This is a genomic window from Alteromonas sp. KC3 (assembly GCF_016756315.1).
Lineage (GTDB): Bacteria > Pseudomonadota > Gammaproteobacteria > Enterobacterales > Alteromonadaceae > Alteromonas.
The window spans coordinates 4267691-4498376 of the sequence record NZ_AP024235.1 but is presented as its reverse complement, the minus strand read 5'-3'; the positions used below and the strand labels follow the sequence as shown (position 1 = coordinate 4498376).

Sequence of the window (230686 nt, the reverse complement as noted above, 5' to 3'; positions counted from 1 at the left end):
TGTGAAGGCATAATGTTCTCCTTGCTACATGTCTTTTACTTAAAGAATTTTAGTGACAAGCCACGTTTGGCACTGGCAGTGTATTAGGCGGTAAGCCCTTGCTGTCTACACAATGCTGAACCGCGCTTATCAGACGGCAAACAGAAGGATTGGCTGCATGTAGTGGCATCACCGCAATAAGGAGTTGCTGACACTCTTGTAACACCTCGTGAGCTTCATGTTTTTTGTATGCGCGTTGAAGTAAAGATGACAAATACATACCCAAAGCGCCAAATGAAATGATGTCGTTATAGGCGGTGCTAATATTGCTTTTCGACACCGGTTGCAGCGCAGTCAGCACGACCTTTGCTGTTTCAAATGCTTGATAACACTTGTCACGGGCAAACGCGCTTTTGCCTTGTTGATGGGCTTCTTGTGCCTGAATTTGTAAGCTTAGTCGATGCGCGCGAGCGTTAGCTGGGTGTAGTTGTAACCACTTTCGGTAAACAGGGCATAATCGCTGGGAATTCATATTTGCACCTCCTTTTTTTCTTACATTAGTGCAAATGAGAATTATTATCAAATGTAAAGTTGAAAAAATCTATCCCGTTAATCGACAGTGAAATTATAGCAGACTGTGTACGCCCGAAAGTGCTAACGAATTAAATTGGATAGCCACCACAACAGCAATACCACCAACGTAATTGCGATAACGGCTTTCATTCTGTAGCGCTTAATGAGTTGCTCTGCTTTATCACCGGTGTAGTACACCACAGCTGCTAGGCCGAAATAACGCAACGAACGTGCTATCACAGTTGCGAGCAAAAAGAGCCCGAGAGAATATTGGGTGGCACCTGCGGCAAGCATGGCAACTTGAAAAGGAATGGGCGCGATGCCCAACGTCATCACAAACCAAAAGCCTTGGTTTTCCATTTTGGTTTTAACGCTATCAAACTGGGATTGGCTAAAAAAGGTGTCTATTGCCCATTGCCCGACAAGGTCAAATAGGTAATAACCCAAGGCATAACCAAATATTGCCCCTAAAACACAGCCGATAGTAGCCATTAATGCGATTTGCCAGAGTGATTCTCGTCTAGCCTGCATTAATGGCACCATAACCGCTTCTAGTGGAATGGGTACGATAGTGGACTCGAGAAATGACGCAAAGGTAATGCCTTTTAACATGTGCTTTGAGTCAACCAGTTGCTTGGTTTTCTTTTTTACTTTCTTACCGAGTGCCATGTAACCCTTTCATTTTCTATTGTTTGTAAACAACCCCATCTTTCATTACAAAAGACACCGATTCCATCACAGAGATGTCTTCTAGAGGGTTGCCCGATACTGCCACGATGTCGGCCAATTTACCTTCAGATAACGAGCCCAGTATGTCGCTAATACCAAGGAGTTCTGCACTATTTACAGTCGCGCTAAGTAATGCATTGGCAGGTGTCATACCCGCTTCCACCATAAGCGCAAACTCTTTGGCATTATCACCGTGGGCTGAAACTCCACTGTCTGTACCAAAAGCAATTTTCACGCCCGCCTTATGAGCACGTTCAAAGGTTTTTTGAATTAATGGGCCTATGGCAGCCGCTTTAGGTCTAACCAATTCTGGGAAAAAGCCATCTATTTTCGCTTTTTCAGCGACGAACTTACCTGCCAATATAGTTGGCACGTAGTATGTGCCTCTCTTTTTCATTAGTGCGCGAATTTCATCGTCCATGTAGGTGCCGTGTTCAATGGAATCAACGCCTGCTTCAATAGCGCGTTTCATCCCTTCTTTACCGTGGGCGTGGACCGCTACCGTCATGCCATAATCTTTTGCGGTTTGCACAATGGCGTCGAGTTCATCGGTCATAAACTGCGGGTTTTGGCCGCTTTTTGCCACGCTCAATACACCACCTGTAGCGGTAATTTTGATAACATCTGCACCGTCTTGATAGCGCGTTCGCACCGCTTCTCGAGCTTCCACCTCTCCATTAACTACTCCTTGTGTTGGCCCGACATCAGGGCGCAGTAAATGCGCAAAACCATTACTTGGATCGGCGTGCCCACCCGTTGTAGCAATCGATTTTCCACCGGTATAAATGCGTGGGCCGGTTGCAATGCCTTTTGAAATGGCATTGCGAAGTGCAATTGTTTCGTTATAGCTATCACCTAAATTACGTACTGTGGTAAAGCCAGCCTCAAGTGTAACTTGTGCATAGTTTGCACCGCGCAGTGCATAATCAGCTTCGTTAAGAGAAAAGCGTTCTAAATAGGTTTGCGGGCCGCCGTGTTGTGATGATAAGTGAACATGCATGTCCATTAACCCCGGCATAACAGTATGACCTTTTAGGTCAATAACCTCATCACCTTCACCGGCCTCAACAAAACCTTTTTGAATGGCCTTAATCTTGTTGCCATCTACAACGATAGTCACCTTTTCTAGCAGGGTTGAGGATGTGCCGGTAAAAGCTTTACCTGCGTGAATTAAGGTGTCAGCTACAGAACTTGTGCAAAGCGATGAAAGACTCAGGGCGAGTCCTAGCGATAATAGGGTCTTTTTCATTGATGTGTTCTTTTGGTTGTTTTGTAAACTATAACGAAAGTGTTGCTAATTAATACACTTAATTGCGGTTATGCGTTTACTTCACCAATAACGAACGTGCTATTGCCACTTGTGATAGAAAATTGCGTGCCAGTTGCCGTGGTAGTTTCCTCTGCCTGTTCTAGCAATTGATAATAGACATTTTGATGAAGCCTGGCCCAGAGGTTGCGTCGCACACAAAGGTAAGGAATAGGTGTGGCATCGGCATCTTGAATTGCTTTAGGTGGAACGCGAAGCGTTAATTGAGCAGGGTCGTCTAGGCGTATTTCATCGCCGGTTTGTGTGGTGAATAAATAGTAGGCCTGATTAGTGTCTTTGGCTGTAGTTTTCTGCCATTGCGTGACCAAAAAAGGCGTATCTTCAACCGTAATCCCCACTTTTTCTACTGGGGTAACCAAAAAGTAATTGTCGCCTTCTCTTTTGAGTACCGACGCAAATAATTGAACAAGGCTTGCCCTACCTATAGGGCTTCCTTCATAAAACCATCGGCCATCTAATGCAATGGTTAGATTAATGTCACCACAAAAATCAGGATCCCATTTTTCGACAGGCGGCAAAGAGCGCGTCTTAGAAGACGTGCCCTTTAACTGCTGTTGAAATCTAGTTAGATCCACGCTCTTCAACCAAAACTTTAAGCTCGCGCAATTTTGCTTTAATACGACGCATATTATCTGGGCCTGTTCGCAGTAATTGCTTTTGTGGCTCATTAAGATTTTCTAAACGTTCATCAGCATATTTATAAGCAACTGAGTCGGTGTACACTTCAACCGGCACAGGCACTTCTGGCGTATCGAGTAATTGGTCAATGGCGTCTAACAGTACTTCATTAAAGTCCTGGTCAGGATTACCAATTTCCGCGTATTTGGCTTGGATATCGCCTTTATAAATAGCATAAACGTTTAATAAGGCTTCGTTGTCAAACGATTCCAGCATATCCACATAGGGGGTATAGCGTTTGTAACTAGCGGCATCAATCCACTGTTTACCCGCTTGCGAATAAACGCGGAAACTTTGTTCAGGAGGCGTGAGTAATTGATGGTTTGGTGCCATTTCATTGTTGGCCAAATTAGTCGCTGAAACGACAAAGCGTTGCAACAAACCTTCATTCACTAACATTCGATTGACGGTGTCTTCATCGGCCGAAGAACTGTTAATAAGTGACGACTTGATCGCAGGGTCACTCGAATCTAGTGGTTCAGGCTTTTCGTCAACAACCTCTGGAAGGGGTTCAACTTCGTCTTTCTCTTCAAGTTCAACAGTAGGCGCAACAGGTTGTGTTTCGAATACTTCTGGCTCTATGGTAGGCGTTTCTTCAGGCTGAACGACTTCCGGCTCAGGGGCTTCTACCACCTCAGGCTCTTTGTCGCTTGGCCAAAACACTACAGCCAAAATAACGATGAGAAGAACACCAACAATAATAAAATGTGGGCCTAACGATTTCTTTTCTGACGACTCGCTCATATTGACTCCGCTACGAAAACTATCCTTTTCTAATACTATCAGAGATAACACCTAATATTAGAAGTTCAAGCAAGAGAAATGTTCCCTTGTTGTGTAAATTCCTCTTTTCATGAAGATTTAAACGTCAAAAAGCCACTTTTCGATTGCTTTTATGTCGTAATTTGCGAATTAACCATGTTCACTGTAAAAGAAAGTAGCCGTTTAAAATGTAAATAGAGCAGCTATTTATAAAACAATTGTTTAACATTTGTGCTTGTATAGTTTAATGTATTGGTATGACCGTAATATTATTCGCTATCCCACTGTTTTTTCTGTTAATTGGCATTGAGCTTTATGTCGATTACAAAAGAAAAACGGGGCACTATCGCACGAACGACGCCATAACCAGTTTAAGCGCTGGGGTTTTGTCTCGCGTCGTTGCCATCGGCCACCAACTCATTCCGTTTACCATCTATGTTTTAGTATACGACGCCATTGCGTTGTTCTCCTTGCCAGATGCATGGTGGGTATGGGTAATTGCTTTTGTCGCTTACGACTTTTTTTACTATTGGAACCATCGAATGGGCCACGAGATGAGTATCTTGTGGGCAGCACATGTTGTGCATCACTCAAGCGAAGACTACAACCTTACTACAGCATTAAGACAAACCAGCGGTGCCTTGTTTAGTTGGGTGTTCTATCTGCCATTGGCTTTAGTAGGATTTGAGCCCGAGATGATTATTACGGTTGGGGCACTTAATTTGGTGTATCAATTCTGGGTACACACGCAGCATATCAAAACCTTAGGCTGGATGGAGTACGTCTTTGTTACGCCGTCTAACCATCGCGTACATCACGCGCAAAACCGCGTCTATATTGATAAGAATTACGGCGGGGTATTTATTCTTTGGGATCGCCTTTTTGGTACTTTTATTCCCGAGCTTGACGAGGAGCCACCGGTGTATGGAATACGCGGTGCACTTAAAAGCTTTAACCCTATATGGGCCAACTTACAAATTTACAGTCAATTAGCGAGGGACAGCTATTACACTCGGTCATGGAAAGATAAATTCCGCGTATGGTTTGGTCGCACAGGGTGGCGACCTGAAGATGTATCTATGCGCTTCGTGCAGGAAAAAAAGCCGTTGAGTGAATTTAAAAAATACCATCCAAAACTACACAAAGCAGTAACGCGCTACAGTCTTGTTCAGCACCTGATTATGCTAGGTGTAACGCTATATTTATTGCTAAATATTAATGCATTGCCTACTAGTCACCAACTCATAGCCGTTGCAACTGTTATTGTTATGAGTATTCAAAATGGGTTCATCCTGTCTCAGTCAAAAATGTCACTGGCAATGGAAGGACCCCGTCTACTCGTATTTCCACTGATGTGGGTCGCTGGCGGCATGGGTGTTGCGGCAATTGTTTATACTCTGTGTTCGTTCGCAAGTTTATTCATGTTAGCTAATGCCGTGCGTCATACTCAGCATCGCCCACCGCTTGAAGAAGCGGTCCTGCCCACTGAACCTGATAACCTCGCCTAACGTAATTACCTACTACGCTAGGTAAGCGCAAAGCATTATTTCGTAGCGGTATGTCCCCAAAGTTTAACATACCGCACGTCATGTATTATCAACCACAGTGCATGCCCTAGCGTTAAGCTTAATGAGGTATGTATGCATAAGTTCTATTTTAAAGATATTGAAGATACGCCGACGGCAATCGATTATTTGGAAGTGCAATCTTACGAGATGAACGTTTATCTTGTTTATCTTTCTATTGGCGATAAAAGCGGTATGGTGTACGACACAAAAGATAAACCAATGCGTTTTTTTAGCGCCGGCCATATTCGAGAAGCATTTGCACATTGCAGCGTTGCAAAAGCGGTCATGAAACACGACACCCCTTACGATGAAATGATAGGTAATCCACCCAAAAGTGCTGAACAAATGGCGCTGCCATTTAGTATGGAACTTCCCTATTAGTGAACCCTGCCTTATAGCACCTTTTTCGCCCTATGATAGCGAAGGTGTTAGCTAGGCGTTATTTGCCTCAAGCCAAGGCGCGGCCGCTTTTCGCATATCAACTCTTGCGCTCAAGCGTTTGGCGAGTAGGAATAGCCCGCCTAGTTTGCGGTGGATAAATAGTGCATCTGCAGGTGGCGTATGCCAAAAGTTATGCTCCATAGTAAGCGCCATCCCTTTGTCATGTAACCGAGTAATCAGGTCGCTGTTACCAAAATCATAAGGCTCGTCGCTTCTAATTGCTTCACAGGCTTCCATGCCTATGTTGATAACTGCGGTAACTTGCGCTTCGCTATGACTGTCATCAATTAAGCCGATGGCCATTGCTGCTCGTCGCATTTCTTCAACGTTATTGTCTGCAGCGCTGTTTAACAATGCTTGATAGTGCACTGCAATGGCGTCGGGTACTTCTCGAGTCGCACCAAAATCAAGTAATACAATTTGCTGCGTTTCACTTTTGTATTTGTAATTGGCTAAATTAGGGTCACTTTGCAACAGCTTGAAATTAAAAACCTCGTTGAAGAAAAGTGCCATGAGCGCTGTCATTAATTTGTCTCTGACTGCTTGGGGTTCGCTTTGAAGAATATCCAGATCTACTGCCTCGATATAGTCCATGGCAAGCACAGTATCAGACGTTAGTGGAGGATAAGTAGCAGGAATAACAAAATGCGTGTTGTCTTCTAAATAACTGCGATAGCGCATGAGCATGGTTGCTTCACGCTGGTAATCGGCTTCTTGGTGTAACTGTAGCTTAGCCTCGCTAAGCAGTGGCGAGATGTTCAGTGATTTTGGCACCAAACCCGTTAACTTAATCAGTGACGCTACATTATCAACATCACTGTCGATACTCTTTTTTACGCCGGGATATTGCACTTTCACGGCTAGCATTTTGCCATCCATCGTAATGGCTTTGTGAACCTGACCTATAGACGCTGCAGCAACAGGCGCGAAGGAAAAATACAATAACGATGCTTGCCAGTTCTCGCCCCACGAGGCTGCTAATGTTTCGATGAGTTGAGTTTTGGGCATAGGATCGGCATCTTCGCGAAGGCGCCCCAAAATCACCGCAAGTTCTGGAGGGAGAAAGTCGCCTGCATCCATTGAAATAAGCTGGCCTAGCTTCATCGCTGCACCACGCATAGTCGCGAGCTGATCGGCAATATTACCAATGTTTTTAGGGGTTAATAGCAGTGACGACAGTACCGGCTTCTCTCCTTTGAGCAGTTGACCGGCACCTTGTGTTACTACGCTTGTTGCTATTTTTCCGGCCAGTGTGCCCAATCGGGTGACGCGAGAGAGCCGAGAGGATGGAATAGCCTTGGTAGGCCGAGAAGTAGGTTTATCTGTCATACGCTAACTCATAAAACAATGTACCCTGTTACTACGCGAGCAAGGGCGTTCGTGATTACTCTAACTTACGACAGTAGTATAAAGACTTTGATTCAATGTATTGGCGGCGACTTTCACTTACTTGAGCAAGTGGCCACTTATCGTTGCCAATATAGGCATAAGTGTCACGTATTGAGTGTTACATCAACTGGGAAATGAACTGGATAACAAAACCTACAACGCTACCATAGGCAAAGCCGGCCCACCCGCTTGCATTGCGATATCGCCACAGCGAAGCACCAAAGAAGCCGCACCACAACATGGCAGAATAGGTAGCAATGAGGCCACTGCCCATACCGGTATTAGGCAAAAACAGCATGATGATAAACGTAAGTGCCATGGCGCCGCTCAATAGCACCCACATGATGTTTTTCTTGTTTGCAAAGGCGTTGTTGCTGGCGTTAGCGGGCTCAGCTTGAACAATTGGCGTCTTTGGCGTATCGCTACTTTTAGCGTTAGTTGACCTACGCTTTCTTTCACTGCGAGATTGAACGCGTTTTGTCGTCGTGTTTATTGAAGAAGCTACGCTGTTGCTCATACTAAGCCCTTACGTGTTTATTTACCCACACTAACGTTAGTGAAGTTAACCCAAAAACACTATACGACTTCAGTCTCACATACTTAATGTAATAAAAAAGCCCGCGACTTAGTGCGGGCTTTCAATCTATTAAGAACGTGCTAATAAGTTTAGTGTTGATGGCCTTTAAAGCTGACCTCAAGCAAATTTACGCTGTCTGCAAACGTTAAGGTTTTTATATCGCCTTTACCTTCAACGTTTATCGTGTTGACTTGTTTTGGCCATAAGTCGCGCAGCGCGTCATGGCGAATCTTTAAGCCTTCAAGCGCTGGTGGCTCAGCTGTTTCTTGGTATACCCAGAAATGCTTGCCTTCTACTTCAAATCCAACTTTAGCCAGTGCCAGAGGTTCACCTTCACTATTTAAAATAGCAAAATGCTTGGCCACGTAGTCGGCAAATGCTTGCTGAGTATCTATGTCATCCATAATATCAGCATGCTTGTCGAACAAGGCTTTTACCGCGTGTTCTGCATCATGAAGATTAAAGCGGTGCATGACTTCAATATTTTCAGTGCGTTGATTAAACAATACTGTGGTAATAGCGGCTTTAATTTGATGCGCTTGTAGCTGTGCACTAAAAAAGCTAGCACAAATCACTGTTAAGACAACAAGACTGGCAAGCAGGGCTGAAGTGCCCTGCTTTAATGCCAAAGACAACTTATTCGTCATCTTTGTCCTCTTCTTTGTCTTCGTCTTTATCTAGCTCGGTCTTTGAATCATGCATCAAGTCGCGGTACTCGTAAGTATTGCGCGGCTTATTCTTGTACGCCTCAATACGCGATGGGATGATGCGACGTGGGTAGTGGTTATTTTCCACATCAACGTCTGCTGTTTCCCAGTGTGGGTCAACCGTTACGCTAACTAATTCTTTGTCTTTGTCCGTCACGATAAGCTTGCTTACCGCTTTAGGAGTACGACGCCAAATCTCAGCTGGAATGCGCATTTCTTCTTTACTGCCATCTTCAAATGTCAGTTCAAGAATAATTGGCATAACCAAACCACCTTTGTTGCTAAAATCTAGCACGTAGTAGTTTTTGTCTTCCTTCACCGCGCGCTCAAAGGCTTTACGTTCCCATGGCTCAAGACCTTTTAGGAATTTCTTGTACTTATTGCGTTCTTTGTTGGTTACTGTGTAACGGTCGTTTTCGTCGTAGTAATCGCGGATATCTTCAAAGCGGTCAACCCACAGTTCTTTACCTTCTTCTTTATTGCGAATGTCGGTAAGTGACTTTGGTTTTTCCATTTCAGCATCACGCTCACGGGCGAAGTCGATATCTGGATCTTCAGTGTCTAAACGCAGCTTATAAACGCTGTCTAGGCTAATGTCTACGTGGTCAGTGGTATAGAACCAGCCGCGCCAGAACCAGTCTAGATCAACACCTGATGCTTCTTCCATTGTGCGGAAGAAATCTGAAGGTGTAGGACGCTTAAACATCCAACGTTGTGCGTACTCTTTAAACGCGAAGTCAAACAACTCACGACCAAGAATAGTTTCACGTAGAATATTCAGTGCAACGGCTGGTTTAGTGTAAGCGTTAGGGCCTAAACGCAATACTGAGTCAGACTGCGTCATAATAGGTACTTGCGTTTGAGACTTCATGTAACCAGTGATGTCACGTGGCTCAACGCCCCAAGGAATGGTTGGATCCCATTCGCGACCTGCTACACCGTCTAGGAAGCTGTTAAGGCCTTCATCCATCCATGTCCACTGGCGCTCATCAGAGTTAACCGTCATTGGGAAATAAATGTGACCTACTTCGTGAATAACAACGCCAATGAGGAAGCGCTTCTCAGCCAAAGAGTATGTGCGAGAACCGTCATCGCGAAGCTCAGTACGTGGGCCGTTGAAGGTAATCATTGGATATTCCATACCACCTACTGGGCCATTTACTGACTGTGCTACCGGGTACGGGTAGTCAAAGCTAAAGCGGCTGTATACATCCATGGTGTGGATGATGGATTCGGTAGAGTATTTCTGCCAAAGCTCACCGCCCTCTTTCGGGTAGAATGACATTGCCATAACAAGTGGCTGTGTGTCACCGCCCTGCTGATAGCCGCGCGCATCCCAAGCGAATTTGCGAGACGATGCCCAAGCAAAATCACGTACGTTGTCAGCTTTGAACGTCCACGTCTTAAGCTTAGAGGTACCTTCCTTCTCGTTTTCAATCGCTTCTTCAGGGGTTACGATGAATACGATACGGTCTGCTTTTTCTGCCTTCTTAAGACGGTCGCGTTGTGTTTTGGTTAGCACGTCTTTCGGGTTTTGTAGTACACCCGTTGACGATACGATGTGGTCTGCCGGTACAGTAATATCAACTTCGTAGTTACCGAATTCTAGCGTGAACTCACCACGGCCAATAAACTCTTTGTTAGTCCATGCTTCGTAGTCGGTGTATGCCGCAAGACGAGGGAACCACTGTGCAAGCAAGAAGATATCGTTACCACCTTCGCGCTCATCATCTGGGAAGTGCTCGTAACCTGCACGTGCAGATACCGCGTCTTCTTCAACAATGTTAAAAGCAAAATCGATATCAAACGTTACTTTCTTACCAGGCGCTAGCGGCTTAGCAAGGTCAACACGCATCAAGGTGCCAACAATAGTGTGACGTAAGTCGTTACCTGACTTATCTTCAACGCGAGAAATAGTGTAACCAAGCTCATTATCATCAACGAACTGCTGACGGCGCAGTGCACCCATGCTCAATTTAGCTGGTTTGTCGCCACTTGCTGCTTGGGTACCTGGACCGCGGTTGCCAATGCCGCCAAATGTAGTGGTTAGCGCCGACATAGAATCGTCGCGGAATTTGTTTTGGTCTAACTGAATCCACAAATACTTAAGGGTATCTGGTGAATTGTTGTGATACGTAATGGTTTCTTTCGCTTCAATACGGCGCTTGTCTTCAAGTAGCTTTACGTCAATGTCGTAATCTACTTGTTGCTGCCAGTACTGATGTCCCGGCTCACCCGCTGCGTTACGGTATACGTTTGGTGTTGGGAGAACTTCGTCCAGCTGACGGAATTTATCTTCAAAGTCGCCTTTAGTTTGTTTAATGGCGGCGTTTGCACTTGGAAGAGAAATCAGCATAGACAACACTGGCGCAAGCCAGATTAAGTGTCGTTTTGCGGTGCTCATGCAGGTTCCTTGCAACTTGTAAGTTAGAATTGTTATAAAATAACACGGCTAGTATATCGGGCTAGGCAAATGAATCCAGTTTTTGACCGTAAACTAACCATCTTTTAACGCAAAAAATCTGTAACAGAACGTTTTGCATCACACGCCAACTGTCGTATTCTTGAGCTCTTGTTTTCTTTTTACTTCCCGTTATGAATCGTTTCTCTTGGCAGCGTGCTGTCATCAAAGTTGGTAGTGCCCTTATTGCACCAGAGGGCAATGAGTGTAGTGGTCGTTATTTACTTGCGCTGGCACGTTTTATTACTGCAAGTCGCGAAGCAGGCAAAGAAGTTATCCTAGTTTCATCAGGTAGCGTGGCCGCAGGGCGCAGCAAAGTGAAAATTCGCCACAATGCGTCAATTGCAGAAAAACAAGCCATGGCAGCAATAGGTCAGACCTTGATGATGGCCAACTGGCAGCGTTTTTTTGATTTTCCGTGCGCACAGGTATTGCTAACGGCTGACGACCTGCGCGACCGCACGCGCTACGTGAATATCAAAAATACCTTACGTGAAATACTTAACCACAATGCTCTTCCCATTGTGAACGAAAACGATACCGTTGCCGTGAATGAGCTGAAAGTGGGTGACAATGACAACTTAGGGGCATACACCGCATTAGTGGCCCAAGCTGATACTTTGATTATTTGCTCTGACATTGATGGGCTGTACACCGCCGATCCGCGCAAAGACCCCAATGCGACGCTCATTCCACAAGTCGATACGATAGACGCAAGTATTTATGGTTTAGCCGGGGGCGCAGGCACGTCTGTAGGAACAGGAGGCATGCGTACCAAGATAGAAGCGGCCGAAAAATGCACCAACAGTGGTATTCAAACGCTCATTGTTAACGGTAGAAAAGGTGACACTTTCGATGCGTTAATTGAAGGCAAGGTACCAGGGACGTTGTTTAGCGCGAGTAGTACGCCAGCAAATGCAAGGCGCTTGTGGTTAACACACACCCTAAAAACGGCGGGAAAGATAGAAATTGATGCTGGTGCAAAAGCCGCGTTAGTGCAAAAAGGCGCGTCGCTTTTGCCGTCAGGGATCATCAACGTAACGGGGCATTTTGAACAAGGCGATGCCGTAGAAGTGGTGTGCGACGGTTATATTGTGGCGAAAGGTCTGTGCTTGTATAACGCAAAAGACTTAATGGCTATAAAAGGGAAAAAGTCGAAAGACATCGCCAATGTGTTAGGTTATGAGACAGCTGACGAGGCAATTCATCGCGATGACATGGTGCTTTACTAAACGCACCCCAAAGCACGATGCCCAATTTCAATGCCTAACTAAAATGCCCATATTTTATGGTTAGGTTAAATGCACCAAGGAGCCGTATGACTGATATCACGCCAACACTTGCTGACTATCCTTATCAGGTGACTATTGCCACCCGTTGGCAAGACAACGACGCTTACGGGCACATCAACAATGTGGTGTATTACGGTTTTTTTGATACCGCGGTAAATCGCTTTTTAATTGAAGAAGGTGGTTTAGACATTCATAACGGTAAATCAGTGGCCTATGTTGTTAGTAGCCAATGTCAGTATATTGCGCCAGCCGCTTACCCTGAAACCATTTATGTTGGTTTGCGCGTGGCTAAAATTGGTCGAAGTTCAGTAACCTATGGGCTGTCGGTCTATGCCGGTGAAAGTAAGCGACGTGTTGCTCACGGCCAGTTTGTGCATGTTTTTGTTGATAAAAAGTCAGACAAAGCAATTCCAATTCCCGTAAAAATTAAGGCGGCACTCGAGTCGATATGTGAAGTGCTATGAGCAAGCCAAATGTGGTTTTTCTTGATGCTGAAACGCTGGACTTAGATACGCTTGATACGCATGCCCTTGAATCACTGGATGCAAACGTTACCTTACATGACCGCACGCAATCAGAAGAGGTTATCTCTCGAATAGCGGATGCCCATGCCCTTTTAGTGAATAAAGTGGTATTGAATGAAGCGGCACTGAGTCACGCAAAGGCGCTTCGCTATATTGGTGTTACTGCTACCGGTATGAACAACATCGACCTTGAATACTGCCGCGAGAAAGGGATAGAGGTGAAGAATGTTGAAGGGTATGGCACTGACAGTGTGGCTCAGCACGCTGTAACACTACTGCTCAATTTGGCAACTCAGTTTGTTAATTATCAGCGCGATGTGACAGATGGTGAATGGGCACGCTCTGCGCATTTTTGTCTTAATCATCGCCCTGTTGTTGAACTGGCTGGCAAGCATGCGGTTATTGTTGGTCACGGAGCGCTTGGTCAGCGCATGGAAAGCCTGCTCTGTGCATTGGGAATGCACGTGAGTATTGCTGGGCGCCCTGGTAAAAACGATGATCCTAGACCTTCGCTTGAAAGCTTACTGCCAAATGCCGATGTAGTATCACTTCACTGTCCACTTACTAAGGACAATGAAAAGCTCATTAATAAACGCACGTTATCGTTAATGAAATCGAGTTGCTTTTTAATTAATACCGCCCGCGGCGGGTTAATAGACGAAGCCGCCTTGCTTGACGCGCTGATACATAATCGCATTGGCGGCGCGGGTCTTGATGTACTGTCGGTTGAGCCGCCTCCATCTGATCACATTTTGCTTAATGCACAGTTACCCAATTTATTGATCACGCCACATAACGCATGGATTGGCCAAAGTGCAAGACAAACGCTTTTTGATGGTGCCATACAACAGCTTGCGCATTTTTTACAACGCAATTAGCACGGACAAAATTGGTTAATGAATAACGCTACTCTTTTTTCGTTGTGTTGCTTGATATGGGGTTCTACGTGGATTGCGATAACCTATCAAATTGGGCATACCTCTGAAACCTTCGCGATTGCACTTCGCTACTTATTGGCTTCCGCCTGCTTAGGAGCGTATTGCCTAATAAAGCGTCTGCCGTTGGCGCTTCCCGTTCATGTGCACATTAAAATGGCCGCGGTGGGCGTATTCTTATATAGCCTTAATTACACCTTACTGTATCTTGCCCAAGCCCATATTATTAGCGCACTACTGGCACTGATGAGTTCGTGTATCATCTATATAAACGTGGTGTTACGCCGCTGGTGGTTAAAAGAGCCTATTCGAAAAGAAGTCGTTGTGGGGGCTACGTTCGGGCTTGGCGGCATCATTTGTTTATTTGTGCCCGAGTTTTCAAAAGTGTCGATGGATGCCGCGCTTGCAACGGGTCTTGGCATCGCTTTTGTAAGTTTCTTGTGTGCGTCAATTGGAAACGTTATTTCCGAGCGTATTCTTACTGCCGGCACACCGGTTATTCAGATGAACTTTTATGCGATGTCCTACGCCATGATATTGCTTTTTATTACGTCATTGTTGCTGCCAGGTACGTTAGTTATTCCAAGTAGTACAAGCTTTTATCTATCATTGGTTTATCTGGCACTGTTTGGTTCGGTATTCGCGTTCGGCGCGTATATGAAACTGCTCAAGCAAATGGGGGCTGATAAAGCGGCCTATGTGGTGTTGGTGTATCCCATGGTGGCGCTATTGATATCAACCTTCTTTGAAGGGTATCAGTGGACCATGCTATCTGTGGTTGGCGTGGTGATTGTATTGATGGGCAACGCGATAGCCATGGGGAAAATTCCACGCTTTATGCGCCGCCCATCAATACCAAACTAGGCGCGGTGTAAAATATCACTATTTAAGCGCATTAATTTTCTTGTTTAGCTCATAGGCAGGTTCGGTCACGATGGCTTCCAGCGTTTCAATGCGCTCCATGAGCTTTTCAATTTGCGCGTCTTTCTCTTTTAATCGCTGCGCTTGCTGCGAGGCGTTGGTTGCAATGAATGGATTGCTGCACTGACCATTCATCCAGTCGTTTAACCGCCATTGAAATTTAGCATCAAGATAACACGCTAAGAGCGCAATAGATGTGATACCGCTTAGTAATAATACAAGGCTTAACGTAGACATTAGGCTCTCCCTCGTTGTGTTGACTATGTCTTTATGTGTTTTGGCAACGCCTAAACGTAGAGTTTGGGGCTGTTGCACCGCTTTCGTTATCACTAGTCATCGCCATTTAAAAAAAATTACAACGATTTTAAAAAAAAGTGTGTAATAAAATTCGCTACACGCTGACTGTAGAGAATAACCGCGTTCTTAGAAGGCTTAAGAATAAGGGAAGCGCTGCGATGAAGATTACGCTTGCTGAAAAGCATGCGACATACCATGAAGAACATTAGGCTGAATGTGGCCTTAAAACTAGGTTCATGAATTCTGAGTTTTACACTGCGCAAAACAAATAAAAATAAAGGATAGGATCCACCAGATTGGGGCAAGGTTTCGAAGCGGTTTTTTCACAGTATGGCGCATTGCTGAGTAGGGTAGCGAACAGTTACGAGGCAAATCCCGCCATGCAACAAGAGTTATTACAGGAAATTGCTATTGCAGTATGGCAGGGGTTGGCGCGCTTCAATGGTGATAGCAGTGTAAAAACCTATATTCTCAAAATAGCCCATAACCGCGCAGTGACTCACGTGGCAAGCCAAGTTAAACGTATAGATACTCACCACTACGACAGCGATGAGCTGGGGTCAGATGGTTATTGTAGTGCACAGCACTCACCAGAGGTGGTGTCTAGTCAGCAGCAATCACTAGAGCAGTTACTTACTGCGGTTCGAGCACTGCCCTTGCAGTCTCGGCAGGTGTTGACCTTGTCGCTTGAAGGGTTGAGCTACGATGAAATTGCCGAGGTTTGTGGTTTAACTAAAAATCATGTGGGCGTTATTTTAAAGCGTGCAAAACAAAGTGTGATAAAGGAGGCGCCCCATGCATAATGACGGTGATGAAATGAACGATGATCTATCCGCTTTGTGGCAAACTCAGCCGGTCAGTTCAATAGATTTAACGGCGGTTAAAGCTAATTTGCGCAGCGAGCGAAAAAAACAGCGCGTGTTTATGGTGGTCGACTCGCTCGCCCTCGTACCTGCATTGTACATGTTGTATACCTATTGGGATAAGCTCACGTTCACTGTGCAGATGATAAATCTCTTTATTCTTGTTTTTGCCATTCCGTTGCTGGGTTACCAACTGTGGTTAAGGCGTGTTGCGGCATTTTCAAAAGATACTCAAACGCTTGATCATTTGACGCAGTTAACCAAACAGATAAAGAACAACGTGAAAATAGCGTTTATTACCAAGCATTCTGCCTGGTCTGCAATTGTGTTTGGGGCGGTTTTCTTTGCTGAGCGGTATTTTTCACAAGAGGTGCCTCCTGAAAAACTCGTCAGAATGTCTCTAATAATTGCAGGTATTAGCGTAATTATGATTGTGTGGGGTGTGTGGGCACATAAGCGCCAACAGCGCTTTGAACGACAACTAAACACCTTACAGGAAATGGCTAACCATCGCCCTCAATAAGGCGATGGTGCTTATTCGTTTTTCTCGTTACCTTTGTTGGCGTCACTTTCTTTATCCGCGCTTTCATCATCCTCGTCGCTAGACGGTGTTCTATTATCGCCAAGGAAAAATTCATAGTATAAGTCCAATGCGAATTCGGATTGGTCTTCCAACGTGGTTTGAATGGCCTCTAAATACAAGCTGGGCAACAGTTGATATTTGAGCGCCAAATCTGGTGGAAGTTGACGACGACGCAGCGTACTGTTGGCGTCGTTATTACTTAGGCCCACATCAACGTTGTATTCAACGGACAGCCTGTCATTAATTTGCCCTGTCACCGACAATCTATCTTCGTTGGTGCTTAAGCTGAAGTCATCAATGCCCAGCGCATTACCGACTTGCCCGGTAAGGGTTTTAGTATTCGACAAACCAAACCCGAGTAATAAGGCCGCGTAATTCGGGTCAGCATTGGGTGAGTTGGGACCTGATCCGGTCAGCAAGTAAGACAAAACACTCTGCTGGTCCATGGCGGGTTCTGAATACAGGTTAATACTGGGTGAGTCTGCAGCGCCATCAATGCGAATACCTGCAATAACATCGTCGTCGGTTTTAGCTGGGTCGCGAATCGCTTCTACCAGCAGCATGGGTTGGTCAATGGGGCCGTTGAACTGCACTTCACCGGTTTGGATAATGAGCTTTTGTCCATACGCATTATAACGACCATTGAGTATTTGTAGGTCGCCGTAGCCCACCAATGCCGGCTGCGTGTTCACACGAATGCCTCCGTGCAGGCTGGCAGTAAGGCCAAATGCCTCTAACTTCACTTCTTCAGTTTTGGCTTTGTCGATATTGACCAAAACGGATGCATGTACAATGTCTAAGGGCTCTTCACGCTGTGGCTCGCCTCTCAAGTGCACGTCCTTTGATGGCGAAACAGCGCTTTCAGGTAACGACTCTATTTCAATGCGAGCCCATGGAATATTGATATCACCGGTTACATCCACTTTCTCTTTGGTGGCGATTACTGTGATATTGGGAGAAAGTCGCAAGCGGACATTAGGTTGGCGTACCTCAAAGGCATTACCTTTTAGCGTAAAATCAGCACTTGGCGTGGCAGACCAATCCAAGGTGCCTTTCAGTGAGCCCTTACCACCGCCTAATACAAATTTTCCATCAAGCTCAGCCGTTTGACCGTTAAGCACTACTTGCTGCTCCCAATCAGAAAGGGAAACAGGTGTATCTTGAATATCAATAGCGCCATTACTTATGCTTAGCTCACCGGAAAGTGACGGATCATCCACGTAACCACCCAAGGTTATGTTGCCATTTAATATCCCAGTTAGGGTGCGTATTGCGGGCGATAATGGCTTGAAGGGAGATACGTCCAATCCTTCCATTAACAGTTCACCTTCTAACGGTTTTCTGTCATCCAGTGGCCGTGTATTTAACGAAAGTGTGGCATCACCAATATCTTCGCTGGAAATTAACGAGGTAGAAGTAAGCTGCCCTTGCTTAATACTTCCGGTAGTTTCTACCGAGTTAATGGTTAACGTCAGTGGTCTTTCTTGGCCCAACTGCCATGGCGCAGCGCTAAGTGAAGCAGTAAAAGTGGCATCAATTGGATCGTTAGGCGAATAGCTACCTTTGGTGTTTACGTTAAGCGTTGCACTAGATGGCGCTGACACGACATGAGGTGCAATTTCGCTTGCCCACAAACCCACGGGAAGTGCTGACGCGTTAATATCCCAACTTGCGCGGTCCTCTTGATAGTTTACGTTTGATATACAAAGCTCTCCCTCTTTGCGAGAAGACCAGCAATGCGCGCTAATATTAGCGGTGACAGGTGCAGTACCAATATCGACATTAAAAGGTTGGGATAAGGTCCATTGCATGTTGGCCACTTTTAATTGCGTCTCGCTTATGCTGCCTTTCCAATGGTTATTCTGCCATGCTCCAGCTAACATCAGTTTTACTCGATGCTCTGGAACATTAAGGGCGATGTCTGCTTTATGATCCGTGTACGCACCCTCTATTGCAATGCGCCCATTTATAGGGCCTTGCTCTGCCATTGCGGCTGAAACGGTTGATGACACGCGAATATCGTTAATGTTTATTGCACCATCTGCTCTAGGGTTTTGCCAAGGTCCTGCGGCTTTTATATTACCTTTGATAGCGCCAGAGACTTCCGGATAAAGGGTCTCAATTTGTGCAACATCCACATCAACATCGGCGTTTAGGTGGCGCTTGTTAAGCACTTGAGCGACGGCTTTAATCGTATTTTTATCTTGCTGAACACTAACGTTAGTGACAAATAAGTCACTGGGGCCTGAGTAAACCGCATTCCCTTTCACGTGGAGCTGCTTTCCTTGCAGTTCACCTGCAATGTTCATATCTCGAAGACTTACATGCAGGCCGCCTTGTGCTGAGTACTGCAATATACTGTCAACTTCACCCTTTAAGCGCGTTGGCGCATATTGACTGAAGCGGGCGGCCGACACTTCATCGAGTACCGTCTTGCCTTCCCACGCAATGACCTTGTCTAAATACAATGTGCCCGAGTTCACCAAACTGCCTTCTAGGGCTTGAATATTGGCTTGGTTAACATAAATGTTGTGTTTTTTAAGCACTACATCAAGTGCAACGGGCACGTCGCCAATATCAGGAAGCACAGCAGCGCCGTTGCCTTTTAAAATATAATCTCCCATGGTGCCAGTAAGTGATAACTCGCCGGCTTTAAGGGTTGCGTCTTCCATGGTGGGAATAGGTTGCTGTGCCCAGGTCGCAGTGAACTCCACTGGCAATGCGTCGTCAAGCACGTTGGCGGTTACATTAACGTTAGCCTGAACTGCGCCAGTGGCGGCAACAGAGAGCGACAAATCATCGAGTGCGCCTTTGGCATCCAATGTCACCATTTGGTCGCTATCGCCTAATTTGGTTTTTACCTTAAGGGCCGATTCCAGCGTAAAGTTGTTAGCGAGAGTCGCTTGAATACTTCCTTTTAGCTCAGCGTCAGGGTGCACAACAATAAACGAATCAACCGCAACATCATTGCCTTTGAAACTCGCATCGCTAAGCGATGCCATCTTTATTTTTTGTTGGCTATTGCCTTTCACATAAGACACATCTTCAAGAAGTACGGTACCCAAAGTGATTGGCATAGGTGCGCTTATCGCAGGTAATGAAGGTGCGCTGTAACTTAACGAGTAAGAGACCGGTATTGCAGAGTCTGAAGAGGCGGCTGGTTCTGGCTTACTTGGCGCTGATGTAGTTTCGCTCTCCTCGGGGAGCGATATTGCTATGCGCTGAGCAGCTAGACTCTCAAGTACAATAGCATCATTACCTTCAAACCCTTCAAGGGTGAGTTCCCCTAACGCGATATCTGCACTTAATAGCGATAGGTTAATATTGCTTAAGGTTAGCGTAGCAACCTCGATAGGCAATGGCAGTACTATTTCGCCAGGCTGTGCTGAAGTATCAGCGTCGGTCGGGGCTGCAGACACTTGTGTAATGCGAGCATCGCTTACAGCTATATCGTTAGCACATACACGAGGTTCAAATAAGCAGCGCCATGTTACATCCACATAGGCATAACCAATGTCTACCTTCCACTGCGGATTGTGCCACGTGAGATTAGTAATAGTTAGGTCGTCGGCGAAGCCGCCTTCAATGCGTTCAATCGCTAGATTAGGTACAAAGGTGTTAGCTATTACCTTTACTGTTGGGCCGCCCAACGGGCTGATCAAAAGCGCATAAATAGCCACCACCAGCAATATTGGCGATGAAATAATAAAAGAGACCGTACGTTTTTTCATAGTTCAGGTCCCAGCATTAGGTGGAATTGCCACGTTTTTTCGTCAGGCGCAATACCGCGAGCAATATAAAAACGCACAGGCCCGATGGGTGAAAGCCAATGAATACCTGGCCCCACGCTGTAGGTAAGTTTGGTATCAATATCGTTTGTTGCCGTACCTACATCAACAAAAGCAGCAACTCGCCAGTTTGGTGAAAACAAATAGGCATATTCGATACTTGAAGTAGCTAGAAATTTACCCCCAATAGAGTCGCGAATAAGATCGCCTGTGCCTGGGTCAATCACTTCCGCTTTGGGTGAAATTTCACGGAAATCAAAACCTCTTACGCTTTGGTCCCCGCCCGCATAAAAGCGTAACGATGTAGGAACTTCATCAAAGCTGTTGGTTTTAATCGCGCCCAACTCGCCACGTACGGTAACACGGTGAACATCATTAACGGTGTAGATAAGCATGGCTTCAACCACGGCTTTGGCAAAGTCGATGTCTGATCCCCATCCTTCCTTGCCAGCTTGCGCGAGCATTTGTAAGTACATGCCATTGTTGATATTCAGTTCGGCATCTTTTTCGCGGTAGGTTAACGAGTATCCGGGCAAAATAAGTGACGTGGTATTAGAACTTAGTTCGCCTTGGTCATAGGTTTCCCGCAAATATGTGACTGAGCCATCATGCTGCCAAGGTGACTTATTCTTTTGCCAATAGCGGTGACCTGCAAGTGAGAGTGTTTCACTTTCAAACGAGGTATTACTGTATTCGATGAACTGATAACCCGCCTCGATACTGGCGTAATCTTGCGTAATGTTCTTCATCGGTATCCGATAGTCAGCAGTAACCGATTGTTCGGGCGCCGAAATAAAAATATCTGATGAAATAGAGTGACCGCGACTATTCACCCAAGGACGCTCCCAACCCAAACGTACCCGCGGCCCGGTATCGGTTGCCGCACCAATAGATGCATTAAATGAGTCGGTTGGCCGATGTAGCAGTGATACTTCAATAGGGACAAGTAGCCCGTCAGCTTCGCTTACCACAGGGCGTGCAATAACGCGGGTGAAATACCCCGCTTGGTTTAAACTACGGTTAAAATCTGTCAGCACGGCTGATGAGTAAGCGTCGCCAGTACTAAAGGGTTTTAGACGTTCAATGATGGCGCGCGCTTTATCTTCACCGATAAACTTTAGCTCGCCAAACTTATACTGCGGCCCACTTTGCGCGATTAACAAAACGTTAGCCTGTTTTTCTTCTCGTACTAAATCTAGTCGAGTGGCTTGCCAGAAATAGTCGAAGTAACCGTTAGACAAGGCATAGTTGAACATGGATGACTTAAATGACTCGTAGACGGTTTGATCAAGTACATCACCCTCTTTGAGTTTAAGTGAGTTAAAGCGTGCTCTAAAGGCCTTGTCTTCACGCCCAGCACCAATAATTTCTCGCGTAACTTTGTTAATTGTGAGTGGTGCATTAAGGGCAACGGTTACCGTAACATTGTCGCCTTCTCCGACCGATACACTGGTGTCGCTGTTGTAATACCCGAACGGTTGTACTGCTTTGGCCACTGTGGCTGCCACTTCATCTTGCCAATAAGGGTCGGTCAATAGGTTTTTTTCAACGTCTAAATTACCCAAATGCACGCGAACATTGTTGCGCAATTTATCTTGCTCAACGCCTTTTATATCGTAGGTAATAGAGGCTTGGGCCCAGCTGCAAGTTGCTATGAAAAACAGTGCCAAAAGCGCGCAACATTGCCTAAACATCTTTGCTTTGTGCCCAAATGACGTGGGCTGGTAGGTAAGAAAATGAGGTCGATATGTCACGACGCCACGGCGGTTAACTGGCATGAAAAAGCAAAATCCTTATGGTAACGCAAGATGGCGGTACACATTGTGAAACAGATAAAAATCCATGTTCTGAACGAACACAATAATAACACAGCAACGATTTGTATCTGCAAACTTCGACGAGAGATCAAATTTACGCGGTCACGATCACTAATACCTCATTAATGGCAACTATTTTGGACTTTGTCCTTTGCGTTAGTATACTCGCTTAATTATGAGGTTAGAGCGTGCTCTTAGTTCCTTAAGAAAAATAATAAACAGTGTTTATAACACTATAAACAAGGATTGTTATGCCTACGTTGAAACTGCCAACCCACCACTGGGTTATTATCTCTCTCTTGGTTTTGCTAACACGTTCTGCTTGGGCAGGTGATACCGCAAAAGCCGATAGTAATGGCTTGCGAACGTTTGAAGCTTTTAGTGCTTTACCGGCCTATGGGGCACCCGCCCTATCACCAAGTGGTACAAAGCTCGCCTTTGTACAAAATGTATCTACTCCTGAAGACCTTGCTATTTTATCGACCTATGACTTGGTTGAAGGAAAAAAGCACTACCTACTGCGCTCTGACAATGAAAAAGTAAAAATTCGTTGGTACAAATGGGTGAATGACGAGCGGCTACTTGTGAGTGCTCGTTATGAAACGCGCAGAGGTACAACCAAGGTACATGATACTCGACTGTTGAGCATGCGCTTTGACGGTGGTGGAAGAGGGCCGTTTAACCTTATTCGTTGGGACAGACTAAGACAAAAATCAGGTAACCCGACACATATTCCTCAGTTCCATGATGATGTAATCGACTGGCTTGATGATGACCCTGATCACATCTTACTTCAGCTAGATGCCGAAGCATTGGGCCTTCCTACCGTGTACAAAGTTAACGTGAATACGGGTACAACAAGCCGCATCGAAAAAGGAAAGAAAAAAATAAGAGATTGGCTCACTGACAGGCAACATAACGTTCGCGTCGGTGTTTCGCTCGACTTCGATTCAGGCGAACGCAATGTCTATCTAAAAGAGGGTGATGATTGGCGCACACTGTTTTCATACAACGCGATGCGTGAAAAGGGGGAATACCCACTTGGATTTGCAAAGGACCCCAATATTCTTTATTACCGAGGGTATAAAGGTGATTATCAAGCCATATTCAAGCTTAACCTGACAACAAATGAACATACTGAGGTCTTTTCAGATGAGGGTTATGATGTAAGTGGCAGCCTAATTTACTCATCGGTTACTAACGATGTAGTTGGGGTGTGGCACAATGGCCGTCGTTATTGGGATGACCGTTTCAAAGGACTGCAAAAAGGCATCAATAAGGGGCTACCTAATTTCGAAAATACCCTAGTGAGTTTTAGTCGAGATGAGCAGGTATACCTTGTTTATTCTGAGTCTGATGTTCAACCGGGCTTATTTTTTTTGGGAAATCGCGAAAAAGGGTCGCTTGATTTTGTTTTCCAACAGTACCCACAAATTGATGCGGCTGCACTATCTGATCATGAACTTATTAAGTACAAAGCAAGAGATGGCGTTGAAATTGAAGCGTATTTAACTTTGCCCAAAGGCGAAGGCCCTTTCCCTACAATAATTCATCCTCATGGCGGACCGGGTGCGCGAGATTTCAGCGGATTTGACTATTGGACTGCCTATTTTACCCACAAAGGCTATGCGGTTTTACGCCCGAATTTCAGAGGCTCAAAAGGATACGGGTATAGCTTTTCTCAAAGCCAGATGAAAGGTTGGGGTCTTGCTATGCAAGACGATATTACTGATGCGGCAAATTGGATGGTTGAACAAGGGTATGCTGAGCACGGCAATATGTGTATCGTCGGCGCCAGCTATGGTGGTTATGCCGCTTTGATGGCAACGGTTAAAACGCCTGAATTATTTAACTGTGCAGTCAGCTTTGCTGGTGTGAGCTCATTGAAGCATATCGTTATTCACTCGCGAAAGTTTCTTAATAACGAATTTGTTAAAAACCAAATTGGTGATGACTTCGACGACCTAGAAGCGCGTTCTCCGTACTACAATGCTAAGGGTATCAAGACGCCAATTTTGCTGGTTCATGGCGATGAAGATCGGGTAGTACGTCCACTTCAAAGCCAATATATGGCTGAAGAGCTTGAGGATTACGACAAGACGTTTAAGTATGTTGAACTAGAAAGTGGTGATCACTCACTTTCGATTCAGCGCAATCGCCATCGCTTTTTTGAGGAAATGGATGCGTTTTTAGACATGTATTTACATCAAAATCCAGCAGCGAATATGGAAACTCAATCGGTTTCGCAGAGCGAGTAAACCGTTAAAGCTGCTAGATTTCGCGACAGATATAGCGATTGTTGGCGGCTTTTTGACCATGGATAGGTTATACTATCTACATTGAAAGCGCGTCTTAACGCGCTTTTTTATTCCCTCACATTTTTCTACTTCGAGATTTTATGCCGCAGACATCACAAAGCGTATCTGAGGATACGGCAGTTGTTACAAAGCCCGCGTTGGGTTTGTTCGAATTTGTTGCCTTGATGGCAACAATGACATCTCTTGTGGCGTTGAGTATTGACGCCATGCTGCCTGCGCTTATACAAATTGGTGATGCGCTTAATGTGTCAAATCCAAGTGAAACTCACCTTATCGTTACGGTGTTTTTTGTAGGTATGGCGTTTGGCCAAATGTTCTTTGGACCGTTTAGCGACAGCCGCGGGCGCAGACTGACTATTTTGGTGGGACTATGCATTTTTGCACTAGGTACGTTTGTATGCATGATGGCGACTAATCTTGAAACAATGCTGGTGGGGCGCATTGTTCAAGCATTTGGCGTGTCTGGGCCGCGCATTGCCTCGATGGCCATAATCCGCGACCTTTATGTGGGCGACGCCATGGCCCGCGTCATGTCATTTATTATGATGGTTTTTATTTTGGTGCCAATGCTTGCGCCTATTATTGGGCAAACGGTAATGGACTTGTTCTCATGGTTCCATATTTTTACGCTCTTTTTAGTGGTCGCTACTATGTCGGGTTTATGGTTTTTCTCGCGTCAAGGCGAAACACTGCCCCGTGCAAAGCGCAAAGCCTTTTCATGGGAGGCGTTTTTCGCATCGTCTAAGTTTATTCTTACTCACCCATCAGTCATGGGTTATACCTTCGCAATGGGCTGTATTTTCGGGGCGTTTCTTGCGTACTTAAGTGCCTCGCAAACCATCTTTACCGTGTATTACGATATGGGTGAGTGGTTCCCCTATATCTTTGCAACTTTAGCGTTTTCAATTGGTTTGGCATCGTACTTTAATGGCACAATGGTGATGCGTTTTGGTATGCGTAAACTATGTCGTTTTGCCCTTAAAGGCGTCAACATATTCGCTGTGGTGTATGTTGCATTGCTTTATGCTTACGACGGACTTCCTCCTATCGCACTGACCGTTGCCGTAATGTTTGTTGGCTTTTTCTTTGTAGGTATTCTGTTTGGCAATTTAAACGCCATGGCCATGCAGCCACTTGGTGAAATGGCAGGTTTAGGCGCAGCCATTATCGGCTCTTTCTCTAGCCTTTTTTCAGTGCCAATTGCACTGTTTGTCGATAGTTTTCTAACAGGTAGCTTAATGCCAATTGGGCTGGGCTTTTTAGTGTTCTTTGCGCTTGCTTATGTGTCTGTGCGTTACGCTGAGCGCGTACGTGAGTGCGGGGAGTAAGCGGTGGTGACTTAATTTGTAGCAGTCGGCACTGAGACTCGAACACTAGATTTAACGCCAGAAAAAATTAATACACTGCTGTCAGAAAATTTACTATGAGAGTGTACGCTGTTTGATAATTGCGCCATCATCACAGTCTAAGGATTTCTGGAATACTTTCTTTTCAACTCGGTAATATCTTTTTCTTCATTCTCCTTTTTAAGTGAGAGACCTTCGTAGCTCAGGCTAATCTTAAAGTTGTCCATGTTTGGCGTAAACTTTGTCCGTTTCCTATCTTGCATTTTTGAGAGTTCCCTGCCCATAAAAGCCCCCTGTGTGTCGGCAGTGTCTAGTATAGTCCTGTTCATCAAACAGTATATACAAGCGCGGGAGGTAGTAACGATTTATATAATGAAATTGAAGCAGTTGAGATACTTGAAGTGCATTAGGAACATCGAGACAGTCACTCTCTATGCCCGAAAGGTTACCTTTTTGCGTTGAGCGGGGAATACATGGGCACCCAACCTAATTTTTGAAAATAACAAAAACAAATTACGCTTAAGGTTAGTTATTTAACTCATGCCAAGGATGGTGTGTGATGCCTCAATCACGTATGAGTCAAGTGAGTTTGCTTGATACTCCCTATTATCATTGTGATTTTCGTTGTGTCTGTCGTTCTTTTAGGTGTGGCGTAGATCATTGTAAATTCTCATCCGAATGGCACACCAAATACCACCGTTTGGAACAACAAAAATTACTAAGCCGAAACACGATCAGCATGACCATAGCAGCAGTCTTTCGCTAACGCTAATTTCTGGGTGATAAAGTCGATATTAGATCCATGCTTTGGTTATCTTTTTAAAAGCTACTTATCTATGATCATCTTAAAATCTTTACGGAACTTTGATCATGAATACAATTGTTAAAGACTGGCGCATCGTTTCTATTTTTGATGGTGAAGAAATGATCGGGAAAATTTTATGGGGTATATGTGTCGATGACATGACGTACCGATTCGCAACAAACTCTTACATTAGCACATCATCAATAGTGAAAATTTCACCTAACAATCAATTAATCAAAACCGCTAGCGGTAGCCTTTATCAAGTTATTGGCGAAGGCAAAAAAGCAGAAGTGCAGATGAAAGATTTTGAACTTCTTCGGCACGGATTTTCGCCTGAGCAAATCACCCAATTGAATTTGGCACCAAACGACTATTTTCATTGAACCCCAAAAAACAAAACCAGCTTCCGCTGGCTTTGAATTGAGAGCAAGCTAGTCTTTTTCGTATTGCATATCTATTTGAACACCAAGCAACTTTGATTCTGGGGAATCATCTTTTAGTTCAAGTCTTACCGTGCCAAAGATTTCTTCATATTCTTCTTCGCTAAGTACATCTTTCAACGAAGTTAACTGATCTTCATTTATTGTAGCGATATATTGTTTGCCTTTTGCCTTAGTTATTGTGTGGGCGCGTTGCAACAATATGGCTCTTTGTCTTGGATCTATGTCACTAAACATACGGCTATCATGAAAAAGGCTTTGAAAATGATGAACCGAAGAATTAATTAAGTTGTTTAAGTCAAAGCAAAAAATTTTAACTTCATTAATTCCATCTGAAGCATCATTCTGAATCTTTACGCTTATTTTGAATCGCTCTTGATTGTTACCTTCATTATTTTGAATTGATATGCCAGCAGGAACCTCAGGATAAAACTCGTTAGCTAAATCGCTAAAGCCTAAATAAACAGGGTGTTTCTGCTCTTTATATGCTTCTAGATATTCAATAGCCATAACTTCTTGACTAGATAGGTCTTTAAGGGCCTCTGCCATTTCTTTTTTGGAATGAGTAGAGATATTTTTGTAATCTTGAAGTTTTGACAGTTTGCTCTTTAACTCTGTTAATTGAGCATTTATTGCGGCAAAAAAGTCTAATGCACGACTGTTTGCTAACAACTTCATTTTTTCATCAAAAGCTTTTTGCAAATTGTTTTTGCTCTTTTCTTCTTCCAAGTGCGTAGCAGTCAATTTCTTAAGTTCTTTAGCTAAGCGCTCACTTCTTTTTGAATGGATGCTTCGATGAAAATCTGTGACATTTTCGAGAGTTCTAAGCGTGCCTTCTTTAAAAAGATCAGTTATTTCTCCGTATAGGTCAATGACCTTATTTAAGTCCATATCCTCATATAAACTCATACTTTGTTTAATATTTTTAATACAGGTACTTAAGTAATAAAGCCTGTTTTTCATCTGTGACAGCTTTTCAGCCATTTCATCGGCTTCAGATTGAATAGCAGCGTAGTTTTCTGCCACGTTGTAGTTTTTAATATCAGATTCTAACTTCCTTACGTCCTGAGTTAGACGCGAAATCTCAAATTCAACGTCTAAATCACCTGTATAGTATTCTTTAATAACAGGGTCTTTTTTGAATGACTTCTCGAAGTTCTCTAATTCTTGATAACGCTTACGTGTAGTGCGTTTTTGGTACACATAATCAAGGTCTAGTTCAAGCAAGAAGGCATTATTAACCAAAGATGAAAAAGCCTGCTCCTTTGCTGTTGATAAGCTAGAAACATAACTAGCTCGACCAATTCTATAAAAACGAGAAAGGACAGTTCTAAAAGTCAGATATGGAGAATTTTCAGGGATATCTACAAGCATTTTTTCCATTTCAGCGTTGAATGCCGCTTGCCCGAACTCTTTATCGTTCAAATAAATCTTATTTTGCTTTTTTGTAGAACGATTCGCAGTGTATGGTCTACCGTCAATTTTAAAACTCAGTGTAAATTCCCAATCTGGCAAGTGCTTTTCAAATGCAGGGACCTTATTGGCACCAAGACAAAAATTAACAATTTGCAGCAACAATGATTTACCCACACCGTTGTATGTATTGCTTTTATCAGTTGATGTGCTTTTCCCAATAATTAAAGTTAAACCATCTGGATTAAAAAATACGGTATTGAAGGATGATTTGTTAGCCTCTAGTGAAATTAACTGCATTTAACTATTTTTCCTTGTTCGTTTAACTCTATTGCTCCACATGCATATAAAAAATCCAATGCTAAGATAATATGTTCAAAATCGTGGCTAATTAACAGGTTGAGGCTCTTCAACCTGTCATAAATCTGTTCAGGGCTTAATGGGCGAGATAGTAAGCTAAGGACATTTGCTCCCAAGCCTAAAATGGATTCTGACAATCGTATATGTTTCTTTGGGCTAAACATATTCGCTTACCTGCGGATCGTAGTCTTCAGGCGGCTCTTCAAAAATATCACACGCCTCAAAAAAGTATGACAGCACTGCAATAACATTTCTCTCATAGTCACGCCTTTGCATGTTATTTAAATTGGCTGGCAGAATTTCATCAACCATACTTTTAAAAACAATATCAGACTGAGATAACCCTGTTAAAACTGAAACTTCTGAATTATTTATATCTAAGTACTTTAAATACATTGTATTCAAAGAGTCTCTAGATTGTTGGCGAGAAAATTGACTATTCGATTTAAAATAATCCTCAACAAACCCTACTTGATATGCGCCAATATTCAGGTGCCTAGCAGTATTTTTACCTAAATTATTGAAATGTATTTTGTTGTAAAAGTCAGGAGGCTCGGTGGTGGTTGAGTCTGAAAAGCCACTGTAGTTTTGAGATACATAACCAACAATCTCGGCAATTATTGAGTTATCAATAAAGCCAATATCTTCTGGTTTTGGATAGTAACCGCATATTGAAGCAATATTATCTTCTGATAGTCCTATGAATATATCTTCAAGCTCAGAAGAAAGAAACACATCACATACTTCAAGATTATACTTTTTCTTAACGCTGTTTAGGGTAGTGTATATTTCTGGGTATGCCCCGTGGTACTTATCATTAAATACAAAATAGAACTGCTTAATTTCATAATTATGCTCGTTGCCCCAATATGAAATTAGTCCGTCTAAATCTTCTTCTATCTTTGAAGTCGCAGCAGTAGGATTACCTGATGGAGATTGAGGAGAATAAACTTGATAATATTTTCCCTCAGTTGGAATAAAGCCATCATTCTTTCTGTCGCCAATGCGTCCTTGAGGTTTTACTTTTTTAAAGTCCTGATTTGATGCCCGCATCACATCGCAAAACAAATCTTCGAATGCATTTCCATGCGATTCATGAATACGTAATTTAAAGGCTTTACGCGCCTCTAATTTTTGTTGAACATCCATCAACAATTCCTTATGAATTTTCCCTCAATGCCATACTATATAATAAAGCCCCGACTAGCGAGGCTTTGGATTCAAGAACATTAATGAATAAGTTCTATGTCATACCTAACTGCTTTCTCAAATATCGAACTTCTTCTAAAAGACGAGGGACGTCTTGCCTAGCATTGGCTATAAAGTCTTGATCGTGAATTGTTGCACCTGTTAGCTCAATATCCTCACCTCTCGATGAGTCGATACCTGTCATTATGAAATCGGAACCACTAGTGTGATCTCTCCCTTCAACATATGAAATCCATGGGCCATTGCTAGCTTTAGAAACTCTACTCTCGATTTCATCTAATTCATCATTAGTTAACATTTTGTAGTTATCTGCCATAAATCACTTCTTATTTGGATTTTTCACTGTCGGTGTCATCAGCTTTTCAGCCTGCTCTGCTGTAACACCTGACAAGGTAGCATGATTTGGGTTGTTTTTAGTAGGTGACGCAATTACATCACCTCCTGCTGCCCTTACATCTCCAACTGTTGTAACGCCAACACTGTTATGAGGAACACCTTGAGTAAGCTCTCCTAATGAAGCACCGTTTGCACTATTAACGGATACTCCATCAAGATTTCCTGCTGCATCGGTTGTTACCCCTGAGCCGTTTGCAAATCTATCAGCGGTACAACTCCCCCCTCGGCATACTATAGCACTATCAGAAAGAGCGTTTGCTCCTGCTCTTGAGCCGCTGATCGCCATACTAGCACCGCCCGGAACAAATGGAATCGCTAAAGCAGCTCCATCTGCAATTACTCCAATCGCATCCATGCCAGCAGCAGACCAGTTTCCTGCTGCTAAATTTTTTCCTAAAGAAACTAACCCTACGCTGAGGCTAGCCGCATCCCAGATCGACTCAGCAACTTTGCCTGTTGGATCTACTAAATTTACAGGATCATTCCCCACATAGGCATATAGATTCATTTGGTCTTCATAACCCACTGGGTCAGTTTGCAAGAACCTTCCCAGCTTTGGATGATAAATCCGTGCTTTGTAGTAATACAAGTCAGTATTTGGCAGGCGAATTTGACCTGTGTACCTAAATCTATCGGAATAGTTGTCTTGTAACTCACCAAAAGGGCCGTACTTATAAGTTCTAATTATTGAACCTGACTGGCGCGTGGTGGCCATAATAGAACCACGTTCATCAGCATGTAGGTAGCGTTTGTCTGAAGTACCACTGCCTTCGTACCACAATAAGGGTTGGTCTACACCTAAACCGTGAATATATCTACGCAGTAAAGTACCACTGTTATTATATTCCGCTACAAGCGCATCGCCATCGTATAAAAAGGTCGTTTTACTGCCACCGCTTGTAACACTGTTTAGCATACCTTCAGCATCGTAGTCTAACTCGACCACTTGGCTGCTTTTAGAAGCGCGCTTGAGGCGGTTGAACGCATCGAAAGTATAGCTCCAACCGTCAAAACTTTTAAGGTTACCGTTGTTATCGTAATTCAGTGCTTTACCATCAACGTAATCGTATTGGTTGAGGTTGTTAGTTACATAGTCTTGCCTACCCAAACGCGGAAGTGTGGTATGAAACGCAGAAGACGTTACCATTCGAGTAATCAGCTGCCCTGCAGGGTTATAGCTAAAGCTACTATTGTTGATACCGGTATGATCGTAATGCTTCAACCTACCAATAGCATCAATTTCAATAGCCGTATTTTTGCCATTGGAACGCGTAATGGCGTCAGGGTTATCTAGGTCATCGTATCCAAAAAAGAAAAGTGTAGTTGTACCACGTTCTTTAATGGAGTTAAGCGCACCAGAGCTATTATAGTTGTAGGTAATATAAAATCCGTCTGGGTAGGTAAGCCGTTTACGCTGCCCGCCAGGATAGTAATCATAGCTTAACGTACGACCATTTTTCTTCCTTGTTTTTACCCTTCCAAGGCTGTTGTAGGTAGTTTCAATGTAGGCACTACCGCGTTCTACTTTCTTTTGTCTGCCTAAACCATCATAGTGATATGTGATATTCGTTTCGTTAGGTACCGATGTAGACGATGGATTATTTAACGCATCGTAGTAATAGGTAAATGTGTTGCCATCGCGTTTGCGCCACTTGTGCTTCATACCATCTGCGTAGTAGGTATGCTGTTCGTAGGTGTTGTCTGGAAAGGTCGTTCGATATAGACGGTCGAATCCGTCGTATTGGTACACAGTAGTGTTGTCGTTACCGTCTTTGCGAGAAGCCAGTTGGCCATTATCGGTATAAGTAAACGCCACTTCCAGCCCTTCGGAAGAAGTGCCAACGCCTTCTGTTATAGTACTTACATTAGAATTTGTATTGTAGGTGGTAACTACAATACGGTCTGGTCCTTCGTCACCCTCTTGGCCAAGTTGGCATGCAGACGGCATACTGTAGTTAAAGCGGCTCTTATTCATGCGTGTAACAGCGCACTCTTGCCTGTTTAAACCGTCGTAACTAAATTGCAGGTAGCCTTCAATACTGCTCCCTAAATAGTTCTTTCTCGACGTTAGTAAACCATAGCTGTTAAAGCCATTTACCACTTTAGATTTCACACTCAGCGAAGTCGAAGTGGTACTGGTTAACGTACCAGTTTCAACAACATTTGCCTGATTATCTTGACTGCGATATGTAGTACGCTTCGTTACGTAGCGGTTGTTACTGTTTTTAGGGCCAATTTCCCACGTTAAACGGCCCGATGCGTCATAGCGATAGTGCGTTTTATCGCTGCTTCCACTTAACGGGCCATCAGCCGTTTTAACTCGGCCATCCTCATAGTAGGTGTAAGTTGTTACTTCAGATGCTGAAAATTTGCCATTGGTTCGCGTGATTGTTTTCGGTAATGCAGTATCGTTCCAATACTCGTATTGGGTAATTTGCTCTTTCTCAGTGCCGCACTCTTGACTACCGCATACAGATACAGAGCGAAGAAGAGTTATACCAGCGTTGTTGGTGTCCCACTCTTGTGTGGTAATGCGTGACTGCCCGCTTTGGCCAACAGGCTCTGTTTTTGTTAGCATTCCGCCGTGACTGGCGAAGGTATAAGTTGTTGTTTTACCCTCAGCATCTTTTGTCCAATCAGGTCTAAAACAAACAAGGTCAGCACAATTTACTGGGTAGTGTGCCTGCTCTATTATATTTGACCCTGATTGGCCTGGTTTAACGGAGGTTGTAACTTTAGTGATATTACCTAGCCCGTCGTACTGATAAGCAATGCGGTTACCTTCCGGAAAGGTGATGGTTTTAACTAACCCTTTGTCCCACGTATATTGTGTAGTGTTTCCTAGTGCATCGGTGTCAGATGTGATTCGTCTGCCATAGGAGCCATAATCGCCTATCTCTACGTCGCGAAAATACCCTTCTGGACCCGTAATTGTAACTTGCTTTACCTGAGTGCTAGCCGATAGGCCACTTCCAGCAGCTAAGTAATCGTAATTGAAGGTTTGCCCAGCTCTTTTTACACTGGTTACAAAAAATTGATGGGTGGTTGGCCCGTGGTTTTGATTGGCAGACGTAATGTGTAGCTGGTTAATAGAGGAAGAGGGCTGTTTTAGTGTGTAATTCGCCGCGTAATCTGAATAGCCAAGACCATTACCAAAACCTGATGTTTGCCAAGTTCTGCCATTTAAGTCGGTTACGCTGCCACTGCTGTAGGTATGTTTAGCGAGTGCTACACTACTTCCAACTTTTGTTATGGTAGCAGTAGATACATCGCCCCAGCCGTTGGTAATGTTGTTTGTTCTATACGTAATATCAAGTTTGTAACCCGTCGATGATGTTACAGTTGTTGGACGATAGTATTTAATTTTTTGACCAACAGCTGACGGATATGAATATGTATAGGTGTCATAATCAAAATCTAAACGTTCGCCGTTCGGGAATGTAATTGTACTGATGTAGTAGTTGCCAACAGTGTGCTCAGGCTTGGTTAAGTCGTTGTTAGTGAACAATGACGACTCCAGATTGTAAACAACGTGGATGCCTGTACTTCCTTGCTTGTAAACGAATACTTTACCATTGAGGTTGCTCAACAATCTTGAGCCAGTAGGCGTTGAAGGCGAACACTCATGAGTAACACAAGTGAACGATTCTGAAACACTTCTTCCATAAGTTAATGAAATTTTTTCGGTACGCTCTATAAACTGCGTAGTATTAGAAGTATTTCTATATAAAGTAACGTTTAGCATCCCTGTAAACTGCTGTACTGATTTAAAAGACAGATTGGGAGCTGCTGGAATACTTAATGTTGGGTAGTCGGCGTAGTACTTCCCTGTTATCAGGTCAACGCCATTTACATCAGGCGCAAGGTGTTCCGGCTTTAGTTGTGTAAATTCAGTATGTACTACGTTGCCAGATAGGCTAGCCAGTGCATTAAATGAAGTGAGTAATAAAATCAATGCGGCAACAGTCAGTGTGACGAAGCCATTCGAAATGGATTTAAAATTTAGCATAATGAATAACAGTCTGTGAGTTGCACGTAATTAGAATAATGGGCCGCTTGAGCTAATAACACGGATTAGTTTGCTGGCAGTATCTTTTTCGCTCCCGTAACTACAAGTTAGAAGCAAGCCAATATTGCTATTCACCACAAACGACACGTTACCAATAGATGGTAGGTTGGTATAGCTAACATCACCGTCTATTTTGCAATGAGTTGTGCTAGTAGATATCCAGCTTAAGGTTACTCTAGTGCCTGTATTTACACTTGAAGGTCCGGTAAAAGATGTGATATTCGGGCGAGGTACTAATGATTCAGTTTCATCGGCAGTTGCAACTCTGTTGCCTGCATTATCATAGGCGTATTTGTTTGATTTTTGTGATTGGTCGGTGGCGTCTATCAACCTACCTCGACTATCGTATTTATAATTGGTCTCATAATCTTGGGCAGCTGCAAAAAGAGGTGTAAAGCTAAATGTAGCAACAGTTAATACGGCGATAATAAGAGGGGAGATTGGGCGAAAATGCGAAACATCACACATTAAACAATCCTTGTTAGTTCAATAAAGCGGCAAAGATTACGTGAGCATCGGCGCAGTTGTCAAGCGCCTCGGCCCACAAGTTCACGCCGCGTCGAAAAGGCCAAAGTAAGACGTCAATGGACAACTAATATACTTTACGTCGCGCATAAAAAAGCCCGACCAAAATGGTCGGGCAAGAGGGCTTAGTTAAGCACCTAACGACAGAAACTGTCTTAACCTATAATGGCTTTCATGTCAGTCATGTAGCCACGTAAGGTTTTACCTACCGATTCCACACCGTGTGAACGAATGGCTTCGTTAATTTCAACAAGGCGTTTGTTCTCTACTTGATTAGAAGTAACATTCAAACCCTTACCAATCACACTTGTGTCAATCGCAGGCATAAATTTCTCACGCAAAATTGGAATTGCCGCATTGGCAAATAAGTAGTTTCCATATTCCGCAGTGTCAGAAATTACCACGTTCATTTCATACAAACGCTTACGCGCAATGGTGTTTGAAATTAGTGGTGTTTCATGTAGTGATTCATAGTACGCAGACTCTGGAAGAATACCGGCTTCTACCATTACGTCGAACGCAACTTCAACACCACATTTGATCATGGCAACTAACAAGATGCCGTGGTCAAAGAATTCTTGTTCGCTGATTTCACCTTCAAAAGCGGGTGCATTTTCAAACGCGGTTTCACCAGTTTCTGCACGCCATTTAAGTAGGTTAGCATCGCCGTTTGCCCAGTCTTCCATCATTGTGCGAGAGAACTCACCGCTGATGATGTCGTCTTGGTGCTTTTCAAATAGCGGACGAAGTAAATCAGTCAATTGTTCAGAAAGCTCAAATGCTTTCACTTTTGCAGGGTTAGACAGACGGTCCATCATGTTGGTCACGCCGCCAATCTTAAGTGCTTCAGTAATAGCTTCTAAACCATACTGAATAAGTGCACCTGCGTAACCGGGGTCAATGCCGTCATCAACCATTTTCTCAAACGCAAGCACTGCCGCTACTTGTTGCATACCGCACAAAATGGTTTGCTCACCCATAAGGTCAGATTTCACTTCAGCCACAAACGATGACTCAAGTACACCTGCACGGTCGCCACCTGTTGCACTTGCTAGTGCTTTGGCAGTGTCCCAGCCTTTACCTTCAGGGTCGTTCTCTGGGTGCACAGCAATTAGTGTAGGAACACCAAAGCCACGCTTATATTCTTCACGTACTTCTGAGCCTGGACTTTTGGGTGCACACATAACAACAGTAATGTCGCTACGAATCTGTTGGCCCTCTTCAACAATGTTGAAGCCATGTGAGTAACTCAGCGTTGCCCCTTCTTTCATAAGTGGCATTACTGCCTCAACCACACTTGCGTGCTGCTTATCTGGGGTTAGGTTGTATACTAAATCTGCATCAGGAATAAGCTCCTGATAAGTACCAACAGTGAAACCATTGCTGGTAGCGCGTTTGTAAGAGTCGCGTTGCTCATCAATGGCTGCTTGGCGCAGCGCATAAGAAACATCCAACCCTGAGTCACGCATATTCAAGCCTTGGTTAAGGCCCTGCGCGCCGCAGCCTACAATGACAATTTTCTTGCCTTTTAGAAACTGACAACCGTCAGCAAATTCTTCGCGTGCCATGAAACGGCAGCGGCCTAGCTGATCTAACTGCTGGCGAAGTGACAGGGTGTTGAAATAATTAGCCATAAAAATTTCCGAACAACATTCATTTTTGTCGATATCACACGCCAACCTTGGCGTTGATAGACCTCGTCTATGACGACTTGGTATTGAGACTAAAAGATTTCTTTTATTTTGGAAAATGATATATTTGCAAGATAACATTGCAAAAAGTGAAACATTATGGATTTCAGAAGCCTTCAGCTCTTTAATCACCTTGCTACTAGCTTACATTTTGGTATTACTGCAGAGGCCATGTATGTGTCTCCCTCAACCCTAAGCCGCGTTATTCAACGCTTAGAAGACGAGCTAGGTTGTACGTTGTTTAAACGGGATAACCGTAAGGTGGCGCTAACCCATAGTGGACATAAGCTGTTGGCATTTTCAAAACAGGCGTTAAAAGACTGGCAACAACTCAAAGTAGATTTGAAAGAAGACAATGACGCGCTGCAAGGCGAGCTCAGCGTATTTTGCTCGGTTACCGCCAGTCAAAGCCATTTGCCGGCTATGCTCAGACAATTCAGACAGCAACATCCGGGCGTTGATATTCGTCTTATCACGGGTGACCCTGCCCTTGCTATTGAAAAGGTGAAAGGCAAACAGTGCGACCTTTCAATTGCCATTTACACGCCTGATATGCCCACCGACTTGCATTTCACTGCTCTTGATAATGTGCCTTTGGTACTGATTGCGCCGCGGGAATGGCGGCTAACACAACTAAGTCAACTGGACTGGACCAAGCATCAGGTGATCATGCCAGAAACGGGCCCTACGCGGCGAACCGCCTATCATTGGTTTGCTGAACACGGTATTCGACCGAATGTGTATGCCTACGTGGGCGGTAACGAAGCCATTGTGAGCATGGTGGCGCTTGAATGTGGCGTGGGATTTGTACCTAAAGTAGTGCTTGATCATTCGAGTATGGCCAATGCCGTCACGCAAATTCAGGTTGATGACATCGAGCCGTATGCATTGGGTTTATGCTGCTTGCAGGATAAACAAAACGAGCCTCTTATCAACGCATTTATGGAGCTCAACGCACAGCGCTAATTGGAACTTAGTTGCTTTATTAAGTTGTCTAGCGCTCTATAGCCTAGGGCTTCAGCAATGTGTGCACGACTTACTGCACTTTCGTCTTGTAAATCGGCGATGGTGCGGGCCACCTTCAATGTGCGATGAAACACGCGCATCGATAAATTTAACTGTTTAGCCGCGGCCTGCAAAAACTGTAAGTCGGCAGACGTTAGCTTGCAAATGTCAGCAAGTTCACCTGCGTTTAGCGCCCCATTGGGCTTGCCTTGGCGCATAAGCTGTTTTTGACGAGCGGCGGCAACGAATTGTTTTGTTTGAAACAAAGTGTCATCAGGTTTATTGCTGGGTGCAGGTAAGTCGTAATCAGGCAACCGAGGCACTTCTACTTGAATATCGATTCTATCAAGCAATGGCCCTGATAAGCGGTTTAAGTAATTTAATTGCTGCTGCGGAGTAAGTCTGTTGTCGTCAATATCGCCTGTTGGGCTTGGATTCATGGCTGCCACAAGCTGAAAATTTGCAGGGTAAGTGGCACTGCCTGATGCGCGAGATAAGTGTACATCGCCTGTTTCTAATGGTTCGCGCAGCACATCTAACGCCTTACGACCAAATTCAGGAAACTCATCCAAAAACAAAATACCATTGTGTGCCAGTGATATCTCACCCGGTACAGGATGTGAACCTCCTCCGGTAAGGGCCACCGCCGAGCTTGTATGATGGGGAGATCGCAAATGCCGTTGTAAGAATTGCTCGGCGTTGAGCCGTTCGCCTTTCACCGAATGAATAGCCGCAACTTCAAGGGCCTCTTCTTCTGTCATGTCGGGCAGAAGGGATAGCATTCTGCTGGCTAAAAGGCTTTTTCCTGTACCGGGCGGCCCCACCATTAGTAAATTATGCGACCCTGTGGCGGCGATCATAAGAGCTCGTTTGGCTTGGGCTTGCCCAATAATGTCGTCCCACCCCGTTGACGGTTGGGGCTTATGGTTCAGACTAAAGGGTTGCCCTTTTGCTAACGTTTTATTTCCCGCTAAGTGCTCGTAAACTGACAGTAGGTCAAAGGCAGGATAACGCGTGGCGTGCGATACTAATGCCGCTTCAATGTCGTTATCGCCCGGGTAAATAAGGGGTATATCTTCGTTCGCCGCGGCCATTACAACAGGAATTAGCCCATTTACAGGCTTTATCTCGCCGTTAAGCCCAAGCTCGCCAACAAACGCTAGGTTGAGTAATGCTGTGTCAGAGATATAACCTGATGCGGCTAAAATGCCCATAGCAATGGGTAGGTCGAAGCGTCCACCGAATTTGGGGATATCTGCAGGCGCAAGGTTTACAGTAATACGCTTAGCAGGGAAGTCGAAGCCGCTATTAATGAGGGCGCTGCGTACCCGCTCTCTCGCTTCTTTCACGCTGGTTTCAGCCATACCTACCAACTGAAAGGCCGGCAAGCCATTAGCAAGGTGAATTTCTACACGTACTTCTGGCGCAGATACTCCCTGCCCTGCAAACGTTTTTACCACCGCCATGCCCATAACTAAGTTCGTCCTCTCTAGGTAGCGCTGCTCGCTTGATACAATGCAAAACAAGCACTATAGAGAAAATGACTCACTAATTTTACTGTACAACAGGCGAGTTCTTCAGTCTTAATGGTGATCGTTGTAAAAGACAGGCAGTTGCCAATGCCAGCGCATAGCACCTAAACGAAACAACACGGTGGTGATCAGTGCTGCAATACCACACCATTGGGTTGCAAAGTCTAGCTGCATACCTACGCCATACACTACACCGCCCGCTATACATGTCATGGCGTAAAGTTCTCCGTTGAGCACTAATGGCACTTCACGACAAATTACATCGCGCAGTAAACCACCGAATACGCCTGTGATAGTACCCATCGCGACCGCCACAGCCATACCTGTATCGTTGGCCAAGGCTTTTTCGATGCCCACTACATTAAATAAGGCAAGCCCAAACGCATCGGCAATAAGTAAGTAGTGATAGGGAAAACGCGGGCTGACACGCAGCCATATAATAGGAATAAACGCGGCTATTAAGGTGGTGTACAAATAGTCGGTATCGGCTATCCAAAATACGGGTACATCTAACATAACATCGCGCAATGTGCCGCCACCAATGGCAGTTGCGCTAGCAAGTACCACAACACCAAAACCATCCATCCGCTTTTGGTATGCCATTAGGGTGCCCGATATTGCACATACCGCAACACCGGCTAGGTTTAACCAGTGAAACCAATCAAACATGTTTACAACCTTTGTTTGCTGTGTAGAAAAAGTGCCGAAATAGGCCCGTTACTGACCATATTATTGTTAACTTAACCGTGGCTGTTGTGGGCAAAATACTTGATCACGCGCAGTGTTTCATGCTATTTGTTTGCCCAATGTCATTACGTAGCAGCCACTATGTGATGAAGTTAGAGGTTAAGCCATAGCCTCATACGAACAACATTTCATTTTTACAATGCCAATGGATTTGCGCATTGTTAGTCAAATATATCACTAAAAACAAGGTGCTACCTATTGGTGGCTGATGCTTGTTGTCCTACATTCTAGACGATTGAAGAGGGTTTGTTACATGATTACCGCCTTCGGAAATGGTTAACACGATTTTTTCGTTTTTCTTTATGTTACTGCTGTAGCAACACAGGTACGTAATGTAAACAATATCGAAGTGGATGCAGGTCGTCGTGGCCGTATAATAAAACAAGCATAAACATACTATGCTTTGGTGTATGCAACCAAAACGGGTTATGCCCGGTTTGTAAGCGATTTTTAAGTTTCACAAAGCGGCCAATAGGCCCTAATTTAACGGGAAGGATTTATGCCCAAGTTACGTTCTGCAACTACCACGCAAGGTAGAAATATGGCGGGGGCTCGCGCGTTGTGGCGAGCCACTGGAATGAAAGACTCTGATTTCGGAAAGCCTATTATTGCTATTGCGAACTCATTTACGCAGTTTGTACCTGGGCACGTACACCTTAAAGATCTTGGTCAGCTTGTTGCGCGAAGCGTTGAAGCTGCTGGTGGTGTAGCGAAAGAATTCAATACCATTGCGGTGGACGATGGCATTGCAATGGGTCATAGCGGCATGTTGTATAGCCTGCCTTCTCGGGAAATTATCGCTGATGCGGTAGAGTACATGGTCAATGCCCATTGCGCAGACGCTATTGTATGTATCTCTAATTGTGACAAAATTACCCCAGGTATGTTGATGGCGTCTATGCGTTTGAATGTACCTGTTATTTTTGTCTCCGGTGGCCCTATGGAAGCTGGAAAAACTAAGCTTTCCGATCAACTTATCAAGCTCGATCTTGTGGATGCCATGGTTGCTGCGGCAGATGACAAGGTAAGCGATGCAGACAGCGATGAAATTGAGCGCTCTGCCTGTCCTACCTGTGGTAGTTGCTCGGGTATGTTTACCGCCAATTCAATGAACTGTTTAACTGAAGCACTTGGTTTGTCGCTACCAGGTAATGGCTCGATGCTGGCAACACATGCTGACCGTGAAGGGCTATTTAAGAAAGCGGGTGAGCAAATTGTTGAGTTGTGTAAACGCTACTATGGCGACGACGATGAAAGTGTATTGCCGCGCAATATTGCGAACTTTAAAGCGTTTGAAAATGCAATGAGCCTAGATATTGCCATGGGCGGCTCGACCAACACCATCTTGCACTTACTGGCCGCGGCAATGGAAGGCGAAGTACCTTTCACGATGGATGATATCGATCGACTTTCACGCAAAGTGCCACACCTGTGTAAAGTGGCGCCATCTACGCCGAAATACCACATGGAAGATGTACACCGTGCTGGTGGTGTTTTAGGTATCTTGAACGAACTTAACAAAGCTAACCTATTGAACACCGACGTCAATCACGTGCTAGGTAAACCACTCACTGATGTTATCAGTGAATGGGACATTACCAATCCAGAGAATAAAGATGCGATTACCTTTTATCGAGCAGGTCCTGCTGGCATTCGTACTACAAAGGCGTTCAGCCAAGATTGCCGTTGGGATGACGCTGACGACGATCGCGAAAACGGTTGTATCCGCACCGTAGAGCATGCGTATAGCCAAGAAGGTGGTCTTGCCGTGTTGTACGGTAACCTTGCTGAAGACGGTTGTATTGTTAAAACGGCGGGTGTTGATGAGTCAATTCTAAAATTCACCGGTACGGCGCGTATTTATGAAAGCCAAGATGATGCAGTGGCGGGAATCTTGGGTAACGAAGTAAAAGCAGGTGATGTGGTGTTTATTCGCTATGAGGGACCGCGTGGCGGGCCGGGTATGCAGGAAATGCTATATCCTACGTCTTACCTTAAATCAAAAGGCTTGGGTAAGTCGTGTGCACTTGTTACAGATGGTCGCTTCAGTGGTGGTACATCGGGTCTATCTATCGGTCACTGCTCACCAGAAGCCGCCAGTGGTGGTGGTATTGGTTTAGTAGAAGATGGCGACAAAATTGAAATCGATATTCCTAATCGCAGTATCAATATTGTCATTAGCGATGAAGCGCTAGCCGAACGCCGCGCTAAAATGGAGGCCAGCGATAAACCTTGGCGACCTAAAAATCGTGTGCGTGAAGTGTCTACATCACTTAAAACGTTTGCGGCACTCGCAACAAGTGCTGATAAAGGTGCTGTGCGCGATGTAAGCAAACTGGAAAACTTATGATGGCAAGTGAGCACGTTAGCGATCACGATTATCTAAAAAAAATCTTACTGGCCCCCGTGTACGATGTGGCGGTAGCCAGTGAGTTATCATACATGTCGCTGCTATCGGCAGAGCTTGATAACGAGATATTCTTAAAGCGAGAAGATCAGCAGCCAGTAAAGAGCTTTAAACTACGCGGTGCCTATAATCGCATTTGCGCCTTAAGCGATGAACAGCTTAAGGCGGGCGTAATTGGTGCGTCGGCGGGAAACCATGCACAAGGGCTCGCTTATAGCGCGAAAATGAAGGGTATTCAGGCCACTATCGTCATGCCTGAAACCACACCTGATATCAAAGTGGATGCAGTACGTCGCTTCGGTGGAGATAACGTCAATGTTGTCCTTCACGGTACCAGCTTTGACCAAGCAAGCAGTCATGCTAAAACGCTGTGCGACACTCATGGCTATACCTTTGTACCGCCATTTGACGATCCAGACGTTATTGCCGGACAAGGAACAGTCGCCCGCGAGCTACTCGAGCAAAACCCTAACCTTGATATTCTGTTTATCGCGGTTGGTGGCGGTGGTCTTGCCGCAGGTATTGCCGTATATCTAAAGCAGCTTAAGCCCAGCATTAAAATTATTGCAGTTGAGTCTGAAGAGTCTGCATGCTTTATCAAAGCGCGTGAAAACGGTGAGCCCACCGCGCTTGAAAGCGTGGGTATTTTTGCCGACGGTGTAGCGGTAAAAATTATGGGACAAGAGACCTTTAGATTGTGTAACCGCTTTATCGACGACACCATTACGGTGACGAACGATGAAATTTGTGGTGCGATCAAAGATATCTTTGATGATACCCGCGTTATTGCCGAGCCTGCTGGCGCATTGTCGGTCGCAGCTATTCGCAAATATGCCAAACAACATGATCTGCACGGTAAGAAACTCGGTGGCATTTTGTGTGGTGCGAACATTAACTTTCACACCCTTCGCTATGTCTCTGAACGCTGTGAGCTAGGTGAGCAAAAAGAAGCTGTGTTTGCAGTAAAAATCCCTGAAACGAAAGGCGCGTTTAAGCAGTTTTGTGAATGTGTGGGTGCAAAGGCAATTACCGAGTTTAATTATCGCTACGCCAGTGAAAGCGAAGCGCATATTTTTGTAGGTGTGAAGCTAAAAGGTGGTCAGCAAGAATACCTTGCACTACAAAGCGATCTTGAAAGTAAAGGGTATGACGTTGTCAACCTTACAGACAATGAACTGGCTAAGTTGCATGTGCGTCATATGGTCGGCGGCCGACCACCTTCGATCTTGAACGAACAGGTATTTAGTTTTGAATTTCCTGAGCGTCCAGGTGCACTGCTTAATTTCTTAAATACTTTAGGTGAACAGTGGAATATCACGCTATTTCATTACCGTAATCACGGCGCCGCGGAAGGTTTAGTCTTGGCTGGCTTTGATATTGCGCCAGATAGCCGTGATGACTTTAATCAACATGTCGCAGAGCTTGGCTACAAAGTAGAAGAAGTGACCGACAATCCGGCTTACCGCTTCTTCTTGTCCCAGCCACACTAGTTAGTCTGACTGGCCTTGTTATGTTGGCAAGGCTTTTCGAGGTGCAGCGTTTTGCTTTGCATCGCTTCATGTTAAGCACTGGCTTACTGTGGAGCGATGTAAAGCAGCAATAAAAAAGCCCAAACGCGCAAGGTTTTTCCAAGGCGGTTTGGGCTTTATTGTTAGAGCAAGGTTTATTGCGTGCTTAGTTGTCTGTGCTTAAGGCTACATTTTCGAGGTGCTGCATCATCTCTGGCCAGATTAGTGCCATGACATCTTCTCGCAACGCTTCACATTCCTCTGAATACTTCAAGCTGCCGTCCTTTTCAGAGTCTAACCAGTGGTTGTCTTTAAGCGCACTGATAAAACTTGATAGGACGTTTTTGTCGTAGAACTCAGGCGAACTCAGTCCGTACAGTGTCGATAAGCGCTCTGCCACTTTCTTACTTTCACGCTCAAGGGCGCTGCGGCTGATCACTTTCTCTTTGTCTAAGATGGTGAGTACTACCGCATAGCGCTGCAACGTTTCTTGCATACAACGGCTTAACAGCCATGCTGAATGGAATTGCTTACAATGCGCATCAGGTGGCAGCAAATCTTCACCTTTTTGACGAAGTAATCCGTTGTCTAACAGCGCAGTAATCAGTGCATCGGTATGCGCTAACGCTTCGTCTTGCGATAAATGTAAGAACAACTCTTTTTGTAACAATGGATACAGCGCCGCGATCAGCTGTAAAATAGCATTGCGGCTGGTTCCTTTTTTCGCGAACACCGATGCCATAATCAGTCCGGGTAACGCAAAGAGATGTAAAATGTTATTGCGATAGTAAGTCAAGTAAACCGCAGACTTAGGCTGCGGGCTTATCAGGCGACCATAGTCGTCTTCTTTTACGTCGAATTTGCCTAATTTTAATGTATCGCGCAGCAACTCGTCTGCTGTAGAGTCAGGAATAGTGGCGTCGTCGCTAAATGGCACTGCTTTGAATAATTCAATAAAGTCGCCTAGCGCTTGTTTTAGCTCAGTTTCACTCATGGTTTGTGTCTTTGATGACAACAAACAAAGCGATGTTAACGCCATTCCGTTTAACGCGGCGGCGCGGTTGATACGTGTCATAACATTGTTCGCCAGCTCATTTACGGCGGGTGTTAACCATGCCGGTTTCTTCTCTGGCTCAGCGTCACGACAATCACGCCAGTTAGGCACATGATTTTCTAAAAACTGGTTAAGCTGAATAGGCTCGCCAAAATTCACATAGCCATGACCATAGTTTTTCAGCTTCTTAATGGCAGAGAATACCTGCAAGTTAGACTCTTTTTTCTTCTTAGAGCCCTTCAACTCGTTGAGGTAGCTTTTTACTTCCATTACGTTTTCATAACCAATGTACACAGGCACGATACTTACAGGGCGATTAACGCCTTTTAGCATTGCCTGAATTGTCATGGCCAACATACCCGTTTTCGGAGGAATAAGTCTTCCGGTGCGGCTTCTACCACCCTCTGGGTAATATTTCACTGAGTAGCCTTTGTTAAATAACAACTCAAGGTATTCTCTAAATACGGCCGTATAAAGCTTGTTACCAGCAAAACTGCGACGCAAGAAAAACGCGCCACCACGCCTAAACATTTTGCCAACAGGCCAAAAGTTGAGGTTTATGCCAGCGGCAATATGAGGAGTAACCATGCCTTCGTGATAAATCACGTAGGTCAGCAATAAGTAGTCCATATGACTGCGGTGGCACGGAACATAAATAATTTCGTGGCCATTGGCGGCGAGTTCACGAATCCTATCGGCATGACCTACGCTTATTCCGTTGTAGATCTTATTCCAAATACGTGTAAGTAGGCGATCGCCAAACCTTATTAAACCTTCCCGATAGTCTGCGGCAATTTCGGTTATGTAAGATTGCGCAGTCTCTTTGGCTTTCTCGTGGGTAACTTTCTTGCTGCGAGACTCTTCGGCAATGGCGCGTCGCACCGCATCAGAGCCCAATACACTATTATTGAGTTCTTGGCGTTCAAGTAATGTTGGGCCTGTCATACTTTGACGCTTTCGCTGGAAGTGAGTACTTGCTACGCGAACCAGTTTATGGGCAATGCTCTGATCGCTACCATGCTGGTTTGACATCGCGCGAGCCGATACGGCTTTTGAATAGTTAATAAAATTGTCGCGACCCAAAAACAGTACGATAAATAATTTACGTAACCAACTAGGTGCTGCTCTATCGGCAATTAAGTCGCTAAGCCCTGGGTTGCCTTTGCCTGGCGCTCTTCCCCAAGTTACAAATACTGGCACCACCTGCAAATCTAGGTTTTCATGATCGCGGTGCAGGTGGAATAATTCAGTGAAGACTTCTTCAATGTCAGTTTCTTTTGCTGAAGAGCGAAAGATAGGCTGAGTTTTACGTAAAAATAATGTGGACGAATACTCTCGCCCTGCAAGTGCCAACGTCTCTGTTGGGCTTGGCAAACCCAGTGCTTCAGTCGACATTCTAAGTGCCAACTGGTCGGTCACTGAGTTAGTGGGAAGTAGATAGACAATTGGCTTGTTCTTATCTATTCCTAATTCGGTTTCAACGTTTACTGGAATACTATGCGCTTTAACCAGTAACTTAACAGGATAATGAAACACCGACAAAAGGGCTTTTCGCATCCACGACATGAAGTATGTAATCCTATGAAATAAAAACGGGGAAAGTGTAACACATTTGGCGATTTATCTCGCGGTATGCCAATACTATCGTTTTTCTTGCTTTACTGACTCCTTACCGCGAAGTAAGTTCAAAAGTGTTGAGGGCTTGCTCGCCGGCTGACTAAAGCATTGCCAGATAAACAAAGATAAGTTATAAGAACGTAATATTTTATTGTAGTTAACACAAAGTAGGCGTGTTGTGAGCTGTTGGCTAATGAATAGCCTCCATGTCTACTAAATCAGGGACGATGTATGAACACTTCGCGCTTGGGTTTTGCTGGCCTTTTTTCAATTGTAGCTCTAACTGCATGTGGTGGAGGTGGCTCTAGCTCATCGCCTAACCCAACACCTGCACCACCTCCAGAGCCTACTTCATTAGAGATTTTATCAAATCCATTAGACTATTCTATTGCGCAACTAGACACTGCTGCAAAGAGCTACGCTAATAGTAGTTACACGGGAAAATCAAACGTTGCCACGGCAGATATTGACGCTGTTCAAAATGTGTATATCGCGCTTTTTGGTGAAGATCTCGCTAGCTCACCTTATCTTGACGTATTTGAGGTTTACGACTTTGCCGATGATAATGGAAATATTGATGGCGTCACTCAATGTTCAGATAGCGGCTCTATTACTTATTCTGGAAAACTCGATCTGGACGACGGGACCGGGACAATAGTCATCGATTATGATCAATGTATTCATTATTATCTAAATAAGTATCATGATGGTCAGATTTCTGTAGCTATTACTCAACTAGACGACAATAATTTTGAGGCAACATCTTACTTCACCAGTCTTTCGGTAGGGCAAGGTAGCCAGCGCGCAACACTAAAGGGGCTAATTAAATTCGCGTTAAATTATCATGAATTTAACGGGAACTATAGTGAGACATACACGCAGTATCTGACCGCTACATTTAGCGGCGAAACTTATAAAATAATTGGAACAGCATACGACGGCATAAAGGATGACCGTTATACCACTGAATATGACGGTACAATGCATATCGGCTCAAAAGGTAAGCTTGATTTTTCTTACATCTCAGAGGAAGGCGGGCTGCCTTATGCTTATCAAGGTTCCCTTGTTGTTAAAGGCGATAAAACGGCTGGCATTGATATTATGCAAGGCGCGGTTCGCTACGGTGAAGATACTGATGGAGATGACACATATGATGTTGGCGTGTTCTTCAGCAATATCGAAACCTTCGCAAGCAGCAATACCGCTAATATTGTTCTATCAGACATCGAAACTATTTCTGCGCCGCCCGTTGTAAGTGAACCCTATTATTATGCCTATGAACCCGTTTATACTTCTGACGATATAATCGTCGAGCAAGGATATTATTACGATCCCGATACGCCAGACTCTGATCTATCGATATCCTATCGTTGGTATATCAATAATAATGTAGTAGATGGCGTCAACGGTACTACCCTACCCGCATACAATGCTGTGTTCGGCGATGAATTGAAAGTAACCATGGTGGTGTCTGACGGTAGTAATATTGTCGAATCACAGCCGGTATTCATTACCATCAGCGATTCTCCAATGACACTTACCGTCTCTAATATGCCAGACTCTGTAGTGGCAGGTGGTTACGTTGAGTTCACTGTGAGTATGACTGACCCAGACCGAATTAGCGGTGATGCTGCAGGTCAGCTTGTCTCTGCGCCCACTGGAGTAACCCTTAGTGACGAAGGTTTACTTACTTGGCAGGTGCCAGAAGAGCAATTGTTTAATGAACAAACTTATGTTTTTAGTTTTGCTAGTTTAGATGGTGTGGAGAGCCTTCAAACCGTAGAGATAACTTCATATGCAGATAAGGCCCCAGCGTTTGCACGCACTACCTCAATAACGCCGGTTTTCAATCAAGGTTTCGCACTTGCCTCAGTCGATGGTGTGAATGAGCTCATAACGGTTAGTCACCGCAACGTGGGAGCTTTCTCATTAAAAGGTAATACGCTAGAAAATACCTATGTATACCCTTACAAGCTTCCAACAAGGGGGGAAATTAAAGGCGTTTATACACAAGACGTAGACGGCGACGGCAATGACGAAATATATATTCTCACTGAACAAGGCCTGTCGGTTATAAAAGATCGCAACAATAATGCAGAAGCTGTGTTTGTAATAGAGGGTAACATTGGCTCTGGATGGCTCTTCGATATTGATAGCGACGGTGTTGGTGAAATCGCATACCTACACGGTAATCGCTCATACGATATGACCTCTATCTCTATTCACGATGTAACAACAGGAGAGAAGTTACAGCAGTATGATATAGACGGTGTATCCACCCTATCTTTTGGTAATGTAGACGACGATGCGTCTATCGAGATGGTGACTAACAACGGATACGTATTTGACATTGAAAGCGGCGCTAATCAATGGCTACTTGGCAGTGGATTCGGCGACGCATACGTAGTTGTTGGTGACATGAATAATGATGGCATCGATGAAATCATCGGTGCCGACTATTACGAAAATATCTCGATCTATTCTGCCGTTTCGAAAAGTAGTTTGGCAACAGCGACGCATAACGATATCTGCGATATGTCTTATACCAAAGATGACGCGACTAATGAGGGAATGGTCGTTATTTCTGAGTGCCAATGGGGAGAGATCAAAGCACTCACACTAGAAGGGAGTCAAATATCAGAACAATGGAGCATTAATCACAATACATATAGCGGCATATCACTTCTAATTGGCGATCTGAGTAACGATAACAGTGATGAAATTATCTGGGTCGGAGACTATCAAATCTTAGTTGCACAGCAAGAGGCTAGTGGCGATTACGTGTTGTCAGATATTAAAACTGAGGCACATTCATCCCATTATTTTGCTGCTGGTTGGGCACCATTTGGTGATAACGATGAAAGAGCTGTTTTTGTAAGTAATACAAATAATTACGACACGTCCATCCAAATTCTGTCAGTAGATAAAGAAGATAACATCACAGTAAGTGAAGAGCTCGGCGACGACGCTTACGATTATAGCCGACCAGTTGTGACTGATTATAACAACGATGGTGTGGGTGAATTATTAACCGGCGCTTTAGATTACAACTCATCATTCAACGTAATTCAGCTGTCAGATAATTCAACTCAGTGGACACTAAGCCAAAATCATAACAGTCAAATCTCGCTGATTGAAGCCGTTGATGTCAATGAAGATGGCTTTATTGATGCTGTTGTAATTGAAAATGACCGGCTAAAAGCTTACGACATCGAGAACCAGATACTCGTTGATTCGATCATCAGTGACTTCTCTATTGTTGCTGTTGCGGAATTAACGAATAACGGCGAGCAGTTCTTCGCTGTGAGTGGCTATGAGTCACTGAAGCTATACAAGATGCAAGAGGGTGAGTTCATTGGTTTGAATGAACTTCAAACTGTTTGTAGTCAATTGCTTCGTATCAATTCTGATAGCGATGATGCCTTTGAGTTTGCATGTCTAGACACAACTCATAATGTGATAAATATCTACGATGTGACAAACGACGCATTGGTGCTTAAAGATACCATTTCGCTGACTTTTTACCCGCAAAATATTGCGGTAATCCCTACGACTTCATCTAATCAATCGATACTCGGCATTTATCCGACTAACGAATATGATTCTTCATACGGGTACTATGACAATATTAATTATCAAGTTGCTGAGCTTGATAGCAAAGGGAACGTTATTTGGCGTAGTCCCTCAATAAGTATTGATAATGTAGATGGTTTGCGTATTCGAAAAAATAATGCCAACAAAGTAGAGCTGCAAATAGGTAACCCAAACATGGCTCTTCTGGTGAAATAAAGGCAATACACTTGTCGCAGAATAATGCTTTTGGCAAAAGACGCGGCAAGTGCTTGTTATTTAAATTTAGGTGTATATACTTACAGGAACTGTATGAACAGACAGGTCTTTTATGCGCCCACTCACAGCTCGACAAACCGAAGTTTTAGAACTTATTAAAACGACCATGCAAGAAACGGGAATGCCACCTACGCGTGCAGAGATTGCACGACAGCTTGGTTTCCGTTCTGCTAATGCGGCAGAAGAACATTTGAAGGCCTTAGCGCGTAAAGGTGTTATTGAAATTTTGCCAGGTACTTCTCGTGGCATTAAATTGAATATTCCACTGGAAGACGAAACACCAGAGGAAGAAGGGCTACCGCTTATTGGGCGCGTAGCAGCGGGCGAACCTATTTTAGCGCAAGAGCATGTTGAGTCGCATTACAAGGTCGATCCTGCGCTATTTCAACCTCAGGCAGACTTTCTGCTACGTGTAAACGGTATGAGTATGAAAGACATTGGTATTCTTGATGGCGACTTATTGGCTGTACATCGCACTACTGATGTACATAACGGTCAAGTTGTTGTTGCCCGGGTGGATGAAGACGTCACGGTTAAGCGTTTAGAAAAACGCGGGCGAGAAGTATTACTGCACGCCGAGAACGATGAATTTGCACCTATAAAAGTTGATTTGGCTTCACAACCTTTTGCTATTGAAGGTATAGCGGTGGGTGTTATCCGAAACGCTGACTGGATGTAAGGTTTCGGCAGGTTAACGTAAAAGCGGCCTTGTAGCCGCTTTTTTTGTACCTTAACTTTCACTTTTGTAGGCTGTTCTATGTGTGAAGGTTGTTTTTTGAACAGTCTGTCAAAAAAGTTTAATTTTTTTGTAATCACACCAGAACGCCAATTTTTTCGCGCCGCAAGCGCTTTTTAATCCTGTTACTTTTGACAAAACTACGTTTGAAAATATCTAAATTTGCATTCTTATGTATTGATTTTTAAAGACTTATGTTGATTTCCTTATCGCCTCATGTGTTCCAAATGAGCGTTTAAAAGCTTCACGACGTACTCTTACGCCACACTGCTTCACTGCACTAACAAGGTGCAGCTAGTTAGCATGAAATGATTAAAATTTAACCGTCTCGTTAAATTTTTAGCAGAAAAGACTAGACGGCACGTCATTATTGCGCAATTCTTATACAGAGATTAACAAAATAATAACAATGGCTCTAAATTTGTTTTACAAATTGTAGTTGTGGGTCAATCGTTCGCAAACCACTTGGTAGGGACAGCGCGCACTAACATTTAGCGTTAATGGTTCTACCATTACGGAGGTGCTGAGTGAAACAACTAATGACCGTCATGGCAAAAGGGTTTGCTAGTATACCCCTTTTGCTTTTTTCTCATTTCCTTTTTGCGCAGGAGGCTGCAGAAGAAGTTTCTTCTCTTAACCTCAGGCGCGGAGCAACTGACATTAGCGGGCAGGTGTATGACCTGCACATGTTAATGTTTTTCATTTGCGTCGGTATTGCAGTAGTCGTGTTTGGCGTAATGTTCGCCTCTATGTATCTGCACAGAAAGTCACGAGGCGCTAAGCCCGCGAATTTCCACGAAAACGTAAAAGTAGAAATCGCGTGGACTGTAATTCCGTTCCTTATCCTCATTTTTATGGCGGTTCCCGCTGCCAACACGCTAATTGCAATGGAAGACGTCTCAGAACCGGATATGACGGTATTGGTGACGGGTTCTCAATGGAAGTGGCACTACAAATACATGGATAGTGATGTAGAGTTTTACTCGTTGCTGGCTACGCAGCGCGAGCAAATTGAAAACAAGTTTGAAAAAACGGAAAACTATCTTCTTGAAGTTGACCGTCCGCTTGTCATTCCCACAGGTCAAAAAGTTCGTTTTCTGATCACATCTGACGACGTTATTCATTCTTGGTGGGTTCCCGATTTCGCAGTTAAGAAGGATGCAAATCCCGGCTTTATAAACGAAGCATGGGCCAAGGTTAACGAACCCGGGGTATATCGCGGTCAGTGCGCTGAACTTTGCGGCAAAGATCATGGTTACATGCCTGTTGTGGTTATTGCGAAAGAGCCTGCTGAATATGCTGCTTGGATGAGTGAGCAGGAAGACATTATTCGTAAAGCTAAAGAAGAAGAGCAACGCCTTCTGTCGATGAATATGTCGATGGACGAACTGATGAAAGAAGGTGAGCGAGTCTATAAAGCCACGTGTGCAGCTTGCCATATGCCAAATGGAGAAGGTCTGCCGGGCGTATTCCCTGCTCTTAAAGGCAGCAAAATGGCGCTAGAAGATCAGGAAGGGCATATCGATATTGTGCTTCATGGTAAATCAGGTACCGCCATGCAAGCGTTCGGCAAAATGTTAAGCCTCAAAGAAATTGCTGCAGTGGTGACTTATGAACGTAACGCGTGGGGTAACAACACGGGTGACATGGTACAGGCGAAAGACGTTAACGCCGTGGCAACGGGTAACTAGGAGCGAGTTATGAGCAAAGCAACTGAAGTCATTTCGCCAGATTCAACTGTGCATCACGACGATCACCACGACCATATACCGAAAGGTATTACTCGATGGTTGTTTACCACCAACCATAAAGATATCGGTACATTGTATTTGTGGTTCGCCTTTATCATGTTTTTGGTTGGTGGGGCCATGGCAATGGTCATTCGTGCTGAACTTTTTCAGCCGGGTTTGCAAATTGTCGACCCTAACTTCTTTAACCAGATGACCACTGTACACGGTCTTATTATGGTATTTGGCGCGGTAATGCCAGCCTTTACTGGGCTCGCCAACTGGTTAGTACCTATGATGATAGGGGCGCCAGATATGGCCCTCCCGCGTATGAATAACTGGAGCTTTTGGATTTTACCAGGGGCCTTTCTTATTCTTTTGAGTTCACTGTTTATGGAAGGCGGCGGCCCAGCATTCGGCTGGACATTCTACGCACCACTCTCAACTACATATAGCGGTGATTCAACGGCACTGTTTGTATTCTCAGTTCACATTATGGGTATCTCATCCATTATGGGGGCAATTAACGTTATTGTGACTATCTTCAATATGCGTGCCCCTGGCATGACATGGATGAAAATGCCGTTATTTGTTTGGACATGGCTTATTACTGCGTTCCTACTTATTGCGGTAATGCCCGTACTAGCGGGTGCAGTCACCATGGTACTTACTGATAAGTTCTTTGGTACTAGCTTCTTTGATGCCGCAGGTGGCGGTGACCCTGTTATGTTCCAGCACATTTTCTGGTTCTTTGGGCACCCTGAGGTGTACATAATGATATTGCCTGCGTTTGGTATTATCTCGCAAATTGTGCCGACCTTTTCGCGCAAAAAGCTCTTCGGCTATGCATCTATGGTGTACGCCACAGCATCTATTGCACTGTTGTCGTTCGTGGTATGGGCACACCATATGTTTACCACGGGCATGCCGGTGTACATGGAGATGTTTTTCATGTTTGCCACCATGTTGATTTCAGTACCAACTGGGGTGAAGGTGTTCAACTGGGTAGCAACCATGTGGCGCGGCTCTTTGACATTTGAAATGCCCATGATGTTTGCCATCGCGTTCATTGTGCTATTTACCATTGGCGGGCTCTCTGGACTGATGCTGGCCATTACACCCGTGGACTTCCAATACCACGACACTTATTTTGTGGTAGCGCACTTCCACTATGTCCTCGTGACTGGGGCTGTATTCTCTATTATGGCTGCCGTTTACTATTGGTTGCCGAAATGGACTGGGAAAATGTACGACACGACTTTAGCCAAGTGGCACTTCTGGTGCTCGCTGGTTTCGGTCAACGTCTTATTCTTCCCTATGCATTTTGTTGGATTGGCAGGTATGCCACGTCGTATTCCAGACTATGCATTGCAATTTGCTGATTTCAATAAATGGATCAGCCTTGGTGGCTTCGCGTTTGGCCTATCTCAGCTCATCTTCTTGGCGCTACTTATTAAGGCGTGTAAGAAGCAAGGCGAGCCAGTGTCATCGCAAGTATGGGACGGTGCGGAAGGTCTGGAATGGGAAATTCCCTCACCAGCGCCATACCACACTTTCGAAACGCCACCTGTAGTGAAGTAATCACTGTCATAACAGTCAGTGTAATAGTGGACCCACTCCCCCTCATTAGAGGGGGCCACTATCTCACTAGCGCATAGGCAAATTGGGAGGGGTGTGATGTCACAACAAAACGCAAATAATAAAATGGTGTTAAAGCTTATTGTCATCGTCATAGGTATGTTTGGCTTTGGATTTGCGTTAGTACCACTTTACGATGTGTTTTGTGATGTCACCGGTATTAACGGCAAAACGGAAAACTCGGCATCAGTGTATCAAGCGGTTGAAATTGATACATCTCGTGAAGTGACGGTGGAGTTTATTACTCGCACCAATACGGGAATGCCTTGGGAATTTCGCGCAGAAACTAAGCGCGTAAAAGTACATCCTGGAGAGTTAAATACCGTTTCGTTTTATGTCAGAAACCCAGCGTCAAGCAACATTGTGGCGCAAGCAATACCGTCAGTTTCCCCTGGCACCGCAGCACTTTACCTCAATAAAACGGAATGCTTTTGCTTTAACCAGCAACCGTTAGACGCAGGAAGTGAAGCGTACATGCCCATGCAATTTTATGTCGACCCACAGCTTCCTAAAGAAATTACCTATTTTACATTGCAGTACACACTCTATGACGTCACCGCGAGAGCAAGTGACCTAACGACAAAACCGAATCCCTTCATGGTAGATACATCGCAAAGCGGTGAATAACCACAGGGACAAGGAGAAAAAAATGCAGCAAGAATATCAAAAATACTATGTACCCGCCCAAAGCCCATGGCCGATAGTTGGTGCGGTAGCGCTGTTTCTAATCGCCGTTGGCGCAGGCAATTTTGTGGTAGAAACAACTCGAGGAGAGTCAGGTTTCGGTGGCCACATTCTTTCAGCAGGCATCATTGTTTTACTTGTGATGTTAGTGGGATGGTTCAAAAACCAAATAGATGAGTCGATGTCGGGTCTTTATAGCGACCAACTTGGTCGCTCGTATCGACAAGGCATGAGTTGGTTTATCTTCTCTGAAGTTATGTTTTTCGCCGCCTTTTTTGGTGCGCTTTACTACGCACGCTTTATCGCGGTGCCGTGGTTAGGTGGTGCGTCGAATAATGCGATGACAAACGAGGTCTTATGGCCGACCTTTGAGGCAATGTGGCCTTTGGTCACTACGCCAGGTGGCATTACCACACAAGAAATGAGTGCGGCTGGGTTACCTACTATCAATACGGTAATTCTGCTTATTTCTTCAATCACTTTGCATTTTGCCCATGTGGGGTTAGAGCAGAACAAGCGTAAACAACTTACGTTAATGCTTGGTATCACGATTTTACTGGGTTGCGGCTTCCTGTTCTTACAGGTGGAAGAATACATTCATGCATACCAAGAGCTAGGTCTCACATTGCAATCAGGTATCTATGGCAACACGTTCTTCATGCTCACAGGGTTCCACGGTATGCACGTGACCTTGGGTACTATTATCTTGATCGTGCTGTTTTTTAGAGTATTGAAAGGCCACTTTACGCCTGAAAATCACTTCGCATTCCAAGCGGGAAGTTGGTATTGGCACTTTGTCGATGTGGTGTGGGTAATGCTTTATATCTTTGTTTACGTACTCTAACTAGACGCAAGCCGAACCCTAGTAAGGCCGTGGGTTCGGCGTGATTAACCCTGTACCTATAGCAATAAGAATAAGCACAACAATAACCGCAGAGGTAAGAACACGACGCCCAATATATTTGCTCATTGGGCCATTTTTGGGGTCGTTTTTCATCATTACGCGCATTGCCAGAAATAAGTTAACAATCATGTATATCACTAGGGCAACAAGGACAATTTTTATCATTTTTAACACCTCTGTTTTTGTTTTTTCTGTGCGCAGGGCTTGTTAGCTATGTCTCAGCGTTCTCGCACATTACTGCCTTGGCTCCTTACTGCCCTAAGTGTGGCAATAATGTGTGCGTTAGGCTATTGGCAGTTAGAGCGCATGGTACAAAAGCAACAACGTCTCGCTAGCATAGCGCAAAAGCAAGGCAATGGAAGTATGAGTTTGATGACTGCACTTTCGCAAAACGACCCCCGAGATATCAAGGTAACGTTCGATGGCGTGCCAGATGCGAGTCATCTCATTTATCTTGATAATCAGATACAAAACCAACGGGTGGGCTTCGATGTTGTTGTGCCGGTTAACACCAATGCGGGTTGGGTTTTGGTCAACTACGGCTGGGTCCCAGCTCCAGATTTACTGCGTACTCTGCCTACAATAGAGCTAGATAAGTCACTTACACAATTTGAAGGTGTTGTTTCACTACCCTCTGATAATCCACTTGTGAAAGAAACCAACAACAATCTCTCTCAATTTCCTGCGCTAATTCAACAGTATGACTTCGGCGCACTCAGTGACGGGCTGGGCGTGACGCTATTGCCCATCGTTATTCAACTTACTACGGAAAATCCTGCGTTCGTGCGCGAGTATCAACCCGTGGTGATGTCTCCTGAAAAGCACCTTGGTTATGCAGTGCAGTGGTTCGGCTTGGCCATTGCTGCGGCTGCCATTGGTGGTTTTGCAATAAGTAAGAAAGGACGTAGTTATGAGTAATACGGCATCAGCGAAAAGTACGGCTTCCAAGAAAACCTTGTTATTAATGATTGCAGTGTTTGTTGTACCGGTCATTTTGGCGAAGTTAGCGTTAGAAAACGATTGGTTTACCAAGGCTGCAACGAATAAAGGGCAACTGTTGACGCCTACCATTGATATGAGTGCCGTTTTACAGAATGAAGCGCCAAAGTGGCGACTGGTTTATGTCATGCCGTCGCAGTGCGATGCGGTGTGTGAAAATGCATTATTTAGTATCAACCAAGTGTGGCTTGCTCTTGGTAAGGAATCAGACCGTGCAGAAGCCCTTGTCTTGCTGAAAGAAGACAGTGATAACACCGCTGTGGCTGCCCTTTCTGATTATCCCAATGTGAGCACATTGGCATCGTCAAATACCTTGTCGTTAGAAACAAACAGTGTGTATATCGTTGATACACAGAATAACGCCATGCTTTTCTATCAAATAAAGAACGATAGGAAAGAAGCGGTCATGGAAAGCCGCGATATGTTGGCAGATATTAGAAAATTACTAAAACTGTCTCGTATAGGATGATCGCAATGAAAAAATTGACCTTATTTAGTCTCTTTCTTGCTGCTGTGGTGATTATTCTTGGTGCTTATACTCGCTTAACGGATGCTGGGCTAGGTTGTCCTGATTGGCCAGGGTGTTATGGCAATTTAACAGTACCACTCAGTGAAGACAAAGTTGCTGCTGCCAACGCGGCATATCCTGAACGACCCGTGGAAGCATTTAAAGCATGGAATGAAATGATACATCGCTATTTTGCGGGCACACTAGGGTTGTGTGTGCTTGCCATTGCCATTATGGCGGTGCGTCAGCGTAAAACGGGTACGCCATTAAAACTACCGCTGATATTACTTGCGCTTATCATCTTCCAGGCTGCATTGGGTATGTGGACAGTAACGCTTAATCTACTGCCAGTGGTTGTAATGGGACACCTTCTTGGTGGGTTTAGTGTGCTGTCTTGCCTCTTTATTCTGTATTTAAGGCTTCGGCGTCGCGACACTTCGAATAATGAAGTAACTAAGGATCACAGTGCTAGTGCGCATTCATCATCGCAGAAACTGCGCCTTTTGGCTTTTGTGGGTATTGCAGTAGTCGTAACACAAATAGCGCTTGGTGGTTGGACATCCGCCAATTACGCCGCCTTAGCATGTACTGAGATGCCCGTATGTGAAAGCGGCTGGCAGCAACGCCTCGATTTTGCTGGCGCTTACAGTGTACCTGACGCCGACAACTATGAGTTTGGCGCTCATGACTATGATGAGCGGGTCACTATGCATATTATGCATCGCGCAGGTGCGCTGGTAACGTTTTTCTACGTTCTAGCACTTGGTATTGCTGTATTGGTCTCACGGGCAACCAGTGTGGCGCAAAAACGCATTAGCCTATTTATGCTAGGAAGTTTAGTCGTACAGGTGGCCTTGGGCATTAGTAACATTGTCTTTATGCTGCCCCTTGCCGTTGCCGTAATGCACAACGCTGTCGGAGCAGTGTTATTACTTTCACTCCTTAATCTGGTGTTCTCGTTTGTTGTAAGTGCACCGAGTAAAGTTAAACGCGCTCACGACGCAACAAGTCCATCTCGCTATACCGCATCAGGCGCGGCAATGCCTGCGGCATCTTTTTCATCACACTCGCTTACTAAAGCACCCGGAGGCTTCCATGGCTAAATCAGTATCTATTGCTTCTCGCACTACACGCCATCATCACACGGTATCGTGGCGCGATTATTATGAAATGACCAAGCCTAACGTGGTGATGTTGCTTTTATTAACGGCATTAGTGGGTATGTGCTTAGCAACGCCAACGTGGGTAAACGCGGTGACCCTGATCTGCGGCTTAGCAGGCATTGGTATGCTTTCGGCGTCAGCCGCAGTGATTAATCATGTGGTTGACCACAAAATTGACAGCATGATGGCGCGCACATTTAACCGCCCTGTGGCGAAAGGAAAAGTCACAGTGTCTAACGCCTTGTGGTTTGCTTTTGGTCTAGGTGTGGTGGGTTTTGCGGTATTAGCACTTTTTGTCAACATGCTTACGGCATGGCTGACATTGGCGAGTCTGGTTGGCTATGCGTTTATCTATACTATGTACCTTAAACGTGCTACGCCACAAAATATTGTGATAGGTGGCTTGGCTGGTGCAGCACCTCCTTTGTTGGGATGGACAGCGGTCACTGGCGAAGTGCATGCCCATGCGCTGCTTTTAGTACTGATTATCTTCACATGGACGCCACCTCATTTCTGGGCCCTCGCTATCCACAGAGAAAAAGATTACGCTAAAGCACAAGTGCCCATGCTGCCAGTGACTCATGGCGTGTCGTTTACAAAGACCTCGGTATTACTTTATACGGTACTATTGGGCCTTGTATGTTTAATGCCCTATCTTATTGGCATGAGCGATCTCATTTACCTCATCGGATCAAGTGCGTTAAACCTTGGCTTTCTTGCTTATGCACTGAAGCTTAAATTTGCCGCTGATAGCCAAACGGCAATGAAAACTTTTAGGTTCTCAATTATTCATCTCATGGTATTGTTTGTAGTATTGCTGTTAGATCACTACGTACCTATAAGTTTATGAATCAACGGATTTTAGTTGGAATAGTCGCATTTGTTGCACTGTGTGTGGGCATTGTTGGGGCGCTTTATATCGCCCCACCAAATGCTGACAATAAGCACCAGCCTAAACATTTTCAGGCTTACCCCGAGCCTAGAGCGCTATCACCATTTTCGCTAACCGATCATCAAGGTAATAGCTTTACGAATAGTTCACTACAAGGCCAATGGAGTCTGGTTTTTGTCGGCTATACTTTTTGCCCTGATATTTGCCCAACTACCATGGCTGAACTCAACAGCGTATACCCGCAGCTTCAAGCGATAGAAAGTGACGAGCCTATCCGTGTTATATTTGTGTCTGTTGACCCAAAACGTGACTCAATAAATAGACTTTCTGAATATGTGAGCTATTTTAATAAAGAGTTCGTTGCAGTTACTGGTGAGCACAAAGCCCTTTTTCCTTTCGTTCGCAACTTGGGCATGATGTACGCAATTGCTGAAAGTACTGACAATCCGAACTACTTAGTTGACCATAGTGCGTCTGTCGTACTTATCGACCCACAAGCCAGGGTGATAGGAAGATTTAAACCCAGAAGAGAGCCAGGAAAGCTGTCGATAAGTGATTCTCAGCAAATACTGGAAGATATGCCAGTTATAATCTCGAAGTAGTAATATGGATATCAAAATCAGGCTAGGAGTGGCGTCTGATGCCGCTCAAACGACTCCACTTATTCTCAGCGCTGCGGAGTCATTATTAACTTCTATTTTCGGACACAATCAAAATAAAACCGCTGAAGGGTACCTTTTTCATGCATGGCAACTGGGTGGTGGTCAATATGGCTACAACAATCACTGGGTTGCTGAGAAAGAAGGTGAAGTACTTGGGGTTATCACTTCCTGGCATAGCAAGTTAGGGGCAGCATTTGACCGCGCTACACTTGATAGCATCACCTCGTATTTCACACTTGATGAAGCGATGAACGTACTGATGCGCAATCAGACGGTCGCAGTCAATTTAACGCCGCCTGACAATACTGAACTTATGCTTGGGCACCTTGCAATCGCCCCGACAGGTCAGCGCAAAGGTATTGGCACTGCTTTAGTCGACGCAATGCACAAAAGAGCAGAAAAGCTGAAAAAGCGAAAGCTTGTACTTGATGTCGAGTTGGCCAATGTGGACGCTATTCGCTTTTACCAACATGTCGGTTTTAGCGAAGAGTCTATTAACAAAGGTTTTATTCGTTTTGCCCGTGATGTTTAGGTAAACGTTTTCTTATATACGTGAGCGCTAATGTAACAGCATCAACGTGGCTTACCTCTTGATGTGAATTAATGCGAAAGGCAAGCCGTGTTTTTGCGTTACTGTTTAGTCAGGGTATCGCCCCGCTTTATCAGCAATAAAGAATGGCTGTGAATACCAGTAGTATCGTCCCTGCGCTTTTATTGATGGGGCGGTACAGTTTATGCGAGAGCGACCTATTGGCAGTGTGTCGTTAATGCGAAAAGACACGGTATTGCCTTTACTTCGGGTCTCAATGGCATCACCTTTAAAAAAGCACGTGACCTGTGAGGTGCGCATATCATCACTTTCTATTGTAAGAGTGATAGGGTCGCTAAGCTTACGATCTGTTAAGCGAGGTTCTTGAAGTGATGAGTGCGTAACAGGCATAGCCAGACTGTTTAACTTTGTCTTTAAACTATTAAGGTTGGCGTAGGGGCCAGCTGCTGGAAACCGAGGTAGTGCTTGTAAGTCGCTATGCGGCCCTACTGCGCCTGAATGTTGTCCAAAACCAACGTAGCCCTCTTCTTTTAACTTTGCTGCTAAGCTGAGGTTGTACTCGCCAAAAGGGTAGGCTAAGTACTTTAAGCTGACACCAATTTGGTCATTTATTTTGCGTTCAGCGCTCGCCACGTTTTGCCACACTTTATCCAGCCATACCGATTCGCCCAACGACTGCTCATCATTGAGCATATGCAGGTGATCTAGCGTGTGGTTGGCAAAGGTTACCCCGTCATTCAACATACGCTTAACTTGTTCCCACGTTAGCTGTTTAGGGCCCACGTCGATTTCATCTGGGTTGATAAATATGGTGTAAGGAAAGTCCATATTAGTCAGTACTGGGTGGGCATTTTCCAAAATATTGGCAAAGCCGTCATCAAACGTGATGGCGACCGCTTTATCTGGTAAGGGCGTATTGGCCTTAAGTGCGGCCACAACATCTTGTAGGGGCACGACGGTGTGATTGGCCTTTAAGTATTCCATATGTGCTTTGAAATCACTTGGAGAAATACTGGTGCTTGGTGGCGTTTCATTTGATACATGGTGATACAGCAAAATAGTCGCATTGGGTATAGGTGGCGCTTGGTCGGACGATGACGCGGTTGCGATTAGTGAGATAACACCGAATAAAGTGGCGCACACTATAGTCATCATAGACGCGGGGGATGGGACCGAATTCAAGGATGCTGAGGACCTTATCCAAGACCGAATTAAATTGATTAGCATGATACACTCCTTCCTTAATGCCATTTTATAACCGTTAATGCAAAACAGAGATCACAGAATGCCTCGCTCTTCCAATGCTCAGCCTGCTTTTTTCAGCGATCATACGCGGCTACTTGCCTTGGCATTGCCAATGATTCTGGCAAATATTACAACCCCGTTACTTGGCCTAGTCGACACCGCTGTACTGGGGCATATGTCAATGCCCGCTATGTTAGCAGGTGCATCGATAGGTGCACTAATATTGACGCAAATATATTGGGTATGCGGCTTTTTGAGAATGTCATCAACAGGCTTAAGTGCTCAGGCCAAAGGCAGTAACGAAGCACACTATGAATCGGCGAAAGTGTTGTGGCAGACCATTGCGGTTGCACTTGTTCTTGGTATTAGCATACTGGCCTTCCAAAAACCGATTGTCCAAGTTGGTTTGAATCTTACTAACCCGAATGTAAATGTCGCTACCCACCTCAGTGACTATTTTTACGCACGAGTATGGGGTGCGCCTGCTGCTATGCTGAATTTAGCGCTAGTAGGGTGGCTGGTGGGTCAGCAAAAAACGCGCAGCGTAATGACTATACAAATTGTCGGTAACCTATTGAATGCCGGCCTAGACGTCTTATTTGTATTTGGTCTTGGTTTGTCGGTTGCTGGTGTGGCTTATGCCAGCGTTATCGCTGAATACAGTATGGCGGTAATGTCATTGGCAGTTGCCCTTAAATGCGTGGGTGATGTGTCTATTTCAGCTGCGTGGTTTAACCGCGCTGCACGTAAAGTGCTGCTGAAGCTTAATGGTGACATGCTCATTCGCAATCTAGCGCTTCAGGCCTGTTTAGCATTTTTAACTATTCAAGGCGCGCGGTATGGCGAAGTACCTGCAGCGGTGAATGCCATACTTATGCAGTTTTTCGTGCTTATCGCGCTTGGACTTGACGGTATAGCATACGGGGTAGAAGCCTTGGTCGGAGAAGCGAAAGGTGCAAGGAACGTCCACGAAATCAATCGGCGGACATATCAAGGGCTACTGTGGTCGTCACTGTTTGCAGTACTCTACAGTGTTGTATTTTTGTTTGCGGGTGAGCGTATCGTTGCGTTACTGACGCAGCATGTGGCTATTATCGACGCTGCACTTCCCTACTTACCCTTAATGGTTTTATTGCCTTTGCTGGGACATTGGTGCTTTTTATACGACGGTGTATTTGTGGGTCTTACGTGCGCAGAGTCGATGCGTAATACCATGGTGATAAGTGCACTGTTTGTCTTTTTCCCTATTTGGTATATCACGCAACATCAAGGCAATGTTAGTTTGTGGTATGCCTTGCTTGCGTTCTTATTTGCGCGGGGTGTTACATTGGGGTGGACGTTCTATAGAATGGACAAGTTGGCGTAGCCTACTTATAGACATGCCCTATTGTTTTTGCGCTACAACTACAGTGTGTTGTTCAGGATATTGGTCGTATTCAAGGTGTCTAATGTGGCAACCTAACTCTAGAAGCCACGAGATATACCCATTTATGCCTAAAGACGCATAGTAGACTTCTGGCCCCATGGTTGTATTCGTATGGCTACCCGATTCGTCCACACCACCACAGCTGAAAAGAAGTACACCTTTTGAGGGTAAGTTTTCAACCAGCTTTTTGAGTACGGGGGCATGCTGCGCTAAAGGAAGGTGCCAAAAACTGTCCCATGCGCTGATAAATGCATAGTGCTTGGGCAGTTCAAACGTACAGATATCACCTTGGTGAAATGTATGGGCAGGCATTGATGTACGCGCGATTTTTAACATTTTCTCTGATATATCAATACCTTCATAACTAAGCCCGGCAGTTTCAATAATTGGGATAAAGCGGTTAGTACAGCCACAACCCACGTCTAACGCAGTACCATTTTCTTCTACTAGGTGCGCAGGCAAAAAGGACAGGGCTTTTTCATAGGCAGCAAGCCCATTTTCACGGTTAAAGCCGTCTCTGGTCCACAAATGTGTGATGCTGTCGTAGGCCTGCCCTGTTTGCTCTGGTGTCACACGCTAGTTCCTTATTGCTATTATTCTCGGGCTACTAACGAATAACGTGAGTAGCACACAGTTTGTTGCCCGCAGGATCACGCAGGTACGCAAGATACAGTTGTCGCTTGTCATTGCCACGTATGCCCGGTGGATCTTCACATGCTATACCACCGTTTTCGCAACCGACTTTATGCCATTCATCAACGATATCTGGTGTGCGTGCCGCCAGCCCAAGTGTTGTACCATTGCCATGCGTTGCCGCTTCGCCATTAATCGGCTTGGTTAACGCTAAAATTCCTTTGGGTGTGTAGTAAAAAACCCGTCCGTACTCGTCAAAAACGCCTTCGTCGTAACCCAAAATACCTAATATGGCGTCATAAAATCGCTTCGATGCGTCTAAGTCGTTGGCTCCAATCATTACATGGCTAAACATGATAGTGTCCTTTTAGTTGTTAAGGAGGACCTCGATTTGTCTTTAGTCTTGCGCGAGCGCAAATGCCACTGCGGCTTGTGCATGAATAGCAGTGGTGTCAAAAAGACGAACTGAGGTGTGCTCTTGTTGTACTAATAACGCAATTTCTGTGCACCCCAAAATAACGCCTTGGGCACCTTGTTCACACAGTGCATTAATGATCTCAATATACGCCTTACGCGACTCAACACAAATCACGCCCTTGCATAATTGTTCATAAATAACGCTGTGTATAATACGTCGTTGCGCCTGATCGGGAATGACGACATCAATATCAAACTTTTCTTTCAATCGACCAGAGTAAAAGGTTTGCTCCATGGTAAATTGCGTGCCGAGTAACCCTACTTTCGAAATGCCTTGTTGCTGCAAAGCCGTCCCTGTGGCGTCGGCTATATGCAAAAGTGGAACAGTGACAGCACCTTCAACAGCATCAGCTACTTTGTGCATGGTGTTAGTACAAATGAGGATAGCCTCGGCACCAGCACTAGCGAGACAAACAGCTTCTTCACTGAGCATATTGGCCATTTCATCCCATTGGCCTTCATGTTGAAGCCGTTCAATCAGCGCGAAATCTACGCTGCTAAGGAGGAGCTTGGCACTATGCAAACCGCCGAGGCTAGCATTGACGCCACGATTTATTGCTTGGTAGTAACTTACCGTAGATTCCCAGCTCATACCGCCTATTAGACCAAGCTTCTTCATAACCAGCATCTCCCTTTAAAGTAGTATCCAAGGTTCTACTGTGCAGCGGAATAAGTGGGTTTACAAGTATGTTGTGGTTTACAAGTATGCAGTATCTAAAGCGAGCGCTTTGAACATTAAAATTTAGGTGGCGGCTTTTTATTTTTTATAAACGAAAAACGTTGAATGAAAATACCGATATAGCCAAGCATGGCATATCCGAAGCCTACAAAAAGGATAGTAAGCGACGCGTAATGGAAAAACGCGGAAAAGTGGCCAATAGCGAAAAGCGACACCGCGCCGACAACGAAAATGGATAATCCAACTTTAAAGCGTTGCCAGCATTGGTGTATATCGTTAAAGAGAAATAGCATAAACGCTACCGCTACTGGGCGAGCGAACTCGCCTAGTAGTAAGAGTGCTCGCCAGCTTGGTGTTCTGTTGCGTCACGTACACCGTTTAATTCGCCTGCGAACTGTTCAAGCATTTGCTTTTCAATGCCTTCTTTAAGCGTTACGTCTACCATCGAGCAACCATTACAGCCGCCGCCGAATTGAAGAATGGCGTAGCCATCGTCAGTCAGCTCAGTAAGTACTACGTTGCCACCGTGACTCGCCAACTGAGGATTAATTTCAGACTCGATCATGTAGTTGATGCGCTCAGCAAGTGGGGCATCGTCGGCCACCTTGCGTGCTTTGGCATTAGGTGCTTTTAGCGTAAGCTGAGAGCCCATTTGGTCAGTGACATAATCGATTTCTGCTTCGTCGAGGTAAGGTGCACTCTCTTCGTCGACCACTGCATCAAACCCATTGAACGGTAATCGCGTATCAGTAGGTTCAACTGCGTCAGGTGGACAATAGGACACGCCACACTCTGCCGACGATGTGCCTGGGTTTACGACGAATACACGAATATTCGTGCCAGACTCTTGTTTACTCAGCAGTTTTACGAAGTGAGCCTGGGCTTCTTCTGATATAGTAATCATCAGCAAGTCCTACATATTTGAAAATTTGGATTAGTGTATCAAATTTACCTGAGTAAAACAGTCAGGTATTAATTAAATAAATTATTTCAGTAAATCGAATTTGTTGAAAGCATTACTTCTGTAACGGCATTTCAGCTATAACAACAAGACGGGAAACGCGATGCTAGTAAATCTGTACAAATGCGCCCAAAAGAGCCGCCTTGCGTTGGCAACAACGCTCGCTTTTAGCGCCCTGACCTTAGGTGCCTTCAATAGTAACAATGCGTATGCTACGCCAATTACTGTTACCCCCGATGTGGGAGGGAAACCCGTACAGGCCTACTTACCCGACTCTGTTACCTACAATCCAGCTATTCCTACCCCTGAGTCAGTACTAGGCGCCAACATTGGTGAATGGCATGTGCGTCACGATCAACTTGTAGATTACATGCAGCGTTTAGCTGAAACGTCAGACCGCATTACCATCGAAGAGACTGGCCGAACCCACGAAAATCGTCCTTTGGTGCTACTTACCATTACAGCGCCCAAAAACCGCAATAACCTAGACGCAATGCGCCAAGCGCATATCGAAGCGATGGAAAGCGGCAAATCAGTCAGTGACAATGCGCCGCTAGTCTTTTACATGGGTTACAGCATTCACGGTAATGAGCCGTCAGGTTCTAATGCGTCTCTTGCACTTGCCTACTATCTTGCTGCTGCACAGGGCGACGAAATAGACGCCTTGTTGAACAACAATATTGTGCTCTTTGATCCTTCTTTCAACCCCGACGGACTTTCTCGATTTGCACAATGGGCAAATATGCATAAGGGCAAGCAGCTAGTCGCGGATTCTCGTCACAGAGAACACGATGAGGGGTGGCCATCAGGCCGTACTAATCATTATTGGTTTGATTTAAACCGAGATTGGTTGCTATTAGCACACCCTGAATCACAAGCGCGTATAAAGCAGTTTCACAAATGGCGTCCACATGTGCTTACCGACTTTCACGAAATGGGCACAGACAGCACATACTTTTTCCAGCCTGGTGTGCGCTCGCGTAAAAACCCGATGACACCTGATGAAAATGTAACGCTCACTGAAGCCCTTGCGCAGTATCATGCTGCTGCTTTTGATGCACAGGGTAAGTTGTACTTTACCGAAGAAGCCTTCGATGATTTTTACGCCGGTAAAGGTTCAACCTATCCAGACCTACACGGTAGTATTGGTATTTTGTTTGAACAAGCCAGTTCACGCGGACATTTACAGTCGTCGATAAACGGCGAGCTATCTTTTAAAGATACAATTGCAAACCAAATCACCACGTCACTAAGTACGTTTAAAGGTGCATTAGCGAATAAAGCAGCAATTTTAGATTATCAGTCAAACTTTGTTGAAAGTACCAAAGCACAAGCGGCTAAAGACGAAACGGTTGGTTACGTAGTTGGCACCAACACTGACTTAGGGCGGCTCAACGCTTTCGTTGCACTACTTGAGCAGCACAATATTCGCTACGACGTAGTGAATAAGGCAAGCAAAGTAGGAGACACTACCTACGGTGCAGGCCACGCCGTGTATATCCCAACAAATCAACCACAATATCGCCTTGTGAAATCGATTTTTTCAACGCAAACCTCATTTGAAAACAATACATTTTATGACGTATCGACGTGGAATTTAGCGCTGGCCTTTAACCTTGACTATTCACCGTTAGATAAAGGCGATGCCAGAGACGTTAAACGTGCAGATGGGGCATTACTGAGTACTAACGCCCTCAACCCCATTCAGAAAAATGCCTATGCGTACGGTTTTTCTTGGCAGCACTACTATGCCCCCGCCATGCTACAAACTTTATTAGAAGCGGGCGTAAAGGTAAGAAGTACAGAGAAGTCTTTTTCAGCAATACAGTATGACAATAGCACCACAACATTGCCTGCTGGCAGTATTGTGATCCCTAAAGGGCTCAATCAGCCTGTCGATTTAGCACAAATTATCGAACGGGCGCAGTCCCAGCTACATGTGCCTGTTCACAGCTTTAAGAGTGGCCTTACGCCAATGGGGAATGACTTGGGTAGTAGAAGTATGGCACCCGTTACCCCTCCTCAAGTGCTTATCGTAGGCGGTGAAGGCACCAGCGAATATGAAGTGGGTGAAATGTGGCACTACTTTGATACCAAGGTAGGGCTAGCAGGTAGCATTGTTGAGCAGCGACATGTGGGGCGTGCTCTCGCTGACGATTCGATCAGTTACACACACATTATTTTTCCCAGTGGTCGATATACGTTCTCAGATAGCGAGAAAACGCAGCTAGAACAGTGGATAAAAGCGGGCGGTGTTGTTATTGGGCAAAAGTCAGCGATTCGCTTATTCGCTGAAAACAATTGGTTAGATGTAGAACTCATCAGTCGCGATACCATTGATAACGCCTTTGACGAAAGTAACTTAACCTATGGCGATGGCGCTTCTCTCTATGCAAGAAAGCTGGTGGCCGGTGCGGTCTTTGAAGCCAATATCGACGTATCTCACCCTTTATTCTATGGGTATGACGATGACACCCTGCCGCTTTTTAAAACCAGCAATATGATTGTGAAAGGTGATAAGTCTCCGTTTACAACCCCTGCGCGTTATACTGATGAGCCGTTGATGGCTGGGTTTAGTGACAACGCGATGGTGGCGTTAATCGCACAGACTACAGCGGTAACAACCAATAAAATGGGTCGTGGCGTGGTCATTGGCTTTACCGACAATACCCAGTTCAGGGGCTATTGGTACGGTACCAATAAGATGTTGGCAAATGCCATCTATCAATCACACTTTATCCGCTAACCACTTGTAGTTTTGCATCTTATGCTTGCCGTTTACCAAAGGTTGCGGCAAGCACAAGGGCATAAACGCACATCTTACTCTAGTTTCAATAACACACTTTTGGGCGGCGGTGTAAAGGTTAAGGCCCATACTTGCACATGTATTGCGGGGTAACGGTCTTTTAGTAGCTTAGCCAATGTATTAACAGTTACACCGGTGGTGATCACATCATCTACAATGGCGACAGTGAACGGCACTTTGTCATTGCATTGCTGTATGGGATACCACTTATCAATAGCACGCTGCGTGAGCCGATATGTTTGCCGCGCGTTGTCAGCGCGCTTTGCCTTGGACAAGTGATGCTGCACACTTCTTCCATGGCGCTTAGCCCAGTGATTATCAAAGGGAATGCTCAGAGCATTGCTTAAATAGTGACATATCACCGCTGCTTGATTGTAGTGCCTATGCGCTAAACGCCATGCACTAATGGGGACAGGCAGTAGCAAATTGGGCACAGCCAAAGTGCAGTGTCGCTTCTTATGGACAAACCAGTTGCTTAGTACTTTGCCTGCAGTCAGAGAATGGGTAAACTTAAACTGGTGAACCAGTGATGACATGGGCCACGTGTGTAATCCTAATACACTCAATACCTTATAATGACTGTGCTTAACGTGGCGACCAACAGGGCCGTACCTAAGTAAGTCATCTCCGTGTATCTGTGTATCGAAAAAAAACATGTCATCGTCACACCAGTGACATACTGGCGTGGGACTTGCCTGATAACATAGCAAGCATGAAAGGTTCATTGTGTTGATTCCATCAACTTCCTTAACTTGTCGACCGTCGGTCTAATTTCATCATGACGCGTTTTTGCGTAAAACGCGTGTTTGCCAAAGGAGGTGTAAATGGAAAGTTTGCATACAAACGGCGCGCTTGTCACCCGTACAGAGGGTACAGGTATCGATGTAGTATTTCTTCACGGTTGGGGGATGAACAGCGGTGCGTTCACCTCTTTTATTCCTTATCTAAGCGACAATTTTCGCGTTACCACAATCGACCTTCCCGGCTTTGGGGAGAATGCCAGTGTGGTACCCTCACCTTATAATGTTGACTCGTTAGCGCGCGCGATTGTCGAGGTATTACCTGAACAGTGCGTATTAGTCGGGTGGTCACTCGGGGGGTTAGTGGCCCAAAAAGTAGCATTGATGGTACCCGAGAAGCTCACTGGGTTGGTGACTATTGCGTCTACTCCACGCTTTATAGCTGGTCCTGGTTGGCCGGGCATTGCAGCTGACTTGTTGAAAATGTTCGAAACGCAATTGGAGAAGAACTTTCAAAAGACCCTCGAGCGTTTCTTAGCTATACAGGCGATGGGCAGCGATACAGCAAAGCACGATATAAAGACAATTCGACAGCAAGTGACGCAATATCCAGACCCTGCAGAAGAAGCTCTGAAAAAAGGGCTCAGGATATTGTCTACAGAAGATATGCGACAGGATGTCGGACGTATTGCTATACCAACGTTACGGCTCTACGGTAGGCTTGATAGCTTAGTCCCTACCAGTGGCATTGACCAAATCTGTGAATTGCACCCACAGTCTGACGCTGTCGTACTGCCTCACGCGTCTCATGCGCCCTTTATCTCCCATCCGCAGCAAACCGCTGACATTCTGTTTCGTTTTGCAGCCAATATTTATCAGCAGAAGGCGTCTTAGTTCATGCGCTAAACCGTTACTGTACCTGCATAGAGAGTAAAAAAGCCTTGTATGACATGTGTTTAATATTGTCGCTAGCTTCAAGGCTTCCTATTTCCTCAAAATTGGTTAATAATTAGGCATGAGAGGACAGAGGTAGTGTATGACTAGCGTTAGTGGCGCCAATCTAAATTCTGCTTTTTTAGCAGGGCAATACGGTTTGCAAAATGCCAGTGATGGTATTACGCAGGCTGCGTCGAATATTGCCCAACGCACTGTGGAAAGTAATGCCTCTTCTACCGATGCACAAGCAAATGCATCGTCGAATGTTTCAAATGGCAACCTAACAAATGATCTTATTGCGCTTAACGTCAATAGCACCAACGCGCAAGCGTCTGCACGCGTGCTCGACGTAGCAAATGAGACGGTGGGTACCATTATCGACATCTTGGCTTAGGGGATATAACGGTGAATATCGTAACCCCAATTCTCAACGCCATTGCCTACCCTACCGCGAATATCAATACTGAGTCTGCCCGTCGTGATAACGTGCAGCGCGAAACTATTCCACAAACCAGTGATGCCGAACAAGGGGCGTCGCAAAAAGGTTTAGGTTCGGAAGCTGATAAGGCAAAAAGCCCTGGTCAGCCGCCTGCCCCGGTTACATACGAACGTCCGCAAGTTCAAACTGAGCTACAAGCGGCGTTCCAAAATGTCTTTGGCCAAGATAAAGACAATGCGCAAGATGAAAGTGCAGGCAAGCAAGATGCACAAAGCGAGCAGCAGGCTCGTCAGCGGGAACAACAGCAAGAGCAGCAAGACACCCAAGAGATCGAGCAGCTCAAAGCGCGTGACCAAGAAGTACGTACCCACGAGCAAGCCCATGCTGCGACGGGAGGCCAATATGCAGGCTCTCCTCAATATGAGTACACTACAGGCCCTGATAACAAGCGCTATGTCACCGACGGCGAAGTTTCAATTGATATTTCTGAAGCACAAAGCCCAGAACAAACACTGCGAAAAATGCAACAGGTGCGCGCAGCGGCATTAGCGCCAGCTCAGCCATCATCTCAAGATTTAAAAGTGGCAGCTGAGGCCGCACAAAAAGCATTTGAAGCAAGAAGCGACATAGCTGAAGAAAATCGCGAAGCGCGAGAAAGTGAAAGTAGTGATGGTGTAAGTGCAAGTGAGCCAACGATACCTTCTATCGATGATATCACTGATACCGCAGGCGTCGAGCGGCCCACACGTAGTCTAGATGATGCTGTCTTAAAAACAGAGCAAGGCAACAGTAGTGAGGATGCATCACAAGGCGCATCAAGCGAAGTAGGTACTCGCTCACTTAACTTTGGTAATGCCAGTGATCTGAACGGTGACGATGCGATACAGGCGCGCATAGGCCGCATACAGAACGTTTATACACAAGCCTACACCCCTGCGCGCGAAGGGCTATCGCTTCAAGCGTAATCAATTTTTTGCTACTCACGCCTAGCAGCATTGGTAATGCGCTACCTCTTGATGAGGGTAGCGCATACTCAGAGTCACAAATTACTTTTTCGCTTTTGCAAAGGCATCGGCAAACGCATTGCCCATGGCACTGTTTTGCACTTGGTTACTTCGACTCTGCCCGCTCCTTTGTTGCCCTGATTGCTTGCCTTGCCCCTTGTTTGGTCCTTTATTTGAGCCTTTACCCGCACGCGGCCCTTTATCTGCTGAGCCACCAGCTTGATTTGGCGTATCGTCAAGGCGCATGGTAAATGAAATACGTTTGCGTGGTACATCTACCTCTAGCACTTTAACTTTGACAATGTCACCCGCTTTTACCACTTCACGGGGGTCAGAGATAAACTTGTTCGTTAGCGCCGATATATGCACCAGCCCATCTTGATGCACGCCTACATCGACAAAGGCACCAAAATTGGCAACGTTACTTACAACGCCTTCCAAAATCATGCCTGGCTTAAGGTCATTGATGGTTTCAACACCCTCTTTAAATGCCGCGGTTTTAAATTCTGGGCGAGGATCGCGTCCTGGTTTATCAAGTTCTTTCAAGATGTCTTTTACGGTAGGTAGACCAAACGCCTCACTGGTGAAGGTGTCGGGCGACAAACTTTTCAGTAACTCCGTATTGCCAATGATGTCGTTGACTGCCACAGCAGTGGTGTCCACTATCTTGTCTACAACGGGATAAGCTTCTGGGTGCACCGCAGAAGCGTCTAGCGGGTTTGTCCCGTTAACAATCCGCAAGAAGCCGGCAGCTTGTTCAAACGCTTTTGGACCTAAACGTTCAACGTTTAGTAAGGCTTTTCTGTCAGGGAAAGCCCCATTAGTATCTCTGAAGTTTACAATGTTGTGCGCGAGGGTTTTGTTCAAGCCAGACACATAGCTTAGTAGCGCCGGTGATGCCGTATTTAGGTCGACCCCTACAGCGTTTACGCAGTCTTCAATTACACGGTCTAGCGACTTACCTAACTGACTTTGGCTTACGTCGTGCTGATATTGGCCAACACCAATAGCTTTTGGCTCAATTTTTACCAGCTCTGCAAGTGGATCCTGTAAACGGCGAGCAATAGATACAGCACCACGTAGCGACACATCAAGTTCTGGCAATTCTTTGGAAGCCAATTCTGAAGCCGAATATACCGATGCCCCTGCTTCACTCACCATAATTTTCTGAGCACTCAAATCACTGTTGTTCTTCAACATTTCAGCAACGAGCTTATCCGTTTCGCGAGAGCCTGTACCATTCCCTATACTGATAAGGTCAACCTTGTACTGTTTGCACAAAGTCGTGAGCGTACGAATCGATTTGTCCCACTGGTTTTGTGGTGCATGAGGGAAAATTGTGTTGGTCGCTACAACTTTGCCTGTTTGGTCTACCACGGCGACTTTTACACCCGTGCGCAAGCCCGGATCGAGGCCCATGGTAGTCTTCGCGCCAGCGGGCGCGGCCATAAGTAGGTCATTCAAGTTCTTAGCAAAGACCTCAATGGCCTCTTCTTCAGCGCGTTCACGCAAGGTACTAAAGAGTTCAGTCTCCATGTGAAGACCAATTTTGATTTTCCACGTCCACTGCACAACTTGAGCAAGAAAGTCATCTGCACTGCGACCGCGATGCATAATGTCGTAGTGGCTCGCGATAATGTGCTCACAATGTGATGGACCGTTTTCTTCATTTTGCGGATCTGCATCTAACTGAATGTGAAGCATGCCTTCATTGCGCCCTCTAAACATCGCTAGGGCGCGATGTGATGGCACTGTTTTGTACTTTTCGCTGTGCTCGAAGTAGTCTTTGTATTTTACGGCTTCTTTTTCTTTGCCCGGTGCAACAGTGCTTTTGAGGTGGGCATTTTCCACCAAGTAGTGACGAATTTTACCAAGTAGGGCGGCATCTTCAGCAAAACGTTCCATAAGGATATAGCGCGCACCTTCAAGTGCCGCTTTGGTATCAGCAACACCCTTTTCGGCATCGACATACGACTGTGCGGTAGCGTCGATATCGGTATTAGGGTCGTTGAACAAGGTATCGGCAAGACCTTCAAGGCCAGCTTCGATGGCGATCTGCCCTTTTGTGCGTCGACGTGGCTTATAGGGTAAGTACAAGTCTTCTAACGTGGTCTTACTCTCTGCGCCAACAATACTTGCTTTTAGCGTATCGCTGAGTTTGCCCTGCTCTTCAATCGACTTAAGAATAACATCGCGACGCTCCTCCAGCTCACGCAAATAAGTGAGGCGCTGTTCTAGGTTACGCAGTTGGGTATCGTCGAGCCCCTGTGTGACTTCTTTACGATAACGTGCAATAAAAGGAACGGTTGCTCCTTCATCAAGAAGTTTAACGGCAGCAGTAACTTGCGAAGGTTGAACGGCAAGTTCTTCGGCAATTTTATTGATAATCATAAGTCGCTCTAAAGTGCAAAAATTCGCGATAGGAAAGTGCGAATTAACGATGTGTTAACTGCCCGTGGCACACAGCGTTACGAGTGAAAAATTGAGCGGTGAGTATAGCACCGCGGTTTAGTATAAGTCGTCTGATCATTATTGCTTTGAAAGGCGCGTAGCCAAAGAGATTGTCATATCTACGTTACACAAGGTGGCTTATAGCTTGTCGGTAGGGTCATACCAAATTCGGTTGATCCACCATTCTTTGGTTCCGGTTTCAGTTTTAACCGTAAATTCATCATCTTCTTCTTTTCCAACCAACGCGCGCGCCATGGGCGAATCGATAGAGATATAGTCTTTGCGGCCGAATATTTCATCGTAACCAACAAGACGCAGTTCCATCACTTTGCCGCTCTCGTTTTCAATCTCTACCCATGCGCCGAAAAAGACTTTGCCTTCTTGCTGTGAGTCGTAATCTACAACCTTCAGGTTCTCTAGACATTTACGCAAATAGCGCACACGGCGGTCTATTTCGCGTAGCTTCTTCTTGTTGTATTGGTAGTCGGCATTTTCACTGCGATCTCCTAGGCTAGCTGCCCACGTTACTTTGCGTGTTATCTCTGGCCGTTCCTCTCGCCATAGAAAGTCGAGTTCTTGCTTAAGTTTTAAGTAACCTTTGCGGGTAATAAGTGGCGTTTTCACAATGTTCTAAAAGCAATATTTTTCTATACCTCTTACTTTATGAGGGTATTGCGCAAAAACGCAATCTTTAGTGCGTTTAAAAATGAGTTAATACAGAGAGTTTGAATATTTATTGAACATAATCTAAAAGTGTAGTGTCGTAGTATAAATAATATACAAGTCACTAGGGGAAACTAATGCGTAACAACTTACCTTTGATTAACCGAAGGCGATCGGATCAAGATCCCTTGCAAACCAGCGGTACTATCATAGGTTTTATGCTTTTTTTAAGCGGTGCGCTGTTCTTGTTGTACGCCTTACTCGATATTGTTGTTCGTCTCAAAAGCATCGAAACCGTGCTGTATCTTATCGCCGGTTGCACAATGTATAAAATAGGGCACTCGTTGCTTAATTACTTTGCTACCTTAAAAGTCCCAACTGAAAGAAGGCGTGCACCCCAGCGATAACGGGCGTTAAAACTTAAGGTTCTAAGCGTACGGCTTTAAGGCTAAATCGTTACAAGAAAGTGGCGCTCGCGAAGTGCAAAATTGCCGTTTTCAACTATGCTTAAAGAGTGATTCGAGGCACCAAGCATATTGAATAACCCACTTTACTATTTGGGTACGCGCGTGGTGAAAACCCACTAGCTCGTAGGGAAAAGGTAGGCAAGGATTACGCTGACTCACTAAACAAAAAAGCCGACGCATTGTGTGTCGGCTTTCTCTTTTATATCCCCGCAAATAGAGGACGTTCGCTCAGTGATTACTCAGCAGCTTCGTCTGCTTCTGGCTTAACCACTTCAAGCAACTCTACATCAAAAACAAGTGTAGAGTTTGGTGTGATTGCACCTGTTGAGCGTTGACCATAGGCCAATTCTGATGGAATGTGGAAGCGATATTTCGCGCCTTCTTTCATCAGCTGCACGCCTTCAGTCCAGCCTGCAATAACGCGGTTAAGTGGGAACTCAGCAGGCTCACCACGCTTGTAAGAAGAGTCAAACTCAGTACCGTCTAGCAAGGTGCCGCGGTAGTGGACTTTTACCACATCTGTTGCTGCTGGGCTGGCACCTTCACCTTCGGTCAGTACTTCGTACTGAAGTCCAGAGTCAGTGGTTACAACACCTTCGCGTTTACCGTTTTCTTCTAGGTAGGCTAAGCCTGCCTCAATGTTTTTCTCAGCAGCTTGGGCAGCCATTTCTTGTTGTTTAGCACGCAGTACTTCTTCACCTTGTTGAGCAATTTGTTGAATCTGCTCTGGAGTGAATTTAAGTGTATCTGCAAGGCCATCATTGAACCCTTGCTTTAAGGCTTCTTGGTCTAGTTCAAGGCCAAGCGTAGCTTGTTGTTCAGCGCGATTGCTAACAAATAAACCCATGCTTGCGCCCATGGCATAAGCCTGCTTTTGTGAATCTGTCATTTCTTCTGCAGAGACAGAAGTTGTTTTTGCACTATCAGCGTTAGAAGCGGCCTCATCTGTGGTGTTTGGCTGGCAAGCGAAAAGGCCTAGCGCAGCGATAGTAGATAAGGCAACGAGCGACTTCTGCATAAAAACGTCTCCATTAATTTTTATCATCATGCGTCTATGTCTATACTGCTGCATCCAAGGCAGTGTGCACGATAGTTTAAAGATGCGTGATCCATGCTATGTTAAACCTAGCGTTTACAAAGCGAAACCCATTTGATTATGTTTAAGGCCCAAATGTTCCTCAGAATAGTGTTACTCGTCGTACTTATTGGCGTATCCATAGGGTGTTCTGTTCCTGATACTACGCCAATACAACAGTGGCGTCATGTAGAAGAAGGCGCATATGCCGCAGATATCTCTACAGATGGCACCATTTCGGTGTTATCTGGCGTTGATAATGGCATTAATGTATGGCGCATTGGTGAAGATGAGCCTTTGTATCACTGGGGACACCAAGGTGAGGGTAACAACTTAGTCATGTCGGTGCATATTAGTGCTGACAAGCGCTATATCGTTACTGCTGACCGCGAAGCGTTTGCTCTGTGGAGTATGGAAACTGGGGAACCTGAAGGGTTTTGGCGCATCGATGAGTCATCAATTCGCGACGTAGCAGTAGCGAATAATGGCGATGGTATACTTGTCGCGCGCTCTAGTGGAAAGGTCATGTATTTTGAGCCTCGCACATCGAGGCGTTTAGAATTTCTTGGCCATCAGGAAAAGGTAAATTCCATTGATATTTCACCTAATGGTAAATATGCCCTTACTGGTGGCAATGATTATATTGCTTATCTGTGGAGCACAGAAACGGGTCAAATTATTCACACGTTCACTCATCCAACACGCGTAACAAAGGTAGCACTAGACGATGAAGGTCGGTACGCCTTTACTGCTGATAGTAAAAGTAAGTCACAGATATGGAATGTACAAACTGGCCAAGCGGTGAGTGCACTTAACTTTGCGTCTCGTCAGAAAATATTTACTGATGTTGAATTCTCGAAGGATGGTAAGTATTTACTTACTGGTTCGCCTTCGCGAAAGGTTTACTTGTGGGACATTAAAACAGGTGATCAGCTGCAAGCCATTCAGGTGGCATCTCGAGAAACTATCTCTCCGCCTACCGCAGTTGTGTATGGCGTCGCCTTCATGCCAGATGGTAATATAGTATCAGCAAGTAGCAGCGGCCTAGCCGAAGTATGGCAACGAGAGAAATAGAGACAAGCATGACTGACACACGTATAGCAGCTTTACAAGAACAGCTGGATACCGCCCATAGTTATATTGAAGAACTGCAAACCAAAGTAGCCTTCCAGGAACATACTATTGATGCCCTTAATGATGCATTGTCTTCACAGCAGCAACAGTTGGATGATATTGCGTTTAAGGTGCGCCATGTTATCGACAGAGTGAAATCGATAGAGCCATCAAATATTGCTAAACAATCTGAAGAAACGCCCCCTCCCCATTACTAGAGCGTGTTGATCATTTAATTCGTTATGGGTTATCGCGCTTTGAACTAGCGATTTAGTTCACTAAAAGTGACTGCCCCATTTATAATTGAATTCTATTTATTTTTTACGAAAACACGATAAGGGCACGTTGTAATGAGTGACTTTGATATGGATGCGTTTGACAACCTTGATTTCGACGCCATTGAAGAAACTGTGACACAGAAGCAGGCAGAGAAAGACAAGCAAGAAAGTCAGCAAATTGAAGGCATGCGAGATGGTGCAAATGACTGCGGTGATAGCTGTACGATTTAGTATGCTGCCAGTTGTTGCCTTGCTAGCAACAAAAGTATTTATCTTTCGCAGGAGCTAGAGCGATAAAGCACAGTATAATCACGGGTGTATTGTGTACAACCTAGTCTGTGCTTTCTTGTTGTGACTTATCAACATCAAGTCTTTCCAACTCAATGGTTTTTTCTACATCACCATTGAAGGCCTGTACAAAAGCGTTTTTTAAAATAGCAGTGAAGGCATCCCATGTTTGCGCTTCTGGGTCAGAAATATCACCTTCAATGGGGATGCGCGTTGCAATCTGATCTTTACTTTGGTTTTCGAAAAGCTCAGTCACTAATGCTGAAATGGCTTCAATACTACCTTCAAAAAAACCATCGCCATCTTGCTGGATATCACCTTTCCAGCTAAACACTTCTACGTTGTGCAAGATGGGCTTCACATAACCTTTTACTTTGCCTTCGTTTGACGCGATTTCAGCGGCAAGTGTCATTGTGCCTGCTTCCAAGTCAAAGGGTGCGTAAGTGTCTAATAGATTCTTAAAATTGACCAAGCCCACATTATCTGCGTGTATATCAATATCGAAAGTGGGGGCATGGGTAGCCGGATTAAGTTTGGCGTCTACTGTTAATGTGCCTTGCTCTGCAGTCTGTCCAGTTGCTTTACCGGTGGCCACTCGTGTATCTGACAATCTATCGCTGTTTACAAGGTTATTAAGCTCAAGTTGAATATCATGCAGTGAAATATCAATAGCGGGGGTGGTATCAGGGTTATAAAAAGCAACTTTGCCATTGTTTATCGCTAGTTTATCAATGCGTAATGGAAATAGCTGATCGGCAATAGAGAGCCAATTTTCGTTCTTACCAGACTGACGTTTTTCGCTGGCATTACTGTCAATAAAGTTTATCTCAGGCGAATTAACCACCACGCGACCTACTGCTGCACCGTCTAATAGTTGTGTCCAAGAAAGCGTAAATTCGACATAGTCGGCTTTAAATAACGGGCGGTCTACTTCGCCATTCGCCTTGTATAGCAATACGTGTTCAAGGCTGTACGCACCTCGCCATAACATAAGGTCAACATCACCCACTCGGCCATCGTAATTGCCTGGCTGGCTCAATGTATTGTTGATATACCACGCTACCGCATAAGGTAAACTGACGCGCACAGCTCCAAGCGTGATTAGCACGGCAAGTAACATGGTAACAACGCGTGTCCTACTCATCACTGTTCGCCTTCTCGTTACGTATAAGGAACTGGGATTTAAATTGGTTCATCGTTTTAAATCCCAATGTGTTGTCCTAAAGCCTTCAAGAACTGTACCTAAAGCGAGTTTGCTCACCACACGCGCTAAGCAATGAGTGAATTGCGCAAAATTCTAGGCGTAAGATCAGGTTCATTTTTGCCTGTGTTATGCCATGCTTTACAGGTAGCAATCAGGCTACGACTTGTATCTAAGGAAAGAACAATGCAACAACTACAAATGAACGAAATTACGATGGTAAGCGGCGGTTGTGCTGAATACTGCTGGGGCGACTTCGAAATGGGGGCGCTTTTCGCCAACACATTAGGCGGTGCAGTCGCGGGCAGTTTCTCTGGCCCAATGGGCATGCTGGGCGGCGGCGTGGGTGCTGCTGTAGCATACATGTTTGACGTTATGTGGACTGACTAACATGGCTATCGTTTTTTGGGCATTTTTGGTAAGTGTTGTCGCAGGCTTATTACAGCTTTACATACTTGGTGATGTTATTGAACGTATGTCTGACAATGTCAAACTAGCTACCTATTTCGTTTCAGGAGGTGTTACGGGACTGGTGTTTGTGGCCACGAGGTGGCTGCTATTGAAGCGCTCAAAAAGCGAGACCTAATGTTTAAGAAGTGTGAACGATAACATGTTCACACTTCTTTATCGCACTTTTCACATGCCTGCAGTATGTGACTTCTACGCAGCATTTTGAAAAGATTACGTACTAGTGTGGTTTAAAAATACCGATAACGTCTTCGTTTGCACGTGTTACTGCACTGACTTTTTCGTCAGTTTGGGCTTCGTGATAACCACACGCAACACACTCTAACTTTTCCACGTTATTCTCAAAATAGAGCGAAATAGTATCTTGCTCCTGGCATTTAGGGCAGGTTGCTCCTGCAACAAAGCGACGTCTTACGCGGTTTGACATACATACACCTTTGTGGAAATTCGCACGTATTATACGTTAAACAGGCGTTACTGATCAGCTATTCCCCCAAGTTTTTGTTATTATGCGAGTGAATAAACGTCATCAGACGAAAGCTGTGTAATGCTTGTACTAACTGGTATTATACGCGCCCTCAGTTGTTCATCGCAGGTAATTCATGATCAAGCTTTCTAACGTTTCATTGCTTCGCGGCCGCAAAATGCTGCTAGAAGACGCGTCTATGCAGGTATTCCCTGGCCATAAAGTAGCGCTTATTGGGAGTAACGGATGCGGTAAATCTACGCTCTTTGCACTTCTGAGAAATGAGTTAAGTGTAGATGCTGGCAATTGCAGTGTTCCAAGCGATTGGCGCATAGTGAGTGTCGCGCAGGAGACACCTGCATCTGATCGTAGTGCAATTGACTACGTGATTGATGGCGATAAACACTTACGTGCACTTCAAGCTCAATTGGCTGAAGCAGAAGCCCGTGAAGACGGCGTGCAAATAGGCCAGCTACATGGTCAACTAGAGCAAGCTGGCGCGTACGATGTTGAGTCTCGCGCTGCCACTATTTTGTCTGGACTTGGATTTACCAATCAACAGCTTAGCGCACCTGTTACCGACTTTTCAGGTGGATGGCGTATGCGCTTAAATTTGGCGCAAGCACTTTTGTGTCCGTCAGACCTATTATTGCTGGATGAGCCAACAAACCACTTAGATTTAGATGCGGTAATTTGGCTTGAGAAATGGTTACAGCGCTATAACGGTACATTGCTATTAATTTCTCACGATAAAGCATTCATTGATAACACCGTTGCTCAAATCGTTAGCGTTGAACATCAAAAACTGATCACGTACACCGGCAACTATTCTGCTTACGAAACTCAACGCGCTGAACGCATTCGCTTGCAAAACTTAGAGTATGAAAAGCAACAGGCAAAGGTCGCTCATCTCAATTCATTTATTACCCGATTTAAGGCTAAGGCGAGTAAGGCTAAGCAGGCTCAAAGTCGTATCAAGCAGTTAGAAAAAATGGAAGTGTTATTGCCAGCGCACATGGCGAGCCCATTTAGTTTTGCCTTTGCTGCCCCTACGGCATTACCGAATCCTTTGGTGCAGATGGAAAATATCCAGCTCGGCTATGAAAATCACATTGTGTTAGAGCATGTGAAGCTCAATTTAGTACCGGGTAGTCGTATCGGTCTATTGGGGCGAAATGGTCAAGGTAAATCAACATTAATTAAACTCCTTGCTGGCGTACATGCGCCCAAACAGGGCATATTCAATACGGCCAAGGGGCTTAAGATAGGCTATTTTGCGCAGCATCAGCTGGAAACACTTGATGCCAACGCTACGCCGTTGTTGCACTTACAGCGAATAGATGAAAAAGCAACAGAACAACAACTTCGTGACTATCTTGGTGGTTTTGGCTTTAACGGCGATGAGGCACTAGCGCCAGTTGCCCCTATGTCGGGTGGCGAAAAAGCGCGCTTGGTACTTGCCCTTATTGTTTATCAAAAGCCTAATCTATTGCTTCTCGATGAACCGACCAACCATTTAGATCTTGAAATGCGCCATGCACTAAATATCGCGCTTCAGGGGTTTGAAGGTGCCATGGTACTGGTTTCGCACGATCGTTTCTTATTGTCTTCAGTGTGTGAAGACTTTTACTTAGTGGACAGTGGTGCGGTTGAGCCATTCAGTGGAGACTTAGACGACTACCGCGATTGGATCTTGAAGCAACAGGCTGCAGAAAAAGCAAAGGCAAATAGCGACGCGAAAGAGGAAGCGCTTAAAACAGCAGGTGATCAAAGTAAGCCAGAGCGTAAAATTGACCGTAAAGAAGAAAAGCGCCGCGAAGCAGAATTTAGACAGAAGATAGCACCATATAAAAAAGCAGTAGAAAAGCACGAAAAGGCCATGGAAAAACACACTGCTGCACTTAATGATGTTGAAGCGTCGCTGTCTGATACTGCGCTTTACAACGAAGAAAACAAATCAACGTTGATGCAGTTACTTGATAAGCAAACCAAATTAAAGCAGCAGTTAGAAGAAGAAGAAATGGCGTGGCTAGATGCGCAAGAGCAAATTGAATTGGAGCGAGAAGCTTATGACAGCGCCAACGCCTAAACTCGATGCAAACACGTTTTGGCAATACAGTGTAAGTCGTTATACCTCTGCGGATATCGCACCTTTAGCGTTAGTACTTCAAGATAACCATGGCGTAAATGTAAACGTTCTCTTGCTTGTATGCTGGTGTTTGGAAAATAATGCCATCATAAACTTAAGCCAGCTAAAAAACGTTATAGTGTCGACGTCAACGAGCGAAGCGAAATTGGTAGCACATCGCGCTCTTCGCAAAGCCGCCCACCCTGAAAAAGGTGGCGACAGTGCACATTACGAGGCATTAAAAGCAGAAGAACTGGCTCTAGAAAGGGCGCAGCAGAACGACATGATCACTGCGTTTAATGCCGAAGAAGTGAGTTGTTTACCGCCACAAGTTCAAGCTGGTAATGTATTTAACGCCTCTATCGCTGCATTCATTAATGCTTATGGCTTAAGAGAGAGTAGCGAAGCGCGTCGCCTAATAAGTCTAGTTGTTAACCAATTACCGTAACAAAAACATAAGAAACAGAATGAGTAAATCAGCGCTATCGCATGGAAAAATAGTTAAAAGCAGCTTCAAAGTGCCAGGGTGGGCCAAAAATCGTCATGTGCAAACAATATGGCCGCGCTTTATTCAAAAACGTCTTCCCCTTTCTTACGAAATGGAGCGACTCACATTACCTGATGATGATTTTGTTGACGTTGCATGGGGGCCAAAGCCACAAGAGACGTCTGGGATCGTGGTGCTATTTCACGGTTTAGAGGGTAGCATCAAATCTCATTACGCCAACGATATGATGGCACAGTTATCGGTTAATGGCTGGCAGGTAGTGATGATGCATTATCGCGGTTGTAGTGGTGTGCCTAATTTAAAAGCTCGCGCCTACCACAGTGGTGAGACTGAAGATCCCAGCTTCTTTTTACAATGGCTTCATGACAAATTTCCCCGTATCCCTAAAGTCGCAATTGGCTTCTCATTAGGGGGAAACATGTTGCTCAAATTATTGGGAGAAAACCCCGCACAGCGTTGGCTTAAAGCCGCTGTTGCTATTTCGTCGCCGTTAAAGCTCTCTGAGTGTGCTAAGTCGATTAACCAAGGTTTTTCACGGGTATATCAGAAGTATTTACTCACGAGCATGAAAAACACGCTACGCAAAAAAATGGAATACATCGACTATCGCAAATTGATCCAATTGACCAAAAGCGATGTGGATAGCATGACCAGTTTTACGCAGTTTGATGAGAAGATTACGGCGCCACTACACGGCTTTGCTGATGCCCAAGACTATTACGAAAAGTGTAGTGCGTACCATTTCTTAAGCGCTATTCACTGTCCTACTTTAGTGCTTCACAGCATCGACGATCCGTTTATGAACCATTTAATTGTGCCTAAAGAAGAAGAACTAGCGCGCAATGTGACCGTTGAGTTGAGTGAGAGAGGTGGTCATGTGGGCTTCATGCAAGGCTCTATGCTCAATCCTAAAGTGTGGCTGCATGAGCGCGTTAAACGTTTTGTGAGTGAAGTGTTACCTGTTGACAGTACCTGCAGTTACTCAAAGTAGCGACTTGTCATGAACACCATTGATAGTGTTAACGTAGACCTACCGGAGGTTGTATGATTATCCCAATTGATGCGCTAGAAGCCGATACGCTGTATAGCTTGGCTGAATCGTTTGTACTTCGCGAGGGAACGGACTATGGCGAACAAGAAGTGTCTCTTGACGTTAAAGTGCAGCAAGTGCTTAAACGACTAAAGTCGGGCGAGGCGGTGTTGGTTTACTCAGAACTTCATGAAAGTGTTGATATTAAGCGCAAAGAAGATATTCAAGCTGGCGAAGAGTAGATAAAACAAAAACGCCGGGTCGAGCAACCCGGCTAACCTGCCTGAGGAGAGGAAGGCTTAAAACGCGTAACGAGCGGTGACTTGCATAATGTCCCAGTCGTCAATAACTTCATAGTTAGCGCCTACGGCCCACTGCGGCGTAATGTAATAGTTTGCGCCCACCTTAAACGTCGCTTCACCGTCATCTACATCGTAGTAACCTACTTCACCTGCTAGCTCGACCTGTTCGGTAATCATTGAGCGAAGACCAGCGTTAATGCTATAGCCTGTTTCGTCATCGAAGTCGCCGTCCACGCGTTCTAGGTTTGCGCCGAAGTATGCATCAGTTGTTGCATTAACGGGAAGGCGATAGCCTGCACCTAGCGTCAGCGTGTCAAAGTCAAAGTTACCTTCTTCAAAGAAGCTGTATTCGCCATTAAGATACCAATTACTGTTAAGCAGGTATTTACCGTTGATGGTAAGGCCGTCTGGTTCAAATGATTCATTACCGTCGAAGTCCATTTTAGTGTAACCACCTTCAACGTAACGCCAGTCAGGCTTATCTGCCATCGCAGAAAGAGGCAGTGTTGCAGCAGTAAGTGCGGCCAATAGTGTGATTGCTTTACGCATGTGATAACTCCTTAATATTCACAGTGGCATTGTTTTGCTTATACATTCAAAACAATGCATACCGTTTGTGCTTGTGCCAACCCGTATGGAAGAAACAAGCGCTAACTTATCGTTATCTGGTGAGTGCAAAGGCTTTGCCAACTTACATATGAAAAGGAACGGTTTGTTTTTAAGTATTTGATATTAAATGTTAATTTTCGGTAGGAAATGAATGTTGAGGACGCTGTTAAAGCGCATTTCGACCCTATTACCTCGAAGTACAAATAAGAACTGTCGCTAAAAAACAACACTTTTGGGCGTGGTTTCTGTGTTCACTATCTTCACTAAGCATTTTGCTTGCATCTATTATCGAATGTTTATCATGTAACCATTTGTTAAATAATCTTTTTTTTAAATTAATACACTCCCCTAGCGCATTGGAACATCTTTTGCTCAGCCTTTTGTTCAATAACTACGCATGTTATCGAATGTTCGCCTATCCCCACTTCCCATTTGACTGGATTGGGATTCACAGCACTTTATCTACTTCATCAGTGACAAGGCGAGCAAGGCACGACGAATAAGAAAGGAAGAGAGCGCTTTTCTTAACGTTGGCGAATGAGGTGTTTTGCCCACATCGGTAACCGTTGTTTTCATAAGGAGAGGACAAATGGCTAAGCCAGTTTTATTTTCAACAAAAGGTTTTACCTCACAAGCGCTAACACATACGCTTGTGTCGATGGCAAGTGTACTGTCTTTAATGTTTATTGGTGCTTTAAAGCAAAGCGCATGGGCGGTTGAGGTCAGTGATGCAAATCAACCGCAAAAGTCTTCGCCAGTACTACAGTCAGTCATTGATGCTGCGCGTGCTTCAGCAAAAGAAGACTACGAGCAGGATGACCACGGCCTTGACACTAAGCTTAAGGAAATTGATTACACCACCTATCGTTCTATTCGTTTCGATAGTGAGGCTAGTTTATGGCGTGGAGAAAACGATTACGAACTGCAGTTTTTTCACCCTGGCTTTCTGTACGAATACCCAGTCACTATTCACACTATAGGTGCTGACAATACACCGACTCGCCTTCCTTTTGATAGTGCTATGTTTAAGTACGATGGTAGTGCGCAAGCGTTGGCTGGTCTTACCGATGAAAAGTCTGGATTTGCAGGTTTTCGTGTTCACTACCCCATTAAAAATAACGAGTACAAGGACGAATTCGCTGTTTTTTTAGGTGCATCATATTTTCGTTTAGTGGGTAAAAACCAAGTTTACGGCATTTCTGCGCGTGGATTGGCTATAGATACTGCACTTGCCAAGGGCGAAGAGTTTCCGCATTTCACTGAGTTCTGGGTGATTGAGCCAAGCGATGGTCAGCCTATTACGATTTACGCTCGGTTAGAGAGCCCGTCGGTAGCAGGTGCATATAAGTTTGTTATTGAGCCTGGTATAGATACTCGCGTAAAGGTAGAAAGCTGGCTGTTTGCGCGTGAAGATGTGGCAAAGTTGGGGGTTGCACCGTTTACCAGTATGTTTTTGTATGGTGAAAACACGCAAGGACGTATCGACGACTATCGACCAGAGGTTCACGATAGTGATGGCGTATTAATGGTAACGCACGCGGGAGAAGAAATCTGGCGCCCGCTAACTAACCCAGCGCGTTTACAAGTTACTTCATTGAGTGACACTGCTCCCAAAGGCTTCGGCATGCTGCAACGCGACGCAGAATGGGATAATTATCTTGATGCAGAAGCCAACTATCATCTTCGCCCTGGCTTGTGGGTAACGCCTGAAGCTGGCTTTGACAAAGGCCGCCTCGAAGTGGTTGAGATCCCAACCAAATCAGAAATTCACGACAATATTGTTGCATTCTGGACTCCAGAAACGCCTTTTAATGCAGGGGAATCTCTGTATTTTTCTTATCAATTGAGCACAGTAGAACAAAATCCATTTGTAAGTGAACTTGCGTCAGTTGTACGCACTCGCCAAGGCAAAGCGGTACTGCCAGGGGATGAATTTAAGAACGACAAGCTGTCGACTACCCGCCAATTCAGCGTTGATTTCACAGCGCCTCAAGATACCTCTTTTGACGACCAAGCGATGAAGCTTGTTGTACAAGGCGCTAACGGAACCATTTCCGATCAAAGACTGTATGCCGTAGCCGATGGGCAAGAATGGCGCGCCACGTTTTTGGTAAAACCCAAAGAAAAGCAAACCGTAGATATGCGCGCTTATATTGAAAAAGACGGTAAGCGTATTAGTGAGGTGTGGAACTATGTCTATCAACCACAACAATAAGCACGTTGCGCGCGCGTTGTCGACGCCTACGCAAGATTCATCAAACGAGGATAACGCGGTGCCTCACAGTCAAAGCGATGTGCCATCTAGGGCATCGCAAATGTTTATCAAAGGAGAAACCATGCGTTTGTTTATTATGGCGATGCTAGTGATCCCAAGCACGGCACTGGCCGGTTGGAGTTTGTATGAGATATTTTTACCTAATGGCTTAACCAATTTGGAAATTGCTCAGCTGGGCTTAGGGCTTACCTTGTTTGCTTGGTTATGTATGGCATTTTGGACGGGTATTATTGGCTTTGTATTGCAGCTATTTAATATCGACCCCCTCAGCTTGAAAAAGACATTGCAAACACCTGATGCGCAAACACCGTTGCATCAACGTCACGCTATTGTCATGCCAGTCTATAACGAAGATACGCGTCGAATTATGGTGGGATTTGAGGCTTGTATTCGCGAGTTAATGGACAGCGCGAATGCCAAGCAGTTTGATTTCTATATGCTAAGTGATACGCGTGATATGCAAAAGGCTGACGCAGAACTGCGCGCATTCGCACGCTTACAGAAGCGACTAGGACGATTTTCTCAGCAGGTTTTCTATCGTAGACGAGAGCAAAATCTTCATCGAAAAGTGGGAAATTTGAAGGACTTCTGTGAGCGCTGGGGTGGTCACTATGAATCTATGATCGTGCTCGATGCAGATAGCGTTATGAGCGGCGAGCGTATGCAAGACTTGGCTCGTCGTATCGAACAAAACCCTGACACTGCCCTAGTGCAGACAATTCCTATGCCCGTTCGCCAAAACACCTTTTTTGGTCGCTTTGTGCAATTTGCGGCGCACCTTTACAGCCCAATGTTGGCAACAGGTTTATCGTTTTGGCAAACCGACAGTGCGAACTATTGGGGGCACAACGCTATCATTCGCATCGCACCTTTTATGCAGCATTGCGGTTTGCCAACGTTGGAAGGGCGTGCGCCTTTTGGTGGGGAAATTCTAAGTCACGACTTTGTGGAAGCGGCGCTTTTACGTCGAGCAGGGTGGCAAGCATATTTGCTTACCGATACCACAGGTAGTTACGAAGAAGTTCCGAGTAATATAGTTGATTATGCCATTCGAGACCGTCGTTGGGTGCAGGGCAATATTCAGCATTTAGGCCTGCTTAAAGTAAAAGGCCTTAAAACGGCCAATCGCTTACATTTCTTGTTTGGTGCGTTTGCCTATATTTCGTCGCTTATTCTGTTTTGCATGCTGGCGCTTGGCACAGCTGACGCCCTTATACGTGCCACGTCAGTGCCTGAATTTTTTGTATCAGAGTATCAGTTGTTCCCAAGCTGGCAGGTTGCGCGTCAAGATATGATGATGGTGACTATGTGGGGAACAGCTGCATTATTATTCTTGCCTAAAGTGTTGGGCATTGTGCTTGCACTTATTAAGCGAAGCGACGAGTTTGGCGGTGCTTGGTCATTGCTAAAAGGGGCGGCAGCGGAGCTACTTATGGCAGTGCTAATTGCCCCCCTTATGATGTTTTATCACAGCTACTTTGTGATCAGCGTGTTTGTAGGGCACTCGGTTAAATGGGAAGCACAAGAGCGCGAAGGGCGGAAGGTGCCTTGGAAGGTCGCCATTAAACATACTCAAATTATGAGCTGTTTGGCGGTTGCTTGGGGCGTAACAACCTTCTATTTTACACCGTCATTGTTCATGTGGTTGCTCCCCGTGCTGGTGGGTATGGTGTTAGCGGCACCGGTTATTCGTCTTTCAAGTAGCGATAGATTAGGCGTTACCATGCGTAAATGGGGCGTATTTGTCATCGACCAAGAAATTCATGAGTGCAAAGCACTGAAGCGTTTGCGCGTTGCAATGTCATACTTTGCTATCAGTCAGCATAAGCCACAGGTGCCGAGTTTGCCGGTAAGTTTGTCGCTTACTATGCCTGAACAAGTATTAAGTGAAAAGCCGCTGCCCATGCGACCTGCTTTGGTAAATAATGTCTAAAGCGATTTTAAGCGAATAAAAAACCGCACGTAATGTGCGGTTTTTTGTTTAACCGAAAGTAAACTCGTCACTGACATTACTGGTTGAAGGTAACCGAAAAAGTCACCGGAACGGTTGTCGTAATACTGTTAAGGCCTGCGACTTTTTGCAAGGCAGCAACGCCATCAGCAAGGCCGAATGCTTCTGCCTTCACTAACGTAGGCTCAGAGGTAGAAACGCTAATGGTATCGTCGCTGACTTTACTGGCGGTAATTGAAAAACTTGTAGGGACGGCCTTACCATGAAGCATGAGAATACCGTCTACTTTACCTGATACTACATCGCCTGTTTCAAGGTTTGTCATGGTCTCTGGCAGCGACGCTTCAAACGACGCTTCAGCGTATTTAGCAACATTGAATAGCATTTCTTGCATACGCGTGTTGCGAATATCAATAGCAGTATTAACCGATGAAAGGTCTACCGTTACTATTAGCTTACCATCATCTGATAAGCTGCCTTCAAAACTATCGAATTGATGCACTTCAGTAACCTGCGCATTTTTTGTCGACATAAAATGCAGCGCACTCTTGTCACTGTCTATTGTCCAGTCTGCGGCTGCTGGAAATGCTAGCCCACAAGCGAGCAAGGCTGCCGATAACGTACGAATACGTGTCGCCATCATAGGTTTACTCCTTTTAACATGTTGATTCCATCTCGATTGATGGTGATCATTAAAGCGCAATGTAGCCCAGCAACATTACTGCATTATTATACGCGGGTTTCCCCCCCAGCTATATACCTGTTTTCTACGGGTTAGTGCTGATGTGGGTTTACAAAATCATCGTATTGTACGATATCTTGCCATGGCACGCGTTTATCGCCCATGACGACGAAATCCGGATTTTCCAGAGAATGACGCTGATTGTAAGTGAGCGGCTCAAAGTTTGCCGCAGATATACTGCCTCCCGCTTCACAAACTATGCACTGAGACGCACCGGTGTCCCATTCTCCGGTAACACCAATACGCATAAATACGTCGGCTTTACCTTCTGCAATAAAACAGGCTTTCAACGAGCAACTCCCTAGAGGCAGTGTTTGATAAACCCGCTTAGCGCACATCCTGCTTAATACTTTTTCTCTAGATTGGCGGCGGCTAATCGCAATCATTACGACACTGTTTTTGGGGTCGTCTAACTTGCGCACGTGAATACGATGTTCGCCATCAGGGGATGATTTAAACGCACCCTTGCCTTTGGCAGCGTAATAGAGTGACTGTCCAGGAGGCCAGAAAATAACGCCAATTACAGGCTCATTGTTTTCAATCAGAGCAATGTTCACGGCAAAATCGCCACTTCTGGCAATAAACTCTTGGGTGCCGTCTATAGGGTCAATAAGCCAATATCGCGACCAATGCTTTCGTTCTTCTAAACTTGCATGCTTGTTTTCTTCTGACAAAATTGGAATGTCAGGTGTTGCTGCCTTTAGGCGTTTATTAATAATGTCGTTAGCAAGATAGTCTGCACTAGTGACAGGCGACTCGTCGTCTTTCTGGTAGGCGTCGAAATCACCTTTGTCATACACTTCTAATACAGCTTCACCCGCTTCTACAGCAATTTTTTTGGCAAGTTCTAAAAGGTCGGCATGGGCGTCATCGGGCATTGTTTATTGTTCCTTAAACCACTTTTGAGCTAAAAACAGGGCAGCAATACAGCGTGCTTCAATAAAGTCCTCTCGTGCAAGTAAAGCATCTGCTTCGGCTAAAGGCCAGTGAATGACTTCAAGTGGTTCAGGTTCATCGCCTTCTAAACGCTTAGGATATAGGTCTCTTGCCAACACAATGGTCATGTTCGCGTTGAAGAAAGTAGGCGCCATACTCACTTTGTGCAGCTCAACTAACTCATTGGCCGCAAAGCTGGCTTCTTCTTGCAGTTCGCGGTTAGCGGCTTCAATGGCCGTCTCACCGGGATCAATTAAGCCCTTGGGGAATCCAAGTTGATAGGAGTGTGTACCCGCTGCATATTCGCGAATAAGCACCATGGTATCTTTATCTAACATTGGCACAATCATAACCGCGCCGCGGTTGCCGCCAGCCATACGTTCGAATTCTCGGGTGGCACCGTTAGAGAACTCAAGGTCAAGGCGTTCTACCCTGAAGAGTTTGCTTTGCGCAACGATTTCACGAGAATGAATTTGTGGTAACGGTTTGTTTGGATCAATTTTAGGCATGTCTCTCGCTACAACTTTGTTATCATACTTTCATACAATCTGTATCTAGGGCCTGTTGTTCTTTACCGTTACAATTTTAACGAGCAAAGATCAGTAGTCTTTAGCTTACTTCATTATGAGGAAAATCGCTTGCCCTTTCTGCCTTGGAATGAAATTGACACAGTGCTGCTCGATATGGATGGCACCCTGTTAGATTTGCACTATGACAACCAGTTCTGGTTACATCATTTACCTAAACGATTGGCCGAATTACGCGGTATTTCTGAAGAGGAAAGCCGTGCTGCCATGACTGCGCGTTACGATGCGGTATTTGGACAAATTCAGTGGTACTGCCTCGATTATTGGGCGCAGGCGCTGCAAATGGATTTAGACAATGAATTTATGCCATTAAAACGCGAATTGTCGCATTTACTTATGCTTCGCGACGATACCGTACCTTTTCTTAAGGCACTGCATGAATCAGGGAGAGAGGTGATTTTAGTGACTAATGCTCACCCTCATAGTTTGGCGCTTAAGCTAGAGTATACCCAGCTAGATGCTCACATTGATAACCTAATTTCAACGCATGAATTTGGTGTGACAAAAGAGTCTCAACTGTTGTGGCAACGCTTGCAGGCGCGTGTGAAATTTGATGCGTCACGTACTTTATTTGTTGATGATTCATTACCTATTCTTAACGCAGCGAAAACATTTGGTATTAAGCATTTGTTAGCAGTAGATAACCCTGACAGTCAGTTGCCCAATCGCAATATTACCGAGTTTCCTGCCGTGCGTGACTATCGCTTGATGTTAGATGATATCAATGCCCACCCAGTCATTAAAAAGAGCCAGTAATAAGGACTTTCCATGCTTTCTGATACCATATTTGTGGGTTCAAAAAATCCGGTAAAAATTAATGCAGCGCTCAATACCTTATCTGACACGCTTGAGCACGATTTTGATGCGCAAGGCATAAGTGTTCCAAGTGGCGTCGCTGACCAGCCAATGACGGAAGAAGAGACCCGATTAGGCGCTATCAATCGCGTAAAAGCGATGCTTGCACATCATCAAGGTGGCTTAAGTGATGCGTGGTATGTTGCGATTGAAGGAGGCGTTGATGTATTTGAAGATGGCCCTGCAACCTTCGCTTATGTAGCTATTTACCATGAGGGGCATTGGTCAGTGAGTCGTAGCGCAAGCTTGCCCTTACCCGTGAGTGTGTATCAAGCACTGCAGCGCGGTGAAGAATTGGGAACCGTAATGGATAAGTTGTTCGACACAGTCAATGTCAAGCAAAAGGGCGGCGCCATTGGCCTTTTAACCTTGAATCATGCAACGCGCCAAAGTGTGTACGAGGTTGCCCTTACACTTGCTATGGCCAAATTTCATTTCCCAGATTTGTATACAGACTAAGAGCCCGTATATCTTTGCTATAAATCTATTTAGAGCCACGGCGTTATCGATAGCCGTGTCTCTGAAATCTTTTCCCTAACCAGTAATCTTTTCCTGATCGACGCATTTTTTGTACTAAGAAATCTGCTTAGATATTTAATAAGCTTATGTTTTTAATGTGATTTAATTGTTTGCCGGCTTGGCGTTGTAGTTGCACTTGCCTTAGACCACATGGAATAAGGAGTGTGACAATGAGTGAGACAGTGAATACATACAACCCCGCTACTGGCGAAAAGATCGATCATTATCATCTAATGTCTGTAGACGATGCTGAGCAAGCCGTTACCCGCTCTCAAGAAGCTTACCTAAATTGGCGCCGCACATCGTTTGCAACCCGTGCCGATTTATTTAAAAACCTCGCCAACATCATGGAAGAGCGTATTGATGACCTAGCGAGCTTAATGACCCGAGAAATGGGTAAAGTGACTGCACAGGGAAAACAAGAAGTGCAGTTGTGCGCTGAAATTTGTCGTTATACCGCCGAACACGGTGCCGAGTTCTTAGAAGATGAACATCGTATTTTTGAAGGCGGTCGCGCAATTATTACCTATCAACCCATTGGTGTTATTTTAGGTATACAGCCATGGAACTTCCCCTTGTATCAGGTTATTCGCTACAGTGCATCGAACATAATGGCGGGTAATACGACAGTGCTTAAGCATGCCAAGAACGTATTTGGTATGGCAATGGCCATTCAGCAAATGTATGAAGATGCTGGTTTCCCAAAAAATGTTTATCAATCGCTGTTGATAGATGGCAGTACGGCAAGTGACCTTATTAAGCATAAATATGTACGTGGCGTGACCTTCACGGGAAGCGATGAAGTGGGCAAGGAGGTCGCTAAAGAAGCTGCGAGTATGTCAAAGAAAACGGTGATGGAACTAGGCAGTAACGATGCGTTTTTGGTACTCGCCGATGCCGATATAGACCATGCGGTGGAAATGTGTATTCAAGGTCGCGTTATCAACAATGGTGAAACCTGTGTAGCGGCAAAGCGGTTTGTCGTTGTAGATAGCGTTTACGATGAGTTTAAAGAAAAGTTTGTTGCACAGTGCAGCAAATTAGAAGTGGGAGATCCCACCAGCGAAAATACCGACCTTGGGCCCATGGCGCGAGAAGACCTACGCGACGAATTGCACGAACAAGTGAAAAAATCGCTGGAAGCGGGGGCAACGCTGTCATTGGGTGGCGAAGTCCCTGATACCGACGGTTACTTCTATCCGGTGACTGTACTAGAAAACGTCACTCCCGGTATGCCTGCTTACGACGACGAGTTATTTGGGCCCGTTGCATCACTAATTCGTGCCCGAGATGATAAACAAGCCATGGAAGTCGCCAACGACTCTCGCTATGGTTTGGGTGGCGGTATCTTTAGTACTGATACCGAAAAGGCAATTTCTCTCGCTAAAGACGAGTTTGATACGGGGATGGTGAACATCAATGGGTATTCGCTTGCCCAGCCGAACTTACCTTTTGGTGGTGTGAAAGACAGTGGATACGGACGTGAACACGGTGGTTATGGCATTCGCGAGTTTGTAAATATCAAAACTATCATGGTGGCAGAAAGTCAGTCAGATCAACACTAATGTTCGCTCATAAATGTGCGTAAAAAAGGGGGCTTGCTCCCTTTTTTGCCTATTATTGAATACAAAACATGCGTCTACTGGTCTTGTAAACGTAAACCCATGGCAAAGAGCAAAAGCGCAGCCTACTTAATGGCAATAGGAACCCACATAATGCATGCACATCGAATCACAACACAAAGTCACTCACAAAAGCGCCTGTGCCGCCCGCAGCGAAACAGGGCACTAAATAATTTGCTCGTCACTACACTGTGCAGCGCCGTGTTGAGTTTCTCTAGCGTTGCGTATAGTGAAAATAGTGATGTGCGAACGCCGGAATCTACACCAAATAAAGTGACAAAGGCTCAAGCGTGTCACGACGTTTCGGTACAAGTACTTGGTTCAGGCGGTCCTGAATTGGATGATGGGCGCACTTCAAGCGCTTACATAGTGTGGGTTGACGATAGTGCGCGTATTTTGGTTGATGCAGGTAGTGGCAGCAGTGTGCAGTTTGGTGCGTCCGGAGCGTTATTTGACGATATCCAAGCAATGGTGTTGTCGCACTTACACACTGACCACGCTGCCGATGTGCCCAGCTTCGTAAAGGGAAGCTTTTTCACCTCTCGAAATAACGACTTACCCATTTTCGGGCCACAAGGCAACGACGTTATGCCAGATACATCGACTTACCTTAAAACGCTTTTGGGCAGTCATGGCGCTTATCGCTACTTGTCTTCTTATACCAAGGAAGGACAAGACGACTACACCATTCGACCTACTTCGGTATCACTATCAGCGTCATTACAGTCACCGTTCACCGTTTCACTTAATGATGCTATAAGCCTAGAGGCGCTTTCAGTTCATCACGGTCCCATTCCGGCCCTTGCATGGAAAGTAAAGGTAAATGGCTGTGAGGTTGTATTTTCTGGTGATACTAATGACAAGGCCAATACACTCGCTGAGTTTGCTAACGGTGCTGACCTTTTAGTGTTACATAATGCCATTGACGATAACGCAGGTGGGGTTGCTAAAAATTTGCACATGACACCAAAGCAGCTGATTGCGATTGCCACCCAATCGAAAGCTAAGCGAATATTGCTATCTCATATTATGAAACGCAGTGAGCCAGGGTTGGCAGCGCTAAATGAAGCTATTACTGTAGTGGCACCAGGAAGGGTATACAGCGCAGTAGAACTGATGAACATTACCCTTGACCAAGAGTAATGTTCACCATGATTAAGGCGTACTAGCGCTCAACGTTTATTGAGGTGCAAATGGCAACGGTATGGGAGTGCCATTAACGTTGGCTTTGCCATCTTTAAGGGTTAATTGTGTCTCGTAACCGTCTTCAGTGACTTTTATTAACCCTTGTTGTGCAAAAGAATTAATCATCATTGGCGCTTGCTGATCGGCAGCCGCCTGTATTTCTTCAGGGCTCATGCCTTGGGCTTGAGGGTTCGCCAATATTTGTCCCATCATATAGCCTGACATCATACTCTCAGCAAACGCTTTATCTGCGGTAATCGTTGCATCGGCAAGTAAGTGACTCACCCAATAGCCCACATCTTCTAATGTGCCAGGTAAGGCAGTAATTCCTACTAATTTTGTATTAGCATGAGCGCTGAACGACCCTTCAGGAACCGTTGCGGTTAGCTTGGTAATATTTATCTCTGGCTCAGTTTTAAGTTGCGTAAGCAGGTTGTCTTGAACAAACGCCATCATTTTTGCTGGCACTTCTTCAGCGGGCATCAGTAAGGTTGCATTACTGAAATCTTGGTATGCGCGGATAAAATCAAGCTGCAAGTTATTTACCGCGACACCAAGAGTCATGTCTGATGCATCTATGTCCGGGCCATTTAGCTCGCCCACACCATACTCTACGTACACATTCGCCAAGTTCGTTTGTTTGTTCACATCGGTATCGGCGCTGAATGTAATGTCTTTGATTGCAACATCACTATTCGTTTCAAAGTCTGTAAAGGACATAGTGGCAATTTTCAGCGCCAATTCGGAATCGAACAGCTCGCCTTTCATAGCGGCGATAATATCGCCTGCGTATTGGGCGTTCACAGAAATATTAGCCATTTCCATGTTGAGTGCTGGGCCCTTGACAGTAAACTCATCACTCGACGCGATATAAACTATATTATCGCCTTGCTGTGTGGCCTCGCCTTTATAACCCGAAAAGCTTAATGTTGTACCATCTTCGTCACTGGTTGCGCTAAAGGCCGGGATTTCGTCTCGATAAGTTAGACCGCCAAACAGCCCCGCTACGCCTTCGTTCAAGTAAATAGCTTGTGTTTCATCCCACGATGCATACTCGCGCAGTTCACTGCCATCAACTGAAACGGTATAGTGCACCTTACCAATGCCTACCCCGTCACCAAAGTACACAGGACCATGGTTTGCAGTTAGCGTTACTTTTACGGTGGGGTTGCCGTCGGGCAGTGTGTCGTCAAGGTCGACTTGTTGTGCCGACATTAATGCCGCCAAATCGATGGCAACGTCTATTTCTGCACGAGAGCTAAACCAGCCTTTGTCGTACGAAGCAATGCTGGCTTGGTAAACCACTTGTTCATTAACGGCATCAATCGCTGTGTTTACACGGTCTTGTAAACCGTTGCCGATGAAATAAGGTGAAATGGCAAGAGCAGCGAGTGTTAAGCCACCGCCAATTAAGAGAGGTTTGTTCATTGTACAATCCTTTGTTGAATCAATTTCCGCATGCCCTTGCAAATATGCAATGGCATAAGAGTATTTTAGTTATTTTAAAGTTTGATAGCGATATAGCCACTAGCATCAGGCGTACCAAATAATCGAGATGCTTGGTGTACCTCGTCAGGTAAACTTTCATCTGGTTTAAATTTACCACTGACATTCACTTTCTTAAATGAAGGTGCAACCACGGCATCCATCGAAAGACCAAGCAGGTTCGGCTCGCTAACGGTTATGCCAATATCATCGCCTTCACAGCGCAGCTTGGCGGAATACGTACCAAAATCAATTGGACCTTGGGTACCGGCAACGGTGGCGTTAAGCCAGTCTCCTGTTCCATTTAAGGCTTGGCACGTGGGACCGAAGGTTAGCTCGTCCAGTTTCACTTTAAAACGACCGCCTGCATTAACGGGCAAAGGCAAGCGCACCTGAGCAATAACACGGTCAACCGGTAAATACAAAGTGAAGTCTTGTGTGCTTATCGACGATTGGCTGAACAACCCGGTTTTAATTGGGCCTTCAAATGCAATGTCGTTTTTTTCGCGAATATTACCGGCTTTTACATCTAATCTAATTTGACCCACAAATAGCGCAAGCGGGCTGAGTTGCCATTTTACGTTGTTTACGGGTAGCCCGTTAACCACAACAGTTTGAGCCTTACCTTCAAACAGTGTGCCGCTGACCTTATCTACTGATATGCCTTTGGGTAAGTCTACGCGGCCAAGTACTTGAGACGCTGGCATATAAGCAATGGCAAAAATGAAAAAGGCAACGATGGCACCTAAAATCCAAAAGACTTTTGACTTCATGCTTTTCCTAACTGTAAACGACGGATCTTGATATGGCCTGCAGCATCAGCTTCTGCAATATCAGCTTGTAGAATTACGACACCCATACTCTCCATGGCTTTTAACCATTCAAGCACATTGTTGAACGCGGCTTGGTCAACCCACACTTGTAATTCATCTCCCTGTGGCTGCATGCGAGATACTTCAATATTGTGTTGGCTGGTGGTGCGATTCACGGCCTGTGGTAGCGAGCCTGAAAACGCACGCTGACCACTCGTACTGCGTCTTAGTTGCTGCGCACGGGCAGCGCTATCTTTAACCCAGACAAGTAACGACTGTTGGTTATCAAGCAGCTTCTTTTGCTGGTCGATGGCACTGTTAAGTGGCGCCCAAACGGCAAAATAAAATAGTGCGATTACCATCACAACCGCTGACACTAATACTAATTTTTGCTCGCGCTCGGTTAGCGCTTTATACCTTTCTAATAATGCGTTCATGAGGTACTCCTAATAGACACTGTACCTACCACGCCATTGTCGCGGTTGTTAATAGCGCCTTGTTCTACCACAAAGCCTGCGTTTTCTGCTGTGCGTTTAAACTGTTCAAGCGCTTCAAAGTTTTTGCCTTGTGCTTGAATGCGAATTTCAGTGCGGCTGGCGTCAAAACGCAACGTCTGCGGCTTAACACCCGTTGATGAAAAGGCTGAAGCTAATTGATCTAACATGACCAACATAGAAGCATTCCCGCCACCTTGTTCCAGCTTTGCTAATTCGCTTTGTAGCTTTAATTTAACGTTGCGGTACGTGCCAATATTGGGGAACCCTGCCTTTACCGTTTTATCAATATCGGCGCTCAACGCGTCGTTTTGCGCTGAAAGCTGATAAAGCGTCACCGATTTATCAATTAAGCTAGTACACAGTACAAGCACAGCGAGTACCGCAGCTACGCGCCACTGCGATAATGCGCCACTGCGCTTACGCTTAATTTTGTACTCGCCTTGGCACAGATTAAATTGTGATTGCATGGCTTCTTTCGCGAGAACCTGCATAGGCAATTCTAACGGCGCTTGTGCCTCTTGAATATTAGGCAATATCGCTAAGTCGATACCGGCATAGTTAGTGATAGTAACCACTGACTCCTGCTGCGCAGTGAAATGAGCAAGTGTAGGCAATAGCCAGGTTTGCTCGCCTTGTACGCCTTTGAAGGTATCTTGGCGCACCAGTAATTGTTCACCCAATGTCAGCACAGACCAACCTTGTTCGGTAACAGGCACCGCCAACACATCAGGAATAATTGTGTCGCAAAACAGACCTGCCTCACTTAACCATTGCTGCCATTGCTGCATTTTTTCGTGGCTGACAATGGCTACTGCTTGTTCATCGCCTTTTTTAGGGCCAATGGCAAAAAACTGCTGACTAATATCGGTGGCGAGTTCGTCTTCAAGCATAAATGGAATGGCTGATAAAATCTTACGACCCGCACGAGGTGGTAAAGTGACCCACTTAAGCAAGATGTCACTGCTAGGCGCCAATGCAATAACCGCACGGTGACCCGCACGCTCTTTTAGCGTTGATAGTGCATCGGCATCAGGTAATTCACCCGACGCGATAATTTCATTCTCAGTTTGTGAATACACCAACCAACTAATTGGATCGGCATGGTTGGCGCCCAATCGCACCAATAATTGTTCCATCAATAGGTTCCCCCGAACTCGCGGCTCACTATGCTAACACCATTGTCGGTGCTCACGTGAAACACGGTGGAAAGCTTAAAAGTTGCTTTGTTGTACTGTGTTTTTGTGTGCAACATAAAATACGCAGTTTTCACGTCGAACCAGTCTAAACGGGTGTTAGACAAATTCAATGCTGTGATCACTGGATCATTTAAAAAGTCGTTTACTTCATCCCAGCCGCCTTCTGGACGGCTGCTAATCAGGCTAGATGCTTGTTGATTATCTAACCCAGTTAACCCCATTAATAGCGGAATATCTTTTTCATCAAGTGTATTGACGTTAATTTTAAGGTCTGTGCTCTCAGGAACTACGCACACTAGCGGCATCAGCGCGCGTAACCAATTGGCAGACACACCGTTTATAATACGCAATTCGCTTTTTGATGCCAGTAATCCATTCGCGGCTAAATAGGGAAACTCGCGAGACTCATATTCACTGTCTTCAGCGCCATAACTGCGCGGAAAATCATCATCGTCTACCCAGTCGGCCAGGCTATCTCGAATGGTATTGGCGGTATAGGCGTCAAGCTCATCAATATTGAGCGCCAGCAACATGGTATGAAAGGCTTCCATGGCCTCTGTTTGATTAGCATTGCCATTGGCGTTTGAATTGCTGCTACTAGCACCTGCTAAAATAGCGTTAAGATTAAAACATGACTGCAAATCTTCTAAGTTTGCCGTAAGCCCACCATTTTCTAACGGATAACTAAATTCTTGCGCCCACGGCTGATCCAGTGAAATAACATCAGGTGTTTCGGTGATAAGGGTTTGAATAGATTTGCGCGCAAAGGCCTCAGCGCCAAGCGCATACCAGTAGGCTTGGTTATTGTCTTTTAGGTTCATGGTGCGCTGTATTTGAAGTTGTAAGCGCGTACCCATTTCGGTGGCGAGCACTGCTACAAGGGCGACAACCATTAACACGATAATTAGCGCTACCCCCTGTTGCTTAGGTAGTGATGATGGCTGAACTGGGCGCTGTTTTACGAAGCCGTTTTTCATTGACCACCTGTGGTTAACACAAATTCGCGGCGAATTTTGCCAAAATCTACACTGACAAATTCGATGGCTACGGCGCGTGGGAGTTTCTCGCCTTTATAGCTTTCACTCCAGGTTAAATCATCGCTTTCCTTTACCGACGATGTGCTATTTGTGGCCGCCACAAACTCCACTTTAAAGCTTTCTATGCCCTCAAGCAGTACACGTATCTTAGGTTCGTAACCAATGACATTGTCGACGTAGTTACCATAGAGGCGCTCTAGCCTATCTTCGCGTAATCGGTACGCAACATATTGAAGGGTACTGCGAGGTAACATGAGTTGTGGGTTGTGCCAGCCTGTACGCACAAAACCAATACCATCATCGTCGCTATCGCCTATTTCTCCGCCCGCCATCACGATACTTTGCTTTTCACCGTTTACGCGAACGGGACGAGGAACCGCTTGTTTAATATCCCGTTCAATAGTCGTCATGGCACGTTGAAGCAACTGCAGTTTTACAAAGCGTTCTTCTGACAGTTCGTTACTATCTATTACTGTGGTTAAAATGGCGGTAGAGGCAAGTCCGATCATGGCAAAAATAGCCATGGCAATTAGCACCTCGATAAGGGTAAACCCGCGTTGCTTGCCCATAACTTAACTACCGCCTGTTGGCTTAGCAACAAACGTCGTTACTGACGTAACAGAGTCGTTATAGGTTTTGTCTTCACCCACGAAAATGGTTACGGAACGCAGGTCGTCGTCATTTGTTTTAGTAACGGTTTGCTTCCAATACCAAGTGCGATCGGCCATTTCCATATTGCCCTTAACGTTATTTTTGGGTGGCCACGTTGTTTCCAGCTGAAGCTGATTTAACCGATTGCTGGCAACCCAATTGGCAAAGGTAACCGACTCAATTTGTCCTATGCTAGAAAGGTGTTCGCTGGCTGCCTTTAAGATAGCTGTGCCTGCCAGTGCGAAAATAGACAGCGCTACCATGACTTCAATTAACGTAAAGCCCGTTGCGCGCTGACGAGTTGGGGAACACCGCATCACAGTGGACGCTCCAAAGGACCTTCTAAGGAAAGTGGTGGTAGTTCTTGATTCTGTAAGCTGTAATATACCGCCTCTTCGTCAAAGTCTCCCTCGTAATTAAACGACAATGTGAAAGGCGTAATTTCGCCGCTCGACATAATTAAGACTTGCGGTGGCGGTAACAACTTATCTTCTTCATTGCCAATATCTACTCCCTCTTCAGACACACTGAGATTTTCGTCAAACAAATCTCTGTCAAACAGGCGCTCTTCTACATCCCAGGGTAAATCATCCAAGTTTAGGGTGAATGTAAAGGGCTCTGGCAAGGTGTGAGTGGCATACATTTCTTCATCGTCTAAACGTTGCCACTTATCTTCATCGTCCAAATAGACAAAATAGTACTCGTGCTTATCGTGTTCGAAGCGAATACCCAGTTGTCTTTGGTTTAGCACGGCGTAGTCACTGGCCATGTCAGTAAGTACTTGTAAGCGTTGGGCCTGACTTTTCAATAAATCCGCTTGGCTTGAACCAAAGGCGTTGTACATTACATACCCCGCAGCCAAACCAATAAGCAGCAGTACAACCATAACCTCAATAAGGGTAAAGCCCGAATGTTTGCTATGTATACTGCTTGGCCTGTGCATTGCTATGCCTTAAAGGTACTCGTCAATATTCCAGTTACCGATATCGTCATCAGTACCTGGTTCGCCATCAGGACCATTAGAGAAAATGTCAATTTCGCCCAACTCTCCTGGACTAATCAATGCGTAAGGGTTGCCCCATGGATCTTCTGGAAGACGATCGATGTAGCCACCTTCAGGGTAGTTACGCGGAATTGGCTCGATAGTAGGCGCACTTACCAATGACTCAAGCCCTTGCTCGGTCGTTGGATAACGGTTATTGCGCAACTTGTACATTTGTAGCGCACCTTTGAGCGTTTGAATGTCTACCGCTGCTTTTTGGCGTTTGGCTTCTTCACCGCTGCCAATAACATTAGGCGCGATCATTGCGGCCATTATGCCAATGATTAGAAGTACAACCATTACTTCAATCAAACTAAATCCGGAACTGCGACGTAGAGTTTTCATTAAATATTCACCATGTTGTTCAATGCTAGAATTGGCTGCAATATTGCCATTACGATAAACAGAACAATGCCTGCCATCGATACAATAAGTAAGGGTTCAAATACCTTGAGTGAGACACCAATAAGCGCTTCGAATTCCCTATCCTGATTATCTGCCGCGCGAGTGAGCATTTGCTGAAGCTCGCCCGACTTTTCACCTGATGCAATCATGTGCATCATCATTGGTGGAAACATTTTTGTATTATCTAACGCGGCACGCAGGCTACTGCCTTCTTTTACGTTAACCGCGGCGTCAGACACCTGATTTTTTATGTGCTGATTTTCTAATACATCACCAGAAATGCGCATAGCCTCGAGTAGCGGCACTGCACTGGCACTTAATATACTTAACGTGCGAGCAAAACGCGCGGTATTCATTCCTCGCGATACTTTGCCGATTAATGGCAGTTTAAGTAACAGTTTGTGATAGCGTAGTTTCATGTGTTTTTGTTGTAATACCCGTTGCATCACTACAATAAGCAACACGATGGCCATAAACAAAAACAGCCCGTAGTTTTGCATCCACTCACTAATGGCGATAAGTAGCTTAGTAATGGTAGGGAGCTCCTGCCCGGAGTTAGTAAATTGCCCCACAATTTTAGGCACCACTATGGTCAGTAACATCACAATAATACCTACCGCGAAAAACAGCATCAGTGACGGGTAGATAAGGGCTTGAGAAATTTGACTGCGGGTTTGTTGGCGGCGCTCCGTATAGTCGGCCAAGCGATTTAATACGGTGTCGAGGTGTCCTGATTTTTCCCCAGCTGCCACCATGGCGCGATACAATTCATCAAACACGCTAGGAAATTCACTCATGGCATCAGCAAGACCATGACCTTCAACAACTTTGCTTCTTACTGCCATCATCATGTTCTTCTGACGTGGCTTTTCGCTCTGCTCAGCAACGGCCAGCAATGCTTCCTCAACGGGAAGTGCTGATTCAACTAATGTTGCCAATTGACGCGTAAGTAGCGCCAGATCAGACGCAGAGATACGCGGCTTAAAGAAACTGAATGATAAACCTTTGCCATCGTTTTGCGCGCGTTCGGCAACCTGTTCAACCTCTAAGGGAATTAACCCCTTTTCGCGCAGCTGCTGGCGTACTTGACGAGCATTATCACCCTCTAATACGCCATTGGCGTTTTTTCCCTTGGCATTAAGCGCCTTATAAGCAAACGCTGCCATTTAGTCTTCCCTTGTAACGCGAAGCACTTCTTCAAGAGAGGTAACACCTGAAAGTACTTTGCGACAGCCGTCTTCGCGAATACTTGGGGTACTTTGTCTGATGTAGCGCTCAATAGCTTGTTCACCTACCCCTTCATGCATCATTTCTCGCACTTTTTCATCGACGAGCAATAGCTCGTGAATGCCCGTACGCCCGCGATAGCCGGTTTGATTACACGCCGCACAACCGTGAGGCGAGTAAATAACGGTTTCACTTGTTGCTGCTTGCCCTAGTATCTCAAGCTCAGAGGCATCTGGCGTGTGTGGCTTTTTACAATCGGGGCACAAGGTTCTTACTAGTCGTTGTGATAGTACTGCAAGTAGACTCGATGAGAGTAAAAATGGCTCAATACCCATATCTTCTAAACGGGTAATTGCACCTGCTGCGGTATTGGTGTGAAGGGTCGATAACACTAAGTGACCCGTTAAACTGGCTTGAACTGCTATTTGCGCGGTTTCGATATCACGAATCTCACCGACCATCACCACATCAGGGTCTTGACGTAATATGGCACGTAAGCCTCGTGCAAAGGTCATGTCTACGCGCGGGTTAACTTGGGTTTGCCCAATGCCAGGTAAATCAAATTCAATGGGGTCTTCAACTGTCAAAATGTTGCGATCCCGTGAGTTTATTTCGGTAAGGCCTGCGTACAAGGTGGTACTTTTACCAGAACCTGTGGGGCCAGTTACCAAAATAATGCCGTGGGGCTTTCTGATAAGCGTTGAGAAATGACCACGGTTTTGCTGCGTCATCCCCAAATCTTCAAGGTTTAGCCGTGCATTATTCTTATCAAGTAAACGCAACACAACACGTTCACCGTGACTTGATGGCATTGTAGAAACACGTACATCCACTGCTCGCCCAGCAATTCGCAAGGTAATGCGACCATCTTGAGGAACGCGTTTTTCAGCAATATCCAGTTTCGCCATTACTTTGATACGCGACACCAACATGGAAGATAGCTTGCGATTAGGACGCAAAATCTCGCGCAATACGCCGTCTACTCGGAATCTAACCACAAGTTGGTTTTCAAAGGTTTCAATGTGGATATCCGACGCGCCTTCCTTGATAGCTTCGCCTAACATAGCGTTAATGAGCTTAATAATAGGGGCGTCGTCTTCGCTATCTAATAGGTCTTCGGTGTCGGGTAGGTCTTCAGCGAGGGCAAACAAATCACTTTCATTGCCTAAGTCTTCCATCAACTGCTTGGCCGCTGAGCTATCACGTTGAAACGCATTAGTTAATAAGCTTTCAAATTCATCTGCAGGAATGGTTTTAGGTACAAATGGCTCGCCATAAAAGCGACGTACTTCAGCAAACACATCAAAGGGCGTGTTCTCTGTAAAGTACAGTACGGCTGGCGTCTCGTTAGTTTCCAATAGCACTTGATTGCGTTTGGCAAAACTAAACGAAAGCTGCTTTGGGCCCGCTTCCTCTTCAGGAATACCTGCCTCTTCACCCATAGCCTCTAGCGCTTCTTCCTGCGCTTCTAAAGCCTGAGTAATTTGTTCGCCTTGCCCTGCCATATTAGTCCTTACCTTCTTTCTGCTTTTCTTTCTCTGTTAAATACTCTTCAAAAGAAGGTGGCAGTGAGAGTGCATCATCCCATTGCGGCATGCTTGGCGTTTCTTCGTAAGGCATCAACGAGATACCTTCTTGTTGGCGCTTAAGCTGCAAGGCTCGCATGTAGTTGTACTTGCGATGACTAATAGCGTTCATTGTCGCAGCGTCACGCACGATAGTAGGCTTTAAGAACACCATCAAGTTGCGCTTACGCTTGCTGGTCGACGTGGTTTTAAACAAGTGACCCAAAATAGGAATGTCGCCCAGTAAAGGTACTTTTGACATACTTTCTTGTACGTCTTCATCAATAAGGCCACCAAGCACAATTGTGCCGCCATCATCAACGATAACGGTGGTTTTTATTTCACGTTTATTGATAGAAATATCAACCGACGTTGCACCACTTACACTTGATACCTCTTGTTCGATAAGCAGTTGAACCGCATCGCCTTCATTAATTTGCGGTGTCACTTTAAGCTTGATACCTACTTCCTGACGGTCAACGGTTTGGAATGGATTTGAGTTATTAGCACCTGTGGTGGTACCCGTGATAATAGGTACTTCCTGACCCACAATAAAGAAGGCTTCTTCGTTATCCATAGTGGTAAGGTGTGGCGTAGCAAGAATGTTTGAATTGGTATCGTTGCTTACCGCTTGAATCACTGCGCCCCAACCATCTTCAATAATACCGGCAATCATACCGTTTGCGCCGCCAAGTAGGCTGGCTAAATTAGTGAAATCACCTTCAATGGTATTGGTAGATTCAACCACTTCACCGTTGGCGGTTATATTCGTTGTGGTTACTTCTCTATCTTCTGCTTGACGCAATGCAACTGCCAATGAACCTACAGGGATAACACCGTTGTTAAACTGCGTACCACCACCTTCTTCTGATACCCATTGAACACCTAAAGTAGTGCCATCGCCTTCAAAGACTTCAACAATCACCGCTTCAACTTGCACCTGAGCACGGCGAATATCTAATTGTCTTACCACTTCTTCTAGCGAGCGCATCATATCTGGCTCTGCGGTGATAACGATAGCATTCGAGTCTTCGTGGGCATCAATGCTTACTTCGCGGCTTGAACGGCCACGACGCGTGTTACCTGTTGTACCTTGCTCTTCTGCTTGAATACTTGCTGAAACGCCCTGTAAAACCTGTACAAGATCCTCGGCTTTGGCGTAATTAAGAAATAGCACGCGCGTGTTGCCATTGGATTCAAGCTCTTGGTCCATGCGCTGAATAAGGTTTATCAAACGCTGGCGGGCTTTTATATCGCCACTGACGATAACCGAGTTTGTTCTGTCGTCGGCAACAACGCGAGGCTCAGATTTTGCGCCAGTATTGGCTTTGCCTTGTGATTTATTGATGCTGTCAATAATACGCACCATTTCTGACGCAGACGCATAGCGCAGTTTGACTATTTCAACTTCCTCATCACCCGCACGGTCAACGCGCTCGATAATTTCAACCAAACGGTTAACCACTGCCGCGCGACCTGTAAGCATCATTACATTGGATGGGTCGTGGCTAACGACATTACCACCACCGGCTTGGTCGTTTAACTGACGTAATATGGGAGATAACTCACGTACCGGAACGTTGTAAACGGGTACAACGCGGGTGATCATCTCGTCGCCGTCGCGATTAGCGCCTTCTACTACGGGAATGTTTGAGGTTTTTGCATCTTTTGAGCGCACGACTTTTAGAATGCCACTTGGCATTTCAACTACAGCAAAGTCGTAAACTTGCAACACGTTTAAGAAGAACTGGTAATACTGATCTTCATCAAGCATATCGTAACTGCGTACGCTAATTTTGCCTCGCACATTTGGGTCGACAATAATGGTACGCTCAAGATTCTTACCAACAATGTTGATAAATTCGTTGATATCCGTGTCTTTGAAATTAGGCATGTACTCAGCGGCGGTCACTGAGAAGCACATAAGCGCGGTACACATTGCCGTGCCTAAGCGAGATAATAATTGTTGGCCAGTACGCCTTTTCATTCTAACTTCCTTCATTTCCCAATCGGTCGATGGTGCGCTACGTCTTAGCTACCTTGATGTTGCGATTGTCGCTAATCTATTTCTTAGTTTTTTACGACTCAGGTAAATCTAAATAGAGCGTAGTTAAACTACCATCTCGAATAATCGTTAATTCTATCGTTTGTGCGTTACGTAACTCTGACAACGCTTCTTGCGATTGCTGCATATCTGTGAGGTCGAGCCCGTTAATTTGTGAAATCACATCACCGGCTTGAAGCCCTGCCGATTTGAACAATTCAGGCTCTTTGCCTGGGCTTACTTGATACCCAATAAGCTGGCCTTCTTCGGTCTTCGGTGAAATGGAAATAAAATCGGTAAAGCTAGCAGGGCTTTCGCGCAAGGCGGCAGTGGCTTCAAGGGCTTCTTCACTGAGCTCTCTGCTATCTTCGTCGTTATTCTCGTAGTCATCTTCAGCGCGTGGACGCTGGCGTGCAAGTTGTTCGCGGCGTCGATTAGCTTCTTCGTAGTCGATACCGTCAAGCATCAGTGTTTCGTTGCGCGCCCCGTTTCGAATAATTACGCGGTCGTTATAGACTTTTTGTAATGTGGCATTAGTGCCTTCAATTTTTTCACCCAACCCGTATACCGCTTGGCTTCCACGATTTTCTATAATTGCAGTACCTGAGTCTTGCTCAGAACTTGCAACAACCCCTGTAAGCGTAAGGTTTAAGCGCGTTTCAGGTGCATCGGTGACTTCAACGACGGCCTCTACTTTTGGGGCAGCCGCGGCGTCACCGAATAAATTAAGCTGTTGTATTTTGCGTAGGTTGACCCCATTTTGCCCTGACGGCGAAGAAACTACTGGCGTACGGGCAACAACAGGTGTCGCAGATAGCTGAGGTTCAGGTATAATTCGCCAAAGCGTTTTGGCAGCAAAAGCAATTAAATACAGGCTTAGCAGAACCACCACTAGGGTATTAAGCTGTTTTTGGTGCTGGTTCACATAAACAACCAGAGAATGTGGGTTGGGTTTGTTGAATGTCATGCTGCCACTGATGGTACTGCTTTTTATAATTAAGTGAATTTTTGGTTAACCGCGCTTTAGCGAAACCCATAATAGCCTAGTAAAGGTGGGGGTCACAACACTAAAGCCACACCATTACGAAATTATTACATGAGCCAAACGGATAGCAACAATACAACACAAAATGTCAGACTGGACAAGTGGCTGTGGGCCGCAAGGTTCTTCAAAACTCGTGCTATCGCCCGAGACATGGTGCAGTCGGGTAAAGTGCATTACAACGGACAGCGCGCCAAGCCAGGCAAGCATGTAGAGCTGGGAGCAATGATAAAAGTTCCCTCTGGCTGGGATAATCGCGAAATTAAAGTGCTAGGCTTAAGTGATAAGCGACTTAGCGCTCCGTTGGCGCAGGCACTTTATGAAGAAACACAAGAAAGTGTAACAAAACGTGAAGAAAACCAAGTGGCGCGTAAAATAAATGCGTTTCACAGTCCAAAGCCCGAGCACCGACCTGACAAAAAGCAGCGACGACAAATTATTAAATTTAAGCAGCAATAAGCGGCTGCGCAACAGGATTACTTATGAGCGACTTCGACAAATTACACCGCTTTATGTTCACCCAAGCCAACGTTCGTGGCGAATTAGTGCGCTTAAACGAAAGCTTGAAGCAAATTGTGCACAGCTACGAATACCCTGTGCAAATTCAAACGTTGCTAAGTGAAATGGCGGCGGCGACATCTTTGCTTACTGCTACGCTAAAATTTAAAGGTGAAATCTCACTGCAAATTCAAAGCAAGGGGCCGGTAAGCTATGCGGTAATTAATGCTACGCACGATCAGACTTTTCGCGGTGTAGCCCGTTGGGATGAATCACTGGCATCATTACCAGAAACCTTTTCGGAATTACTGACACAAGCTGTGCTTGTTATCACTATTACGCCAGACGAAGGCGAACGCTACCAAGGTGTTGTGGCACTTGATAAGCCGAGTTTAGCTGAGTGTATTGTGGGTTACTTTGAACAGTCAGAACAGCTTGCTACTCGTGTGCATCTAATGACTGATATGGGCAATCCTGAAGATCCGAAAGCATCTGGGGTATTACTGCAAGTACTGCCCACCGACGCTAGCGCGACTGATGTATCGCAAGCCAATGAGTTTGCGCATATTGCTAAGCTCACTGAAACACTGACAAAAGATGAAATGTTCTCTTTGACGGTAGAAGATATTCTTTATCGCTTATACCACCAAGAAGATGTAGAGATGTTTCCTGCTAAAGATGTCTCTTTTAAATGTACATGTTCAAAAGAGCGCAGTTCAGAAGCATTACGCCATGTAGAAAAAGCAGAACTACTCGCTATTGTTGAAGAAGAAGGCGCGGTGAAAATGCATTGTCAGTATTGTCATGCAGAGTATCGTTTTGACAGCATCGACATTGAAGCTATTCACAGTGGTAATTTTGGCGCATCGCCTGCTAACCAATAATACGCTGGTGTATTGCTAGTGCGTTAGTTACTGGCAACGCAAATCAGTAAAAACTGACATCAACATTGTGAGACATTGCAAGCCTATGCTTGCAGTGTTTCCTTTTCTCTCCTCTTTTCAGCGCTTCTCACTTCAAGCGTTTTTTACACTTCACATGTGGTCAACTTTTGAACACTAGTAAGCCTTTTGCTCCTCTTGTCACCCTGAACTGATCGCTAACTGAATGTACCTTTGAAAAAAATCAATAATGCTTACAACTTTTTTTGTTGTGAAATCTATCGATCAATATCACGTCATTAGTGAAAAAATTTGAATTTATATGCAAGGAAAACCCTTTCCTTGTAATTAAATTACAATATTTATGAAAGTTAAGTCTGCTAAATATTGACTATGTGATTTTAAAATGCGCCTTACCCCTTGTTTACTTTACACTCGTTGAGGTGATACTTTTTTGAAAGTGCTTTTGAAAAATTACATATAGGGTAACAGTCATGACTGCAGCAGCCTCACTTCAAACGGATCTGAAAGTAACTCCACTCACTGACCTGTCTAATGCAGAGCTTATCGAACGCGCAGTAAAGCGTGGTGAAGGCGTACTAGACAAAAACGGTGCACTTGTTGTTGAAACAGGTAAGCGTACCGGCCGTTCACCAAACGACCGATTCATTGTTAAAGAAGCCACAACAGAAAACGATATTGATTGGGGTAAGGTAAACAAGCCCTTCGATGCAGATAAATTTGACGCCCTGTGGGATCGCGTTGAGGCGTATCTTTCAACACAAGAACACTTTCTATCACACCTTCAAGTAGGCTCAGACCCAGAGCATGCGCTTTCACTAGAAGTAAGAACACAAACTGCATGGCAGCACGTGTTTGCGCGCAACCTATTTATTATTCCTGAAACGTGGAATGTAAAAGGCGACCAACCTTGGCAAATTCTTAACGTACCAGGGTTTACCTGTGAGCCAGAGCGCGACGGTACAAACAGTGACGGTACGGTCATTATTAACTTTGCCAAAAAGCGTGTTCTTATTGCGGGTATGCGCTACGCGGGTGAAATGAAAAAGGCCATGTTCTCGGTACAAAACTTCCTACTACCAGCAAAAGACGTATTGCCAATGCACTGCTCTGCTAACGTGGGTGAAGAAGGTGATGTAACCCTATTTTTTGGTTTGTCTGGTACAGGTAAAACGACCTTGTCAGCTGATCCAAAGCGTTTCTTAATTGGCGATGACGAACACGGTTGGGCACCTGGTAGTGTGTTTAACATTGAAGGTGGCTGTTACGCTAAGTGTATCGACCTGTCGCAGAAAAATGAGCCCGTAATTTGGAATGCGATTAAATTCGGTACTATCTTGGAAAACGTAGTACTTGATGACACGCGCACGCCTGACTACACAGATACCAGCCTTACGCAAAATTCACGTGCCGCATACCCACTTGAGCACATTGAAAAACGCGTAGCTGAAAACCGCGGTGGCGAACCTCGCTCTGTCGTATTTCTTACCTGTGATGTAAGTGGTGTACTTCCTCCTGTGTCTGTACTTAGCGAAGAAGCGGCTGCTTATCATTTCCTAAGCGGTTATACCGCTAAAGTAGGTTCTACGGAAATCGGGTCAACCAGCGATATCGAGTCTACCTTCTCAACATGTTTTGGTGCACCGTTCTTCCCTCGCCCTGCAGGTGTTTATGCTGAGCTACTGATCAAGCGCGTTAAAGCCTTTGGTGCAAAAGTATATTTGGTCAATACTGGCTGGACTGGTGGTCCTTACGGCACCGGTAGCCGTTTCGATATCCCTACCACTCGTGCCATTATCGACGCTATTGTTTCTGGCAAACTAGCTGATGTAGAAACGCAGCATATTGACGCATTGAACCTTGATGTACCTGTGGCTGTTGAAGGGGTTGATAGCAACTTACTCGTGCCTCAAAACACGTGGGCTGATAAAGCGAAATACGAAGAGTATGCCGCTAACTTAGTTAACGACTTTAAGCAAAATTTTGAAAAATACGACGTTAGCGACGCTATCGTTAAAGCTGGACCGGGTAACTAGTTAATCGGTTCTGCCCCTTCCCAACGTTCATCACGCTCAACGTGATCGATGTTTTGCCCGCACCGTGTTGCGGGCTTTTTTATGCGGATTGGTATTACTAGGCTTTTGAGAACTAGCTGATTTAGTGGCACCTTTAATGTTAGAGCATTGAGCTAAACCAATTTGTAGATACTGGAGTAAAGTTGATGTCGGCCTTGTACTGAAAAAGTTTGCTGTCCATATGACTATCTCTTATCCAGTATTTCTGTTTATCAATAGAGATAAGTCTTAGGGTGTAAGGCACGCCAAATGGATCTAGAGGAGCAGTTTCGATAAGTAGCGAAGTATCAAAAATACGAATCTCTCTTTGTTTGTTGTTTGGTGGTGGAGTTAATTTGTTTTGAGCATCATAAATAACTGGGATATGTAAATACACAACGCCTCGAGGGAGATTATGTTTACTGGCAACCTCAAATAACTCTTCGCGATCAAATCCCGATTGTTGGATGTCCCAACTTGAGTCAATAAACACTGTCGCTAAAGCGACGCTATTATCTCCAATATGAATAAATGCGCTAGGCTGAAATAATCTGACAAAGCAATAAAACCCAAATAAAGATGTAATGACACAAAATAACATCCATCGCATTATTTATTTCGCTTTAGATTAACTTTATTAGGTGAGGTTGGCATCGGCGCATAATCAGTTGATGGCATAACGTAGTATTCTTCCATGATTAATAGACTCCCTATTTATATATCTTTTTATATCAGCAAGTGAGCCAAAGAGATAGTCATTAATAAAGCAATTGTTGTTAACAAATTTAACATTATGAATACGTATGTTTATTTAAGTTGAGCAATGCACTGGCTATCATTCACCGTACACAAGTAGGCTTTAATTAAGTGCGGTTCGCCAATTAGGTGCGCTTCGCTATGAAGCATAAAAAAGGTTTTGAGCATGATAGACAGGAAACAGCGTATAGCACTTGCATGTGCTGGTTTGGCATTTTTCTCGGTAAATTCGGTAGCCGAAGTTCAAACAGTAACACTCGAAAAAGCAACGCTAAATATTGATACGGATACCAATGACTTCACGATAAGCGCGTTGCACAATAGTGGCTTTCAAGTAACGTATCTTACTGATGATAATGGTACGCCTTACGTAAATCTTCCGTCTATGGCACTTCCCGAGCCCGCGTTGACTGATGTTACAAACAAAACAGCTAATGATGTAGAGCTAGTTGAAACCGCGACAACCCTAACCTTAAAGCTCAACAATATTGCAGCGCATGTTGATAAGGCGACGCACGCTATCAGCTATTCTGTTAACGGCAAAATCGTCGCGAAAGAGCAAGGCGGACTAAGTATTTCCAGTAACGGCGTCAGCCTGTCGTTTGCGCTAGATGAAAACGAGAAACTTTATGGTGGCGGCCAGCGGGTTTTAGGTATGGATCGTCGTGGTCATAGCATGCCGTTGTACAACAAAGCACACTATGGCTACACCACATCGTCAAACCAAATGTACTATGGTTTGTCTGCCGTTATGTCGTCAAAACATTATAGCGTACTGTTTGATAACACCGCGTCCGGCGAGCTAGATATTGGCAAAACTAACAGCGATGAGTTGCTGTTTAAGGCGCAAGGCGGCCGCGCTAGCTACATCATGGTATTGGGTGAAAGCCTAGAAGATACGGTAACGTCTACCGTAGCAGTAACGGGAAAGCAGCCGCTTCCACCGCGTTGGCTGTTAGGTAACTTTGCGTCTCGCTTTGGTTATAAGTCTCAGCAGCAGGTCATGGATGTTGTCGACCAGTTCAATCAGCAAGATATTCCTGTAGACGCCGTCGTACTTGACCTTTATTGGTTTGGTAAAGATGTAAAAGGGCATATGGGCAATTTAAGCTGGGACACTGAGGCGTTTCCGGCACCTGAAACCATGATAGCGAGTCTTCGTGAGCAAGACGTTAAAACGGTGCTGATTACTGAGCCGTTTATACTCACTACCTCTAAACAATGGGAAAGTGCTGTTGCGGCCGATGCACTTGCTGCAAAAGACGATGGCTCGCCTTACACGTTCGATTTTTACTTCGGCAATACAGGGTTGGTTGACGTTTTCAGCGAAAAGGGACAAAACTGGTTTTGGTCGTTCTATGAAAAGCTAGCTGCACAGGGCGTTGCAGGCTGGTGGGGCGATCTTGGCGAGCCAGAAGTTCACCCTGACGATATTCAGCACATGTGGCAATCCACAAAAGTCAGCGGAGCAGAAGTGCACAATGCCTATGGCCACCAGTGGGCAAAAACCGTATACAACAACCTAACGGCGTTGCAACCCAATACACGTCCTTTTGTACTCATGCGTTCAGGGTTTCTAGGTAGTCAACGCTTTGGTATGGTGCCTTGGACAGGCGATGTAAGCCGCAGTTGGGGCGGTCTTAAACCACAGGTTGAACTTGCATTACAAATGAGTGTATTTGGTCTTGCCTATACGCATTCTGACTTAGGTGGTTTTGCCGGAGGCGACACCTTCGACCCTGAGCTTTACACGCGCTGGCTGCAATTCGGTACTTTCTCGCCAGTGTTCAGGCCTCATGCCCAAGATGCCATTGCACCTGAGCCTATTTTTCATGATGACCCCGTAAAATCTATTGCGCGTGACTTTATCAAGCTGCGTTACGCGATGTTGCCCTACAACTATTCGCTCGCATTTGAAAACGCATTGCATGGTACACCGTTGATGCGCCCACTTGCGTTGTCGTTCGATCAAGACAGATGGTTTGAAGAAGCTAGCAGTTATATGTGGGGCGACGCGTTTTTGGTTTCTGTGGTAACAGAGCCTAACCAGAGTGAATGGAAAGTGACTTTGCCAGAAGGGGTATGGTTTGACTTTTTCTCAGACACTAAATACCACGGTGATAAGGCAGGCAAGGTGGTTAACTATCCACTAACAGACGCCACGTTCCCCGTATGGGTGAAAGCGGGCAGCTTTGTGCCGATGAGTGAAAACATGTCGCGTACAGAAGACTACAACGCCAGCAAGCTTACGCTGCATTATTACCATGATATGTCGGTTGAACGTGCGCAATACCAGCTTTACGAAGATGATGGGAAAAACCCACAAACGGTGGAAAAAGGCTTATTTACCACTATCGCTTTGTCGGCTTCTACAACACGTGACGGTGAGCTTACCCTCAACATAGCCAGCGATGGTAGCTATATTGGCATGCCTAAAACCCGTGAGCTATCGTGGGTAATTCACGGCGTGACGACTAAACCGCAACACGTGCTGGTGAACGGGAAGGCAATATCAAGTGAATGGAATGAAAAAGGGAAAACGCTTTCACTTGCATTTTTGTGCGACTACCAGCAACCTGTAGAGATTAAAATCTTGTAAGCTTATCTAGTGTCATTAGACAGCAGAGGGCGCACGTGAAGCGCCCTTTTTTGTTTTCACCTTATCGTACTAATAAACATCATTTTCGGAGCGTTAATGAGCCGACTTCCCGCCACCATCGTGATATTTGCTGGGTTTTTCCTAATAGGTAAATTATTTATCTTATGGGGTATTTTGCTACCCGATATCGCGACAGACCTTGCTATGTCAGAAGTGGTCAGTGGTGCGTTATTCTCGCTTTTTTCGGTAGGTATGCTGTTTGGGGCTGTACTGGGCGGTAAATATGCCAGTCGTTTTGAATATATGCCCTTGCTTGCCAGCTTATTTGGTATGAATACGTTGTTGCTGGTTTTGGTGTCGCTGTTAACGTCTTGGCAATGGTTTCTTGTGTTGGCTGTGCTTATCGGTGTAGTCAGCTCTACTATTTTCACCATAGGTCATACGCTAATAGCCCGCATGTATGCTGAAAAGCGTTTTACCATGATGGGACTCATGGACTTCATGTTCAGCTTAGGTACGTTTGCGGCGTCGTTCTTTGTGACGTTGTTGTATTTGATGGAGGAAAGCTGGCGCTTGCCTATTCAGGTATTAGCTGGGGTGATGATGGTGTTATCGTGTTACACCTATATTGCCGCGCGTTCCCAGGCAAAGCTGTTAAAAGGTCAGCCAACAACAGCGAAAAAGACACTGACATTTGGTGTAATCATCAAACAACCAGTATTTATTTTCTTAACGCTTCTCACCTTTGGCTATGGTGCTGTCGAATTTGGTAACGCTAACTGGTTTGTAAGCTATGCGCAAAATGGGCTGGGCTTTACTGGCGAACAGTCACGTAACTTATTGGCTTGCTTTACCGCAGGTATGGTTATTAGTCGCCTTGTATTCCCATTTTTACTGCGTTTTGTATCGGTACATCGCATGATGTTATTGATGGCAACAGCGTCTCTAGCAGGGGTGTTTGCACTTAAGCTTATGCCGAGTATGTACGGCATTGGTGCAGGTAATTTACTGCTTGGATTGGGGCTTGGAGGGCTATTCCCTCTGGCACTTTCTGCTGCAATGAATATCGACAGTGACAACGGTCCTGTGCTGTCGGGTATCTGTATTATTGGTAACTCGACAGGGGTTCAGGTGGCGTCTTTTTCAACAGGATTGTGGGCAAATTTTGCGTCGCTCACCACTGCGTTTTGGGTGATCCCTCTGGGGGGCTGTATTTTATGGCTTGCAACTTACGGGTATAGCCGAAAAATTAAGTATCACCGGGCGTAGGGCGCGATAAGGTAGAGGGCAGGTATCGGCTAGTCCTTGAAAGGCGAGTAAGGCAAATAGAACTCTGCTACCAAGCCTTGGTGTGGATGATTGCGCAGCGAAACTTCGCCATCATGGGCCTCAATGATACGTCTTATGATGGCAAGTCCTAGTCCTGAGCCCGATGAGTTTCTGGCTTTATCACCCTGAGCAAATGGCATAAATACACTGTCGAGCTCTTCTTGAGGAATGCCTGGGCCAAAGTCTCTTACTTTACAATACACACGCTTTTCATGGCGGTTATAAAAGCTGCTAATGGCAATATCGTCAGAGCCATATTTAAAGGCATTTTCAATCAGGTTATCCACCACTCTCTTCATTGCTATACGACGTAAAGGCAGCGGTGGAATAGCATTGAGTTTAAGCTCTATGTGGTGCTTTTCATCCAAATGTCGTGCTTGAACTAGCTCGGCAATAATGGCATTGAGGTCGGTTTCTTGCGTGACTTCTTCAGTGTCATAACGCGCATAATCAATGAATTGGTCGATAATGGCGTTCATATCTTCAATGTCATTCACAATGCCGTCTTTTATCCAGTCTTGGTCTTCCGGCAACATTTCTGAGGCTAATCGAATTCGCGTTAGTGGTGTGCGTAAATCATGCGATATACCCGCAGTCATAATATTACGGTCGTTTTCTAGCTGTTTGATCCCTTGGTTCATGCGGTTAAATGCACGTGTCACCTGAATCATTTCAGTACTACCTTGCTCGCGAAGGGGCTTGGGATGTTCACCTTTACCTACCGAAATAGCCGCTTTCTGGAGTGCTTGCAAAGGACGCGTCATACGCCTTACAAACAACCAGCCGCCTGCAACACTTAGAATACCGATAACCATTAAGTACATGGTAAGTGGCGATATATTTGCTTCGTTTAAACCTGAAATAGGAATAGAAATCCAGGTTTCTGGATAGCGCGTTAGCGAGATCCATACAATATAAGGCGCGCTATCATCACTGGCTTGGGTAGTGGTGCTAATGCGAACATCAGCAAGTTGGTTTAACTGTTTACTGACCTGCGATGACATAAAACCATAGTAAACGGCACTTTCTAAACCATTTTGGCGTGCGGCACTTTCATCAAGTACTAATACCCGGGTTTTCTCAAAATACTCGTCACGGGTTTCTTGGTTTGTGACCAGCAAGTCATTCGCTAAAACAGACTTTACTTGCGTGGCCAGTAAGCTGTTAATTTGTTGATAACTTGGCTGAATAAAATAGTAGGTAACAGAGATATAAGACACAATTTGGTTAATAAGCAGCAGCACGCCTATTAGCATGACGGTTTGTCCAAACGCACTTTTCGGTATTAAGCGCATAGCAAACCTTTTATTATTAATTTGCGGTGCGAGGTATTACACCGCATGGTGCTGCACAACAAGGTCATGTTATTTATTCATGGTTAGGCTGCGAGTACTTACACTTGCTCGCCATCAGGCACAAAAACGTAGCCCAATCCCCATACCGTTTGAATATAACGCGGATTAGCGGGATCGGCTTCTAACATTCTACGAAGACGTGACACCTGCACATCAATGCTTCGCTCTAGCGCGCTGTAATCACGCCCACGTGCTAAGTTCATCAGTTTATCTCGAGATAGCGGTTCTCTAGGGTGTGTGACTAGCGATTTTAGTACTGCAAATTCGCCGCTGGTGAGCGTTAATGGTTTGTCGCCTGCGGTCATTTCTCGCGTTGCAAGATTAAGCTTATAATCACCAAACTCAATAATTTGTACGTCTTTTGACGGTGCCCCCGGCGCTTCACTGCTTCGGCGACGCAATACTGCTTTAGCGCGCGCTAACAACTCGCGAGGGTTAAACGGTTTCGGTAGGTAGTCGTCAGCGCCCATCTCAAGACCAATGATACGATCAACTTCGTCACCTTTGGCGGTTAGCATGATAATTGGCATGTCATTTTCTTGTTGGCGCAAACGACGGCAAATAGACAAGCCGTCTTCACCTGGCAGCATAAGATCAAGCACCATCAAATGAAAATTCTCGCGCTCCAGCAGTCTGTCCATTTGCTCCGCATTGGCTGCACTGCGTACCTGATAACCTTGTTCAAGCAAATAGCGCTCTAATAAGCTACGCAGACGCATATCATCATCGACGACAAGAATTTTTGAGGTTTCCTGACCCATACTCATACCTTTATTGCTATTTTTCTTTCACTATAACCACAAGGCGCGAAATACAAAAGCACCAAAACGTAAAACCTCTGGTGTGATTGTTACAAATAGTGTCTATAGTGGGAAAACAAGCAGTTATAAGGGAATAACTGCTTGTAAAAGCTACCGAAGGCTTAAAAGGTCACCACGTTAAGCGCCTTTGTATCGGCCTTTCCTGCTAAAGTATCTAAATAGAGCTTCACCATGGCGTCAGTGCCTGCACACGAATGCTCGTAAAAGGTGGTATCAATTTTGTGAGCAAAGCCTTGCCACGCTTTCGCATATTTGGCGAGAAACAACTCGTGTCCCCACTCGCCCTGACGCAATTTTACTCGCGCTGGCGCAAAAAATATCTCTGCATCTAACGCCTTCGGGTTAGGTTTTTCTGAGGCTTGCCAGTCGGTTGCACCAATGAGCGTGACCTTGCTTAAGTTGTCACCTAACACCTCAGTAAGGTTATTAATCAAGGTGCCATTGGCTGCAAAATCCAATAACCAGTAGCGGTCATTGCTATCTAACGTTGCTAAGTCGTCATAGCTCACTACGTCATCATAACAACCCGTGGCCTTTACCATGTCAACATTGCCCACAGAAGTCAGCCCTACAACACGGTAGGTTGCGCCACGGTTCGCTTTCTGATCTTTCAACAACTGCGCGGTTCCAAGAGCCGTTTTACTAGAGGCACTGGACAGTAACAACGATTCACCTTGCGATACATCATCAACAAAGTCATCTAACACAAACGAGGTCATGTACAGGGGGCGAAAATTCAGCTGCCATGTTTCTCTTTGCGGATTGTAGCCGGGGTCATTGGCACAGCGAAGATATTGATCATACACAGGGCTGATACTTTTGCGTTGTTCGTGAATGTCTGAAAAGCCATGAGACGCTACTTTGCCAGCCTTAATTACCCAGTGGCTTGCCATAGGAAGGTAACCAAACACTTTCTCACCTTCGTGAATATCAGGATGGTTCGAGGCTTTAACTGTTGCAAACCCCCACACAGGAACAATACCGAAGCCAGTTTCTTGCGTGGGAAAAAAGCCCCAATAGCCCATTTTGAAACCAAGTGCGGCATAGGTGATGTTATTGGCAGAAAAGCCAAAGCTATCAGTTTCTAGCAACACTTCGTCAGGCTGAAGCGCATTCATATCAAGAGGTACACTAACTACTTTGGTATCGTCAAGCGACTGTTGATTTACCCAAATTTGTTGACTGGTGATAGTGGTCATAAAGCTGCCATTTGTCAGGTTCGTTTTCCTTAGACTGACTCAGCTTTCAAACAATTGCGACTTTCAGTTGTAAATATATTGTTATAGAAACGGTGTATGGAAGAAAATCAGCTCACTACATAAAAAGCACTCACAAACACTCAATATGACTTTTGGCACATGTTCGTCTTACACGCGCTGGTTATCCTCACAGTCACAGGTTTTATTAGTGAGTAACAACAATGATGAAAACATTTCTAATCCTTTTCTGTCTATTTTTATCGGCCTCAGCTATCGCTAAGGCAAAGGTATCCTACACAGAAATAGATTTCATAAACCCCACTACACAACAGCCGCTTAAAATTTCTCTCTGGTATCCCGCAGGTGAGGAATGTGGCAATGCCACTGTTTGTTTAGCTGATAATACAATACAGAGTCAGGCGATATTATTGTCCCATGGAGCAATGGGGTCAGCGCGAGAATTAAATTGGATTGGATATGCTACTGCGTCACAAGGGTTTGTCACAGTCGGAATAAATCATTTTGGAGAATCTTGGGCCTATGGAACAGACACAATCGACCCTCACGTTGCTTCAAAGATATGGCAACGGGCCAGTGAAGTATCAGTTGCAGTAGACCTGCTTGAAAGCAATAGAACCAACGACCAAGTAAATCTCGATTTATTTAACCTTAAGATTAACTGGCAAAATATTACAGCAATAGGTTTCTCTTCAGGCGGTTCAACTGTCATCACTCTAGCAGGTGGCAGATACGCGCCTAAGCAAGGAGTAAAATATTGCTCTTCATCACGTTCTGACGGGGATTTAGGGTGCCAATACGTGAAAAATTCTTCGCATCAAACAATATCAATAGAAGGTGCAAAAGACGATTACCGAGACACTCGGATTAACAAAGTTATCGCGTTGGATCCTGCTGCAGGCCCCATGACAACAGAAACAAGCTTATCAAGCATTGCTATACCGGTGCTAATAATTGGTGCCAAGCAAAACGACTTCTTACCTTTCGCGAACCATGCACAATATTATGCTTCTACAATTCCCAATGCAGCCTTATATACACTAGAAAATGGTGCAGGACATTTCGTATTTATTGATAAATGTCAGCACAACTTCAAAGCAATGGGTATTGAATTGTGCAGAGACGCGCAAGGCGTTGACCGCGAAAAAATTCACCAACAACTCTACCCTACGCTGTTCCAGTTTATTTATACCGGGCGCTAATCTTCGCTATCACATCCTCGGGAAGGATGCTGTTAGTATTTGTGGCAGTTAGCGCGACAAGTGTGCTTTATTGGTCTGCGCTGAGCCAATCCATTTGATGACCAGCGCGACGCTTTTTATTAAGAATATCTTCTAGCAATGGGGTTAATATCAGCTCCATTGCTAAGCCCATTTTTCCGCCCGGCACGACCAGCGTATTAATGCGTGACATAAAGGCGCCATCAATCATTTTAAGCAGGTAAGGGTAGTCGACGTTTTTCATTTCACGTCTAAAACGCACCACGACAAAACTTTCATCCTGTGTAGGTATTTCGCGCGCACTGAAGGGGTTTGATGTATCAACGGTGGGTACACGTTGAAAATTAACGTGGGTACGCGAGAATTGCGGGGTTATGTAGTGAAAATAGTCATCCAAACCACGCACAATACTACTCATAACAGCTTCACGTGAGTGTCCGCGGTCAGTGGTGTCACGCACAATTTTTTGGATCCACTCTAGATTTACAATGGGTACCATGCCTACCAGAAGATCAACATGCTTAGCGACATCATTTTCTTCGGTTTTTACGCCGCCGTGTAGACCTTCATAAAACAGTAAGTCGGTGTTTTGCGGTAGGTCTTGCCATGGGGTAAATGTGCCCGGCATTTGGTTAAACGGTACAGCCTCATCAAATGTGTGTAAGTACTGTCTAAATTGACCAGAGCCAGAGCTGCCATATTCACGAAATAGCGTTTCTAATAGCTCAAAATCATTGGCTTTAGGACCAAAGTAACTAATATGCCTACCTTGTTCTTGCGCTTTGCGAATTTCGACTTCCATTTCTGGACGCGTAAAGCGATGAAAACTGTCACCACCGACAATAGCGGCATTCACACTTAAATTTCTAAAAATGTGTCTAATGGCATTGGTCGTGGTAGTGGTACCCGCACCAGAAGAACCTGTTATAGCAATAATAGGGTGTTTGACAGACATAGGAGTTCTTTTGAGAAATGACAGTTACTAGTTATAAGCTGATGTGCGTGAAGAATCAAGGGGCATGGTGGTCACTATGTGGTTCATCTGACCCAGTATTTTCTGCGACTTTATGATGATGCTGCAACAATCGCATGATGAGGTGCGCTTCTTCTTCGTCGAGATCAAGTAACTCTCTAACTCGCTCAATATGGTGCATATCATGCGCACTTAACATGCCATCATCCAAAGCGGTGCGAACAGTATCTTTAAAGCGATCGCGTTTTAACTGCATTTGCGATGTGTAGCTTGAAGACAATATGCCTGCGGGAAGCGCGTAAAAACAAATGCCCATGATGGTGATAAAGCCGCCAAAAATTTTACCTAATGCAGTAACGGGCACAGCGTCACCATAACCTACAGTCGTTAGCGTTACTAACGCCCACCACAGCGAGGCGGGTATGCTACTAAAGACCTCTGGCTGGGCATGATGTTCAATATAATAAATACAGGTTGCGGCAATCACGGTGAATAGCAGCAGCACGCTGATTGCGGCTAACAAACTATGGGATTCATTTCGAATAACAGTGACCAGCGTTTGCATAGAGCGCGAATAGCGTCCAATCTTGAGTATCCGCAACACCCTAAAGACACGCAGTATGCGCAAGTCAAAAGCAATAAATACACTGAGATAAAACGGCAGTATGGCCATGAGATCGATGATGGCCATCGGGCTTTTCATATACTGCCAACGCCTTTTCCACACACTTTTATGTACAAGCTCTGTATTGCCATGGACGGGCGCGGCAGCGCTACTGTAAACCCGTAAAGCGTATTCAATGGTAAACAATATTACTGACACAATTTCGATAAGGTGCAGTTCGTAAGACCACACTTTCGCCACCTGCGGGACGGTTTCTAACATCATGGCTGCTACATTAATAAGTACAAGTAGTATGAGTACCCAGTCGAAGACTTTGCTCATCGCCTTGTGTTCACGGGCATCGCTGGAGGCGGTAAGAATGTTGTAGCAAGTGGTCTGAAGTGACATAAAAAATTTGGCGTATGGATACGTGTTTATTACTCTACCAATAATTAGGTAGCAAGCCAAAACAGATACTTGGCAAAAGGATAACGCAATGACTTTGAAAAAAATGCTCGCGGTTGCGGCTCTAGGGTGTGCCATCGGCGCGCAGGCCAACGAGGCGGGCTATACACAACAAGCGCCTACTATTGATGGGGTGGCGCATGAGAGTGCATGGCAGACGGCACCATGGTACGACATGACCTCAGTAATGATAGGTGAAACACCTTCCTCAAATGACTTTTCGGGGCGTTATAAACTATTGTGGAATAAGAACGCCCTGTATCTGTTGGCAGAGATTCAAGATGACCATTTATCTGATACTTATGCAGACCCGCTAGAGCGCTATTGGGATGATGACTGTTTAGAAATTTTCATTGATGCTGACCGCTCTGGTGGCGATCATCTCAATACTTATAATGCTTTTGCTTATCACGTCGCGCTTGATAATCAGGTGGTTGATATTGGGCCGGCAAAAGGTGAAGAATCTAAGCCACGTTTATTTAATGATCACGTAGAAAGTGTATGGAAACGCAGTGCTAAAAAGCCACACCATATCATCTGGGAAACCGCCATTCGTGTGTTCGGTGATGACTTTCAGTACGGTGAAGTCAACACGCCAGTAGCATTGAAAGCGGGTATGAAGATGGGCTTTATGTTGGCTTATTGTGACGCAGATGGTGGCGACCGAGAGCACTTCGTGGGTTCGCATGAGATTACCCCTGTCAACGGCGATAAGAACCTTGGTTACAAAGATGCCTCGGTATTTGGAGAGCTAACACTTCTAGCCAAGTAAAAACTAGCCAGGTAATAAAAACGCGGCATAAAAGCCGCGTTTTTTGTGTAAGCAATGTGCGTTTATAAAACGTTACGTTACGCTACTTTGTTTCAGGCCTCAGCTTCACGTGCAATGGCGCGATAAGCAATGTCATTGCGGTAATACACGTCTTTAAAATGAATGGTTTTCAGTAGCTCGTAGGCTTTTTGCTGGGCCTCGGTAACGTTATTGCCCAACGCGGTTGCACATAAAACACGGCCGCCAGCTGTGACTACCTTGCCGTCTTGAAGTGCAGTACCTGCATGGAATACTTTACCGTCTAGCTTCGCAGCGGCGTCAAAGCCAGTAATTTCGTCGCCTTTATCATAGCTGCCCGGATATCCTCCAGCGGCAAGCACAACGCCAACGGCTGCACGGTCGTCAAATGCAATAGTTTTGCCCGCTAGTTCACCTTTACACGCCGCTTGGCAAAGTGGGACCAAATCAGACTGAAGACGCAACATGATAGGTTGTGTTTCAGGGTCGCCAAAACGACAGTTATACTCAATAACTTTTGGCGTGCCATCTGCCATAATCATCAAGCCTGCGTATAAGAAACCTACGTAATCGTTACCTTCAGACGCCATGCCGTTAACCGTTGGCATGATCACTTCATCCATAATACGGTTGTGAATCTCTGGTGTGACTACCGGAGCCGGAGAGTATGCGCCCATACCGCCCGTATTGGGGCCCTTATCGCCGTCTGCTGCACGTTTGTGATCTTGGCTGGTGGCAAAAGGCAGTACGTTTTTACCGTCTACCATTACGATGAAAGAGGCTTCTTCACCGTCTAAGAATTCTTCAATAACAACGCGACTACCAGCTTCGCCAAACGCATTACCTGCTAGCATGTCGCGAATAGCGTCTTCGGCTTCTTGAAGTGTCATTGCAACAATAACACCTTTACCCGCCGCCAGACCGTCTGCCTTGACTACGATAGGCGCGCCTTTTTCTCGCACGTAGGCAATAGCTGGGTCAATTTCAGTAAAGTTTTGATACTCTGCCGTTGGAATGTTGTGGCGAGCCAAGAAGTCTTTTGTGAACGCTTTTGAGCCTTCAAGCTGTGCTGCCGCTTGTGTAGGACCAAAAATCATTAGTCCTTCATTCGTGAACGCGTCAACAACACCTGCAACCAGCGGTGCTTCTGGACCAACAATAGTCAGTTCAACGTCATTACCTTTTGCAAAAGACACAAGGCCAGCAATGTCATTAACATCAATCGCCACATTCTCTAGCTTTGGCTCTGTTGCAGTACCAGCATTACCCGGTGCAACAAAGACAGTTGAAACATCAGAAGACTGCGCTGCTTTATAAGCTAGCGCATGCTCGCGGCCACCACCGCCAATTACAAGTACGTTCATTAACTGTTCCGTTATATGTTTATGGTTTTACAAATTTAAGTGTCATTCTATTGCTCTCGCCAATGGCAAGATACTTTTCACGATCTTGGTCGTCTAGTGCTAAACGCGGCGGCAATGTCCACACACCTTTAGGGTGATTGGCATTATCCATCGGGTTTGCATTTACGTCGCTGCTTTCTGCCAGCTTAAAGCCCGCTTTTTCTGCTGCTGCAATCACGTAAGAACGCTTCATATAGCCGCTCTTTTTCATCGCTTCGTCATCGGCGCTTTCCGGTAGTTCATGCTCAACTACACCTAACACACCGCCTGGCTTTAGCGCTTTAAAGAAAGCACCAAATGCATTGTCGATGCCTTCATCGCCATGACGCATGTACCAGTTATGCACGTTGCGGAAAGTAAGCACCATATCAGCGCTGCCGGCTTCGGTAATATCCAGTGCTTTAATTGGATCGAACGCGGTTAGTTCTGCACCTTCATACTTCATACCGGGTTTCATTTGCGACTCAAACTTCATTACCGCATTTTTGAAATAGTCGCCAGTTGATTCATCAACGAAGAAGTGAGCCGCCACATATTTGCCGTTATCCTTCACTACCTTAGTAATGATATCAGCATACCAGCCACCACCGGGTGAAATCTCTACCACAGTCATGTCAGGCTGTAAGCCGAAGAAACGCAGTGTTTGCTGCGGGTTGCGGTACTCGTCACGCGCTTTTGCTTTGGCAGTACGTACATCGCTCATCGCTGCGTCTGAAATGGCGTCTGCTGAGGCATAACCAGCAGACATACCAAGCGTTGCGGCTAACACTAATTGGGCTAACTTCTTCATTATTATTTCCTTTTCTGTCGAGGGTATTGTCAATTGTGATAACAGTATTACTACAATGTACTGTATGACAGATCAAGCCTACCAGTTAACCATGACAGTCATTCGACATCCCAACAGAATAATTCGTAGCTTTGTCGCTTAAGGTAGCCCGAGGTAGAGGGCGTATTTATCCCTCTACCTCGAGTGTTTTCATCATTGAGTGACGAAAGGTTTTAGTGACGGAAGTGACGCATTCCCGTGAACACCATAGCAATACCGTGTTCGTCAGCTGCATCAATCACTTCTTGATCACGCATAGAACCGCCAGGCTGAATGACCGCTTTGATACCCGCCTCTGCTGCAGCGTCAATGCCGTCACGGAATGGGAAGAAAGCATCAGACGCCATGACAGAGCCTGCGACTTCTAGATTCTCATCAGCCGCTTTGATGCCTGCAATTTTGGCAGAATATACACGGCTCATTTGGCCAGCTCCAACACCTACCGTCATGCCGTCTTTGCAGTAAACAATCGCGTTAGACTTCACGTATTTTGCTACCTTCCAGCAGAACATAAGGTCGCGTAGTTCATCTTCGCTTGGCTTACGCTTAGTCACCACTTCTAGGTCTTCCATTTCAACCATACCGAAGTCGCGCTCTTGTATTAGCAAGCCACCGTTTACGCGCTTAAAGTCATAGCCTTCAGTTAGCTGACCAGCCCAATCGCCACATGCTAGAAGACGTACGTTTTTCTTTGCACTTACTACGTCTTTCGCTTCATCGCTTACCGTTGGTGCAATAATGACTTCAACGAATTGACGGTCAACAATCGCTTGTGCTGTTTTCGCATCAAGCTCGCGGTTAAACGCGATAATGCCGCCAAATGCAGAGGTTGGGTCAGTTTTAAACGCGCGGTCGTAGGCACTTAGAATGTCTTCGCCAATAGCCACACCACAAGGGTTCGCGTGCTTCACAATAACGCATGCAGGTTGGTCGAACTCTTTTACGCATTCAAGGGCGGCATCGGTATCGGCGATATTGTTGAATGACAGTTCTTTACCTTGTAGCTGGGTAGCGGTAGCCACAGACGCTTCTTGGATATTGTTTTCAACGTAGAAGGCCGCTTCTTGGTGGCTATTTTCGCCATAGCGAAGGTCTTGCTTCTTAGTTAGCTGCATGTTGTACGTGCGTGGGAACTCACTGTGCTGGTGGTCGCAATCTGCTTCACAACCTGTGCTGTCTAAACGCGCACCAAAGTAGTTCGCAATCATGCCATCGTATTCAGCCGTATGTTCAAACGCTTTAATGGCAAGGTCAAAACGCGTGTTATACGTAAGCGACCCGTTGTTATCGTTCATTTCAGCTAGTACGCGAGAATAGTCAGAGGCGTTAACCACAATAGTAACGTCTTTATGGTTCTTCGCGGCAGCGCGTACCATCGTTGGACCGCCGATATCAATGTTTTCAATGGCGTCTTCAAGTGTGCAGTCTTCGTTGGCAACGGTTGCAGCAAATGGATAGAGGTTAACCACAACCAAATCAATTGGCGCAATGTCATTTTCTTCCATTACCGCTTCGTCCACACCGCGACGAGCAAGAATACCGCCGTGAATTTTTGGGTGAAGGGTTTTAACACGACCCGCCATAATTTCAGGGTGACCTGTGTGATCAGACACCTCTTTTACCGGAAGGCCTGCATCAGCTAGCAGTTTTGCAGTACCACCCGTCGACAGAAGTTCAACTCCAGCGTTATGCAGCGCTTGAGCGAATTCGAGGATACCAGTTTTGTCAGAGACACTAAGGAGAGCACGTTTAATAGGTTTTGGAGTTTGCATAAATTATAAGTTTCTAAAGTTGTAGTGTTGAAACAAAAAGAGCACCGATTGGTGCTCTTTGGTGGGCAAAGCCCTTGGAATCTTAGTTCATGCCGTATTGCTTAAGCTTCTTGCGAAGTGTGCCACGGTTGATGCCCATCATGATGGCAGCGCGGGTTTGGTTGCCGCGTGTGTAAGTCATGACTTCTTCTAGCAGCGGTGCTTCAACTTCGGCCAGTACCATTTCGTACAGGTTGTCGATGTTGGCGTTGTCCAATTGCTTAAGGTACTTGTTAACCGCTTGCTTTACAGAGTCACGCAGTGGCTTTTGAGCTTGCGTTTGTGAAGGCGTAGTTACTGTAGTAGTAAAAGGTGAAGTCACGTTTTGATCGAACATAATACTGTGTTGCTCTTAAGTTAGTCATCACTATGCTGCGGGAGAAATCTGTCGGGTTTCTCGTGTCTGCAGCGCTTGAAAATATGCATTAAGTGCTTCGAGTTGCTCACTTGCATCATCGATAGCGTTAAACGTTTTACGAAACTGACGATCCGTATCATGCTCCGAGAGATACCAGCCCACGTGCTTACGGGCTATTCTCACACCAGAGATGTCACCGTAGAAGTCCTGCACATTCGTTACATGCTCGTGCAAAATTTCATACTGTTGTGACAACGGCGGTGGCGCTAGGTTCTCGCCCGTTTCAAGATAATGTTGAATTTGATTAAAAATCCAAGGTTTACCTTGCGCGCCGCGGCCTATCATCACACCATCTGCCCCGGTGTAATTAAGCACCTCTTGTGCTTTTTCTGGAGAAGTAATGTCACCATTAGCAATAACCGGAATTGAAATTGCTGCCTTAATTTGGCGAATGGTGTCGTATTCCGCTTCCCCTTTGTACATACAAGCTCGCGTTCTACCATGAACAGCTAGCGACTGTATGCCGTTTTGCTCTGCAATGCGGGCAATATCAACCCCATTGCGGTTTTCTGGGTTCCAGCCGGTACGAATTTTCAGTGTTACAGGTACATCAACCGCGTTTACTACCGCTTTAATGATTGCTTCCACTGTATCTGGGTATTGAAGCAGTGCAGAACCTGCTAGCTTCTTATTCACCTTTTTAGCAGGACAACCCATGTTGATATCGATGATTTGTGCACCATTCTCAACATTAAATTGCGCTGCTTGCGCCATAAGCTCAGGATCGGCCCCAGCTATCTGTACAGAGCGAATACCTTCTTCGCCCTCGTGATTCATACGCGCTTGTGATTTAGCGGTGTTCCACACCTTTGGATTGCTCGAAAGCATTTCCGATACCACAAGTCCTGCACCTAAGCGCTTACACAATTGACGAAATGGACGATCGGTCACACCTGCCATAGGTGCCAACATTAAATTGTTATCTAACTCGTAAGGTCCAATACGTATTGCTTGTCGCATAGATTGTCGTATAGCTCGCCAACTAAAACTGCACAGAAAATATACACCCGGCTAAAACGGGGCGCTAAGTGTACGCGTTTTCACAAGGCTTGAAAAGGCTAAAAATCGCACAAAATTTTACTTAGTGCTCTTGACAGTGAAAAAAAACTGTCACATTAAAGGGCTAACGCACATTTGTTGGCTAAATTTTCTTCTAAAGTCTTACAGCCCTTTGTTTAAAAGGGCTGTAATGTGAAAAAAATTAACAAATTTCGAAGCGCTATTGGCTTTTATTTTAAATTTTTGAACCCGACACTCGTGCCCATTCACCATCAATTGCGCTTGGCTCAAGGCGAATATCTCGTGAGTATGCTTTCTCAATGTTGTTGACTTGCTCAGCTAAAATACCAGACAACACTAAAAGGCCGTCTGATTTGCAGTAGCCGGTAATGATATCTTGGAGCTCTAAAAGCGGTCCTGACAGTATGTTTGCCATGACAACATCGGCTTCAAGTGTAGGTTGGTTTTCAGGTAGGTACACATCTAAACGGTCTTCTACACCGTTTCGTCTGGCGTTTTCTTCGGTGGCTTGCAGTGCTTGTGGGTCTATATCAATCCCAATAACGCGCTTAGCACCCAACTTGAGTGCTGCAAGTGCCAAAATGCCCGAACCGCAGCCAAAATCCACAACGGTTTTGCCTGTCATATCGATACCATCTAACCAGCGAAGGCACAATGCGGTGGTTGGATGTGTGCCAGTACCAAAGGCAAGCCCCGGGTCTAACATGACGTTTACCGCAGTAGGGTCTGGTACATCGCGCCAGCTCGGACAAATCCAAAGACGCTCGCCAAACTGCATGGGATGAAAGTTGTCCATCCATTCACGTTCCCAGTCTTTATCTTCCAGTGGCTCTAATTTGTACTTAAAATCTTTACCTAGTACCTTGGCCTTACCCAAGCGTGCCAAAATGCTTTTCATGTCAGCGTCAGCTTCAAATAGGCCAACTACTTGCGTGTCTGGCCATAACATGACTTCACCAGGCTTTGGCTCATACATTGGAGTATCTTTTGCGTCAACGTAGGTCACCGCCTGCGATCCGTTAGCCGTTAACATATCGCCAATTGCTTCTGCAGTCTCAGACGTAGTATTAATTCGTAATTGTAGCCAAGCCATAGTGTTTATTTGCTAAAGTGTTTGACGCATATTGTACATCCCACGGCGAACAAACAAAATGACAGCGAAGGTATTTACTGTTTTTAATGATAGGTTCTTAATGACAAAACATACAGTGCATGAAAAATGTATTCTTTTGTCGACTAGTAAAATGTTGAAGTAAACTTATACAATTAGCCGTTGATGTTACTTCTGAGTATCTACCTTTTTTATGCGCCTATTTTCTCTTTTTGCCAGCCTTCTTATTTGCATTCATACAAGCTGTGCCAAAGAACTCGATGTCGTGGTTGGATGGGACAAGCCACCATACGTGGTGTCCGCCGATCATTCCGGTTTCGAAATTGACTTGGTACGGGCCATTTTTGCTGAAATGGGTCATGATATTTCGCCAATTTATGTTCCTTTTGGCAGAACTGCGCGCTTGTTAAAAGACGATGCGGTAGATGTGGCGCTTACCATCAATGATTCACACAAGGTCGACCCTACGCTACTAACCGACTTTTATATCGTTTATCAAAATGTTGCAGTGACACGCGCTGACCGCAATTTAGTTATCACCTCAATTCAAGATCTTACTGATAAAAGTGTTATTGCCTTTCAAACGGCAAGTGCGGTGTTAGGCGAGGAGTTTGGTGGTGCGTTATCTTCTTTACCAACCTATATAGAGATGGCACGACAAGATAGGCAAGTGAACATGTTGATGCTTGGAAGCGTTGATGCCATTGTGTTGGACCGTAATATCTTCAATTTTTTAAAAGCGCGTAACGACATGTATGCCAACGATGAAACTGTCTTTCACGAGCTATTCCCAATTACGCCATACCGCGCAGCTATTCCAGACCCAACGTTGCGTGAAGCATTTAATACTACCTTACGCCTATTCATCGAAGACGGACGATATCAAGCCTTACTCGACAAGTACGGCCTTGAAAACCTATTCAACAAGCTATCTCTCCCTGACGTTCACCCATAAGCTAAACAACTGTATTTGTGGATTGACATCGGCGTTCAAAAAATAGTCTTATTTCTGTAGACAGTGAACTATTTCTGCGACAGCGTATAAAAAGTACGACTGGCTCAACTCTGGGCATGTTTGCTGAAACAAGGAAATAACGATGATCAAAAAAGGGTATGTACTACTAACTGCAGTACTTCTGCTGTGCAGTGCTTGTGCAACAAAAGCCAATACTAAAAAACAGATAGACACATGGTTAGACAAACCAGCTCATGTCCAGGTACAAGCAATAAAAGCGGGAGACATAACCTCTGCCGATTTAGTTGCAGGTTATTTGGCTCGTATAGAAGCACGCGATACTAAAGTAAACAGCGTACTTTCCCTAAACCCAAATGCGCTTGCACAAGCAAAAGCGCTAGATAAGCGCATTGCAAATGGTGAGCAGGTGGGCGTATTAGCAGGCCTTCCGATATTGCTTAAAGACAATATTGAGTCGACTGAATTGCCGACTACCGCAGGTTCACTGGCGTTGTTGAATAATGACACCGGACGTGACGCGCCGATTGTATCGAAGCTAAAAGCCGCAGATGCCATTGTTTTAGGTAAAACCAATTTATCAGAGTGGGCGAATTTTCGTTCTGAATCATCAATCAGCGGATGGAGTGGCGTAGGCGGCCTTACCCGCAATCCACACATATTATCACGCAGCGCGTGTGGTTCTTCTTCTGGCTCGGGAGCGGCCATGGCACTGCGTTTAGCCTCTCTCGCAGTAGGCACTGAGACGAATGGCTCGGTAATCTGCCCATCTTCAATTAACGGAATTGTGGGCTTTAAACCAACGGTGGGCTTATTGTCACGTACCCACATTGTACCCATCTCATTTAGCCAAGATACCGCGGGCCCAATGACCGCTACGGTGCAAGATGCTTGGTTGATGACGTCAGTGATGGCAGGTAGCGATGCTCAAGATAAAGCAACTGCTGATGCAGATACGCATATTCCAGCATTACCTACGTCCTCTTTAATAGCAACAGACTTAAAAGGTATCTCTGTAGGCGTTGTGCGTTATCGTCAAGGTGATAACCCTCACGTACTTGCCATTTACGAGCAAGCACTTGAACAACTTAAAGCATCTGGCGCTACGCTAGTTGAAATTAGCGATTTCAATCAGCCAGACAGCTTCTGGCGAGACTCGTACAACGTATTGCTGAGTGAATTCCATGCTTCTATTAATGAATACCTGGCCTCTTCGCCGGCACAGTTACCCGCTCGAGACCTCGAAGGCCTGATAGCATTTAATAACCAAAGTGAGCGCGAACTAGCATTGTTCGATCAGAGTATTTTCGAGAAGTCGTTGGCATCTGATTCACTGGAAAGTGAAAACTATAAGAATGCCGTGTCGCTTATTCAAGATACAGCAGGTAAGAGTGGTATTGATGCGTTGATGGCAAAGCACAAGGTTGATGTGCTTGTAGCACCTTCAAATAGCCCCTCGTTTCTCATTGATGGCGTTTATGGCGATCACTCACCTGCAGGGTTTATCGGTATTGGCTACTTAGCCGCAGTTGCTGGGTATCCGCACCTAACAATTCCTGCAGGTGCAGTAAAAGATTTACCCGTGGGAATAAGCTTTATTGGGGCGAAGTGGCAAGATGAAAAAGTGCTAAGTATTGGCAGTGTATTTGAAGCAAAACACGGTTTTTACATCACGCCAAGCTTGCTGCCTACTCGATTTGATAACCCTGCACTTAAAGCAGTAACAAAGCCTTATCAGCCATAGCGTGAGGTTAACTGACACATAAAAAAGCCCCGATGTGTCGTCGGGGCTTTCAAATGTGAATAACAAAAAGCGGCAGTATAACTGGCTGTTAGCCTGGCTTTTTCACCCATGCACTACACCAACCGTCTGCATTTACCAGCTTGTTCGGGAAGATGTTACAAGGACGGTATTGCTCACCATCACTACCTTGTACATACATGCAGTTAGCACATTTAGCGCCATCAACGGTTGATGATGGGGTGTAGTTTAATGCTTTTGCAGTTGCATCATCTGCACTTAATTGCTCTTGTGCTTGCGCGCGAAGCGCAACGCCACCTAATGTAAGACCAATTACTGTAGAGCCTGACAGCTTAAGAAAGTCGCGGCGATTTACAGATTTCATAACACTCTCCTTAAGAGATAGAAACGATAATGATTCTTTTTTATTCAGCGCCTTAAACGCAAAAACCTGCCAAAGCGGCAGGTTTTTTTACATAACTAGATACTATCTCTTTTTCAAAAAAGATCGAATAAAAACGTACACTTTCTATTGATCTACATTAAATAAATGTCACACGCCTATTTGTTAGATACAGCGTAGAAGACAAAGTTCACTTCGTTTTTAGCGCTATACCGGGCTTGGCGTAGGCGAACTGAGCCAAACGGCTTGTTGAGTGATAACTATCTAGACCTGATATACAGGCGCTTTTCAGCCCTTCAATATCAACAAACCCATCACTTGCAATATAGTCTTTGCTGATATGTAGCTCTTGAATTTCGCCTATGATCATCTCTGTATCGTTGATGAGCGTGAAATGTTGTGCCACTTGAAGCCCGATTTTCACTTCACTTTCTTTTACAAAAGGTGCCGAAAAGGTCTCACTAAAAAAAGGTGTTAGGCCCACGGCGTCAAATTCACTTTCATCCGGTGCATAGCGTGCAGAGGTTTGGTGTGCTTTATCAATCCAGTCGGTACTGACGTGGTTTAGCGTATAAAAGCCACTTTTTTTAATATTACCCAATGAGTCTCGTTGTACCGTGTGCGGACGCATGATCATGCCAAGTAGCGGCGGGTTAGCACCGATGTGCACCACCGAACTGATAATTGCGACATTGTGCGTAGTACCATCGGAGGTGCCTAACAGCACCGCAGGCTTAAAGCCGGACAAGCTGTTTATAAGGTTAGCGCGATAGCGCTGTTCCATGCTGTCGATGTCGGTTTTAAACACGGGGCTAGTCATTTTCTCGCGTAGCCTCTAGTTGAAGTTCATCGCCATGCTGGTAAACGTTAAGTTCAATCGGCTGGCAACATACCTGACAGTCAAGTACTTGCACTTGTCCAACATCATTTATTTCATCAATTTCAACGTCGTTTGGGGCCATACAATAAGGGCAAGAAAAGCCCATCGCGCGGGTTAAGCTCATAAAATTTTTCACCGTTTTATTCTAGTAATATCTGGTACGTGGTGAAGGCGACGGGTGATCATCTTTCAAAAGGTTTTCGCTGTAGGCAATTGGCACACGTAAACGCAAGCTGAAGCGCACGAGAGTTGTTAATTTATCTGTATAAATATACACTATTTGCGTGTTCAGCATGACAGTAATTACTATGCGAAAAGACTTGCCTCCGCGTTATTATTTAACGCATTTTTATGAATTCTTGCACTTCTTTGAGGGGGCAAGCGCGACGCTGTTAACTGATGAAGCGGCGCGTTTTATTGCCAATTTCAAAGCCCTTGATGAAGATAAACAGTGCGTTGTGGTTCGCGCGGCAAATAGAAAGTATGCCGTTATTGATCGCAGGCAGTTTAATTATGCAGAAATTACCGCCCCTCAACAGCAGATAGACTGGTTGACAGACAATGGCTGGTTTGGCGATCTTTCAAGCGCGTCAATAAGCGATATTGCCGGTGTTTTAACCAAAGAGGCACTGCTGGGGTTACTTGGCGAGTACACCAGTGTGAGTGGTCTTGCATCGCTGACGAAACCCAAACTAGTCACACTGCTTCGCAATGAAGTTGAACAAAAGGGCTGGCCAGCGAGTTTCTCTAGTGATGATTATTTGGTGTGCCTGTTTGATGAAGCGCTGCGCTTCTTATTATTTTTGTATTTTGGTAACACCAAAAGCCGTTTAAATCAGTTTTCAATGCGCGACTTGGGGGTAATGCGAACACGCGCAGATTCTGTTAGCGACGTTGCGCGTTTTGAAACAAAAGAAGACACGCAGGCGGCATGGTTTTATGCAAACTGCTATCGACAGCTAAATGACTTAAATGATAGCGAATTAGAAACCCTATCTCGAAGTGACTTTCCGCAAACCCATGGTGTGTCTGCATGCTTTTATAAAGATCAATTGTTATACGCCCTCGGACTTAAACTGCTTGGCATAACGCGCAGTCGTGCGTTAGAAGTCTTAGCACGTGCGCAAAGCGATAAAGCAAAAGAAAAGTGGCTTAGAGAAAGTTATAAAGATGGCGCGACAGACGAAGTAAAAGCCGCCCTTGAAGAGATTATTGATAACCCGCAATCAGATACCTTATTAGCCTTTGCTGAAGACTTTTACGCAAGAAAATACCACAAGAAACGCACGAGTGCGGTAACTGACATGCTGCGCAATGCAAGCCGCTCTTTGGAAATAGATGTGAGTCAAAATCAGCAGGTGGAGCGCGGTGTGCTAGCCCATTATGCGCGACATGGTATTGCCGGTTGGCGGACAGAAAACCGGCTGTGGCGCAGCTTGTTTGGACTGCTATTTTGGCAGCAACTATACGAAGAAGATACGCTGGTTACAGAGTTTGATAGGCGACCATTGTCACTTAAGCAAAACAACTTTTATGCTAAGTTCGAGTCAAGTATTGAAGCGTTATTATCGCGCTTAAATTCAAAAGAGAAGTTGCGCTCACACATACACAAAATGGCTACACAGCACTATGGCAAAGTGAATAGTCTGTTTATGTGGTCGAGTCATTTACTTGAGCCCATTGACGCACTGATTTGTCATGGAGCGCTAGACGCAATTTATGCGTTGCTGCGTATGATGAGCAAAGACTTCGAAAACCTTCGCGATGGGTTTCCCGATGTTATGGTGTTTGATGGCACGCTGAGATTTGAAGAGATTAAAGCACCGGGCGATCAACTACGTCGCAATCAACTCGTTACTATTCAACGGTTACAGCAAGCTGGCTTTCCCGTTGCTGTAACCACTGTGAAGTGGGTGAGAGATCCACAGCAGCCATACGTTGTGGTAGACATTGAAACCACCGGAGGCAACAACAGCTACAATCGCATCACTGAAATTGGCATGGTGAAACTAATTGCTGGTGTTGAAGTTGACCGCTATCAAACGCTGATTAATCCACAGCGTCGAATTCCTGCCAATATTACGCGGCTGACAGGCATTTCAGATGATATGGTTCAAGACGCGCCTACTTTTGCCGAGATAGCTGATGCCGTTGCCCAGTTTACTCAAGATGCGGTATTCGTTGCGCACAACGTTAACTTTGACTATGGCTTCATAAAACAAGAATTCGCACGTTTGGAGCGCGATTTTCGTCGTCCCAAAATGTGTACCGTAAGAGAGATGCGTCGAACCTATCCCGGTTTACCGTCATATTCTCTTGCTAATTTAACACGACATTTTGATATTGAAATGGAGCAGCATCACCGCGCATTAAGCGACGCTGAGGCTGCGGCGCAATTGTTGACGCTAGTCTTTGCAAAAGATGATGAAAGCGTTGCCTAGTATTTGACACAGTGAACAAAAATCGACAACTCGCGTATTAGTGCTCACATAAGTTTATAACGAGATATTACTATGAGCTTAACTGAAGAGCAGCAATCCCGAATTATCGAAATGGCGTGGGAAGACAGAACACCGTTCGAGGCTATTGAGCGGCTTTATGGCTTGCCTGAGAAAGACGTGATTAAGTTAATGCGTAGCCACTTAAAAGAAAAAACGTTTAAAAATTGGCGCGAGCGAGTGAGTGGACGAAAAACGAAACACGCGAGCTTGCGACCTGTTGGTGTGGATAGAGGCTACTGTCCATCGCAATATAAACCAAAAGGAGCGAATAAGTAGTCTGAGATCACTCGTCGTTTGACGACGCACAGACTGTTGTTATTGGGAGTAGAAACGTTGTTATCTGCTGACGCAGTGGGCTTGGAAATACAAAGGTATTTCCTGCCTTATTAACATTTTTGGCGTGATGAACTTGACGTAACAAGTTAGCGTAAGTGTCGTTGTTTGCCTGTATGTGCTCAATGTCGCACATGACTTTCTCAATAAATTCAGCCGAAGATAAATGACTGTTTTGTTTTATTTCTTCTGCTAGCGCTTTTAATACGTAAGCTTCCCACTCTTTCCGGTAGCTTTCTTCCATCCGCTCCGGAAATAAGGAGAGTTCCGATATATCTTGTGCAAGGTCAACGATATCCAGGGGATCATCAAAGCGTAGTCGAAATGCAAGTAATACTTCATCTGATAACTGGGAGATGGGAAGCTTTTCTTTTAGTTGAGAATAGCGACTGGACACGATCACACCTTTTAATCTTTCAATACGTCTAACTAAGCCGTTGGCTTAGTTATTAGACTAAAGTATAAAAAATGAAGCCAAAATTTTAAACCGCAAAAGATTAAAAATAAGTAACAAATTTGCAATGAACTCAAGCTGTTCACGTCGCGTAAAAATGAATGCACTGTTAAAGTGTGTACGCGTTCTTGCTGTTTGGCCCATCATTTGATGGGCCTTTTTTATGAACATGTGCGTCAACCCCCAAAGCTTCGCCATTTGTCTAGTTGCGACTAGGCAGCACGTTCGCGTATATTACAGTTACGTTAACGTGGTTTTTTACGGTGATGAGCGAAACATACAGACATCAGTTTCCCTCTAGAACTTGGGCATGTATCTGCAAGGGCACACGCTTGCTTTTTCGTATGACAAGTTTGTTGTGCGTGGCTTTCATGGTCATTACCACAACCTCTGCACCCGTAATGTCGTCACCTGAACCCGTCATTTCCCCGTCCGTTATCTCTACATCTAGTATGTCATTAGACGCAGTAGCCCCCGATAATGAGATTAAGCCCCTCGTGATAGGAGTCACGCCACGTCCGGTTTTTGTGACGGTGGACGAACAGGGTAATCTTGATGGTCTTGATATTGCGCTGGCCAAGGCAATATTTGCCGAAGCAGGAATGCAAATAAGCTTTCAAGTATACCCTTGGAAGCGCATAGTCCATTTGCTCGAAAATGGAGAGGTTGATGTGGCGTTGTCTGCATCAGATTCTGACCAACGGCGTGAGTTTGCGCATTTCTCATCTGAAGCATTTCGCTTAGGTCATAATCTCCTCTTTACGAGTAAGAAGAACGCATCATTGTTCGACCCTAATAAAGGCCTTTCTCAACTTGAAGGAAAGTCGGTTCGACTAGGCGTTCAACGGGGTGTGGCTTACTCTCATGAATATGATGAAATGTTAAAGTCTGAAGCGTTTCGCCGCAAACTCGTGGTCGTTGACACGCCTCCTCGTCTGGTCGACCTATTGTTGATTGACCGTGTTGATGCTTTTTTGGGTTCTGAACGAGATTTACATCGCGAAATAATTAAACACGATGCAGAAGGGCAAATTGTTCCTGTGTTTTATTTAATGAACGATCAGGAAGCGAGTTCTCACATTATGTTTTCGAAAGCGTCAGTGCAAACACAGTGGGTTGAAAAAGTTGATGAGGCAATGCGAACACTTAAAGCCTCAGGCCGCTACGACGAAATATTGAGCTCGTTTTAGGTTTTAATTTTTTAAAAACTCACTGCGCGTTTAAAATTCGTCAAAATAACAATGCACTAGGCCCACCTATTTTATTGTTTGAATGACATTTTTACCCCTGCTAATAGCCGGCTGACACTATCTACCGCATCAACTCTGACAAACCATTCGAGCTTGTGCTGTTTTGACGCGACACCACTAAATTCTAGCGAGCCGCCGTGTCCTGTGCCCAGAAAATCTTCAATAAGCTCGGCCCTAGGTCCAAATACCGTATCGATATAGCTATAGTATGCAAAGTATTCAATAGGGTAGGAGGCATTGCCGATGGCGGCAGAAAACTCGCCGCTTGCACCCAAAACAATTTTGGCTGCGGCTTCGTCTGTGCGTTGCACTAATTCGAAAAATAGGGTGTCGGCATCGTTTAACCGGTATCTGTACTCACCACGAACAAAGCTACCTTCAATAATGCGCTCTACACTGACTTCGTAACTATGGCGTTCACCCATTCGTGCAGAGTACTCCAACTCAATATATTCTTCTTCATTGCCAACGTTAAACGCCTCGCTAGCTTGGGCATCGCCAAGCTGTCCAATGACTACTTCAAGCGCGCTGTTATTTTTTAAATTGCGTACGTGTCGTAAGCCAGTAATCCACCCATCCTTAGACAACCCGGTAGACGAAACACGCCCTTTATAGGTGGGAATTATGCCTACTTCTGTTTTGCCATAACTGGATTTATGACGAAGATACAAACGGCGTGCGTATAAATGGTCAGTCGTGCTGCTGCCAAACGTGTTATGACTTGAAGAAAAGTCATCACCTGTCACCACGAAACTGTTAAGTGACCAGTCATCAGAAAGCGTTAACGCGGGATAATAGCGCAAGCGATATTGCTCGCGACTAGGTCGGTTTGAGCGATTATCAAAGCGCACTTGTACATCAAGTTTTTGTGAGAATGTTAGTTCAGATGCAACGCCATACTTTTGTGTGAATGACGTACAGAAGAGTAGTGCTAACAAAACGGCAATACCGCGCACGCGTAGTCCTTAATTACTCGATTATGCTTCTTATACGTATCTTGCCTGTACATGGGGTTAAAGTAAAAAAAGCCGGCAAGGGTGCCGGCCATAAGTGGAGGTGGACTCCAATGAGGGTTGAACTAGTTCATTAAACAGTTCGGGAACACACATTTCAAAACAGGGAGATGTCTTAAAACTTGAAATAAGTATAGGGCGGGTATTTAAATAAAAAAATCGCTAAAAATTGATTGTTGTAATCGTATTTATAGAATTTGCTGAATAGCGAATAGCGAATAGCGAATAGCGAATAGCGAATAGCGAATAGCGAATAGCGAATAGCGAATAGCGAATAGCGAATAGCGAATAGCGAATAGCGAATAGCGAATAGCGAATAGCGAGAAAATTGGGCTACACAAAAAACAGCGTGTAGCCCAAAGGGGGGATTAGGCTAAACCTAGTTTCTTCTCTAGATAGTGGATGTTGGTTCCACCTGCAAAGAAGTTTTCGTCGGCCATAATGGCGCGTTGAAGTGGAATATTGGTTTTAATACCTTCAACAACAATCTCTTCAAGCGCATGGCGCATACGAGCGATAGCTTCATCACGGCTTTCACCGTAGGTAATAAGTTTACCAATCATTGAGTCGTAATAAGGCGGTACGTGGTAGCCTGCGTAAATGTGCGACTCCCAACGAATACCAAGACCACCCGGTGCATGGAACATGTCGATAGGTCCAGGGCTTGGGATGAAGGTCTTAGGATCTTCTGCGTTTATACGACATTCAATCGCGTGACCACGAATTTGAATTTGCGACTGATCAATTGACAGAGGTTGTCCTGCCGCAATGCGCAATTGCTCTTTAATCAAGTCGACGCCAGTGATCATTTCAGATACCGGATGCTCAACCTGAATACGCGTATTCATTTCAATGAAATAAAACTCACCGTTTTCGTACAAGAATTCGAATGTACCTGCACCGCGATAGCCAATTTCAATACAGGCTTTGCGACAGCGGTCACCAATTTTTGTACGCATTTGTTCAGAAATACCAGGTGCAGGTGCTTCTTCAACGACTTTTTGGTGGCGACGTTGCATAGAACAGTCACGTTCACCTAGGTGGATAGCATTACCTTGACCATCAGCAAGTACCTGAATTTCCACGTGACGAGGGTTCTCAAGGAATTTTTCCATGTATACCGTCGAATTACCAAACGCGGCACCAGCTTCTGCTTGCGTGGTTTCAATAGCTTTAATGAGTTCGTCTTCGCTGCGTACAACACGCATACCACGACCACCACCGCCACCTGCGGCCTTAACGATAATTGGATAGCCAATACGCTTAGCAATGGCTTTATTGCGTTCTACGTCGTCAGTAAGAGGGCCGTCAGACCCTGGTACACACGGAACGCCTGCTTTTTTCATTGCATTAATTGCCGAAACTTTATCACCCATTAGGTTAATAGTTTCTGCTTTAGGGCCAATGAAGATAAAACCGCTCTTTTCAACGGCCTCGGCAAAATCGGCATTCTCTGCTAAGAAGCCGTAGCCTGGGTGAATAGCAATTGAGTTTGTTACTTCAGCAGCGGCAATAATGCGCGGTATATTAAGATAGCTTTCGGTTGCTGACGCTTTGCCGATACAAATCGACTCATCGGCAAGCAACACGTGCTTTAAGTTTTTGTCCGCAGTGGAATGCACCGCAACGGTCTTGATGCCTAATTCCTTACAGGCTCTCAAGATTCGTAGGGCAATTTCACCACGGTTAGCAATTAGTACTTTATCTAGCATAGTGAAGTACTCGCTTATTCAATGATAAACATTGGCTGGTCGAATTCTACAGGGTCTTGGTTGTCTACCAAGATAGCCTTCACAACACCTGCTTTATCAGCTTCAATTTGGTTCATCATCTTCATTGCTTCTACGATACAAAGCGTATCGCCCACTTTAACTTGCTGACCTACTTCAGCGAAAGGCTTCGCTGTAGGTGAAGATGCACGGTAGAAAGTACCTACCATTGGAGACTTAACTACGTGTCCATCTGGCTGCGCAGGCTCAGCGGCTTTTGGCGCTTCAGCTACTGGCGCGGCAACAGGAGCAGCTTGAGGTGCAGCAGGTGCGGCAAAGCTGTAGTTTACTGGCGCTTGAACACCAGTAGGACCACGGTGAATGCGTACTGACTCTTCGCCTTCGGTGATCTCAAGCTCGGCAATGCCTGATTCTTCCACTAGCTCGATGAGTTTTTTAATCTTTCTAATATCCATGTTCTGTCTCTGCGTTATTTTTGCGATTTCGGTAAATTGATTGCCGCAGTTAGCGCGAGCGAATAGCCCATGGCACCAAGGCCAACAATGACGCCAGCTGCAACATCAGAAAAATAGGAATGATGACGAAACGGCTCACGGGCGTGAACGTTCGACAAATGCACTTCAATAAACGGGATATTGACACTCAGTAATGCATCGCGCAGTGCGACACTGGTGTGCGTAAAAGCCGCAGGGTTGATGATAATCGCGTCAACGTTACCCATAGCAGCATGTACACGTTCAATCAGCGCATGCTCCGCATTTGATTGAAAATGCGAGAGCGTTACGTCACTTGACGCAGCCTGTGCCGTCAAGTCATCTACAATGTCTTGAAGGGTTTGCGTGCCATACTTGTCGGGTTCACGTTGGCCTAACATGTTTAGGTTAGGGCCATTTAATAACAAAATATTCATCTAGTTTGCTGCTATCTTCGGGAAAATGTCACTGTTATTGCCATTTCAACAAACTTTTGTGACAGTTGCACGAAAAAAAGCCAATTTCTTTGCTCGTTTATTGTATTTATAGATGATTATAGAGATAGCGAAAGATTTCGCAGCAAAATACTGGTCTAATCAGGTGTTTTCGGCGCAAAGTTAGGTGGAATTTCGCGTGCTTAATGGCTTATTGGGAAGACAGTTCGAAAGGCACACTTTGGTAGCCGCCGTGAAACTTTGCTACGTAGATGCCGAAATGTAAGTGCGGCAATGACGAAAAACCCGTATTACCGGTGTAACCGATTAGCTGCCCCTGCTGAACTTCTTGACCTTGTTTGACCGCTACTCCCTTGTACTTCAGGTGGTAGTATTCGCCCGTAGTGCCATCGCTATGCAATATAACCACGTAATTAGCATGTTTGGCAAAACGACTCGATGCCCCGCCTTTTTTCCCATCGTCTTTGGTATCGATCACCACACCGCTGCGCGCTGCTAAGATGGGCGTACCCACTGGCGCTGCAAAATCCAGAGCATAGCGTGACGGACCTGTGTGGCTAAAATTGCCGTTGAAGCCCTGAACAATGCGGTACTGCTTGGCAGGTTGTAATGGCGGCAAATACTTGATGTTGTTATCGTGAGTCGCGTTTATGTCGCCTACGGTCCATTTTACGCGCATTGTGCGCCAAAATTGGCGCGTGCTGGCTACCTCGCCAAGTACAATGGGGTCATCTGAGTCTAAGAATGCATTTGCGTGCGCAATTGGCTTGCGTGTTGATGCTTCTGATACCCCGTGACGCTCTTTATGGGAATAAAGTGCATCTGAATATAGGGTAAGTGCAACAGGTAGCGGTACATACCGTTTTACGGTTACTTGATATCGGGTTTTATCACGAGAAAGTGGGGTGAGTTCAAAACAAAATCGACGATTGTCAAAGCACCCTTCATTTTTATTGTTTGCATTGGCTGGTATAAGCGAAGCGAGCGAAAATACCAACAACACAACAAACACAACACACGAGACAATAAGCCGAGGCTGAATATTGCCCCGGCTTTCTCTATGTTCACTATTGGTTTGCATTTCCATTAACGGTGGCATTGATATGCGAGGTGAACTCGTCTGCGTTCATAAAGCCAGTAACACGCGCTTTATTAATTTCGCTGCCGCTGGTATCGAAAAACAATATTGTGGGCAGCCCGAGTATTTCAAACTCATCAAACACTTCTTGACGCTCTGGTGTATTGTCAGTCAAGTCCATTTGCATCCATACTGTATTACTCAGGGCGTTCACGACGTTTGCCTCTGGGAAGGTGTACTTCTCGAACTCTTTACATGCCACACACCAGTCAGCATACAAGTCGACCATCACGGTTTTGCCTTGCGCATTAGCGTCAGCTATTTTGCGTTGTAAGTCGCTTAAGTTTTTGGCGACAACAAACTCAGGGTGCCCTTTCTTATCTCCCCAGTAACCTGTGTTCTCACCTGCTTGATAAATCATCCCAACGCTGCCCATTACGCCCATGGCCACAACAACTGCGCGCAGTAATTTCATTTTACTATTCGGCGTGGCGCGATTTATCGTCCAATAATAACCAAATAACCCAGTCGCTAGTGCAGCCCACAAGAAGTCGGAATAAGGACTGTTCCACAAACGCTCAATAAAGACGATAGCAACTGCCAGCATCATAAAGCCGAACGTAACCTTAACCACATTCATCCAATTACCCGCTTTGGGTAGAAGTTTGCCGCCAGTCATACCGAATAGAATAAGTGGTACGCCCATGCCTACCGACAACAGGTAAAGCGAAATAAAGCCCAATGTCATATCGCCAGTTTGCGCAATAAAAAGCAAAATACCGGTAAGCGGTGCTGTCGTGCAAGGTGAAGCAATAAGGCCAGACAGTACACCCATAACAAACACGCCAACAAAGCTGCCTGGTGTTTGGTTATTACTCATATGCATGAGCTTTTCTTGATACTTAGCGGGCAGTTGAATTTCAAAGCCACCAAAAAGTGCCACTGCCAATAGCACAAAAAGTACAATGAATACCGCTAATACCACAGGGTGCTGAAGCGCTGCCTGAAATTGTGCCCCTGCCACCGCAACCACTAAACCTAGCAGCGAGTAGGTGATGGCCATGCCTTGCACATAGACAAACGTAAGCCAAAATGCATGGGACGTCGTTTTAGGTTTTCCCTGTCCAATAACAATACCCGATACGATGGGGTACATTGGAAAAACACAAGGCGTAAAGGCAAGGCCAATACCTAGTGCAAAGAAAAGGGCTAAAGTAAGCGGTAAATTGTCTTTATTAATTAGCTTTTCAGCAAGAGTGAACTGCTCACTAACCGGCGTGTCGGTGTTATTGGTGGGTGTAGCTACCGCATTAGCCGCATTGGCACTGTCTAATGCACTTAAGTAAACCACCTTCACCGTTGGGGGGTAACATAAACCAGCGTCAGCGCAACCCTGGTAGCGTACTTTCACCACACCATTATCGTCGGCACTTTCGATGGGCAGGGTAATCGTTACGGTGTTGTAAAACACTTCAGATTCACCAAAAAATTCATCTTGGATCATAGTGCCTTGTGGATAGGTCGCCTCACCCACCTCGGCTTGCTTTGTAACGTATTTAAATTGCTTTTTATACAGGTAATAACCTTCGGCAATAGAAAAGGTAAGCGTTAAAGTACTACCTTGTTGATTGAAGTCGAAAACAAACGCCTGATCGATATCAAGAAATTGAGGTTCGTTTGCAAAAGGGTCGTCAAACCCGCCGGCAATCTGAGCATTAGCTTGTAGTGCAAAACACGCAAGCATGAACAGCATACACACAAGCGTGAATGTACGTCCTACAAGTGAGCGAGGTGCGCTGCTGTGCTCGCCCGAAAATTTCGATAATGTCGTTGTCATAGCGTATAAATCAATCTTACTTCTTTAACTTGTTATTATTGCAAGGTAGCTTGCAGCCAGTGGCCATAAGCATGACTGGCCTCGGCATTAAGCTCAAGCCATTCTGGTACGTCGTATGGGTGTAGCTTGCTCACCTTTTCATATGCTTGCAATACCTTCTGGGTATTCGTTTTGATAATTAGCTGACACTCGGTATCCGTTTCAATCTTACCTTGCCACTCATAAACTGACCGTATGCCTTTTATTATATTTACACAGGCAGCCAGTTTGTTTTGCAACAGAGCGTACGCAATATCGTTCGCAACGTCTTCATTTGGTACCGTGCAAAGTATTAATTTGATTGTCATGGTGCATGCCCTTCTGTCGAATGAATTGTGCATCGACTCAGTCACCACAGTATACGCAGACCGTTAATGCGCACACATTCTTTCACACCTATAAAGGTGTAAGCGTGTTATCGGTCGCTAGCACTGACCGATTGACCGATTCAATGGCACCTTTTCTTGTTATTACGTTCAAAGACCCTATAACAGAGTATGAGAATATGAAAGAGGAACCATTTTGCGGGTTTTATTTATACTATTTGCCGTATTACCCATTATCGAAATCGCCCTACTTGTTAATGTTGGCAGCATGATTGGCGGTTGGAATACCATTGGTCTAGTTATTTTAACTGCCTTTATAGGCGCTTATTTTGTTAAGCGTGAAGGTATTAGCACCCTTCAGACCGCACAAGCGAAAATGCAGCGCAACGAAGTACCAGGGCGAGAACTCGTGGAAGGCCTAATGCTTGTCGTGGCGGGCGTGTTATTGGTCACGCCTGGGTTTATCACTGATATTTTCGGGTTTATGTTTGCACTACCAGGCTCAAGACACTTGCTTGCCGCGCAAGTAACCAAACATTTGAAAATGCATGTTGTCGCAGGCAGCGCGGGCGTAGCGGGTGCGTTTGGACAAGGGTTTAACCCAAATCAACACAATCCGTTTAATCAACCGAATTCCCAGCATGGCAATGGTGATGTGTTTGAAGGAGAGTATTCAGATAACACGACCAACGATCCAGATAAGCGCCTTAAGTAGCCGTCAGATTATTAAAGCGCCCCATCGACCTTCACGCCGTTTATCGCGACAAACGGCGTTTACTTGCCTAGCAAAATTAAGTATTTAGCCAAAAAACCAAATTTTTTACATTTTTTTGCTTAAAAACCCTTGAAGTTGTCTGGGTACTACCCCATCTATCCGTGCAGAAACGATTTTAACTGCTCAGTAATGAGCAACCCAGGCACACAACATTCAGGCAGTCTGAGTGTTGGTAATCACATAAACTTGAATAGTGGAATTTTCAGGAGACTTGAAAATGGCAATTCGTCCTTTACACGACCGCGTAATCCTTAAGCGCGCAGAGCAAGAAAGCAAATCTGCAGGCGGTATCGTTCTGACTGGTTCTGCAGCAGAAAAATCTACACGCGGCGAAGTAATCGCAGTAGGTAACGGTCGCATTCTTGAGAACGGCGAAGTTAAAGCGCTAGACGTTAAAGTAGGCGACACCGTTATTTTCAACGACGGTTACGGCGTTAAAACAGAAAAGCTGGATGGTGAAGAAGTACTTATCCTAAGCGAAAGCGACATTCTAGCGATTGTTGAGTAATTACAACTAACGTTAAAACGAATTTTAGAGGAATTTAATCATGGCAGCTAAAGAAGTACGTTTTGGTGATGACGCTCGCAGCAAAATGCTAAAAGGCGTAAACACACTAGCTAACGCAGTTAAAGTAACACTAGGTCCAAAAGGCCGTAACGTTGTACTAGACAAGTCTTTCGGTGCACCGACTATCACTAAAGATGGTGTGTCTGTAGCGAAAGAAATCGAGCTTGAAGACAAGTTCGAGAACATGGGCGCGCAAATGGTAAAAGAAGTTGCGTCTAAAGCGAACGACGAAGCAGGTGACGGTACAACTACTGCAACTGTTCTAGCGCAAGCTATCGTAACTGAAGGCCTTAAGAGCGTTGCAGCGGGCATGAACCCAATGGATCTTAAGCGCGGTATCGACAAAGCAGTTGCGGCGGCAGTTGAAGGTCTTAAGTCGCTTTCTACTGACTGTGCAGACAGCAAGTCTATCGCTCAAGTAGGTACTATCTCTGCAAACTCTGATTCAGAAGTTGGCGACATCATTGCTCAAGCAATGGAAAAAGTAGGTAAAGAAGGTGTTATCACTGTAGAAGAAGGTCAGGCACTTCAAAACGAACTAGACGTTGTTGAAGGTATGCAGTTCGACCGTGGTTACCTATCTCCATACTTCATCAACAACCAAGAAAACGGCACTGTTGAATTAGACAACCCGTTCATCCTATTGGTTGACAAGAAGATTTCTAACATCCGCGAACTACTTCCTACCCTTGAAGGCGTAGCGAAAGCAGGTAAGCCGCTTATGATCATCGCTGAAGATGTTGAAGGCGAAGCGCTTGCTACACTAGTAGTTAACAACATGCGCGGTATTGTTAAAGTTGCAGCGGTTAAAGCCCCAGGTTTTGGTGACCGTCGTAAAGCAATGCTTCAAGACATCGCTATCCTAACTGGCGGTACAGTTATCTCTGAAGAGATTGGTCTAGACCTTGAAAAAGTGCAGCTTGAAGACCTAGGTACTGCTAAGCGCGTAGTTATCAACAAAGACAACACAACTGTTGTTGACGGTAACGGCGACCAAGAAGCGATTGAAGGCCGTTGTGCTCAAATCAAAGGTCAAATTGAAGAGTCTACGTCTGACTACGACAAAGAGAAGCTTCAAGAGCGTCTAGCTAAGCTTTCTGGCGGTGTTGCAGTAATTAAAGTTGGTGCAGCAACTGAAGTTGAAATGAAAGAGAAGAAAGACCGCGTAGAAGATGCACTACACGCAACGCGTGCAGCGGTTGAAGAAGGTGTAGTACCTGGTGGTGGTGTAGCACTAGTTCGCGCAGCAGCTAAACTTGCTGACCTAACTGGCGACAACGACGACCAAACAGTAGGTATTAAGCTTGCACTACGTGCAATGGAAGCGCCTCTACGTCAAATCGCGTCTAACGCAGGTGCTGAAGCGTCTGTTGTTATCAACGCAGTTAAAGGCGGCGAAGGTAACTACGGTTACAACGCAGGTAACGACACTTACGGCGACATGCTAGAGATGGGTATTCTTGACCCAACTAAAGTAACGCGCTCTGCACTTCAGTTCGCATCTTCAATTGCTTCACTAATGATCACGACTGAAGCAATGGTAGCTGAGCTACCTAAAGACGAAGCTGCGCCTGCAATGCCTGACATGGGCGGCATGGGCGGAATGGGCGGCATGATGTAATCAATTGCTGCCTCTTGTAGTCCTTTAAAATCAATGGTTTACGTTTAATGTATACAGTTAAGTATACGCAAATGTAGACAGTGATGTAGGACGAAAAGAAGCTTTAAGAAAGGCGTTGGGTTTAGACTCAGCGCCTTTTTTTTGGTCAGTGGTAAAGGTCAGAACATCCGATAGTACTGTTTGTACTGCTGAACCAAGTCTTGAGACAACGTGAAGTCACCACTAAGCGCACCTGTTACAGCTTGCTGATACAACTGCTTAGTCTTCAGGTCTTGGTTAACTGCATAAGCTACCCAATTAGAGAAGTGGTCAGCGTCACTAATGCCTAGTTCACTCTCTGCATAGTCAGCAAAGTCGTTGTAAAGTTGCTCCGTTGCTTTGTGTATCTCTCGCTCTGCTCGTTCAGGCGATACACCGTAAGATTCGCTAAGGCCAACTAGCACTTCCTCAGATAAGTCTTCACCAGCTAGTACAGCAGTCAACGCATCAATGGTATTAGCTGAACCAATGACATCTTCAATCTGATTAGCAGTGCTTAATGCTTCAGTGTTTATGTGCTCAAGCGTTCCTTGTGTATCTTCGGGTTCTTCAGATACCTCAAAGAAGTCTTCAGCATCGTCGAGGTAGTCGTCGTAGTTTCCAGCGTAGATTGACTTGCTAAGTATTCCAGCTTCAATCAAGTGGTCTACTTGTCCTGAGATACCGTTGACAGTAACCACAGTGTGAGGCTGGATGTCTTTTAGTTGGACTGGACGACCCTCAACTGTCCTAATGTCTGTTATCGCTAAGTCGTCTGTAGCTTGCTCTTGGTGTTCTTCTTGCTCTAACAGTTCGTTAAGTTGTTGCTGAGTGGTCTCACAGACTTCTCCTGTTGAATAGTCAGGGAAGTCTATTGCTTCATTGTTAGTAGTATTCATGAGTTAGTACCTCCAATACGTGTGTTAATGGATAAAGGAAACGACCTCCTGAGAGGCGATATAAGATCGAGTTAGATGTGGGTAATGGGATTGCCTAGGGATAGGCTTAAAGTCTTCTCAGAAGATCGTTTAGATCGGTTTACGCTGCTTTCTTAGCGCTGTAATAAAATAGGAATGCTGCATCTATGGCATCGGTGTTTCCGGTAAATGCGCCTATTAGAGCACTATGCTTTACGGGTTCATCATCAAGATAATCACCTTGTGCTCCGGTTAACCAATCGGTGAACTCATGAGCCGTTGAGTACGAATAGCCCAACACTTGCTCTACTCGTTCCTCAATCACCCATAATATTTCATCAAAGAAGTTTACAGCCAAATTGATTACGTCGTATTTATCCATACCGTGCTTATCTTGAAGATACGTGGTAATCGAATGAGGAAAGGCCTCGCCATAGACTACTAAATCTTCAATAGACACCTTATCCTTTGCTGCGTTACAGGCATCTACAATGGTTTTTACTGAGTCACTGTTTGCAATTGCTGGATTGATAGTTGTGTTAATCATAAGAAATACCTCCAATAAATGTTTGTGCGTAAGTCAGGGAGTGGTTAAGAAAAGTGTTAAGCAGCAGCTTCAGTCGCTAAGTTATCCGCAAGTTCATTGCCGTAGATACCGCTATGACCTCGAACCCACTTAACGACAACTTTAGGCTTCTCTTGCTTCAGCTTGTCGATACGTTGCCATAAGTCTTGATTGGCTACAGGCTTCTTATTGGCATTCTTCCAGCCTTTCAGCTTCCACCCTTTAAGCCACTCGTTGTAGCCCTTAGCAATCATGTCGTTGTCTGTGTGGATAATGTCCTCAGACTCTGCCAGTTCAAGAGCCTTGATGACTGCTAGCATTTCACAACGAACATTAGTGGTTGTCTCTTTGCCTTCTACTGGCTCAACTCGTGCCTTGTAGGTCTCCAAGACTTCCTCTTGGTCATTCAACACGACAACGCCTAAGCCACCGTGTTTACATCCGTTCTGGTTGTTAGGCGCTGCACCGTCAGTAAAGATAAGTCGTGGTGTTAGTGTACTCATATCCTAATTCCTCCGATTAATGGGTTAATTGTTTAGCTAAGGCTTGTTGAACCTTCGCTAGTTCTGCTTTGTGGTCGTCAAGACGTTTAAGGCCAACCTCTGCTGAACTGATTTTTCTGTTCATTTCGAGCAAGTGCTTCTGAATCTCACGGTCAAAGTAAGCTTGTGTCTCACTAACTTGCCGTTGTCGTTCAGACTCATTTAGTCCATCCTTGCGATTTATCTCAGCAATCTGCTTGTCTCGCTCACGCTCCATGCTTAAAGCGAAATCAGCTTTAGACTGGTTGCAGTGCTCAATGGTGTCGTTGTACTGAGTAGCGTTAGCTTTGTTGATTGAATCAAGTAACTCAGCACGACGATTAATAAGCTGGTCTACAGTCAGTTCAGGCACAATGTGTTGAGGACGTTTAGCGTCTTCAGGCAACACTAACTCACTCGTGATAGTGCTCCAGATGTCATCTAGTTTCTCTTGACGTTCCTTGTCGTTCAGGAACACAAGAGTCCAGAAGTTAGCCTCAGCCATATCTCTAAAGTCAGCCTTAGCGGTGTTGAAGTTGTCTCGAAGTTGTTTCGCCTTGGCTTCAGCTTCTCGACGTTCAATAGCTTCTTGTGTGTACTTAATACGGTAGTCATCGAACTTAATGCGACCTTGTGCTTCGCTGTTATATAAGTGAATCAGTAAGTCTTGGCAGATAGCCTCAGTAGCGTTAACACGGTCTTGAAGTTCTTTCTGACGTTCTTGTAGTTCTCTAATGATGTCAGCTTGTTTGCTCATACCTTTTATTCTCCTTAGCTGTTAGTGGTGTGATAGTTGTTTGGTGATACATTCATTGATGATTGTCGATGCACCGACTTTACGTGAGCGCTTAGCTTGTCTCTCTGTTTGCTCTCGTTGAATTAGCATTAGGTTGAGAGGCGTAAGGTTCACACGCATCTGTGGGTTGTTCAGTGTCTTGAAGTTTTTCATTTAGTTCTCCTTATGGGCTTTTTGCTACAAAACAGGGTCTTACGGATGGACGCCTGTAACTAACTGATGGGCTTTTTCGAAAATAAACTCATCAATAAGAAGGCTCTCAAAGGTGACATTGAGCCAACCTAAAGCCTTCTGATTGATGTGCTTGATAAACAGTAAGGGGATGCCTAGGACAAGTGCTGGAGGTAGAGCACAAGTCCATAGGCTTAGAAGGATATGAGTAAACAAATCAAGTTAGACCATACACACATGAATCAATACACATGAGTAAGGGATGACTACGGGTGTCTTAAAGACTTGCCTCTAGTCCATTAACTAATTGGATTAATCATTGATATATCCAGTAACGGACTGTCTTTAAGACTAACTAAACGATACTGGTGTTGGTCTTAGATTTGATGACTTAGAGTTGCCCCCCTTACCCCCCACGTTACGTAGGTAGATAAGGGTGGAAACAATCATCTGTAAACCAGTATCTGTTAGCTTTGTGTTGGTCTTGAGTTTGATTGACTGGTCACTTGCCCCTGAGCCGTAGCTCACCACCGTGAAGTTAGTGACCGAGTGTTTGTCTTCACGATGTCCTCTGGAATTTTCTCTTGCTTAAGTCAGGGAGTCATCCCGATTAGACTCGCTTCCTTTTCTCTTAAGTCAGGGAGTCAGCAGAACTTTTCTTTCATATGTCAGGGAGTCGTGTACCCCTTGATTTTACTGGTTTGAGAGAATATTAGACAACGCTAATAAGTCTGAAGGGATTATATGGTCATTAGGTCTAACCAACGGATAAGCGATAAGTGCGGACACATAGTCTCACTACAGATCGACAGCGGCTCTCTACGGGCTTTTCTAGGCGTAACTAATACGATTGCATAGGGTGAAACAACTCGATCGGAGAAGGCTTTACAGAGCCTCAAACAGTCAAGAGTGAGACTCCGTTAGTACAAGGTTAATTCAAGGTAGGTGTCTGACGTTTCGCCAGTTCAACTGCTTCCGTCAATACTGAAAGGTGGTGTTTGAGGTCAGTAAGACTCTCAAGGTTAGACGATAGGATGTCACCTAGTTTCACTGAGTCGTAGTCCACGAGAGCTAAAAGGTTGTCGATAGAATCGTTAAGCTCTGTTACTTGTGTTTGATTCAACATGATAGTCCTCCGTGTTTGTTAAGAATCGAGAGTAAGTAAACAAAAAGTTGTTCCTCATGTCAACAAATTCTTTAAAATCAATTATTTATGCTCACTTGTGAGAATGAGTCACTTCTGAGTCTGGAACATTCAACCACATGAACTATAACTTTCAGTGATCGAATTGGCTGGATTAATTACTCTGGTTTATGAAGACATTTCCTTTTTGACTGCCTGAACCGTAGAAGGAGAAATGCTCAACTGAGCGGCTATCTTTCTTATACTGATTCCATCTTCTAGCATCTGCTTTACACGCTCACGGTCAATGCTCTTTGGTCTGCCCTTATACTTACCCTCAGCCTTAGCTATCGCGATACCTTCACGTTGTCTTTCAAGTATCATTGAGCGCTCAAACTGATAAATACCGCCAAGCATCGTAAGCATTAACTCTTGCATAGGGTCATTCTTATCTGGTGTGAACGTCATGTTCTCTTTGTGGAACTTTAAGGTAACGCCACGATTCCGTAGAGATTCAACAAGGTCTAACAAGTTTCCAACGTTTCTAGCCATTCTTGAAATGTCATGTACATGCACAGTGTCACCTTCTCGCAAATGCTCCAGCATAACTTTCAATTCTGGTCTGTCTGTATCTTTACCAGAGCATTTGTCTGTGTACACCTTATCCAATGCAAGGCCGTCAAGCTGTCTCGCTGTATTCTGCTCAACAGTGCTCACTCGAATATAACCAATTTCCATTACTGAATACCTTCAAGTGTGTGGTTTTAAATCTAAGACGTTTAAATGTTAATCGTAACAAAAAATAAAAGTCAACTTAAAACCACACAAAAGGTGATAAAAAAGTGTACCAGTCAAATGTAACAGTTAGGATATACCCGATTGGTACAGCAAATTGGTCGTAAGAGCCACCAGCAGAGCCTGCGCGTTGTCTTCGTGTTTGGTCAAGATGAACGTTGCGACTAGCTTGAAGATTGTCTCAACGATGTTCCTGTGTTGCGTAGAGGCGCCCTATGGGGGGAGTTGAGGCTTCATCATTGTCGAATTGGCGTCTCAGATTTTTGTAGTGAAAATTTTCTGGTGGAAGGCAATGAAAAAGGGCAGCGTCAAGCTACCCTCATAACAGTGAGCAAGATTCAATCGCCAGTCTTAACGATTTGGTAGGCTACGAGTGTGTGAACATACGTATTCGAGGCGACCAGCGCGACGTCTTGTATATGCACATACACGAACTTCTTTAGCTTTAAGCATAAAGACTTTCCTTATGTAAAAGGTAGTATTTGCGCTAAGACCGTTTTCTCTGTATAATTCTGCGGCTCGACTTGCCGAATCATAAAGAGAGGTTGTAACACAGCCGCTTTTCATGTATTACCGGTCAACGCAAAGAGGGATAGTACGGACATACTTTTTCTCTTTGCGTGCTCTATTCTTTTCTAAGCGGTTGTCTTGATTAGTTCATGACACACCTCAAAATGTTAATAATCAAATAAGCTTTCGCCCACTGTTAAACACATTTTAAAGTGCTTTTGATTCTATTGCAATAGCGGCAGGTATATTTTTAGCAATATAGAAGATAGCAAATAGTTTTACCTTTTAAAAGCGATTAGTGACTGGTAAGACCAGTATGGCACCTAAATTATGTTAAGGCTGTAATTATAAACAGTAATATTTATTATTTTGTTTAATAATCATTGAGTTAAATAAAGGTTTTTGACTCTTGTTGCAATTTATGTGCGTCCAACCCCTGTCCTGTTTTCTCGATTTACCGTAATTGTGCATTCAATAAGTCAAGAGAATTTTATTCAGAAAAATCCAAGTCTCGCCTCTCAATTGATGTTCAATTAGTGAAAAAGGCTCCGGCTTTATCGACAGCCTCTTTAAGCTTCCTTAATTCATGACCTTTCGAGTAATAGCCATAGGACATCGTTTTGCCTCGCTCGTGACCAACTATCTGAGCAGTGATGTTCTCCTCAATGCCTGCTCGTTCCATCGCTGTTATATACATGTGTCTAAATGAATGGAACGTTTTGAGTCTATTGTTAGTGACATGTTTTGTCTTGAAGTTTGAGAACGTTCGGGTAGCTGCCTTACTTCCAATGCCAATAACAAAGTCGTCATCTTCCTTATTCTCGATATGGGCTAACAGTCTTTCACCTATTGCATCAGGAAGAGGTACAGTGCGCGTTGCTGCTTTCGTTTTGCCTTTCTCAATGTTTATCGCAATGATTCCGTCATCTACAACAACATGCTTCTTCTTTAAGTTGCATAGTTCGCTGATGCGACAGCCTGAGTAAATACCTAAGTCAACCAGCAAGCTGTAAACAGGCTTCTCCCATGAGTGGCTTCGTATCTTAGCTACTTCTTCCTTCGTAAAGGGTTCACGCTTCTCCGTTTGGTGTTCTTCTGCTGACGAGTACTTGTGACCAGAAAACGGATTAACACCAGTTACTTCCTCCATAGTCTCAGCGAAATCCCATACCACTTTGAGTCTACTTATCTTTGCTTGTACTGTTGCTTTCTTGTAGGTCTTCTCAAGGTGCTTAATGTACTGATACACCATTTTTTTCGATATGTCTTCAACAGCAATATCACCTTGTTCAATCCAATCGAAGGTCTTAAAGCAATATTTACTGAAGTCCTTTACGGCTGATTCAACTTTCTGGATAGTGTCCTCGGTTTTTCCTTTGCCCCAATCGTCTTGCCACATCTTCAGTGCTTCAGACATACGAAGCTTGTATTTGGTGCTGAAGTCTTTAGCGCCAGTTACCGTCATGTAGGCTTCTAGCTCTACCTTTCGACCTTGTGATTCAAGCTTTTCTGGATAGATACCCAAATCCCATTCTTCAGGGTAGTTCTTTTGGTCACGCCTCATTTCTCGAACTATTTCTCTGAATTGAGCACTTTCTGAGTTTGTAGAGCAACGGAGTGCTTTAGACTCTAGTTCTCCATTGATAATGTCACGCTTACGTCTAGCCTGCCGTATGTCAGCAGTATCAAGACTAACTTGGATGAATGATTGATTAGGGTATTGATTGATTAAGTGCTTAGGGATTCTGCGTTGATACCACCAGATATTTCCACGTAACTTTAGGTGCTTTGTGTCTGTCTTCTTGCTCATATCATTGCGTAATGTAGCCAACAATGTAGACAGTATTGTTTCCATAACTATATGAAAGTCAATAGGAATAAGGTCTGCGTGATAGTTCTCTCGGCATGATGTAAATCATCCCCCAAGCTTAACGCTTAAAAGAAAGGCGCTACTCGAAGAGTTAGCGCCTTTTTTGTATCTACTGCTTCTCGCTTAACTTTGCCCCTAACCACCTAATTCCTTGCGAAAATGTATCGGGCACCGCACTGGTGTGATCGCTATCTGAAATTACGCTTAGTTGTTCTACACTAACTCCCTGCACTTTGTAATGTTCGAGCAACTCAACAAATTCGTTGGTGAGTGCCATTCTGGTTGTTTCTAATTCGCCAATCGACACAAACACATCTGTGTTAATTGGGTTTTGTGGTGATGCTTCATATTTCAACGTCTTCAAAAAACTAAGGCTTGTGGTATCGAGTGAAGGGCTACCCAATAGATAATAGTTAAAGGTATTGGGTGCGCTAAGTAGCATGAACCCACCAAACTCAGCGCCCATCGAGTAACCTAAGTAGGCTCTTTCATCTGGCAATGTGCGGTAGTGCTCTTCTATGTAGGGAATAATATCTTGTTGTATAAAGCGAAGGTGCTTATCGCCTTGCCCGAACTGGTACTTGGCTTGTATATCGGGTTTGTCGTGCGGTACAAATGAATAGTCTTTGAAGCGGCTGGCAAAGGCTCTTCTTTCACCATAATCAATGTTGGTTGGCATATTGTGTTGCCAAGAAATACCCACCAAAATTACATCAGGTAAAAGAAACTCTGTTACACCCGACAGCAAGTCCATATGCCATACGGCGTCAGTGGTATAAATAACCGGGTAGTGCTTTAGCGGCTTTACATCAGTTAATGCTTGGTCGCTTTCTTCTGTTTTGGTGTGATACGCATCGGGTAGTTTTATGTATAACGTGTAGTGACCGCCAGTCGCTTTGTTTTCGATTGGGTGCGCATGAGTTCTCGGCATTTCATAGGGGGCAGAGGCAGCGAACTCTGCTATAGCAAAAAAGGGCATTAACGCTAGCCACGTAAAAAACATAAAACGCATAAAGCTTTTCCTTAACGTAATGAAAGTACAGTAATTGACCTGAATAATTTGCCTTCTACTGTACGCCCACGTAGGAAAGAAGCTTGATGTGTCGCTGATTTATTGCTGATTTACTTGTGATGTCCTTGCGTTCTTACTGCAGAGTTAATTCAACCACATCTTTTCTCGCCGCAACTCTAAGAGTGAGTAAAATGGCATTGTCATTAATGTCGGTAATGTAATCGACGGTATCTGGTAATTGCCCCAGTAACTCAAATGCACCGTTTTCAAGGGTATATCGCCACAACTGAAAGTCATCGTTAATGCCATACAACGTATTACCCTTAGCAATAAAATGTTTGTCACCGCCTTGGTGTTCCAATTCACTAATAAGGGTATTTTCAATGCTACCCATTTGCCAAAATCGCCCCATTGCATCGGTGAAAACTAGTGCGTCACTCTCTGTTTTGACCGCCCACGTTACCGCGTTGTCTGAAAGTGGAGTGAAAGCACCTGTGGTCAGGTCGATACTGACAAAAGTCAGCACGCCTTGGTGAAGAATATTCGCAAGTATGGTTTGTTGCTCGCTATCCCAATGAAACAAATTGCGCACGGGGTAATCAAGTTCAATGCTAGTTTCGGTGCCCGGCTCGAACCCGCTTAAATACCTGTGCTTTAATTCAGATGACGCATTAATTAGCATACTATTGCCATCTTTTGACCACAGCACATCGCGCACGTAACTATTCGTGGGAAAATGGCTAAAGGGCTTGCCTGAGTGAGGAAAGCTCGCACTTTGTGTGTGCACTTCTGCTGTCCACACTTGCGATGTGCCGTCACCTTCTGACGAGTAGGCAATAAGTGAACCATTAGGTTGATACTTCGCTCTATTTTCCTCCTGAATCGAGCGTATAAGCGTGTAAAAATTGATGTCAGTAGTCTGCACGTCACCCCTATCGGGTTGTGTTTCAAGTGCCGTGTTGTCAGTGGCAAACTGCGCCATAGGGACCGCTACAATGTCACTGTCGTAATGGCCTTTGATGGCCAGCATTTTCTTTTCAAAAGGATGGAAAGTTGGTGTGCCTATCGCGTCTGTCAAAGGCATAGTAATGCGATTAATCGTGCCATCAAAATCCACGGTAAAAAGCTGCTTTCCGGTACTGAAGATAAGGTCGGCTTGCTCTGGCATGACATTGGGGTAGATATAACTATAGGGCGGAATAATGCCTTGATAGTCAATGGGCGAACTTGAAAGCAATTCACCGTTAACACTCAGTTTTTCAATATGGAGGATACCTTTCTCGTGCACGGTGGTAAGCGCGATAGTGTTGTCATGCGCCGCGAAATCGAAAGATACAACGCTACCGTTAGTAACCTCATACAGTGGTGAGCTCGCGTTTTCACTTATTACATAGCGAATAAGTCGCCACCGTTCTTGCGTTTTTTGCAGTAATGCAATGGTGTCACCATCTAACCAAATAGGGCTTTTAATTTCCGTATTTTTACACTCCATCAGTGTTGTTGGTGCTTGGGGGTCAGACAATGCCTTAGCAAAGTCAAGAGACTGCAGGTGGAAGCACTTCTTCTGCTGTACAGGTTCAGTACAGTTGTTTTCTTTAACGAAAGTAAGTGAAGTTCCATCGTGAGAAAACGCTAAACTGCCGTAGGAGCCAAGCGCTTGTGTTAGCTGAAATTCTTGTTGGGTTTCAATATGCTTTGCCCATAAGTGACTCTGACACATCACCTCAGGAAACCGCTGAAATACAATATACTGCCCATCCGGTGAGTAAGTGCTGGCCAGTTCTCTGTTGTCGGTTGAGGTCAGCAAGCGGATGTCATCTATTTGAAGTACATGCTTAGGATCAGAGGAAGGCAAGAATGCGACAATAGCAACTATCACCGCGACAACACACGCTAAGGCGGCGGGTAACAAACGAACAGGTTTTTTGCTATCGGAATTAGTCGCTGATGATAGGTCTTGTTTATCCGATATTTCATGAACTGCAGGTGACGGAGTTGGCTTATTGGGGGGTAGCGCGTTTTCCCATCGAATATCCGATTCTAGGCTATAGCCTTTTTTAGCGTGGGTTTTTATAAAGCTCTGCGCTTTGCCATCATCGCCAAATGCTTTTCTTAATTGCGCGATACATCGTTGCAGCGTGTTGGGTGACACCACAGTACCCTTCCACACATTGGTTAATAGCTCGTCTTGGCTTACCACCTCACCTTGGCGCTCGGCTAAATAGGTTAAAACGGCAAGCGCTTTGGGTGGCAGTGTTTGGGCTTGTTTATTGTGAGTAATTTGGTTTCGGGGCACATCAACAAAAAAGCCACCAATCCAATATCGTTCCGTCATACGCAATCTAACCAATCAATAATTATCGCATTGTGCTTAGCAATGCGTTTTCGCTGGCAATACCGTATCACTATAAGCTGTTGATAAGAATAAGATGTTTACTGAACACGCATAAATCAGCAAAAAATCAGCACTTTTTCATGTATCAAAAATCACGTTTTGCCATGTTACTATCCGCTGCGCTGCAACACGGTGTGAATTTGTTAAGTGCCGCGCCATTTTACCCATCGCCTTTGCACTGCTGTGAAGGCGCATACATGAAAAAGGAAAAAACCATGACAGCGAAAACACGCGGGATGTTTGCACTAATGTGTGTGTTGGGTGTTAGCAGTTTAGCTCCCTCTTTTGCGGGAGATAAGCAACTAATGCCGCCTATGGCTACAAAAGAAGAAGCGCAAATAGTGCACTGGCGAATGCCTGAAATAGAAAAGCGATTTATGGATATTCCAGAGTTGCCTTCACCCTATATAGCGGTTTCGCCCGTGGTGTTAGATGACAATTTACCCATTAGTACCCTTGCTAAAGCCGGTATTAATACAAAGGAAATTGTCACACTCGCTGAAGAAATCGCAACAGGTAAATACGGTAAATATGACAGTATGCTAATTGCTCAAAACGGCAAGTTAGTGTTTGAGTCGTACTTTAAGCGTGGACGGGTTGACCTGTCACATCCGCAATCATCAGCAACTAAAAGCTATACCTCTCTGGCGTTAGGTCGTGCCATACAAATGGGCTATTTAAGCATGGACGATTTAGACAAACCGGTATTAAGTTTTTTAGGCAAAGTTGATCGCAGTAAGCTAGTGGACGGGGCCGAGAAAATAACCTTGCGGCATGCGCTTACTATGACCACAGGCATTGTGATAAGCGAAGACGGCTGGGAGGCCATGGAGCAAGATACAGCACGTATTCAGGGGCAGGGTCATATCCAAGCTATTTTAGAAGATAGCGCCCCTATTACTGATGAAAGCCAAACGTTTAAATACGGTACTGGTCCTCAATTTGTAATGCAGGTCATAGAAGCCGTGGTACCAGGTTCTGCCAAAACGTTTATCGACAAAGAATTGTTCGGCAAACTAGGTATCACTAATTACCATTGGCGCACGGCACCAAGTGGTTTACCCGAATCTGGTTGGAAGGTAAGCGTAACCGCAAGGGATATGCTTAAGCTTGGTTTGTTAGTGAGCAATAACGGTAAGTGGAATAATCAGCAGTTAATTTCACCTGAATACTTAGACCAGGCCACGCAACGACAAATTATCACAGGGGATGATGATATTTATGGGGGCGGAGAGCTTGTTTCGCACCAAGGATACGGGTTTTTCTGGTGGGGCACTGACATTGAGCATAACGGTAAAAAACACTATGCGTTTTCTGCCCAAGGTGGTGGCGGAATGTATATTCTGTTAGTACCTGATTTTGACTTGGTTGTTGTGGTTACTGCACATGAACGCGATGACATTACGCAGCAACTGGTTGCTGAACGCATACTGCCACTTGTTGCCAGAGGCTAGGACGCTGACGCGTCCTATTTTTGATAAGGCACGTATCGGAATTGCTATTCGAATGAGGTTTTATGATTTGGTTAGCGCGATTTTCTCGCCGTCATCCAATAAGCGATAAAAGGAATCTTGCTGAATCATTAAACCTTCTGAGTGCTTAATCGGTATGCTTGCGCGGTAATCGTTGGGGTGTTTTACATCAATGGCGAAGAGTTTGTCGTCATAGTGACTATTTACGCTGAATTGCAGGGTATGCCCAACAGTTATCGACTTGGCCGCAAAGTGTGTAAGCGTCTGATCAAATAACACTTTATCTACTTCGTCTTTAAAGTAACCTCGATACCACGCTGGGCCTGTGGTGGTAGAGATAACAACCGACGTTCTTTCATCTGCAAGTCCAGGGTAGTACATGCGTTGATAGTAGCGTCGATTAATGGTGTTGATCTCATCAATGGAAAAGTCGTGTTTTACTATGTCAGGGTGAATGCCACCGTGAACAAACAGGTGCCCATTAATACGTTCTATGGTGTTTTTGGTAGCCAGCCAGCGACCTAAAAACGCATCTTCGCCAAGCAGTTCGGAGGATGACTTTTCTAGAAAGCCTGCAATGGGAATGTATTTGTTGGCCGCAGACTTAACGTTACCCTGCATATTTTTTATTTCGTGATTGCCTACGATAACATGCACTTTACCGCCGGCTTTAAGGGCATCTTGTTCCAACTTGTAGATAAACCATAGCAGTTGCGTGGTAGAAAAGCCTCTATCAACCATATCGCCAAGTAACACCAGATGACCGTCGTTAAAAGACCATTCTAGTTCGGGTGTGATGACATTATTGGCTATCAAGAAGTCGCGCAACGCCTTGTAATTCCCTTCCAAATCGCTAATGGCAATAATGGGCGATGATGTGTCGTATACGGCTTGCTCTATGGAATTCAGTGGCGAAATCGTAAAGTCAAACGTACTGTCATCTAATGCAAAATACGCTGAGGCAGAAACCGATTCATGCGCAGGGTAGTGCTTCTTTTCAACGCTAAAGCCACTATCACGGGTTCCTCTGATATAACTTATGGCAAGCTTATCTTCTTCATAAAAAACATAAGGGCCCTCGTTACCTACCTTATAAGCAAGCGGAGCGTCGCCTAAACTAATAGACGCGTGTTGAGTAAAACCAACGACAGCACCAATCGATATAATAACAAGCGACACCAATAGAAAGTGACCTAGCGAGCGCATTATGGATTTAATCATGATGGGCCTCAGATGAAAATTGGCGAATAAACTGAAGCACTTTGTGTGTCATCATGAGGATAAGATAACCAGCAATTAGCGCTACAGGTGATAGCCAAAAGCCGCGTATTACCTCGTTGTTTTCTTGTGCGAGCATAGGGTTTTCTAGCATGCCGATAACGATTGAGTTGCCATCAGCTTCACTCCAAACACCAATGCCATTGGGAATGAGTAAATTGGCAAATGCTAAAGCGATTAGCGCGATGCCACAAAAATACCCAAAACACATAAGGCTCACGCTTACTGTGCGCGAAAGCCCCTTTTTAACGAGCGGGATGGCGGCAAAGCCTGTTGGCGGTGGTGTACCATGCTGAATGTGTCCAACATACTGCTGTGCTAATTCTCTTGGGGCGCCCAGACGGTCTAAGATAACCTCAACGTCAGCAATTTCTCCCCGTATTTCAATATCATCAATGGTATCGTAAATATGAGATTCTATTTCTCTAACCACTTCCTGAGCTTCATAATCACTTAATGGGCTCAAGTAGCGATTGAGGTTATCCAGATACTGTCTTACCTTTTTTCTTTCACTCATTGTCAGATTCCTTCTTTTTTAATGGTGCATCCAAAAGCTGCTGTAAATCTTCAACTGAACGCTGCCAGCGCGCACTGAGTTCGTTGAGTTTTTGATGCCCTAATTCGGTAAGTGCATAGAACTTTCTGGGGCGTTGCTCGCCCTCTTGCTGCCATGAGGCGGTTAGCACACCTTCTCGCTTCAATCTGTCCAACAATGGATACAGTGTGCCTTCGGTGATCTGCATTGTGTCGAAAGTGCGAAAGTAATTAAGAAGTGCCAGGCCATACTTGGCTTCGTGCTGCAAGGCACCGAGTACCGCAAGTTCAAGCGTGCCCTTTCGCAACTGCGCATCCCATTTTGCATTGGCGTCGTTTGTTTCCGTCATTTTTAAATGTATAACCTTATACTATGCAATACATAGTATAAGGTTATAGCAATAGAACAAAAAACTAGCAAGCTGATTAATTGTTAGGCGCCATATTGAGTTGTAAGCAAGTGTTACTTGCTGGGCATGTGCTTATCTCGCACTCTGTATTCGCTAAGGTCAAAGGGCTTGAAATCTTAACGGCATAAGCGGGTTGCGTTATAATAACGGCTATATTCACTTACTGAGCACACACATGGCCACAGCATCTGCCGTTCACATCTTGGTTAAAACCGAAAAAGAAGCCTTGTCTATTCTTGAGCAGTTAAAGAAAGGAAAAGATTTTGCGACGCTTGCAAAACGCCACTCTACCTGTCCTTCTGGCAAGCGCGGCGGCGATTTGGGAGAGTTTCGTCGTGGTCAGATGGTGAAAGCTTTTGACGATGTGGTGTTTAAGAAAGAAGTACTTAAGGTACATGGTCCTGTGAAAACGCGTTTTGGTTATCACCTTATAAAAACCCTTTATCGCAGCAAGTAAGCGCGCCATTGCGTTATTTATGCGTGTTGTTACGCGCTAAGAATATTGTTGCTCTGATTGCGAGACAGTACTGTGGTTATACTCTGCATATTGATTCTTGCCTGCATGTTTTGCCTGATAGAGTGCTTTGTCGGCATGAGAGTACAATTCAGTTATCGTTAATAGCGCTTCTTCTGGCTTTGCAAATGCAATTCCACATGAAGCCGTCACTATTTTATGAGGCGGGTTGCTGATATGCTCAATGTTCAGTTGGGCAACTTGCTCACACAGTGATTGGCAGAATTTGAGTCCGTTTTCGCGGTTATCGCATGTCGCCACGAACGCAAATTCTTCTCCGCCAGTGCGAAACGCGTATTCATTTGCCCTTCTACTGAGACGAGTTAATAGCTTTCCTACTCGTTCTATTACGGCATCCCCTTCAGGATGCCCATATTTATCATTATATCGTTTGAACTCATCTAAATCTAAAATGATGAGCATTAACAGACTCTTCTCGCGATGAGCGCGATTAATCTCGTATTTCATTACCCGATTAAATTCGCGACGATTTAACAGCCCCGAGAGTTCATCTTCTTTCGCAACCCCTTCAATTGCCTTTTCAGTAAGCCGCACGTAGCGAATAAGGAAATACCACAGTACAAGGACAAACAAAAAAGAGATAACCATCGAAAGGATCAAATAGAAACCACGCTGCTCTTGGCTTTTATTTATGTCGAACTGTGTGCGTTTAAGTACTTCATCTATGGCATTGGTTAGTCCTTCACTAAATGCCATTTTATAAGCTTGATATTGATCACTTTTCAATAGTTGTACGGCTTGGGCGCGTTGATTTTGGGCTGCTAACTCAAAAGCGCGTTTTTCAAGGGCAATCAATTGATTATTAGCCTGTGCGGTATCTTCAAAGAAGCGTGCAATTCTAGGGTCTAACTCTGATGCCTTTTGAAGGGATTTATCTAGCGAGGCTTCGTACTTAAGGTATCGGTCACGCCATTTGTTATCGTCATCTAAGGCGGCAGCCAGTGCTGACATAGACAGCACTTCATCGTGATAGGTAATTTCCTGAGCCAGCAATTTGAGCGAATGAAACTGCGAGCTTAATGTGTACTGTTTATTGAAAAAGTACACGGTATTGGAGGCCGTAAAAATAAGTGCCACAAGCGCAATACTAAGCAATACAAATAATGTTAAGCGCAATGAGTAGATGCGCTTGGGTACAAAGTGACTTTTTTTCAGAGCATCTTACCTATTAATGACCGTAAGGTAAGTGTAGAAGTCTCCTGCTAATGTGTCGAAACTGTTGCTCGTAAAAAACATTAAATTGTTGTGGGGGCAGCACGCTTTAGTTTCCGGGTATCCATTTTTCACCACATACACTGTGCTTGGTGTAAATGGCGTAAGGGCTGCCTTTTTCATGAATATCGCGGCGTAATGCTTCGTTGTGATCAACGGTAATAAAGGGCGTTGTAGCAGCCGTACCTTCGCTATCTAGCGGGTAATAGCTGCTGGAATAATTCGCAAGCAGCATTCTATTATCAATACCGTTATCGGTTAAACGAACCCGAGTTACTGCCTTAAATGTGGTATTGGGATTGGTAAGTCCTACTATTTTCTTAAAGTAATACCCTTTGTCAGACTGCAGCTGCGAAAAGCTGTTGAGCGTCTCAATGAGGTTTTTAAGGGTGATGGCTTCGCGCTGAAGCATAAAATCGTGGTGTACACTGCTGCCGTCTTTGCCCGCGGTATAGGCTTGCTCAGACTCCAAGCTATTTAGTTGAGCTTGTCCTTCTTCGGTGTAGTGCACTAATGCTTGTGTATTCATATTTACGTAATAGTCACTGATACCAGCAGGGACAACTTCAAATAACATGATGTCAGGGGTTGCTGCACCACGTTCTTCAGGCGTTTGTGGGCCTTTGGCAACGCATTTGTCTGATATGAAATAATAATACTGCCCTGCCACAATGGCATAGACTGGCGTTGTCGCTACGCTGCCAAGTACTGTTATTAACAGCATTAATACAGTTCTTATGCGCTGGGTATTTTGTTGGGTTGTACTAAGAGGCATAGCGATATGACCTTTACTAACATTTCTATTTCGGTGAAACGTTATTGTAAGGGCTTAGTTCTAAAAGGGCGAGAGATGCTTCGCTTTTGCGTGTTACTGCACGCGCGAGCGAAGCACAATGGTATCGTCAGTATAGTCTGTCGAAATTTGTAAATTGTCTGCCAACGTCGCAATTAGTGCATCAACATCGTTGGTGTTAAATAGGCCTGCAACTTGTAGATTGGCTAACGAGGTATCGCCAAGCACTACGGTCTTGTCAGTGTAGCGACTAACCTCTTCAATAACATTTATGAGGGTTTCACCGCGAAATACAATTTTGCCTTCACGCCAACTTAAGTCATTGGCAATATCTTGTGGTGAAATAGGCTCCACAGTGCTATTTGGTAAAGAGAGCACTGACTTTTGACCTTGAACCAAGGTCATTGCATTGTTTGTGGATTTGATCACTGGGGCCAAAAGCCTATTGCCGTCGGTTTGCGTTAACGTATAGCTGGCTACCTCTACGACACCCTCAGTGACAACAAGCTCTAGGTCGCCGCGATGATATTGCACATTAAATGCGGTACCAACGGCTTGAATCGCTTTCCCTGCCGCCAGCACATTAAGCGGTCGCTGTTTGTCTTTGGCTACTTCTATATGAAGTTCACCGCGCAGAAGTTCTATTGTGCGAGACGTATCAGTAAACGCAATATTGACCTGCGAATTGGTGTTGAGCCACAGTGTACTGCCATCTTCTAAACTAATGCTTTTGTGTTCACCGGGTTTAGTCGATGCTTGTAATGAATAGCGCGCTACTTGCGCAGTATTGTTATTTTGCGGTTGTGATGAGAAAAACTGAAAGCCTTGAAAGCTCAACACCCCCACTAGCAGCAAGGACGCAGCAATAGCTATCGGACGCTTCCAGCGCAAATTAGTCAAGTGCGTTACGGTCTTATCGCTAGACTCAGGAGTGTGAGGTACGATATCCGCCAACTCATTAAGTACCGACATTTTGTCCCATAGTGCCACCATTTCTAAAAAGGTGTCGCGATGCAAAGGAATAGCCAACCACGCTTTAAGTGCGTTCGTTTGTTCAGCGTCGAGTCCACTTTCTAGCTTAACCAACCACATGCTTGCTTCATCCAGCACGCGCTCGTCGCTTTTTAAAGGTACTACGTTGTCTGGCGACTGGTTTGGTGAATTAGTCATGTGCGTCTCTCTTTACCCGCTCACTGTTTGAATGCCCACTACGTATATAAGCGCTTGGCCGTGATTGCGGACTGCTTTCGCTACCTTGCCGGCGCATAAACAAGGTGCATCGTTTTATACCTTCGGCAATATGTTTTTCCACGGTCTTTTCGCTTATCTCTAACTCTTGGGCAATCTCTTTAAGAGAGTAGCCATACACTTTCTTTAATACAAATGCGCGCCTACATTGTTTTGGGAGCGCGCGCACTGCATCACAAAATAGCTTAAATTCTTGTTGTGTAGCATTGTTGTTGAATGTTTCATCGTCAATACCACTTATCGCGCTTTCAAGCGCTTGTGCCACTTCAACACTGTCGTCGACCATACGCGTATCGGCGCGTTTTAAATGGTCGTATGCCAAATTTTTTGCTGTTTTAAACAAAAATGATTTGGGCTCTTTAATATGCTCTGTCGATTTCGCCTGACATAAACGCACGTAGGTATCCTGGAGAATATCATCCACTTCTTTTGGCGGCACAAGTCGCGATAGCATTTTAGCCATCGAACCACGGGCCGACATATAGGCATTATGTATGGCTGTTTCTATGGGCATATTGTTATTTTTTATCGTTGTTACTTATACAGACGAGTGCGCGGTCATTTTCCCCCAATGTTTTTTCAATTAGCAATGAAAAACATCAATGAGAAATTAAATTTGTTAATAGGTTGTATATAATGCGCCGCTAGTTTAAAACAAAAAAGCAGTTGAATTTGGTAGTTTCGCATTCAAAAAAATGAACAAAGATAAACAGGCTTTAGTTACTACTCGAGAACTGCAATAAAAAAACTAATGAAAATAATAAGATAATGCCTTTGGGAATACGCCACCGCTCAACGCTAGCTTTGCTGCCATTTACGCCGCGCACTGTGTCGCTAGCGGTAAGTTTGGTAGTTGGTGGGCTGTGCTTACCCGTATGTGCACAATCTGTTTTACCCCACGAGCAGTCTGATACCCAGTATTTACGCCAAAGTACTGACCAAAGCGCCGATAAAAGTACCGATAAAAGCACAAATGCCACAGAACACCCCGCAGTTCACAAGGTAATCGCCTTTTCTATTCCTGCCCAAAGTGCTGACGAGGCACTTATTGCGTTTGCTAGTCAAGCCGGGCTAACAGTTGTCTTTCCTTACAACGAAGTACGCCATACTTTTGCAAATGAAGTGAGTGGTAACTATACACCGCAAGAAGCAGTAGCAATGCTTTTGGCAAATACGCACTTACAAGCGAATATTGTTGATAAGAGTCGTATAAAAATTGAATCTACACGTAATAAGTCGCGCGATGAGCATGTTATTTCGCGACTATTTAGTTCACTCACAGCGCAAGATGAAAGCTTAGTCACCGTACCTGATGATAAGGGCAATTACCGCATTGAGTTTATCGAAGTAAGAGGGCTTCGTGCGAAGGTTGCGCAATCGGTTGGTATTAAACGAAATGCCAGTGTCATTATGGACACGATTGGTGCCGTTGATATGGGCAAGTTCCCCGACCAAAACCTTGCTGAAGCGCTACAGCGAGTATCGGGCGTTTCTATCGACCGCGCTGAGGGTGAAGGTCAGTTGGTCACGGTACGCGGTTTTGGGCCAGAGTTTAATCGTGTATTACTTAATGGCAGGCCTATGGCCAGTGACAAGCTGGGCCGCGAGTTTAGTTTTGACACCCTAGCCTCTGAAATTGTAAGTAGCGTTACCGTGTACAAACAAAATCAGGCAGCAATGCAGTCGGGTGGTATAGGCTCTACCATTGATATACAAACTGCCAAGCCGTTGTCTTTTAAGGGGATGCGCGCTGCCGGTAGTATAAAAATGCAGTACGACACCAATTCCAAGGCCTATACGCCTTCAACAACAGCGTTGTTTAGTAATACCTACTTAAACAATACGCTTGGCGTATTAGCGTCGTTCAATCAATACCAACGAGAAGCACGTCTTGATGAGGCGCAAATTGACGGGTGGTTGGTAAATACTAATATTCCAGCTGATGAACTATCAGCAAGCACAAACACGCTTTACGTGCCAAGAAATTATGATCAACGAGTGAGGTTTGACGAGCGTACACGAACAGGTGGTACGCTGGTTGTTCAATATCGCCCAAACAGTACGTTTGAATTGTCAGCGGATTACTTAGGGTCAACGTTCGATGTAGAAACATCGGCAACCTCTATGGGCCATTGGTTTACTTCAAGCAATTTAGAGGACGTGACATTAGACCCTAATGGTACGGCCGTAGCGTTTTCTCAAAATAGCGGCCATGCCACCGATTTTCATGCTAGAACCTTCAACCGCTCTTCGTCACTGCATAGTTATGGCGTAGATGCTAACTGGATTGTTGCGCCCAATATTATTATGGATGCGGATGTTTCATACTCATCTGCATCAGTGAATGACAACAATGGCGAAGGTAATGCACTTTCACTTATTGGATATTTAAATCGCTCTTCGTTCGATCACACACGAAACACGGTGCTACCCGCAATTTTTGGTTTTGAAGCCGCCAATCCAGCGCAAGTTAATGCGCTCGGAGAGCCCGTAGGCGTGGGACCTTATCTTGATGCCGCTAATGGTCGCGCACATGTTATGTTGAGACGAGGGTGGAGCATCGATGATGACATTGGCCAAGCAAAGGTCAATATCAGTGTGCTAGGTGAGCAGCAGTGGTTTAGTAAACTTGATATGGGCGCGGCGGTAACGCAGCGAGAAAAAGCTAACGAACGACGAGATAATGAAGCGGATGCCAGACACTGCACTTTTTGTGGGTATTTCGACTCCCCTGATATTCCCGACAATTTTCAATCGGTATTCGACGCGGGTGATGATTTCTTAAGTACCATTAGTGGACACGAGCATATACCTAATCAGTGGTTGCGCCACGACGGCGATACGTTATTTCGCTTTTTGGAACAAGCAGGCAATGTGAGTTTAGCGCCAGAAACGCGGGGCAGTTCATTTGCAGTAAAAGAAACTGTGTATGCTGCCTATGCACAAGCCGCTATAGAGAAAGATTTCGCGCCGTGGTTTGTTGATATACATGCTGGCATTCGCGCTGAATATACTGATGTAAATGTGACTGGTGTCGATGAGCAACTTTCGGCATTAGTGATACTTGATCAAACCGAGCTGGGGCAAGAATTTGGTGCCTCTGTCGGCATTGAAGAAGCATCTAACTACAGTAATTTCCTTCCTAGTTTCAGTGTTAAAGCGAATTGGCTTGATCAGTGGGTATTTCGCGTTGCCTATAGTCACAGTATTACTCGACCAACACTAGAACAGATGTCGCCAGGCGTTACTTATACCACTACCCGCCAAGGCGGCGATTTACGTGCTCGCATTGGTAACGCGCAATTGAAACCTTTCGAAGCCCAAAACATCGACTTGGCTATTGAGCACTATTATCAAGACAACAGCTATTTGTCGGCGAGTTATTTTCGAAAAACCGTAGATAATTTTATTGTTAGCCAAAGCAATACGCTTTCGTTTAATGGTGTCACCGACCCAAGTACCGGAAGCGATACCAACGCGCCAGATGATCAAGATGAATTAGCGCAGTTTTCAGTAATATCGCCTAACAATGGACGCTCGGCCACCGTTGAAGGCATTGAAATAGCCGTGCAACATTTGTTTGGTGAGTCAGGTTGGGGTATTCAAGCTAACGCCAGTTTTGTAGATAGTAACGCCGAGCTAGATACCGCCAACGTGCAGTCTACCTTTGCTCTTACTGGCTTGTCAGGGGCGAAAAATATGGTGCTGTTCTACGAGAGAGATGCATTGCAGTGGCGATTGGCGTGGAACCACCGCGACGGTTTCTTGCAATCATTAAACCAAACTCAAAGCACTGAACCCACCTTTGTTAGTCCTTATGAACAGTGGGATGTGAGTGCGTCTTACCAGTTAAGCCCGCATTTATCGGTATTTTTTGAAGGCATTAATATCACTAATGAAACTGTGCATAAGCGCGGTCGTTTTAGTAATCACCTGCTGTTAGTGCAAGATGCCGGCGCTCGTTATGCGTTGGGTGTTAATCTTATTTACTAATGCCTATTTAGGGTTTTCTAAACGCTCAATTTCTTTCCAAAGTTCTTCCGATTGGGCAGTTAGCATTGAATAGGTTTTTATATCGCCGTTGCGCTGAGCGTGCATCGCTTTTTCAAGCAAAGCATCGTATTGCTTGCGCAGTTTTTTGGTAGGGTTTGATTTAAAAAGGCCAAACATTACAGGTACTCGCTAATAAAATGTTACCCAATTAACGCACTAAGAGAGACTTTTGATCACATCCCCATCTATTTTTAGCGTAAACGCGAAAAAGCGAAGCTACCTTAATAAGGCGAGCTTCGCATTTTTAATGCGCCGTGTATCAATTAAAACTGATACGTAACGTAGGCGCTTATGCTTCTACCTGGTTCAGAGAAACGCTGATAGCCGTTATCGCTAACGCCAGAGAAAAAGCCGCCTGTACCTGTACGCACGTTGTTCATGACTTCCCAGCGGTAATACTCTTTGTCGGTTAAGTTATAAATCGCAGTGGTAAAGCGCAAGTTATCAGTAATATCGTAAAACGCCATCAAATCAAACACGGTGTAACCACTTGGGTAGTATGCCGGGCCGTCGCCATTGTTAAGTGAGGTGAAGCTCGTTTGCGAGGTTTCATCAACACCCTTACTGGTAATGGCAACCAACTCAGCGCCCCAGTCACGGTTGTCAGAAACATACGAAAGTGCCATGGTGGCGGTATCTGGTGCAATGGTTTCTAAATCATCACCGGCATCATTAAAGCTCGACGCTGTGTCGTATTCGCCGTTCAATGCGGTGTAAGCAAATTGCCCACGCCAGTTGGCTGTGAAGTCATAAGAGGCTGATACTTCAATACCGTCAACAGTAATTTCTCCGGTATTTTGAGGTTGCGTGAAGGTATCTTCGCTGCTTACTTCAACGGAACAACCAAAGCGACTGCACACCTGCTGGGTAAGTACGGCATCATAAGGGTTTGAGAAAGTTTCATCTTGAATCATGTTGGTGTAGTCGGTTCTAAATACAGACACACTCACGTTACCATTTTCAAAATTACCCACGTAGGTAAGCTCATAACTCATCGACTCTTGTGCTTCTAGCTCACCATTTGCAATACGGTCAAGGTCAATAAACGTGTTACCTGTCACAATATCTACTGCTTCGTCGCCCGAATTAGTGCCAAAGTAAAGGTCTTGAAGTGTAGGGGCTTGATAGCCTTGCGCAATTCGCGCATTTAATGAATGGCCCGGCGCAAAGGTGTAGGTTGCACCGAGTTCACCGACTACAGCACTAAAGTCAGCATCTTCAATACTTAGCCCTGTTGGATCAGAGAATGTATCGTCAATAGTTGGCGTGTATTCTGTAGTATCGTATCTAAGGCCTGCATTTACAGTGAGTACATCGCTAAGCGTAACCGTGTCAGCAAGGTAAGCGGTAAATACCGTTTTTTCAGATTCAGGTACAAAGCTTTGGTCGCGAATGGGGTAGCCGTCAAGTATACCTGCACTTACTGTAGCGCCTGCATAGCGACGGTCGTACATTTGTGCACTGGCATCAACTTGCTGATAGCTCAGGCCGTAAATAATCTCATGATTAATATCACCATTAATTGACTTAGCGATATCGACATTCAGGCTTACTTGTTCTTGGGTAAAATTACGGTCTTCAGAGCGCAAAATAGGGTCGGTGGGGCCAGAGGCAAACAAAAAGTTGGTTACACCAGCGGTATACAATTCTTGGTAATTTAGTCGTACATCGATACTGTCTGCTAATGCCGATTGCACGTTATCAGCACTATAAAATGCACCAAGTCGTTCGCGGTTATTTTCGTCTTGCGAAGTAAAATTAAAATAGGTGCTGCTTTCTCTTGACAGAGGGATGCCGTCGGTATCGCGCTGGGTGTTTTCATAAACCAAACCGAATTGCTGGTGGTCTGAATAATTGTAAGCCAGTTTAATTAACACGGCGTCCAATTGTGAATCCATTGGATCTGCTTGTCCGCGACCTGCCCCCTCAATGGCATCGCCATTACTATGCGCTTGTGTCTCGCTGCTATCGCGCATTGTGTATTGCACTAACGATTCTAGGTTATTCGTTCTATTGGCTACAGTGCCGTGAACAAGCCATTCGTCAGACCGCGCATCAAACCCGGTTTTAAGTTTAAAGGTTGTGTCGTCGCCAGTGCTTGCTAAGAAATCGGCGGCATCATTGGTCACATACGTGACTGAGCCTGCCAATGAGCCTGAGCCTTGTGCCACCGCGCTAGGTCCCTTGGTAATAGTGATAGCCTTTACGTGCTCAACTTCTACCTCACCGCGACTCGAGCCAAACATACCGTAAGCTGCAAATGAACCAGGGTTAAGGGTTTCACCCTGACCAATACCGTCAATGGTTACTGCAACAGCGTCGCCTTCAAGACCACGAATGTTAAAGCCATCGTTACCAAACCGGTTACCAGTGTCGTTTACCTGAACACCAGGAATATAGCGCGCGGTGTCTTCAATGTTTGTAATTGAACGCTTTGACAGGGCGTCTGTATCAAGCACAGCCTCAACTGTGGTGGTAAGCGTTTCTTCGCTTTCTGCTTTGGTCACCGCCAATTCAGTTTGTTGTGCAACAGCAGGTAGTGATAGCGCACAGCCTAATGCAATAGAAACTAAAGAGAGTCTAAAAGTCATGTCTTTCCCAAATAATCTAGAGTGTGAGTGAAGTGTTTCGCGTTATTTTCTCGTGCCTGTCAAAACGAGATTCGACACATCCCGGTGTCAAAATTTGATCTAAATACTATTGATAACAATTATCATTTGCAATAGTATATTTTCACTTTTTCACTACCAGAACAAAAAAACACCATGAAAAAACACTCGCTTATCAGCCTTAATTTGTTACTTGCCAGCTGTCTCAGTAGCAGTGCATTGGCCCACGTTGCTTACTTAAAGCCACTTCAGTTTGAACCTGTTCGCGGCGGCAAAATAACGCTAGACGCTTCGTTCGCAGAACAGTTTTTTGTGCCAGAAGCGGCCGTTTCCAACGCGTCATTTGAAGTGATAACGCCAAGTGGTAACAAACAGAATGTGGATGAGGTGGTTAACTTGTCTACGCGCAATGTGCTTGAACACACGCTGGAAGAAGAAGGTACATATCAGTTTTCTACCGGTAAGCGAATGGGCGCGGTGTTTCGTGTTTACATGAAAGATGGCGAGCGAGGCTCAATGCGTGGTAACGACAAGCCGCTGCCAGAAGGTGCAGAGCTTACTGAACACTTTCAGTCCGTTACTTTCGCCAGTACCTATGTCACTAAAAAAGGCCCAACTGAGACTGTCCTTAAACCGCGCAACGAAGGGCTTGAGATAGTGCCCGTTATGCACCCTAACAGCCTTTTTAGCGGCGAGAGTTTCGACTTTAATGTGCTTTACAACGGTGAACCAGTTGCGAACCACGAAGTGGCATTTTATGAAGGTAAAGATCAGTTTGCCGAAGAATCAGATGTGGAGAAAGTCACCACGAACAATGCCGGAGAAGCGTCATTCACCCCCGAAAAGCAAGGCGTTTATTTGATGCAGGTTCGCTTGCGTACCGATGCGCCAAAAGGCGCTGATGTGCCGACGTATAGCTACACCACCACGCTTTCATTCGAAGCCTTTTAATCACAACGCAGACCGGAGACAACAACAATGAAACAAGTAACCGCAGCAGTGAAAACCGCATTCCTTATCGCGGCAGGTGCAGTGGCTTTAGGAGGCACAGCTACGGCTGCCCCGCATAGCGCGAGCGGCATTATTCTTACCTACGACCTAAACAAAGATCAGTCTTTGCCTTTAGAGGAATTTGTTAATGCACGCCGAGCGCGATTTGCTGCCTCTGACAAGAATGGTGATGGCGTGCTTGATGAGAGCGAGTATGTGTACGAGTGGGAAGGCAAAATGGAAACGCGCTTGGCTGAAGACAGAAAAGCCTCGGTGAAGCAAACGCATATCCGTTTTCATGCGGTAGACAAAAATGACGATGATCGCATTACCTTAGACGAAGTTGAAGCCGTGGGCGAACGCAGCTTTGCCCGTATGGATGCCGACAAAGATGGCGTTGTTGCGAAAGGTGACCCTGAACCAGCCCCACGTCGCGCCTCGCAAAGCGATGCCGATAGTGCGCCTACACTTGAGCAGCGCCCAATGCTACGTATGCCAACAAGCCACAATATTGAAGGCTTTGTGACGCTTTATGATCAAAATGGCGATGATGTTGTGACTAAAGACGAGTTTAATGCTGTTCGCGAAGCACAGTTTCAGCGCACCGACGAAAATAGCGACGGGTCGCTTACCGAGCAAGAGTATGTACTAGAGTTTGAAGATAGGCTTGATGCTCAAATTAAGAAAACTTATGACGGGCAAATTAAGCAAACCTACGTACGTTTTGGTGTGTTAGATACTGACGAAGATAAAAAGATGACCTTTGCCGAGTATATGGTATCGGGCTTTGCAGCATTTAATCGTTATGACACTAATGGCGATGGCTTTCTAACGCTTGCTGACCCTGCACCTAAGCCGCGAGAGCGTGAACAAAACACGACTACCACTGCACAAGCTAGCGAATAATGGCCTTGCGTAGTTTATTGGTAATAACAGCACTAGCGGCCTTAGCTGCTAGTGTTTCGGTTTTTGCTGAGTCATATACATTTCCCGTGCCCAACGGCCAGCCTGCTCCTGTTATCACGCTTGATAGCAATAGCAGGCTAAATGAAGTTCAGCGAACTAACATTGAAGTGCTGATAAGAGATACTTATCTTTCATTAGACAGAAACAACATCCATGGTGCGCTTCACGCGTTAAATCAAGGCGATTCTACGCCATTGCCAACATGGCTTTATAACGCCATTGAACGGTGCGAAAAATGGTTCCAAAAAACCGAAGGAAACATTAGCTGTCGCAATGGCGCACTCTATGATTATTGGCGTGACTACAGCTATGGAAAAAGCGGCGTTTCAAGCACAGATAACGATAAGGCGGGTACGTCGCTCTCGCGTCGCGAAGTAAGACGCCTTGCACGCGTAGCCAGAATTGCCGATGTTGCGTTTCAAAAAAACAATACCATCGCGTTTTCAGCGCCTATTCAGTGGGATTTAACCACCTTTGCATCAGCACTTGTGGCAGAGCGCGTTGCTGATTTTCTGAGCTCTGCTGGGGTTTCTGAATTTCATGTAAGTGTGGATGCGCTGCAAACACATTTCTCTGCAAACAATGCGAAATGGCAAAGTCAGCTTGATGGGCATGCGATGGGTTTATCTAACGCAACGTTGGCACACTTGAAGCCGTGGCAACGGCCTGCCTATTCAGATACGCAGGTTGTATCGCAAGAAAAAGGCGTGATAAGCCATAGCGATGGCTGGCCAAGCGCGCGTTTTGAAGTGACGGCACTTGCTAGCAACGCATTTGATGCTGCATTGCTGCTACATTTTGGCGCAACGAAAACGGCGCAGCAGTCGCTAGATATAGTGAATTCGCAGCCCTCGCTTGCCCTAAAGCTAGTTGATGCAAATGGACGGGTGTTTACAAGCGATACCTTTGCTGCTCGCACGGCCGTAAGTGATAAAACAGGTACGGCGAGTAATGGAATAATCATAGATGTCGCGCTACCCATGTTTGATATCGTGGATTATCGTGGGCCATACGTCAGTGTGTGGATAAGCGATGACAAAAATAGACTTGTTAAAAGTTTAGCGCTTCGAGGTACCAGTGAGCGTTGGCTAAGCGAATTGCGTACATGGTGGCGCAGAGTGGGTAGAAAAGAGAGTGGTCGAAAAGAAGCTGGCCGCAATAGCGAAAGCTTAATTGATGGCTTTTCCGGTGCAACGAAGAAAAACAAGCCGCTTCATATAGTATGGGATGGGCTGGATGATTACGGCAATGCAGTCATCGACAAACAGCTCGTTTTGCATGTGGAAGTGGCCAGAGAGCATGGTGGTAGAAGTTATGAAAAAATCTCCTTCGCTATTGATGGGCTAACGCAGCCAATAGAAGTGAAAGGGGGCGAGGAGATTGCTTTTATTAAGCTGTCAGCTAAAGGCGCTTCTCAATAAGCATTCTAGCTACACAGCAACAGTATGCTAGTCAAAAAGAATGCTGGCATTGGCAGTTAGCCTCGCATATTTGATATCGAGATGACGACCATGTGAAGCAGTTTGGTCTATGTCGTTAGGTAAACAGCCGCTATGCAGCAAGTTCGCGGGGTAAAGTAGCGCACGGTTAAACTGCGCCTCTACACAGGCGATCTGTTTGAACATAGCGGTATCACCATTGATGTACGCTTTAGCAGGCAAGCCCACCGAGGTGGCTTGGCGTTTTAGCGTAGAAAAATAGTGATGATATTGGCTGGCATTAACCCGTTCTAGCCCCGTTTCTTTGTGTCGATAGAAGGCTGTGCCCCCCAAAGGCGCGCAGAACAAATAGTGAACTAATGCCCATTCATTATCGCGTTGAGTATCAATATGAGGAATACACTGAATGGGAGATAGCTGGCTTGGATGTTGGTTGGCAACAGAAAGCTGCGCCATTGCCAGCTGAGGCTTAGAGCTATCGACCAAAGCCCCGTTTAATTCAGCGAACAGCGCAGGCAAAGTGCGATGCAGGTGGGCGACATACGCATCGGGCGCATGACTTCTTACACCGGGATAAAAGTCATCTGTTTTTTTCTCAAAGCGATGACTTTGCGCGATAACGTCGACCATGCTTTGCGCATCAGGCAAAAAGTCATCAATCACAATGACCGGCGTGGCGTGTTCGCCCACGTTAATTAGTTTGTAGTTTGAAACCATGCGTCTGCGTTTTTGTTCGCTTTATTCTTTTTATCAATAAGCGCGTAAATCTGTGCGTTTGAAGCTACCAGCGTATAGATACTTTGCAACAAATTTTGCGCATGCAAATCGGCAATGGCTTGTGGGCTTAGTGCCGCAAGCTTGTCTTCGTCTATGGTGTACAGCCCGGTAATTGATGTTTTACTTTCGTTTTCAAACGTAATGTCTAAGGTAAATGGCGTAATAAGGTTGTGTTGCACTAGCGCGGCGATAAAGCGCTGATTTTGCGTTTCGCCATCAAGCAGCTGCGCCAATATTTGCTGTTTTTCTACAAGGTAAGAGGTTGGTTCACCCATGTTATCGAACAGTGGGCTACCGTCTTGTTCATTGACCGATGAATTGTCCATATCAATGCACAGCACGCGGTTAGCCTGAGCGTTTGTATTTGAAGGCTCTGTGCCTACATAAAAAGGCAGGCGCTCAAACTGTGCAGGAATATAAACCCCATTCCACTGACCTTGTTGCCAAAACAAATTCTCGTTTTCTTCAAACCCAAGTAACGCCGATAAGCCAAATTGACCCGAGTCATCTAATTTGGTGATCACAACAGGATAGTGCACAACAAGTTTGTTTAGCTCAGACACTACGACAGGTACTAGGTGCTGATTAGCGCTAAGGTTCAAAGCGTCGCTAGTGACTTTAAGGCCTGCATGCTCTTTATTATTAATAGCAACCATGTTTGTCATACGCGGGTCCTTTTTCTGGTTAGTCGATTAAACGGCTTGTAAGCCGAACTGGTGAATTTTATTAATTAGCTCGCGATGTTGTGGCAGCTTTTCTACGACCATGGCGCGTGCTTTTTTATTTTGCATTAGCTGTTGGCTGGCAAAGTCGGCATTCACCCATTGCTGATGTGCGCCAAGCTCAGAGGTAAAGCCCATGCCGTAGAGTACATACTGATAGCTTGCTGCTGGGAATACTTCATTGTTACTGGTGAAGTCTTTATCGCTTGGCGGGTGGTATTGCCACAGTGCCAATAGCTCTTTGAGTGAGTCAGGGATAGTCTGGCTATCACGGTTGTCTCGCCAAAACGCGCTATCATCGCGCTTGCTTAACATATAGTGCAGCTTTAAAAAGTCGATAATGCGTGCCCAGCGATACGAAAAGGTATCGTTGAAGCGTTTGGCCACAATATCCATAACCGCGCGGTTTGCGGGCAGTTGCTCGGCAATCATTGACGCGGACAGTTCTACTAATACCAGCGCTGAGGCTTCAAGGGGCTCTAAAAAGCCCGCTGCCAAGCCAACGGCAACACAGTTGTTTTGCCAAAAGCGCTGTCTGTGACCACTTTGAATAGTAATGTCCTTTACATTCAAACTGCTAATACCATCTAGTGAACTGGTTTGACGTACGTAGGTGTCTAGTCGAGCATAGGCGTCGTCTTTATTCTGGTGACGGCTTGAATATACGTGACCTACTCCACGACGGGACTGTAACCCAATATCCCACACCCAACCGGCATCTTGTGCAGTGGAAATGGTGTGTGACGCAATTGGGCTTTGCGCGTTCTCGTAAGGTACATGTACCGCAAGGGCACGGTCGATAAATAACACATCGTCGCAGGGGATAAAGGGTACCTTGAAGTGTTCGCCCAACAAGAGCGATTTAAAGCCCGTGCAGTCTACAAACAAATCGCCTTCAATAACGACGCCTTGCTGCGTGTGAAGCGCCTTAATGTCGCCATTATCTGCACTTTGCACTTGGCTCACATCGGCTAAAACATGGTTAACGCCTAGGTTTTCAGTGCAATGTTTGGTTAAAAATGTAGTGAACTTGCCTGCATCCAAATGGTAGGCATAGTTTGCTGTGCCCGCGAACTCTGCGTGACGAATGCTTTTAGGTGCTAAGCCTGCTTCGCATATGGCTTCTTGAACGCATACGGCTTGTGAGAATGACTCATTTAAATCTGGCGCTACCGTTTGCCAGTAAGGACCCAAATTCCCTTGTGAAAACCCTTGCGGCAGCATCAATGGGTGATAGTAGAAGTCGTCTTGCTCACCGGTCGTCCACTTTACAAACTTGGCTCCCTGTTTAAAGGTAGCATCGCATTCTTTGATAAAGGTGGTTTCACTTATTCCCAGCGCAATAAGTGTTGAGCGCATGGTTGGCCAGGTGCCTTCACCCACACCAATTATCGGTACGTTAGGGCTTTCAACTAGCGTCACTTTGATATTGTTGCGGGTAGCACACTGATGTTGTGCCGCAATACGACCAGCCGTAAGCCACCCTGCGCTGCCGCCACCGACTACTACAATGTGCGTTATGGGAGTTGCTGTTGTCATATCGAGTTCCTGAATAAAAACTGTGGCTACCAAGTGGTAGCCACGAATGTAGGGCCAACAATCGCTGGCCCTTAATACGCGAAATTAAAAGTTTCCGCGCACACCGAAAGCCCAACGTCTGCCGCTGTCTTCAACCAACAACAAGTGATTAGCGAAGCGTCCGCGCTTGTGTACAAACTCTTCTGTTAGGTTAATACCTTCAAAGAAAATTTCTACATTGTCTGTCACGCTGTAGCTACCGCTAATGTCAAGTTGTTGATAAGACTCAACAATAGTTGGGCCGTCACCCTGCCCTTGTGTTAACGACTGAACAAATTCGTCACGCCAGTTGTAGGCAAGACGAATCTGGTAGTCGTCAGTTTCATAAAAAGCCACTAAGTTGTAAGAATCACTCAACCCAGTTAGCGCAAATACTTGGTTAATATCGAATGGATCAAGCTCGGCATCACTGTCAACAATCGTACCGTTGGCAAGTACACCAAAGCCGTTATCGAATGTGTGTTGAAGAGCAAGCTCGAAGCCGTCCACCGTGGCGTCTTCACCATTGTTCGGTAAGGTGTTTGTAAATACCGCTACGGCGTCACTGGCATCTGGCGCGCCTGCATTGCTGCCCGTTGACGGGTCAGTCAGCAAGCTACCATCAGCCAGTTCAAAGATTTTATCTTCTTGACTGTTCACGATGAAGTTAGAAACCAGCTTTCTGAAGTAACCAATTGAGGCGTAGCTTGCTTCGTCGTAATAGTATTCAAGTGATAAGTCGAGGTTATCTGACTTAAACGGCTCAAGTGCTGGGTTACCGCTGGTTGAGGTTAAATCACCGCCTTGACGCGTTGTTGTGATAACCGTTACTGGCGACATGCTATTAAGCGTTGGTCTAGTAATGGTTGAGCTCGCGGCAAAGCGCGCAATTAAGTCGTCAGTAATTTCTAGACGTACACTGAAGTTAGGTAATAGCACATCATAGTCTGATTCAGTGGCTATGCTTTGTGCGTCACCAAACCCGGCTAGCATTTCGGTTTGATCCAAAATGGTGAGGCCGGTAATAGGGGCTTGTGTGCCGTTAACGGTCACGTCTGTCATTTCGTAGCGCACGCCTGCGGTTGCACTTAAGAACATGTCAGCCACTTCGCCTTCAAAATCGAACTCTAAGTAAGTAGAGATAATATCTTCTTCTACTTCAAAGCTATTGTTACGACGCACCGCATCAAAACTAATGGCTTCGCCATTAACGCTTTGGTAATAAGACTCTAGAAACGCAAAGTTGGCTTCGCCATCGTGGGCTAACCAAGAGGTTGGCATACGGCCGCTACCACTAACATCTGAAAGGAAGTCGCTACCGGCATCAAAAACGTATTGGCTACCTGCTGGAATTTCAGGTAAATCAGGGTAACCACAGTACGTACAGTGAATACCAACGCCTTCGTTGTCCCAGCGCGTTAGTGATTTGGTTTCGGTGCTGTACTGTGCGCCAAAGCGAATTTCAGTCAGGCCGCTTCCGTCAGTGACATATTCACCGTCAAAACGCAGCTGGCTTACTTCGTCTTCTACTGCCCATCCGCGACGTAGCATTACGTGGGCACGACTATTCGCTTCATCAAGGTGATTACTTACTCCGTCAGGCGTTAGTGCAGGGTTGTAAATAGGGAAACCGTCTGGACCAGTAACAATAGCGCCATTCAACTCTTGCTGCCCGCTATAGATATTCGCGTTGGGCGAGGCAAACATGCTAGCCACAGGTAAGATGTTGTCATCAACTTGAAAGCGTACACGGTTCGCATACCCGATTAGTGATAACTGATCGCCACCACCGTTATTTGCTTCACGTTCTGCTTCTGAGTGACTTAAGTCGAATGACAAGTTCAAGTTATCAGAATACTGATAATCGAAGTTAAGGCCTACGGCATAAGTGTCGGTCAAACGGTCAAACGTTTTGGCGTGCATATCAGTTGCCAAACCCACTTCTTGATACAAGTCTATGATAGTGCCGTTAGCATCAACGGTTGGGCTGCGGCGGTTACCGTTTGCATCAAATAAGCTGCCATCATCCCCTACGCCTTGGATATTAGGCGCAGTAAACCAGTGCCCGTAAGAGGTGGCTTCTGACTCTACATCGAAATCTGAATAAAGTGCATCTGCTGTAACTACGAGCTTGTCATTAGGGGCATATTGAAATACCAAATTAGCATTGGTACGCGTACGTTCTTCGAAGGTTACTTTGTGATCGTAGTTGCGTGGCGAAAACACGTTGCCTGTCCATGCTTGACCCGACTCAGTGACAGGGTTTGGCACACCAACGTTTTCAAGCCATCCATCCATTTGAGCCTGATTAAGGCGTGTTTTACGTTCTTGGTGTGAAACCGCCAGTAACACACCAAACGTGTCATCGTTAAATGTATTACTAATGAGTCCAGAAAACTGTGGCGTAGTTTCTTCGCTGTTTTCGTCGTAAACGCCTTTCACAGAGCCAGCCATTTTGAAGCCGTTCAGCGCGAAAGGACGTGCCGTATTGATGTTGATAGTTGAACCCACACCACCTGATTGCATAGTAGCCGTAGACGTTTTATGTACGTCAAGGCTGCTAACAAGCTCAGAGGCAATAGTGTCGAAGCTAAACGCGCGCGAATCGTTTTCAGATGCCATTTGACGGCCGTTAACAAGCACCGTATTAAACTGAGGGCCAAAACCACGAACGGTAATAAGTTGACCCTCACCGCCTGAGCGGTCGATGGATACGCCTGTAATACGCTGTAGTGATTCAGCTAAGTTGGTATCGGGAAAGTCGCCAATATCTTCTGCGCTAATGGCGTCAACTACGCCAGCAGAACTGCGTTTAACATCCATTGATTTTGCAACCGATGAACGAATACCACTTACCTCAATCACTTCTACGTCATTGTTGGGTTGCGCGTCTTGGGCAAATGCACTATTTGCAGAAATAGCTGACGCTAAAACTGCTGCCACTGAGCATGCAAGCTTGGTTTTCCTATACATGATGGTGTGTGTCCTAAAAGTTAGTTTTAATGTGCCAAATGGTGTGCACCCCATGTGGCTTTTCTCACAGCATTTCGCTGTTAACTCTTCAAGACGACACGGTTTGTAAAATCCCCCAAATTAATTTAACAAAATTTTAAAAAGTGCTGTTTGCGCATCATTTTTACGCGTCGATTACACCTTTACGTATGTTTGTTTTTTGTACAATAAATAGTGTATTCACAAGATATATGGATCTGTATTGGGTGTATTAATCAACAATATGCCAAATGTTTATAAATGTTAGTTATGACTATGAAGTAAAAGATACTAGTTGTTGATGGTGTTTTCGCGTAGTTTTGATGCGTTATTGCGCGAAAAGTAATCGCTACATGCGCTTTTCGGCCTTACAGTATAAACAAAACGATTGGTTGGTTTGGTTTTAATTTCGACAACGAATGATAAGCATAAGCGAATTAAATGGCTTTAATTTGATTAAAGGGTGTCATTCTCGAAAGAGTCCAAATAAGAGGAAAAGCGTGTGAAAATCATAATAATTAATGAATCTACATCGCCAGATCCGCTGAATAATGTGGAAAAGCGCTGTGCAGCTACGCCAAGTAGTGCACAACGACTGGTAAAGAAAGGGGCGACACTGCTGCTTGAAAAAGGTGCTGGTCTGTCCTCTGGTTATTCAGATAAAGAATATGAAGATGTTGGTGTTACTGTTATAGATGATGTGAATGAGGCCTTATCATCAGCAGATATGGTCGTAGCAGTTAACAAGCCTACCGATGTTCAATTGGGGCTGATGAAAAAAGGGGCCATTGTGGTGGGCCATCTCGACCCTTTCTTTCAGCAGTCGCTGATAGAGAGCATTGCCCAAAAAGGGTTAACGGCTATTTCTGTGGAAATGATTCCACGTTCATCTCGCGCGCAGAAAATGGATGCATTGAGCTCGCAGGCAAGTCTTGCAGGTTATGTCATGGTAATGCAGGCGGCAAATCAGCTTCCTTCCATCCTACCCATGATGATGACTCCGTCAGGCACCATTAAGCCTGCAAAAGTATTCATTGTTGGTGCGGGAGTGGCAGGTTTGCAAGCGATAGCGACAGCGAAACGCTTAGGGGCGAATGTGCTTGCATACGATACGCGCCCTGTTGTGGCCGAGCAGGTGGAATCGCTAGGCGGTAAATTCCTTAAAATAGATATCGGCGAGACAGGGCAAACCAAAGACGGTTATGCGAAAGAGCTCACCGAAGAGCAAAAAGCAAAGCAGCAAGATGCACAGCGTGATGCTATTGCAGATTCCGACATTGTGATCACAACAGCGCAGCTATTTGGGCGTAAACCTCCCGTACTTATTTCGAAAGATACATTAGCACTTATGAAACCTGGTAGCGTGGTCGTTGATATGGCGGCTACATCGGGGGGGAATGTTGAAGGCTCGGTATCCGGTGAGACAGTTGAAATAAACGGTGTAAAAGTGATTGGCAATGGTAACTGGAGTCAGTATGTGGCCAAAGCGGCAACCGACATGTACGCCAACAACATTTATAACCTAATTGATGAGTTCTTTGATGACGATAGTAAGTCGTTTGATTTGAATCTTGAGGACGACATTCTGGCCGGTTGTGTGATTGCGCACGATGGCAAGGTAATCAATGACATGCTTATTAACGCCTATAAAGGAGCCTAATCATGGAAATCATCTACTTACTTTTCATTGTACTGTTGGCTGCGTTCTTAGGCTTTGAGCTTATTCGAAAAGTACCTGCAACCTTGCACACGCCTTTAATGTCAGGTTCGAACGCTATTTCGGGGATCACCTTAGTAGGTGCGCTGGTTGCTTCGGGTAGTGATAACAATCTGCTGACCACTATTTTAGGTACAGTGGCAGTGGCCTTGGCAAGTATTAACGTTGTTGGTGGCTATCTGGTTACCGACCGCATGCTTGGCATGTTCAAAAAGAAAGATAAATAAGGAGTACGCAAGTGAATGATATCGTAACCATAATCAACCTTGCGTACGTAGTCGCTGCTGCACTATTTATAATTGGTCTTAAATTACTCAGCCACCCAGATACCGCCAAAAAAGGAAACTTTGTTTCAGCAGTAGGTATGCTAGTAGCGGTTGTTGTTACCCTGCTTGATCAGCAAATTATCAGCTATCACTATATTCTGCTTGGCTTTGTGCTAGGTGGTGCATTTGGTGCGTGGAAAGCGAAAACGGTTGAAATGACCGCCATGCCAGAAATGGTTTCTCTGTTTAATGGTTTTGGTGGTGCGGCATCGTTACTACTAGGGTGGGCGACGCTTGCAGGCATGAGTGTGGTAACGCTCAACACACAAAGCACATTTACCTTCGTTACCTTGTTTTTCACAATTTTAGTGGGTGGGATAACCTTTTCGGGCTCTGTGGTCGCGTGGGGAAAACTGTCAGGTAAAATGAGTTCTAAGGCGGTTATTTTTACTGGCCTTCGCGAACTCTCGGTCTTGCACCTTATTGGCATGGGTGTGGTGGGCTATCTATTTACCACAGAACCAAGCAATACCCTTTGGATTTACTGTGCAATAGCGCTGTCATTAAGCTTTGGGTTGTGGGCCACTATCTCCATCGGCGGTGCAGATATGCCAGTGGTTATTGCACTGCTTAACAGCTATTCAGGCGTAGCGGCTTCTGCGGCTGGTCTTGCCACCGGAAATACCATTTTGATTGTGACCGGTCTTTTAGTGGGTGCGTCAGGTCTTATTCTTACCAATATTATGTGTAAAGCCATGAATCGCTCGCTAATGAACGTGCTGTTGTCTGGCTTTGCGAAACCTATTGAAGCAGGTGAGAAGATAGAAGGTGAAATTAAAGTGCTTTCTGCGCAAGATGCCTTTTATGTACTTGAAGCTGCGCAAGCCGTTTTGGTGGTGCCCGGTTACGGTATGGCGGTAGCACAAGCACAGCATGCGGTTCGCGAATTACAGTCGCTGCTTGAAGAAAACGGATGTACGGTAGATTACGCTATTCACGCAGTTGCAGGGCGCATGCCTGGACACATGAACGTGTTGCTTGCAGAGGCTGATGTGCCTTATGACCAGCTGTATGAAATGGATGATGTTAACCCGCGTATGGAAAACTACGACGTGGTTATTGTTATCGGTGCTAATGACGTAGTGAATCCTGCTGCCAAAGAGATGAAAGGTAGTCCGATTTACGGTATGCCGGTCATTGAAGCATACCGTGCAAAGACTGTCTTTGTATTGAAGCGATCAGCGAATGCAGGTTTTGCGGGTGTTGATAACCCGCTGTTCTTTAAAGATAACACCCGTATGGTGTTAGGGGATGCAAAAGATACCATCAATAGCATTATTCGCGAATTTGGCGATGACTAAGCAAATGGCTTAGAATCTGTAGTAAGATGCTAAAAAAGGAAGCCATAGTGCTTCCTTTTTTGTTCTATACACTACGTTTAGTACATGAAACCGTAATGCAATTATTTTGCTCAAGAGAAGTAAACACAAATGCTAGTCGTGCCGTATCACATTGAACAGTTTAAAAACTGCATCCTGGTCACGCTTCGCGGTGATTGGGATATGGCGACAAATATCCGGTATTTGGGAGAATTGTCTGACTGTCTTAAGCGGCGAAGCGGAAAGCCGTTTCATTTGATTGTCGATATGCGGTCATGGCAAGACCCAAAGTCTGATTCAAACATGAGAATGAAATCGACTATTAGATTAGACCGGCGTAATCAGTTGAGTGAACTTTGGTTGGAAGACGAAAACAGCGATACAGGCCATATTGTAGAGAACTTTTTTGCTGACGTTTCGTTTCCCCTCGACAGAACACAAAGTCTCACAGAGTTTTTCTCGCTTTGTGAAACTAAGGCAGAGCCTTTGGTTGTAGAGTACATAAAGTCTTGGGTTGCCCAAAACAGTTGATTCGACAAGTTCGATAAACAAAATTAGTCGCGACCATAGATATTTTACATCGCAACAATAGTTGTGTTGTCTATAATACGCTGCTTAATTTTGCACTTACCATGCTAGGCATGCGCTTAGCTCATTAGATATAGGTGAATACATTGACAGATTGGAGTATCGAAGAAGCAGAGCGCGTCTATGGCGTGTCTCAGTGGGGTGGTGGCTATTTCAAAGTGGGTGAAAATGGCAACGTACATATTACCCCAGTGCCAGAGGATCCAAGTATCCAAATCGACTTTAATTCGGTCATTGAAGACATTCGCAAAGAGGGTGTGCAGTTTCCTGTTGTTGTGCGCTTTCATGACATTCTGCGATCGCAAGTTGCCGGTCTAAATAAAGCATTTCGAAGCACAATCGAAGAAGCCGATTATAAAGGTGAATACCAAGGTGTTTATCCGGTTAAAGTTAACCAGATGCGCGAAGTCGTTGAAGAGATTGTTGACGCGGGAAAACCGTTTAACTATGGCTTAGAAGCAGGCTCGAAAGCTGAGTTACTGACCGTGTTGGCGATGAACACAAATGAAGACTCACTCACTATCCTAAATGGCTATAAAGACGATGAAGTGATGCGTCTTGCTTTATTAGGTAGAAAGCTAGGCCGTCGCGTAGTGGTGGTGGTTGAAAAATACACCGAGCTGCTATTGCTGGTTAAGATTGCAAAAGAACTTAATATCGAGCCCATCATTGGTGTGCGCTCCAAAATGACGGTAAAAGGTCGTGGGAAGTGGGAAAGCTCCGGTGGTGAACGCGCCAAATTCGGTCTAACTATCACAGAGATTATCAATGCTGCACGTTACCTAGAAGAGCAAGGTATGGCGCACTGCTTGAAACTTCTGCACTTCCATATTGGAAGCCAATTAACGGATATTCGAGCGGTGAAAGAAGCCATCACCGAAGGTGCGCGTATATATGCAGACTTGCACAAAATGGGCTTTGAACTGGACTACGTTGACGTAGGTGGTGGTCTTGGCATCGACTATGACGGCAGTAACTCGACCAATGAGTCTTCGCGCAACTATAGCATGCAAGAATACGTTGCAGATGTTGTGTATGGCATGAAGGAAATGTGTGACTTGGAAGGCGTTCCTCATCCGAACTTGGTCAGTGAAAGTGGTCGCGCAATTACGGCGCATCATAGCTGTGTTATTACCGAAATTGTGGGTGAAATTAAATCAAACGCGTCTCAAATGGATACGTCAGCAAAAGAAGACGAACATGTTTTCCTTAAAAACATGCGCGAGCTTGCTGACACCTTTGATGAGCAGACCAACATGCATGAAATCTACAATGACGCTTCGCAATACAAAGAGCAGGCCCTTGATGCGTTTAAGCTTCGCGTATTGCCACTAGAAGAACTTGGCAAGATTGAAACATTGTATTGGCAGATAATGGAGCGCTTACAAAAGCACTACCGCAACGAGGAATATGTGCCTGAGGAGCTTCAAGAACTAGATTACAGCTTGTCATCACAGTATCTGTGTAATTTCTCTATCTTCCAGTCTGCTGCAGACACGTGGGCAATTGATCAATTGTTGCCAGTCGTGCCGCTTACGCGTATGAACGAAAAGCCAACAGTTTATTGTTCACTGGTAGATATTACGTGTGACAGTGACGGTAAAATTGACCAGTTTACTATTGGCCGTGAAATTACCGATGTACTGCCTATGCATCCGCTGAAAAAAGGTGAGCCGTACTACGTTGGTCTATTCTTAACGGGCGCGTATCAAGACGTTATGGGCGATATGCATAATTTGTTTGGTCGTTTAAACGAAGTACACATCTACAGCTATGATGACGATCCTGAAGACTTCTATATTGAAGAAGTTGTGAAAGGGTCATCAGTTGAAGACGTGCTTAATGTCATGCAATACAACCCCCGCGCCATGGCATCAGACGTTAAACGTCTTATCGACAAACAAGTGTGGGATGGCAAGCTTAATCCGCGTGAAGGTGTGCGTTGGACTGACTTCTATGAAAGTTGCTTAAGCGGCTATACTTACCTTAAGCAATAATATGTAAATAGCCGGCACTACGATTTGTTAGCGTCGGCTTTTTCGAAAAAACGCTTCCACAACTGCGCAGTGGTCGAATTGATCATATTCGACTCTGCGTTCATGAGCATGACATATCCCACCTTGTGCTCTGGTGAAAACGCCACATCGGCACGATAACCTTTCACCCAGCCACCATGATAATTCAGCTTAACGCCATCAATATCGTAAATACGCCAGCCCAACCCATAGTGGGCATCGTCAATCATGCCTCGCCAACCGCGTCTGTAGGTTTCTCGCTTAGTTTTGACCCGTTCGGTCGTGACATACTCTACCATTTCTGGCGACATAACCGTGGGAAACTCACCTAAGAGTGCTTGCAAGTAAATAGTCATATCACTGATGCTCGCATTCACACCTGCCGCGGGAGAAAAGCGGTAATAGTTACTCTCGACATTCCCTTCACGCCATTTATTACGGGCAATGGCAATATGAGGGTGAGCCCAAGATGAAGATGAAAGTAGGCCACCTTTACCTACACTTGCGGTTTTCATTCCTAATGGCGCAAAAAGTTGCGTATGCATTTGCGCCGAATATGACGTGTTGTGATTACTAAAGTAATACTCTAAGGCACCAAATAGGGCGTTTTGATAGGTATAACATTCGCCAGGTTTACATAAGGGCTCTAATTCGCCAAGCGACTTTAATACGCGTTCTAATGAGTAGTCTGCTTCTATTAGGTTGTCGTAGGCATTGGGCATGAAGCCGCTAGATTGCCCCACAATATGTTGCAACTGAAGTGATTGCATACCATTGCCTTTAAACGGAATATCAGGCAGCAATGTGCTAATAGGCGTATTCCACGATAGCTGATTTTGTTCTACCAGTTTTGCAGATAATAGTGCGGTGAACGTTTTGGATACTGACGCTAATCGAAAAACAGTGTTTTCGGTTATCTTCTTGCCATTGCGCTTAGCCGTTTTACCATAAACGTATACGCGAGGAGCTTTGCCTTGCTCGTAAAAAACAAACGCGTAGCCGGGTACATTAAACTTATCAGCTTCACTTTGAACATACTTTGCATAATCATCCAACCAGTCTGCATGTACTGGAAAAGTATGCGTAATCAGTATGAGTAACAGCCATGTTAGGGATTTGCGCGACATCAATTTGCGCAATGAATTCAGCATATAAGTCGCTCTGTAGGCCGCGTTGCTCAACTAAAAAATGAGTGGCGGTCGTTTTTATTGTTTCGATATTATGCGGATAGCGCGGCTAATGATCAAATTCACGTCTTCTTTGTATGCTCACATAAAAACAATTGTGAGTTCCGATTTTGTCGCGCACTATGTATCAATGCGCTATAGACTAGCACTGTTCATTCAATAAGGCGCTGTAAATTCTTTATGTCAGAGCTTCAACTTAAAAACAGTACTAGTGTTGATTCCGAGACCTTAACTAAAGCTCGGCTAAGTCGGGACCCACGTTTTGACGGCACTTTCTTTGTGGCGGTTAAAACAACGGGGATCTTTTGCCGCCCGATTTGCCCCGCCAAGTTACCGAATGAAGAAAATGTAACTTACTATCAGCATGCGACCACTGCCATGGCACATGGTTTTAGACCTTGCTTTCGATGTCGCCCAGATAGTGCACCTCACTCGCCAGCGTGGAGTGGCGTGGGTGCAACGGTAAATCGTGCAATTGCGTTACTATCGGTTATTCCTTCAGAATCAGTGTCTGGTGTCGCAGCACGGTTAGGGATAAGTGAGCGTTATCTCAATAAGTTGATGGTAAATGCATTAGGTTTGTCTCCTAAGTCATTTCAAAATATGCATCGTGCTTTATTCGCCAAGCAGCTTATTCAGCAGTCTTCACTGTCGATAACTGATGTGGCATTTACGGCTGGGTATCAGTCATTACGACAATTACAGCGCGCCATGGCCCAGTATTGCGATACTACACCGTCACAGCTTCGCAAACACCAGAGTCATACTGAACAACAAATTACGTTATTTTTGTCTTATAGACCACCTTATAACTGGCCTTATGTGCGCCAGTTTTTGGCACATCGCGCTATCCCAAGGATGGAGCGGGTGACAGAAGATACTTACGAGCGTTGGTTTGAATGGGAAGGGGCTGATGGCTATTTCAGTGTTAAACACGACCCTAAACGCAGTGGGTTTTCAGTAGCACTTACGCTTTCAAATTTAATGCATTTGCATCGCGTAATCGAAAACATTAAAGCTATGCTCGACCTTAATGCAGACCCCATATTGATTGAAGAGAGCTTAACCAAAGCGGGGCTTGCGCCGCAACAGCTTACCTGTGGTTTACGACTTCCTAGCGCATGGAGCGTGTTTGAAAGCGGATGTCGCGCTATTGTAGGGCAACAAGTGAGTGTTAAAGCCGCTATTGGGCAAGTATCGTTACTGGTACACCATTTAGGAAGGCAGGCGATACACTTACAAGATAACTTGGATGCTCATGATGAAAAAGCACCAGCACAGTCGCACGTTTATTTCCCAGCACCTGACAATGTAGCGTCGAGTGACCTTGGGTTTTTGCGTATGCCGCAGGCTAGAAAAAATGCTATTCGTCAGTTCGCCAGTTTATTCGCGCAAAGTAAAATGCCATCGCACGATGATATTTTATCGATAAAAGGCATTGGGCAATGGACACTGGATTACTTAAAAATGCGCGGCGAACGAAATCCCGACGTGTATCTCTCTGGCGATTTAATAGTACGTAAAACCGCAGAGAAATTTGTCGTGCGTTCAGAAGACGCAGCGCCTTGGCGTAGTTATCTTACGCTTCAGATGTGGCAGTTGAGTGAGCACAATGCATAAACACACTAATTAGTTGAAAGTGCGTGTTACAAGCACGTATTGAGAGTGCAACAAGAAAAGGGCTTTTATGGAATACACACAGCATATTGAGACGCCTGAAGGCTACGTGCAAGTGCATGCCAACACACAGGGTATTACTGCGATTGGGTTTGTGGATGTACCCGAGAAAACCGCAATAAGTAATGCGTTAACACAAGAAGCGTGTGCACAACTTAATGCTTATTTTGCCAGAAAACTTACCCAATTTGACTTGCCTTTAGCTGCTGGCGGTACGCAATTTCAGCGCCGGGTATGGGAAGCGCTTGTACAGATCCCTTATGGTGAAACGGCCAGCTACCTAGATATAGCAAACGCTATAGGAAACCCTAAAGGTGTGCGCGCCGTTGGTATGGCTAATGGTCGGAATCCTATTGCGATAGTCGTGCCTTGCCATCGTATTATTGGCAGTAACAAAACCCTCACCGGCTATGCTGGCGGTTTGCATCGAAAGCAGTTTTTGTTGAATTTAGAAGGAGCGCAGGGCGTATTATGGCAATAAAAGATCTTCTATCACTGTTAGTGCTAGCAGGTATTTGGGGAGGCTCATTTATATTTATGCGAGTTGCTGCCCCTGAGTTTGGTATCTATGTGCTCGTTGCAATTCGTACGTTACTTGCCACAGCGGTTTTACTTCCTTTGCTCATGTTGCGAGGCTCGATTAAAGATATACGGCAACATTGGTTAGCCATTGCGTTAGTCGGGCTTGCCAACACCGCAGTGCCTTTCGTACTGTTTAACTACAGCAGTTTGCATTTGGAAGCGGGCGTAAACGCAATTTTAAACGCCACAGCGCCTATGTTCGGCGCAATAGTTGCGTGGGCTTGGCTGGGTGACAAATTAACCAAATCTGCGATAGCGGGGCTGTTTATTGGTTTTATCGGTGTGGCGGTAATTAGCCAGCAAAAGCTAGGCGAAGGAGAAATAAGTTTTCTACCTATCCTTACAGCGTTACTGGCTACATTGGGGTATGGTATTGCCGCAAGTATGATGAAAAAGTGGTTGCAGGGAGTAAAGCCATTGGTCGTCGCTACGGGTAGCCAAGCGATGGCAAGTGTAATGTTAGCACCGTTTGCACTGGCGACCTTACCCGCTACTATGCCAAGCACCCATGCTTGGGCAAACGCTGTGGCACTGGCCATTGCAGGTACCGGTATTGCGTACATTCTTTATTTTAAGTTAATTGCCAATATAGGCCCAGCAAAGGCGATAACGGTGGCATACCTTGTACCGCTATTTGGCATCGTTTGGGGAGTGTTGTTTTTGCAAGAGCACTTGTCAGCACAAACCATCATCGGTGGTCTAATGATTCTGTTCGGTGTTGCGCTGACAACAGGTGTGCTCACAAGGAGACGGTCTAAAGCACAGACCGCTACTCAATAAGCTGCATCCTCACTAAATTGCTTCCATCGCGCTTTGCTTGATAAAGCGCGTCTTCTGCATGTGCAGTGACTTCATGCATAGCGCGGCTTGATGCGGTATAGGAAATACCAATCGACGCCGTTATTTGTAGGTCAGGTAATTCTGGTAACGGCGGTAATGTGGCAATACCATGACGAATATTCTGAGCAAGATCAAACGCTACATGTGGGCCAGTATTAGGCAACAGGACAATAAACTCTTCACTACTCCATCGTCCTAGTACGTCGCTTTCTCGTAAGTGATCCGCTAAATAACCCACCACTTTATCTAGAATGTCGTCACCTGTATTTCTACCGTGAGCATCCACTATGTCGCTAAAACCATCTACATTAATCAGCATCAAACTCAGTGAATTGTGTTCAGCCAACAGTGTTTTATAGATAAGCTGTAAGTTATCTTTTTCAGGCAAGCGAGTAGAATGTCGTACAACTAAGTCTGGCTGCATATCTTTTCTAAAGTAGTACAGCAGGTTGTATATAAGCAGAAACAGAGAAAACACAACAACAAGCAGCGTTACAACACTGAAAATAAACGCCTGAGAAATCTCCGCTTGTCGGTCTTCAAGAGGACTTAATAAAAATACGGTCCAGCCAAACTGATTAAGTTTAACTTCAGCAATAAGAAAATCTTTCTGATCAATGGTGACAAGCTTATTGTTAAGCGCTTGCTCGTCTTGTATGGCGATGGGCAGACTGGCATACCACGGCAATTCTGAGAGGTTCGTAAATTCAGAATATGACGCTATAAGTTCTGGATCAGATGACAGCATTATGTCGCCTTGTCCATCGACAAAGAGAAAGTCGTAGCCATACTCTTGCTTGTAGGTATCAAAAACTTCGATAAAGCTTCTAAGGCTTTTACCTACCCCAAAAAAGCCTAAGAATTTTCCAGATTCGTCATGAATTTTAATATCAATGTAAAAATGGGTATCTTCCCATTTGCCGATGTCTGCAACGGCATCAGCTGGGTGGTCTCGATACTTGAAGTACCAACTTACCTCACCCTCTACAAGATCAATTATCGAACCGTCAGAATTGTATTGCTTTCTGTCACTTTCTGAGGCGATAAAAAACGATAAGCCAAATTCATCTTCAAGACGATCCAATGTCTTGAAAACGGCAGTCTCATCAATGTTCTCTCCGCGCATTAAATCGACAAGCTCAGTGGAGTGCCCCAACGCTTCAGAAATATGAAGTGGTTTAAGCAATTGCTCGACAATTAGCGAAATGGCGGGTGATAAGGATTGTTGTTGCGCGCGACTTTGCTCGGCAACAATTTTGGAAATACTAAAATGAACCAGTGTCACAATGGCGATGACTACCACGGCGAATAACACCAGTATGCTTCGATGCAGTGTTCTAAATGTGTTCACAGACTACGCATGCTCCCTTGCCTGACTGAACGTTATATCGTTAGTGCAATTATAACCGCTGCACTTATGAACTACTAGGTAGTTTGCTGTAAATTTAGACTAAATGACAAAAGCCTATTTGACTAGTGGATATGACGCTTTTTGATGTAATGAAGCACTGACATCTTCATCTACCTTAGTTACACTAGCCTCAATCATTGATATTTACTGTTTATACGTATTAGCAAATTAAAGGAATACTATGGCTTTCTCAGTCGTTGTTTTAGCCGCGGGTAAAGGTACCCGCATGAAGTCATCTTTGCCAAAAGTACTGCACAAAGTTGGCGGTGTGCCAATGGTTCAACGCATTATTAATACCGTTAAATCGCTGGGCGCTGACAATATACATCTTGTTTACGGCCACGGTGGTGACCAACTTAAAGCAACGATTATCGAAGACAACCTAAACTGGTGTTTGCAAGCTGAGCAATTGGGTACAGGTCATGCCGTTCAGCAGGCAGTTCCTCATGTTAAAGACGATGAAGATGTGCTCATTTTAGTCGGTGATGCGCCGCTAATACGAGAAGAAACGTTAAGCGCGCTTAAAGCGGTAAAAGCACAGTGTGACCTTGCGTTACTAACGGTAGAGCTAGATGACCCTACAGGTATGGGGCGCATCGTTCGTGAAAACGACAATATAACTGCGATTGTAGAACATAAAGACGCGACAGACGCTCAGCGTGCAATAAAAGAAATTAATACTGGCATGATGATGATGTCAGGCGCAGACCTAAAACGCTGGTTGGGTGATTTAAGCAACGATAACGCGCAAGGCGAGTACTACCTTACTGATGTGATTGCGATGGCGGCCGCTGAAGGTAAGCGAATTCAATCTGCGCAACCGCAATCAGCGGTAGAAGTTGAAGGTGTCAATAACCGTTTGCAACTCGCTAACCTAGAGCGCGCTTTACAACATCGTCAAGCTAATGAACTGATGACCAATGGTGTAACGCTACTTGACCCATCACGCTTCGATTTACGTGGTTCAATGGATATTGGCAATGACATTGTTATTGACGTAAACGTTATTGTTGAAGGTGAAGTCAAAATTGGCAGCAACGTTACAATTGGTGCTAACTGTATTTTGCGAAACTGCACGATTGCAGATAATGCAGTGATTGAAGCCAATTCAATTATCGAAGATGCTCAAGTGGGTGAAGCGTGCGTAGTCGGCCCTTATGCCCGACTTCGTCCTGGCGCAGTTATGCACAAAAATGCCAAAGTGGGTAACTTTGTTGAAATGAAAAAAGCGGTTTTGGGTGAGGGTGCAAAAGCCAATCACCTTACTTATTTAGGTGACGCACAGGTCGGCCCGAATGCCAACATTGGCGCGGGTACCATCACATGTAATTACGATGGCGTGAATAAATCAAAAACCATTATTGGAGAGAATGCATTTATTGGTTCTAACTCTTCATTGGTTGCGCCTGTGTCTATTGGTGATGGCGCAACGGTTGGAGCGGGCTCAGTTATCACCAGTGCAGTGGAAGATAAAGCATTGGCTGTCGCGCGCGGTAAACAGCGCAATATTGCGAACTGGCCGAGACCGACCAAAAAGTCGTAACAAGGCGCAAATCAGCCTTAGCTAATAAAAAAGCGGAGCGAGTTTTTTAATAAAGACGCTCCGTTTTTTTATGCTTGTTATAGTAGTAGGTACAACACGCAAGTTTCAATTTCCCACCAAGGAGCACAAATGCTTTCTACCTTACTTGTTGGATTTGGTTTTTCAGCCCAGACCTTTCATCTGCCATTTCTCAACTATCTACCAGACTTCGTTGTTGATGGGGTGGTATCTTCAAAACCTGACTTGGTAAATGCAGCGCTGCCTGACGCTACTGTGTATACATCCTTAGAAGAAGCGCTGGAAAAGCACACTTTTGACTTGGTGGTGATCACAACGCCAAATCACCTTCATGCACCTCAAGCTAAACTTGCTCTTGAATATAACTGTCATGTATTAGTCGAGAAGCCATTTACCTTAAGCACAGCCGACGCAGAAGCGCTTGTTAGTCTGGCAAAGTCTAAAAATCGCAAGCTTTGTGTTTACCACAATAGACGCTTTGATGGCGACTTTCTTACGCTTAAGAAGCTTATGGCAGCAGGAACCTTGGGAGATGTTAAGCGATTTGAAAGTCGATTCGACCGCTTTCGTCCTACACCGCGTAATCGTTGGCGAGAGAATGCCGGGCCGGGCAGCGGTATTTTCTGGGATCTTGGCCCTCATCTTATAGACCAGGCTCTACAGCTATTTGGTGAGCCTAAAGCAGTATCAGCTGATATCGTTACACTTCGCGAGGGTGGTCAATCAGATGACTGTTTTGATATTACGCTTCACTACGAAGATAAGATGATAAAACTCGGCAGTTCTGCCTTTCAAGGCGGCGCTACATTGCGCTTTGATGTGCAGGGAACAAAAGCTAGCTATCGTAAATTCTATTTAGATCCACAAGAAGACCAGTTAAGGGCTGCGTTGCCGTTCACAGATGAAAAATGGGCCGTGACACCACATGAAGAACACGGTGAGCTGGGTAATGAGGCAACTCAGAAGAAAGTCCCCACTCTTGATGGTCAGTATCTCACTTTCTTCAAAGAACTTGCGAAGGCCGTTGCAGGCAATGCTTCTTTGCCAGCAGATGCAAACAGTGTGGTTGCTGTAATTCGAACAATAGAGCTGGCCATTGAAGCAAATGCTGCACAGGCAAAATTGATGTATAAATAAACAAAACGCTTGATCAAAGTTTCGTAATAACATAGCATGCTTTCGAAATATAATTCATAGCTTTCGTTTTGAAAGTTATGCGTGTTTGCCACCTACTGTGAATATAACTATTAACCGAGCGGAACGAGAACAATTGAGAAGTAGTAAGTCAGTTGATGTGCGACGTCAGGCAATAGTGACGTGGATAAACCAGCACGGCCACACGCAGGTGGAGGCCTTAGCGGCACAATTTAATACATCTGAAGTTACTATAAGAAAAGACTTAGCGGCCCTTGACGCGCAGGGGTTAATAATTAGACAGTTCGGTGGTGCGGTACCGGCAGTTGCAAAGCACAATGTACCCGACGCGTTATCCCCAAAAACAGGCAATGTCATATCATCGCTTTCTCATATCGGTGAGTGTGCAGCATCGCTGGTTAAGCCTGGTAGCAAACTTGTTATCGATTGCGGCTCAACAACTTCAACAATCCTTCCTTTTTTATCACAGATTGGTGGTTTGGTAGTGATGACCAATGCACTGTCGACAGCGAACTACCTTACACAATGTGAGAAAGAGCCTACTGTGCTGATGACAGGCGGTACGTGGGATGCACAATCGCAGTCATTTCAAGGCGCCATGGCTGAACAATTGGTTAACGCCTATAGTTTTGATATTGCTTTTATTGGCGCTGCAGGTATTGATGTCAATCGCGGGACAACCACGTTTAACGAACTAACAGGTGTAACTCGTGCCATGGCTCAAGCCGCCAGTAAGGTCGTTGTAATGGCAAGTTCGAAGAAACTAACTCATAAAATGCCCAATCTCGAACTAGGTTGGGACACTATTTCAGTTTTGATCACTGACGAGGGTATCAGTGCTCAAGATAAACAAAACATTGAAGAACAGGGCGTTGCGGTAATGATTGCTGCGCTTAATGGAGAATAATTATGTGTGGAATTGTAGGCGCTGTTGCCGAACGTAATGTAGTAGAAATTCTACTAGAAGGACTTAAACGCCTTGAGTACCGTGGGTATGACTCGGCTGGTGTGGCATTGTTGCAGCAAGATGGCACGCTAAAACGCATTCGTCGTACAGGCAAAGTACAAGAACTGGCTGACGCCGTAGCACAAGAAGACGCGCTAGGTGGTACGGGTATCGCGCATACACGCTGGGCAACACACGGTGGTGTTACTGAAGCGAATGCTCACCCTCATTTCTCAACTGACCGCGTGGCAGTAGTGCACAACGGTATCATTGAAAACTACGTAACACTAAAAGCGCAGCTTGCTGATAAAGGGTACACCTTTACCAGTGACACAGATACAGAAACCATTGCGCACACCGTTCACGAAGAATTGAAATCAGGTAAAACACTTTTAAACGCGGTACAAAGCGCAGTTAAAACCTTTCACGGTGCTTATGGCACAGTGATAATGGACAAAGAAGATCCAAGTCGCGTGGTAGTGGCGCGCTCTGGCAGCCCATTAGTCATTGGTTTGGGCCTAGGTGAGAACTTTATCGCATCTGACCAAATGGCATTATTGCCAGTAACTCGCCGCTTTATCTTTTTAGAAGAGGGCGATGTAGCTGAAATCACGCGTCGCGACGTAAGTATCTTTGATAAAGATGGCGCACCTGTAGAGCGTGAAGTTATTGAATCGAATATTGAGCACGATGCGGGTGATAAAGCGGGCTACCGTCACTACATGCTTAAAGAAATTCACGAACAACCTACCGTTGTACGCAATGCACTTCAAAATCGTATAGACGAGAACGGCCTAATGCCTGGCGTATTTGGTGAAGGCGCGGCAGATATCTTTAGCAAAGTAAAACACGTTCAAATTATTGCTTGTGGTACAAGTTATCATGCGGGCATGACTGCGCGTTACTGGCTTGAGCAATACGCGAATGTATCGTGTAACGTAGAAATTGCGTCTGAGTTTCGCTACCGCAAGTCTGTGGTTCACCCAAACAGTTTGCTTATTACCATATCTCAGTCAGGTGAAACGGCAGATACATTGGCAGCACTACGTCTTGCAAAAGAATTGGGCTACATGTCGAGCCTGACCATTTGTAACGTACCTGGCTCATCGCTTGTACGCGAATCTGACCTTGCCTTTATGACACGCGCTGGCGCTGAAATTGGTGTAGCTTCAACCAAAGCCTTCACTACGCAGTTAACGGCATTCTTGATGCTAACCTTAGCACTTGGCAAAGAGAACGGCATGGCCGAATCTGATGCTAAAGGTATTGTTTCTGCGCTTCATAGCCTACCTGCAAAGCTAGAAGAAACCTTGGCTATCACAGGTGGTATTGAAGACCTAGCCGAAGAGTTTGCTGACAAAAACCATAGTTTATTCTTAGGTCGTGGTGACCAGTATCCTATTGCAATGGAAGGCGCGCTTAAGCTTAAAGAGATCTCTTACATTCACGCTGAAGCCTACGCGTCTGGTGAGTTAAAGCACGGTCCACTTGCACTTATTGATGATGAGATGCCAGTTATCGTAGTGGCGCCTAACAACGAGCTACTTGAAAAGCTTAAATCTAACGTTGAAGAAGTACGCGCTCGTGGCGGCATCATGTATGTATTTGCAGATAAAGACGCTGCCTTTGCGGGTGATGAAACTATGCGTGTTATTGATGTGCCGCATTGTGAAGAGCCTATTGCGCCAATTATTTACACATTGCCACTACAGCTATTGTCTTACTATGTTGCTTTGATTAAAGGCACCGATGTAGACCAACCGCGTAACCTGGCAAAATCGGTAACGGTTGAGTAAGTGTTTTTTGGTTTGCAGACCGTCAATAATGTTAAAAAGTAAATAAAAAACGGGGCAGTGAAATGCCCCGTTTTTTTTAATCTTTCAACACACTCTAAGTTTTTACTTTTCTCTAGAAACCCATAAGTGTAGTAAGTCAACGCCGATAGTAGCCGCTGCTAACGCAGTGATATCACTTTGATCGTATGAGGGTGCAACTTCCACCACGTCCATACCCACCAAGTTAATGCCCCGTAACCCCTGAAGAATTCGAAGTACCTTGTCTGTCGATAAACCACCACACACTGGCGTGCCAGTACCCGGTGCAAACGCGGGGTCGAGGCAGTCGATGTCAAACGTTAAGTAAACCGGCAAGTCACCAATAGTATGTTTAATCTGTTCAACAATATCGTGTGGTGCCATATCATTGGCTTGCATGGCATTGATTACCGTGAAGCCGTGATTCTCCTGTGTATAGTTTGTGCGAATACCAATTTGTATAGATTTTTCTTTGTCAATTAACCCTTCATTTGGGGCGTGATAAAACATAGTGCCATGGTCGAATCGACTGCCATTGCTATACGTATCGGTATGGGCATCGAAATGAACTAGCGCCATTTTGCCAAATTTTTTCGCGTGTGAACGCAGCAATGGCAAAGTAACAAAGTGATCGCCGCCAAAACAAAGCAGGGTTTTGCCGGATGCTAAAATCTCGTCAGCCGCCATTTCAACGCGGGCGCAAAACTCTTCGCTATCTCCGGCAGAGAAGACTAAATCACCGGCATCACAAACGTGACACTGTTCTGCTAACTTAAAATCCCACGGAAACCGTTGACCTTCCCACGCTAAGTTGATTGACGCTTGACGAATTGCATCTGGCCCCATGCGAGCACCTGAACGACCCGAGGTTGCCATATCAAATGGCAATCCTAAAATCACGACATCGGCAGCTCCCTTAGTTGGATCTTGCGTTAATGGCGCGCGCAAAAATGTCATTGCATTTGAGTAAATAGAGTTATCAACTTGATTGAACACGCTACTGGTTAAAATAGACATTAAAAGTCCTCAAAATAAACATAACCATTTAAAACTAACACTAGCTCACTACAGATTGTTTCACATTCATTTTTGATTTAACGAAAGGTGTACATAGTCATTCCGTTATCGTGCTTTAAAAAACGCAGAGTAAAGCTCAGTTATTGTATTAAGTCTATGAAAATTATTTTCTACAAAGCGAGTTTAAGTCATTACGTGTGCTCACCTTGCTACAGGTGTGTATTAACCGTCTCGATTATTTCACTGGCGTGTGGGTGGTGCTTCGACACGATGATGTACACAGGTAACTGCATCAGTAAATCAGTGGTTAACGCATCGCCGTAATCTGTTTGCTGGTCGGTTAAGTAGGTTAAAAAATAGGGCAGCTTATCTAATTCAACTAGGCGTACTCCTTGAGAAAATGTCTTTACGTCATAGCGTTTTGAAAGCGGGTGTTGGGCCTGTAAGTAGCGCTCAATAAAAGTAAAACTATTTTCAGATAAAGCGGCGTAGGCCACGGTGCTAATTTGTTCGATTTGCGTGACGGGCGTTGTATCGTGCTTGCGTATAGCACTTAAGTTTATGAAATACAGAGGCTTGTTGCTGACATAAAATGTTTTATGTAAAGCCTTTGTGGGACTTACCGCGGTACTAATGTCATAACGTCCGGCATGCAGGTTATCGATGCCCCTATTTAATGAATCAAAAGCAAACGCTAGCGAGTATGGTGTATTGGCAAATAAGTGCTGCGCTTTTTCAACGGCAATGCCGCTGGCAACGCCATCTTTTGATACAAATTCAAAGGGCGGCTGGTTTGTATAAAAATACGTAATGGTTTGCGGTAGTGTGTTTTCTTGAGAGGTAGCCTTGGCAAGGCTATGTGTAGCGAGCGCTCCCAGTATTACGAACTTTACTAACCAAATAACTTTCGGCATTGCACTCTCATACTTCTATAGCTGTCAAACACTCCTTTTACGATTTCCTTCGAGTGTTAGGTGAATGTCTGTTGTGCTCCAACATTCAAACTAACGGTTTGCCTTAATTATAGTGCAAAACACGAATCTCGCTTTTTTCATCATTCTTAACTATCAAAAGCTTTGTGTGCCGCGCCTTTCAGACTAAAGAGGCATACAGCATTATTGTGTACCGTGGTAATGTGCAACAAGTGGCATTACCAGTAAAACGTTTACAAAATGCACGTGTGCAATCAATATACTGAGTAGAGTGGCAAGCGCGTAAAATCTTTACAGTACCTCGGTGAAAAGCAAGGTCGCGCTAACCTGTTTAAGCTTTTGTAAGAAAGAGCAGTAGTAACTGCTCGCATCGTTTTGCAGTACACATTTAGGAAGCTGATGCTATATCGATTGGTTTTGTTTTTTTTACTAGTGCTAAGTTCGTTAGGGCTTTCACAGCAAAGCCATGCCCATAATCACCATATCGTCTTAACCCCTTCAATTGAATCTATTGATCCAACCCGAGACATCCTGTTTTATGCAGATGAGGCGGGAACACTTTCTGTTAACGATGTAAAGGCCCTAAGTGCAGGTCAATGGTCTGAAATTCCCGATGGCAACCCAAATTTTGGCTTTACTGATAATACGATATGGCTGAGTTTACGAGCGGTAAATAGCAGCGACAAGCCACTGCCTTTATACTTACATATTGACTATGCATTACTGGATAATATCGAGTTCTTTGCTTATTCCACCGAGCAGAAAGAGACAAATACGCCCAGTGATTATTACGCATTAGGTGACCTTAAGCCGTTTGCCGAGCGCCCTGTTGACCATCCTACATTTGTCATGCCGTTTGGCTTAGCACCTTACGAGTCAAAAGATATCTATCTGCGGATAGCGACGCAAGGTACATTACAAACGCCTATTTCTATTTGGCAGCGCGAAGCGTTTTTACAGCATTCAAAAGACGTGGCGTTTCTTTATGGGTACTTCTTAGGTGCTTTGCTCATTATGAGCGCCTATTACTTGTGTTTGTCGGTAATAGTCAAAGACAAAACGTACCTGCTATACAGTATCTATATAACGTGTATGGCAGGTGTTCATGGTTCGCTAGATGGCTATACCTATAAGTGGTTTTGGCCGTTTGCCACACAGTGGCATCAAGTGTCGTCGCTGGCCTTTATCTCTGTTGGTATTACCGTTACTATTTTCTTTACCCGTGCATTGCTGCAACCTCCCAAGACGAGTTTACTCAACGGTTTTACCAAAACTATTGGTCTAATCGCCTGCGTTTCAGCCATAGCCACGTTGTTCTTACCTTACCATTTAGCAGCACCACTCAATGCGGGTATGACCGTAGTTGTGATGTCTAGCGTGTTTATTACTTGCATTGCAATGCTGAAGTATAGCCCACGTATTGCGCAGTTTTTCTGCTGGGCGTGGTCTGCTTATTTTGCGGGAATCATTGCAAAATCACTGACCAAAATGGGCGTTTTACCTTCAACATTTATTACGGAATACGGCGGGAATATTGGCGCGCTTGTTGGCATTGTCATTATCGCTTTGGCGCTGGCCGATCGCATCAATACTGAGAAGCGAAAACGAGAGAAAGCGCAGCAAGAGTCTATTGATAATTTAAGGCGTTTTGAAACCCTTTATGAAAATGCCCTTGAGGGGATCTTTACGTTGTCAGAGCGAGGTGATTTGCTAGGGGCAAATCCAGCCTTCTTAGATATTGTTGGGTTGGACAGCGTTGAAGGTTATGACGGCAACTGGTTGACGTTAGATGGCTACGTAATGGAGTTTAAGGATTATATTGCCTTGATTGAAGCCATTAAAACGAAAGGTCAAGTGCTCGATCACGAGACAAAAATGACGAATAAACAAGGTGCCTATATTTGGGTGACAATTTCAGCGCGCTTGGTGAGCGAAAAAGGTGACAATAAAATTGAAGGTACGCTCATTGATATTAGCGAGAGAAAGGCCTTTGAACAGCAACTACAGCACCTTGCTGAACATGATCCCCTTACCGGTTTCTATAATCGTCGTGCATTTGAAACTAAAACTTCAGATTTGCTAAATCGGGTAAAGCACAACGAAGACAAAGCGTGCGTGCTCTATCTTGACTTAGACCAGTTTAAAATAGTTAACGACCTTTGTGGGCATACTGCCGGTGATCTTCTGCTGCAAAAGTTAAGCAAGCGCCTACAGGAAGAGGTGCGAAAACTTGGTGATGACCAATTTATTGCAAGGCTAGGGGGAGATGAATTTGGTATTTTGCTGAGTAATTCGAGTCTGCGAACAGGGCAGCGCGCCGCAGAGAAAATTCGCCAGTCGGTGGAGCAATTCTTATTTTTGTGGGAAGGCAAGCGCTATACCGTAGGCGTTAGTATCGGCTTGGTGGAACTATTGCCATATCACCTTTCGGTAGAGCAAGTCCTCGTGATGGCTGACACTGCATGTTACATGGCAAAAGATCGTGGGCGAAATCGCGTTCATGTATTTGTAGAAAGCGATCAGGACATGCAATTTCGTCAGTTAGAAATGCAATGGGTCAATACCATTAAAGAAGCGCTGGAAAAAGACCAGTTTTTCTTGGTAGCGCAAAACATTCAAAGCAAAGCCCCAGGTCCACATCAACATCATTACGAAATATTGCTTAGGTTAATGAACACGAATGGGAATCTGTGCTCACCGGGACAATTTCTTCCCGCTGCCGAGCGTTACAATTTAATGCCCAATATCGATCGCTGGGTAATTAAAGCCTATTTCTCTTGGCTAAGTGAAAACCCTGAGCATTTGGCACAGCTAGATTGTGCAAGTATCAATTTAAGTACACACAGTATTGGCGATAAGTTTTTTGCCAATTATCTCATAGACGCGTTTGAACGATACGCCATTCCAGCTGAAAAAATATGTTTTGAAATAACAGAAGGCATGGCAATTATTCATCTCGACAATACTCAGGCATTCATTGAGCGATTTAGGGAGCTAGGGTGCCGGTTTGCGCTCGACGACTTCGGTACAGGCTTTTCATCTTACGCCTATCTTAAAGACTTGCAGGTGGACTATCTGAAAATTGATGGTGTGTTTGTAAACAATATTTGCGACGACGAAATAAGCCTTGCGATGGTGAAGTCGATAAGTGAAGTTGCAAAGGCCATTGGCATAGAAACCATAGCTGAGTTTGTAGAAGATGAAGCAACGCTCAATAAGCTTTCTGAAATAGGTATTGACTATTTTCAAGGCTATCACGTGCACAAACCCAGCCGATTAGACGCGAACGTATTTCACCTCGTTTAGCGCCTGAAATGTACCAAAGGCACGGCTAAAATTGATAGCGATAAAAAAGCCCGATAGCAGCTGTAGCACTACTATCGGGAAAAACGCAATACACGAGAATTGCGCCAGTAAGAGCTAAATTGAGATTGCAAAACAACTAACAAACACAATACCTGATAGTAGGAACTCGTTATCAAACACTGTGTTTTTAGCGCTAGTAGCTCACAAAAAACACCAAGAAAGACGGAATTCAGTGGATCTTTCTTAGTACTCAATCGCATTGAAAGAAGCGAACTTGCGGGTAACAGAGGACACTGTTGAACGCACAAATACAACGCTACTCTCTAAGCAATGCAAATGTTACTGGCATTAAGATCAGAAAATGTACCCAGCGTACAAAGATTCATACTCATCGTCCTCACCGCGTTCGTCCCCTCTCAGGCCATCCCTGACTTTACACGTTAAAAACGAACAACTTTGTTCGATTTCGAACTGTTGAATTAAAAAGCCCCAAACTGAAAATTCGTAAGCGTATGTAATTTATTGCTTTTTATGATTGGCACGCCTTTTTCTTACGTTTATTGAAAATAGAAAATGGTAGAGCACCATGAAAATTGAAATCTCGCAAAAAAAGTCTAATCGCCGGTGGTATGCACTTGGTCTTGTAGTGGTTACTTTTCTTAGTCTGGCCTTTGTTTTTAATCAGGAAGAAACACTTGTGGTGTCAGCAAATGAGATTGATGTACTACAGGTCGAGCAAGGCAACGTTGATTTGTATAGTCAGGCCTTTGGAGAGCTGTTTTCCGAACAAGAGCGTTTACTCACTTCTCAGGCATCTGGAAAAGTAGCCGAAATCTACTTGCGGCCAGGGGCGCAGGTCGAGCCCGATACCGTAATATTGTCGCTGGCAAACCCAGAGTTAGACCGTGCACATCAGTCTGCACTTGGTGACTACAATGCACAAATAGTGCAGTTGGAATCTTTTGATTTAGAACAGCAAAATGAGCGCTTAGACTATCAAAGCCGTATTGCCGATATTGAAGCTGCGCTAGAGCGCGCCAGACTTGAACTAGACGTTAATAAGCAGCTTTCAGAACGTGGCGTGTCAGCAAAGCTTGAAATACAGCGCGCAGAGCTTGTTGTAAAACAAGAAGCTAAGAAACTCGCGTTCGAACGTGAAAAATATCAGCACTTTCTCAAAGTACAGGCCTTTCAATTAAAGCAACGTCAAATAGAGTTGGAACAACTTCACCAGCAAGTGGTTTTACTTCAGCATCAGCTCGACGATATGCAAGTAAAAGCAGGTATACACGGCACATTACAAAGCCTTGATGTTGAGATTGGTGAAACTTTACCTCAAGGGTCTGTATTAGGGCGTGTAGGCTCAGTAGATAAACTGCTGGCACGCCTTCGTATACCGCAACATCAAGCTGACCAAATCACCGTAGGTGCGCCCGTTGAACTGACGACCAGAAAAGGCCTGATCACTGGCGAAATTAATTTGATTGAGTCTGTCGTAAATAACGGGGTTGTTATTGCCGAGGTCCGCCTTACCAGTGACTTACCCGCCGATGCTAGACCGTTAGCCCCCGTAACTGGGCAAATATTTATGAAAACTCAACATAACGCACTGTATGTGCCGCAACTGGCCGGACTACGCCCTCTATCGCAACTAGAGCGATTTGTGATGAAAGAGGGTGAGAGTCAGGCGACTAAAAAACACATTCAATTAGGTGATTTAACCAAAGGTAAGCTCATTATTCAGTCTGGTGTAGACGTGAATGATCGCTTCGTATCACAAATGCAGGACGCTTGGACTGCACATAACAAAATGACAATTAGACAAGAGGGATAAATGATGGGAAATAATATCGTCGTCAGTATGGATAGTATTCACAAAAAGTACATTGGTTCAGAAATTGAGACACATGCATTACAAGGAATTTCTCTTGATATCTATAGTGGAGAATTTGTTGCTATTACCGGACCATCGGGCTGCGGGAAATCTACATTACTTACTATTATGGGGTTATTAGATAGCGCAACAGAAGGCACCTACCAAATTAGTGATATTGACACCAAAGGGCTAAGCGTAGATCAGAGAACGCAGGTTAGAAATCAGCATATTGGCTATGTATTTCAATCGTTTAATCTTATCGACAGCATGACGGTGTTTGAGAATGTGGCGCTTCCTTTGGAGCATAGGGGAGAAAAGCCCGAAGCCATTAAGGATGCAGTGGTTGAAGCGCTTGATAAGGTGGGTATGCAACACCGAATTAACTACAAGCCCAACCAATTGTCAGGTGGTCAACAGCAACGTGTAGCGATTGCCAGAGCGCTAGTAGGCAAACCAGATTTAATCCTTGTTGATGAGCCTACAGGTAACCTAGATACCAAAAATGGTGATGCCGTAATGAAGCTGCTCATGGAGCTGAATCAGCAAGGTTCTACCATAGTGATGGTGACTCACGATAGTCGGTACAGTGGTTTGGTACACAGACAAATACAACTGCTCGATGGCAAGATCGTGGGTGAAAAACAAGTCAACTTCGTTCGTGAGCAGGGGGTCGCATGAGGTTGTATATCAATGCATTTAAGCAAGGTATAGCAAGAGTATTTACGCTGCCTCGCTTGAGCTTACCATTAATATCGACACTGGGATTAACGCTTGCAGCGGTACTTACCGTGGTGGCGGTAGCGAATACATTGCTGTTTAAGCCCTTGCCGGATGTCAACGAAACAGACTTACATCAGGTTGAGTTGCAATTAGAATTCAACGAAGGGTTAATTGTTCCGTTTTTTAGCGATTTGCGCCGCGTGGCGTCGGCTAAAAATTACTGGGGTAATGATCTTGAATGGGCCTATATTTCGCCAGGGAACACCACTATTGATGTGGCTAACAGCGATATCAATGTAACTACCTTTAATGCATCAACAGGATCGCCAGAGGTGCTTGGATTAGCTCTACTCAATGGCCAGGGTAGTAATATTGAAAATGCCGAGGAAGGCGTGTGGATTTCAAAAAGCTTGTGGGAATCAGCGTATAGTAGCGCGACGGATATGACCCATATGACATTGCGTCTTGAAGGCAACGACTATCCCATATTCGGCGTATTTGATAATTACACGAGTTTAAATACCGCAAGCTTAACTGGCGATACAGCCGAGCAGGTTTGGCGCTTTCAAAAGCTAGAGCAGAGTTTGGCGCAGCCAGATACCATTACGTTGAATATTGGTCCCATCACCGTTGTTCGCGGGCCTAAAAGTGACCTGCCGCAACCCAGTGACCTAGAAAACTGGTTTGTCGATTATGCCAACAACGAAATTACCATCGACCGCGCCAGAGAGTTTTTACTAAGTAAGAAAACCGTGGGTGAAGTGTCAAGTTACCGAGATGCGTTTATCGGTGACAGTGAGCAACTCGTGTTTGTCTTAATTATCGCCATGGTGAGTCTGCTTATTATGGCATGCCTTAACTTACTCAATATGTTTATTGCCCACTATCAAAGTCGCAGTAAAGAATTTGCAATTCAAATGTGCATGGGGTCTTCAGTTGGCAAGCTTCGTCGACTTATCTTTGTTGAGAATCTGCCCATGTTTTTGATGGCCACATTACTTGGCTTACTAGCGGCAGGCTGGTTAATTGAAGTACTCCCCGTTCTTGCGGGCGACAATTTACCACTGTTGGACCAAATTTCAGTGGATGTCAGTAGCGTAATACTCGCCCTTATTTTTATCGTTTTTATTAACGTAGCGTTTGCCACTATCGCATTGTTGTATGTCGATAAGATGACCTTAACGGACAGTCTCAATTCAAGTGGTAAGGGCACGCCAGCTCAGCAGAATCAAACCATAAGCAAGGCACTGATGGTCGTGCAGCTGTCATTTGCGTGCGTATTACTCACTGCTGCAAGTGTGTCAGTTAAAGATAGCTACAACAATGCATACAGAAACTTAGGTTACAGCATGCCCAATGCATATGAAGTTAGTATGGCTGTAGCGGATGATACATGGCGTACATCACTTGAAGAGTTTGATAACTACCAGGGCAGCGAATGGCAGCAACTGCGCCAAGCGTTAACTGAGCGTCTATCTGCTTTAGACGGTGAGGTGTTTGACATTAATGCACTTCCGCTGACGGGTAATGTGTCAATGAGTGCCTATCCTGATCCAGATTCTGGCGACTCCGTCATGATCCGTCCTATGATGTGGGCCCCTGGTGTATTTGATGCATTTGAAATCCCGGTAATTGCAGGGCGTGATTTAAACCTTGATGATGTTGGCCTGCCTAATATTCTTATTTCTCAATCATTTGCTATTGAACGTGCAGGTGAAGCCAACTGGATGTCTATGGTGGGTAAAGAAATAAAAATGGGTGACACTGCCGATGACATTTTTAAGGTAGTTGGCATCGTACATGATATTGACCCAATGCCGTCAGGTACGCTTAATGTTGATGCGCCAGAGGTGTACTTTAGTAGCCCGACAAGAATGAACTTCAATACGCTATCGGCAGTGATTATCATGCCTGATGGAGAATCGTTGAACCTCGAAAGCGTTGCAAACCTTGTCAACGGTCTTGACCCACGATTAGGCGAGTTACGTGTCGATTCAATGAGCGAGCGTTGGGAGTCAGTAACGCAAGCAACTCGCCTTAACATGTTAGTTGTGGCAGGTTTGGCCTTGTTAACACTGGTACTGGCGGTCATCGGTGTGTCTGGCCTGAGCCAAATGACGGCAGGTCAACGCAGTTATGAACTGGCAGTCAGAATGGCTACAGGTGCAAAACAAGCGCGCTTATTACAGTTGCTGATGAAAGAGTCACTGTGGATGTTAATCATTGGTTTAAGTCTAGGCGCAATTGCTGGAGTGTTAGCTTATCAATATATGTTAGGCTTATTTGAAAATGCACCGTCTCTGGATTGGAGTGCGACAATAGGTATCAATGTGCTTCTTACATTCGCCATGCTGGCATCGGTTGCTATTCCCGGATGGCGAATTATACGCAAAGATCCAATGCGGACCTTGCGAGAGCTATAGATAGTAGTGAGCGCATAAACTACACAAAGCCCCTGTCCCCAAAGACTGGGGCTTTCACTTAAGGAGTCACATGCAAGTTTCAAAAGGAATGATAGTTGTCGTTGATGATGACGAAGATATTCGTTTAGCGCTGTCGATGCTGCTGTCAAACCATGGTTATCAAGTACTAGAGGCGAGTAGTCCTAAACAGTTGGCGCGTATTGTGGCGCAGCAACTACCTCAACTAGTATTACTAGATATGAACTTCAGCCGCGATACAACAAGTGGTGGCGAAGGCCTTGAAGTGCTTTCTCAGCTCACACAGCAAAATATTCGTACGGTATTGATGACCGCATGGGGAAACATTGAGCTTGCCGTTAAAGGGATGCAGCTTGGTGCTGCGGATTTCTTTGAGAAGCCGTGGGATAATCAAAAACTTCTCGATGTCGTGGACAAACATATTTATTCGTCTACAGAATCAGGCAGTAACGCACATCGCAGAGCAACCACAAAACCCGCTAAACGGGCCAATGCATGGGTTGCCCAATCGCCTGCAATGCGCCAGTTAGAAGAGATGATTGAACAGGTGGCCAACACGCAAGCAAGCGTACTTATTTTAGGTGAAAATGGAACGGGTAAATCACTATTGGCTGAGCGCTTACACCTACTTTCAAACCGAAATAGTGCACCGTTTGTCTCAGTAAATATGGGCGCTATTCCTGAAAACCTCTTTGAAAGCGAACTATTTGGACACGTTAAAGGTGCCTTTACTGATGCCAAAGACGCACGCAAAGGACGATTTGAGTTGGCGCAAAACGGCACGCTATTTATGGATGAAATTGGTGCCTTGCCAAATGCCGTGCAGCCAAAATTGCTACGCGTATTAGAAAGTAATGAGTTTGAGCCGGTGGGTTCAAGTACAACGCACAGTGCTGATGTCAGAATAATTAGCGCGACAAATGCCAATCTTAACGACATGGTGGAGAGTGGTAATTTTAGGCGAGATCTGATGTTTCGTTTAAATACTTTTGTACTCTCCTTACCGCCCTTACGAGAAAGAAAAGAGGATATAACCTTACTCGCCACGCATTTCATTGAATCGTTTTCAGCTAAGTACCAAAAAGCAAAATTAACGCTGAGCGATGATGTAGCCATTTTACTTAATAACTACTCTTGGCCGGGCAATGTGCGCGAGCTTAGCCACGTAATTGAACGTGCCGTCATTTTGTGTCGAGAGACAGAGATTTTGCCTGCTCACATTATGTTACCTGACGACACTCAGTCTAAGGATGAGAGCAATTCAAACGTGTTACGCTCTTTAGATGATGTGGAATATGACATGATTACCCACGCCCTCAAAAAGTACCAAGGCCATGTTAGTAAAGCCGCTTCTGCATTAGGTATTTCTCGTAACGCGCTGTATCGCAGATTGGAAAAATACCAGTTAAGCAAAGAGGATTTCGAAGTTGATTAAAACGCGGCGCTCCGTGGAGTTCAAAATCAAAGTTGCGCTTGTCTTTACTGTGCTTATGTTCCTTGTCATGGCGGGTATCATCGGCGTTGCGTTTGAATGGTCGTTGTTGGCAATCTGCACCATGCTATTCTTTTTATCATACCCGCTTTGCTGGGCAGCATGGCGAGTTTGGGATTTTTGGTGTTCATCCATTATGCGCGTAAGTACCTATGTGCAAAGCGTCAATATGGGGGAATCTAGTACGAGCTTAGCAAGGCGAGGCTCGTCAGTACTCATTGATGATCTCGTTAGAGAAATTGAACTGTTACAATCAAAAAGTGCAATAGGAAGCACATCGACCCAACTACTCCCTATTCTGCTGTCGCAGTTGTTTGAAGATATCCCTATTGTCATTATCGCTTTCGACGACAACTTCACATTAATTTATGCTAATCGAGAAGCGTATGCCATGCGCGAGGTGAGCTTATTGCAGGGCATGCATGCTCAACAACTGGGCTTTACAGTTAGTAAAGACCAAATCCATCATCCAGCACTGACGCGAAGTTGGCGCTGTCAGTCGAGTGCACTTAATTATATGCAGCAGTCAGCTTACCTTTTCACTGCCATCAATATTGACTCAGAACTTAAACAAAGTGAGCAGGCCGTACAGAATAACATCGTTAGAGTGCTAAGCCATGAGCTGCGAAATACGCTTACACCTATGTCGTCTATGGCGGATACATTGTTATCGATGTCTAATTGGGATCTTGAGCAAGTGCGCAAAGTGCTGAGCAGAGTAAAAAGTCGCTCTGATGGGCTACTTAGCTTTGTAGAGCGATTCGCAGAAGTGGCAAAAATACCCGAGCCACAATATGAGCGTTTCGATTTAACGACTGTTGTTGAGCAAACCAAGACGCTATTAGGCGAAAAGGACCAATTGCGTTTTTCAGGTCAACACACCTGTTATGGCGACCCACAGTTATTAGCTCACGTACTTATAAACCTTGTTAAAAATGCATTAGAAGCGGTCGAAGAGAACGATGCCATTATCGACGTGCAATTCTATTTAAGTGATTCACAACAACACCTTATTGTTACAGATAACGGTACGGGGTTCTCAAATATAGAAAACGCGAAAACGCCGCTTTTTACCACCAAAGAACACGGGGCAGGTATTGGCTTAGCGTTTGTTGAATCAGTTGTCAGCAAACACGATGGAAAGCTATCTCTCTTAAACGGCGCAAATGGAGGCGCCAAGGTTGAGTTGGTGTGGCCATCACATTAAAACTCGCAAGCACAGAGTGTGGGTTCGCGTTATACTCAATCAAGAGCGTTGATGTTTTCATAGGTAAAACGTGAAGCTAAACAAAGCTACCGAATTAATTCGCCTGCGCATTGCACTTATCATAGGTGCCTGCCTTGTTTTAGGTTTTATGGTGGCAGATGTTCTGCTTTTACCTAGTAGTATGTACTCGCTTTACTTTTTTGACCGTCTTCTCCTGCAACTACCCATCATTGCTGTGGTCGTCGTTTTTTCTTTTTGGCACCGTTTTGCGCAATGTAAACAGTTTCTTTTTACCGGACTGTTAGTGGCACTGACCTACAGCAATTATTGGCTTATTTGGTCGTGCTGGCATGAATTTCAATTCGTTTTCCCATATGAAGGCACCATTTTGTATGCTTTCTTTTGTGTATTCGCGTTAGGCATTCCTTTCAAACTGGCCGTTGCTGCGAATACCATCAATATATTGGGTTTTTTGACGCTAATGTGGTTTGCGCCAGTGTATGGTGACAGAGTCGCTATTTCTATTGCATTTGTGTGCGGTTCTCTATTCATCTGTGCCTATGCTAAGTATCGTCTTGATCGCAGCGTAAGTATGCTTAAAGAGAGTAACGACAGGTTACTAAAATTAAGCAAGTACGACCCATTATCAGACCTACTCAATCGGCGAGCACTACGCGAGCTAAGCGTGAAATTGCTCGCACTAAGCAAGCGTCACAAGGTGTCTATGGCAGTATTGATGCTCGACCTTGATGATTTTAAGAAATACAACGATAGCTTTGGGCATCAGCAAGGTGATGACGCGATAAAATTGCAAGCCGATATTATGCGTAGCGTATTTAAGCGAGACACGGATATTTTAGGTCGCTATGGCGGAGAGGAATTCATTGTTGTGTTAAGTGATATCACTAAGCAGCAAGTGGCAGTGCACTGCGATGCGCTACTTGATAAGTGGAAGCAAAAAAAGGTTGTACATGCAGATAATGCGAAACATCCGACGATGAGCTGCTCTATAGGCGCGGTAGTCGCTTCTGACTTACGTGATATTACTATAGACAAACTCATCGATAAGGCCGATCAGGCTCTCTATGCTGCTAAAGAAAAGGGTAAAGCATGTACAGAATTAGTGACGTATGAGAGATAGTCTTAAGAAAATGCCTGTATCTTTGTCGTTTAATGTCTGGTTAACAATGTTGTGATCTCGTGTTAACTCTTTATTATCAACTTTGCTTATAAATGCGTCGAAGTTGTTGCTATAATTGTAAAAAATGCGATAAAAGTCCGTAAATGTCGTTTACTTGCATTGAACAAAAGTACTCATATCCGTAGAATGCCCAGCTGCAATTTTTCCCCTATTACTATGAGTATTTTATGAAGCAACAGTTTTCTTTACGTGCCTCAGTATGCTTAGCGCTAGCTACTTTAGCCTCTTCATCTGCGCTAGCTGCTGGTTTTCAAGTTAATGAACACAGTGCAAATGGCCTTGGTCGCGCTATGGCCGGCCAAGCGGCTAAGCCAGAGAATGCCTCTATTCTTGCAACTAACCCCGCTGCTATTGGTGTATTTAAAGAAGCTGAATTCAGTGCATCTGCAAGCTTTATTGACCCAAATGTAGATATCGATGGTGCAGTAACATACAACCTAGGTGACACAGTAGTAAGCGCAAGCCCAGCAGCGGAAGACAACATCGCTGATACAGCAATTGTGCCAAGCTTTTTCTATGTTTCTCCTATTAATGACAAGCTCTCTGCTGGTGTAGGCGTATTTACAACCTACGGTCTTCGTTCAGACTACTCAGATGATTTTGGAGCGCTTCATTTCGCTGACACGGCAGAAGTAAAAACGGTAACGTTAAACCCTGCTGTTTCTTACAAAGTAAACAAGCAGCTTATGGTTGGCTTTGGTTTAAACATTACCTATGCAGAAGCTGAGATTGGCTCTGGCGTATCCAATACACTAGCAGGCACAGTTGCTGGCTTAGCGCCGACAGCAGAAGCATTAGGCATTACCCTACCAACACTTACCCCAGGTGCTTCACTATTTAGCATGGAAGGGGATGATTGGGGCTACGGCTGGAATGCAGGTATTTTCTGGCAGCCAACTGATATGACAAATATTGCGCTTTCATACCGCGCAGAAACTAAGCTTGAGCTGGAAGGTGCGGTGTCATCACAAACACCTATTTTCCCTATTAACCTTAATCAGCCTGGTAGCCTAGATTTAAACCTTGCGGCAACGACTGAATTAGCTATTGATCAAAAAATTGATAGCCAGTGGTCTGTACAAGCAAGCGTGGTGTTCACAGATTGGAGCACATTTGAAAAGCTTGAAGCTAACCTAGAAGATGGCGTTGACTTCCTTATTAAAGAAGAGAACTTCGACGACTCTTGGCGTGCGGCTATCGGTGTGACTTATGCCTTGAATGACGAGATTACACTTCGTGCTGGCTATGCGTATGACGATGGTGTGGTGTCAGTAGAGAATCGCTCTTTAAGTATTCCTGATACTGACCGCCAGTGGTTCTCTGGTGGTTTGACGTATACGATGAGTGACGACACTTCAATTGATGTAGCGTACGTGTTTATTGATGGCCGCGAAGCGAAAATCGACAAAGACAGAACGATTTTAAGTAACGTTCTACCAGGCACTGACTTTACGACTAACTTTTCTGGTACTCAGTCAGCAACTGCTCATATTCTTAGCGTACAGCTAAATACACGCTTCTAATTTTCATGCACAAGCTAATAAAAAGGCAGCCACTGGCTGCCTTTTTTATATCTGCTCAAACAACTCTTGTAAGCAGGTAATTGCTGCGCTTATCTTTTTAGGGACAAGGTCTCTTTTTGGTGTAACGGCATACACGGTGTAATCCGGCAATTGCCAGTCACAAAACAGTTGTTTCATTTCACCTGATTTAAGAAGGTGACGGATCTCTGGTTCTGGTAACACCGCATAACCCACCCCGTCTTTCGTTAGTTGAATTAGGGTTTGCATGGAGTTGACATCAATACGCTGTGCATCGAGTTCGTAACTTTCGTGTTGTTTGTGCTCCATGGTATAGGTATCGATATGACGGTGCGAAATGTACGTATACTCGTTAAGTTGTTCGGGCGTTATGAGTGTTTTACTAGCCAACGGATGTGATGACGATACACATAAAATGCGTTGCCATGTTGCTAGCTCTAGACTACTAAAATTAGTGTCTGAAACAGGTGCAAAACACAGTACCAAATCGGCGCACGATGCGATGATATCCTTGGGTTCGTCGGTAAGCGTTAACGACAGAGAAAGTTTGGGAAATGCTTCGCATAAAGTGCGCAAAGGCTCACTTAGCAACCCGCCGCCAAACCCTTCTGGCGCAATAATATTGATTTTACCAGATGGATTGTCTTGCAGACTTTCAATCTGCTGTTGTGCGACGTGTGCCGTTTCAAGCATTCGCTTGCTAGTATCGTAGTAAATTCGCCCAGCTTCTGTCAGACTCAAGCTTCTGGTATTGCGATTAAACAAGCTTAGACCGATATCTTGCTCTAGCTTTCTTAGCTGTTGGCTTATTGCAGAAACCGTCATGTGTAACTCTCTTGCGGCTACACTCATGCTGCCACTATCGGTGACTGCAACAAACACCTGTAGTGATCGTAAAAGTTTTGAATTCATGGCGCCTTAGTCATCCTTTTATGGCCGTAATGTTCAATTTTCGCTTGTTATTATTATTTTTAATTGCTTGTGCGCTTATTTCGCTAGCATGGTAATAGTATTAAATTTTTGCAATGAAATAGCGAAGTCTGCCGTATTTTATCGCCAATTAGCGCTTTTCTGGCTTTCTTTACCAAATCTTTACTGGTGAAAATTTATTCTATTTAGCTGCATATTAAATATTAATATGCACGATTTTGGTGAATTTGTATCCATTTTGTAGATGTTTTGTTTTAAGAAAGTAAAACCTGTTTATTCACTCTTTTAATGTGACAATAAAGTGGTAGCTTATTAAAGCGTGTTGAGCTTTGCTGCAAAAACGTACGGTAAAAAACAACACGCTCTAAAAAACTAACCGTTCCTAGCGAGAATAAAAATGAAAAAGTACCGCGTTCTTTTACTCATCCTCTTTACCTCTGTGTGGCTTGGAGGGTGTGCTTCGGTTGAAAAAAGCGCTTCGATTGATTTTGGTCCAGCGACATTTACACAGCCCGGTTTTACCGCAATAACAGTAGCCTATGCACCAGAGATGGAGGGCATTCTTAACAGAATAGCGCAAGATCCTAACGCTTCTATTCATACTACTAAGACCATTAAAGGTGTAACTTACCGCTTAGGTACCTACCACGACGAACCGATTCTGGTATTCGCTACCGGAATGAGTATTGCCAACGCAGCCATGACAATGCAAATGGCCTTAGATTACTTTCCTGTCAAGCAGGTGGTATACATGGGGATTGCAGGTGCAGTAAATCCCAAGTGGCAACCTGGCGATGTTATTGTGCCAGCGCGTTGGTACTATCATGATGAAAGTGTCTACACCAACGAAGACCCGAATAACCCCGGCCAATATATCCTGCCAGAATACTATGCGGCGTTTATGGAAGAGCAAGAATCTCGCCGCGCCCAAGACCCGCACATACCACACTATAAGCCTTTCCACTTTATTCATCCCGACGAAGTGTTAATCGTGAAAGACGGTATGGATAAACCGAAAGACACTGCTTACTTTAGTGCATCTGAGCGCTTGCTTGAGGCAGCGAAACAGGCCATGGCAGAAATGCCCGTACAACGTGTATTAGATGAGCGGGACGCTAAGTTATTTGTGGGCGGTAATGGCATAACGGGGTCGGTATTTATGGATAACCGAGAGTACCGTAAATGGACACGAGACGTTTTTAACGCTGAAGTAACTGAAATGGAATCAGCTGCAATTGGTCAAGTGTGCACGATTAACAATGTAGACTGGGTGATTGTGCGCGCTATCAGCGACTTAGCTGGTGGGCAAGAAGGTGTGAACGTGGAGAATAAGTTTGATAAAGAAGTATCGCGCATTGGGGCCAATGTACTGTTTTCTGTATTAGACACATTGGCTGAAAAATAAAGATGTCACGTGTGAGTGTTGGCTGAATACTGGCCAACACTCACACCCCAAAATTCGCCTATATGCTATCTGTGCATTGGTGAATGCACGAAAACGCACTGTTCACCCTTGGTTCCTTTCACCTAACGAATAGTGCGAACCAGCTTTATCGTATTGGTTGCTAATTTTACTTCTATAAGAAATACCACCAATGCACTGATGAGAAACATCATTGCTAAAATGAAAAGTACGATAACGGGCGTTTTCAAATCTACTACCCACAGTGAGCCAGAGAACAACGCCACAATGACGGTACATACCATTAACCCAGCTGCGACACACAATCCTATTGCCCAGTTGATCACTTGTACTCTGCGCCATAGCACCTTAATTTCCGCTTTTGAACGGTCAACAATATGAGGGTCAGAAAGTGTGTGAATTTGGCGTTCTGCCACCCTCACTCTATCTGAGATACGACCTAATCGAGAAGACATTACATTGAGAAAGCCAGCAATACCGGTAAGCAAAAATACAGGGGCAACAGCGAATTCGATGAGCTGCGAAAGACTGGGAATTAGGGTGTCCAATAGTATCCTCCAAGTGTAGTTCGTCTAGGACCGTAATAACGTGCCAGAGCAAACACTATGCCACGAGAAAAATTGATGTACTGCCTTTTTTGATACTTATCTTTAAAATATTGGTTTTTAGCTTATGTTCAGAGGCTTACAGGGTACAATGTTTTATAGTGCCGTTGATTTACACCTTAAAGGATAAAACATGACTGTGAAGCCGTTGTTTCTCTTGTCTCTTTTTACCACCACTTCAGTGCTAGCAGCACTTTCTGCCACGGCTATGGGGGACGAGGCTAACTACATAGAACGTATCGAAACAACATCAAGTCGTATAACAGGCAAAGCCAAAGCAAATGGTTATGTCGTTTCTTCAATCAACAGCGACGATCTTTCGCTACTTTCACTTCAGCATATTCAAGAAGCGCTCAACTACGTCGCGGGTGCTGGGGTGCAGCGTGGCAATGGTCAAGAATATCTACCTGCACTTCGTTCACCTGTACTAACGGGGGCAGGTGCCTGTGGTGGTATATTAGCGGCAGAAGACGGCATTGCACTTCGAGCCGCAGGTTTTTGTAATATTAACGAATTGTTTGAAGCTCATGGCGAAATGGCTGAGCGTATTGATGTGCTAAAGGGTCCCGCGTCACCACTTTATGGATCAAACGCTATTCATGGTGTGATAAATGTTGTTACGCCTGATACCACTGTTAGTGAGGGCTTATTGGCCTACGACTATGGCTCATTTGGCTTTAATCGCATAAAGCTAAGACAGGGAAAGGATTTTGGGCAAAGTGGTGTTGGCATTAATGCCAGTATCACGCGAGACAATGGCTATCGTGACAAAGAAGGTGTTGACCAAGAGAAAGTGAACCTGCGGCATCGACTAAACTTAGCCGACACTGTCATTACTTCCGGGTTTACCTACACTAACCTTGATCAAGATACAGCAGGATATATTACGGGCTTTGAGAGTTATAAGAACGACAGCGTAGCGCAAGCTAACCCCAATCCAGAAGCATTTCGCAAGGCACAAAGCACAAGGTTTTGGAGTAAAGTCGAAACCTCTTTTGACGGCGGCCATACACTGTCGATAACGCCTTACTTACGCGACCAAAGCATGGACTTTTTGATGCACTTTTTGCCAGGAAAACCGCTAGAGAAAAATGCGCAACATGGGTTAGGAGTACTGTCGCAACTGAACTATGTAATGAGTCCAGCATTAAATATTGATGTGGGTATTGACGTTGAATACACCGAAGGGGAACTTGTTCAGTCACAAGATGCGCCAACGCAAGGGTCGGCTTTTTTAGTTGCTACTGTGCCACAGGGCAAGCACTACGATTACGATGTTGACGCCACTCTCATCGCGCCTTTCTTTGCGCTTAACTGGCAACAAGCCCGTTGGAATGTATCGGTAGGTGGGCGATTTGAAAGTATGGAGTATGATTACACAAATAACATGAACGCAGGGCGTCTACGCGAAGATGGCACTGAATGTGGTTTCGGTGGTTGTCGTTATTCTCGACCTGAAAGTGGCAAAAATGATTTTGATAATTTTAGCCCATCGCTAAGCGCGAGTTATCGATTAGATGGTCAAACCTATGTGTACATGGGGCTATCTCGTGGTTTCCGCGCTCCGCAAGCGACAGAATTGTATCGCTTGCAGCGCGCTCAGCAAGTCGCCGACCTAGACTCGGTAACGGCGACAAACTATGAAGTAGGTCTTAAAGGGCTTATGGATAATGGGCGCTATACATTGTCATTGTACAGTTTACGTAAAAACAACGTGATTTACCGTGACAGTGATTTTTTTAATATCAATAACGGTGAAACATGGCACCGAGGCATTGAAGTAGAACTAAGCCAGGCTATTTTACCGAACTGGACGTTTGATGTGGCAGCGAGCTATGCACGACACACTTATGAACACAGTCAACTTCAAGGTGAAGTCGATATTAAAGGTAACGATATCGATACCGCACCTAAGCTACAGCTTAATGCGCGGCTAAGTTACGATGTTACCGATACCATTCGAGCTCAATTAGAATGGCAGCATGTTGATGATTATTTTACAGATGCTGAAAATGCCAATGAATATGAAGGGCACGACTTGCTGCACGCCAGAGTGAGTTACGGGATTACCAGCGACATCACAGTTAGCGCAAGAATAAACAATCTGCTTGACGCTGATTATGCCGACCGTGCTGATTTCACAACCTTTAGTGGTCCTCGTTATTTTCCGGGTAGACCGCGCAATTTCATGCTTAGCGCATCACTAGCGCTATAGCACTATATTTAAAAAGCGCCTGTATACGCTTGTGCCCAAGTGTATACAGGCGTACTCTTAGGTATTAATCATCGCTGACAAAAGTTAGCGAGCAACGCATACCTAACGTAAAAGACATGGGTTGCAGTCATGCCACGTATTGCTATTGCAAAAGCAGTAGTCATAGGTGGAATGATTGTAAATAGGTAAAACCCATGCAAAAAATAGTTATTGTTGGTGGCGGTGCTGGTGGTCTAGAACTAGCCAGTCGCTTAAGCCGCACCCTCGGGAGAAAGAAACAAGCCGAAATAACCCTTGTCGACCGCAGTCGAACCCATATCTGGAAGCCACTTCTGCACGAAGTTGCCGCCGGTGTTATCGATAAACATTCAGACGGTGTGGATTATGCCATTCACGCTGCGGCTCACCATTATCGCTTTCAATTAGGCGAAATGTGCGCACTGGATGCTGAATCGCAAACCATCACACTGAACCCTCTAATTGACGAAGAAGGTGCCCAAGTATTGCCTGAACGTCATATCCATTATGATCAACTGATTCTTGCCATTGGTAGTGTTAGCAATGATTTCGGCACCCCCGGTGTTGCTGATAACTGCTATTTTCTCGATTCACTTTTGCAAGCTGAACGTTTTCACCGCGCTCTGCTAAACCAACTTATCCGTATCAACCAGCAAGAAGATAAAGATGCTCGTATTAATGTTGCTATTGTTGGGGCTGGCGCAACAGGCACTGAGCTCGCCGCTCAGCTTCATCACGTGGCTAATTTATCAAAGGCCTACGGTATGCCAGACATGTCAGCTTCGCGCTTGAAAATTACTATCGTGGAAGCGGGAGAACGTATTTTGCCTGCACTTCCTGAGCGTATAGCAAATTCAGCGAGAAAAGCATTACATAAATTGGGCGTCGATATAAAAGAACAGACCATGGTGGCCGAGGCCGATGAAAATGGACTGATCACCAAAGACGGTAGCCGAATTGATGCGGACTTAATGGTATGGGCGGCAGGCGTTAAAGCGCCTGACTTTATTACTAAAATGGGGTTGTTTGAAACCAATCGCGCCAATCAAATTTTAGTCGATAAGCAATTGAGAAGCTCTACGCATAAAAATATTTGGGTGTTAGGCGATTGTTGTGGTTTTCAACAAGACAACGGTAAATGGGTGCCACCAAGAGCACAATCGGCACATCAGATGGCTGATATTGTGGCATACAATATAAAGGCGTTGTTTAACCAAAAAGAAGTGAAACCCTTTGTCTATCAGGATTATGGGTCGCTGGTTCACCTAAGTAAATACAGTACTGTTGGTAGCCTAATGGGCTCTTTATCAAACAGCAGCATGTTTATCGAAGGGCGTTTAGCTAAATTGGTTTATGTGTCTTTGTATAATATGCATCAGTTTGCGGTACATGGAAAAATTAAGGGTGCACTTAAATTACTCGTTAAAAAGCTTAGCCATGCCATTAGCCCAAAGTTAAAACTTCACTGACTACACTGTTGAATGGTTAGCATGAAAAAGCCCCTACTTAGGGGCTTTTGTATTTATTTTGGAAAAAGTGTGCGGTATGCAGTGAATTACTGCTTAACACCTTCTACATGAAGCTCGAGTTCAACGGTTTGTGATGCTGGACCCAAGTCGTAGTCAATACCGAAGTCTTTAAGAGCAATGGTTGTAGTTCCCGCAAAGCCTGCGCGGTAACCACCCCATGGGTCTTTACCTTCACCGATTTTTTTGGCTTCGATCGTAATAGGTTTAGTTACGCCGTGAAGCGTGAAATCACCCATTACGTCCATCATACCATCGCCTTTATCGACAATTTTTGTGCTAACGAATTTAGCTTCAGGAAAATCGTCAACATTGAGGAAATCGTCGCTTTTTAGGTGCTTATCGCGCTCAGCATGGTTCGAATCGATACTGTCAGTATCGATAGTTACCATGATTTTCGCTTTGCTTGGCATACTGTCATCGTAGCTGAATGTACCTTCAAAGTCGTTGAAACGACCGGTTAACCACGAGTAGCCAAGATGTTGAATCTTAAAGTTAATAGAGGCATGTGCACCTTTGCTATCAATAACATAATCCGCTGCGTGAGCAGTGCTTAAAGACAGCGCAGCTGCCAAGGCAAGTGTTAACTTCTTCATTATTTCTCCTTAAGTGTATCTATCGAAGCCGTAACATCTGCTTCATTGTGTCGTCTTTATTAATAAAGTGGTGTTTCAATGCCGCAAGCGCATGCAGTGCAGCAACAATAATTACTGTCCAAGCCAAATAGAAATGGATGTCACCTGCCACGTCTTCCTGATTTTCTATCAGCTCACCAAAGGCGGGTACTGAAATCCAATTAAAGATATCAATAGCGCGTCCGTCAGCTGTTGAGATGAGGTAGCCCGATATAAATAGACCAAACAGCAGCAAGTACAAAAGGCCATGTCCTATTTTGCTCAGTGCTTTTTCCACCTGATTTCCATAGGTAGGAGGACGCGTTGAAATCATCCGCATAAGTACGCGGTAAAGTGTTAACGCAAACAGGATTAAACCTACGCTTTTGTGCCAATGCGGAGCGGTTTTGTACCAATCGCTGTAATAGGTCAAGTCGACCATCCACAGGCCTGAAGCGAACATGCCAATAACGACAATCGCAGTTAGCCAGTGTAGTAGCCTTATTGTCAGTGGCCATTTAGCTTTCATCAATATCCCTTGGTGTTATCTAGTACCAGTGAGTGTATGTCTTAAGTTACGAATTAAACATTGCATTTTTTTTGTGAAACTATTCGTCTTTTTCGAATTTGAAAGCAACACCTAATGGTGACCTTATCGTCCAGTGGAAGAAAAATTGCGCTTAGCTGAACTGTTAAACGGCTAAAATGAGCCTATAGTTTAATCAGTGGGCAAAATATTCAATGCGAATTGGCGGTCTTGCTCACGACATCAATTAACTGAACAAGGTTTTACATCGTGCGTGTATCGTTTGTAGTACTGGCTTTGATTATGCCTGTACTGTTTTCTTCGCTACTAACATTCTCTTCTATTGGAGAAGAAAAACGCGCGATTACGCATTCCAATAAAGATAAAGCTGACAGTTCAATATCATTTGTTGTGGCGCAATGGGAGTTAAGTGCGTCCGATGTACCAGAAGATGATGTTGATGATGATGGGCTTTCGCTTTACGCTTTGCTTGAGAGTGAGCATAGTGGTGACCTAACAAGTTCTGCAACACGACCCATTCATTTTCGCATTTATCGCGAAATCACTATCCGAGGACCTCCTTCGTTTTCTTAATCAAAGCCCCCTTTTTTATTATTTTGATTAGGAGATGTAGGTATGCACGCCTTAAATTTATATAAAACCGAAACTATCGATACGTTAGCATGGCCAGTGGTTGAAAATACGATCACCGTTAATTCCCCCGCAATGGCTGTGTTTACCGATTTTAAACAACACCTACCCCATGTCATAGATGGTAGAACGCCCGCCACGAAAGTGGAGGCGATAATGCGTCAGTCACACGTAAGAATGATGTTGGTAGTCAACAGTGAGAATCGCTTCATGGGTATTGTGACAAGTCATGATGTAGGCGAGCAGCAGCTGATAAAGCGTATGACTGAGCTCAATCTAAAGCGAGAAGAGCTTTCTGTAAATGATTTCATGCGCCCCAAAACGTCGCTGATGTCGTTTGATTTTGTTGAACTTGCCCGTTCCTCAGTCGGTGATGTCATTGAGACGCTCAAAGACTATGGGCAGCATCATTGTTTGGTAATGGATAGAGAATCCCATGAAGTGCGAGGTGTTATCAGCGTTAGTGATATAGCCAGAGAGCTTAAGTTACCGCTCGATATACAAGGGCGCCCAACATTTGCTGAGCTCATTACTATTCTCGCTGCCTAATTGGCTATTTTTTTGAAGTGAACCATACTTTGAATGCAGTGACATTATCTGCATTCGAAGTGTGGCCTTACGTCAACTTCGATGTTCTTTGTTATCTTAGTCAATGTCTGAAAAAGCTTGGTGAATGCAATAAGAAATGAAGTTGAGGCGAAGTTATGAAGTACGCTCATGGTGAGTACGTAGTAAGCCGTTGTGGAGCGATAATGGCTGTTCAGGCACAAGGACCATGGAATCGTGAGTGCGTAGTTAAATTTGCTGAAGATTACCGGTCAGAAAGAGAAGGCCTAGCTGGAAACCGATGGGGAGATATCGTTTTCGTGACGGGCGAATCGCTTTTCGTTCCGGATGCTGCCGACGTACTCAAGTCTCTAGTGAAGAGTGTTATGAAACTGGGCTTAAGTCATATTGCAGTGGTGTTAGGTAACTCTACAGTGCGCTCATCCACTAAAACGCAATTAGAAAAAATATACAATAGTCTCGGGATTGCCCACGTTTTTGTTGAAACTAATGATCAGGCCGTGCACTGGTTAGAAAGTGAAGGCTATTTAATCGATAAAACAGCACTTTTAACTCACTATCTCAAATCCCCTACAAATCCGAATTAAGTTACAGCGACAATTGGCCTTAGCGTTATGTCGAGCATGAATGGTATGTAAATAGCATTCTAACTATCAATATGGACTAACAGCAATGCAAAACATAGAGATAGAATTATGAATAGAACGCTATTTCCCACCAGTGTGGTTACAAAAGCATTTACCTGGGCTTACCAAGAGCTTGGCCTAAATATTAAACAAGCCTCTGAAATATTGGGTATTTCACCTTCATCACTTGCGCAAACTACCCTGTTAGGGTTTGAGAGTGGCACGAGGGAATATCGAACGCAGCTTGCTTTCATTCGTATGTATCATTTACTCATCACTATGTCAGAAGGGGACAGTGAGCAAATGCAAGTGTGGTTCACTCGATACAATATCGACTTGGCTGCGTCGCCTTTTTCTGTTTGTAAGTCCTCTGATGGTATTGAACAGGTCACAGAGCATCTGCGCAGCGTTAAACAGCAGCAAGCGCTAGGATACGGCCTCATGGATACACTAGAGTCACATACTTTACGAAGCAAAGTTTCTCAAAGTAGTGCCTTTCATTAGCGTTATTCCGCAGCCTTTGGCGATACTGCATCCGATGATGTAACGCTTTCGATAAATGCTGCGCAAGCTTCTGGCTGTGTGATAGGGACCATGTGACCGGCTTCAGATAATAGCTGGGATTGTGCATCTGGTAGTTCGCTCAAAACCGCTGACATGTGTGTGTTCGGATCTAAAATAGCATCTTTTTCACCGTACAATACGCCCACTGGGCATGTGATATCACGATACCGGTCTTTCTGACGGTGCAAGCTTCCTTGTGCAGATACTGTATCGCGGCTCCCTTCGTAAAAACTTCTAGAGTGTAATGCAAGTATGCCTCCTCCGTTTACCGCGAAGTCATGAGGGACAGCTTCTGGGTAAAAAATTTGTCCGACTTGCTTCTTTCCAAACTGCACGCGAAGTGGGCTGGCAATTGTCGATGATACCGTCTTTCTTACGGGTTCATGGGGGATATAAAGCATTGATAGCGGGCCTGCACCACCTGTAAGGGGGGTTGTGAGTGGGCAAAGTAAGGTGACAGACGAAATTGTGTCAGGAGCGTCGAGTGCCATTCTTAAGGCAATTCCTCCACCCATCGAGTGGCCCACGAGGGACGCTGAATGGATATTTTCTTTTTCCATCCATTCTAACAACATCGCACTTTGCGTTTCGAACGTAGCTGATGTGTGACGAAATCGAGATGAAAAGCCACTACCAGGTCTATCCACACAATAAACGGTGTACTTCTCTGCAAGTAAACTGGCTAATGCAGCGAAATTCCTACTGTTGCCAAGTAAGCCGTGTATCAGAATTAAACTGGGACCATTGCCTTGTACTTGCCAGTGAATAATACCACCATTGACAGTAGTAAGTTTTCCGCTAGGCGAAAAGTTCTTCTCAATACCTTTATCGACTTTATTGGTAAAGAGCACACCAGCAATAATAAGCAGAGCAATAACAATAAGCAGTATGAACATGAAAAGTTCCAGATGAATGTGTAGTTTTTAAGCTATCCATTTCGGTTTTGAAGATCAACAAACTCTTAATGATAGATCTCAATACACGCTTTAGTGCGTCGCTTTTCTTTAAGTATTAAGGTGAGCCAGCATAGCTGATACACTTGTTATAAATGCAGTGGTAAAGACCCTGCTAAAGAACGTCGTACTGAATTACAGGTCCTGAACAATGGAAATACGTATTACATCGTCAATCTCAATTGATGATAGCGAACTCGAGATGCAAGCCATTCGAGCACAAGGCAGTGGTGGGCAAAACGTCAATAAGGTAAGTAGTGCAATTCATTTGCGGTTTGCTATTGGTACTTCATCGCTACCGCAAGAGCTTAAAGAAAAGCTGTTAAGCTTAAAAGATAGCCGTGTAACTAATGACGGCATATTTGTACTAAAAGCACAGAGTTTTAGAACACAGGAACAAAACAGAGAAGATGCTGTTGAGCGGCTAATAGCATGGATAAAGGCAGCGACGATTGAACAGAAGCCGCGCAGAGCGACAAAGGTAAGTAAATCGGTAAAAGTGCGCCGAGGTGAAGTAAAAAAACAACAAAGTGCGAAAAAAACACTACGCAAGAAAGTGGAATTTTAGCCACAAATAGCCTAAAGTATAACCCTATTTAGAATGTCATTTCTCAAGACAACGGAAAATTCTTAAAATAATAAACGAATGTGTCTTGTGTTTGTGCTCAATATTGGAACTTAGGGAAGCATTTAAGTGACTCGGTCAGACGTTATTCCTATGGTGCTCTTTGCGGCCATTGTCGTGTCGCTGGGAATTAACACACCTCAAGCAGCGAATGAGATTATTGCTCGTTTGTTCAATAAATCGATTTCTCAAAGCGAACTTCAACCGTCAAAGGCGGATGTTGATCGTTTCCAATCTATTCTTACCGATAAATCAGAAAAAGAAGTAAAAACGCTTCTTGCTCAGCGTGCACTCGGCACTAAAATTACTGAATCGGTGTTGGCTGATTTTGCTAGCAGAAATGCCATTGAGCCAAATGCAGGTGAAATACAGTCGGCCTATGCCGTTATTAAATTATGGACTGTCGACTTGGATGAAAACTCAAGTTATCAGGAAGATGAGCTAGAGCGCTATCGGCTAGCCATGGCTGAAGGTATGGCAAAAAGTTGGAAAGTATCAAAAGCATTATATGAGGCTTATGGTGGCGATGTTGTGTTTCAACAAGACAATCCGCTAACGCCGGTTGGTGCTTATCAGAAGCTATTTGAGCAATATCGCGAGCAGGGTGAATTTGTAATTTATGATCCTGTGTTTAAAGCAGCGTTTTGGAACTCTGTGCGTATGAAGTACGCAAATACCTACGATGAAGGTAATATCGACTTCTCTGTTCCTTGGTGGGAAAAGAGCATGACTGCTGCAGAAAAATGAGTATCTCAATCATCTTACTTTGTGAAAGGCCGTGTTAATTAACACGGCCTTTTTTTATGAATTAAGTACATCTACGGTTGCATGAAAACTAGTTAAGGTAACCGTCTACTTCTTTTTCGGCTTCGTCACGACTTTTGCCGTACGCTTGTTGAATCTTACCGACCAATTCTTCACGTCGACCGTCAATTACATCCAAGTCGTCATCGGTAAGTTTGCCCCATTTTTGCTGCACCTTACCTTTCATCTCTTTCCAATTACCTTCAATACGATCACTGTTCATAACTTGCTCTCCTTATCCAAACAATTGGTTCAAAAACTGGCTCAAAAAATTGTCCAGTTACCATAGAACTAGCAAATGGTGTTCCATGGCGTAGGTGTATGAAAGTAATGTGTTTTTTTGTAGGATATTGTGTGAGTAAAATAATTTATATGCAGAATTTACAAGCGCTTGCAAAGCCTACAGGAAAGCGTAAATGTAATCGGGGTATAAAGGAAAAGGCAAAAGAAAAGGGGCTAAAAGCCCCTTAAAAAATCACAACATAACTTGGAAAACACGTTTACACACCACAAAATCGCACACTCAACGACTTCATGTATAAATTAAGATAGCGCAATTCCAAAAAGGTTCCGCGTTTATTGAAATAAATAGGTAAAAATATAAATACCTAATTCATCGCCGGTGTTTCGGCCTGGCTCTGCTGTTTTACATGGCGAAGCGTTATAAAACTAATGCACGCAGTAATCGCAATTAGCGTAGATGCTACCGCGAAAGGCAGTGCAATATTTTGTTGATAGATTAAGGCTGCCAGAGGTGGGCCTACTATATATCCCATGGCTGTTGTTGCGGTAATAAGCCCGGTAATAGATGATTGTTGTTGGGGAGCGCAGTAAGTGGTTGCTGCTGCCGCTAGCGCTGGGTATGCCATACCCATACCAAGGCCCATAATTGCCATGGCAAGATATAGAACTTCAAACGTACTTTGCAAAAATAAGAGTAAATACGCGAGTGCAAGTAGTGGAAGTGCCAGTGATATCATCGCCTCTTTGCTAATTCTAGCTTTTTGTACCACTGTAAATTGGATGGTTAGTGAAGCAGCTGCGCTGCACATCATGGCAAAGCCAACTTGGCGGGCCGCATCAACAGGGGAAAGATGGTAAAAATCGATAAAGAAAAAGCCTAGTGATTGCTGCATCATCGCCATAGCACAAAATACGCAAATACAGGCGGCAACAAATACATAAGGTACACGCGAGCTAGCTATTTCTGATGAGTTAGCAGAAGTCTGAA

The 230686-nt window shown here is 44.9% G+C and carries 207 protein-coding genes and 1 pseudogene (2 of these 208 cut by a window edge); 98 read left to right on the top strand and 110 right to left on the bottom strand.

Annotated features, from left to right (window positions below; genetic code table 11):
• The 6 genes from JN178_RS19825 to JN178_RS19800 all read right to left on the bottom strand — a co-directional run.
• On the bottom strand, window positions 1-11 hold the beginning of the coding sequence (locus tag JN178_RS19825; RefSeq protein WP_202262985.1) for a hypothetical protein. It extends 169 nt beyond the left edge of the window; only the first 11 of its 180 coding nucleotides appear in the window; the start codon lies at window positions 9-11; the stop codon falls past the left edge of the window.
• Between the two features lie 38 nt (window positions 12-49).
• Window positions 50-511 (bottom strand): hypothetical protein, encoded by a 462-nt coding sequence (locus JN178_RS19820; protein WP_202262984.1) that lies wholly within the window; start codon window positions 509-511, stop codon window positions 50-52.
• A gap of 122 nt (window positions 512-633) precedes the next feature.
• Window positions 634-1221 (bottom strand): YqaA family protein, encoded by a 588-nt coding sequence (locus JN178_RS19815; protein WP_202262983.1) that lies wholly within the window; start codon window positions 1219-1221, stop codon window positions 634-636.
• Between the two features lie 16 nt (window positions 1222-1237).
• Window positions 1238-2530 (bottom strand): metal-dependent hydrolase family protein, encoded by a 1293-nt coding sequence (locus JN178_RS19810; RefSeq protein WP_202262982.1) that lies wholly within the window; start codon window positions 2528-2530, stop codon window positions 1238-1240.
• 68 nt (window positions 2531-2598) lie between these two features.
• Complete coding sequence (locus tag JN178_RS19805) at window positions 2599-3183, bottom strand: DUF1285 domain-containing protein (protein ID WP_202262981.1); 585 nt, start codon at window positions 3181-3183, stop codon at window positions 2599-2601.
• Window positions 3170-4030: a DUF3014 domain-containing protein gene (locus JN178_RS19800; RefSeq protein WP_202262980.1), complete on the bottom strand. Its 861-nt coding sequence runs from the start codon at window positions 4028-4030 to the stop codon at window positions 3170-3172. The genes JN178_RS19805 and JN178_RS19800 overlap by 14 nt, the downstream gene beginning before the upstream one ends.
• A gap of 275 nt (window positions 4031-4305) precedes the next feature.
• Between JN178_RS19800 and JN178_RS19795 the strand changes: the two genes are divergently transcribed.
• Window positions 4306-5556, top strand: coding sequence for a sterol desaturase family protein (locus JN178_RS19795; protein WP_202262979.1), 1251 nt, complete (start codon window positions 4306-4308; stop codon window positions 5554-5556).
• A 132-nt stretch (window positions 5557-5688) separates the two neighbouring features.
• Window positions 5689-5997: a DUF6482 family protein gene (locus JN178_RS19790; protein ID WP_202262978.1), complete on the top strand. Its 309-nt coding sequence runs from the start codon at window positions 5689-5691 to the stop codon at window positions 5995-5997.
• Window positions 5998-6048: 51 nt separating this feature from the next.
• On the opposite strand, the gene JN178_RS19785 is transcribed toward JN178_RS19790, so the two are convergent.
• The 4 genes from JN178_RS19785 to JN178_RS19770 form a co-directional block, all read right to left on the bottom strand.
• Entirely contained in the window at window positions 6049-7386 is a 1338-nt protein-coding gene (locus JN178_RS19785; protein WP_202262977.1) for an ABC1 kinase family protein, read from the bottom strand.
• 178 nt (window positions 7387-7564) lie between these two features.
• Window positions 7565-7963, bottom strand: a complete 399-nt coding sequence (locus JN178_RS19780) for a hypothetical protein (RefSeq protein WP_202262976.1) — start codon at window positions 7961-7963, stop codon at window positions 7565-7567.
• A gap of 149 nt (window positions 7964-8112) precedes the next feature.
• Window positions 8113-8670 (bottom strand): DUF6702 family protein, encoded by a 558-nt coding sequence (locus JN178_RS19775; protein WP_202262975.1) that lies wholly within the window; start codon window positions 8668-8670, stop codon window positions 8113-8115.
• Window positions 8660-11134 (bottom strand): M1 family metallopeptidase, encoded by a 2475-nt coding sequence (locus JN178_RS19770; RefSeq protein WP_159625439.1) that lies wholly within the window; start codon window positions 11132-11134, stop codon window positions 8660-8662. Before JN178_RS19770 ends, JN178_RS19775 begins: the two co-directional genes overlap by 11 nt.
• A 191-nt stretch (window positions 11135-11325) precedes the next feature.
• On the opposite strand from JN178_RS19770, the gene proB reads away from it, so the two are divergent.
• From proB to JN178_RS19750, 4 genes are all read left to right on the top strand, one after another.
• Window positions 11326-12423 carry a glutamate 5-kinase gene (gene proB, locus JN178_RS19765; protein ID WP_202262974.1) on the top strand — a complete coding sequence of 366 codons (1098 nt, stop codon included), beginning with the start codon at window positions 11326-11328 and terminating at the stop codon, window positions 12421-12423.
• Window positions 12424-12509: 86 nt separating this feature from the next.
• A complete protein-coding gene (locus tag JN178_RS19760; protein WP_159625443.1) occupies window positions 12510-12947 on the top strand; it encodes an acyl-CoA thioesterase in 438 nt (145 codons plus the stop codon).
• Window positions 12944-13885 carry a D-2-hydroxyacid dehydrogenase gene (locus tag JN178_RS19755; protein WP_202262973.1) on the top strand — a complete coding sequence of 314 codons (942 nt, stop codon included), beginning with the start codon at window positions 12944-12946 and terminating at the stop codon, window positions 13883-13885. The genes JN178_RS19760 and JN178_RS19755 overlap by 4 nt, the downstream gene beginning before the upstream one ends.
• 18 nt (window positions 13886-13903) lie before the next feature.
• Window positions 13904-14806 (top strand): DMT family transporter, encoded by a 903-nt coding sequence (locus JN178_RS19750; RefSeq protein ID WP_202262972.1) that lies wholly within the window; start codon window positions 13904-13906, stop codon window positions 14804-14806.
• 18 nt (window positions 14807-14824) lie between these two features.
• On the opposite strand, the gene JN178_RS19745 is transcribed toward JN178_RS19750, so the two are convergent.
• On the bottom strand, window positions 14825-15100 hold the full coding sequence (locus JN178_RS19745) for a hypothetical protein (RefSeq protein ID WP_202262971.1): 276 nt from the start codon (window positions 15098-15100) through the stop codon (window positions 14825-14827).
• 356 nt (window positions 15101-15456) lie between these two features.
• On the opposite strand from JN178_RS19745, the gene JN178_RS19740 reads away from it, so the two are divergent.
• Together JN178_RS19740 and JN178_RS19735 are read left to right on the top strand one after the other, a co-directional pair.
• Window positions 15457-15963 (top strand): RNA polymerase sigma factor, encoded by a 507-nt coding sequence (locus tag JN178_RS19740; RefSeq protein ID WP_202262970.1) that lies wholly within the window; start codon window positions 15457-15459, stop codon window positions 15961-15963.
• Window positions 15956-16546, top strand: a complete 591-nt coding sequence (locus JN178_RS19735) for a hypothetical protein (protein ID WP_202262969.1) — start codon at window positions 15956-15958, stop codon at window positions 16544-16546. The genes JN178_RS19740 and JN178_RS19735 overlap by 8 nt, the downstream gene beginning before the upstream one ends.
• Window positions 16547-16557: 11 nt before the next feature.
• Here the strand turns inward: JN178_RS19735 and JN178_RS19730 are convergent, their stop codons facing one another.
• Both JN178_RS19730 and JN178_RS19725 read right to left on the bottom strand, forming a co-directional pair.
• On the bottom strand, window positions 16558-20337 hold the full coding sequence (locus tag JN178_RS19730; protein WP_202262968.1) for a translocation/assembly module TamB domain-containing protein: 3780 nt from the start codon (window positions 20335-20337) through the stop codon (window positions 16558-16560).
• Complete coding sequence (locus JN178_RS19725; RefSeq protein ID WP_332460859.1) at window positions 20334-22088, bottom strand: autotransporter assembly complex protein TamA; 1755 nt, start codon at window positions 22086-22088, stop codon at window positions 20334-20336. The genes JN178_RS19730 and JN178_RS19725 overlap by 4 nt, the downstream gene beginning before the upstream one ends.
• A 374-nt stretch (window positions 22089-22462) precedes the next feature.
• Here JN178_RS19725 and JN178_RS19720 point away from each other — a divergent pair, with 374 nt between their 5' ends.
• From JN178_RS19720 to JN178_RS19710, 4 genes and pseudogenes are all read left to right on the top strand, one after another.
• Window positions 22463-24469 (top strand): alpha/beta hydrolase family protein, encoded by a 2007-nt coding sequence (locus tag JN178_RS19720; RefSeq protein ID WP_202262966.1) that lies wholly within the window; start codon window positions 22463-22465, stop codon window positions 24467-24469.
• A gap of 140 nt (window positions 24470-24609) precedes the next feature.
• Window positions 24610-25857 (top strand): multidrug effflux MFS transporter, encoded by a 1248-nt coding sequence (locus tag JN178_RS19715; protein ID WP_202262965.1) that lies wholly within the window; start codon window positions 24610-24612, stop codon window positions 25855-25857.
• Between the two features lie 577 nt (window positions 25858-26434).
• Window positions 26435-26543 (top strand): annotated as a pseudogene (locus tag JN178_RS20180) (transposase); the annotation flags it as partial.
• 202 nt (window positions 26544-26745) lie between these two features.
• A complete protein-coding gene (locus JN178_RS19710) occupies window positions 26746-27063 on the top strand; it encodes a hypothetical protein (RefSeq protein WP_202262964.1) in 318 nt (105 codons plus the stop codon).
• Window positions 27064-27111: 48 nt separating this feature from the next.
• Here JN178_RS19710 and JN178_RS19705 read toward each other — a convergent pair whose 3' ends face one another.
• The 7 genes from JN178_RS19705 to ilvC form a co-directional block, all read right to left on the bottom strand.
• A complete protein-coding gene (locus tag JN178_RS19705) occupies window positions 27112-28833 on the bottom strand; it encodes a DUF2326 domain-containing protein (RefSeq protein WP_202262963.1) in 1722 nt (573 codons plus the stop codon).
• On the bottom strand, window positions 28824-29057 hold the full coding sequence (locus JN178_RS20350) for an ABC-three component system middle component 6 (RefSeq protein WP_442859686.1): 234 nt from the start codon (window positions 29055-29057) through the stop codon (window positions 28824-28826). The genes JN178_RS19705 and JN178_RS20350 overlap by 10 nt, the downstream gene beginning before the upstream one ends.
• The gene (locus tag JN178_RS19700; protein ID WP_202262962.1) at window positions 29050-30042 is read right to left on the bottom strand and encodes an ABC-three component system protein; all 993 of its coding nucleotides are present in this window, start codon (window positions 30040-30042) and stop codon (window positions 29050-29052) included. The genes JN178_RS20350 and JN178_RS19700 overlap by 8 nt, the downstream gene beginning before the upstream one ends.
• 94 nt (window positions 30043-30136) lie before the next feature.
• Window positions 30137-30418 (bottom strand): hypothetical protein, encoded by a 282-nt coding sequence (locus JN178_RS19695; RefSeq protein WP_202262961.1) that lies wholly within the window; start codon window positions 30416-30418, stop codon window positions 30137-30139.
• A gap of 3 nt (window positions 30419-30421) precedes the next feature.
• The gene (locus JN178_RS19690) at window positions 30422-34507 is read right to left on the bottom strand and encodes an RHS repeat-associated core domain-containing protein (RefSeq protein WP_202262960.1); all 4086 of its coding nucleotides are present in this window, start codon (window positions 34505-34507) and stop codon (window positions 30422-30424) included.
• Window positions 34508-34537: 30 nt separating this feature from the next.
• Complete coding sequence (locus tag JN178_RS19685) at window positions 34538-35035, bottom strand: RHS repeat domain-containing protein (protein WP_202262959.1); 498 nt, start codon at window positions 35033-35035, stop codon at window positions 34538-34540.
• A gap of 212 nt (window positions 35036-35247) precedes the next feature.
• Window positions 35248-36726, bottom strand: a complete 1479-nt coding sequence (ilvC, locus tag JN178_RS19680; RefSeq protein ID WP_202262958.1) for a ketol-acid reductoisomerase — start codon at window positions 36724-36726, stop codon at window positions 35248-35250.
• Between the two features lie 156 nt (window positions 36727-36882).
• Between ilvC and ilvY the strand changes: the two genes are divergently transcribed.
• Window positions 36883-37749, top strand: a complete 867-nt coding sequence (gene ilvY / locus JN178_RS19675) for an HTH-type transcriptional activator IlvY (protein WP_159625470.1) — start codon at window positions 36883-36885, stop codon at window positions 37747-37749.
• Here the strand turns inward: ilvY and JN178_RS19670 are convergent.
• Together JN178_RS19670 and JN178_RS19665 are read right to left on the bottom strand one after the other, a co-directional pair.
• Window positions 37746-39260 carry a YifB family Mg chelatase-like AAA ATPase gene (locus JN178_RS19670; protein WP_202262957.1) on the bottom strand — a complete coding sequence of 505 codons (1515 nt, stop codon included), beginning with the start codon at window positions 39258-39260 and terminating at the stop codon, window positions 37746-37748. The genes ilvY and JN178_RS19670 overlap by 4 nt on opposite strands.
• 111 nt (window positions 39261-39371) lie before the next feature.
• Window positions 39372-39989: a trimeric intracellular cation channel family protein gene (locus JN178_RS19665; RefSeq protein ID WP_202262956.1), complete on the bottom strand. Its 618-nt coding sequence runs from the start codon at window positions 39987-39989 to the stop codon at window positions 39372-39374.
• A 577-nt stretch (window positions 39990-40566) separates the two neighbouring features.
• On the opposite strand from JN178_RS19665, the gene ilvD reads away from it, so the two are divergent.
• Both ilvD and ilvA read left to right on the top strand, forming a co-directional pair.
• Window positions 40567-42417, top strand: a complete 1851-nt coding sequence (ilvD, locus tag JN178_RS19660) for a dihydroxy-acid dehydratase (RefSeq protein WP_159625476.1) — start codon at window positions 40567-40569, stop codon at window positions 42415-42417.
• Window positions 42417-43964 (top strand): threonine ammonia-lyase, biosynthetic, encoded by a 1548-nt coding sequence (ilvA, locus tag JN178_RS19655; protein WP_202266147.1) that lies wholly within the window; start codon window positions 42417-42419, stop codon window positions 43962-43964. The genes ilvD and ilvA overlap by 1 nt, the downstream gene beginning before the upstream one ends.
• Window positions 43965-44148: 184 nt before the next feature.
• Here ilvA and plsB read toward each other — a convergent pair whose 3' ends face one another.
• On the bottom strand, window positions 44149-46602 hold the full coding sequence (gene plsB / locus JN178_RS19650; protein WP_202262955.1) for a glycerol-3-phosphate 1-O-acyltransferase PlsB: 2454 nt from the start codon (window positions 46600-46602) through the stop codon (window positions 44149-44151).
• A 282-nt stretch (window positions 46603-46884) separates the two neighbouring features.
• Between plsB and JN178_RS19645 the strand changes: the two genes are divergently transcribed.
• The 6 genes from JN178_RS19645 to JN178_RS19620 all read left to right on the top strand — a co-directional run bounded on the left by JN178_RS19645 (window position 46885) and on the right by JN178_RS19620 (window position 56131).
• Window positions 46885-50442 carry a hypothetical protein gene (locus JN178_RS19645; RefSeq protein WP_202262954.1) on the top strand — a complete coding sequence of 1186 codons (3558 nt, stop codon included), beginning with the start codon at window positions 46885-46887 and terminating at the stop codon, window positions 50440-50442.
• A gap of 112 nt (window positions 50443-50554) precedes the next feature.
• Entirely contained in the window at window positions 50555-51181 is a 627-nt protein-coding gene (gene lexA / locus JN178_RS19640) for a transcriptional repressor LexA (RefSeq protein WP_159625479.1), read from the top strand.
• A gap of 584 nt (window positions 51182-51765) precedes the next feature.
• Window positions 51766-52929 carry a cytochrome c oxidase subunit II gene (coxB, locus tag JN178_RS19635; protein ID WP_202262953.1) on the top strand — a complete coding sequence of 388 codons (1164 nt, stop codon included), beginning with the start codon at window positions 51766-51768 and terminating at the stop codon, window positions 52927-52929.
• Window positions 52930-52938: 9 nt separating this feature from the next.
• Window positions 52939-54546, top strand: coding sequence for a cytochrome c oxidase subunit I (gene ctaD, locus JN178_RS19630; protein WP_202262952.1), 1608 nt, complete (start codon window positions 52939-52941; stop codon window positions 54544-54546).
• Between the two features lie 96 nt (window positions 54547-54642).
• Window positions 54643-55230 (top strand): cytochrome c oxidase assembly protein, encoded by a 588-nt coding sequence (locus JN178_RS19625; protein ID WP_202262951.1) that lies wholly within the window; start codon window positions 54643-54645, stop codon window positions 55228-55230.
• Window positions 55231-55252: 22 nt separating this feature from the next.
• Entirely contained in the window at window positions 55253-56131 is an 879-nt protein-coding gene (locus JN178_RS19620; RefSeq protein WP_202262950.1) for a cytochrome c oxidase subunit 3, read from the top strand.
• Between the two features lie 18 nt (window positions 56132-56149).
• On the opposite strand, the gene JN178_RS19615 is transcribed toward JN178_RS19620, so the two are convergent.
• Window positions 56150-56356, bottom strand: coding sequence for a DUF2909 domain-containing protein (locus JN178_RS19615; RefSeq protein WP_159625489.1), 207 nt, complete (start codon window positions 56354-56356; stop codon window positions 56150-56152).
• Window positions 56357-56404: 48 nt separating this feature from the next.
• On the opposite strand from JN178_RS19615, the gene JN178_RS19610 reads away from it, so the two are divergent.
• Genes JN178_RS19610 through JN178_RS19585 form a run of 6 tightly spaced genes read left to right on the top strand, consistent with a single transcriptional unit; the run spans window position 56405 to window position 60947 of the window.
• Window positions 56405-57109, top strand: a complete 705-nt coding sequence (locus JN178_RS19610) for an SURF1 family protein (protein ID WP_202262949.1) — start codon at window positions 56405-56407, stop codon at window positions 57107-57109.
• Window positions 57102-57659: a hypothetical protein gene (locus JN178_RS19605; RefSeq protein WP_202262948.1), complete on the top strand. Its 558-nt coding sequence runs from the start codon at window positions 57102-57104 to the stop codon at window positions 57657-57659. The genes JN178_RS19610 and JN178_RS19605 overlap by 8 nt, the downstream gene beginning before the upstream one ends.
• A 5-nt stretch (window positions 57660-57664) precedes the next feature.
• A complete protein-coding gene (locus tag JN178_RS19600) occupies window positions 57665-58801 on the top strand; it encodes a COX15/CtaA family protein (protein ID WP_202262947.1) in 1137 nt (378 codons plus the stop codon).
• The gene (gene cyoE, locus JN178_RS19595) at window positions 58794-59711 is read left to right on the top strand and encodes a heme o synthase (RefSeq protein WP_202262946.1); all 918 of its coding nucleotides are present in this window, start codon (window positions 58794-58796) and stop codon (window positions 59709-59711) included. The genes JN178_RS19600 and cyoE overlap by 8 nt, the downstream gene beginning before the upstream one ends.
• Window positions 59708-60355: an SCO family protein gene (locus JN178_RS19590; protein ID WP_202262945.1), complete on the top strand. Its 648-nt coding sequence runs from the start codon at window positions 59708-59710 to the stop codon at window positions 60353-60355. The genes cyoE and JN178_RS19590 overlap by 4 nt, the downstream gene beginning before the upstream one ends.
• 4 nt (window positions 60356-60359) lie before the next feature.
• Entirely contained in the window at window positions 60360-60947 is a 588-nt protein-coding gene (locus JN178_RS19585; RefSeq protein WP_202262944.1) for a GNAT family N-acetyltransferase, read from the top strand.
• Window positions 60948-61052: 105 nt separating this feature from the next.
• Here the strand turns inward: JN178_RS19585 and JN178_RS19580 are convergent, their stop codons facing one another.
• Complete coding sequence (locus tag JN178_RS19580; RefSeq protein WP_232369635.1) at window positions 61053-62192, bottom strand: polysaccharide deacetylase family protein; 1140 nt, start codon at window positions 62190-62192, stop codon at window positions 61053-61055.
• A gap of 58 nt (window positions 62193-62250) precedes the next feature.
• Here JN178_RS19580 and JN178_RS19575 point away from each other — a divergent pair, with 58 nt between their 5' ends.
• Window positions 62251-63576: an MATE family efflux transporter gene (locus JN178_RS19575; protein ID WP_232369634.1), complete on the top strand. Its 1326-nt coding sequence runs from the start codon at window positions 62251-62253 to the stop codon at window positions 63574-63576.
• An 18-nt stretch (window positions 63577-63594) separates the two neighbouring features.
• Here the strand turns inward: JN178_RS19575 and JN178_RS19570 are convergent, their stop codons facing one another.
• From JN178_RS19570 to JN178_RS19560, 3 genes are read right to left on the bottom strand one after another with little or no spacing between them, the layout of a single operon-like run.
• Complete coding sequence (locus tag JN178_RS19570) at window positions 63595-64209, bottom strand: class I SAM-dependent DNA methyltransferase (protein WP_202262942.1); 615 nt, start codon at window positions 64207-64209, stop codon at window positions 63595-63597.
• A 34-nt stretch (window positions 64210-64243) separates the two neighbouring features.
• Window positions 64244-64624, bottom strand: a complete 381-nt coding sequence (locus JN178_RS19565) for a VOC family protein (RefSeq protein ID WP_202262941.1) — start codon at window positions 64622-64624, stop codon at window positions 64244-64246.
• A gap of 42 nt (window positions 64625-64666) precedes the next feature.
• Entirely contained in the window at window positions 64667-65365 is a 699-nt protein-coding gene (locus JN178_RS19560; protein WP_202262940.1) for an aspartate/glutamate racemase family protein, read from the bottom strand.
• Window positions 65366-65526: 161 nt separating this feature from the next.
• Here JN178_RS19560 and JN178_RS19555 point away from each other — a divergent pair, with 161 nt between their 5' ends.
• Window positions 65527-65664 carry a hypothetical protein gene (locus JN178_RS19555; protein WP_202262939.1) on the top strand — a complete coding sequence of 46 codons (138 nt, stop codon included), beginning with the start codon at window positions 65527-65529 and terminating at the stop codon, window positions 65662-65664.
• A gap of 86 nt (window positions 65665-65750) precedes the next feature.
• Here JN178_RS19555 and nfuA read toward each other — a convergent pair whose 3' ends face one another.
• Complete coding sequence (nfuA, locus tag JN178_RS19550; protein ID WP_159625512.1) at window positions 65751-66329, bottom strand: Fe-S biogenesis protein NfuA; 579 nt, start codon at window positions 66327-66329, stop codon at window positions 65751-65753.
• Window positions 66330-66489: 160 nt separating this feature from the next.
• Here nfuA and JN178_RS19545 point away from each other — a divergent pair, with 160 nt between their 5' ends.
• Window positions 66490-69132 carry a M14 family zinc carboxypeptidase gene (locus JN178_RS19545; protein WP_202262938.1) on the top strand — a complete coding sequence of 881 codons (2643 nt, stop codon included), beginning with the start codon at window positions 66490-66492 and terminating at the stop codon, window positions 69130-69132.
• A 74-nt stretch (window positions 69133-69206) separates the two neighbouring features.
• Here JN178_RS19545 and JN178_RS19540 read toward each other — a convergent pair whose 3' ends face one another.
• Window positions 69207-69917, bottom strand: a complete 711-nt coding sequence (locus JN178_RS19540; protein WP_202262937.1) for a ComF family protein — start codon at window positions 69915-69917, stop codon at window positions 69207-69209.
• Window positions 69918-70016: 99 nt separating this feature from the next.
• Here JN178_RS19540 and bioH point away from each other — a divergent pair, with 99 nt between their 5' ends.
• The 3 genes from bioH to JN178_RS19525 all read left to right on the top strand — a co-directional run bounded on the left by bioH (window position 70017) and on the right by JN178_RS19525 (window position 72272).
• Window positions 70017-70826 (top strand): pimeloyl-ACP methyl ester esterase BioH, encoded by an 810-nt coding sequence (bioH, locus tag JN178_RS19535; RefSeq protein ID WP_202262936.1) that lies wholly within the window; start codon window positions 70017-70019, stop codon window positions 70824-70826.
• A 142-nt stretch (window positions 70827-70968) separates the two neighbouring features.
• Window positions 70969-71262, top strand: coding sequence for a hypothetical protein (locus JN178_RS19530; protein WP_202262935.1), 294 nt, complete (start codon window positions 70969-70971; stop codon window positions 71260-71262).
• A gap of 11 nt (window positions 71263-71273) precedes the next feature.
• Complete coding sequence (locus tag JN178_RS19525; protein WP_202262934.1) at window positions 71274-72272, top strand: putative metalloprotease CJM1_0395 family protein; 999 nt, start codon at window positions 71274-71276, stop codon at window positions 72270-72272.
• 81 nt (window positions 72273-72353) lie between these two features.
• On the opposite strand, the gene JN178_RS19520 is transcribed toward JN178_RS19525, so the two are convergent.
• The 3 genes from JN178_RS19520 to fkpA form a co-directional block, all read right to left on the bottom strand.
• Window positions 72354-74702, bottom strand: coding sequence for a Tex family protein (locus tag JN178_RS19520; protein ID WP_202262933.1), 2349 nt, complete (start codon window positions 74700-74702; stop codon window positions 72354-72356).
• Window positions 74703-74900: 198 nt separating this feature from the next.
• Entirely contained in the window at window positions 74901-75386 is a 486-nt protein-coding gene (greB, locus tag JN178_RS19515; protein WP_159625524.1) for a transcription elongation factor GreB, read from the bottom strand.
• A gap of 741 nt (window positions 75387-76127) precedes the next feature.
• The gene (gene fkpA / locus JN178_RS19510; protein ID WP_159625526.1) at window positions 76128-76910 is read right to left on the bottom strand and encodes an FKBP-type peptidyl-prolyl cis-trans isomerase; all 783 of its coding nucleotides are present in this window, start codon (window positions 76908-76910) and stop codon (window positions 76128-76130) included.
• Window positions 76911-77108: 198 nt separating this feature from the next.
• Here fkpA and JN178_RS19505 point away from each other — a divergent pair, with 198 nt between their 5' ends.
• The 3 genes from JN178_RS19505 to JN178_RS19495 all read left to right on the top strand — a co-directional run bounded on the left by JN178_RS19505 (window position 77109) and on the right by JN178_RS19495 (window position 78589).
• On the top strand, window positions 77109-78041 hold the full coding sequence (locus JN178_RS19505; RefSeq protein ID WP_202266145.1) for a WD40 repeat domain-containing protein: 933 nt from the start codon (window positions 77109-77111) through the stop codon (window positions 78039-78041).
• An 8-nt stretch (window positions 78042-78049) separates the two neighbouring features.
• Window positions 78050-78298 carry a SlyX family protein gene (locus JN178_RS19500; RefSeq protein ID WP_159625528.1) on the top strand — a complete coding sequence of 83 codons (249 nt, stop codon included), beginning with the start codon at window positions 78050-78052 and terminating at the stop codon, window positions 78296-78298.
• Between the two features lie 132 nt (window positions 78299-78430).
• A complete protein-coding gene (locus JN178_RS19495; RefSeq protein WP_201283870.1) occupies window positions 78431-78589 on the top strand; it encodes a hypothetical protein in 159 nt (52 codons plus the stop codon).
• Window positions 78590-78689: 100 nt separating this feature from the next.
• Here the strand turns inward: JN178_RS19495 and JN178_RS19490 are convergent, their stop codons facing one another.
• Entirely contained in the window at window positions 78690-79790 is a 1101-nt protein-coding gene (locus JN178_RS19490; RefSeq protein ID WP_202262932.1) for a DUF748 domain-containing protein, read from the bottom strand.
• 243 nt (window positions 79791-80033) lie between these two features.
• Here JN178_RS19490 and JN178_RS19485 point away from each other — a divergent pair, with 243 nt between their 5' ends.
• Both JN178_RS19485 and JN178_RS19480 read left to right on the top strand, forming a co-directional pair.
• Window positions 80034-80237: a hypothetical protein gene (locus tag JN178_RS19485; RefSeq protein WP_159625531.1), complete on the top strand. Its 204-nt coding sequence runs from the start codon at window positions 80034-80036 to the stop codon at window positions 80235-80237.
• A gap of 1 nt (window position 80238) precedes the next feature.
• The gene (locus JN178_RS19480) at window positions 80239-80433 is read left to right on the top strand and encodes a hypothetical protein (protein ID WP_159625533.1); all 195 of its coding nucleotides are present in this window, start codon (window positions 80239-80241) and stop codon (window positions 80431-80433) included.
• A gap of 102 nt (window positions 80434-80535) precedes the next feature.
• On the opposite strand, the gene JN178_RS19475 is transcribed toward JN178_RS19480, so the two are convergent.
• A complete protein-coding gene (locus JN178_RS19475; RefSeq protein ID WP_159625535.1) occupies window positions 80536-80742 on the bottom strand; it encodes a YheV family putative zinc ribbon protein in 207 nt (68 codons plus the stop codon).
• 175 nt (window positions 80743-80917) lie between these two features.
• Between JN178_RS19475 and JN178_RS19470 the strand changes: the two genes are divergently transcribed.
• Genes JN178_RS19470 through JN178_RS19455 form a run of 4 tightly spaced genes read left to right on the top strand, consistent with a single transcriptional unit; the run spans window position 80918 to window position 84689 of the window.
• Window positions 80918-82870, top strand: a complete 1953-nt coding sequence (locus tag JN178_RS19470) for an ATP-binding cassette domain-containing protein (RefSeq protein ID WP_202262931.1) — start codon at window positions 80918-80920, stop codon at window positions 82868-82870.
• Window positions 82851-83357 carry a TIGR02444 family protein gene (locus JN178_RS19465; RefSeq protein ID WP_202262930.1) on the top strand — a complete coding sequence of 169 codons (507 nt, stop codon included), beginning with the start codon at window positions 82851-82853 and terminating at the stop codon, window positions 83355-83357. Before JN178_RS19470 ends, JN178_RS19465 begins: the two co-directional genes overlap by 20 nt.
• A gap of 19 nt (window positions 83358-83376) precedes the next feature.
• Complete coding sequence (locus JN178_RS19460; protein ID WP_202262929.1) at window positions 83377-84408, top strand: hydrolase; 1032 nt, start codon at window positions 83377-83379, stop codon at window positions 84406-84408.
• Window positions 84409-84461: 53 nt separating this feature from the next.
• A complete protein-coding gene (locus tag JN178_RS19455) occupies window positions 84462-84689 on the top strand; it encodes a YheU family protein (RefSeq protein ID WP_202262928.1) in 228 nt (75 codons plus the stop codon).
• A gap of 57 nt (window positions 84690-84746) precedes the next feature.
• Here JN178_RS19455 and JN178_RS19450 read toward each other — a convergent pair whose 3' ends face one another.
• Entirely contained in the window at window positions 84747-85298 is a 552-nt protein-coding gene (locus JN178_RS19450; RefSeq protein WP_202262927.1) for an outer membrane beta-barrel protein, read from the bottom strand.
• Window positions 85299-85947: 649 nt separating this feature from the next.
• Here JN178_RS19450 and JN178_RS19445 point away from each other — a divergent pair.
• Window positions 85948-87573 (top strand): glucan biosynthesis protein, encoded by a 1626-nt coding sequence (locus JN178_RS19445; protein ID WP_202262926.1) that lies wholly within the window; start codon window positions 85948-85950, stop codon window positions 87571-87573.
• Entirely contained in the window at window positions 87551-89566 is a 2016-nt protein-coding gene (gene mdoH, locus JN178_RS19440) for a glucans biosynthesis glucosyltransferase MdoH (protein ID WP_202262925.1), read from the top strand. The genes JN178_RS19445 and mdoH overlap by 23 nt, the downstream gene beginning before the upstream one ends.
• Window positions 89567-89642: 76 nt before the next feature.
• On the opposite strand, the gene JN178_RS19435 is transcribed toward mdoH, so the two are convergent.
• From JN178_RS19435 to nudE, 3 genes are all read right to left on the bottom strand, one after another.
• Window positions 89643-90227 (bottom strand): YceI family protein, encoded by a 585-nt coding sequence (locus JN178_RS19435; protein ID WP_202262924.1) that lies wholly within the window; start codon window positions 90225-90227, stop codon window positions 89643-89645.
• 131 nt (window positions 90228-90358) lie between these two features.
• Entirely contained in the window at window positions 90359-91204 is an 846-nt protein-coding gene (gene cysQ, locus JN178_RS19430; protein WP_202262923.1) for a 3'(2'),5'-bisphosphate nucleotidase CysQ, read from the bottom strand.
• Window positions 91205-91207: 3 nt separating this feature from the next.
• Window positions 91208-91771 carry an ADP compounds hydrolase NudE gene (nudE, locus tag JN178_RS19425; RefSeq protein WP_202262922.1) on the bottom strand — a complete coding sequence of 188 codons (564 nt, stop codon included), beginning with the start codon at window positions 91769-91771 and terminating at the stop codon, window positions 91208-91210.
• 129 nt (window positions 91772-91900) lie between these two features.
• Here nudE and yrfG point away from each other — a divergent pair, with 129 nt between their 5' ends.
• The 4 genes from yrfG to JN178_RS19405 all read left to right on the top strand — a co-directional run bounded on the left by yrfG (window position 91901) and on the right by JN178_RS19405 (window position 95988).
• On the top strand, window positions 91901-92605 hold the full coding sequence (yrfG, locus tag JN178_RS19420) for a GMP/IMP nucleotidase (protein WP_202262921.1): 705 nt from the start codon (window positions 91901-91903) through the stop codon (window positions 92603-92605).
• A 12-nt stretch (window positions 92606-92617) separates the two neighbouring features.
• Window positions 92618-93163 carry an inosine/xanthosine triphosphatase gene (yjjX, locus tag JN178_RS19415; RefSeq protein ID WP_159625557.1) on the top strand — a complete coding sequence of 182 codons (546 nt, stop codon included), beginning with the start codon at window positions 92618-92620 and terminating at the stop codon, window positions 93161-93163.
• 230 nt (window positions 93164-93393) lie between these two features.
• Window positions 93394-94788, top strand: a complete 1395-nt coding sequence (locus JN178_RS19410; protein ID WP_202262920.1) for an NAD-dependent succinate-semialdehyde dehydrogenase — start codon at window positions 93394-93396, stop codon at window positions 94786-94788.
• A gap of 150 nt (window positions 94789-94938) precedes the next feature.
• The gene (locus JN178_RS19405) at window positions 94939-95988 is read left to right on the top strand and encodes an MBL fold metallo-hydrolase (protein ID WP_202262919.1); all 1050 of its coding nucleotides are present in this window, start codon (window positions 94939-94941) and stop codon (window positions 95986-95988) included.
• Between the two features lie 36 nt (window positions 95989-96024).
• On the opposite strand, the gene JN178_RS19400 is transcribed toward JN178_RS19405, so the two are convergent.
• The 13 genes from JN178_RS19400 to gspC form a co-directional block, all read right to left on the bottom strand.
• Window positions 96025-97458, bottom strand: a complete 1434-nt coding sequence (locus JN178_RS19400; protein ID WP_202262918.1) for a YdgA family protein — start codon at window positions 97456-97458, stop codon at window positions 96025-96027.
• A 74-nt stretch (window positions 97459-97532) separates the two neighbouring features.
• The gene (locus JN178_RS19395; protein WP_202262917.1) at window positions 97533-98288 is read right to left on the bottom strand and encodes a type II secretion system protein N; all 756 of its coding nucleotides are present in this window, start codon (window positions 98286-98288) and stop codon (window positions 97533-97535) included.
• A complete protein-coding gene (gene gspM, locus JN178_RS19390; protein WP_159625567.1) occupies window positions 98285-98764 on the bottom strand; it encodes a type II secretion system protein GspM in 480 nt (159 codons plus the stop codon). The genes JN178_RS19395 and gspM overlap by 4 nt, the downstream gene beginning before the upstream one ends.
• Window positions 98761-99960: a type II secretion system protein GspL gene (gene gspL / locus JN178_RS19385; RefSeq protein WP_202262916.1), complete on the bottom strand. Its 1200-nt coding sequence runs from the start codon at window positions 99958-99960 to the stop codon at window positions 98761-98763. Before gspL ends, gspM begins: the two co-directional genes overlap by 4 nt.
• On the bottom strand, window positions 99960-100997 hold the full coding sequence (gene gspK / locus JN178_RS19380) for a type II secretion system minor pseudopilin GspK (RefSeq protein ID WP_202262915.1): 1038 nt from the start codon (window positions 100995-100997) through the stop codon (window positions 99960-99962). Before gspK ends, gspL begins: the two co-directional genes overlap by 1 nt.
• The gene (gene gspJ, locus JN178_RS19375; protein WP_202262914.1) at window positions 100994-101626 is read right to left on the bottom strand and encodes a type II secretion system minor pseudopilin GspJ; all 633 of its coding nucleotides are present in this window, start codon (window positions 101624-101626) and stop codon (window positions 100994-100996) included. Before gspJ ends, gspK begins: the two co-directional genes overlap by 4 nt.
• A 3-nt stretch (window positions 101627-101629) precedes the next feature.
• Window positions 101630-102025 carry a type II secretion system minor pseudopilin GspI gene (gene gspI, locus JN178_RS19370; protein WP_202262913.1) on the bottom strand — a complete coding sequence of 132 codons (396 nt, stop codon included), beginning with the start codon at window positions 102023-102025 and terminating at the stop codon, window positions 101630-101632.
• Complete coding sequence (gene gspH, locus JN178_RS19365; RefSeq protein WP_202262912.1) at window positions 102025-102651, bottom strand: type II secretion system minor pseudopilin GspH; 627 nt, start codon at window positions 102649-102651, stop codon at window positions 102025-102027. The genes gspI and gspH overlap by 1 nt, the downstream gene beginning before the upstream one ends.
• A 9-nt stretch (window positions 102652-102660) precedes the next feature.
• The gene (gene gspG / locus JN178_RS19360; RefSeq protein ID WP_202262911.1) at window positions 102661-103095 is read right to left on the bottom strand and encodes a type II secretion system major pseudopilin GspG; all 435 of its coding nucleotides are present in this window, start codon (window positions 103093-103095) and stop codon (window positions 102661-102663) included.
• Window positions 103095-104321, bottom strand: coding sequence for a type II secretion system inner membrane protein GspF (gene gspF, locus JN178_RS19355; protein ID WP_202262910.1), 1227 nt, complete (start codon window positions 104319-104321; stop codon window positions 103095-103097). The genes gspG and gspF overlap by 1 nt, the downstream gene beginning before the upstream one ends.
• On the bottom strand, window positions 104322-105887 hold the full coding sequence (gene gspE / locus JN178_RS19350; protein WP_269752171.1) for a type II secretion system ATPase GspE: 1566 nt from the start codon (window positions 105885-105887) through the stop codon (window positions 104322-104324).
• Between the two features lies 1 nt (window position 105888).
• Window positions 105889-107934, bottom strand: coding sequence for a type II secretion system secretin GspD (gspD, locus tag JN178_RS19345; RefSeq protein ID WP_202262909.1), 2046 nt, complete (start codon window positions 107932-107934; stop codon window positions 105889-105891).
• 91 nt (window positions 107935-108025) lie between these two features.
• Window positions 108026-108958, bottom strand: coding sequence for a type II secretion system protein GspC (gene gspC, locus JN178_RS19340; protein WP_202262908.1), 933 nt, complete (start codon window positions 108956-108958; stop codon window positions 108026-108028).
• A 129-nt stretch (window positions 108959-109087) separates the two neighbouring features.
• On the opposite strand from gspC, the gene hslR reads away from it, so the two are divergent.
• From hslR to JN178_RS19325, 3 genes are all read left to right on the top strand, one after another.
• Window positions 109088-109492, top strand: coding sequence for a ribosome-associated heat shock protein Hsp15 (gene hslR / locus JN178_RS19335; RefSeq protein WP_159625586.1), 405 nt, complete (start codon window positions 109088-109090; stop codon window positions 109490-109492).
• Between the two features lie 23 nt (window positions 109493-109515).
• Window positions 109516-110415, top strand: a complete 900-nt coding sequence (hslO, locus tag JN178_RS19330; RefSeq protein WP_159625588.1) for an Hsp33 family molecular chaperone HslO — start codon at window positions 109516-109518, stop codon at window positions 110413-110415.
• A gap of 491 nt (window positions 110416-110906) precedes the next feature.
• The gene (locus JN178_RS19325) at window positions 110907-112469 is read left to right on the top strand and encodes a phosphoenolpyruvate carboxykinase (protein ID WP_202262907.1); all 1563 of its coding nucleotides are present in this window, start codon (window positions 110907-110909) and stop codon (window positions 112467-112469) included.
• 139 nt (window positions 112470-112608) lie between these two features.
• Here JN178_RS19325 and JN178_RS19320 read toward each other — a convergent pair whose 3' ends face one another.
• Entirely contained in the window at window positions 112609-113097 is a 489-nt protein-coding gene (locus JN178_RS19320; protein WP_202262906.1) for a hypothetical protein, read from the bottom strand.
• A gap of 312 nt (window positions 113098-113409) precedes the next feature.
• Here JN178_RS19320 and JN178_RS19315 point away from each other — a divergent pair, with 312 nt between their 5' ends.
• Window positions 113410-115842: a TIM-barrel domain-containing protein gene (locus tag JN178_RS19315; RefSeq protein WP_202262905.1), complete on the top strand. Its 2433-nt coding sequence runs from the start codon at window positions 113410-113412 to the stop codon at window positions 115840-115842.
• A gap of 96 nt (window positions 115843-115938) precedes the next feature.
• Window positions 115939-117111: an MFS transporter gene (locus JN178_RS19310; protein WP_159625594.1), complete on the top strand. Its 1173-nt coding sequence runs from the start codon at window positions 115939-115941 to the stop codon at window positions 117109-117111.
• Between the two features lie 29 nt (window positions 117112-117140).
• Here the strand turns inward: JN178_RS19310 and envZ are convergent, their stop codons facing one another.
• The 3 genes from envZ to JN178_RS19295 form a co-directional block, all read right to left on the bottom strand.
• Window positions 117141-118466: a two-component system sensor histidine kinase EnvZ gene (gene envZ, locus JN178_RS19305; protein ID WP_159625595.1), complete on the bottom strand. Its 1326-nt coding sequence runs from the start codon at window positions 118464-118466 to the stop codon at window positions 117141-117143.
• 98 nt (window positions 118467-118564) lie between these two features.
• The gene (gene ompR / locus JN178_RS19300) at window positions 118565-119287 is read right to left on the bottom strand and encodes an osmolarity response regulator transcription factor OmpR (protein ID WP_226431811.1); all 723 of its coding nucleotides are present in this window, start codon (window positions 119285-119287) and stop codon (window positions 118565-118567) included.
• A 161-nt stretch (window positions 119288-119448) separates the two neighbouring features.
• Window positions 119449-120546, bottom strand: coding sequence for a DUF2855 family protein (locus JN178_RS19295; RefSeq protein ID WP_202262904.1), 1098 nt, complete (start codon window positions 120544-120546; stop codon window positions 119449-119451).
• Window positions 120547-120767: 221 nt separating this feature from the next.
• On the opposite strand from JN178_RS19295, the gene JN178_RS19290 reads away from it, so the two are divergent.
• Window positions 120768-121766: an alpha/beta hydrolase family protein gene (locus JN178_RS19290; protein WP_202262903.1), complete on the top strand. Its 999-nt coding sequence runs from the start codon at window positions 120768-120770 to the stop codon at window positions 121764-121766.
• A 67-nt stretch (window positions 121767-121833) separates the two neighbouring features.
• Here JN178_RS19290 and JN178_RS19285 read toward each other — a convergent pair whose 3' ends face one another.
• Window positions 121834-122739, bottom strand: coding sequence for a phosphoribulokinase (locus JN178_RS19285; RefSeq protein WP_202262902.1), 906 nt, complete (start codon window positions 122737-122739; stop codon window positions 121834-121836).
• Between the two features lie 55 nt (window positions 122740-122794).
• Complete coding sequence (locus JN178_RS19280; protein WP_202262901.1) at window positions 122795-123769, bottom strand: ion transporter; 975 nt, start codon at window positions 123767-123769, stop codon at window positions 122795-122797.
• A gap of 88 nt (window positions 123770-123857) precedes the next feature.
• On the opposite strand from JN178_RS19280, the gene JN178_RS19275 reads away from it, so the two are divergent.
• Window positions 123858-124598, top strand: coding sequence for a CBM9 family sugar-binding protein (locus JN178_RS19275; RefSeq protein WP_202262900.1), 741 nt, complete (start codon window positions 123858-123860; stop codon window positions 124596-124598).
• A gap of 92 nt (window positions 124599-124690) precedes the next feature.
• Here JN178_RS19275 and purD read toward each other — a convergent pair whose 3' ends face one another.
• From purD to prmA, 6 genes are all read right to left on the bottom strand, one after another.
• Window positions 124691-125980: a phosphoribosylamine--glycine ligase gene (gene purD, locus JN178_RS19270; RefSeq protein ID WP_202262899.1), complete on the bottom strand. Its 1290-nt coding sequence runs from the start codon at window positions 125978-125980 to the stop codon at window positions 124691-124693.
• Window positions 125981-125999: 19 nt separating this feature from the next.
• On the bottom strand, window positions 126000-126809 hold the full coding sequence (locus tag JN178_RS19265) for a class I SAM-dependent methyltransferase (RefSeq protein ID WP_202262898.1): 810 nt from the start codon (window positions 126807-126809) through the stop codon (window positions 126000-126002).
• 212 nt (window positions 126810-127021) lie between these two features.
• Window positions 127022-128620 carry a bifunctional phosphoribosylaminoimidazolecarboxamide formyltransferase/IMP cyclohydrolase gene (purH, locus tag JN178_RS19260; protein ID WP_202262897.1) on the bottom strand — a complete coding sequence of 533 codons (1599 nt, stop codon included), beginning with the start codon at window positions 128618-128620 and terminating at the stop codon, window positions 127022-127024.
• Window positions 128621-128702: 82 nt separating this feature from the next.
• Entirely contained in the window at window positions 128703-128996 is a 294-nt protein-coding gene (fis, locus tag JN178_RS19255; RefSeq protein ID WP_012520109.1) for a DNA-binding transcriptional regulator Fis, read from the bottom strand.
• 30 nt (window positions 128997-129026) lie between these two features.
• Window positions 129027-130025: a tRNA dihydrouridine synthase DusB gene (gene dusB / locus JN178_RS19250; RefSeq protein WP_159625640.1), complete on the bottom strand. Its 999-nt coding sequence runs from the start codon at window positions 130023-130025 to the stop codon at window positions 129027-129029.
• 286 nt (window positions 130026-130311) lie between these two features.
• Window positions 130312-131190 carry a 50S ribosomal protein L11 methyltransferase gene (prmA, locus tag JN178_RS19245; RefSeq protein ID WP_202262896.1) on the bottom strand — a complete coding sequence of 293 codons (879 nt, stop codon included), beginning with the start codon at window positions 131188-131190 and terminating at the stop codon, window positions 130312-130314.
• A gap of 211 nt (window positions 131191-131401) precedes the next feature.
• Here prmA and JN178_RS19240 point away from each other — a divergent pair, with 211 nt between their 5' ends.
• Together JN178_RS19240 and JN178_RS19235 are read left to right on the top strand one after the other, a co-directional pair.
• Complete coding sequence (locus JN178_RS19240; RefSeq protein WP_202262895.1) at window positions 131402-132163, top strand: substrate-binding periplasmic protein; 762 nt, start codon at window positions 131402-131404, stop codon at window positions 132161-132163.
• A 142-nt stretch (window positions 132164-132305) separates the two neighbouring features.
• Window positions 132306-133925 carry an amidase gene (locus tag JN178_RS19235; protein WP_202262894.1) on the top strand — a complete coding sequence of 540 codons (1620 nt, stop codon included), beginning with the start codon at window positions 132306-132308 and terminating at the stop codon, window positions 133923-133925.
• Window positions 133926-134013: 88 nt separating this feature from the next.
• Here the strand turns inward: JN178_RS19235 and JN178_RS19230 are convergent, their stop codons facing one another.
• From JN178_RS19230 to JN178_RS19220, 3 genes are all read right to left on the bottom strand, one after another.
• Window positions 134014-134307 carry a high-potential iron-sulfur protein gene (locus JN178_RS19230; protein ID WP_159625618.1) on the bottom strand — a complete coding sequence of 98 codons (294 nt, stop codon included), beginning with the start codon at window positions 134305-134307 and terminating at the stop codon, window positions 134014-134016.
• A 208-nt stretch (window positions 134308-134515) separates the two neighbouring features.
• Window positions 134516-135145, bottom strand: a complete 630-nt coding sequence (locus JN178_RS19225; protein ID WP_202262893.1) for a flavin reductase family protein — start codon at window positions 135143-135145, stop codon at window positions 134516-134518.
• Window positions 135138-135329, bottom strand: coding sequence for a CPXCG motif-containing cysteine-rich protein (locus tag JN178_RS19220; protein WP_159625620.1), 192 nt, complete (start codon window positions 135327-135329; stop codon window positions 135138-135140). Before JN178_RS19220 ends, JN178_RS19225 begins: the two co-directional genes overlap by 8 nt.
• A gap of 184 nt (window positions 135330-135513) precedes the next feature.
• On the opposite strand from JN178_RS19220, the gene JN178_RS19215 reads away from it, so the two are divergent.
• Window positions 135514-137646: an exonuclease domain-containing protein gene (locus JN178_RS19215; protein WP_202266143.1), complete on the top strand. Its 2133-nt coding sequence runs from the start codon at window positions 135514-135516 to the stop codon at window positions 137644-137646.
• 72 nt (window positions 137647-137718) lie between these two features.
• Window positions 137719-137982 carry a TIGR03643 family protein gene (locus tag JN178_RS19210; RefSeq protein ID WP_202262892.1) on the top strand — a complete coding sequence of 88 codons (264 nt, stop codon included), beginning with the start codon at window positions 137719-137721 and terminating at the stop codon, window positions 137980-137982.
• Window positions 137983-137989: 7 nt separating this feature from the next.
• Here JN178_RS19210 and JN178_RS19205 read toward each other — a convergent pair whose 3' ends face one another.
• Window positions 137990-138436 carry a hypothetical protein gene (locus tag JN178_RS19205; RefSeq protein ID WP_202262891.1) on the bottom strand — a complete coding sequence of 149 codons (447 nt, stop codon included), beginning with the start codon at window positions 138434-138436 and terminating at the stop codon, window positions 137990-137992.
• A gap of 428 nt (window positions 138437-138864) precedes the next feature.
• On the opposite strand from JN178_RS19205, the gene JN178_RS19200 reads away from it, so the two are divergent.
• On the top strand, window positions 138865-139683 hold the full coding sequence (locus JN178_RS19200; RefSeq protein ID WP_202262890.1) for a substrate-binding periplasmic protein: 819 nt from the start codon (window positions 138865-138867) through the stop codon (window positions 139681-139683).
• A 71-nt stretch (window positions 139684-139754) separates the two neighbouring features.
• Here JN178_RS19200 and JN178_RS19195 read toward each other — a convergent pair whose 3' ends face one another.
• The 8 genes from JN178_RS19195 to cutA form a co-directional block, all read right to left on the bottom strand.
• The gene (locus tag JN178_RS19195) at window positions 139755-140699 is read right to left on the bottom strand and encodes a hypothetical protein (protein WP_232369632.1); all 945 of its coding nucleotides are present in this window, start codon (window positions 140697-140699) and stop codon (window positions 139755-139757) included.
• A 245-nt stretch (window positions 140700-140944) separates the two neighbouring features.
• Complete coding sequence (locus JN178_RS19190) at window positions 140945-141097, bottom strand: hypothetical protein (RefSeq protein WP_202266153.1); 153 nt, start codon at window positions 141095-141097, stop codon at window positions 140945-140947.
• A 27-nt stretch (window positions 141098-141124) separates the two neighbouring features.
• Entirely contained in the window at window positions 141125-142468 is a 1344-nt protein-coding gene (accC, locus tag JN178_RS19185) for an acetyl-CoA carboxylase biotin carboxylase subunit (RefSeq protein ID WP_202262889.1), read from the bottom strand.
• A gap of 14 nt (window positions 142469-142482) precedes the next feature.
• Window positions 142483-142941 carry an acetyl-CoA carboxylase biotin carboxyl carrier protein gene (gene accB / locus JN178_RS19180; RefSeq protein ID WP_202262888.1) on the bottom strand — a complete coding sequence of 153 codons (459 nt, stop codon included), beginning with the start codon at window positions 142939-142941 and terminating at the stop codon, window positions 142483-142485.
• Window positions 142942-142955: 14 nt separating this feature from the next.
• Window positions 142956-143396: a type II 3-dehydroquinate dehydratase gene (gene aroQ / locus JN178_RS19175; protein WP_202262887.1), complete on the bottom strand. Its 441-nt coding sequence runs from the start codon at window positions 143394-143396 to the stop codon at window positions 142956-142958.
• Window positions 143397-143604: 208 nt separating this feature from the next.
• Window positions 143605-144501: a M23 family metallopeptidase gene (locus JN178_RS19170; protein WP_232369631.1), complete on the bottom strand. Its 897-nt coding sequence runs from the start codon at window positions 144499-144501 to the stop codon at window positions 143605-143607.
• Entirely contained in the window at window positions 144482-146245 is a 1764-nt protein-coding gene (locus JN178_RS19165) for a protein-disulfide reductase DsbD (protein WP_442859713.1), read from the bottom strand. The genes JN178_RS19170 and JN178_RS19165 overlap by 20 nt, the downstream gene beginning before the upstream one ends.
• A gap of 119 nt (window positions 146246-146364) precedes the next feature.
• The gene (cutA, locus tag JN178_RS19160) at window positions 146365-146676 is read right to left on the bottom strand and encodes a divalent-cation tolerance protein CutA (RefSeq protein WP_159625650.1); all 312 of its coding nucleotides are present in this window, start codon (window positions 146674-146676) and stop codon (window positions 146365-146367) included.
• Window positions 146677-146890: 214 nt separating this feature from the next.
• Here cutA and JN178_RS19155 point away from each other — a divergent pair, with 214 nt between their 5' ends.
• The 3 genes from JN178_RS19155 to groL all read left to right on the top strand — a co-directional run bounded on the left by JN178_RS19155 (window position 146891) and on the right by groL (window position 149658).
• A complete protein-coding gene (locus JN178_RS19155; protein WP_159625652.1) occupies window positions 146891-147409 on the top strand; it encodes an FxsA family protein in 519 nt (172 codons plus the stop codon).
• A gap of 277 nt (window positions 147410-147686) precedes the next feature.
• Window positions 147687-147977: a co-chaperone GroES gene (locus JN178_RS19150; protein WP_012520088.1), complete on the top strand. Its 291-nt coding sequence runs from the start codon at window positions 147687-147689 to the stop codon at window positions 147975-147977.
• 40 nt (window positions 147978-148017) lie between these two features.
• Window positions 148018-149658, top strand: coding sequence for a chaperonin GroEL (groL, locus tag JN178_RS19145; protein WP_202262885.1), 1641 nt, complete (start codon window positions 148018-148020; stop codon window positions 149656-149658).
• A gap of 158 nt (window positions 149659-149816) precedes the next feature.
• Here groL and JN178_RS19140 read toward each other — a convergent pair whose 3' ends face one another.
• From JN178_RS19140 to JN178_RS19095, 10 genes are all read right to left on the bottom strand, one after another.
• Complete coding sequence (locus tag JN178_RS19140; RefSeq protein WP_202262884.1) at window positions 149817-150575, bottom strand: hypothetical protein; 759 nt, start codon at window positions 150573-150575, stop codon at window positions 149817-149819.
• A 139-nt stretch (window positions 150576-150714) separates the two neighbouring features.
• Entirely contained in the window at window positions 150715-151140 is a 426-nt protein-coding gene (locus tag JN178_RS19135; RefSeq protein WP_202262883.1) for a hypothetical protein, read from the bottom strand.
• A gap of 56 nt (window positions 151141-151196) precedes the next feature.
• A complete protein-coding gene (locus tag JN178_RS19130; RefSeq protein ID WP_202262882.1) occupies window positions 151197-151661 on the bottom strand; it encodes an RNase H family protein in 465 nt (154 codons plus the stop codon).
• Between the two features lie 16 nt (window positions 151662-151677).
• Entirely contained in the window at window positions 151678-152436 is a 759-nt protein-coding gene (locus JN178_RS19125; protein ID WP_202262881.1) for a hypothetical protein, read from the bottom strand.
• A 21-nt stretch (window positions 152437-152457) separates the two neighbouring features.
• Window positions 152458-152628, bottom strand: coding sequence for a hypothetical protein (locus JN178_RS19120; RefSeq protein WP_155761640.1), 171 nt, complete (start codon window positions 152626-152628; stop codon window positions 152458-152460).
• A gap of 949 nt (window positions 152629-153577) precedes the next feature.
• Window positions 153578-153772 carry a hypothetical protein gene (locus JN178_RS19115; protein WP_202262880.1) on the bottom strand — a complete coding sequence of 65 codons (195 nt, stop codon included), beginning with the start codon at window positions 153770-153772 and terminating at the stop codon, window positions 153578-153580.
• Between the two features lie 186 nt (window positions 153773-153958).
• Entirely contained in the window at window positions 153959-154507 is a 549-nt protein-coding gene (locus tag JN178_RS19110) for a recombinase family protein (RefSeq protein ID WP_202262879.1), read from the bottom strand.
• 1096 nt (window positions 154508-155603) lie between these two features.
• Window positions 155604-156884 carry a site-specific integrase gene (locus JN178_RS19105; protein ID WP_202262878.1) on the bottom strand — a complete coding sequence of 427 codons (1281 nt, stop codon included), beginning with the start codon at window positions 156882-156884 and terminating at the stop codon, window positions 155604-155606.
• Between the two features lie 169 nt (window positions 156885-157053).
• Entirely contained in the window at window positions 157054-157956 is a 903-nt protein-coding gene (locus JN178_RS19100) for an alpha/beta hydrolase (RefSeq protein WP_202262877.1), read from the bottom strand.
• Between the two features lie 133 nt (window positions 157957-158089).
• Entirely contained in the window at window positions 158090-160291 is a 2202-nt protein-coding gene (locus JN178_RS19095) for a winged helix-turn-helix domain-containing protein (protein WP_202262876.1), read from the bottom strand.
• A gap of 257 nt (window positions 160292-160548) precedes the next feature.
• Between JN178_RS19095 and JN178_RS19090 the strand changes: the two genes are divergently transcribed.
• Entirely contained in the window at window positions 160549-161805 is a 1257-nt protein-coding gene (locus JN178_RS19090) for a serine hydrolase domain-containing protein (protein ID WP_202262875.1), read from the top strand.
• 60 nt (window positions 161806-161865) lie between these two features.
• On the opposite strand, the gene JN178_RS19085 is transcribed toward JN178_RS19090, so the two are convergent.
• From JN178_RS19085 to JN178_RS19075, 3 genes are read right to left on the bottom strand one after another with little or no spacing between them, the layout of a single operon-like run.
• A complete protein-coding gene (locus JN178_RS19085; protein ID WP_202262874.1) occupies window positions 161866-163044 on the bottom strand; it encodes a metallophosphoesterase in 1179 nt (392 codons plus the stop codon).
• Entirely contained in the window at window positions 163037-163618 is a 582-nt protein-coding gene (locus JN178_RS19080; RefSeq protein WP_202262873.1) for an HAAS signaling domain-containing protein, read from the bottom strand. Before JN178_RS19080 ends, JN178_RS19085 begins: the two co-directional genes overlap by 8 nt.
• Window positions 163611-163985, bottom strand: coding sequence for a PadR family transcriptional regulator (locus JN178_RS19075; protein ID WP_202262872.1), 375 nt, complete (start codon window positions 163983-163985; stop codon window positions 163611-163613). Before JN178_RS19075 ends, JN178_RS19080 begins: the two co-directional genes overlap by 8 nt.
• A 235-nt stretch (window positions 163986-164220) precedes the next feature.
• Between JN178_RS19075 and ppiC the strand changes: the two genes are divergently transcribed.
• Entirely contained in the window at window positions 164221-164502 is a 282-nt protein-coding gene (gene ppiC, locus JN178_RS19070) for a peptidylprolyl isomerase PpiC (protein WP_159625658.1), read from the top strand.
• Window positions 164503-164538: 36 nt separating this feature from the next.
• Here ppiC and JN178_RS19065 read toward each other — a convergent pair whose 3' ends face one another.
• The 4 genes from JN178_RS19065 to JN178_RS19050 all read right to left on the bottom strand — a co-directional run bounded on the left by JN178_RS19065 (window position 164539) and on the right by JN178_RS19050 (window position 168347).
• On the bottom strand, window positions 164539-165657 hold the full coding sequence (locus JN178_RS19065; RefSeq protein ID WP_202262871.1) for a diguanylate cyclase domain-containing protein: 1119 nt from the start codon (window positions 165655-165657) through the stop codon (window positions 164539-164541).
• A 184-nt stretch (window positions 165658-165841) separates the two neighbouring features.
• Window positions 165842-166567 (bottom strand): hypothetical protein, encoded by a 726-nt coding sequence (locus JN178_RS19060; protein WP_202262870.1) that lies wholly within the window; start codon window positions 166565-166567, stop codon window positions 165842-165844.
• Window positions 166568-166660: 93 nt separating this feature from the next.
• Window positions 166661-167755 (bottom strand): FecR family protein, encoded by a 1095-nt coding sequence (locus JN178_RS19055; RefSeq protein WP_202262869.1) that lies wholly within the window; start codon window positions 167753-167755, stop codon window positions 166661-166663.
• On the bottom strand, window positions 167748-168347 hold the full coding sequence (locus JN178_RS19050; RefSeq protein ID WP_202262868.1) for a sigma-70 family RNA polymerase sigma factor: 600 nt from the start codon (window positions 168345-168347) through the stop codon (window positions 167748-167750). Before JN178_RS19050 ends, JN178_RS19055 begins: the two co-directional genes overlap by 8 nt.
• Before the next feature lie 254 nt (window positions 168348-168601).
• Here JN178_RS19050 and JN178_RS19045 point away from each other — a divergent pair, with 254 nt between their 5' ends.
• A complete protein-coding gene (locus JN178_RS19045) occupies window positions 168602-171826 on the top strand; it encodes a TonB-dependent receptor (RefSeq protein ID WP_232369630.1) in 3225 nt (1074 codons plus the stop codon).
• 3 nt (window positions 171827-171829) lie between these two features.
• Here the strand turns inward: JN178_RS19045 and JN178_RS19040 are convergent, their stop codons facing one another.
• Window positions 171830-172003 (bottom strand): DUF6435 family protein, encoded by a 174-nt coding sequence (locus JN178_RS19040; RefSeq protein WP_159625672.1) that lies wholly within the window; start codon window positions 172001-172003, stop codon window positions 171830-171832.
• Between the two features lie 146 nt (window positions 172004-172149).
• Window positions 172150-174477, bottom strand: a complete 2328-nt coding sequence (locus JN178_RS19035) for a TonB-dependent hemoglobin/transferrin/lactoferrin family receptor (protein ID WP_202262867.1) — start codon at window positions 174475-174477, stop codon at window positions 172150-172152.
• Between the two features lie 174 nt (window positions 174478-174651).
• Between JN178_RS19035 and JN178_RS19030 the strand changes: the two genes are divergently transcribed.
• Genes JN178_RS19030 through JN178_RS19020 form a run of 3 tightly spaced genes read left to right on the top strand, consistent with a single transcriptional unit; the run spans window position 174652 to window position 177872 of the window.
• A complete protein-coding gene (locus JN178_RS19030) occupies window positions 174652-175446 on the top strand; it encodes a DUF4198 domain-containing protein (protein WP_202262866.1) in 795 nt (264 codons plus the stop codon).
• 27 nt (window positions 175447-175473) lie between these two features.
• Window positions 175474-176391, top strand: a complete 918-nt coding sequence (locus tag JN178_RS19025; protein ID WP_232369629.1) for a calcium-binding protein — start codon at window positions 175474-175476, stop codon at window positions 176389-176391.
• Window positions 176391-177872: a DUF2271 domain-containing protein gene (locus JN178_RS19020; RefSeq protein ID WP_202262865.1), complete on the top strand. Its 1482-nt coding sequence runs from the start codon at window positions 176391-176393 to the stop codon at window positions 177870-177872. The genes JN178_RS19025 and JN178_RS19020 overlap by 1 nt, the downstream gene beginning before the upstream one ends.
• A gap of 27 nt (window positions 177873-177899) precedes the next feature.
• On the opposite strand, the gene JN178_RS19015 is transcribed toward JN178_RS19020, so the two are convergent.
• The 4 genes from JN178_RS19015 to JN178_RS19000 all read right to left on the bottom strand — a co-directional run bounded on the left by JN178_RS19015 (window position 177900) and on the right by JN178_RS19000 (window position 183919).
• Window positions 177900-178607 carry a DUF6445 family protein gene (locus JN178_RS19015; protein WP_202262864.1) on the bottom strand — a complete coding sequence of 236 codons (708 nt, stop codon included), beginning with the start codon at window positions 178605-178607 and terminating at the stop codon, window positions 177900-177902.
• Window positions 178586-179332, bottom strand: a complete 747-nt coding sequence (locus tag JN178_RS19010) for a SapC family protein (protein WP_202262863.1) — start codon at window positions 179330-179332, stop codon at window positions 178586-178588. Before JN178_RS19010 ends, JN178_RS19015 begins: the two co-directional genes overlap by 22 nt.
• A 27-nt stretch (window positions 179333-179359) precedes the next feature.
• A complete protein-coding gene (locus tag JN178_RS19005; protein WP_202262862.1) occupies window positions 179360-180928 on the bottom strand; it encodes a tryptophan halogenase family protein in 1569 nt (522 codons plus the stop codon).
• Between the two features lie 84 nt (window positions 180929-181012).
• The gene (locus tag JN178_RS19000; RefSeq protein WP_202262861.1) at window positions 181013-183919 is read right to left on the bottom strand and encodes a TonB-dependent receptor; all 2907 of its coding nucleotides are present in this window, start codon (window positions 183917-183919) and stop codon (window positions 181013-181015) included.
• Window positions 183920-184439: 520 nt separating this feature from the next.
• On the opposite strand from JN178_RS19000, the gene JN178_RS18995 reads away from it, so the two are divergent.
• The 5 genes from JN178_RS18995 (at window position 184440) to speA (ending at window position 189884) form a co-directional block, all read left to right on the top strand.
• Window positions 184440-185597 (top strand): NAD(P) transhydrogenase subunit alpha, encoded by a 1158-nt coding sequence (locus JN178_RS18995; protein WP_202262860.1) that lies wholly within the window; start codon window positions 184440-184442, stop codon window positions 185595-185597.
• Between the two features lie 2 nt (window positions 185598-185599).
• Complete coding sequence (locus JN178_RS18990; RefSeq protein WP_202262859.1) at window positions 185600-185881, top strand: NAD(P) transhydrogenase subunit alpha; 282 nt, start codon at window positions 185600-185602, stop codon at window positions 185879-185881.
• Window positions 185882-185892: 11 nt separating this feature from the next.
• On the top strand, window positions 185893-187281 hold the full coding sequence (locus tag JN178_RS18985; protein ID WP_202262858.1) for an NAD(P)(+) transhydrogenase (Re/Si-specific) subunit beta: 1389 nt from the start codon (window positions 185893-185895) through the stop codon (window positions 187279-187281).
• 129 nt (window positions 187282-187410) lie between these two features.
• Window positions 187411-187830 carry an arginine decarboxylase gene (locus tag JN178_RS18980; RefSeq protein WP_202262857.1) on the top strand — a complete coding sequence of 140 codons (420 nt, stop codon included), beginning with the start codon at window positions 187411-187413 and terminating at the stop codon, window positions 187828-187830.
• A 143-nt stretch (window positions 187831-187973) separates the two neighbouring features.
• Window positions 187974-189884, top strand: coding sequence for a biosynthetic arginine decarboxylase (speA, locus tag JN178_RS18975; protein ID WP_202262856.1), 1911 nt, complete (start codon window positions 187974-187976; stop codon window positions 189882-189884).
• Window positions 189885-189901: 17 nt separating this feature from the next.
• Here the strand turns inward: speA and JN178_RS18970 are convergent, their stop codons facing one another.
• Entirely contained in the window at window positions 189902-191053 is a 1152-nt protein-coding gene (locus tag JN178_RS18970; RefSeq protein ID WP_202262855.1) for a serine hydrolase domain-containing protein, read from the bottom strand.
• Between the two features lie 216 nt (window positions 191054-191269).
• Here JN178_RS18970 and JN178_RS18965 point away from each other — a divergent pair, with 216 nt between their 5' ends.
• The 3 genes from JN178_RS18965 (at window position 191270) to JN178_RS18955 (ending at window position 194128) form a co-directional block, all read left to right on the top strand.
• On the top strand, window positions 191270-192709 hold the full coding sequence (locus tag JN178_RS18965) for a DNA-3-methyladenine glycosylase 2 family protein (RefSeq protein ID WP_202262854.1): 1440 nt from the start codon (window positions 191270-191272) through the stop codon (window positions 192707-192709).
• A gap of 67 nt (window positions 192710-192776) precedes the next feature.
• Window positions 192777-193247: a methylated-DNA--[protein]-cysteine S-methyltransferase gene (locus tag JN178_RS18960; RefSeq protein WP_202262853.1), complete on the top strand. Its 471-nt coding sequence runs from the start codon at window positions 192777-192779 to the stop codon at window positions 193245-193247.
• Window positions 193238-194128, top strand: coding sequence for a DMT family transporter (locus JN178_RS18955; RefSeq protein WP_202262852.1), 891 nt, complete (start codon window positions 193238-193240; stop codon window positions 194126-194128). The genes JN178_RS18960 and JN178_RS18955 overlap by 10 nt, the downstream gene beginning before the upstream one ends.
• Here the strand turns inward: JN178_RS18955 and JN178_RS18950 are convergent.
• Window positions 194118-195539: a sensor domain-containing diguanylate cyclase gene (locus JN178_RS18950; RefSeq protein ID WP_202262851.1), complete on the bottom strand. Its 1422-nt coding sequence runs from the start codon at window positions 195537-195539 to the stop codon at window positions 194118-194120. The genes JN178_RS18955 and JN178_RS18950 overlap by 11 nt on opposite strands.
• A 241-nt stretch (window positions 195540-195780) precedes the next feature.
• Here JN178_RS18950 and glmU point away from each other — a divergent pair, with 241 nt between their 5' ends.
• The 4 genes from glmU (at window position 195781) to glmS (ending at window position 201057) form a co-directional block, all read left to right on the top strand.
• On the top strand, window positions 195781-197142 hold the full coding sequence (gene glmU, locus JN178_RS18945; protein WP_202262850.1) for a bifunctional UDP-N-acetylglucosamine diphosphorylase/glucosamine-1-phosphate N-acetyltransferase GlmU: 1362 nt from the start codon (window positions 195781-195783) through the stop codon (window positions 197140-197142).
• 129 nt (window positions 197143-197271) lie between these two features.
• Complete coding sequence (locus JN178_RS18940; protein WP_202262849.1) at window positions 197272-198297, top strand: Gfo/Idh/MocA family oxidoreductase; 1026 nt, start codon at window positions 197272-197274, stop codon at window positions 198295-198297.
• A 133-nt stretch (window positions 198298-198430) separates the two neighbouring features.
• Window positions 198431-199222, top strand: coding sequence for a DeoR/GlpR family DNA-binding transcription regulator (locus tag JN178_RS18935; protein ID WP_202262848.1), 792 nt, complete (start codon window positions 198431-198433; stop codon window positions 199220-199222).
• 2 nt (window positions 199223-199224) lie between these two features.
• Complete coding sequence (glmS, locus tag JN178_RS18930) at window positions 199225-201057, top strand: glutamine--fructose-6-phosphate transaminase (isomerizing) (RefSeq protein WP_202262847.1); 1833 nt, start codon at window positions 199225-199227, stop codon at window positions 201055-201057.
• 102 nt (window positions 201058-201159) lie between these two features.
• Here glmS and speB read toward each other — a convergent pair whose 3' ends face one another.
• Window positions 201160-202092, bottom strand: a complete 933-nt coding sequence (gene speB, locus JN178_RS18925; RefSeq protein WP_202262846.1) for an agmatinase — start codon at window positions 202090-202092, stop codon at window positions 201160-201162.
• 209 nt (window positions 202093-202301) lie between these two features.
• On the bottom strand, window positions 202302-203006 hold the full coding sequence (locus JN178_RS18920; RefSeq protein ID WP_202262845.1) for a substrate-binding periplasmic protein: 705 nt from the start codon (window positions 203004-203006) through the stop codon (window positions 202302-202304).
• Window positions 203007-203441: 435 nt separating this feature from the next.
• Between JN178_RS18920 and JN178_RS18915 the strand changes: the two genes are divergently transcribed.
• From JN178_RS18915 to JN178_RS18880, 8 genes are all read left to right on the top strand, one after another.
• Complete coding sequence (locus JN178_RS18915; protein ID WP_202262844.1) at window positions 203442-206330, top strand: EAL domain-containing protein; 2889 nt, start codon at window positions 203442-203444, stop codon at window positions 206328-206330.
• A gap of 586 nt (window positions 206331-206916) precedes the next feature.
• Window positions 206917-208164 (top strand): efflux RND transporter periplasmic adaptor subunit, encoded by a 1248-nt coding sequence (locus tag JN178_RS18910; protein WP_202262843.1) that lies wholly within the window; start codon window positions 206917-206919, stop codon window positions 208162-208164.
• A gap of 3 nt (window positions 208165-208167) precedes the next feature.
• Window positions 208168-208884, top strand: a complete 717-nt coding sequence (locus tag JN178_RS18905; RefSeq protein WP_202266139.1) for an ABC transporter ATP-binding protein — start codon at window positions 208168-208170, stop codon at window positions 208882-208884.
• Window positions 208881-211349 (top strand): FtsX-like permease family protein, encoded by a 2469-nt coding sequence (locus tag JN178_RS18900; protein ID WP_202262842.1) that lies wholly within the window; start codon window positions 208881-208883, stop codon window positions 211347-211349. The genes JN178_RS18905 and JN178_RS18900 overlap by 4 nt, the downstream gene beginning before the upstream one ends.
• Before the next feature lie 70 nt (window positions 211350-211419).
• On the top strand, window positions 211420-212802 hold the full coding sequence (locus JN178_RS18895; protein ID WP_232369628.1) for a sigma-54-dependent transcriptional regulator: 1383 nt from the start codon (window positions 211420-211422) through the stop codon (window positions 212800-212802).
• Between the two features lie 13 nt (window positions 212803-212815).
• On the top strand, window positions 212816-214066 hold the full coding sequence (locus JN178_RS18890; protein ID WP_202262841.1) for a sensor histidine kinase: 1251 nt from the start codon (window positions 212816-212818) through the stop codon (window positions 214064-214066).
• A 70-nt stretch (window positions 214067-214136) separates the two neighbouring features.
• Complete coding sequence (locus tag JN178_RS18885) at window positions 214137-215207, top strand: GGDEF domain-containing protein (protein ID WP_202262840.1); 1071 nt, start codon at window positions 214137-214139, stop codon at window positions 215205-215207.
• 227 nt (window positions 215208-215434) lie between these two features.
• Window positions 215435-216790, top strand: coding sequence for an OmpP1/FadL family transporter (locus JN178_RS18880; protein WP_202262839.1), 1356 nt, complete (start codon window positions 215435-215437; stop codon window positions 216788-216790).
• A 45-nt stretch (window positions 216791-216835) separates the two neighbouring features.
• Here the strand turns inward: JN178_RS18880 and JN178_RS18875 are convergent, their stop codons facing one another.
• Window positions 216836-217720: a LysR family transcriptional regulator gene (locus JN178_RS18875; protein WP_202262838.1), complete on the bottom strand. Its 885-nt coding sequence runs from the start codon at window positions 217718-217720 to the stop codon at window positions 216836-216838.
• A 415-nt stretch (window positions 217721-218135) separates the two neighbouring features.
• Between JN178_RS18875 and JN178_RS18870 the strand changes: the two genes are divergently transcribed.
• Window positions 218136-219143 (top strand): 5'-methylthioadenosine/S-adenosylhomocysteine nucleosidase family protein, encoded by a 1008-nt coding sequence (locus JN178_RS18870; protein ID WP_202262837.1) that lies wholly within the window; start codon window positions 218136-218138, stop codon window positions 219141-219143.
• A gap of 122 nt (window positions 219144-219265) precedes the next feature.
• On the opposite strand, the gene JN178_RS18865 is transcribed toward JN178_RS18870, so the two are convergent.
• Entirely contained in the window at window positions 219266-219709 is a 444-nt protein-coding gene (locus JN178_RS18865) for a DUF2721 domain-containing protein (RefSeq protein WP_202262836.1), read from the bottom strand.
• A gap of 190 nt (window positions 219710-219899) precedes the next feature.
• Here JN178_RS18865 and JN178_RS18860 point away from each other — a divergent pair, with 190 nt between their 5' ends.
• Window positions 219900-221981: a TonB-dependent receptor gene (locus tag JN178_RS18860; protein ID WP_202262835.1), complete on the top strand. Its 2082-nt coding sequence runs from the start codon at window positions 219900-219902 to the stop codon at window positions 221979-221981.
• 194 nt (window positions 221982-222175) lie between these two features.
• The gene (locus tag JN178_RS18855; protein ID WP_202262834.1) at window positions 222176-223468 is read left to right on the top strand and encodes an NAD(P)/FAD-dependent oxidoreductase; all 1293 of its coding nucleotides are present in this window, start codon (window positions 222176-222178) and stop codon (window positions 223466-223468) included.
• An 86-nt stretch (window positions 223469-223554) separates the two neighbouring features.
• On the opposite strand, the gene JN178_RS18850 is transcribed toward JN178_RS18855, so the two are convergent.
• Together JN178_RS18850 and JN178_RS18845 are read right to left on the bottom strand one after the other, a co-directional pair.
• Complete coding sequence (locus JN178_RS18850) at window positions 223555-224121, bottom strand: YceI family protein (protein WP_202262833.1); 567 nt, start codon at window positions 224119-224121, stop codon at window positions 223555-223557.
• Window positions 224122-224140: 19 nt separating this feature from the next.
• The gene (locus tag JN178_RS18845; RefSeq protein WP_202262832.1) at window positions 224141-224668 is read right to left on the bottom strand and encodes a cytochrome b; all 528 of its coding nucleotides are present in this window, start codon (window positions 224666-224668) and stop codon (window positions 224141-224143) included.
• A gap of 267 nt (window positions 224669-224935) precedes the next feature.
• On the opposite strand from JN178_RS18845, the gene JN178_RS18840 reads away from it, so the two are divergent.
• The 4 genes from JN178_RS18840 to JN178_RS18825 all read left to right on the top strand — a co-directional run bounded on the left by JN178_RS18840 (window position 224936) and on the right by JN178_RS18825 (window position 227013).
• Window positions 224936-225259 carry a hypothetical protein gene (locus JN178_RS18840; protein ID WP_202262831.1) on the top strand — a complete coding sequence of 108 codons (324 nt, stop codon included), beginning with the start codon at window positions 224936-224938 and terminating at the stop codon, window positions 225257-225259.
• A gap of 42 nt (window positions 225260-225301) precedes the next feature.
• Window positions 225302-225865 (top strand): CBS domain-containing protein, encoded by a 564-nt coding sequence (locus JN178_RS18835; protein ID WP_202262830.1) that lies wholly within the window; start codon window positions 225302-225304, stop codon window positions 225863-225865.
• Between the two features lie 155 nt (window positions 225866-226020).
• Window positions 226021-226470 (top strand): hypothetical protein, encoded by a 450-nt coding sequence (locus JN178_RS18830; protein WP_202262829.1) that lies wholly within the window; start codon window positions 226021-226023, stop codon window positions 226468-226470.
• A gap of 108 nt (window positions 226471-226578) precedes the next feature.
• A complete protein-coding gene (locus JN178_RS18825; protein WP_232369627.1) occupies window positions 226579-227013 on the top strand; it encodes a hypothetical protein in 435 nt (144 codons plus the stop codon).
• A gap of 2 nt (window positions 227014-227015) precedes the next feature.
• On the opposite strand, the gene JN178_RS18820 is transcribed toward JN178_RS18825, so the two are convergent.
• Window positions 227016-227969: an alpha/beta fold hydrolase gene (locus JN178_RS18820; protein WP_202262828.1), complete on the bottom strand. Its 954-nt coding sequence runs from the start codon at window positions 227967-227969 to the stop codon at window positions 227016-227018.
• 208 nt (window positions 227970-228177) lie between these two features.
• Here JN178_RS18820 and arfB point away from each other — a divergent pair, with 208 nt between their 5' ends.
• Both arfB and JN178_RS18810 read left to right on the top strand, forming a co-directional pair.
• Window positions 228178-228594: an alternative ribosome rescue aminoacyl-tRNA hydrolase ArfB gene (arfB, locus tag JN178_RS18815; RefSeq protein ID WP_202262827.1), complete on the top strand. Its 417-nt coding sequence runs from the start codon at window positions 228178-228180 to the stop codon at window positions 228592-228594.
• A gap of 126 nt (window positions 228595-228720) precedes the next feature.
• The gene (locus JN178_RS18810) at window positions 228721-229398 is read left to right on the top strand and encodes a hypothetical protein (RefSeq protein ID WP_202262826.1); all 678 of its coding nucleotides are present in this window, start codon (window positions 228721-228723) and stop codon (window positions 229396-229398) included.
• A gap of 88 nt (window positions 229399-229486) precedes the next feature.
• Here the strand turns inward: JN178_RS18810 and JN178_RS18805 are convergent, their stop codons facing one another.
• Entirely contained in the window at window positions 229487-229678 is a 192-nt protein-coding gene (locus JN178_RS18805) for a CsbD family protein (protein ID WP_202262825.1), read from the bottom strand.
• Between the two features lie 385 nt (window positions 229679-230063).
• Window positions 230064-230686 carry the 3' portion of an MFS transporter gene (locus JN178_RS18800; RefSeq protein ID WP_269752170.1) on the bottom strand. The gene runs 616 nt beyond the window's last position, so the window shows 623 of its 1239 coding nt (coding positions 617-1239); its start codon lies off the right edge, out of view; the stop codon is at window positions 230064-230066.

What these genes read in the sequence shown, in the direction of transcription:
- JN178_RS19820 (WP_202262984.1), bottom strand. Translation starts at nt 511, where the DNA reads ATGAATTCCCAGCGATTATGCCCTGTTTACCGAAAGTGGTTACAACTA.
- JN178_RS19815 (WP_202262983.1), bottom strand. Translation starts at nt 1,221, where the DNA reads ATGGCACTCGGTAAGAAAGTAAAAAAGAAAACCAAGCAACTGGTTGAC.
- JN178_RS19810 (WP_202262982.1), bottom strand. Translation starts at nt 2,530, where the DNA reads ATGAAAAAGACCCTATTATCGCTAGGACTCGCCCTGAGTCTTTCATCG.
- JN178_RS19800 (WP_202262980.1), bottom strand. Translation starts at nt 4,030, where the DNA reads ATGAGCGAGTCGTCAGAAAAGAAATCGTTAGGCCCACATTTTATTATT.
- JN178_RS19795 (WP_202262979.1), top strand. Translation starts at nt 4,306, where the DNA reads ATGACCGTAATATTATTCGCTATCCCACTGTTTTTTCTGTTAATTGGC.
- JN178_RS19790 (WP_202262978.1), top strand. Translation starts at nt 5,689, where the DNA reads ATGCATAAGTTCTATTTTAAAGATATTGAAGATACGCCGACGGCAATC.
- JN178_RS19785 (WP_202262977.1), bottom strand. Translation starts at nt 7,386, where the DNA reads ATGACAGATAAACCTACTTCTCGGCCTACCAAGGCTATTCCATCCTCT.
- JN178_RS19780 (WP_202262976.1), bottom strand. Translation starts at nt 7,963, where the DNA reads ATGAGCAACAGCGTAGCTTCTTCAATAAACACGACGACAAAACGCGTT.
- JN178_RS19775 (WP_202262975.1), bottom strand. Translation starts at nt 8,670, where the DNA reads ATGACGAATAAGTTGTCTTTGGCATTAAAGCAGGGCACTTCAGCCCTG.
- JN178_RS19770 (WP_159625439.1), bottom strand. Translation starts at nt 11,134, where the DNA reads ATGAGCACCGCAAAACGACACTTAATCTGGCTTGCGCCAGTGTTGTCT.
- proB (WP_202262974.1), top strand. Translation starts at nt 11,326, where the DNA reads ATGAATCGTTTCTCTTGGCAGCGTGCTGTCATCAAAGTTGGTAGTGCC.
- JN178_RS19760 (WP_159625443.1), top strand. Translation starts at nt 12,510, where the DNA reads ATGACTGATATCACGCCAACACTTGCTGACTATCCTTATCAGGTGACT.
- JN178_RS19755 (WP_202262973.1), top strand. Translation starts at nt 12,944, where the DNA reads ATGAGCAAGCCAAATGTGGTTTTTCTTGATGCTGAAACGCTGGACTTA.
- JN178_RS19750 (WP_202262972.1), top strand. Translation starts at nt 13,904, where the DNA reads ATGAATAACGCTACTCTTTTTTCGTTGTGTTGCTTGATATGGGGTTCT.
- JN178_RS19745 (WP_202262971.1), bottom strand. Translation starts at nt 15,100, where the DNA reads ATGTCTACGTTAAGCCTTGTATTATTACTAAGCGGTATCACATCTATT.
- JN178_RS19735 (WP_202262969.1), top strand. Translation starts at nt 15,956, where the DNA reads ATGCATAATGACGGTGATGAAATGAACGATGATCTATCCGCTTTGTGG.
- JN178_RS19730 (WP_202262968.1), bottom strand. Translation starts at nt 20,337, where the DNA reads ATGAAAAAACGTACGGTCTCTTTTATTATTTCATCGCCAATATTGCTG.
- JN178_RS19725 (WP_332460859.1), bottom strand. Translation starts at nt 22,088, where the DNA reads ATGTTTAGGCAATGTTGCGCGCTTTTGGCACTGTTTTTCATAGCAACT.
- JN178_RS19720 (WP_202262966.1), top strand. Translation starts at nt 22,463, where the DNA reads ATGCCTACGTTGAAACTGCCAACCCACCACTGGGTTATTATCTCTCTC.
- JN178_RS19715 (WP_202262965.1), top strand. Translation starts at nt 24,610, where the DNA reads ATGCCGCAGACATCACAAAGCGTATCTGAGGATACGGCAGTTGTTACA.
- JN178_RS19710 (WP_202262964.1), top strand. Translation starts at nt 26,746, where the DNA reads ATGAATACAATTGTTAAAGACTGGCGCATCGTTTCTATTTTTGATGGT.
- JN178_RS19705 (WP_202262963.1), bottom strand. Translation starts at nt 28,833, where the DNA reads ATGCAGTTAATTTCACTAGAGGCTAACAAATCATCCTTCAATACCGTA.
- JN178_RS20350 (WP_442859686.1), bottom strand. Translation starts at nt 29,057, where the DNA reads ATGTTTAGCCCAAAGAAACATATACGATTGTCAGAATCCATTTTAGGC.
- JN178_RS19700 (WP_202262962.1), bottom strand. Translation starts at nt 30,042, where the DNA reads ATGGATGTTCAACAAAAATTAGAGGCGCGTAAAGCCTTTAAATTACGT.
- JN178_RS19695 (WP_202262961.1), bottom strand. Translation starts at nt 30,418, where the DNA reads ATGGCAGATAACTACAAAATGTTAACTAATGATGAATTAGATGAAATC.
- JN178_RS19690 (WP_202262960.1), bottom strand. Translation starts at nt 34,507, where the DNA reads ATGCTAAATTTTAAATCCATTTCGAATGGCTTCGTCACACTGACTGTT.
- JN178_RS19685 (WP_202262959.1), bottom strand. Translation starts at nt 35,035, where the DNA reads ATGTGTGATGTTTCGCATTTTCGCCCAATCTCCCCTCTTATTATCGCC.
- ilvC (WP_202262958.1), bottom strand. Translation starts at nt 36,726, where the DNA reads ATGGCTAATTATTTCAACACCCTGTCACTTCGCCAGCAGTTAGATCAG.
- ilvY (WP_159625470.1), top strand. Translation starts at nt 36,883, where the DNA reads ATGGATTTCAGAAGCCTTCAGCTCTTTAATCACCTTGCTACTAGCTTA.
- JN178_RS19670 (WP_202262957.1), bottom strand. Translation starts at nt 39,260, where the DNA reads ATGGGCATGGCGGTGGTAAAAACGTTTGCAGGGCAGGGAGTATCTGCG.
- JN178_RS19665 (WP_202262956.1), bottom strand. Translation starts at nt 39,989, where the DNA reads ATGTTTGATTGGTTTCACTGGTTAAACCTAGCCGGTGTTGCGGTATGT.
- ilvD (WP_159625476.1), top strand. Translation starts at nt 40,567, where the DNA reads ATGCCCAAGTTACGTTCTGCAACTACCACGCAAGGTAGAAATATGGCG.
- ilvA (WP_202266147.1), top strand. Translation starts at nt 42,417, where the DNA reads ATGGCAAGTGAGCACGTTAGCGATCACGATTATCTAAAAAAAATCTTA.
- plsB (WP_202262955.1), bottom strand. Translation starts at nt 46,602, where the DNA reads ATGTCGTGGATGCGAAAAGCCCTTTTGTCGGTGTTTCATTATCCTGTT.
- JN178_RS19645 (WP_202262954.1), top strand. Translation starts at nt 46,885, where the DNA reads ATGAACACTTCGCGCTTGGGTTTTGCTGGCCTTTTTTCAATTGTAGCT.
- lexA (WP_159625479.1), top strand. Translation starts at nt 50,555, where the DNA reads ATGCGCCCACTCACAGCTCGACAAACCGAAGTTTTAGAACTTATTAAA.
- ctaD (WP_202262952.1), top strand. Translation starts at nt 52,939, where the DNA reads ATGAGCAAAGCAACTGAAGTCATTTCGCCAGATTCAACTGTGCATCAC.
- JN178_RS19625 (WP_202262951.1), top strand. Translation starts at nt 54,643, where the DNA reads ATGTCACAACAAAACGCAAATAATAAAATGGTGTTAAAGCTTATTGTC.
- JN178_RS19620 (WP_202262950.1), top strand. Translation starts at nt 55,253, where the DNA reads ATGCAGCAAGAATATCAAAAATACTATGTACCCGCCCAAAGCCCATGG.
- JN178_RS19615 (WP_159625489.1), bottom strand. Translation starts at nt 56,356, where the DNA reads ATGATAAAAATTGTCCTTGTTGCCCTAGTGATATACATGATTGTTAAC.
- JN178_RS19610 (WP_202262949.1), top strand. Translation starts at nt 56,405, where the DNA reads ATGTCTCAGCGTTCTCGCACATTACTGCCTTGGCTCCTTACTGCCCTA.
- JN178_RS19605 (WP_202262948.1), top strand. Translation starts at nt 57,102, where the DNA reads ATGAGTAATACGGCATCAGCGAAAAGTACGGCTTCCAAGAAAACCTTG.
- JN178_RS19600 (WP_202262947.1), top strand. Translation starts at nt 57,665, where the DNA reads ATGAAAAAATTGACCTTATTTAGTCTCTTTCTTGCTGCTGTGGTGATT.
- cyoE (WP_202262946.1), top strand. Translation starts at nt 58,794, where the DNA reads ATGGCTAAATCAGTATCTATTGCTTCTCGCACTACACGCCATCATCAC.
- JN178_RS19590 (WP_202262945.1), top strand. Translation starts at nt 59,708, where the DNA reads ATGAATCAACGGATTTTAGTTGGAATAGTCGCATTTGTTGCACTGTGT.
- JN178_RS19585 (WP_202262944.1), top strand. Translation starts at nt 60,360, where the DNA reads ATGGATATCAAAATCAGGCTAGGAGTGGCGTCTGATGCCGCTCAAACG.
- JN178_RS19580 (WP_232369635.1), bottom strand. Translation starts at nt 62,192, where the DNA reads ATGCTAATCAATTTAATTCGGTCTTGGATAAGGTCCTCAGCATCCTTG.
- JN178_RS19575 (WP_232369634.1), top strand. Translation starts at nt 62,251, where the DNA reads ATGCCTCGCTCTTCCAATGCTCAGCCTGCTTTTTTCAGCGATCATACG.
- JN178_RS19565 (WP_202262941.1), bottom strand. Translation starts at nt 64,624, where the DNA reads ATGTTTAGCCATGTAATGATTGGAGCCAACGACTTAGACGCATCGAAG.
- JN178_RS19560 (WP_202262940.1), bottom strand. Translation starts at nt 65,365, where the DNA reads ATGAAGAAGCTTGGTCTAATAGGCGGTATGAGCTGGGAATCTACGGTA.
- nfuA (WP_159625512.1), bottom strand. Translation starts at nt 66,329, where the DNA reads ATGATTACTATATCAGAAGAAGCCCAGGCTCACTTCGTAAAACTGCTG.
- JN178_RS19545 (WP_202262938.1), top strand. Translation starts at nt 66,490, where the DNA reads ATGCTAGTAAATCTGTACAAATGCGCCCAAAAGAGCCGCCTTGCGTTG.
- JN178_RS19540 (WP_202262937.1), bottom strand. Translation starts at nt 69,917, where the DNA reads ATGAACCTTTCATGCTTGCTATGTTATCAGGCAAGTCCCACGCCAGTA.
- bioH (WP_202262936.1), top strand. Translation starts at nt 70,017, where the DNA reads ATGGAAAGTTTGCATACAAACGGCGCGCTTGTCACCCGTACAGAGGGT.
- JN178_RS19530 (WP_202262935.1), top strand. Translation starts at nt 70,969, where the DNA reads ATGACTAGCGTTAGTGGCGCCAATCTAAATTCTGCTTTTTTAGCAGGG.
- JN178_RS19520 (WP_202262933.1), bottom strand. Translation starts at nt 74,702, where the DNA reads ATGATTATCAATAAAATTGCCGAAGAACTTGCCGTTCAACCTTCGCAA.
- fkpA (WP_159625526.1), bottom strand. Translation starts at nt 76,910, where the DNA reads ATGCAGAAGTCGCTCGTTGCCTTATCTACTATCGCTGCGCTAGGCCTT.
- JN178_RS19500 (WP_159625528.1), top strand. Translation starts at nt 78,050, where the DNA reads ATGACTGACACACGTATAGCAGCTTTACAAGAACAGCTGGATACCGCC.
- JN178_RS19495 (WP_201283870.1), top strand. Translation starts at nt 78,431, where the DNA reads ATGAGTGACTTTGATATGGATGCGTTTGACAACCTTGATTTCGACGCC.
- JN178_RS19490 (WP_202262932.1), bottom strand. Translation starts at nt 79,790, where the DNA reads ATGAGTAGGACACGCGTTGTTACCATGTTACTTGCCGTGCTAATCACG.
- JN178_RS19485 (WP_159625531.1), top strand. Translation starts at nt 80,034, where the DNA reads ATGCAACAACTACAAATGAACGAAATTACGATGGTAAGCGGCGGTTGT.
- JN178_RS19480 (WP_159625533.1), top strand. Translation starts at nt 80,239, where the DNA reads ATGGCTATCGTTTTTTGGGCATTTTTGGTAAGTGTTGTCGCAGGCTTA.
- JN178_RS19475 (WP_159625535.1), bottom strand. Translation starts at nt 80,742, where the DNA reads ATGTCAAACCGCGTAAGACGTCGCTTTGTTGCAGGAGCAACCTGCCCT.
- JN178_RS19470 (WP_202262931.1), top strand. Translation starts at nt 80,918, where the DNA reads ATGATCAAGCTTTCTAACGTTTCATTGCTTCGCGGCCGCAAAATGCTG.
- JN178_RS19465 (WP_202262930.1), top strand. Translation starts at nt 82,851, where the DNA reads ATGACAGCGCCAACGCCTAAACTCGATGCAAACACGTTTTGGCAATAC.
- JN178_RS19460 (WP_202262929.1), top strand. Translation starts at nt 83,377, where the DNA reads ATGAGTAAATCAGCGCTATCGCATGGAAAAATAGTTAAAAGCAGCTTC.
- JN178_RS19455 (WP_202262928.1), top strand. Translation starts at nt 84,462, where the DNA reads ATGATTATCCCAATTGATGCGCTAGAAGCCGATACGCTGTATAGCTTG.
- JN178_RS19450 (WP_202262927.1), bottom strand. Translation starts at nt 85,298, where the DNA reads ATGCGTAAAGCAATCACACTATTGGCCGCACTTACTGCTGCAACACTG.
- JN178_RS19445 (WP_202262926.1), top strand. Translation starts at nt 85,948, where the DNA reads ATGGCTAAGCCAGTTTTATTTTCAACAAAAGGTTTTACCTCACAAGCG.
- mdoH (WP_202262925.1), top strand. Translation starts at nt 87,551, where the DNA reads ATGTCTATCAACCACAACAATAAGCACGTTGCGCGCGCGTTGTCGACG.
- JN178_RS19435 (WP_202262924.1), bottom strand. Translation starts at nt 90,227, where the DNA reads ATGATGGCGACACGTATTCGTACGTTATCGGCAGCCTTGCTCGCTTGT.
- cysQ (WP_202262923.1), bottom strand. Translation starts at nt 91,204, where the DNA reads ATGCCCGATGACGCCCATGCCGACCTTTTAGAACTTGCCAAAAAAATT.
- nudE (WP_202262922.1), bottom strand. Translation starts at nt 91,771, where the DNA reads ATGCCTAAAATTGATCCAAACAAACCGTTACCACAAATTCATTCTCGT.
- yjjX (WP_159625557.1), top strand. Translation starts at nt 92,618, where the DNA reads ATGCTTTCTGATACCATATTTGTGGGTTCAAAAAATCCGGTAAAAATT.
- JN178_RS19410 (WP_202262920.1), top strand. Translation starts at nt 93,394, where the DNA reads ATGAGTGAGACAGTGAATACATACAACCCCGCTACTGGCGAAAAGATC.
- JN178_RS19405 (WP_202262919.1), top strand. Translation starts at nt 94,939, where the DNA reads ATGCATGCACATCGAATCACAACACAAAGTCACTCACAAAAGCGCCTG.
- JN178_RS19400 (WP_202262918.1), bottom strand. Translation starts at nt 97,458, where the DNA reads ATGAACAAACCTCTCTTAATTGGCGGTGGCTTAACACTCGCTGCTCTT.
- JN178_RS19395 (WP_202262917.1), bottom strand. Translation starts at nt 98,288, where the DNA reads ATGAAGTCAAAAGTCTTTTGGATTTTAGGTGCCATCGTTGCCTTTTTC.
- gspM (WP_159625567.1), bottom strand. Translation starts at nt 98,764, where the DNA reads ATGAACGCATTATTAGAAAGGTATAAAGCGCTAACCGAGCGCGAGCAA.
- gspL (WP_202262916.1), bottom strand. Translation starts at nt 99,960, where the DNA reads ATGGAACAATTATTGGTGCGATTGGGCGCCAACCATGCCGATCCAATT.
- gspK (WP_202262915.1), bottom strand. Translation starts at nt 100,997, where the DNA reads ATGAAAAACGGCTTCGTAAAACAGCGCCCAGTTCAGCCATCATCACTA.
- gspJ (WP_202262914.1), bottom strand. Translation starts at nt 101,626, where the DNA reads ATGGGCAAGCAACGCGGGTTTACCCTTATCGAGGTGCTAATTGCCATG.
- gspI (WP_202262913.1), bottom strand. Translation starts at nt 102,025, where the DNA reads ATGCGGTGTTCCCCAACTCGTCAGCGCGCAACGGGCTTTACGTTAATT.
- gspH (WP_202262912.1), bottom strand. Translation starts at nt 102,651, where the DNA reads ATGCACAGGCCAAGCAGTATACATAGCAAACATTCGGGCTTTACCCTT.
- gspG (WP_202262911.1), bottom strand. Translation starts at nt 103,095, where the DNA reads ATGAAAACTCTACGTCGCAGTTCCGGATTTAGTTTGATTGAAGTAATG.
- gspF (WP_202262910.1), bottom strand. Translation starts at nt 104,321, where the DNA reads ATGGCAGCGTTTGCTTATAAGGCGCTTAATGCCAAGGGAAAAAACGCC.
- gspE (WP_269752171.1), bottom strand. Translation starts at nt 105,887, where the DNA reads ATGGCAGGGCAAGGCGAACAAATTACTCAGGCTTTAGAAGCGCAGGAA.
- gspD (WP_202262909.1), bottom strand. Translation starts at nt 107,934, where the DNA reads ATGAAAAGGCGTACTGGCCAACAATTATTATCTCGCTTAGGCACGGCA.
- gspC (WP_202262908.1), bottom strand. Translation starts at nt 108,958, where the DNA reads ATGACATTCAACAAACCCAACCCACATTCTCTGGTTGTTTATGTGAAC.
- hslR (WP_159625586.1), top strand. Translation starts at nt 109,088, where the DNA reads ATGAGCCAAACGGATAGCAACAATACAACACAAAATGTCAGACTGGAC.
- hslO (WP_159625588.1), top strand. Translation starts at nt 109,516, where the DNA reads ATGAGCGACTTCGACAAATTACACCGCTTTATGTTCACCCAAGCCAAC.
- JN178_RS19325 (WP_202262907.1), top strand. Translation starts at nt 110,907, where the DNA reads ATGACTGCAGCAGCCTCACTTCAAACGGATCTGAAAGTAACTCCACTC.
- JN178_RS19320 (WP_202262906.1), bottom strand. Translation starts at nt 113,097, where the DNA reads ATGCGATGGATGTTATTTTGTGTCATTACATCTTTATTTGGGTTTTAT.
- JN178_RS19315 (WP_202262905.1), top strand. Translation starts at nt 113,410, where the DNA reads ATGATAGACAGGAAACAGCGTATAGCACTTGCATGTGCTGGTTTGGCA.
- JN178_RS19310 (WP_159625594.1), top strand. Translation starts at nt 115,939, where the DNA reads ATGAGCCGACTTCCCGCCACCATCGTGATATTTGCTGGGTTTTTCCTA.
- envZ (WP_159625595.1), bottom strand. Translation starts at nt 118,466, where the DNA reads ATGCGCTTAATACCGAAAAGTGCGTTTGGACAAACCGTCATGCTAATA.
- ompR (WP_226431811.1), bottom strand. Translation starts at nt 119,287, where the DNA reads ATGGGTCAGGAAACCTCAAAAATTCTTGTCGTCGATGATGATATGCGT.
- JN178_RS19295 (WP_202262904.1), bottom strand. Translation starts at nt 120,546, where the DNA reads ATGACCACTATCACCAGTCAACAAATTTGGGTAAATCAACAGTCGCTT.
- JN178_RS19290 (WP_202262903.1), top strand. Translation starts at nt 120,768, where the DNA reads ATGATGAAAACATTTCTAATCCTTTTCTGTCTATTTTTATCGGCCTCA.
- JN178_RS19285 (WP_202262902.1), bottom strand. Translation starts at nt 122,739, where the DNA reads ATGTCTGTCAAACACCCTATTATTGCTATAACAGGTTCTTCTGGTGCG.
- JN178_RS19280 (WP_202262901.1), bottom strand. Translation starts at nt 123,769, where the DNA reads ATGTCACTTCAGACCACTTGCTACAACATTCTTACCGCCTCCAGCGAT.
- JN178_RS19275 (WP_202262900.1), top strand. Translation starts at nt 123,858, where the DNA reads ATGACTTTGAAAAAAATGCTCGCGGTTGCGGCTCTAGGGTGTGCCATC.
- purD (WP_202262899.1), bottom strand. Translation starts at nt 125,980, where the DNA reads ATGAACGTACTTGTAATTGGCGGTGGTGGCCGCGAGCATGCGCTAGCT.
- JN178_RS19265 (WP_202262898.1), bottom strand. Translation starts at nt 126,809, where the DNA reads ATGAAGAAGTTAGCCCAATTAGTGTTAGCCGCAACGCTTGGTATGTCT.
- purH (WP_202262897.1), bottom strand. Translation starts at nt 128,620, where the DNA reads ATGCAAACTCCAAAACCTATTAAACGTGCTCTCCTTAGTGTCTCTGAC.
- fis (WP_012520109.1), bottom strand. Translation starts at nt 128,996, where the DNA reads ATGTTCGATCAAAACGTGACTTCACCTTTTACTACTACAGTAACTACG.
- prmA (WP_202262896.1), bottom strand. Translation starts at nt 131,190, where the DNA reads ATGGCTTGGCTACAATTACGAATTAATACTACGTCTGAGACTGCAGAA.
- JN178_RS19240 (WP_202262895.1), top strand. Translation starts at nt 131,402, where the DNA reads ATGCGCCTATTTTCTCTTTTTGCCAGCCTTCTTATTTGCATTCATACA.
- JN178_RS19235 (WP_202262894.1), top strand. Translation starts at nt 132,306, where the DNA reads ATGATCAAAAAAGGGTATGTACTACTAACTGCAGTACTTCTGCTGTGC.
- JN178_RS19230 (WP_159625618.1), bottom strand. Translation starts at nt 134,307, where the DNA reads ATGAAATCTGTAAATCGCCGCGACTTTCTTAAGCTGTCAGGCTCTACA.
- JN178_RS19225 (WP_202262893.1), bottom strand. Translation starts at nt 135,145, where the DNA reads ATGACTAGCCCCGTGTTTAAAACCGACATCGACAGCATGGAACAGCGC.
- JN178_RS19220 (WP_159625620.1), bottom strand. Translation starts at nt 135,329, where the DNA reads ATGAGCTTAACCCGCGCGATGGGCTTTTCTTGCCCTTATTGTATGGCC.
- JN178_RS19215 (WP_202266143.1), top strand. Translation starts at nt 135,514, where the DNA reads ATGCGAAAAGACTTGCCTCCGCGTTATTATTTAACGCATTTTTATGAA.
- JN178_RS19210 (WP_202262892.1), top strand. Translation starts at nt 137,719, where the DNA reads ATGAGCTTAACTGAAGAGCAGCAATCCCGAATTATCGAAATGGCGTGG.
- JN178_RS19200 (WP_202262890.1), top strand. Translation starts at nt 138,865, where the DNA reads ATGGTCATTACCACAACCTCTGCACCCGTAATGTCGTCACCTGAACCC.
- accC (WP_202262889.1), bottom strand. Translation starts at nt 142,468, where the DNA reads ATGCTAGATAAAGTACTAATTGCTAACCGTGGTGAAATTGCCCTACGA.
- accB (WP_202262888.1), bottom strand. Translation starts at nt 142,941, where the DNA reads ATGGATATTAGAAAGATTAAAAAACTCATCGAGCTAGTGGAAGAATCA.
- aroQ (WP_202262887.1), bottom strand. Translation starts at nt 143,396, where the DNA reads ATGAATATTTTGTTATTAAATGGCCCTAACCTAAACATGTTAGGCCAA.
- JN178_RS19170 (WP_232369631.1), bottom strand. Translation starts at nt 144,501, where the DNA reads ATGGAAATGCAAACCAATAGTGAACATAGAGAAAGCCGGGGCAATATT.
- JN178_RS19165 (WP_442859713.1), bottom strand. Translation starts at nt 146,245, where the DNA reads ATGCTGTTCATGCTTGCGTGTTTTGCACTACAAGCTAATGCTCAGATT.
- cutA (WP_159625650.1), bottom strand. Translation starts at nt 146,676, where the DNA reads ATGACAATCAAATTAATACTTTGCACGGTACCAAATGAAGACGTTGCG.
- JN178_RS19150 (WP_012520088.1), top strand. Translation starts at nt 147,687, where the DNA reads ATGGCAATTCGTCCTTTACACGACCGCGTAATCCTTAAGCGCGCAGAG.
- groL (WP_202262885.1), top strand. Translation starts at nt 148,018, where the DNA reads ATGGCAGCTAAAGAAGTACGTTTTGGTGATGACGCTCGCAGCAAAATG.
- JN178_RS19140 (WP_202262884.1), bottom strand. Translation starts at nt 150,575, where the DNA reads ATGAATACTACTAACAATGAAGCAATAGACTTCCCTGACTATTCAACA.
- JN178_RS19135 (WP_202262883.1), bottom strand. Translation starts at nt 151,140, where the DNA reads ATGATTAACACAACTATCAATCCAGCAATTGCAAACAGTGACTCAGTA.
- JN178_RS19130 (WP_202262882.1), bottom strand. Translation starts at nt 151,661, where the DNA reads ATGAGTACACTAACACCACGACTTATCTTTACTGACGGTGCAGCGCCT.
- JN178_RS19125 (WP_202262881.1), bottom strand. Translation starts at nt 152,436, where the DNA reads ATGAGCAAACAAGCTGACATCATTAGAGAACTACAAGAACGTCAGAAA.
- JN178_RS19120 (WP_155761640.1), bottom strand. Translation starts at nt 152,628, where the DNA reads ATGAAAAACTTCAAGACACTGAACAACCCACAGATGCGTGTGAACCTT.
- JN178_RS19115 (WP_202262880.1), bottom strand. Translation starts at nt 153,772, where the DNA reads ATGTTGAATCAAACACAAGTAACAGAGCTTAACGATTCTATCGACAAC.
- JN178_RS19110 (WP_202262879.1), bottom strand. Translation starts at nt 154,507, where the DNA reads ATGGAAATTGGTTATATTCGAGTGAGCACTGTTGAGCAGAATACAGCG.
- JN178_RS19105 (WP_202262878.1), bottom strand. Translation starts at nt 156,884, where the DNA reads ATGAGCAAGAAGACAGACACAAAGCACCTAAAGTTACGTGGAAATATC.
- JN178_RS19100 (WP_202262877.1), bottom strand. Translation starts at nt 157,956, where the DNA reads ATGCGTTTTATGTTTTTTACGTGGCTAGCGTTAATGCCCTTTTTTGCT.
- JN178_RS19095 (WP_202262876.1), bottom strand. Translation starts at nt 160,291, where the DNA reads ATGACGGAACGATATTGGATTGGTGGCTTTTTTGTTGATGTGCCCCGA.
- JN178_RS19090 (WP_202262875.1), top strand. Translation starts at nt 160,549, where the DNA reads ATGAAAAAGGAAAAAACCATGACAGCGAAAACACGCGGGATGTTTGCA.
- JN178_RS19085 (WP_202262874.1), bottom strand. Translation starts at nt 163,044, where the DNA reads ATGATTAAATCCATAATGCGCTCGCTAGGTCACTTTCTATTGGTGTCG.
- JN178_RS19080 (WP_202262873.1), bottom strand. Translation starts at nt 163,618, where the DNA reads ATGAGTGAAAGAAAAAAGGTAAGACAGTATCTGGATAACCTCAATCGC.
- JN178_RS19075 (WP_202262872.1), bottom strand. Translation starts at nt 163,985, where the DNA reads ATGACGGAAACAAACGACGCCAATGCAAAATGGGATGCGCAGTTGCGA.
- ppiC (WP_159625658.1), top strand. Translation starts at nt 164,221, where the DNA reads ATGGCCACAGCATCTGCCGTTCACATCTTGGTTAAAACCGAAAAAGAA.
- JN178_RS19060 (WP_202262870.1), bottom strand. Translation starts at nt 166,567, where the DNA reads ATGCCTCTTAGTACAACCCAACAAAATACCCAGCGCATAAGAACTGTA.
- JN178_RS19055 (WP_202262869.1), bottom strand. Translation starts at nt 167,755, where the DNA reads ATGACTAATTCACCAAACCAGTCGCCAGACAACGTAGTACCTTTAAAA.
- JN178_RS19050 (WP_202262868.1), bottom strand. Translation starts at nt 168,347, where the DNA reads ATGCCCATAGAAACAGCCATACATAATGCCTATATGTCGGCCCGTGGT.
- JN178_RS19045 (WP_232369630.1), top strand. Translation starts at nt 168,602, where the DNA reads ATGCCTTTGGGAATACGCCACCGCTCAACGCTAGCTTTGCTGCCATTT.
- JN178_RS19040 (WP_159625672.1), bottom strand. Translation starts at nt 172,003, where the DNA reads ATGTTTGGCCTTTTTAAATCAAACCCTACCAAAAAACTGCGCAAGCAA.
- JN178_RS19035 (WP_202262867.1), bottom strand. Translation starts at nt 174,477, where the DNA reads ATGACTTTTAGACTCTCTTTAGTTTCTATTGCATTAGGCTGTGCGCTA.
- JN178_RS19030 (WP_202262866.1), top strand. Translation starts at nt 174,652, where the DNA reads ATGAAAAAACACTCGCTTATCAGCCTTAATTTGTTACTTGCCAGCTGT.
- JN178_RS19025 (WP_232369629.1), top strand. Translation starts at nt 175,474, where the DNA reads ATGAAACAAGTAACCGCAGCAGTGAAAACCGCATTCCTTATCGCGGCA.
- JN178_RS19020 (WP_202262865.1), top strand. Translation starts at nt 176,391, where the DNA reads ATGGCCTTGCGTAGTTTATTGGTAATAACAGCACTAGCGGCCTTAGCT.
- JN178_RS19015 (WP_202262864.1), bottom strand. Translation starts at nt 178,607, where the DNA reads ATGGTTTCAAACTACAAACTAATTAACGTGGGCGAACACGCCACGCCG.
- JN178_RS19010 (WP_202262863.1), bottom strand. Translation starts at nt 179,332, where the DNA reads ATGACAAACATGGTTGCTATTAATAATAAAGAGCATGCAGGCCTTAAA.
- JN178_RS19005 (WP_202262862.1), bottom strand. Translation starts at nt 180,928, where the DNA reads ATGACAACAGCAACTCCCATAACGCACATTGTAGTAGTCGGTGGCGGC.
- JN178_RS19000 (WP_202262861.1), bottom strand. Translation starts at nt 183,919, where the DNA reads ATGTATAGGAAAACCAAGCTTGCATGCTCAGTGGCAGCAGTTTTAGCG.
- JN178_RS18990 (WP_202262859.1), top strand. Translation starts at nt 185,600, where the DNA reads ATGGAAATCATCTACTTACTTTTCATTGTACTGTTGGCTGCGTTCTTA.
- JN178_RS18980 (WP_202262857.1), top strand. Translation starts at nt 187,411, where the DNA reads ATGCTAGTCGTGCCGTATCACATTGAACAGTTTAAAAACTGCATCCTG.
- JN178_RS18970 (WP_202262855.1), bottom strand. Translation starts at nt 191,053, where the DNA reads ATGCTGAATTCATTGCGCAAATTGATGTCGCGCAAATCCCTAACATGG.
- JN178_RS18965 (WP_202262854.1), top strand. Translation starts at nt 191,270, where the DNA reads ATGTCAGAGCTTCAACTTAAAAACAGTACTAGTGTTGATTCCGAGACC.
- JN178_RS18960 (WP_202262853.1), top strand. Translation starts at nt 192,777, where the DNA reads ATGGAATACACACAGCATATTGAGACGCCTGAAGGCTACGTGCAAGTG.
- JN178_RS18955 (WP_202262852.1), top strand. Translation starts at nt 193,238, where the DNA reads ATGGCAATAAAAGATCTTCTATCACTGTTAGTGCTAGCAGGTATTTGG.
- glmU (WP_202262850.1), top strand. Translation starts at nt 195,781, where the DNA reads ATGGCTTTCTCAGTCGTTGTTTTAGCCGCGGGTAAAGGTACCCGCATG.
- JN178_RS18940 (WP_202262849.1), top strand. Translation starts at nt 197,272, where the DNA reads ATGCTTTCTACCTTACTTGTTGGATTTGGTTTTTCAGCCCAGACCTTT.
- glmS (WP_202262847.1), top strand. Translation starts at nt 199,225, where the DNA reads ATGTGTGGAATTGTAGGCGCTGTTGCCGAACGTAATGTAGTAGAAATT.
- speB (WP_202262846.1), bottom strand. Translation starts at nt 202,092, where the DNA reads ATGTCTATTTTAACCAGTAGCGTGTTCAATCAAGTTGATAACTCTATT.
- JN178_RS18920 (WP_202262845.1), bottom strand. Translation starts at nt 203,006, where the DNA reads ATGCCGAAAGTTATTTGGTTAGTAAAGTTCGTAATACTGGGAGCGCTC.
- JN178_RS18910 (WP_202262843.1), top strand. Translation starts at nt 206,917, where the DNA reads ATGAAAATTGAAATCTCGCAAAAAAAGTCTAATCGCCGGTGGTATGCA.
- JN178_RS18905 (WP_202266139.1), top strand. Translation starts at nt 208,168, where the DNA reads ATGGGAAATAATATCGTCGTCAGTATGGATAGTATTCACAAAAAGTAC.
- JN178_RS18900 (WP_202262842.1), top strand. Translation starts at nt 208,881, where the DNA reads ATGAGGTTGTATATCAATGCATTTAAGCAAGGTATAGCAAGAGTATTT.
- JN178_RS18895 (WP_232369628.1), top strand. Translation starts at nt 211,420, where the DNA reads ATGCAAGTTTCAAAAGGAATGATAGTTGTCGTTGATGATGACGAAGAT.
- JN178_RS18880 (WP_202262839.1), top strand. Translation starts at nt 215,435, where the DNA reads ATGAAGCAACAGTTTTCTTTACGTGCCTCAGTATGCTTAGCGCTAGCT.
- JN178_RS18875 (WP_202262838.1), bottom strand. Translation starts at nt 217,720, where the DNA reads ATGAATTCAAAACTTTTACGATCACTACAGGTGTTTGTTGCAGTCACC.
- JN178_RS18870 (WP_202262837.1), top strand. Translation starts at nt 218,136, where the DNA reads ATGAAAAAGTACCGCGTTCTTTTACTCATCCTCTTTACCTCTGTGTGG.
- JN178_RS18860 (WP_202262835.1), top strand. Translation starts at nt 219,900, where the DNA reads ATGACTGTGAAGCCGTTGTTTCTCTTGTCTCTTTTTACCACCACTTCA.
- JN178_RS18855 (WP_202262834.1), top strand. Translation starts at nt 222,176, where the DNA reads ATGCAAAAAATAGTTATTGTTGGTGGCGGTGCTGGTGGTCTAGAACTA.
- JN178_RS18850 (WP_202262833.1), bottom strand. Translation starts at nt 224,121, where the DNA reads ATGAAGAAGTTAACACTTGCCTTGGCAGCTGCGCTGTCTTTAAGCACT.
- JN178_RS18845 (WP_202262832.1), bottom strand. Translation starts at nt 224,668, where the DNA reads ATGAAAGCTAAATGGCCACTGACAATAAGGCTACTACACTGGCTAACT.
- JN178_RS18835 (WP_202262830.1), top strand. Translation starts at nt 225,302, where the DNA reads ATGCACGCCTTAAATTTATATAAAACCGAAACTATCGATACGTTAGCA.
- JN178_RS18830 (WP_202262829.1), top strand. Translation starts at nt 226,021, where the DNA reads ATGAAGTACGCTCATGGTGAGTACGTAGTAAGCCGTTGTGGAGCGATA.
- JN178_RS18825 (WP_232369627.1), top strand. Translation starts at nt 226,579, where the DNA reads ATGAATAGAACGCTATTTCCCACCAGTGTGGTTACAAAAGCATTTACC.
- JN178_RS18820 (WP_202262828.1), bottom strand. Translation starts at nt 227,969, where the DNA reads ATGTTCATACTGCTTATTGTTATTGCTCTGCTTATTATTGCTGGTGTG.
- arfB (WP_202262827.1), top strand. Translation starts at nt 228,178, where the DNA reads ATGGAAATACGTATTACATCGTCAATCTCAATTGATGATAGCGAACTC.
- JN178_RS18805 (WP_202262825.1), bottom strand. Translation starts at nt 229,678, where the DNA reads ATGAACAGTGATCGTATTGAAGGTAATTGGAAAGAGATGAAAGGTAAG.